The sequence below is a fragment of the Chitinophaga sp. HK235 genome (assembly GCF_018255755.1).
Taxonomy (GTDB): domain Bacteria; phylum Bacteroidota; class Bacteroidia; order Chitinophagales; family Chitinophagaceae; genus Chitinophaga.
Map to the genome: position 1 here is coordinate 57672 of NZ_CP073766.1, position 230686 is coordinate 288357.

Sequence of the window (230686 nt, forward strand, 5' to 3'; positions counted from 1 at the left end):
GCCTAACATGTCCGCTACCTCCGCCTGTTGCAGACAGGAATTGCCAGGACCACCAGACAGAACAATCACTGGTTCTCCTTTTCCGTAGACATGGTAATAAAGTTTGCCCCATGGGGTACGGATGGCATCAGTAGACTGGGCTGAACAAAATGAGCTGGCTAAAAACAGGGTTATCAGCAGACATAAAAAGTTTCTCATAAGAATAAATTCGGGTGAAATCTTCCCGAATTTATATTATTTTTCGGGAGAAAGTTTTTCCACGTCACTGATCTTTTTAATCTTCCCGTTATGGCCATCTTAGAAACCTTATATCAGGAATTGATTTCTTTTCTGGGCATTAATAATCTGCTGGAGCTTTTCCTTACCGGCAATTATTCTTCATTGCTAACACTCAATGGTATCCTGGGGGTGATATCACCGGTAATACCTTTGTTGTTGCTGATAGAAATTGTGCGGGCGCTGGTGTACAAACGTTTTAAAATTGAAGACTATAAAATTCCTTTTCTGATCTTTGTGCTTAATCGTTTTATTTCCCGTTTTATCTCTATCGCGGCCATCGCTTTTTGTATCGGTGTGTTTGAGAAAATAGCCCCTTTTCAGGTTTCGTTTACCTGGTATTGGTTTATTTACGGCTATGTGGTATGGGAGTTTGCCCATTTCGTGTATCATTATCTGGGGCATAAGGTGCGTATCTTCTGGTGTCTTCACTCCACGCATCATGCACCTACCCATATGAACCTCTCAGTTACCTATGCACATTTTTTCCTGGAGGCACCCTATGCTGATGTGATCCGTACTTCTATCTGTATACTGGCAGGTGTCAATCCACCCATGCTTTTTCTCATCATGTTTATTGATGGTACCTGGGGTTCATTTATCCATGTGGGGGAAAATATCATGAAAGATGGCCGGATGGGCTTCCTGAACCGCATTATTCTTACCCCTTCCTATCATCGGGTGCATCATGCCAAAAATCCGCTTTATATGGATACCAATTTTTGCAATCTGCTGAATATATGGGACAAGGTATTTGGTACATTTCAACCGGAGCAGAAAGAAATAAAAATAGCCTATGGCATCACCCGGGAAATGGATCCCGGCAACCTGTGGGACGTATATTTCGGGGAACTGTATTGCCTCTGGAAAGATATCCGCAAGGCTCCCGGCATAGGTAATAAACTGTTGTACATCGTGATGCCGCCGGGATGGAGCCATACCGGCGATCATAAGACAGCCAGTGTCGTGAAAAGGGCCAGCCTGGCTGAGGTAGCGGCACCGTGAAAATACCGCAGGATATCTGGCCGCAAATGTTTATATTTGAAACACACTAACGCTGAAAACTATGTCACTACTATCTAACCACAAGAAAGGAAGCAAAAAAGACAATAAACAACCGAAGAACCATCTGACGGGCGCTAATGCTGCGATGAAACCCGCTACGCATCCGACTTTTGGCAGAAAACCCATGAAAACAGGTGGTACCCGTGGTTCATGATGAATGTTTGTAAAAGAAAATACAGAGGCTGTATCAAAATACTTGATACAGCCTCTTTCATTTTACCAGAAAAACTGTTCTGAAATAATTTTACCATCTTTTACAACATACACACAGATCTCATCCATCGTAGAACGGTCCTTGTCTTTCATTTTAACATCCATCGACAGGGTAAAGGCGATAGAATTGCCGGCAATAATGGGTTTTGAAACTTTGCAACCATAAGAGGCTTCTACCATACTTCCGAATAGCTCTCCTTTTTTGAAGATAGCGGGAAGCCCTCTGGTTTCTTTTTCAAAAGGCCCCATGGCTTCCGGTTCGATGCTGATGGCGTTTTCTGCAAAAAGCTCCTTCTGGGCAGTATGGAAGTCTTCTTTTGCGCATAAGTCCGACAGGCGTTGCGCGATTTCCTGGATTGTCATAGTCGTATGGTTTTTAGGTGATCTATTTTAAAGATACTGAAAATTGAATTGCTCCATGCTGTATAGCAGCGGCGGCCATTAGTATTTTTCGGCTAAATAAAGTAACTTCACTATGTTATTACAGCATTACTAGCGAGCATGAGCCGGACTAAGCCGACAATATTAAATTGCTGCATACTATCCGTAACCCTGTCATCCGACCTGAAATCGGATGGTCATATAATGCATGCAAGGATGTACCTATCCAATTTTACTATCACCTAAACCGCACATTTTGAACAAGATCAGCACCACTATCAAGGGATCAGGCAGTTATATTCCTGCACAAGCAAAGCCCAACAAAGACTTTGTTAACAACCGCTTTTATGATGCGCAGAAGGAGCGCATCACTGCTCCCGGTCAGGATATCATCGATAAATTCGAACAGATCACCGGTATCAGTGAACGCCGTTATGTAACAGATGACCAGTGTACTTCTGGTATTGCCGCCATCGCTGCCGGGCTGGCACTACGTGATGCAGGTATCGATCCGGAAACCATAGACCAGCTTATCGTAGCACACAACTTCGGAGATGTGGTACGGGGCTCTGTACAGTCAGATGCCGTGCCTGCATTGGCAGCCCGTGTAAAACATCAGTTGGGGATCCGCAACCCGTCCTGTGTGGCCTATGATATCTTATTTGGCTGTCCTGGCTGGCTGCAGGGCGTGATTCAGGCACATGCCTTTATCCGTGCCGGCGTAGCAAAACGTTGCCTAGTAGTGGGCGTGGAAGTGTTAAGCCGTGTACTGGACCCCCACGACCGCGACAGCATGATTTTCAGTGACGGTGCCGGTGCTATGGTGCTGGAAGCTGCAGAAGGTAATGCTGGTGAGACAGGCATCCTGTCGGTGGCAGCACAGACGTTTGCCATCAATGAACTGAACTACATCAATGTAGGCCCTTCCAACGACCCCGAAGAGACCAGTGGTATCAATTATGTAAAGATGCAGGGCCGCAGAGTATACGAGTTTGCGCTGAAACATGTGCCGGAAGCCATGAAGTCCTGTTTCGACGCTACCGGAGAAGATATCAGCCAGCTGAAGAAAATATTCATCCACCAGGCCAATGAAAAACTGGATGAAGCGATTGTAAAAGCATTTTACAAACTTTATGGTATCACACCGAGCCTGGAAACCGTTATGCCTATGAATATCCACGAGCTGGGCAACAGCTCCGTGGCCACTATTCCCACCTTGTTTGATATGGTCTCCAAAGGTCAGCTGCCGGAACATCAGCTGCATCCGGGTGATCTGATCATGTTTGCTTCTGTGGGCGCGGGCATGAATATCAATGCGGTTTGTTACCGGATTTAACGGATCAATCTGATATGGTCAAAAAAGATAAAACTGTATCTGTTTTGGCCGGGGTATTTATCTCAATTTTGTGGGGAATCAATTCACCACGAAATGAATATTCGTTTCTTTCAGGTAGATGCCTTTACCAATAAAGCATTCTGCGGAAACCCTGCCGGTGTATGTCTGCTGGAAGGGCCGCTGACAGATGAAACCATGCGGGCCATCGCGGCAGAGAACAACCTTTCGGAAACAGCTTTTCTCCTGCGGCAGCAGGATGGTTACAGCCTGCGGTGGTTTACACCCACCGTTGAGATAGCGCTTTGTGGCCATGCTACCCTCGCCAGCGCCCATGTGCTCTGGACTAACGGCCTGGAAACACCTGGCTCCACCCTGCATTTTCATACCCGCCATAGCGGCCTGCTGACGGCTGCCAGTAAAGATAACCGCATAGAACTTAACTTCCCCGCACGCAGTTATGAACCGGTCGTGCTGCCAACCGCCTTACGGCAACTTTTTGCCAACAACTATGTTAATGCGGTGTATAGCCATGACCGTTATATCATAGAATTGCCTTCGGCAGATGCGGTAGTGGCGTTTGTTCCTGATTTTCACCTGCTGGAATCCTACCGGGTAGTGATCACTGCGCGTGGTGATGAAGGCAGTCCCTATGACTTCGTATCCCGGTACTTTGCTGTACCCCTGGGCGTGTTGGAAGATCCGGTTACGGGGTCGGCCCATTGTGGCCTGGCACCTTACTGGGCCGACAAATTGGGTAAGACTTCCTTCAGCGCCTACCAGGCTTCTGCCAGGGGAGGAGAGCTGACCGTTATTTTGCAAAACGACCGGGTATTGCTGCAAGGTGAAGCCGTGACGGTCATCTCCGGTACATTCCATGTAAACCATCAATAATCACTATATGTCTGTTTTCGAAAAATTCAAAAGCCTGCATCATCAGGACACACCCTTGCTGCTGGGCAACGCCTGGAACGTAGCGAGTGCCCGTACCATGCAGGAAAAAGGCCTCAAAGCCATTGCTACCTCCAGCTCCGCTATTGCTGATACATTAGGATATGCTGATGGTGAAAATATTTCCTTCCCTGAGCTGTTTCATGTGGTACGACGTATCGTACAATGTGTGGACGTGCCGGTATCTGCCGACATAGAAGCCGGTTACAGCAATAGCATCGAAGGCCTGCTGGCCAATATAGATCTGCTGGTAGAAGCAGGGGTAGTGGGTGTCAACCTGGAAGACTCTTCTGCATCAGCCAGTAGGACCCTGCTGCCGGCAGAAGACTTTGTCAGCAAACTGACAGCCATCAAAGAACACCTGGCCAAAAAGGGAAAACAGCTGTTCATCAACGCCCGCACGGATACTTTCCTGCTGGATGTACCTGGCAAACTCGAAGAGACATTCAAACGGGCACGGTTATACGAAGAAGCCGGCGCCGACAGCTTCTTTGTTCCTTTTATCAAAGAACCTGCAGACATCCGCGCAGTAGTGGGTGCCACTGCATTACCCCTGAACGTGATGTCCATGAAAGAACTGCCTGCCTTCAGTGAACTGGCTGCCCTGGGCGTAAAACGTATCAGCATGGGCGGTAGTGTTTACTGGGCGCAGAAAAGAGCACTGGGTTCCCGTCTGGAGCAGATCGTGGAAGACGATTCTTTCATTACCTTGTTTTAATATTACTGAACTGAATTCGGCTGTAAATCTTAATGGATAAGGTTTACAGCCGAATTGTTTTTAATCTCTTTTAGAGATATTCATCCATCTTCTTCCTCAAAAAGATATCTCCTGTTTTCCTCCGTGTAATGTCTTCTCTTTCCCTTCCCAAACAAAAGTCCCCGAAAGTCCCTGTGGCAGCGTAATAGTAGCGCTGATGCCATGTGTTCCTTTACGTATAAGCGATACCGTTATTTCTCCTAACGGATGAGGCATCGAACCCTTTACCTGTTGCAGCGCTCCGGGCGCCGGTGCTATTTTTACGCTGGTGAAGCCGGGTTGCGCAGGCATGATACCACAGATGGTGGCAAGGAAATCATAGTTGGGACTGGCACTCCAGGCATGACAGTCGGAGCGGGTAGGCTCAGGGTTTTCCGCGAAAGTGGTGAGTCCCATCGCCAGCATATCACGCCAGGGCTGCAACTGACCATAGTATTGATTGGCCATGCCTGCTTTTTTAAGTGCCTGGTTGAGATAAAAACGATAGTAGAAAGTAGCCTGGCTGAGCGTGGTGTCGAAGAGCAGCGTGCGTAATACGGATTGTTCTTTGCTGGCCGGGATGGCACCCGCCAGCACAGCCATGATGCCGGCATGCTGGCTGAAAGTGTTTTTGTCAGGTGTGTTGGCCATTTTGTTACCGGCTGCATCGAAGCACTGGCGGTAAACGCTTTGTGTCAGTTGTTGTGCCAGCTGCCGGTATTGCTGTGCTTCGGCCGTTTTTCCGAAGCCTGCAAAGAGTGCGGCGGCCTGTTGCAGGGTATAGGCGTATTGCAGTGTAATGACGGTTGAATGTCCGTTGGTGGCACCATCGGGCACACCGCCCGGCCAGGCGGTATTCCAGTCGGTGAAGCCCCACCAGGGCATAGGCCCGAGCATCATGCGGCTGCGGTCAATATGTTGTTCGTACCAGTGTAGTACCCCGCTGGCAGCCACCAGGTATTGCCGGAGGAAGGCATCATCTTTCCGGTGCATCCAGTAGTCGTATAGCATGGATACCCAATAGAGGGAGAAAGGTGGTATCACCTGAAGGCGGCTACTGGGATAACGGCCCTGGGTAAGCCCTTCCGGCACGCGTGAACAGTAAAAGTCGTGGATGGCTTTCCGCATCAGCCGATCGTCGCCGGCCACATAGAGGGAGATAAGCGACTGGATACGGGTATCTCCTTCATATTGCAGTTGTTCGTAGTAGGGACAGTCAAAGTAGGTTTCTCCTGCGCAAAGGCGCGCTGTGCGCCAACCGGTCTTCCAGATGGTGGTGAGGCTGGTGTCGTTGCTGCTGAAAGTGGCTTTTTCTTCAAATGGATAGCCGGTACGCATGCCATAGAGGTCGTCGATCTGCAGCGGTTCGTCGCTGGTGCTGATGTCCAGTTGAACATACCGATAGGTACGGAACCACAGTGGCCGGAAGGTCCGCTGTCGGCCGCCATCGGGCTCGAAGATATCGTAGTTGCCCTGGATCTCCATGCCTTCCACCTGATTGCGGTTGGCTTTCTGGTGGTTGCGGAAGAGTGCTTCCGCATAGGTGAGACGAATGCTGCTGCCTTTGCCGCCGGAGACGGTGAGCTGCGGATAGGCGCTGGTGTTATAGGTCTGATCTATCAGTATGGAGGTGGTGGTATGAGCGGGAATGGTGAGGGATGTTTGTTCCCGCGGCCAGGAGGGGGCAGGAGTGATACCGCTGCTGCGGCGTACCAGCCCCATTCTTTCCGGAATTTCCTCCATCAGCGGGATGCTGCGGGGCACCAGCGTCCAGAGGTTGTCGGTGCCCTGCCCGGCTGGTACAGGGTGGGTGACAGGCTGGGCGGTATGCCAGCCGGCATCGTTGTAACCCGGTTGTTCCCAGCCCCAGGGATAAGCACTGCCCTTCACATGATCGCCGGGGCCAATGACCATATAACTGCGCATTCTGGCGCCGTTATCGAGTGAACAGGGCGTATAGGCGGAATCGTTATATACCTTCCAGCTGTTGCCGGTGTTGACGATTTTTTCTGCTTCCGTATCACCCTGCAGCAGCCAGCCGGTTTGATTGGACACCTGTGCCACCGGGGCATGTTCCCCCATGTTCCATACCAGAGCAGCCAGAGTATTGTTTCCTGTCTGCAGGTAAGGGGCAATATCCACCGTTTCGTAGTACCAGTTGTAAAGATCACCTCTGGCCGGACCACTGCATACGGCCTTCCCGTTTACAAAAAAGCGGTAGCGGTTGTCGGCGCTCAGGTGCACGATAAAGCGGGAGGGTTTTGTGTCCAGGGAGATGGTTTTGCGGAAATGATAGATACCATAGGCCCGCTGCGCGATGCCCGGACTGGTGATCCAGGAGGCCGTCCAGCCGCCCTTTAGCAAGGCCGGATTGACAGGTAGTTGTCTGCCATAGAGCTGAAAGGGATAACTACTGCCTAGCAGTAGGATAAACAGATATACGTGGAATTTCATATATAGATTTTGATGGTATGTAGTAGAAGTAAGATAAAAATTACGGTTGATATCTGCAAGCTGCTGGTAAAGGTTAAATAACATCTCCAACTATAGCCCAGGGCTTCAGCCCTGGGAAAGATAAATTCTGTACATTTGCGCCGCTTTGACCAATTTAAACAAAAGGATGCGCATAACAATTGCAGACCGTAAATTATGGATGTTCCTGCTGTTGGGCATGGGCGGCCAGGTAGCCGCACAACAACGCCCGGACACCATGAGTTCCAAAAGCCTCGATGAGGTGATTGTGCAGGAAAACAGGCTGGCAGGCCCGCTGAAGGCTGCTAACCGCAATATTACCATCATCAGTCGCAAACAGATCGATGCCATGGCAGTGACTTCCATCAATGAAGTGCTGGCCTTTGTGCCCGGCCTGGACGTACGCCAGCGTGGCCCCGGTGGTATTCAGGCTGATATCGGTATTGATGGCGGTACCTTCGATCAGACACTGGTGCTGCTGAACGGTATCAAAATCACTGATCCGCAGACAGGACATAATATCATGAACCTGCCGATCTCCCTGGCAGATGTAGACCATATAGAGGTGCTGCGTGGTGCGGCTGCCAGAGTGTATGGCATCAATGCGCTCAATGGTGCCATCAACATTATCACCCGCCAGGCGAAGGAAACCGGTGCGGTGGTCAATGCCAATGTGGGCAGCAGCTTTAAAAAAGATGAAAACAATAAACTGTACAATGGCTATGGCATCGGTGCCACGGGTTCTCTGGTATCCGGTTCCAGCGCGCAGTCCCTGTCGCTGAGTGCCAACAGTGGCAATGGCTATCGTTACAATACGGCTTATGACAACTACCGGGCCTTTTATCAGGGCAGTTTTCAGCCATCAGCTGCTCATCAGGTACAGACGCTGGCCGGTTTTGTGAAAAACAGCTATGGTGCCAACGGTTTCTATGCCGCTCCCGGTGACAAGGAATCGGAAGAAAACGTGAAAACCTTCCTCGCGGCCGTTAGTGACAAGATCCAGGTCCGCAAAGGCTGGGAGATGACACCCAGGGTAAGTTACCGCTTTACGGAAGACGAGTACCTGTATGTGAAACAGAATAAAGCTGGTGCCAATCTGCATGATAATAATATTGTAGACGTAGAGCTGAACAACCGTTTCGAGACCGGCATCGGTTCTTTCGGTGCAGGCGCAGAAGCCCGCTATGAAGCGATCAACAGCAACAACCTGGGTATTCATGAACGTACCAACCTGGGCATCTATGGAGAGTTCAAAAGTAAAACAGACAAACGTTTCAACTTCACCCTGGGTGGTTATTTAAACTACAACTCTGCCTATGGATGGCAGTTCTTTCCGGGAGCTGACGTAGGGTATAACATCACTTCAGACCTGAAGCTGTATGCCAATGTGGGTACGGCTCAACGGCTGCCCACTTATACCGACCTGTTTTACAAAAGCAAGGCAATTATGGGCAACGCCCTGCTGGGCGCAGAAAAAGCAACCTATATGGAAGCAGGTCTGCGTAAATACAGTGGTAAATTCTCCTATTCCGGCAGTGTGTTTTACCGCCAGATATCAGACTTTATCGACTATGTAAAAGACAGCCTGCCACAGCCCTGGCAGCCGCAGAACTTCCAGCGTGCAGATACCAAAGGGTTTACCCTGCAGACAGGATATGCTACGACCTTTGCATCTGGCGTGTTCAACAGCTTTGCTGCCAATGCGGGTTACAACTACCTGTCACCTTCCTTTAAAGGAGATGATAACAATCAAAAGATATCCCGCTACGTGATAGAAAGTCTGCGCCATCAGGTGACAGCCAATGTGAGAGCAGCGTTGCTGCATCATTTTATGGTATCGGCATCGGCGCGTTATAATATGCGTATTAACTATAAAGACTATACGGTAGTGGATGCCCGTATTGCTTATCAGCAAAAACGCTATCAGTTATATGTGGATGCCAATAACCTGCTGGACGTGACCTACGTGGAGGCCGGCGCCGTGCCCATGCCCGGCAGATGGCTGACACTGGGCGGCAGTGTGAAGTTCTAAAATATTAAAAGGTGAACTTTTTCCTGGTCCCGGCTGTAGTGTAAGTCTAATCACTCAAAGCTACCAGACCATGAAAAAGTTCACTTTCATTTTAGGCGTGGGCGCCCTGGCGCTCGTTGTGTATGCTTCCTGTTCAAACCCCGTCAATAATAGCGGCGACTGGAAAGCCAAAGCAGATTCCCTCCAGGCCAAACTGAACCAGTTTGAGCAAAACCAGCAAGAAATCAACACCTACCTGACGCGCTTCGACTCGCTGGACTTCGATTTTTATAGTCACCAGCAATGGGACAGCCTCCAGCTCAGCCATGCCAGCAACATTGTAGTCACCTATCCCGACGGGCATCAGACTACCGGCATTCCCACTCATATCAGCGAACTGAAACCCATGTTTGTGTTTGCACCTGATACCCGCATTGTAAGCCATCCTATTAAATTTGGCAGTGGTAAATACACCTGCGTGGTGGGAGTTATGGAAGGCACTTTCTCTCAACCGATGCCTGGCAGCGGTGGCAAATCGATTCCACCTACCGGCAAAAAATTCAAACTGCAGATGTGTACCGTAGGGGAGTGGAAGGACGGTAAGATGATAGCAGAAACGCTCTTCTGGGACAATGCAGCCCTGATGAAACAGATCATGCCATAACCACCGTTATTGATGCGATATCAGGCTTGCGCCGGGAATATCTTTTTCATTCAGCGCCCCATGGAACAATACCGTATAGGCTTTCCCGGCTTCCAACTGAAGCCCCGACAAAGCAGGAATATCAATTGTTTGTCCGTTGGCGCTGATGGTTAATGAAATCGTACCGGCGTCTACGTTAGTAAACGGACCAATTTCATAAGCGGCACCGGCAGGATTACTCCCGCCGGCGCTCGCATAACCCACCTTTTGAAACAATACGACTTCGTTGTTATGCTGACGCAGTTTTACCTGTACATCGCCAATTCCCCAGGCGAAATGTACAAAGCGTAGCTTGGCTTTTCCGGCCGGCGCGCTGCGCAGATCATCATAAAAAAGTACCAGGGTATCCTTACTGCGGTCATATTTTTTGCTGGCCGCAAATACCGTATGATAATAATCCGGAATAGGTCCATTGGGCCCACCTGTTTCCGTATAGGCGGCACTGTTACCAAACTGCCGGGAGGCTTTGTAACTGGTGCCGCTGCCTTCGGTGAAGTTGATCTGTACGTTGCCGTAAGTGGTGGGCAGATAGGGAGAGGCCTGGTTGATGCCCACTGCTGTAGTTGTGATTTGCCTGGTAAATGTCCAGAACTGAATACCGGTGGGTACAGTACGGGCATTGACAAAACTGATATAAGCATTGAGCGGAGGCCTGTCTGTTCCGTTGATGTCGAGATAATCGCTTTTGGAGCAGGCACTCAGGGCCAGTATTAGCAGAATGGGTAGATGCGGTTTCATGTGTACTGTTTTAGGTAGATGATCAGAATTTGCCATAGAGCCTGATGAATGGCTGTATGCCTGCGCTGCCGTTTTGTATACCTACTATGGTAGGGTTACGAAGGCCGGAGATGGCAGGGTCGGTGTAGTCGCCCAGTGTATTGAACACATTGTTGACGCCTATTGTCAGTTGTATTTTGGGGCTGAAGAAATATCCGGCAGAGAGGTCGGTTACCAGTATGGGTTTCAGCTCCTGAAAGTAATAGTCCGGTTTGGGAAAATTAGCATTCTGCGCGGTAGCTGTGGTAACCGGGCCGAAGTAAACGGTACGCAGCAGCAACGACCATACAGGCGTGCTCCAGGCGCCCTGCAGTGTAATTTTCTGACCGGGAATATTGGTAGTAACCCTGGCTCTTTCTGCTTCACTGAAGATAACATACTTGTATTGTTCGAGTCCTTTGGGTGTATTGATACCGGTGACTTCATTTTTTACGAAGTTGCCGCCAGCCAGCAGTTGCAGGCTGCCATGGCCCAGTGGAAAACGATAGCTGCCGGTGAACTCTATCCCGGTGGTGCGGGTGCTGAAGGCGTTATAAAAAAACTTAGCCTGTGTGGTACCGGTTTGCAGCAGCAAAGCACGTACATCGGGCGGAAGGTTATTGTCGTTGGAGGAGAAGTTACCGGTGTTGCCTACACGATTATTGATTTTTACATAATAGGCATCGGCTGTCAGTTCCGCATTGGGCACGGGTTGCGAGGTGATGCCGGCTGTATATCCGGTAGAGCGTTCCGGCGTGAGGGATGGGATGCCCAGTGCACGGGTGGCTGCGCTTTTATTGGAGGCCGTTACCTGATCGATGGCGCGGCCCTGCTGGAAGCTGGTAGAAGTTTCGGTGTAATAGAACTGTGCCAGATCGGGTGCACGGAAGCCGGTGTTGGCCGAGGCCCTTATGTTGAACCAGGGAGCGAAACTATATCGGGTGGCTATTTTACCGGTTGTTACGTTGCCGAAGTCGGAGAAGTTTTCGGCTCGTAGCGCTGCTGATACCAGCCATTGTGCAGTGATTTTGGCTTCCAGGTCTATATACCCAGCCACGATGGCGCGGCTTACATTCACCTCGTTGGACGGCCGGAACCCGGCATGTATCTGTGATCCGGGAGAGAGGCCGTTGAGGGCCAGCAGTCCGGCATTGCTGAGATAAGGCACGCCTGCCACGCTGGTATCAATCCGGTAGATAGTCTGCAGGTCTCCTTTGATATAGGAGGCTTCTTCGCCCGCGATGATCTGGTAGGTTTCTGTGCGGTACTGTGCACCAAAGGCTACGTTGAGGCCATGCAATATACCAGCAATGTGCCGGCTGATATCGAGGCTGGCCGTGTTCTGCGAGCCATTGTAGCTGCCGGCGTTGAAGGTGGTGGGGCTTTTGGCGCCCAGGCTGGCATTCAGTGAATTGCTGATGATGTTGCTGAAATCATTTTTGCCATATACATTGGACAGATCGATGTTCCATTGATTCACTTTTCCTTTTATGCCGATGGCCAGCGACTTATCGGTGATACCATTGTCCATGGCGGGTAGGAAGCCGTCGGGATAGAGTGTGGTGTTGTTGCGTTCTGTCCATCCGGGCAGGCGGTATACGGCGGTGAACTGGGAATTACGGCGGCTGATGCCACCGAAAGCATATACTTCTACCTGTTCTTTTACCGGAATGGCAGTGTTAAAAAAGAGGAGGGCATCTTTGGCTTTGTTGGAGCCGGCACCGCGCTGGTCGAAGAAGTGGCGGTCTATGCCCCGGCTTTTCAGGATAGCGTCGTCGATATCTTTTGTATAGATGGCGTCGTAGCCTCTGGTGTTGGCGCCACCGCCATAAACAGGACCATTGTACAGGCCGGCATCGTCGCGGCCGGGTTGCAGGGCGATGGCCTGGGTGGCGAATTCGGCGCTTACGTTGAGGTAACCACCTTGCTGTCCTATTTTGGTGCCATAGTTGACGCCGGTGCGGGTACTAACGCCGTCGCCTCTACGTCGTGTGGTGGCGGTGGTGTTCACCAGGATATGGTCAGTCTGTTTTTTCAGTACGATGTTGATGACACCGGCGATGGCGTCTGAACCGTATTGGGCAGCAGCGCCATCGCGGAGTATTTCTATGCGGTCTATGGCGCTGACGGGGATGGCATTGAGATCATAGCCGGTAGCGCCGTTGCCCAGACCGCCCCAGTTGACGTTTGCACTCTTGTGGCGTCGTTTGCCATTGACCAGCACCAGCAGCTGGTCTACGCCGAGGCCTCTGAGCTGGGCCAGGTTCAGTGCAGAACCGGCATCACCGGCATTGCTGCCGTTGATGGAGTGAAAAGAAGGAGCAATGTATTGCAGCAGCTGCGTAATACTGGTTTGCGGGGCGGACTGTTGCAACGACTTTATATCGATGATATCTACCGGTACCGGTGAATTGAGTTTGGTACGGTCGGCGCTTCTGGAGCCAACTATTTGTATTTCTCCCAGTTGTCTGGTGGTGTCGGTGACATGCCTGATCTGCGCCGACAAGCCGGAGAACAGTAAGGGAGCGGTGATAGTGAGTATAAATTTTTTCATGCGCTGGTTGGTTGATGGTTAAGGTCGTTGAGCAAAACGATCATCTGTCAGGGCTACCAGGAAGGCTTCCAGGTCCTGTATCTCCTGTTCGCTCAGGTTGAGTGGTTTGTTCAGGGAGAGGTCCCTGCCAATACCATCGGGTACGATGACGTTGGGGTTGTTGTAATAGATAATCACTTCCCGGAGGGTTTTAAACATGCCGTTATGCATGTAGGGGGCAGTAACCGCTACATTACGCAGGCCGGGAACTTTAAAAAATCCTTTGTGGGTGCTGTCTTTGGTCGCTTCATAGCGGCCAGGGTCGGGGAGTGTGGTACCGTTATACAGACCGATGTTTTTAAACCGGTCGGCGGTAAAGTCTTCCCCGGAATGACAGTTGTTGCAATTGGCTTTTCCGATAAACAATAGTCTTCCTCGTTTAGCCGGTACCGTTAGCGCGTTCTCATCACCGGCAATGTAGCGGTCATAGGGACTGTTGGCCGTTTCCAGTGTTTTTTCGTAGGCAGCCAGCGCCTGGGTGATATTGGTGGCTGTGGCCGGCCCGTTAAACACCTGTTCGAATAAATGCCGGTAGCTGTCATTGGCATTGAGCCGCTGTACTGCTTCTTCGATGGGCAGCCCCATTTCGTCGGGGTTGATGATGGGCTGCAGTGCCTGAGCTTCCAGGGTAGGCGCACGGCCATCCCAGAAATAGCTGGGTCGCCCGGAGAGGTTGGTGATACCGGGTGTATTCCTTTTGGTAGGTGTATGATGAATACCCAGACTGAAGGCAGCAGTATCCGCAAAGCCATGTTGTGGCTGGTGACAGGAGGCACAACTGATACTCAGGTCTTTTGACAGCAAGGGTTCAAAGAACAGTTTTTCTCCCAGTTGTGCCCTGGTGGGAGGAGCGCTGTTGCCTGTCCGGAAACCGGCCAGGATGGCGTACAGGCATAGTACGCCCAATAAAATGAATATCATTTTTTTAGCGGGCATCGAACTTATTTTAAGAGAAAAGAAGGGCTGTAACGCAGCATGTTGCTACGCCTCCGATCATCAGACAGTTAAATAAAAAAAAGCAGAAAAAGGGTTGGTGGGAGAGATTTGGTTGTCATTCCCGGGAGAACAGGCAATGTTACCTGTTCTCCCCAGGAACTAATCGGGGTAGCAGAGAATGGATGGTTTAGTTTATTGAGCGTTGGCTACTAACTCCACTGCGAGATCGAAATCGTCGTAGATGGCTTTATCACCAATACCCTCAAAGAAGTTTTTAGAACCGTATTTAATGTTGTATTTGGTACGGTCTACCTTAAGATCCGCTTTGGCTGTCAGTTTGTTACCTGCAACAGCTACTGTAGCCGGGAAAGTGATCGGGTTGGTAATACCTTTAATGGTCAGGTTACCGGTGATATCGTATTTACCAGCGCCTTTAGGTGTTACTTTGGTGATCACAAAATTGGCAGATGGGAATTTCTCTACACCAAAAAAGTCTTCGCTTTTCAGGTGACCCAGCAGTTTGGCGTTACCATCGGCATCTTTGATGTCGGTAACAGCGATGCTGCGGGTGTCGAGGCTGAAGCTACCGCCTTTCAGTACATTGTTTTCAACATCCAGTTTACCGTCGGCTACGTTGATAGTGCCGCTATGCTGGCCGGTTACTTTTTTGCCTACCCAGTTCAGTTTGCTCTGGTTTTTGTCTACCTGGTAGGTAGTAGCTTTTTTAGTAGTGACAGCGCGGGCAGCTTTTTCTTTATTGCCGGCAGTTGCAGGAGAGGTCAAAGACATCAGTATGATGGCGCTTCCCATGAATACCAAGGATACTAATCGTTGCATATGAGTGTGTGTTTAAAATTTTGCTGCAAAGTAATTTGAATTTACGGAGAAGCGTTTGCGCAAAGCGGAAAAAAACTGTTAAATTTTATTTTTCTGCAATAAGTGCGTCCAGATCCCTGTTCCACCGCGCCACATAGTCCTGATAGTATTGGCCGGTGATTTCTCCGGTATAACCGGTATGTATCTGTCTTACTTCTCCTTTACGGTCTATAATGATGGTGGTTGGAAACGCCATCATGCGGTTGAGCGCCGGAAACTTCTCTGACGCCACTTTCTTATCAGCAATGCCACCAAAAAGAATATCATATTGAATGTTGTATTTGTCTTTTAATTTACCCAGTGTGTAACGGGCATATTCCAGGTCGTCTTTTTGTTCAAATCCTACTGCGATCGCTTCTACGCCTCTGTCTTTGTTTTTATTGAACCAGGGTGAGAGGAAGGAAGTCTGATCGGTACAGTTGGGACACCAGGTGCCGATGATTTCCACAATTACCACTTTGCCTTTGTATTTCTCATCGCTGAGCGATACATTTTTGCCGTTGAGATCGGGCAGTGTAAAGTCCAGTTTTTTATATCCTTCTTTGAGATAAGTCAGTTTATACGGGTCCGGTAGTTCTATGGCAGCATTTTTATTACCATCGAATTTGATATTGTTGTAGATGCCCAGACTTAGTTCTCCGGTGAGTGATTTATCATCATTGATTTTTCCCTTGATGTAGATGGGGCTTGGGCCGGTGAAGCCAGACAATTCAAATTCATCGCCATGGACGGTACCTTCCAGCTCACGGCTGTCGCCTACTACCGAGAGGACGACACCTGTTAGTTTGTTGCCCTGTTGTTTAAGCAGTCCTACACGATTGGGCGTGGGCTCTTTGCTGTAGATAGAGAGGTCCCATTTACCGCTGATATCATATTTGGGTGCTTCTTCCGTGCCAGGTGGTGCAAAGCGGTAGTCCTGGCCGTATTCTGCGTAAAAGGGTAGTGCATTGCCGCGGAAGTTGGGCACCAGGCTTCGATATTCACCGGTGATTTTTCCATCACTTTCTATATGGGCCACCAGCGCGGCATCGTAGGTGTTCATTTTAATAAACAAAGAATCACGGCCGACACGTTGTACATGAAAATCATCGCGGCGGGTGCCATTAATCAGTGTAAATACGGCATGTTCAGGGTCTTTCCCTTTCAGTTCGAAGTTAAATGGCACACTGGATTCGCTGAGGGTAAACACACCTCTCCAGACGCCTTCTTTTACAAAAGGTTTTTCAGGGTTGCCGGCAGCAGCGCTCCCCCACAGGGATACAGAGAGGAGACCGGTCATCAGTAATGACTTATGTGTTTTCATGGTGTTATGTTTTTTTTGGTTGAAGAAAAAGATGCGCGGGACATTTAGGGATTTCTGGATTTTTTGATTTAGGGATTTAAAATGCAGCAGAGATTAGACAACGTGATCTTCGTTGCATTTTAAATCCCTAAATCAAGAAATCAAAAAATCAAGAAATTAACGGAACCGGCTATACGCCATTTGTCCTGTTCCTGTATCATCAGGAGAGCATCAACATCGGAAGGATAAAACAAGCGGTTTCATGCTAATTAATTTATGGGCTTCCCGGAAATAGTGGGTGTGTAAATTAATGATTGGTGGCTTTGTTGTTGGTGGTGAAGCAAAGATAGGAGCGGCTTTTTACATTTCCAAATAAAAGTCTATAATTTTTGTAGACTAATTGCTTTCAGGGCGTACAACCGCAATCCTGCTATCTTTCATTAATATGACCTATTTTTGCGGTTTAAACAATCTGACTTGAATAATTCTGTTTTTTTAATAACGCCGCCATTTACACAGCTGAATACGCCTTATCCGGCAACTGCTTACCTGAAAGGGTTCCTGAATACCAAAGGGATCAAAGCCTTTCAGGCAGACCTGGGCATAGAAGTGACGCTGGCATTATTTTCCAGACAGGGATTACAGCAGTTGTTTGCCAGCATTGAGGCTGAGCCGCCGGCTACCACCTTGTCTGAAAATGCAGCAAGGATCATTGCTTTGCAGGAGGATTATGTGAATACCATCGATGCGGTGATCCTGTTTTTACAAGGGAAAAACCCTACGCTGGCGCATCAGATCAGCAAGCGGGATTTTTTACCCGAAGCATCGCGCTTTGCGCAGCTGGATGATCTGCACTGGGCTTTCGGCTCCATGGGCATGCAGGACAGGGCCAAACATCTGGCCACCATGTATCTGGAAGACCTGTCGGACCTGATCATGGAATGTGTGGACCCGCATTTTGGCTTCAGCCGTTATGCAGAACGCCTGAGCCGCTCTGCCAACTCTTTTGATGAATTGTATGATGCCCTGCATGAAGGGTATACTTATATTGATCATATCCTGACAGACCTGCTGGCTGAAAGGATGGAAAGCATACAACCTGCCATGGTGGCTATTTCGGTGCCTTTCCCGGGCAACCTGTATGCCGCTTTTCGCTGCGGGCAGTGGATCAAACAACATTATCCGCAGGTGAAAATAGCCATGGGTGGTGGTTTCCCGAATACGGAGCTGCGGTCACTCAGCGATCCCCGTGTGTTTGAGTTTATCGATTTTATTACCCTTGATGATGGAGAAGCTCCCATGGAAGCCCTGGTGGCTTTCATCAATGGCGAGAAAAACGTAGCGGATCTGAAACGCACGTTCCTGCTCGAGGATGGAAAAGTGATCTATATCAACAATCCGTCCTGCCATGATTACAAGCAGAGCCAGGTAGGCACGCCCGACTACAGCGATCTGCTGCTGGACCATTACGTGTCTGCTATAGAAGTAGTAAACCCCATGCACAGCCTCTGGAGCGATGGCCGCTGGAACAAGCTGACCATGGCGCATGGCTGCTATTGGGGTAAATGTACTTTCTGTGATATCTCACTGGATTATATCCGTGTATATGAGCCCATAGCCGCATCCCTGTTGTGCGACCGTATGGAGACCATCATAGCCCAAACCGGGGAGAACGGCTTTCACTTTGTGGACGAAGCTGCGCCCCCTGCATTGATGCGGGCCCTGGCGCTGGAAATCATCCGGCGCAAACTCACCGTCACCTGGTGGACCAATATCCGTTTCGAAAAAAGTTTTACCCGCGATCTCTGTCTGCTGCTCAAGGCTTCCGGCTGCATTGCGGTGTCTGGTGGGCTGGAAGTGGCATCTGACCGCCTGCTGGGCCTGATTCAGAAAGGTATCACTGTAGCCCAGGTAGCAAGGGTGAACCGTCACTTTACAGAAGCAGGTATCATGGTTCATGCTTACCTGATGTATGGCTTCCCGACACAGACGGCACAGGAGACCATCGATTCGCTGGAAATGGTGCGGCAGATGTTTGAAGCAGGTATCTTACAATCCGCGTTCTGGCACCAGTTTACCATGACGGCACACAGCCCGGTAGGGAAGGACCCGGCTAAATTTAAGGTGCAAAAGGAAACAGAAGAAACCGGCACCTTTGCCAACAATGATATCATGCATATCGATCCTACCGGTGCCGATCACGAGAGCTTCAGCTACGGACTGAAAAAGTCCCTGCTCAATTATATGCATGGCAACTGCCTGGACTATCCATTATCCAAATGGTTTGAGTTTAAGGTCCCCAAAACGGCTGTAGCACCGGATTTCATCAGTAAGGCGTTGCTGGAAGAAGAAGGTGGCACGGTGAAGCCTACCTCGAGGATTGTATACCTGGGCAAACAGCCTGTGGTAGAAACGATCACCAAATCCAAAAAGGGTAGTACCTGGGAAGTGTCTTCTTTTACTTTCCAGAACAAGAAGGAAAAAATGAATATCAGTGTGGCGCCTTCACAGGGCGAATGGCTGGCGAAGCTGCTGAACGAGGCGAAGGTGTCCAACTCCAAAATACTTACGCTGCAGGAGGTGAAGGATAGTTATGAGGCGGCGGGCCTGGAGGATTTTGAGTTGTTCTGGGACAATAAGCCGGTGAATACGCTGTACAAATCGGGGCTGCTGAAGTTGTAGCTATAGCATGTGGTGGCGGAGGCGCCACCCGGATATTTTTTATGTGGTGTCACCTGTTGTGATACCACTGCTGGTATTTTATATCGGTCAATCTGAATATAAAAATCAACCATCCCATCTCCCATAAAATAAATATTTACATTATATTATATCTATATCTGTTTTAATTTAGCTTTCTGTAGGAATTATCCCGGTAGACACCCCGGGGAAAACCCCGGTATAAGGCATAAGAAAAAAGTTGAATATTTGCCTTAAACTAAATACAATAACATGAGCGACAAAATGATGGTCACCGGTTACACCGCTGATAACCAGGGGTATCTTAAAGATACTACCATACCTATCAACTCCCACATGCCTTTTACCGGTAATCCGAATACTTCGGGAATGCCTGTCACAGTGAGTGCTTTTTACGGAATGTTATATCATTTTTTCAATTACCTTAAGAACAATGATGAGGTAAAAGATTTTTTCCAGGGAGTGTACGGTATTGAATTCAGCAAGGCCTCTCTCTTCAGGTTGCTCGGCCAGCAGGGTTGTGAGTATGTTCGCTTCAATTTTGCTATTCCGGATGCAGACGAAAAAATCAGTCTGTTGGCGCATGGGTTGGACATCAACCGCAAGCCAATCGGTTATGATGCGTTGATGGAAAAAGCCCAGGCTGGTAAATTCTGGGATGGTCCTGGAGATCCGGGAGCAGAAGAAAGAGGTAATGGTGGTGAAAAAAACCAGCCACTGGAAGCTTTGTTTGCTGCTCTCAAAGTCAGCGGGCATCCGTTTGGAGCCGCTACACCGGAAGATTTAAAGTAATTAATTAAAAAAGTTTTGCTGCGCCGATGAACGCCTGGATCTATGGATATTATGTGATGTTGCTGCTTTGTTTTGCAATCAGCCTGTTTCACCTGCAATATACGCAGGTGAAGCCCCTGGCGGTATTGCTGGCAGTGTCGATATTATCAGAAGTAGTGGTAGAGCTGATCGGAAAGCGCGGTGACCGTTTCTTTATTGTCTACCACTTTTTTGTGGTGCTGGAATATAGTCTCATAACAATCATTTTGCGATCAGGGATCAAAGACGAGCGATGGCGGTTACTGATGTGGATTTCAATATTCGTATTCGGAGCGGTGTCACTTGTATATAGTTTTGGTTTTAACGGATGGCGTTATTTCCCTGGTATTAATATCACCATTGAGAGTTTCCTCGTCATATGCTGGTGCCTTTTGTCCTTTTTTTCTATCACCCCAAACAGTGAGGCATCTATATTCCGGCACCCAGATTTCTGGCTTACCCTGGCCTTTTTCTTTTATTTCGCCGGTTCTATGTGTGTCAATGGCTTTTACAACCTTTTATTGGCCAGTGATGCACGGTCGGCAAAACAGCTTTTTGCAATTTTAAATTCATTATCCAATTACCTGTTGTATATTATGCTGATAAAAAGCATCATATGCTTCCGGTCAAACAGGATTTCTTCGTAGCTGTCGTACTCATTACCTTACTATTTACTATTATGGGACTGGTAGTGGTGGCGGCAGTCATCAACTATAAGAAAAAACAACAGGCTTACCTTCATCAGCTTAAATTAATGAAAGAAGAGTATGATAAACAATTGATGTGGTCCCAGATTGAAATGCAGGAAGAAACCTTTGCCCATCTGGGGCAGGAGCTGCATGATGATATAGGCCAGTTGTTAACCAGCACCAAATTATTGATTAATGTTACCCAGCGTAACCTGACCGAAGCACCGGAAACACTGAAGATCGCGGAAGAGACCCTCAGTACTGCCATTCATCACCTGCGCGCGCTTTCAAAATCGTTCAGCCGTCAGTGGCTGGACCAGTTCAGCCTGATTGACAACCTGAAGGGCGAAGTGGCCCGTATCAACGCCAGCCGCGCTATAGAGGTGAAGCTTACCCACGAACTGGCAGAACTGCCGCTACAGGCGGAACCGCAGATCATCCTGTTCCGCATTATACAGGAGGCCATACAAAACTGTATGAAACATGCCCGTCCGCAGGTGATCGATATCAGTATTCGTATAGCCAATAAGGTTTTATTACTGATCATTGCCGACGACGGTGCCGGTTTCGACAAAGCCGGTATGTCTGCCACCGGTATGGGCATCCGGAACATGCAACACCGTACCCAACTACTGGGAGGAACTATCAACTGGGAAGTTACGGATGCAGGAGGAACCGCTGTGTTGATAAAATTACCCGTTGAACAAAACTAGTTATGAACATCAAAATTGCCATCGCTGACGACCATCAGTTATTCCTCAAATCACTCAGCCTGCTGATAGCGGGCTTTCAAGGCTTTAGTATTGTAGCCGAAGCAGTCAATGGAAAAGAGCTGCTTGATAAAATCGCCAGATTGTCTGCTCCTCCTGATATCGTACTGCTCGACGTAAACATGCCCGTTATGGATGGCCCCAAAGCCACCGCCCTGCTGCAGAAAGAATATCCCGGCATACGCATCGCCGCATTGTCCATGAAAGAAAATGACAACACCATCATTACCATGCTCAAAGCCGGCTGCTGCGCCTATCTGCTCAAAGACATCCACCCGGTGGAACTGGAAAAAGCACTGTGTGAAATACATGATTCCGGCTACTACCACAACGATGCCTCCAATGTCAACTACCGCCGGCTGATTCTGCAGGCAGAACAAACAGAGGCCATCACTGAAAGGGAAAGAGAGTTTCTCAGCCTGGCCTGCAGCGACCTTACCTATAAAGCTATCGCACAAAAGATGAATGTTTCTGAGAGAACGGTAGACGGCTACCGGGAAATACTGTTCCACAAACTGAATGTACAAAGCCGTACTGGTATGGTGCTGGAAGCCCTGCGCCGCCAGCTGGTATCCCTCTGAACTAACGGTTATCCATAAACGGACATACGGGTGTATGGTGGATCATGGCAGCATGATTTTACCGGTAAAAGAATGTTCTTTACCGATACAGATATGCCCTTTGCCTTATTTCCAGTAAAGCCTTTTGTTGGTTTTAGTATCATTGTGATTATTACATTCATCCAAAATCAAATCAGCAATGAGTGATCAACAAAGGCCTATCCTGGAGGTAGACCAGCTGAGCGTTTCCTATGGCCCTTTTCAGGCAGTGAAAAGTATTTCTTTTACTGTGCAGCCCGGAGAAATTTTTGGGCTGTTGGGACCTAACGGCGCCGGCAAAACGAGTACATTAAGTGCCGTAGAAGGTTTATTAAAGCCACAGGGCGGACGTATCTCCGTAGCAGGCTACAGTGTCCTGGAACAACCCCGTCACGCTAAAGCCAACATGGGCGTGCAATTACAATCTACCAGTTTTCAGGCGGAATTAAATGTATCGGAAATCATCCGGTTGTTTGCCGGTATTTACGGGCTGGAGCTGACAGCAGCGCAGGTGCAGGAAAAGCTGAAGGAAATCAATCTGCAGGATTCGGCAAGCAAACGTTTCGGGCAGTTGTCCGGCGGGCAACAGCAGCGCGTATCACTGGTGATCTCCACTATTCATGATCCTAAACTGGTGCTGCTCGATGAGCCTACCACCGGACTGGACCCGCAGTCGAGGCGGCTGCTGTGGGACCGTATAGAAGCTATCAGGGCTAAAGGTCATGCTGTTCTCCTTACCACTCACTCCATGGAAGAAGCAGAAGCGGTATGCGATCGTATCGCCATCATCGACCATGGCCAGGTGATCGCCATCGATACACCGGAGGCGCTGATAGCCGCGCATCGTCATGATCCGGATGTGATCAGTGTTTCCCGTAAAGGTAAAATCACGCTCGAAGATGTATTCATCGGCCTTACCGGCCGGGCTGTCCGTTCATAATCTAAACTATACTTCATGCAAACTACCAATATACCTCAAACTGCTACTGTTATGACTGCCCTGCTGCGGGCGGATTTTACAACGATGTGGCGCAACCGCCGTTCTTTAAGACTGGTGTTGCTGGTGCCGCTGGCGATTCTTGTTTCCTGGAAAGGGCTGATAGGTAAGTTGGGTGGTTCTTTTGTAATAGCCGGGAGCATCACCATTGGGCTGATCAGCATCGGTCTGCTGGGATACGCCAGTTCGGTGGCGAGTGACCGTGATAAAGGGGTGTTTCAGCGTTTACGGGTTGGCCCTGTTGCGGCCTGGACGATCATGTGCAGCCGGATTACCGTGCACATAGCCACTATTATGGTGATGACGCTGCTGATTTTTGCCGTGGGAATTGCGGTAGACAAGATCACCCTTTCTGCTATGGGTTACGTGGCCGGTTTTTTTGCTGCTGTTTTGGGTGGACTGCTTTATCTGAGCCTCGGACAGATGATTGTGGGACTGATTAAAAACCTGGAGACTGTCAATTCCACTACACGGCTGGTCTATTTCCTGTTTATTATGGTGGGTATGCTGGGTAGCTTCGGTGCACTGGGAGACGTGGTGAAAGAATCAGTGCAGTGGTCACCCTATGGTGTGGTGAATCAGGTAGTCGCCACCAGTCTCAAGCCGGAAACCTGGACACAGCATACGACAATGGCTTTACTGGCCAGCTTAGGATATACAGTAGTATTTGGCCTGCTGGGCATCCGGTGGTTCAAATGGAATTAATATTGATCCGGCCGGCTGAATTATTTTCAGCCGGCCGGATGCTGTCAGAAGCTTATATCCATGATATGTTTGCCCTGATATTTAATATTAATTTTTTTAGAGAAGCACCCGATTCTTCCGGCCATGGTGCCTGAGAACGACAGCAGCACGGAATCGTTCAGGTTGATGCCGCTGTTGCCCAGCTTTGTAAAATCGGGTTCCACCACTACCGGCACGGTGAAGGTAGCATGTGCGGGGATGGTCATCACGGTGTCCAGTTTCACATGTCCGAGGTAGAAAGTATCCAGCTTCAGGTCAAGCTCTCCGCCGGTGAAGGTGAAGCCGTAATTATTGGGATTGTAGTATACACCTGTTACCCTCAGCGCCGGCCTTTCCGGTGTGATGCTGAAGACTTTGACAGTGAGCTTGCCGGGCAGCCGTGCTTCGGGAGGGCTGAAAACAGTACAGGCCTGCAAGGTCATGGCGGCTGCCAGCACGAGGCCTGGTATTCTCCATCTGCTTATCTTATTGAAGTAACTCATCCAGTTTTTTCTCCAGTTGATCTTTTTTGTAAGAATCGAGAGAGGCTGCGATCTTTCCATCTTTACCTACCACGATCACGTGAGGAATGTAGAAGATGTGTAAGGCATCCTTCACACCTTTACCATCCTGAAAACCGCCGTCGGCGAGTGTTTGTGTCCACTCCATCTTCAGCTCCTTCATGGCCTCCTGCCATTTCTCCTTGTGGTCATCCACAGATACGCTGACGAACTGCACGCCTTTATCCTTGTATTTGTTGTAGTGTTCGCGCAGGGTTGGAATATAAGCGCGGCAAGGTGCGCACCAGCTGGCCCAGAAGTCAAGCACGACTATTTTACCGGCATATTTTTTAACAGAAAGGGGAGTGTCCTTTATGTCGGTCATTTTCAGATCAGGAAATACCATACCGGTATCCACTTTTTTAAGTGCGGCGAAGGCAGCTTCGAATTGTTGTCCAGACCATGTTTTCAATGCCTCTGGAGTGAGCAGGGGATGAACGGCGGCAGTCTTTTCGAGCGTAGCGCTATGGTCCCTCAATGCCAGATAGGCTGATATCCCGCTGCCGGGATGTTTTTTGATAAATTCTATCGACGGTTTGCGGGAATTTATGAATGTTACCCAGTCGTCGTTCAGCTTGCCACCTTTCAACTGTGCGTCGGACAGTGAATCCAGGGCGCAGTCAATGGTATAGTTGGTATTTTCGAGGTACACAAAAATCATCCGGGTGCTGATTTTCAGTCTTACCAGAGCGGGGTGCGCCAGTTTGCCGGTAAAGTAGAACTCTCCGTTCATGATGCGCGCTTTATCGGGGAATACATCATCTTTCTCATCCTGCCGGAGATGGACAAACTCGCTGATGGCAACGGAACCGCTGATAACCCCGCTTATCCTTCCCCTGATCACAAATCCCTCTTCCGCCATGCTCAGCAAGGGCAGGAGGAGCAGGAACGCTATTTTGAAAATATGTTTTTTCATAACAGTTGTTATTATCCGACACGGCACATGCAACGGTATATTCCGTTGCATGGCTGGTCGTAAGGGTTTTAATAGAGGTTTTATTTTAGGATAGCTGAGATTTTTTTGTCGATATTATCATCATAAAGATCCCGGGCGATCACTTTTCCATCGGGTCCTATCAATACATTTGAAGGAACGTAGGTAACGCCATAAGCTGCGGCAGCCGCATCAGCCCAACCTTTCAGTTCAGACACATGGAGCCAGTCCAGCTTTTCCTTCTCGATGGCTTTCAGCCATGCTTCGCGTTTGGAATCAAGGGAGATGCCCAGTAATACAAAGTTTTTGTCTTTGAATTTTTCGTTCACAGCTTTCAGGAAAGGTATCTGGCCTTTGCAGGGACCGCACCAGCTGGCCCAGAAATCGATCAGTACATATTTTCCTTTGAAGTCGGAGAGGGACACCATTTTACCATTTACATCGGCGAGTGTGAATGCAGGTGCATTGGCACCGATCTTAGGACGGTTGGAAGGATCCGCTGTAGCTTCGTCGGAAAAAGCGAGAGAGGCCTGTGTAGGATCTATTTTACCGGGATATTTATAGCGCATCAGGATACGTGATGCTTTGGCGTGTTCTCCGAGGCCATTGAACAACTCGTCTTTGTCGGCCTGAGATGGGATGTAGCAAGTCAGCAGGTAGCCGCTCAAACCGGAGTTCGGGTGATCTTTGATCCATTTCTTATAACTTCCGATCATCTTGTTCTGGAGCACGCTGGCTTTTTTATTGATGGAGTCAGCAGCATCTTCATCTCCAATCGCTATCGCAGCACTATATTTTTTATGAAGTTCTTCAAACTCTTTACCGGTACCATCTTCTGTAGAGACCAGGTTCATCACTTCCTCTGATTCCTTAGCCCAGGTAGAACCGCTGTATTGAACACCATGGAAGCCGTCGCCTTTACCAGTGATGTTCATCTTCCCGTCTTCCAGGTACACGATGGCGCCACGATTGCTGTTATTACCGGCGGAACCGATCGCCATGATATACATGCTTCCACCTTTGGGCATCGGCATTTTGAATTTGAAGCCGTGGCTCTTTATGCGGGCGCTGTCTACCTCTCCTGAATAGGGTTCATACAGGTACACCATTGTATCGTTGGGCAGCTTGTCAATTTTTGCTGTGATCTCTGCAAACTTTGTATTATCTGTAATGGGGGTAACCGGTTTATCCTGTGCCAGTGTATTCAGGCTGCCGGCGCAAAAGAGGAACAGAAGAGATTTTTTGATCATGATGTGATGCTTTTAGTGTTAATGCTTTTGAGTTAAAAGTGTGAAGGGATATGCCGCTATTATTTGTTCGTCTGCATGTCTTCCAATACTGATATGGTTTGATCTATGTAGATGTCTTTGCTGAGTTTATTCAGCCAGTCTTTGTAGCGTGCGGTTTCTCCCGGCGTTGTTTTCATCGTGGCAGGGTTGATACTGCGCAGCAGTGCTGGTTGTACATTCAGCAGATGTCCGGTAGTCAGTTCTTTGTCGCGCTGAATACGCTGTTCGCAGCTGCGGGCGGCATTGAATTCTTTTCTGAAATCTTCCAGGTTGAGCAGTGCTGTTTTTTCGCGGAGTGTTTTCAGCTGTCTCATGTTATTGTCTATATCAGCAAATGCCGGGCTGGCGTTGATGCGTGCGTTGGCTTTCTGAATAACTGCCTGGTAGTCGCATACAGGTTTTACCTGGTCGAATGGCAGTAGTTGCATCGTATCACAAGGCAGTGCGGAGCTGTAATCCTTTTCCATGATAGATATCAGCGACATTCTCTTTTGCAGGATGATGTCGGGTGTTACGCCGTTCAGTTGTGTGGCGGTACCGGTGATGCGGTAAAATTTCTCCAGTGTGAGGCGCAGGGTGCCGTAGCTGGTGTCGGGGATGCCTTTCTCTATATTACCTGATTTACCGATGTTAAAGCCGCTTTGTGCGGTGCCTTTACCGAAGGTGCTGGAAGTACCGATGATGACAGCACGTTTGAGATCCTGCATGGCGGCGGAGAATATTTCCGATGCGGAGGCGCTGCTTTCATCCACCATGACAGTGAGGGGGCCATCATAGAGAGGTCCGAAGCCAGGAGAGGTATACCTGCGCAGGCTGTCTTTTGAGCGGAGCCATGAGATGGGGCTGGCGGGCACGAAGCCGGAGCACATCCTTACTACTTCATCGAGGGAGCCGCCGGGATTGCCGCGGAGGTCCATGACCATACCATCGATCTCATGTTCTTTCAATTTCTCTATTTCTCTCCATACATCACCGGCAGAGCCTTTAGTTTGTTCACCATTTGGATCGAGATAGAACGAAGGCAGGTAAATGTAACCGTATTTCTTTCCGTTTTTCTCTATCAATGCGCTCTTTGCACGGTTTTCGGTATCGATCACTTCACCTCTTTTCAGCGTAATAGTCCGGGGTTGTTCTCCGGGCTGCTGAAGTTTCAGTGTCACGTCAGTGCCTTTATCCCCGCGGATCATGGCGGTAACGCGGTTGGCTTCCATGCCGCTCACTGCTATCATTTCTCCTTTACTGTCTTTGATGGCGATGATGACATCGTTTTCTTTTATTTCACCGCTTTTGTAGGCGGGGCCGCCGGGCATCAATCTTTTCACAAAAAAATCAGACTCCTTGTTGCCCAGTTCAAAACCGAGGCCGAAGTAGCGTTTGGTGATTGCCTCCGTAAAAGATCTGTCTTCCGGTGCGACATAGGCAGAGTGTGGATCTACCGCTGCCACAGCAACAGACATGAACTGTGTGAATTTCTCTTTCATCGCGTCTTTGCCTGTTGACTGGCGGAAGTATTCCACATACCATTTGCGTACGTAGTCGCGCGCTTTGGCTTCCAGGGCGGAATTGAAGGGGCTTGTTTTCTGTGCAACAGCGACAGTATCTCCTTCCATATAATGCCGCAGGGTGGCATATTTCAGGAATTTGCGCCATTTATCTTCGCGGTCCTGTTCATTAGCGGGAAAGGTCCATTCTTTCTTCCACATCACCTCCAGCGATTCTTTCTGCTGCATGTTGAATGGCTGTTGCAGGATACGCATGCAGATGTTGTTGGCTTCTTTGATACGTTTGCTGTAGATATCATATGTCGCGTCAAAAAAAGCGCTGGAGCCTGTGTTGATCTCATCATCCACCTGGTTTTTATAAGCGGATAATCTGTTGATATCTTCCTGTAGGAATACGTTGTTGTTGGGGTCCAGTATGTGGATGAAGTTTTCCCATACCTCCTTGCTGTAGCTGTCATCAACGGGCCGGAGGCTGAAGTGATCTTTTCTTATTTTCCTGAATGCGGTAGCGATGGCGGCGCTGCGATAACCTGGCAGGCTTACATCCGTTACGGGTGGTATTGCCGGCGATGTTGCAGTAGCCTGGGCCATTGCGCGCACCTGTGCCGGCGACGACTGGGCCATCGAACCGAATCCTGTGAGTGCTGTAGCAGCGGCCAGCAACAGGCTCTTCTTTCCCTGGCAAATTTTCATACTCATGCTAATTAAGGCTGATAAATAATTAAGGCGTTTTCTGTATAAGAGGCAACCGCAGCGGGAAAAAGGGTGAAGCGACATTGAGAAAAAAAATAACCTGAAAAAAAGAAACCTCCCGGAAAGGAGGTTTCTTTTTTGGGGATATCAATACTGGTTTTAGCAGAAGGATATTTCAAGGGGTATTACCAATAGTCTGAAGATCTACGCCATACATATTCTGGAAGTAGCTGATCATGATACTATATCTCCTTTTCACCTGGCCGTTCACATCTACATTCGGGCTGAGCGGATGGCCGGGGGAGGTAAGCTCATCATAAGTGTGGCCGGTGGCCAGCTCGATGAATCCCAGCAGGTCTGTTACTACATTCAGTTTCTCATTGATAGGTTCCACTACACCAGCTGCATATTTATTGTATTCCTGCAAATTTTTATACCCTGGTATAGGTACCATAAAATCCGGTGGTATGTTGATGGCGCCTACACGGAGTGCTCTTTCCATATAGGCCCTGTTGAGCCATGCCCGCAGTTGTTTTGTTTGGGCAGGTGTTTTCTGTGCGAGCGTGCTGTTGGCGTAGCCGAATGCCAGCATGCTGTTACTGGCTGCCATAGCGGGTACTGAAGGTATGCCGTTCCTGCTGATACTGCTGGCGAGGAGTATCTTGAACGGCATTGTTTTCATCAGGAAAGCATCCGGATAGAAACTGAACAGGTGTTGCTTCATGAACTGCAATGCCAGCGGAATGCTGGTTGGATCAGCAACGAAGGCGGAATCTGTTCTTTTGTCTATGTAGTTGTAGGCATAATCATACTGCGTGAATTTGTAGAGTATGTAGCTGTCATATTTTTTATGGAATGCAACGATGCTATCGTCGTAGCTATGATTGCCCTGCGGCAGCGTGTACATGGGTTGTACAGGATCCGGCGTAAGAGCGGCTTCTTTATTGCAGGCGGTTACTATTGCAAGTATCGCCACCAGAAAATATATTCTCATAAATAATTTTTTTGATCAAACATTTTAATCAGGCATCCTGGTACCGTTGAACAAAGGATTTTGCACTAATGCGGGGTTGCGGTTGATCACCTTATCGGGGATAGGCAGCACATATGCCGGATCATGAGGTTTCAGCCGGTATATTTGTGTGGTGGCCTCGTCTGGCATATAGAGGTGTTTGATAGATGGCATGCCATAACGCCGGAGATCAAACCAACGGTGATTTTCTTCCATGAACAGCTCTCTTCTGCGTTCTGTACGGCACATTTGCAGGAGTGCATCTGCCGGCTGTATTCCCCATGGTTGAAAGGAGGTTTTATCTATCCTGTTGCTGCGCAGGGTATTCAGACTGTTGAGTGCTTTGCTGGCAGCGGCTGCATCGCCGGTGGCCTTGTATTGCTGGATACAGGCTTCTGCTCTGTTGAGATAGGCCTCCGCATTCCGCCAGGAAATCCCCAGTGCTTTGTCGCCGTATGCTGTATTGTCTATTTTCTGCCATCCATAGTCAGGTGTAAAATATGGCTTTAAAAAATCCGGAGTGGGAGAGAAAGCGATTACGCTACGAAGATCGTCAGCCTCAAAACAATCTGCCAGGTCATGTGAAACATTGTAGACATTGTAGAATCCAAGCGCCGAATAATCTTTAACGGTGCCGTAGGTAAAGACGGTTTCAATGTTATTGGCTCCGGACAGCGGACGATTGCTGGGATCCGGGGATCCTCCAAGGGTGTTGTAATCGAGCAGCTGGGGACGGTATGCCAGCACAACATCTGCGTGTTGGATAGCTTTATCCCATTTCTCCATGTAGAGATATATTCTGCTGGCCAGCAAATGTGCTGCCACAAAGGAAATGCGGTAAGGCGAGAGATTCGTCCTGTTCTGGTCCAACAGGTAAGTAGCGCTGTCAATATCCTGTGCGATCTGATCATATACTTCTTTCACTGAATTTCTTACCATCGGCTTGTCAGAAAGGTTAGCAGTTATTCTGATAGGAATGCCGGGGCTTTTATCAGGCGTAGTGGTGGAATCGTTGTATGGCTTTGCATATAGATTCACCAGCATAAAATGATAGAAGGCGCGCATTGCAAAGGCTTCACCTTTGAGCTGATCTTTGAGTTGCCGGGCACCTGTGGCATTATCCATGTTTTGCAGGGCTACGTTAGCTCCGAGCAACCAGTGGTAGTAGGACTCCCAGATGTTGAGATTGTCTGTAAAACCGGCATTGGTGGCCCTTATTACAAAATCGGGTTGCCATTGGTATATCGAGGATGCTGTAGTGACCTCGGCCGGAGCATTTGCATTGAGTCCTCCCACATAGGCTTGCACATCATCATCGAGGAATACCCTCCATGACTGGACCGCATCTACGCCGGAAGGGTAACCATCTGAATACAGTATTTCTCCATAATCTTCCGCAGATTTGGGTGTCAGGTCGCTCTGGGAATATTCTTCCAGGAACTTCTTACATGACATCAGACACAAGGCAACAGATATTACAAGCAATATTTTTTTCATGTCGGCAAATTGAAGATTTGTGTTAGAAAGAGGCAGACAGTCCTAATGTGTAACTTCTTGTCAGTGGCAAGGTGCCGTAGGCGGAATGAAAATCGCTGATCTCCGGATCCTGCCCATTCAACCTGCGGTTGGCAATCTTAAACAGGTTAGCTATAGTAAGGGATGCATTGAGGCCTTTGATACCTGTACCCCGCAGCATGGGAGGCGGCACGGTGTACATCAGGCTCAGTGAGGTGCATCGCATATAATCATTGCTGATAGTCCTGATATCAGACAGCGTATAAGCATCCATCGGCGCAATAGTGATATCGTCGCCATAATTAGTCAATATTGAACTCCGTTTGTAATAAGGGACATGCACCCATTGATCGTGGGGAGGATTATCAATTACTGAAGGAATGTTGGTTTTCAATTCATCGCCTGGTTTGCGCCAGCGGTCAAAATAGCTTCTGGGTGTATTGGAATAAGGAGCAGGTACACCGCTACCGAATTCACTCAGCACAAACGGACTGTTCAAGCGCTTGGTACTGCCGAGGCTCACAATAAACGTAGCCCTTGCGGCAAATGACCTGTAGCGGAAAGATGGTGTAAAACCAAATGTGAGTTTGGGCTGTATCTGCCCTGAGTATACCAGTATATCATCAGGGTTGGATGTTTTGGCTTTCTGGTCCAGTTTATCAAACAAAGGCAAGCCGTTATCGGGATTCAGTCCTTTGAATTTATAGGAGTAAAAGCCGCTGATAGGCCTGCCACGCAGATGTCCGTTACCATCAAACAGAGAATAGAAATTACCCTGGTTTACGTCGTCAGACAATTTGTTGAACTGCTTGCTGGTGTTAAAGGAGAGGTTCAATTCCGAATTTTTCGTTCTCACGGGTGTCAGGTTCAGGGTGAGCTCGAACCCTTTGTTGTATATACTGCCATTGTTTCTGTACATGGTGTTCATACCATATTCATACGGTATCTCTACATTGTCCAGCACATCTACCGAGTGTTTGGAATAGTAGTCGAAACCTATTCTCGCACGGTTGTTAAACAAGCCCATATCTGCTCCGATATCCCAATGATAGGTCTTTTCCCAGCGCAGGTCCGGATAGGGTAATGATTTGATGTGGAGATAAGGCAATTGGTTGCGGGGGTTGAATACACCGGTGTTTGCCATATATCCGGCTACCAGGTTGGGGCCTACCGCTGTGACCACATTCCCCTGCGTTCCGTAGGAAGACCTGATCATTAATCCGCTGATGACATTCGTTGGAAACCAGCTTTCGGAGGAAACATCCCAACGTGCGGAGATATCATAATTGGGCAAAAACTTTGAATTGGAGTATTGTCCGAATCGGTTGGACCCATCCATCCGGATAGTGCCATACACGGTATAACGGCCCATCAGGCTATAGCCTATTGTGCTGTAAATGCCAACAGAATTTTCGCGACCATCTGTAATGTTATAGCTATTCTTTTTCCGGCTCAGGTCTGAAGGAAAAAAGGTTTTCCCTCTTTCTGGAAAATATCCTGCCTGTGTGGACAGGGTGCCTTCCCTTTTTACACTGTTTATTTCATTACCGATCGTAAAATTGAACTGGTCGCGGTCATTAAAAAATCTGTTGCTATAGTCGATGCTGTTTTTTGTATTTAATACCAGGCTTCGCTGATAGAATGTATTAGCCACGCCGCCGGCAGGTAAGGGGGAGACCTTGATCATATCATCCGGAGGTGTCCAGTCCTGGTTCCAGCCACGTTCCCTGGCAGCCTGAAACGACAGCTGGTCATATGCCGCCATACCATCTGCGCCGGAAATAAAAGCGGAGGACTGGTTACGGAATGTGAAACCCTTGCCGATATTATAATCCAGCTGCAAGTTGGCGCTGGTAGTGTGTTCTGTTGTGGTATTGGACGTATGATTGATCTCATTCTGAAAATTAAAAACCAGCGGCGGATTGAGGTAGGGTCTTATCACCTCCATGTTATCCATGTATTGGTTTGGCAATGGCTGGCCGGCCGCAATGGGGTAATAGTCATCAGGACTTATTGCCCGGCTGGTTTGCATGGCATATGCGAGCGGAGAGATGCCGTTATAGTAACCGGTACGGGTAGTGTAATTGCTCATCACAGAGAGGTCGAGGTTCAGCCTTTTTCCTACCTGTGTACGGATATCCACATTAACGCCATATTGTTTGTTACCATCGAGCTTTGCAGCACTTTTGTTGTCGGCATAATTAAAAGAAGCGTAATAAACCGTTTTGCCGGCTCCTCCGCTCATGCTCAGCGATTGGTTTAAACTGAACTGGTTTCTGAACAGCAGCTTGAACCAATCGGTGTTCCTTGTTTGCATTTGTGCTACCTTGTCGCGGAACTGTGCTTCCGTGATATCCTTTTTATATAATGCCCGGTACAAACCTTCATAGGACACGGTTTCAGGGAACCCGCTCAGGTTATCCTGAAATACTACACCGTCCTGCAATAACTGATTCGACAACTCAATACGCTCTTTTGAGTTCATCAGGTTAAGGTTCTTGTAGGAAGGCCGTTGCTGAAAAGTATAGGAGGAGTTATAAGACACTTGCATAGGGCCTGCTTTTCCTCTTTTGGTAGTTACCACAATCACGCCATTGGCGGCACGTGTACCGTAGATCGCGGTGGCGGCGGCATCTTTCAGGAAAGTGAGGCTTTCAATGTCGTAGGGGTTAAGGCCGCTGATAGCATTACCGATCAACTCATAGTTGGATTGGGAGGTGCCACCTACGAGGTTATTGAGTAATGCGTTGGAGATATCCACCGGTTCGGGACGTATCATGCCATCCACTACCCACAGGGGTGATGCATTTCCCAGCAGGGTAGAGGTTCCCCTGATGCGCAAAGTAGGCTTGGCATTCACGCCTCCGGAGGTGTTTAATACCATCAGCCCTGGCACCTTCCCCTGCAACATCTTGTCGATGCTGGGCTGGCCGGCCTGCAGCACCTCTGCGGCGCTCAGTTTTGTTACTGAGCCTGTGAATAAGCGCGGATCGATCTTCTGGTATCCATTCACCACCACTTCCTGTATCACCTGCACAACGGAGTCCATTTTAAATGCCTGTGGTCCTTTGTTGGTCGTGCCTGCATTGTAGACGAATGATTTCATACCTATGCGGGAAAAACCGATTTGCTCATTCGTCGGCACCACGAGCATGAAGGCACCGTCGGATTCGGTGACCGTCATATCTTTAGTTGTAAGGCCCTTAATACTCACACCCGCCAGCGGATGGTCGGCCTGGTCGGTAACCCTGCCCCAGACGATCACTCCTATCTTGTCTTTCGTTTGTTTTCTATCAGTTTCATAGATTACTACTCCTTCCATGGCCACGTCAAAGAGGAGGTTTGTATTCGTCAGCACCTGCTTCAGCAGCGTTTCCAAGGATACGTTCTCTGCTTTCACGGTCACGGCAGGTTGACGGTTGATGACTTCTGTGTTGTAGGTGAAACGTACCTTCGTTTTCTCACGGATGTCTTTCAATACCTTGCTCAGCGGGGCATGGCTCGCTTCATAGGATATTTTCCTTGAGAGGATCGCGTCGCCTGCATTATCCTGCGCATACAAGCCGGAACCGGTTTGCAACAGTAAAAGCAATAGCAGGAGGGGACCATACAAGACAAAGCGCTTCACATCCTTCCTGAGGAAGGACAGTGTGGTTAGTTTTCTCATTTCGGTTGATATTACGGTTTGATCAGTGGCAACGGACAGCTGCCGGTATTAATTTTATGCTGGTATGCTGACATTGTGTTATCTGCTGTGTTTCATTGTTACGTGCACTGTTTTGTCCTCTATTTTAAACTGAATATCGTTGATACTCTGGCTGATCAGGTTGAGCACATCCTGCAGGTGCGAAGGTCTGCGTGTATCCAGTGTGAACCTTGCCTGTGCGGCGGCTGGATCGTCGAATACAAAGTTGTAGTCATAGCTGCGTGACAATACACCGGCGATATCTGACAGCGGTGTATCATCGAAGTAGATATCGCCATCCTTCCAGGCGGTATACAGCCTGATATCAGTAGCAGTATGTTTGCTCAGTGCACCATTGCTGGCGCTAACGGATTGTTCTCCAGGCAGCAGGACCAGACTGGCACTGTTGCTGGTGACCAGCAGCTTGCCGTTGGTGAGCGTGGTAACGACGCCTGCTTCGCTGGTATTTACGTTGAAGGCGGTGCCCAGTACCTTCATTGAAACCTTTCCTGCATGTACGATGAAGGGGTGTTGCATATCGGGTGCGATATCAAAGAACACTTCTCCTGTAACATATACTTCGCGGGTATGGCCGTTAAAGGTACCGGGATAAATAAGTGTAGAAGAAGCATTCAATGATATGCGTGTACCGTCTGACAGTTGCAGGCTGAATTGCCGTCCTTTCGGAACTTCCAGGGTATCGTTGTTTGCCGGCACATCCTGGATGGCGCCTTTGTTATAGGTAATGGATGATGAATCGGATTGTATCTGTGCATTTATATTCTGCTGTATTGTTTGGGTGCCATTGCCGAGGATATATACGCCGCCGGCGCGTTTCAGCCTCACTTTTCCGTTGGGGAGCTGGTTGGCCAGCTGGTGACTGTGTTGTTTGCGCCAGGGACTGAGCATCCATATGCCGGCGCCGATGGTGAGCACCAGTAATGCGGCTACGAGTTGCCTGACGATCATCATACGGCGTACGCGTCTGCGGTCTCTCTCCGCTACAAACCTATCCCATCCTGCATCTTCAGAGAATCTGCCTGCATGCTGCCTTGCATGCATTTCCCTGGCGGCGGCCAGCATGCCCATTTCCTCTTCATTGAGGGTGTCGGGAGCGGCGTTGCCATCCAGGACATCCAGCAGCTTGTCCCAATCTATATGGCTATCGTTATCGTGGTCGTTTGTGTGCATCATAACTTATAATAAGGGCAAACAATTTTGAAAAAGGGTGAAGGAAGTAAGTATTTTGAAAAATAAAACCAGCAAAGCCGCCTTTACCATCCATTTACATTCTTTCCTCAGGAACTGCAAGGCCAGCTTGATCTGTGTTTTTACCGTGTTGATGGAGATGCCGAGAGTATCAGCGATATCCTTGTATTTGAGCCCGTCGCGGTTGCTCAGCAGGAATATTTTCCTCCGCTGTTCCGGCAGGCGGGCAATGGCTTCCCACAAGGCTTTATCGCGCTTCTCCTCATCTGTCTGTTCTTCTCCCGGAAAATATTTTACCAGTTCCTCAATCGTTTGTACTTCCTGCAATGTTGTTTTACCGGACTTCTTGATGTAGTTGAGAGAAGCATTGCGGATGGCGCGCACAGCATAACTCCTGAAGTTGTGGGTGACATGCAGTACATCCCGTTTACTCCAGCAGTAGAGAAAAAAATCCTGCACGATATCCCTGGCGGCGTCCTCATCTTCCACCATGTAATACGCGATCGTACACAAAAATTTATAGTGAAGCCTGAACTGTTCTTCAAAAGAAATGGCTTCTACAGACCCTGGTTGATGCATAGTGTACTTCGTATCTTCATTGTTTCCAGTACAAAGTATTGATAAATCCGGAATTATTTCCATCTACGGTATCCAGCTATTTTTCAAATAGCTATTAATTTATGATGTCTGCTGGTTCTTACTTTCCAGCGTAAGGCAATGGAACTTTAAAAAAGGGTGAAGCCAGGGCGTAGTTTTTTTTGATAATGCCGGTGATAAGAACAGTTACGTTGTATGAGTGTGGCGATGATGGGGGGACGTGATCGGGGGGCGTGACTCCCGTTTTACGTGGATTTCATCAATTATGCCGGGTGGCTGAATGCCTGGGAATTTGAAGTAGCTGAGCAGTATTTTTTTATTTTCTCTCAAAAAAATTTGGTGAAATCCTTTGTGTGCTTATCTTTGCACCCCTGACACATCAAAATGCCCAGATGGCGAAATTGGTAGACGCACTGTGTTCAGGTCGCAGCGCCTGCAAGGGTGTGCTGGTTCGAATCCAGTTCTGGGCACTAAAAAGAAAAGGTCGGAAGAAATTCCGACCTTTTCTTTTTTAAGTACTTCCAAATCCTTTACTGACAAGGCAATCAGCTCCAGTATAGGGTTAGGCTCCATGGTTCGATAATCATTTTCATCAAAAATCAGTTTTGCGGGGAATATCGAACCAATGATTTTTTGTTTGACATCTAAATCAAGAACCGTTATTCCGTTCAATAAAGGCATTTTTTGGGAACCTAACACCCTTTATCCGGAGCCTAAATTGGCATAAGTTGCAGGAAAATTTTCCGAATTATTATGAGGAGTAAAGAAGGACAAAAAAGATAATAAGCAAGATAACTCGACCATTTTTTCTAAAATGAAAGAAGGTGCCTCAAAATTACTTTTGAGACACCTTCTTTTTATTCTTTTTGATAGTAATCAGGCAGGTTGTAAATATTGTGCATAAGAATACCCCTCAGCACCATCATCTGTACGAATGAGCCACCATTGCTCATTCATTTTACTGATTAGTGTAACAATTTCACCATGTGCAGCCTTTCCAACGATTGGCTGATCTGTTCCCGGCCCTTTACGAATATTAAGATTGGTTGATTCAGTGACTACTGTCAATTTAGCCCCGGTTACTGCGGTAGCTACCTGAATATCCATTACAACATCTCCGCTAAGAAAATTTGGATCTATCTGCCCATAAATATTCCAAAGCTTATCTTTAACATCCCCGCTGGGAGCAGTGCCATTAATATGCAATACTCCATCCTGTTCCGCAACTTGCAGATCTGAAACACCAGATGCTGTCGCTGTATCCAGCAAATCTTTGTATTTATCCTGTAATGCCATAAATGTTTTAGTTTAAAATGGACTGACTTATTTTACTTTCAAACCTTTTGCATCTACCTTTTTAGGATGTAATGCATCTAATGCCATCTTTAAGGTTTTCCAACGATCTGCTTTCTCTTCGCCGGTAACTGTTAATACGCCATCTTTTACGTCTACTTTTACGCCAGGGAAATCTTTCACCACATCAGCTACCGCAGTTTTGAGTGAATCATCTGCTGTTACCGCTACAGGTGCTGCAGGTGGAGGAGGAGGCGTAACCGTGATGTTATTAACCACGCTCTTAACATCTTTTACAGACTTAGCTGCTTTTTCAGCAGATGTTTTCTCTTCCTCAGTACTTACTGTACCAGACAATGTTACTACCCCTTCTTTTACATTGGCAGTTACTCCAGGAATAGATTGAACTGCTGTACTAACTGTGGTCATGATTTCCGAATCTTTCGGTTTGCTCTTACAAGCAACCATGAAAAATAGCCCAATGGCCATGATGGAAGTCGTCAGATGCCTGAGTTTCATAGTTTTTAATGTTTTAAAGGTGATAAATTCCGCCAAAAGATAAGTATCTTTTTTTATCCTGCAATAAAATCGCAGTCAATTACTTATGATTTAACATTAAAAACGCTATGAATAACGGCTAACTGTTAACTATACACGAGGGATATTAATGCGGGTTGGACTGGGATACCAAAAATCCCAGCGGTATTTGTAGTAAACATACTACATCATTATACTACCATTATCATGTTTGGGCCCCGGTTGGATGAACGTCGTGGTACATAGTGGGGTATCTAAATAGTTGTAGAATAATATTTGGAAATCATTGTTGTCTGGGTAAATTAATTGCTGGCATACGATCAATATACGCCATTGGGAGAATCACTAAGAAACAAATAAGGAGTGCTTTATTTAAGGAAATATGTAGCTGTGATTTGACAGTATTTTGTCAGTACTTATTGAAAAAATAAGTCAGAATAAAATAGTAAAAGGCGGCTACGGGGTGGATAAATATTTTTAGTACCAGCAGGTACTTGCTAACAATACAATTGCAGATTCATTGAAGTGGTTAAGTGCTTTAATATCAATACAATTTGGTTCGATATTTTTCCAGTTCTGGGCACTAAAGAGGAAAGGTCGGAGTTATCTCCGACCTTTCCTCTTTTAAGTGATTCCAAAATCCTTTACTGGCAAGGTAAAGGAGGTACTACTTTGACAATGGTAATAATAGTAGGTTCCACCATTGCCTTTACTGCCACTACCTGTAATGGGTCTACCGCATTGTTTACACACTAAGAAACCTCTAAGCGGCAGGTGTTCGTCTTTGGTGCTGCGTACTTTAGTTACCTTTTTGCGCCCGCTTAACACATCCTGGACTTCATCCGTGAGTCATCGGGCACCGTAGACTATAAATACTTCCGTCTATTACAGTGCAGTCCTGTTTACTTTCCCCTTCCAACTTAATACTGTAGGTGTGTGATAATGAATACTACCATCCAACTGATCAATGAACCACAGACGTTCCTGACTATATGATAATGCGGCGGTGTTTAACCGGCAGCTGTTGTGATTCAATATATGTTGCCAGTTTCGCAACAGTAGGAAAATTAAACAGTGTTTTAATGGTCAGCTCTACTTTCAGCTGCCGGCGCAAAACGGATATCAGCATGGTACCCAGCAAAGAATGCCCTCCCGACTCAAAAAAATTATCGTAAATACCTACGCCGGATATGCCCAATATCTGCTCCCAGGCACCAATCAGAAGACGTTCCAGCTCATTTCCCGGAGGAACATGCTTGTTTCTTACAGATGCCATCTCGCCGGGGTCCGGCAATGCCTTTTTATCAATCTTTCCATTATCGGTTAATGGTAATTTATCTATTTCGATAAGTAAAGTAGGGATCATGTATCCCGGCAGCCGCATCTTCAGATAGGAAAGGACAGCTGCCTTGTCAAATTTCTCCTGTGGTACTACATAGGCAATCAGATTGCTATTATTGTTGTTATTTGTCAGATGATCCTGCCGGGCTATCACTACTGCCTCGTTAACCATACCTGATGCCTGCAGCGCACTTTCTATCTCGCCGGGTTCTATGCGATAACCATGTATCTTTACCTGATCATCAAAACGACCAAGATATTCGATAACGCCTTCCGACAACCACCTTCCCCGATCACCGGTACGGTACATCCGCATAGTCGATTCCGGATAAAATGGGTCCTTGATAAACCTTTCCGCTGTGAGTGACGGACGATTCAGATAACCACGAGACACCCCAATACCTGTTACGCAAATTTCCCCGCCCACCCCTACAGGACATAATTGCAGCGATTCATCCAATATGTATATTTTCATATTTTGAATGGGCTGGCCTAAGGGTACATTCACCCGTTCAGGTAATTCATACATGGCATAATGGCAGATGTTATCTGAAGCTTCTGTTGGCCCATATGCATTCGCTACCGGAATCACTCTTTCAGTATGACATTTAAACCACAACTCCAGCAAATGATAACTGACTGCTTCACCGGTAACAATCAGGAAACAGAGGTCTTTCAGCAACGTCAACTTTTTTTCCCGCAGCAGAACAGCCAAATAAGAAGGAACCAGTTCCAGAATAGTAATCCGATCAAGAATCAGCGCGTCCAGAAATAACGCCGGTTGCAAAATCAGAGATTCATGATAGATGATCGTCTTACCTCCCTTTAACAAGGAAGCAAACATCTGCCATACTGAAATATCAAAAGTATATGCCGCTGTAAATGCTATTGTAGTATCTGATGTGACACTTAAGGTGGCTATCTTTGACTGTAAATGATTCAACATGCCACCATGTTCCACCATCACACCCTTAGGTTGACCTGTAGAACCGGAAGTATAAATCACATATGCCAGGTGGGAAGGTGTAACGAACACCTCAGGTGTAGTAGCTGGATGCTTGCTGAAGATATGTTTATCAGCATCCAGCAAAATAATATTGCTGGTCTCTTCTATGAATGCAAAAAGACTCTTTGTCGCAGTATCGGCTACTATTATATTCGCACCTGTATCTTCCAGGATATGTCTGATCCGATCTATCGGATGTTCGCTATCGATAGGCACATAAGCTGCACCAGCTTTTAAAATCCCCAGTATCCCGATGATCATATTCAGGGACTTTTCTATACAGATAGGCACCATTGTTTCCTCTCTGACCCCTTTAGCCCGTAAGTAGTGTGCTAATTGATCTGCGGATGCAGCAAGCTCACTATATGTGAGCTGCTGATCTTCAAACATCACTGCAACGGCATCCGGTGTGCGATATACCTGCGCCATAAATAAGTCCATCATCGTTCTGTTTGCCGGGAGCTCTCCTGAGACGTTATTGAAAGATATCAATAACTGCTCCTGCTCCTTCGGACTCAACATGGATAACCGGCCAATCTGTTCTTCAGGTGATTTTACAACAGCATACAATAACAGCTTAAAATGTTGGCATAATTGCACAATAGTATCTTCATCAAACAAATCTTTATCGTACTCCACACTTCCGTATAACCCTGCTTTAGTCTCATAAAGCGAGAACATCAAATCAAATTTGGCAGCGGTATAAGTCAGCATTTCTCTGGACAACCGTACCCCTCCCAACTCAAATACAGAGATATCCGGCTGTTCATGCAACTCAAACCTAACCTGAAATAAAGGATTCCGACCCAGGTCTCTTTTTGTTATTATCTGATCTACTACCTTTGCAAAAGGTACATCATGATGCTCAAATGCATCCAATGTTGTTTGTCTTACCTGCTTCAGCAACTGCGTAAACAAAATATCATTCTTCAGTTCATTCCGTATAGCCAGGGTGTTTACGAAATAACCGATAAGTTCTTCTACGCCCTCTTTCATTCTTGTTACAACTGAAGTACCAATACAAATATCTCCCTGACCACTATAGCGGTACAACAACACATTAAATACAGACAGAAGGGTCATGTATAAGGTTGCCCCATGCTGTTTGCCCAGATTTCGCAAACCGTCTGTCAGTTCGAGGTCAATATTGTAAGTAAAAGCTGCTCCCTGAATGCCCGGAACAGCTGGCCGTGGATGATCGGTAAGCAGGTTTAGCGGAATAACCCCTTCCAGCTTATTTTTCCAATAAACCATTTTATTATTCAATACTTCTTCTGATAGGGACTCCCGTTGCCATATCGCATAATCTGCATACTGCATATTTAGAGAAGGTAATTGAGGAGTGCGCGATTCCATGTACGCGGTATAAAACTCAACCAGCTCGCGGTAAAGAATATCAACAGACCAACCATCAGAAGCAATGTGATGTATCGTTAATACCAACATATGCTCCATCTCAGAAAGGTGAATCAGCTGTGCACGCAGCATATAATCTTTTGACAGATCAAAAGGGGTGCTTACTAATTTGATGAGATACGTTTCCAATGTTTGGGAATGCATCTCATAAAAAGTACGATCATTTATTTCCAATTCCCATTGGTCGGCTGCCAATACCTTCTGAAACAGCGTTTCATCCTCAAATGTGTATACTGTTCTCAACACCTCGTGCCGATTAACAATCTGCCGCAATGCATATCTTAAAGCCGGCACCTGAATCACCCCTTCCACCCTGTAAAGGAGGTATTCATGATAGGCAACTGATCCTTCTAACTGATCAATAAACCACAAACTTTCCTGCTCAAAGGATAATGGGATATGTAAGGGCCTTGACTGCTGCCAGGTGATAGGAGATAAGCTGCTTTCTGATGAAAAAATTTCGTCTTTGGGATTTCTCTCTTCCATTGGGTGATGGCCATTCTCCGGAATGTTTTTCATCTCGCCGGATGCAACTGTTTCAATTGCACCAGGTACGCTCCTTACGCTATCAAGTTGTAGGGCCAGCAGCTTGAATTGCTGCGTCATACTGACCAGAATCTGCTGCCGCATATTTTCCATTTGCTCCTGTATTACTGCTGACACTACAGTAACTACACTATTCAGATCTGAGGCCGCGGCCGGAGCTTGTATAACATCACTTGTTGCCGGTATCGGATCAGTTTTTTCAGGAGTCGTCTGAACTGTTTTATGCGCTTCAATATATGTTGCCAGTTTATCAAGCGTCGTCAGTGCTTCGAATAGTTGGGGGATGGTGAATTTCACCTTATACTTTTTCTCTATGCTTGTTACCATACGGATCAAAGTAAGAGAATTGGCGCCCAGCAATAGTATATCCCTATGTATGTCAATCTCTGCAGCAGGAATTTTCAAGAGTTCACCCAATGCCCCGCGGAGATACGCTAAGGTATCCATACGGCTGTCTGCAGTCTGATCCCTGGTATCCGTTATCTCCTTAATTTTTACCGGAGATGTTATTGCTACCTGTGTATTTTCTACCTGTTGTATCCAATATCGCTGGCGTTGAAATGGATATACAGGTAATGTTACCTTCTGGCATAGACATTCCGCATAAAACTCCTCCCAATTCACAGAGATACCTTTTACATGTAAGGCCATTAAGCTTTGTAACATAGTACTCCAGGATGATACACCATGTTCTAAACTGGTTAACAGGCTATCTTCCGGATACTCCAGCGTCATCTGTGCCAAAGGCAAGAGCGCAGGATGCGGCCCTAATTCCATCAGCATATCTCCGCCCTGCTCTGTTATAGTAGTGAGGCTTCTATAAAACTGTACAGGAGCCGTAATATGTTCACACCAATAATCCGGACTGGCTATAGTCGGGTTGGCCAGCATCCCGGTGACACTTGAGATCAGATCAATTACAGGTTGATGAAACTTAATCCCGGCGGCAACTTCCCTGAATTCATCCAACATGGGCTCCATAGGAGCGGAGTGGGTTGTTCCCCGTTCTTTAATCGATTGCGTTAATTGGGCCCTTGCAGCAATCAGTATCAATCCATCTTCCAGACTGAACACACCGGCAATGCATGCAGCCGCATATTCCCCAATGCCATGCCCTACTACTACAGATGGAGATACGCCCCAGGATTTCAATACAGCTGCCAGACCACAGGAAATAGCAAATACGGCCGGCTGCGCGAACATGGTTTGTTGTAAAATTTTATCTCTTTCAGCGCCATCCGTCTCATAAAATATTTTTACCAACTGAATGTTCCAACGGGTTTTCAGAAAAGCATCACATTGATCTATTACATTTTTAAACACCGGATTATGTTCATATAATTCTTTCCCCGTATTCCAGTTTTCGATCCCCTGCCCAGTAAACAGCCATACCAGTTTCCCTTTCGATGCCTGGGCAACCCCAGACCTTATTTCATTTGTTATACCGTTTACATAATCAAGCAGGTATTTTCCGGCTGCTTGTTTGGAAGTTGCTTGTAATGCCAGCCGGTGCTGGAATACATCACGGGTTATTGCTGCACTATAAGCTATATCCCGCCAATCAGCGGAGTTATTATTACAAAAGCGAATATATTGCTGTGCCAATGCTTCCAGTGCTGCGGGTGTTTTAGCAGATAAGAGCAAAGGATAAGAAGGATACACGACCTGTCGTTGCTGCGCCTCCACACCATTGCTTACATCGGGTGCCTGCTCCACGATAACGTGTACGTTGGTCCCGCTCAATCCAAATGCACTCACAGCAGCTCTCCTTTTTACAGCAACGGGCCAATCCACCAGTCTATCGACTACTTTAACAGCCATTTCATTCCAGGGTATAAATTTATTGGGAACCTCATAATGCAAACTGGCCGGTATTTCTCCATGTTGTAAGCAAAGCACCGTTTTGATAAACCCGGCTACACCTCCCGCTGCTTCCAGATGCCCGATATTTGATTTAACAGCCCCTATCAATAATGGCTTGTCTTTCGTACTGGCATCTCCATATACAGCCTGTAAAGCCTGTACTTCAACAGGATCACCCAGACGGGTACCTGTTCCATGCGTTTCCACATATTGCACAGTGTCTGCACCAACGGAAGCATCTCTCAATGCTTTTTCGATCAGTTGCTGCTGCATGGTACCATTCGGCGCTGTAAGTCCGTTACTTAGCCCATCGTGGTTAACTGCCGAACCTTTGATCACCGCAAGGATATTATCACCATCTGCCAATGCATCCCTCAATCGCTTCATTACAACTATACCACAACCTTCTCCTCTCACGTATCCATCTGCGCTGTCATCAAATGATTTACATAAGCCGGTGGGAGAAAGTGCTTTCATCTGACATAGCTTAACGGTAGTATCAGGTGTCAGCATCAGGTTTACCCCGCCTGCCAGGGCCAGAGAGCACTCTCTGCGTATAAGGCTTAACCTGGCTTGGTGGATGCAGAGCAGAGAGGAGGAACAAGCAGTATCCAATTGCATTACCGGGCCATGAAAATCGAATGTATAAGCGATCCTGCCAGCAGCGATACTTCTTTCAACGCCGAGGCTGTCCATGTCTTCACCAAAAGAATGCTCCCTGTTATCATGAATGATCGTTTCATAATCATCCGATCCCATGCCAATAAAAATCCCGCTATCACTACCTCTCAGCTTTAATGCTGAAAATCCTCCATGCTCCAGTGCTTCCCAGCATATTTCGAGTAACAGCCGTTGCTGCGGGTCCATATAAGCAGCTTCCTTCGGCGAGATACCAAAAAACATCGGATCAAACTTATCCACCTGCCTCAGAAAGCCACCGTGCTGAGTATACATCTTTCCGGAGGTTATCTCCTCCGTGGCAGAATAGGCTGCTACATCCCAACGATCTTCCGGGGTAACGGTAATGGCACTACGCTGTTCTTTTAAAAATGTCCAGAATGCTTCCGGGGTATTAATATCTCCGGGGAAACGACACCCAATACCCACTATTGCAATACTGTCGTTATCATCACCCTCGCTATGACGCAGCTCAGATTCTTTCTTTGCATCATTACCTATGCCCGAAAGATATGCTGATAAGGTAGCCGGGGTAGGGAAATTATAAATAATGGTTTTCTCAACCGTAGTGCCCAGCAACACTTCCAAATCAGCTGCCAGGACAACTACATGCATGGAAGTCATACCATACGCAGAAAATGGCTTGTCCACCACCAGATCTGTTGCTGTAAGATTAAAACGCTGTTGTAACCATTCACATAACCATTGCTCAATTGTATCTTTAGACGGGGTAGAAGGAGCAGACAGCGGAGAAACTTTATCAGTACCCCTATGCACCTCCTCAATTGTGTTGATAATAGTTGTATAAGCGCCTTTTACAAAGGATTCCGCCAATAAATACCGTTTCACTTTTCCGCTGGTGGTTTTTGGTATTTTTCTCACCGGTACGACCTGTTTTATTTCCAGGCCCAAACGTGCTGCAATAAATCCTTTTATAGCATCGGCAAGAGGTATGAATGCCTCTACTGAGGCTTTGTGCACCACAAAGATGACAATAGCCTCTACTCCAGTTTCTTTGTCCGGTATACCACAAGCCACCACTTTTCCCGTATCGATACCTTCTAATTGTTCTAATGTATTTTCTATATCATGCGGATATACATTTGCACCATTTACAAAGATGATATCCTTTACTCTTCCTGCGACATACAAACACCCTTCCCACATGAATCCTGTATCACCTGTGTTCAACCATCCATCCTTACTGATGGAAGCGTCTGTAGCCGCTGCATTGTTATAATATTTTCGGGTTACACTATCCCCTTTGACCCGGATAAGCCCCATATAACCCTCCGGCAATATATTGTCCTGCTCATCATAGATCCTGATATCCATACCGGTGATGGGTTCTCCCACATTTACCAGCTCAAGTGTACTTTCCGAAGGCATGGGCTGTACGCTGTCATGTGTTATTACACAGTTGCCCAGGGTCAACATTTTTCTATTCACAAGAATAGTTTTCAACAAAGGAAAAGAACGCTTGAAGGTCACCTTCAGTGTGGCTTCTGCTAATCCATATCCTGTCCGTATTGCATCAGGATGAAGACCACATCTCTTCATAGTATCTGTAAAACGGCGACATAAAGCTGCTGATATGGGTTCTGCACCATTATTAATGATACGCAGGCAAGACAGGTCCAGGTCGCTCGCTTTATGCTCGCTGAATTGATTCAGGTAGTATTTATAACCAAAGTTGGGAGAACCTGTTATCGTGACGCGATGAGTTGATATCTTTTGCAACCATACTAAAGGAGCCCTTATAAACAAATCCGTGGGCATAATATATTGTTGTATGCCTATATAGAGCGGATATAGATGAAAGCAGATCAGACCCATATCATGTGTTAACGGCATCCAGCTCAGCGTACTATCTTTCTCATTCCACCCGTTCGTCAATAAAGAGCCGCGTATATTGGCGATCACATTGGCATGGGTCAATGTTACTCCTTTAGGATCGCCTGTAGAACCAGAAGAGAACTGCAGGAATGCAATCATATCCGCAGTTACAGGATATATCTTTCCTTCTCTACCTGCATGCTTCATATCTTCCGTAAAAAGCACACGATCAAAATGTTCTTCGAAATTCCTGTCTGTATTCTTTTGTCCGCATAGTTTTTCATAATGTGGACGGTTAGTGACGAGGAATGGATGATTTAAAAATGCGCTTATCCTGGTTAATTTCGTTACGTTCTCTGTATGGTAGGCAACAGAAGCCGGGACTGGTACAATAGCACTTAATATACAGGCCCAGAAAATCTGTAGAAAGGTTTTATTATCTTCCACCTGTAACACTAGTTCATCACCAGAGTGCAGCCCCTGCTCCTGCAAATAATGCATCCAGGACAAGGCATCTGCATAAAGTTGGCCGTATGAAAGGAACTCTTCCTGGTTGCCTCTTCCGATAAAAGTTATCCCTTTATCTTTAACATCTTTGAGCCTTATCAACATTGCTGACAGTGTTGCAGGAGTATCTTGTTTCTTCATAAAATAAACGCGTTAACAAAGGGTTTTACAATAGTTTTTCTCGCGAGGGTAATAGCATACGATAACATCAGGCATGTGCTATGGTAACCGGCTTTAAAGGGAATCATATGTGAGCCAGACATGATTCTTCCTGAATGAATATTATCCAGGTAAGTAACTGAATAAGGTTACATTACGATAATTAACAAACACGGACTTTCCATGTATACATACGTATATCACGTTACAAAACTTCAAATATTAATTGATCAATAAACCCCGACAGTCATTGCATGGCTCTGCCGTCACTCAGCTACAGAGTAGATACTTTCATCGGGAAAAAAGGAAAAGCACAAATCACTAGATTCAGTGCAGAAGAAAAAGGGTTAATAAATCTATGTAGAAAAGTTAAAAAAAACTAACAATTCTTTTTACTAACTGCAAATACTAATCGATGTGTTCAGTAAATTCATTAAGGATTTTTAAACTTAAACATATTTCTTTTAAAAGATAAGGTTCCTTGTTAGTATTTTAAAAATAATATTATCCTATGCAGTATATCCACAGTGATAAGAAAATTTATGAAGAAGAGTGAAAGGACGATTGAGTAATAGGCTATCGGGGCAGCCTATATTCCACCTGATAAATGGAAAAATAAGACCTGTAGTAGTATTAAATAAATCTCACTACACCAATGTAGCAACGCTTTGTAAAAATGCAGTTACCAATTTATGTGGATGCTCTGTTGTAGAATTATCCTGTGGAACAAAAAGTGTTGCTATAAAAAAGCGGTGCTTATTGAGTTCCAGGATTCTCGCTTCTTTTGACGCATCGGTTCCTACCACCTTAAAGCCACGACTGTCAAGCAAATCCTGGTATTCAGGATTGAGTCCGAAGTTGCAGTAGTATTTTTCTTTTATCTGGTCTGTGCCAAATATCCGGGAAGTTTGAGACTGCTTGTCAGTGAGATTAATTTCAAGTGTTTGCCCTGCCAGGGAACAGCTTAGAATAAACCTGTATTTTTTAAAAAGAATATTTTCATGAGGACTAAGAAATTCCACAAAAGGCATGAAATTTCTTAGTGGATACCTATTTTACGGTAAAGGATGATGTTATCAACGTTGGGGATTTTAGCATGATCAAACCCGCTTTTATAGACATGGTAGCTACTGCAAATATTCATCTTTCTTGCCATCAGGTTTTGGAGAAAAACCTCCAATCTTTCATGACAGACACACGTACATACCTATATTATATAACTTACCCGGTATCAGTAGTAGCTGCTTCGATCACCTTCCACTAGCGGGCACGAAAAGGCTTGTAAGTTTATGCTTGCAAGCCTTTTTTCTTTCCAGCAGTGTCACCCAAAAGACACTCAGCCTACACAGTTGATTAACATTTTCAGGCTTAACACAGATGCAAGAAAAACAGGCGTACCCTGGAAATAGCCTCAGTAAACACCTATATCCTGACCATCACTACCAGCGACGGAAAAAATTCAACCAGTGTTTCATCCACCAATTTAACAGGTACAGGAGGTGTGTGGGCTGTCCAGTTGTTCCATGATACACGGGATCCATCAGGTGCAGTCACTTCAAATCCGGCAAATTGCCAGTCGCCGTAATAATGATTATTACGGAAGATATTATCTGGCTTGCTATATAAAAATAATTAGTCAGCTTTTTATAAGGCACTGCGAGAACAGCTGACGTTGTTCTTCCCAACTACAGACATTTAAAATGCTTATCGCATTTGCAAAGACATTAGATTGTTTGGTGGTGATTCAAATAAGACATTAAATAATAATTGACAATTGCGTTACTATTACCAGGAGTAAGGAACCAATAAAATGAAAGATTTTAAGTAGGGAGTTTTTTTAAGGAGATAATAACAGAAGCGTTTGCATAATTTTTCTGATACTATAGGAATAAGGCCTTTTTTGCTGTTTTATTATCAAAAACCATCAAAGACCAATTTCACTTTCTATCCGGAATAAAACAAATCGAATGAACAAAAAAACGCTGCTAAAAAGAACAGGATTTGTTTTTTTAATCCCCCTGGCATTTCTGCAATGCAAAAGGGAACTGTCGTCGCCATCTGCACAACAATCGAATAAGCAACAATGGATAAACGATTATTTTAAGGAATTATCCTCTTCCAACTATACCAACATCTATGCGGTAAGCTGGTGGCATGAAAACTTTGACGGTTCTTTTTTAACTATTAACTCCAGTGAAGCGGCCCTTCAGCAATACCAAACTGAAGTGGGCAATAGCCTTTTTGCAGAACAATGTTCTTTTGTAAACGGTAAATTAACCTTCCAGGCAGGTAAGATCTATCACGCGGCCTTTCCCAATTTTGGAGGTACTGAAGATCAGGTATTGGACAACAATATTACAAATTTTGAGGTACTGGCGAAAAGAAAAATAGCCTGGGCTTATTTTTCCAATAATTGGGTACATGGCATTGTATTTCCACAAAGAGAGGTTGATATCATTAAGAACGCTGGAAAAGTTCCCTTTATACGAATGATGCCCCGGAGCCGGTTCGAAGCCAATAAACCCGATCCTCAATGGCATTTAATTGATATCATTCACGGACAGTTTGATACTTCTTTGAAAGACTGGGCAAGGGCTGCAAAAAACTGCGGCACCAATCTCCTGGTGGAATTTGGCGCAGAAGTGAACTGCAGCTGCTTCCCGTGGAATGGCAGTTACAATGGGGGAGGGATGCTCAATGGATATGGTGACCCTAACTATCCAGATGGTCCGGAGATTTACCGGGATGCATTCCGCCATATCATTGATCTTTTTAAGCAAGAGCAGGTAACTAATATAACCTGGTTTTTTCATGTAGATGCTTCCGGCTCACCGAATGAATGGTGGAATGAAGCCCGGTATTATTACCCGGGAGATAATTATATCGATTGGATAGGTGTGAGTACCTATGGCCCTCAGAAAAAAACCGATAGTTATACCAGACCAAAGGACTTGCTGGATGGTGCCTATAGGATGTTGCAATCAGTATCAGCCAACAAACCTTACGCCGTTGTAGAACTGGGCGTCACGGAATGGTAAATATTTTACATAACTGCTTTAAGGTCAATGAAAATTGGTTCGATAGCCTTCCACTAGTGGGCACAAGATTGCGGGAATTAGATCGACTTTAAAGAAGGTTGGTCGAATTGCTTATGATAATGCTGATCTTTAATGTGCTGTGGATGCTTTTATTCAAATTGTAACTCCTAAATCCATAGTAAAGGATGCATTATCGAATATTCATTATCTCTATTGTTGATCTTATAATCCCAGCCGGTGTTGTTGCTTATAGCTGATATGGTGCCCGGGCCGGTTTACGAATTATCCGGACTTCCGCTGTAATTCCGGAGGTAATGGCCGGTTAAATTCATATGAAAGACCTGGGGAGCATTAGGTTCCGGTCATGGGGGCTATTTTAGTAGTTGTCTGATATCCCCCATAAATTAATCCTGTAATATCCAATTTATTGCCCTACCTTTAACAAGGTTACATTTGGTTTCTTCTGATTTAGTTTGGGCTTCTTTTTTCTTCCTTAGCCCCTGTTTTTCAGTAGTATATGTGTTGAATTAAAATTATATTTGTGAATATTTTTGTAGGTAATATAAGTGACAGAACAACTGAAGATGAGATATGGTCTTTATTTGACCCATTTGGAGTTGTATATAGTATTAATGTGGCTTATGATAAGTACAGTGGCCGTTCTAAAGGCTTTGCATTCGTTGAAATGCCAGACGATTCCAATGCAGTACAGGCAATTAAGGAACTGAATAATTCAGTAGTTGCTGGCCAGACAATAGTAGTGTATGAGGCTCGTCCAAAACCTGAAAGACCAGAAAATAATCGTTTCTCCAGATCCGGCCCAAGGCCTGGATTTAGACCCAGATACTAATAGTTTGATGTTTTAAAACGTCAATTACCTTTATCTGTTAAGAGAGCAGAAGAGCAAAGCCGCAAAATACGTTAAGTAGTTTGTAGCTTTGCTCTTGCTTTGCTATGTACCGGATATTCGCTTTTTTAAGTGATTCAATATTTTGGTAGCTTTATATGTTTTTCTGTATCCCTATATTAGGGAATAACTCTGTAGTGAACAATAATTGTCTATGAAATACTTTTTTAGCCCGTGGTTTATTCTGTATCCTGGTAGGTCTTAATGGAAATGCGCAATACATCAGCCAGCTTGAAAAGCTGATCCCACTTACCCCCAAAGCGGGGGAAATGGAGCAGTATGGAAAACTTACAGTGAATAGCTCCAAAGGAATACCCGATATAACTATAAAAAGATGATGAAAAAATTATTGATACTATTAACGATTGTTACTTTTATCAATTGCGAACATATTGAATCCCCAATATCCTTTTCAGCATTAGATATTACATACTCAAGTGGATGGAGTAAAAATTATTCTGTTAAAATAACCAATACAGGGGATGTTGTGATGCAGCGGGGAAGAGGCCGTAAGCTATTTTATAAAGGCCAGCTGAACCAGCAGGAGCTGAGAAAGCTGGATAGTTTATATAGCACCATTCCATTTGAAAAGTACGATAGCGCTTATATTGATGAGGATGGATTTGACCTTGCATCCTATAAAATAATAACATCAGGGAATAAATCTACCGGCGTGTATGTGTATGGGACCCGGAAAGTGCCACCTGCATTGAGAAATCTGATGGAATACATACAGGGTATTGAAAGAAACATCAAACTCGCTCCTGCTGATACGGTTGTATCTTTCAGAAGTGAAAAAGATTTCTATCCACCTTCCCCTCCATTGAAGAGTAATTGAAAATTTCCCAAACGATAGTTCCCGGACACATTACCATACAATCTTGGTGACTCGGGGTGTTAGTTTGGTAACTGAGTGTCGTCTGATTCTATTCTATTTCATTTTGCATAATTGATTTAAAATCAATAAAAATTGGTTCGATAACCTTCCACTACTGGGCACTAAAGTGGACAAATCGGGATTTATCTTGGTTTGTCCACTTTTATTTTAGAGGAGACCCACGTCCAGCGAGTATATTAGCTTAACGGCTTGGTTAGATGAGAAACAAATTTTTGACTTGAACAAAGCAAAATTAGAGTTGCCAGGGAATGCTTTTTTAGCAGAATCATTATTTAGTCAAGGTTTTGAAATAAGGCCAGTAGCCCGCGAAGGGCTGCACATCATCACGAAAATGTGACCGGACGCAAACCTGCGATACTTGTATAAAGGTCCCCGCCGTCAGGGGCATGGCCGGCCACGGCAATATGAAGATAAAATTGACTGTAATAATATTGATAACGTAAGGCCAGGAAATTTACAGCAGATGAAAATGTGGTTTACTATAGCAGTATCGTATATGCTATAGCGTTAAAACATTAGGTGCGGATATTATTGATCGCAAGATAGGCAGGTACGATATTCTTTTGTCAACAGAGCAGTCATTGGCCCCGACTACGATTGTAAAATATTATAGGTTACGATTCCAGGTGGAATTTTTAATCTGCGATGCAAAGCAACCTGCCGGATTGGATGATTACCAGGCCAGGGATCAGGTAAAACCAGCCTTTCACTATAATATGGCTTTAAGTGCTGTTAGTGTTACCAAAACTGTATTCTGGCTCAGGCATCGGGACAAAGATAGACCCGTGAGAAGAAAAAGCGTGAACGACGTTGTGGCGTATATAATATAATGAAAAGCATATAGCCGTTGAAGTGCCCCCCAAGAGTCAAATGCTTTTGGGGATATTTTTGTGGATAAAATAATGGAGTGCCCCTGTGCCGCAGTGGGAATCGTATACAAATCGCAGTGTCATCTTTTTTTGATATACCATTATTAATGGAATTGGCAGACGCTGTTATTTTTTTACTATTGAAAATGATATTTCGTTAGATGATTTTTTATCATCAATGTATAATGTTAGGATATCATCCATTGTCAATACATATTTTACGGTTTTTGTTTTCAGCTTTCCGGTGAAAATCCCGCTGGTGGACTGCAGCAGGCTGGCAGTGTGAAGTGGAAGCTGCGTTAAGAAAACGTTTTGTTTGCTGTTGAGTACGATAAAAACGTTTGGTGGTTCAATTAAAATTTCTATATTCGTATATATCTGTTAGAGTAGATATATGCCAATTGACATTCTTTGAACCCTTATAAGTAAGTGAATTGTTAGCTCAGTTGTTTTTGCTTGAGTGTGTGCCAGTGTTGATTTCTTACGGAAGATATGTCGCTTTGGTTTGTTCTATTGAGACCCTTATTTGGAACTTCTGCTCACTTTTTTTTGCGGCCTTTTTTTCTTATTGCTGATAAGGTGTTACTTACAGTAGCGATAGCTTTTTTTGGTCATATAAAATTGATAAGTAATGACGAAGTTTGTCCCCGCGTGGTATCTGCTGTACACAAAACCTAAACATGAGCGAAAGGTGGCAGAGCAATTGGATAGAAAAAACATTTCGCTTTACCTGCCGATGATGAAGGTGGCAAGAAAGTGGCATGATCGCACAAAAATTATCGATATGCCGATGTTTCCTTCCTACATTTTCGTGAAGCTGCACAACCTGGAAGATTATTTTTATGCCCTTCACTGCGATGGCACTGTCCGTTATGTAACAGACTGCAAAAGCAGCGCCCGTGTGAGAGAAGAGGTAATCGAAAATCTCAGACTGGTAGTTGACAGAGGGATCGATATCGAGGTTTATCCGGATAACTTTAACGCCGGCCAGCGCTGTATGATCAACGAAGGTATCTTCGGCGGTATAGAGTGTGAAGTGGTAGAATATAAGAATGAACAGAAAGTGATTGTACGGATTGACCTGTTGCACCGATCAGTATTGGCTACACTACCGTGTATGTCATTAGTCCATAGTTAAGTTATTAGCTGGTATAAACACACATCTAGATAATTGACCGTCCATGATAATTGGCATTTTCAGTTAACTGCCATTGTTGATATCAAACGATTTATCATCGTTATTGCTCTAACCCATACAGCTATTTGTGAATCCCTTTTAATTATATGATTATGGATGCTAAGAGCAGGCAGTTTTTTTTATCCTATATCCTGGAAAATAGAATCACAGACGTGGTGAAAATCAATAATGATTGTCTTCATCTTTTGGGAACGGAACTTCCCATAAAGGTGAATGAGACAGGCAGCATTGTGAGTATCAGGAATAGCCAGCTGGATCAACCCCTTTCAGCGCGGCTTACCTACGAGCTATGGAGCCTGAGTTACCTGAATGCCTGTCTGATGCATGCCAGAGAGGACGGAAGTGGCATTATACTGCAACTCCGGATTAATGCCATTGAATTATTGGTAGAAACACTGGCGCAACTCGAAGATGAAATAACCGGGAATGACATTATTGCTATCATAGAAGATGTTGCCAACGGTAGAATGTCTATTAAGAATGAGTTGAGCAAAGTCGCTCATTAGAAAATTTCTTTCATATGCCTTCAAACACTGTCAAATCGCTTACAGAACGGTGAGCGATCGAATGCTCTCTTCGGCAGTCCACCACTGCTATATATCCCTCGCTTGCTATCTTTTATAACCGTTAAAGTAAATTTCACTATACATATATGGGACTGGTTTTAGGAAAAATGATCCAAGACTATTGGCGTAAAAAGCTACTGGACGGGGATTTTGTTAAATCCGATGTAAGATCTGGTTTGTCCAAAAGCGTTCTGATAGAAGAGAAATATCTCACCTATTTTTATAAGCTGTCTGCCGGAAATGAAATGGCAGCCTTCACTTTATTACTCACCGTTTTTAATATCCTGATCCGGAAATATTTTCAGCGGGGCGGCCTTGTGTCCTCCCGTGGAAACGGGCTGCACAGCCGTCAGCTTTTGTTTTATACCATTCCCCAACCCGGTGAAGAAACCATAAAGACATTCCTGCTCAATATCAGAAAGGAAGTGGAAGCGGTGGTGAAACATACCGATGATCAGTTTCCGGCAATCCTGCATTTACCGGAAGGGAACGGTGTCACTTTTCACCTCGCCTACAATGACAATGCTGACGATATTCCTGCTGATTTTGTGTTGCAGGTGGCCAGACAGGTAAATGGCGGACTGGAATTTTCCGTGCATTATTCCCGGAATTTTGTAGATGAACAAGTGGCGGAACATTTCGTGGAAAGCATGGCCACCTGGATGAAGGACCTGGAAAAGAACCTCAATCAGCCTGTTGTGGCCATTTCACTGGTCACAGCGGCAGAGCAGGAAACATTGCTGCATGCATTCAACGCTACGGAACTGAAGTTTGAAAACTACGGGAAAACGTTGCTGCATGAATTAGTGGAAGCACAGGCTCGCCGGTCCCCGGACGCTATTGCAATTGTACACGGAGAGAAAGAACTGACATACCGGGAGGTCAACGAACGGGCAAACAGGCTGGCGAATTTCCTCAGGGCTCAATACCAGACAGACGCCGGAGATCTGGCAGGCGTGAAGGTAAGTCGGAATGAACAACTCATTATAGCCATCCTTGCCGTCCTAAAAACAGGAGCGGCCTATGTTCCCATAGATATTAATTATCCGGAAGAAAGGGTCACTTATATACAGCAGGACAGCAACTGCAAAGTGATCATTGATGACCAGATGCTGAATAATTTAGAAGCAGAACAACAACATTATTCCGGAGATAATCTGTCAACGGGAAAACAGCCACACGAATTAGCTTACATCATCTATACTTCCGGCACTACCGGAAAACCCAAAGGGGTGATGGTATCCCATCACAACGCGGTAGCCCTGATATATTGGGCACAGGCGGAGTTTTCAGCGGCAACTTTAGATACCGTTTATGCTGCCACATCCCATTGTTTTGACTTGTCTGTTTATGAGATCTTTTACAGCCTGTCTATTGGTAAAAAAATACGGATGCTGGATAGCGCACTGGAAATAGGAGAGTACCTGAAAAATGATACGAAGGTTTTAATCAATACCGTACCGTCCAGTATCCGGACATTGTTGGAAGGGCAATACGATCTGCGCAACGTGACAGTCTTTAACCTGGCAGGAGAACCGTTTCCGGTGGATCTGGCGCAGAAGCTACTGCCGACGGGAGCGGAGGTTAGGAATTTATACGGTCCTTCTGAGGATACTACCTATAGCACCTGCTATCGCCTGTCTCCTTCAGTAATCTATGACACTATTCCCATCGGGAAACCAATCGCCAATACACAGGCCTACATTTTGGATGATAACTTACAACTGTTGCCTGTTGGTGTGATGGGGAAATTATATCTTTCCGGCGACGGTATTACCCTCGGCTACTTGAACCGCGAAGCATTAACCGCAGAGCGGTTTATTGACAACCCCTTCAGGCCCGGCAATAAAATGTACGATACCGGCGACCTGGCCAAATGGCGACCGGATGGTAATATCCTGTTCCTCGGAAGAAAAGACCAGCAGGTAAAATTAAGAGGATACCGTATCGAACTGGGGGAGATTGAGCAGGTAATACAATCTTTCTCCGACAACATTTTACAGGCGGTGGTGGCTGTTAAGAAAAGCAAAGACGGGGAAGTGCTGGCAGGATACTACACCGTAAGTGACGTAATAGAAAAAGAATCGCTGCGCACTTTTCTGGCTTCACGGCTTCCAGCCTACATGGTGCCGGCTCATCTGGTGAAGATCAATACCATCCCGCTGACCGTCAATGGTAAAATAAACCGGGACGCCCTGCCGTCGCTGGAAGAACTGATTGCCGCAAAAGGAGCATATACTGCTCCTGTGGATACGCTGGAGAGAGCGTTGGTGAACATATGGGAGCAGGTGCTGGGCGTATCTCCCGTTGGCACAACCGATCATTTCTTTGAACTGGGCGGACATAGTTTAATGATCGCTCAGGTCATCAACAACATCTACAAAAAACTTCAGCAAAGTATTTCCTACAAGGTCTTCTATACGAATCCCACCATTAAAGACCTGAAACATGCATTAAAACATCAGCAGTATGTATCCATCCCGGTAGCTGTGCCGGCGGATTCCTATCCCGTGACGCCATCGCAATTCCGTTTTTGGCTGTTAAGTCAGTTGGATGGCGGCAGTGAAGCCTATCAGATATCCGGCGCAGTGGAACTAAAAGGCCGGGTGGATCAAAAGCTTTTGATCGCGGCATTTGATCAGGTACTGGATGACTATGAAATTTTAAGAACGGTCTTTAAAAAGGAGGAAGGAAAGGAGGTACGGCAATATATCCTGTCAAAGGAAGCATTACACTTCACCGTAGCAACGGCGGATTTCTCGGGCAGTCCATCACCAGTGGATGAAGTGAATGCCTATATTCAGCAACAGGACAGGCAAACATATGACCTCACCCGGGCGCCTTTACTGAGGGCAGCACTGCTGCAACTGAACAGCGATACCTATGTGTTTTATTTGTCTATGCACCACCTCATAGGAGATGGCTGGTCGCTGGAAGTACTGACACAGAAAGTATTAGGATACTATGCTGCGCTGCTGAACGGAGAAACCATTGTGCCGTCGCAGCATCCTATTCAGTTTAAAGATTATGCGGTCTGGCTGGAAAAAGAAAAAACAACAACAAGATATCAGGAAGCCAAAGCTTATTGGTTGAAACAATTTACCGGTGAAATTCCTGTCCTGCAGCTGCCCGCCTATAAACTCCGTCCTAAAGTGAAAACCTTCAGGGGAGAGCAGTTTCATCATACTTATGCTAAAACGCTGCTGGCAAGACTGAAAGATTTCTCCAGGTCCGGTAACGTGACCCTGTTTACAGTGCTGCTGGCGGGCGTCCGGCTACTTTTGTCCAAATACAGCAATCAGGAGGATGTGGTGATCGGTACACCTGTGGCAGGACGTGAACACCCCGATTTGGAAGACCAGCTGGGGCTGTTCATCAATACGCTGGCCATACGCAATACGGTAGACAAAGCAGCCGATTTTATGGCATTGCTGCAGCAGGAAGCAAAGCAGCTCATGGACGCTTTTGAATATCAGCACTATGCTTTTGATGCTTTGGTAGCAGAACTTAACATTGGCAGGGATACATCAAGATCACCGTTGTTTGATGTGATGGTTGTTTTTCATAACCAACGTGGCGTACTTAACAGGGGAGGAGATTCGTCAGTCATGCAGGTGGCTGCTTACGATACTTTACAGAAAAATACCAGTCAGTTTGATCTGACGCTTTCTTTTGCAGAGCAGGACGATCATCTGAGCGTGGAGATAAAATATAACAATGATATCTACGACCGGGAGAGTATGGAAAGGCTCTTCCTTCACTATGGGAATTTGCTGGAATCCCTGATGGACCATCCCGAAACCCCTGTCGGTAAGGTAAATTACCTGTCGGTAGCCGAAACGGAAGAACTGGTGCATGGCTTTAATGATACCCGGCTATACAGTGTTGCTGACAGAACGATAACAGACCTGTTTGCGGAACAAGCCCGGAGAACACCGGATGCCGTGGCGCTGGTTTATGAAGATCGTATACTGAGCTACCGGGAGCTGGATGAGCTTAGCAACCAGCTGGCGCGGTATCTGCAAAACGAAGGAGTTGACAGGGATGTGCTGGTGCCTGTTTGTGTGGATACGCCGTTGGACATGATCATTGGTATGCTGGGCGTGATAAAGGCTGGTGGCGCTTATGTGCCGGTAGACGCGGCGCTCCCCTGGCAGCGGATATCCTTCATACTGGAAGACAGTGGCTGTAAACAGCTGTTGACCCATACGGGTTTGTCTGATGTGTTTAAAGCGCTTAAGGATGATGTGAAGATGATTTATCTGGACCAGCTTTCCGAAACACTGAATGATTATTCAACATCGCCATTAAAGACGCAGATCTATCCGGATCAATTAATATATGTTATTTATACTTCCGGTACTACGGGTATGCCCAAAGGGGTGATGATCGAACACCGGAACTTACTGGATTATGTACATGGCCTGCTGGCTAAAGTGCAAATTGATGCTTCATATTCGTACGGCCTGATGTCCACCCCGGCTGCAGATTTGGGGTATACGGTGCTGTACGGCGCGCTGGCTACGGGCGGACAGTTGCATACCTTCTCTAAGGAAACGCTGACAAATGCCGCGGGTTTACTTTCCTATTTCCGGGAGCATGCTATTGACTTCATCAAGATCGTGCCCAGTCACTGGGCGTCTATCTGTCAAAATGAAGAAATACTGTTGCCGCAAAAAGGTATCATCTTTGGCGGAGAGCGACTGACCAATGAGATCATCGCCAGTATCAAACACAGTGGGTCATCGATACGTGTTTATAACCACTACGGCCCTACGGAGACAACAATCGGGAAACTCATGCACGCCGTGAACCTCGATAAAGTCTACCAGCAGATACCATTAGGGAAGGTTTTCTCTAATGCAGCGGTGTACATCCTGAATACGGAGCAGCAATTAGTTCCGCCGGGCGTTATCGGGGAGCTGTGCATTGCCGGCGCGGGTCTGGCCCGTGGTTATTTGAAGCGGCCGGAGCTGACGGCAGCGAAGTTTATCGCTCATCCGTTTAAGGCAGGCGAACGCCTGTACCGCACAGGCGACCTGGCGCGGTGGCTGCCGGATGGTAACGTGGAGTTTTTAGGCAGATTGGACGATCAGGTGAAAATCCATGGCCATCGTATAGAGCTGGGTGAAGTGGAGTCCGCATTGCTGCAGCAGGACGGCGTTTCACAAGTGGTGGTGAGTGCCGCTGAAGTGAAGGGCGACAAGGCGCTGGTGGCTTACATTGTGATGGAGCAGGGCCTTACGCCGGACAAACGCCGGTTGCGGGAAGACTTAAGCAAAGTGTTGCCGGCGTATATGCTTCCGGGTTATTACGTGGAGCTGGAAAATATCCCGCTGACGTCTAACGGCAAGATAGACAGAAAGGCATTACCTGCGGTAGGTGCAGGAGACCTGATCAAAGAAGCCTATGTAGCGCCCCGCACCACAGCGGAGCAGCTGCTGGCAAAGATATGGCAAGATGTCCTGGGCATGGAACAGGTAGGCGCGACAGATAATTTCTTTGAATTGGGCGGCCACAGCCTGAAGGCGGTGCGGCTCATCAATGAAGTGGAGCAGTCGGGTTATAAACTGAAATTAAAAGAAGTCTTTGAGTGCCCGGTGCTGGCTGATATGGCCGGCAGACTGGGAGCAGCCATACACGAAAATATCACGAAAGCGCCGGAGCAGGAATATTACCCGGTCACGTCTTCGCAACGTCGCCTGTGGACACTGAGCCAGTTTGAAGGTGGCAGCGTGGCCTACAACATGGCCAACGTGCTGGAAGTGAACGGCGTAATGGACATGGTCCTTTTACAGGGAGCGCTGGATTCACTGATTGCACGGCATGAGAGCCTGCGGACAGTATTCAAAATGGACAGATCCGGTATGTTGGGACAGTATATCCTTCCAGCGGATACAGTGCGGTGCTTACTGGGTGAATACAGTACTTCCCGGGAAGAAGAAATAACTTCCATTATCCGGCAGCATATCACTCATCAGTTTGATCTAAGCAGTTTTCCGCTGCTCAAAATAGGGGTCATCCATACCGGAGAAGACCGTCATCTGTTGCTGTTCAACCTGCATCACATTGTGGGAGACGGTTGGTCTATGGAGGTGCTGTCCCGTGAATTGATCACGCAGTACAATCACCTGAAAGATGGCGTTAGGACTAATCTGCTTGCGTTACCCATTCAATATAAAGATTATGCTTACTGGCTGGAAAGCGCTCCGCAAAAGGAGAGATTGTCGCAGTCAGGAGAATACTGGCGTAAACAGTTGTCCGGAAATCTGCCGGTACTGGAATTGCCGGCTACCTTTCCCCGCCCGAAATTAAAGACGTATAACGGCTTACAGATAACGCATGTATTCTCTCCTGAATTCCTGCGCCGTTTACAGGATTTTTCCGGACAGCACGGTGCCACCTTGTTTATGAGCCTGATGGCGGGGCTGAACGGCTTGTTTTACCGGTATAGCGGGCAAACAGATATTCTGTTGGGCAGCCCGGTGGCCGGCAGGGAACATGCCAGTCTGGAAAACCAGATAGGGCTGTACCTGAACACACTGGCGGTAAGGACCCGTTTTGAAGCGACAGACACTTACTCAGATCTGTTGCTAAGGCAAAAGAGCATCCTGTTGGAGGCTTATGAACATCAGGATTATCCTTTCGACGGACTGATAGAGGAATTGTCTGTAAGGCGGGATATCTCAAGGTCTGCGTTGTTTGATATCCTCGTGGTGATGCATAATCAGCGGAATATCTTCCTGAAAGAAGAAACGATTGCCGGTTTGAGCATAGCGCCTTATGCAAATGTTCCGCGTAACAGGAGCCACTTTGATATTGGCTTTTCGTTTTTGGAAGCAGCTGAGGGGCTTCATACAAGGATAGATTACAACCCCGATATTTATGATGAAACATTCATCCGGCAGTTGCTGGGCCATCTGGAATGTTTTATAGAGCAGGGTATCACTCACCCGGAGCAAAATATCTCCCGGATAGACTTTATTACGCCGGCGGAAAAAGATACCCTATTACATACCTTTAACGCCCCCCGGTTGACTTACCCGTCGCCGGATAAGACGATAACGGATCTGTTTGCGGAACAAGCCCGGAGAACGCCGGATGCTGTGGCGGTGGTTTATGAAGATCGTATACTGAGCTACCGGGAGCTGGATGAGCTGAGCAACCAGCTGGCGCGGTATCTGCAAAACGAAGGAGTTGACAGGGATGTGCTGGTACCTGTTTGTGTGGATACGCCGTTGGATATGATCATCGGTATGCTGGGCGTGATAAAGGCTGGTGGCGCTTATGTGCCGGTAGATGCGGCGCTCCCCTGGCAGCGGATATCCTTCATACTGGAAGACAGTGGCTGTAAACAGCTGTTGACCCATACGGGTTTGTCTGATGTGTTTAAAGCGCTTAAGGATGATGTGAAGATGATTTATCTGGACCAGCTTTCCGAAACACTGAATGATTACTCAACATCGCCATTAAAGACACAGATCTATCCGGATCAATTAATATATGTTATTTATACTTCCGGTACTACGGGCATGCCCAAAGGGGTGATGATTGAACACCGGAACTTACTGGATTATGTACATGGCCTGCTGGCTAAAGTGCAAATTGATGCCTCATATTCGTACGGCCTGATGTCCACCCCGGCTGCAGATTTGGGGTATACGGTGCTGTACGGCGCACTGGCTACGGGCGGACAGTTGCATACCTTCTCTAAGGAAACGCTGACAAATGCCGCGGGTTTACTTTCCTATTTCCGGGAGCATGCTATTGACTTCATCAAGATCGTACCCAGTCACTGGGCGTCTATCTGTCAAAATGAAGAAATCCTGTTGCCGCAAAAAGGTATCATCTTTGGAGGAGAGCGACTGACCAATGAGATCATCGCCAGTATCAAACACAGTGGGTCATCGATACGTGTTTATAACCACTACGGCCCTACGGAGACAACAATCGGGAAACTCATGCACACCGTGGACCTCGACAAAGTCTACCAGCAGATACCATTAGGGAAGGTTTTCTCTAATGCAGGGGTGTACATCCTGAATACGGAGCAGCAATTAGTTCCGCCGGGCGTTATCGGGGAGTTGTGCATTGCCGGCGCGGGTCTGGCCCGTGGTTATTTGAAGCGGCCGGAGCTGACGGCAGCGAAGTTTATCGCTCATCCGTTTAAGGCAGGCGAACGTCTGTACCGCACAGGCGACCTGGCGCGGTGGCTGCCGGATGGTAACGTGGAGTTTTTAGGCAGATTGGACGATCAGGTGAAAATCCATGGCCATCGTATAGAGCTGGGCGAAGTGGAGTCCGCATTGTTGCAGCAGGACGGCGTTTCACAGGTGGTGGTGAGTGCCGCTGAAGTGAAGGGCGACAAAGCGCTGGTGGCTTACATTGTGATGGAGCAGGGCCTTAGGCCGGACAAACGCCGGCTGCGGGAAGACTTAAGCAGCGTGTTGCCGGCGTATATGCTTCCGGGTTATTACGTGGAGCTGGAAAATATCCCGCTGACGTCTAACGGCAAGGTAGACAGAAAGGCATTGCCTGCGGTAGGTGCAGGAGACCTGATCAAAGAAGTCTATGTAGCGCCCCGCACCACAGCGGAACAGCTGCTGGCAGAGATATGGCAGGATGTACTGGGCATGGAGCAGGTAGGCGCGACAGACAATTTCTTTGAATTGGGCGGCCACAGCCTGAAGGCGGTACGGCTCATCAATGAAGTGGAGCAGTCGGGTTATAAACTGAAATTAAAAGAAGTCTTTGAGTGCCCGGTGCTGGCTGATATGGCCGGCAGACTGGGAGCAGCCATATACGAAAATATCACGAAAGCGCCGGAGCAGGAATATTACCCGGTCACTTCTTCGCAACGTCGCCTCTGGACACTGAGCCAGTTTGAAGGTGGCAGCGTGGCCTATAATATGACCAACGTGCTGGAAGTGGAAGGCGTATTGGATACGACCCTTTTACAGGGAGCGCTGGATTCACTGATTGCGCGGCATGAGAGCCTGCGGACAGTATTCAAAATGGACAGGTCCGGTATATTATGGCAGCATATACTCCCGGGAGTAAAATGCGCGCTGGAGATGTTTACCGCTTTCGGAAATGAGGAAGTATTATCCATTATCCGGCAACATATCACTCATCAGTTTGATCTAAGCAGTTTTCCTTTATTGAAGATTGGCGTTATTCATACCAGCGAAGATCGCCATCTGTTGCTGTTCAACCTGCATCACATCGTGGGAGATGGCTGGTCCATGGAAATATTGTCCCGCGAGTTGATCACTTTGTATAATCATCTGAAAGGTGGAACCACTGTGGGGCTACCTGCGTTATCTATTCAATATAAAGATTATGCTTACTGGCTGGAAAGCGCTCCGCAAAAGGAAAAGCTGTTGCAGTCGAAAGCATACTGGCATCAACAGTTATCCGGGAATCTGCCGGTACTGGAATTGCCTGCTACTTTCCCCCGTCCGAAATTAAAGACGTATAACGGTTCACAGGTAACGCATGTATTCTCTCCTGAATTCCTGCGCCGCTTGCAGGATTTTTCCGGACAGCACGGCGCCACCTTGTTTATGAGCCTGATGGCGGGACTGAACGGATTGTTTTACCGGTATAGCGGACAGACAGATATTCTGTTAGGCAGTCCCGTGGCCGGCAGGGCACATGCCAGTCTGGAAAACCAGATAGGACTGTACCTGAATACGCTGGCTATACGGACCAGCTTTGAGGCGACAGACACCTATGAAAACCTGTTGACCCGGCAAAAAGAAACGCTGCTGGATGCCTATGCGCATCAGGACTATCCCTTCGACGCGCTGGTGGAGGAATTGTCGGTGAGGCGGGATATTTCAAGATCTGCGCTGTTTGATATTCTCGTGGTGATGCACAATCAACGGAATATCTTCCTGAAAGAAGAAACCATTGCCGGGTTAAAAATAGCGCCATACATCAATCAGGTCCGCAACAGGAGCCATTTTGATATTAGTTTTTCGTTTTCAGAAACAGCCGACGGGCTTCACACGAGAGTAGATTACAACACAGATATCTACGACGCTGCATTTATCCGGCGTTTACTGGACCATCTGGAAGGTTTTATCGAACAGGGCATTGCCCATCCGAAGCAGAGTATCGCTCAGATAGACTTTGTTACGGCGGTAGAAAAAGAGAAGCTGTTACACGTCTTCAATGCGACTGAACTGGATTACCCGGCTAATAAGACGATTGTTGATTTGTTGACAGAGCAGGCGGGGAGAACACCGGATGCCGTTGCTGTAGTATACGAAGATAGAAAGCTCACCTACCGGGAACTGGACGAGCGGTCCAATGAACTGGCCAATTATCTGTTATCCGAATATCATATTCAGCCGGAAGATCCGATAGGCATCAAACTGGAACGGACAGAATGGATAGTGATCGCCATAGCGGGCGTGTTGAAGTCCGGTGCGACCTACGTGCCGATAGATCCGGCATACCCGGAAGAGCGAATCGCTTATATAGAGACAGACAGCGTGTGCCGGTTGACGATTAATGCATCATTCCTGAAGAAGTTCCTGGCTGCTGCGCAGCTAAGTGCAGAGCAGCCGCAGGTGTCCATCATGCCGGCGAATATGGCTTATATGATCTACACCTCAGGATCTACGGGTAAGCCTAAAGGTGTGATGATTGAACATGGTAATGCTGTTTCTTTCCTGTATTGGAGCATGAAAGAATTTGCGTCCACCGCTTTTGATATAGTTTATGCGGCTACTTCCCATTGTTTCGATCTGTCTGTGTTTGAGATGTTTTACCCGCTAAGCATCGGTAAAAAGCTCAGGGTGATCTCCAATGGTTTGGCGATCCCTGATTATATCAACGAAGACCAGCATATACTGATCAATACCGTACCCTCTGTGGTGGCTAATCTGCTGGAGCGGAATATGTCCTTCAGTAATGTGGCTGCAGTGAATACGGCCGGAGAACTGCTGCCGGTACATGTGGCAGATGCTTTAAGACCATATCCGACTGTATTCCGTAACCTGTATGGCCCTACAGAAACGACTACGTATAGCAGTTGTTATCCGATAACAAAACAGGAAAACGGTGCCCTCCCTGTTGGCAAACCGATTGCAAATACACAGTTTTATGTTCTGTCAGAAGGACTGGCATTACAACCAGAAGGCGTTACCGGTGAGGTGTATATCTCTGGCGCTGGTGTGACCCGCGGGTATTTAAACCGTCCGGAGCTGACGGCGGAAAAGTTTATCGCGCATCCGTTCCGGGCGGGAGAACGCCTGTACAGAACCGGCGACCTGGCGCGGTGGCTGCCGGACGGGAACATGGATTTTGTAGGCAGGATAGACCATCAGGTGAAGATCCATGGTCATCGTATAGAATTGGGTGAGATTGAATCAACACTGTTACAGCAGAACGGTATCACACACGCCGTAGTGGTGGCTGGTGAAGAAAAAGGCGATAAGGTATTAGTCGCTTATGTGGTAACGGACAATGGGTTCAATTTAGATAAAAAACAACTGCGGGAGGATTTAGGTAAGATGTTGCCTTCGTATATGCTTCCGGGTTACTATGTAGAACTGGAAAGTATTCCGCTGACATCCAACAGTAAGATCGACAGGAAGGCGCTGCCCAAAGTGGCGGCGGGGGATCTGGTGAAAGAAGCGTACATAGCGCCACAAACAGTAGCGGAACAGGTGCTGGCAGAAATATGGCAGGATGTATTGAGCGTGGAACAGGTGAGCGTGACGGACAATTTCTTTGAACTAGGCGGCCATAGCCTGAAAGCGGTACGGCTTATCAATGAGACAGAAAAAGCCGGTTATAGCCTGAAACTAAAAGAAGTCTTCGAGTATCCGGTGTTGGCTGATATGGCTGGCAGGCTGGGAGTAGCTATACAGGAGAATATCACGAAAGCGCCGCAGCTGGAATCTTACCCGGTCACTTCTTCACAGCGTCGTTTATGGGCCCTGAGCCAGTTTGAAGGTGGCAGCGTGGCTTATAATATCGCCAACGTGCTGGAAGCAGAAGGGCAATTGGATACGACCTTTTTGCAGGGAGCGCTGGACTTACTGGTCGCACGGCATGAAAGCCTGCGGACGGTGTTCCGGATGGACAACGCAAGCGTATTACGGCAGCACATTCTCCCGGATGCAAGATGCCTGCTGGAAGAATTTACAGCGCCGGGAAATGAGGAGATACAATCTATTATCCGGCAGCATACCCGCCATCAGTTTGATATGGGCAATTTCCCTTTACTGAAAGTGGGCGTCATTCACACCGGAGAAGACCGTCATTTGTTGCTGTTCAACCTGCATCACATCATTGGGGATGGCTGGTCTATGGAGGTGCTGTCCCGTGAGTTGATCACGCAGTACAATCGTCTGAAAGACGGTGTCAGAAATGATCTCCCTGCATTGCCCATTCAATATAAAGACTATGCTTATTGGCAGGAAAGCGCTCCGCAAAAGGAAAAGCTGTTGCAGTCGAAAGCATACTGGCATCAACAGTTATCCGGGAATCTGCCGGTACTGGAATTGCCTGCCACTTTCCCCCGTCCGAAATTAAAGACGTATAACGGTGCACAGCTAACGCATGTGTTCTCTCCTGAATTCCTGCATCGCTTACAGGATTTTTCCGGACAGCATGGCGCCACTTTGTTTATGAGCCTGATGGCGGGGCTGAACGGCTTGTTTTACCGGTACAGCGGGCAGACAGATATCCTTTTAGGTAGCCCCGTTGCCGGCAGGGAATATGCCCGCCTCGAAAACCAGATCGGGCTGTACCTGAATACGCTGGCTGTCAGGACTCGTTTTGAAGCGACTGACACCTATAGAAATCTGTTGACAAGGCAAAAAGAAACGCTGCTGGAAGCCTATGAACATCAGGACTATCCCTTCGACGGGCTGGTAGAAGAACTTTCCGTAAGACGGGATATTTCAAGATCAGCCTTGTTTGATATCCTCGTTGTATTGCATAACCAGCGCGATGTATTTCAGAAAGAAGACAGTATTTCAGGATTAAAAATCGCTCCTTATAAAAACGTAACCCGCAACAGAAGCCATTTTGATATTAGTTTCTCGTTCTCAGAAACAACTGATGGACTTCACACTGCCGTAGATTACAACACAGATATCTACGATGCTGTGTTTATCCGGCGTTTGCTGGGCCATCTGGAAGATTTCATTGAACAGAGCATTGCCCATCCGGAGCAAAGCATCGCTCAGATAGATTTTGTTACGCCGGTAGAAAAAGAGAAGCTGTTAAGCGTATTCAACGCGAACGAACTGAATTATCCGGCCAATAAGACGATCGTTGATTTATTGACAGAACAGGCCCGCAGAACACCAGAGGCTGTTGCTGTGATATACGAAGATCAAAAGCTCACCTACCGGGAACTGGATGAGCGATCCAATGAACTGGCCAATTATCTGTTATCCGAATATGACCTGAAGCCGGAAGATCCGGTGGCCATCAAACTGGAAAGGACAGCGTGGATGGTGATCGCTATAGTGGGCGTATTAAAATCCGGCGCGGCCTATGTACCGATAGATCCGGCATATCCGGAAGAACGGATTGCCTATATGGAGGCAGACAGCGCCTGCAGGCTGACAATAACGGAATCATTCCTGAAGCAGTTCCGGGCTGCTGCACAGTTAAGTGCAGAGCAGCCACAGGTGTCTATCATGCCGGCGAATATGGCCTATATGATCTACACTTCAGGATCTACAGGCAAGCCCAAAGGCGTGATGATTGAACATGGCAATGCGGTTTCTTTCCTGTACTGGAGCATGAAGGAATTTAAGTCCACGGATTTTGATATTCTCTATGCTGCCACATCGTACTGCTTCGATCTGTCCGTATTTGAGATGTTTTACCCGCTGAGCATCGGCAAAAAAATCCGGGTGATCTCGAGCGGCTTAGCTATTCCTGATTATATAAACGACGACCAGCAGATACTGATCAATACCGTACCATCAGTGGTGGGTAATCTCCTGGAAAGAGCGGTGTCCTTTAAAAATGTTATTGCGGTGAATATGGCGGGAGAGCCTATTCCGGTACATCTGATAAATGCTTTTAAAGATTCTCCGATTGTGCTGCGTAACCTGTACGGCCCTACGGAAAGCACTACCTACAGCAGCTGTTACCGTATAAGGCAGCAGGCCTATACATCTATACCTGTCGGTCAACCGATCTCCAATACACAGTTTTATATCCTTTCAGAGGGGTTGGCATTGCAACCTGAAGGTGTTACCGGCGAAGTATATATCTCTGGCGCGGGTCTGGCCCGTGGTTATTTAAACCGTCGGGAGCTGACGGCGGAGAAGTTCATCGCGCATCCGTTCAGGGCAGGGGAACGCCTGTACAAAACCGGCGACCTCGCCAGATGGCTGCCGGACGGGAATGTAGCATTCTCAGGGAGGATAGACCATCAGGTAAAAATCCATGGCTACCGTATAGAACTGGGTGAGATTGAATCAGCGTTGCTGCAACAGAACGGTATTACACATGCCGTAGTGGTGGCCAGTGAAGAAAAAGAAGATAAAGTACTGGTGGCTTATATCGTGTTGGAAAATGACATTGCTTTAGACAAGAAGCAGCTGCGGGAAGATTTGAGCCGGGTATTGCCTTCGTATATGCTTCCGGGTTACTATGTAGTGCTGGAAAGTATTCCGCTGACCTCCAACGGTAAGGTGGACAGGAAAGCGCTGCCCAAAGTGGCGGTGGGGGACCTGATGAAAGAAACGTATGTGGCGCCCCGGACAGCAGAAGAACAGTTGCTGGTAAAAATATGGCAGGATGTATTGGGCGTGGAGCAGGTCAGCGTGACGGACAATTTCTTTGAATTGGGCGGTCACAGCCTGAAAGCGGTGCGGCTTATCAATGAAACAGAGAAAGCCGGCTACAGCCTGAAATTAAAAGAAGTCTTTGAATTCCCTGAGCTGGCGGGTATGGCCAGCCGGCTGGGGACTTATTATTTGCAGGAAAACATTACAGAAGTATTGGGCCTGGAGTGTTACCCGGTCACTTCTTCACAGCGCCGTTTATGGGCCCTGAGCCAGTTCGAAGGCGGCAGCGTGACCTACAATATCGCCAACGTACTGGAGGTGGAAGGTGTATTGGAGACGGCCCTTTTACAGGGAGCGCTGGATTTACTGATCGCGCGGCATGAAAGCTTGCGGACGGTATTCAAAATGGACAGCGAGGGCGTATTATGGCAATATGTGCTTACCGAAGAATCTGTAAGATGTGTGTTGGAAGAATACAGCAATTCGCAGACAGAAGAAGTGTTGTCCATTATCAGGCAACACATCCATCATCAGTTTAATCTGGGCAGTTTCCCTTTGTTGAAAGTAGGTGTTATTCATACGGGTGAAGACCGTCATTTGTTGTTGTTCAACCTCCATCACATCGTAGGAGATGGCTGGTCTATGGAGGTACTGTCCCGCGAACTGATGACGCTGTATAATCATCTGAAAGACGGAACCGGCGCCGGATTGCCTGCCTTGCCCATTCAGTATAAAGATTATGCCAGCTGGCTGGAAAGCGCTCCGCAAAAGGAAAAACTGTCGCAGTCAAAAGCATACTGGCATCAACAGTTATCCGGGAATCTGCCGGTACTGGAATTGCCTGCTACTTTCCTCCGTCCGAAACTGAAGACGTATAACGGTGCACAGGTGACCCATGACTTTTCAGATGGATTCCTCAGCCGCTTACAGGATTTTTCCCGGCAGCATGGCGCCACTTTGTTTATGAGCCTGATGGCGGGACTGAACGGCTTGTTTTACCGCTATAGCGGACAGACAGATATGCTGTTGGGCAGCCCTGTGGCTGGCAGAGAACATGCCCGCCTCGAAAACCAGATCGGGCTGTACCTGAATACGTTGGCTGTCAGGACCCGTTTTGAAGCGACTGATACTTACAAAGGGCTATTGACAAGGCAAAAAGAAACGCTGCTGGAAGCCTATGAACATCAGGACTATCCCTTCGACAGGCTGGTAGAAGAACTTTCAGTAAGACGGGATATTTCAAGATCGGCACTGTTTGATATCCTCGTTGTATTGCACAACCAGCGCGATGTATTTCAGAAAGAAGACAGTATTTCAGGATTAAAAATCGCTCCTTATAAAAACGTAACCCGCAACAGAAGCCATTTTGATATTAGTTTCTCGTTCTCAGAAACAGCTGAGGGACTTCATGTCGGCGTGGATTACAACACAGATATCTACGACGCCGCATTTATCCGGAGTTTGCTGGACCATCTGGAACGTTTCATCGAACAGGGCATTGCCCATCCGGAGCAAAGCATCGCTCAGATAGATTTTGTTACGGCGGTAGAAAAAGAGAAGCTGTTACACGCCTTCAATGCGACTGAACTGGATTTTCCGGCTAATAAGACGATTGTTGATTTGTTGACAGAACAGGCCCGCAGAACACCAGAGGCTGTTGCTGTGATATACGAAGATAAAAAGCTCACCTACCGGGAACTGGACGAGCGGTCCAATGAACTGGCCAATTATCTGTTATCCGAATATGATGTGAAGCCGGAAGATCCGGTGGCCATCAAACTGGAACGGACAGCATGGATGGTGATCGCTATAGTGGGCGTATTAAAATCCGGCGCGGCCTATGTACCGATAGATCCGGCATATCCGGAAGAACGGATTGCCTATATGGAGGCAGACAGCGCCTGCAGGCTGACAATAACGGAATCATTCCTGAAGCAGTTCCGGGCTGCTGCACAGTTAAGTGCAGAGCAGCCACAGGTGTCTATCATGCCGGCGAATATGGCCTATATGATCTACACTTCAGGATCTACAGGCAAGCCCAAAGGCGTGATGATTGAACATGGCAATGCGGTTTCTTTCCTGTACTGGAGCATGAAGGAATTTAAGTCCACGGATTTTGATATTCTCTATGCTGCCACATCGTACTGCTTCGATCTGTCCGTATTTGAGATGTTTTACCCGCTGATCATCGGCAAAAAAATCCGGGTGATCTCCAGTGGTCTGGCTATTCCAGATTATATAAACGAAGATCAGCAGATACTGATCAATACCGTACCATCAGTGGTGGGCAATCTCCTGGAAAGAGCGGTGTCCTTTAAAAATGTTATTGCGGTGAACATGGCCGGGGAGCCTATTCCGGTACATCTGATAAATGCTTTTAAAGATACCCCGATTGTGCTTCGTAACCTGTACGGCCCTACGGAAAGTACCACCTACAGCAGCTGTTACCAGATAGAACAACAGTCCTATACATCCATACCTGTCGGTCAACCGATCTCCAATACACAGTTTTATATCCTTTCAGAAGGACTGGCATTACAACCTGAAGGTGTTACCGGCGAAGTATATATCTCCGGCGCAGGTCTGGCCCGTGGTTATTTAAACCGTCGGGAGCTGACAGCGGAGAAGTTCATCGCGCATCCGTTCAGGGCAGGGGAACGCCTGTACAAAACCGGCGACCTCGCCAGATGGCTGCCGGACGGGAATATAGCGTTCTCAGGCAGGATAGACCATCAGGTGAAAATCCATGGCTACCGTATAGAACTGGGTGAGATTGAATCGGCGTTGCTGCAACAGAACGGTATTACACATGCGGTAGTGGTGGCCAGTGAAGAAAAAGAAGATAAAGTGCTGGTGGCTTATATCGTGTTGGAAAATGACTTTGCTTTAGACAAGAAGCAGCTGCGGGAAGATTTGAACAGGGTATTGCCTTCGTATATGCTTCCGGGTTACTATGTAGTGCTGGAAAGTATTCCGCTGACCTCCAACGGTAAGGTGGACAGAAAAGCCCTGCCCAAAGTAGATGCAGGCGATCTGGCGAAAAAAACCTATGTAGCGCCGCAGACAGCGGAAGAATATGCGCTGGTGGAAGCATGGCAGCACATTTTTGGTGTTGAACGTGTCGGAGTGACAGACAATTTCCTGGATCTGGGCGGCCATAGTTTACAAGGCATTCGGCTGGTGGGTTTAATTCATAAACAGTTCAATGTTATTCTGGACTTAAAGCAGGTATTCCTGACGCCGGTACTGAGAGAACAGGCTGTATTGATAGCATCTGCCTCAAAACGCTCTTTCAGAGCCATATCCCGGGTGCCGGAAGCAGCATATTATGCCATCTCTCCTGCACAGCAAAGATTGTGGGTGCTAAGTCAGTTTGAGGAAGCATCTGTTTCGTATAACATACCAGGTTATACCGTATTGGATGGCGCATACGATATCGTTTTGTTTAAGCTGGCTTTAAAGGCTGTCATTGAGCGGCATGAAATACTGCGGACCGTGTTTGTGATGGATAGTTCCGGCGTGGTCTGTCAGCGGATAATGGACACAGAAGCGTTAGGCTTTGAGATCGGGTATGAAGATTTTCGTGGGGAAGAAGAGAAAGCCGGCGCTTATATTGAGGCGGATTCCTATCGGCTTTTTGACCTGGAACAGGGACCATTGTTACGGGCAGCTTTACTGCACGTGTCTGATGACCGGTATATCTTTTATTACAACCTGCATCATATTATCAGTGATGGCTGGTCAATGGGAGTACTGGAGCGGGATGTGATGAGCTACTACAAGGCGTTTACGTCCGGGACCGGGGCCAACCTGCCGGAACTTCCCATCCAATATAAAGACTATGCAGCGTGGCAGTTGAACCGGCTGGAAACGGGACAGTATGCTGAAGACCGCACCTATTGGTTGGAAAAGCTTTCCGGGGACCTGCCTGTATTGGATTTACCCAGTTATAAGTCCCGCCCGAAAATTAAGACCTATAACGGGTATCGCTTATCAACACAAATATCATCTTCCCTGACTGGCGCATTGAACAGCTACAGTCGGGAGCATGGCGGCAGTTTGTTCATGGGACTGCTGGCTGTCTGGAATGTACTGTGCCATCGGTACACATCACAAAAGGATATCATTACCGGAACGCCGGTGGCGGGGCGTGAACACTCGGATCTGGAAGACCAGATCGGATTCTATGTGAACACTTTGGCCCTGCGTAACGAAGTAGATCCTAACGACAGCTTTGATGCCTTCTTTGCGCGGATAAAGGATAATACGCTGGAATCATACGAACATCAGCAATATCCCTTTGATCATTTGGTGGAAGACCTGGGCGTAAAGTTTGATACCGGCCGTAACGCCATTTTCGACGTGATGCTGGTATTGCAGAATGCCGGGGAAAAAAGGAGGGATAGCACGACTGTCGGAGATGATTCAGACCGCATCGCGGATCTTGGTCATGGTGTCGCCAAATTCGATCTGAGCGTTGCCTTCCAGGAAACAGGAGATGCGCTGGCGTTTTCTGTCAATTACAATACCGATGTATATGACCGGCAGATGGTAGAGCGGTTGATTGTTCATTACAAAGGTTTGCTGGCTGCCTTACTACAAAACCCCGGAGAGCGTTTAGGGGCAGTGGATTATTTGTCTGCAGCGGAAAAAGAAGCGTTGATCACTGGCAGCCATGCCGCCAGAACGACTTACCCGGAGGACAAGACAGTCGTGGAGCTGTTTACCGAACAGGCACGTCTGCATCCGCACAGCACCGCCGTGATATTTGAGGACCAGCGAATGAGTTATGAAACGCTTCACGCGAAAAGCAATCAGCTGGCGCATCATATCAGAGATCAATACCACCGGAGAACAGGGCAGGTGCTGACGAAGGATACACTTATCGCCATCTGCCTCGAGAAATGCCCGGAAATGGCGATAGCCATATTCGCCATCCTGAAGGCGGGCGGCGCTTATGTTCCCATCGATCCATCCTATCCGCAACAAAGGATAGATTTTATACTGGAAGACTCCGGCGCTGTACTGGTACTCAGCCACCGTCAGCTCAACGAGGTACTGCAGCTGCCGGCAGAACGGGTGCTGTATATAGATCCGGAAGAAGAACTTTATCTGCAGGAAGAGACGGCAGACCTGCCTGTATACAGCGCTCCTGCGGATCTGGCTTATATCATCTATACTTCCGGCACCACCGGTAAGCCCAAAGGGGTGATGATTGAGCACAGGAATCTGACGAACCTGGTGTTTGTACAGAAAGACCGCCTCGGCATCGACGGGCAATCGAATATGCTGTTGTATGCTTCGCTGGTGTTTGACGCATCCGTATGGGAGGTATTCGGTGCTTTGGCGCTGGGCGCCCAACTAACGATTGTTCCCGGTCATATCAGACAGGATATTGAATTACTGAAGGCTTATTTAAATAAAACCAAACCTACCACCGCCTTATTACCGCCTGTGTTGGTTGCGGTCATGAGCCCTTCCGGGTTACAGGCATTGGATTCTGTGCTGCTGGGAGGGGACGTGACAGCTGCAAAAGTAATGCAGGAATGGAGCAAAGGGAGAGACCTGATTAACGGTTATGGTCCTACGGAAACTACCGTTATTGCCTGTATGCATACCTTCCACGATGGAGACCTGAACACGAACATCGGCAAGCCTATTGCCAATAACAGCATATTTTTGCTGGATGCCCATCTTCAGCCGGTACCGGCGGGCGTTACAGGAGAATTATATATCGGTGGCGCCGGCGTGGCCAGAGGGTATCTCAACAATGATGAACTCACTGCCACCCGCTTTATGGCCAGCCCGTTTGTGACCGAAACAGACAAAGCACGGGGCTTTACCCGTTTTTACCGGACCGGCGATCTTGGGAAACGCCTGCCGGACGGTAGTATTGAATACATGGGAAGGATAGACGATCAGGTGAAGATCCGCGGCCACCGCATAGAGCTGAAGGAAATAGAGGCAGTGTTGTTGTCACAGGAACACATCTCACAATGTGTGATAGAAGCAAAAGTGATCGGAGGCGAGAAAGTGATTGTGGCGTATGTTGTATCAGATACCGCACTGGACAAACAACTGCTGCACGAAGCACTGGGTAAAAAATTACCCGCGTATATGTTGCCGGCCTATTACGTGTCGCTGGACCGAATCCCCATTACCTCCAACGGAAAGGTAGACAGGGCCAAACTACCTGCTGTGGCGGAGAAAGATCTTCTCAGAGAACAATACGTTGCTCCACAGACGGCAGCGGAACAGACACTGGTGAAACTATGGCAGGAAGTGCTGCACTTCGATCAGATTGGCATCATGGATGATTTCTTCCGGTTGGGCGGCAACAGTCTGAAACTGTCAAGCCTGCTGAATGCGATCCGCAAGGAATTCCATATTGAAATGTCCATCAGAGACCTGTTTACAGCGCTGACAATTAAAGAACAGGGAGAACTGGTTAAAAACGCTAAAAAGTCCGGATACAGCGAGATTCATCGTGTGGAAGAACGTGAAAACTACCCCATCTCCGTCGCCCAGAGAAGGTTGCTGCTATTAAACCAGATGAATGGTACTTCCGGTGCTTACAATATTCCCTACAGCCTCGTGCTGCATAACATGCACGACATCGGGAATTTTGAAAAAGCGGTATACGCAGTCGTGGAGCGGCATGAGATTTTAAGAACTGTTTTCAGGGAAGATGAACACGGGCAGTATATGCAATGGGTATTGCCGGCAGCAGAGATAGGCTTCGCCATTGATACTTTCGATTTCAGAGACGAAGTCAACAAAAAAGAACAGGTAAACGGATATTTAATAAAAGATTTTTATCAACCTTTTGATTTAAGTAAAGGTCCGCTGATCAGGGCTGCTTTATTACGGATAGCCGAAGATCAATACATATTCTATTATAACATGCATCACATTATTTGTGATGGCTGGTCCACTGCCGTGCTTTCCAACGACGTGATGACTTTCTATTCCGCTTTCAGGGAAAACAGGGAACCAGACTTGCCGGCGCTGAAGTTCCATTACAAAGACTTTGCGATATGGCAACTGGAACAATTCCGGAGTGCCAAATTTGACAGTCACAAATCTTACTGGCAGCAGCAGCTCCATGGCGAAGTTCCCGTACTGAACCTGTCGTTCTCGAAAAAAAGGCCCCGGATAAAAACATATAACGGCAATTCCCTTCAGGGAGAAATGCCGCAGGATACGGCCAAAGCGCTTTTAGAACTGTCTATCCGCACGAACACCACGTTGTTTATGAACCTGCTGTGTGCGTATTCCCTGACGCTCAACAAATATTCCGGGCAGAAAGACCTCCTGATGGGCAGCCCCATTTCAGGAAGGGTAAACGCCGATTTGAAAGACCAGATAGGCTTCTATGTCAATACCCTGGTGTACAGGGTTATGATTCATCCGGGGGAAACTTATCAGCATATGCTGTCCCGTGTGAAAAACATGGTGCTGGAAAACTTTGAACATCAGGAATATCCCTTTGATCTGATCGTGGAGGATTTGGACAAGGGGAGGGACTTTTCCAGAAATCCGTTGTTTGACTACATGCTGCAGGTGAATCAGGCAGATAATGCCGCCACCGGCAATGAGGATGTATCAACCTACCATATCGACAGCACCGCCAAAACAGCCAAAAGCAAATTTGATATTACCAGTACGTTTAATGTTCATAAAGACAGGATACATTATAATGTTGTGTACAACACTGACCTGTTCGGCCAAAAGGATATAGAGGCCCTACTCTCCGACCTGTTTAACCTGCTGCGATTAATCGTTACAGACACTACATTAACAATGAATGACTATATCGATGCTATTAGAGAAAAAGAAGAATTACAGGAGTACAACAATTTTCTTGATGAAGTAACTAAAAGTATAGATGGTGAATTCTAATATGATTACAACAAGAAGCGCATATAGCTATCAAAGTATTACCCTGCAGAATTTCAGAAAGGTGGAACAGGTGAAAAACTATCTTTCTGAAGATCAGATGAGATCTATTGAGGTAATTGGTAATGTGCTGCCCTTTAAGGTCAGTAATTACGTGATTGAAGAACTGATTGATTGGAGCAATATACCCGATGACCCGATTTTTCAGTTGACATTTCCGCAACGGGGAATGTTGGCAGATGACTTCTATCATACCATGGACAAGGCGCTTTCCGCCAATCTCAGTAAGTCTGATCTGAATAAAATCGCCTGTGATATCAGGTATCAGTTAAATCCCAATCCTTCCGGACAAAAGAAGAATGTGGTTTCGCTGGATGATGTGACTTTAAACGGTATACAACATAAGTATAAGGAAACATTATTGTTCTTCCCCAGTAACGGTCAGACCTGCCATGCCTATTGCACTTTTTGTTTCCGCTGGTCCCAGTTCGTGGGCATGGAAGACCTGAAGTTTTCCATGCAGGAGGGGGAAATGTTGGTGAAATACCTGCATGAGCATCCGGAAGTATCTGATGTGCTTTTCACTGGTGGCGACCCCATGACCATGTCTGCCAAAAAGCTGGAAACGTACATTGCCCCCATACTGGACTCTCCCGGGCATGGACTGGAAACCATCCGTATAGGAACGAAAGTGCTGGGTTATTGGCCCTACAAGTTTCTGACGGACAAGGATGCTGATGATACATTACGTTTATTCGACCGGGTTATTAAAAGCGGATACCATCTGGCGTTAATGGCTCACTTCAGCCACCCGGTGGAGTTGTCGACGCCTGCCGTACAAAGCGCTATCAAACGTATTTTAAGTACCGGTGTACAAATCAGGACACAATCCCCCATTTTAAATCACATTAACAATAAGTCGGAGATCTGGAGACGCATGTGGAAAGAGCAGGTAAGACTGGGTTGCATACCCTATTACATGTTCGTTGCCAGAGACACCGGCGCGAGGGATTATTTTGCTGTACCGCTGGAAGAGGCGCTGTCTGTGTATAACAAAGCTTATCAGCATATAAGCGGACTGGGAAGAACGGTAAAAGGCCCCAGCATGTCCACTGATTATGGTAAAATAGAACTGCTGGGCATCAACGAACTGGAGGGAGAGAAAGTATTTACCCTGCGGTTTATTCAGGGAAGAAATGCTTCCTGGGTGAAAGAACCCTTCTTTGCCAAATACAACCCCAACGCCATATGGCTGGATGATCTGGAGCCGGCCTTTAATAAGGAAAGTTTCTATTTCCAGAAAGACCAGTCCAATGTGCAATCTGTACAATTAATATAACGCTAAACAATAATAAAATGAATTTACCTTTTACCATTCAACCGGATGTGCAGCATCCTCATGAATTCATTTCCTATTATAAAGAGCATGAAGCTTATATTGAAAGCGTGCTTACCAGCCATGGCGCGGTGAAGTTCCGCAATGTGGCTATCAAATCGGCGAATGACTTTCAGCATATTGTCAACGCTATTTCCACGCAATTCCTGAATTATGTAAATGGGAACTCCCCGAGGAAAAAGCTGTCTGAGCATGTTTATACTTCAACAGAATATGATCAGACACAGGAAATCACGATGCACAACGAAATGTCCTATTCTGCCAGCTGGCCGGAAAAGCTCTATATGAGCTGTATCAGGGTGGCGGAAACCGGCGGCGAAACCTTACTGGCAGACAGCCGGGAAATTCTCCGGATCATGAACCCCGGTGTGGTGGAAGCCGTGAAGAACAAAAAAATCCGCTACATCCGGAACCTGCACGGCGGCAATGGTTTCTTCGGCAAATCCTGGCAGGAAACCTATGAAACGGACGATAAAAAATTGGTGGAAGAATACCTCAAAGCTTCGCAGATCGACTATCGCTGGGAAAATGATAATTCTCTCAAAATCGTACAATTAAGAGAGGGCGTGAATCTCCACAGAAAAACCAAAGAAATGGTCTGGTTCAATCAGATAGAACATTTCCATCCCTGTCATCTGGGCGACGAAATATACGAAGTGATCAAATCCATGTATGCTTCTCCACTGGACTACCCGATGTATGTGCAGTATGGCGACGGTACCGACATTGACGTGGAGGTGATCAAAGAAATCAAGGCCATCATCGCCGGTGTGACTTTAGCCCCTAAATGGGATGAAAACGAATTTATGATCATCGATAACGAGATCGCCTGCCATGGCAGGAGCCCTTTTACAGGAGAACGGCTGGTACTCGTTTCCATGTCCTGATCCGCCTTGCCCCGCCCCGTTAGTTTTTATTGTAGTTACCTCATATAGCTATAAAGTCTGTCTAACCGCGTATAACGCGTCTATTATTAAGCTTAAAATACATCTAAATGGATAAGCGACTGATTCATACCTTGTTTGAAAGGAATGCTATTCTGAAAGGAGATAATATAGCTGTACAAACGGAAACCCATACACGTAACTATCAGGAATTAAATATTGATGCCAACAGGCTGGCCAGCCTGTTGAGCGCCCGCCATATTAAAAAGGGAGACATCGTAGCTGTGTTTCCGGAAGATCCGTTGCTGCAGTTGGTTTCGCTGCTGGCTCTGTTTAAATCCGGCGCCATCTACCTGCCGCTGGACAAAAAATATCAGCAGAACCACTGGCAGGAATTGTATGAAAACATGCAGCCAAAGGCCATTATCCTTTCTGAAGAGAACAGGGGATTGCTGGATAAGTACAATGCCCTGTTTGAATATGTGATACCGGAAGTGATTGTTGCCTCCACAGATGCAAACGGACAATTATCTTATACCTTGCTGGAATACCGTTCCGGAGAATATAAACCGGTGAGTGATGACGTTGTTTTATCCACAGAAAATCCTGTCGTTGAACTGGATGGTGATGATTCAAACTACATTTTCTTTACATCCGGTTCCACCGGAAAACCGAAAGCCGTTTTAGGGAAACATAAGAGCCTGAGCCATTTTATCCACTGGGTATTCGGAGAGTTTGACATCACTGAAAAAGACAGGATAGGGCTCACCGCTTCTTTCTCCTTCGACGCTTCCATGCACGATATCTTTGTGGCTTTTTCCACCGGTGCAACGTTGCTGGTCCCCAAAAGGGAGACAAAGGAAGATATTGTAAGATTACAGCAATGGGTAAGTACAAACGAAATAAGCGTGCTTCATATCGTGCCTACTTTATTCAGATTGCTGGCATTAAAAATCAATCCGGACTCATTTGCTGATACTCCTCATTTGCCGCATCTGAAATATATATTCCTGGCAGGTGAAAAGCTATTTCAGAAAGATGTGGTCAACTGGCGGAATAAATACGGGTTGAATACCACGCTGATCAATTTGTACGGCACGACCGAAACCACCAATTTGAGCACCTTTTATGTGATCGAAGATACGCTGCCAGAGACAGCGGCTGAGGTGTTCTGTGTAGGGAAGCCTATCTCCAACACCGCCATACTGGTGCTGAATGACGGCAATGAACTGTGCCGCATAAACGAAGAAGGAAGCGTGTACATTAAAACGCCTTTTACCACAAAAGGTTACTTTAACAATCCGGAGCAAACCGCACAGCGGTTTGTGCAGAACCCGCTGACAACAAAAGAAGATATCATTTATAAAACCGGTGATTACGGTAAATATGATGCCGACCGGAACATTGTGATTTTAGGGAGACAAGATGATGTGGTAAAACTGAATGGCGTCAGGATAGACATGAGCTACATCGAGCGCACTATGCTGTCGCTGGAAAATATCCGGGCAGTGAAATGTCTGCTCTACCAGCCGGATACGGACGTGGATTCAACATTGGTCTGTTTCTATACATCTCCCGAACCTATGGACGAACTGCTCAGGGTGCATTGCGGCAAATTTTTGTCCGGATATGAAATCCCTTCCTTTTTTGCGCACGTGGAGAAATTCCCTGTCAATGCCAATGGCAAGATAGATGCGGATTATCTGCGGAACAGCATCGCAGCAAGATTGACAGCAGAGAAAGGGGACGCTGGTTTTCAGAATGACATGGAAAAGAAACTGGCAGCACTATGGGCGGGTGTGCTGGGCAATAAAAACATTGGCGCTGAAGACAACTTTCTGGCGTTGGGTGGCACCAGTATTAAGCAAATTCTGCTGATTTCAAAGATCCGGCTGACGTTTGGCTTCAATGTAACATTTGAAGACCTGTTTGCGCATCCCACTATACGGGCGCAGGCCAACCTGCTGTCTTCATTGTTGGATCAGCGGGAGGCAAAAGACGAAGACAGGATCCTGCCTGTTTCACAGGAGGGTAATACCTACGGCGTTTCAAATGAACAATTAAGGATATGGGCCACCGCGCAGTCGGAGGCCGAATCGGTAGCGCATAATATGTCGCACGCCTACGATGTGTACGGCGAATTTAACGTGGATCTGTTCAGACAGGTATTACGCGATATCGTTCGCCGACATGAAGCGCTGCGCACCAGTTTTGCTACCAACAGTGAAGGCGAGGTGGTACAGGTAATAACCGATGAGGTGAACATAGATGCCGCATTTGAATACGTATTTGGCGGAAGATACCTGACAGAGTCGGAGATTAAGTTCTATTTGAAATCATTCAGCCAGTTTGCTTTCAATTTATCCAATGCACCGTTGTTCCGTGTTGCTTTAATACGGACATCTGAAGACAGTTTTATCCTCGCCACTGTTATGCACCACATTATCGGTGACCAGACCTCCAATCAGGTTATCATGAATGAAGTGATGCAACTGTATGAAGGCTATCGCAGCAAAATACCGGTGACGTTAAATGAAATTAAAGTCCAGTATAAGGACTATACACATTGGATCAGACGTAAAATAGCCGATAATAAATTCCAGGCGGAGCGGAGCTTCTGGAAGAAACATCTGGAAGATGTTTACCAACAGCCCAAATGGTACGATCATTCCGGTTCGGTGGATTATACCGGCGCCTATTATAGCCAACCCTTCAGCGACGAGCTGGTATCGGATATCCGGAAGTATTGTGCCAATACGAACCGGAATCTGATGACCGTGCTGGTGTCTGCACTGGGTATGTTGATTAATAAAATGAGCGGTCAGACGGATGTGGTTATCGGTACACCGGTTAGTTTGAGGAATCATCCCGACCTGATCGGGCAGGTGGGACTATACCTGAATCTGGTGCCTTTAAGAGTCCGGGTTAATCCGCAGGATCATGTGGAAGATGTAGTAAAAGATACTGCCGGCCATCAGGGCAAATGGATGGACTATTCATTTTATCCTTTCGATACTATTATCGATGAGTTTGAACAGGCACGGCGCTTTAACCTCATCGACCGGATCGATCTCTATCTGAATTTTATCAACCAGGAAGAAGAAGGGAAAAAGGTGGAAGGGCTGGATTTTGTTTACCGTGACCGGGAAATTAAAATGAGCAAATTCCCTGTTTGTTTTTACGTGTCCAACCGAAAATCCCAAATATCTATCCGGATAGAATATCAGGTAAACATCTTTAAACATAAGGAAATCGAAAAGCTGTACGACCGTTTTTGCAGGTGCATCCGGCACATTTTACAGGACGGCGACAGCAAAGTCAGCTCCATCAGCCTGATTGACAAAGAAACGATCCCTACGTTTCGATTCTGATCATTTTCAAATACCATTTTACCCGTAAATAAAGATTAGCATGAGGTGCTTAAGTTCATATCATCAGCAGCGCTTGTGGTTTATAGATCATTTTGAGAAAGATAACCTGTACAAAGGAGGTCCTGTTTATCACAATATGGCGCTTGGATTTAAGATGGACGGGAATTTCTCAGCGGCAGCCATCAGTGATGCTGTGAAGGCATTGGCAGACATCCATCCTGTGTTGAGAACAATACTGATTAACGAGGAAAATACCATCTGGCAGGATATAAAAGATACAGCTGAAATCAATATCGCGGATATAGTGAAACCGGAAGAAGACCTTGCTGCTAATCTGGAACGCCTGCGGCAGCGACCTTTTGAATTCGAAAAAGAATTATTGTTTAGATGCTATTATGAGCTTAAAGAAGAAGCTGTTATTTGTTGTTTCGTGATTCATCATATCATTATCGACAGGACCAGTTTGCCAGTGCTCAGGGATGTATTTGTACAACTGCTGTCCGGAAAGGCGCCGGAAGCGCTTCCGGTTACCTATGATAAGTTCTCGGATTGGCAGAATAGCCTCACCAAAGATGATCTGGAACCTTTGTTGTTTTACTGGAAGAATAAGCTACGGAATTTACAGGTCCTTTATTTTGTAACAGATCATCCCAGGGAGCAAATACATATTTATCGTTCCTGCACTGTCTCCCGGAACATAGAAAAGCCTGCCATAGTGGATTTTTGTGCCCGTCAGGGCATACCTGCGCGGCAGCTTTTTCTGGCGGTATATAAAATGGCGCTGTCCAGGCTAACCGGGTTGTCAGATATCGTTATCGGCAGTATGATGGATGTAAGACCTGTCGGAATAGAAGGGCTGACAGGGCCGCTGGATAACTGGGTGGTGTTGCGCACGCTGATCGATACGGATCATTCCCTGATGGAAAACTTAAAAAGCGTAGGCAGGGAGTGGAGCGAAACAGCAGCATTTAAGACCATGCCTTTCGATAAGCTGGTGCTGGACCTCAATCCCCAGAAGGATATGAGCAGAACGGCATTGTTTGATGTGGCTTATAATTTTGAGACTGACAGCCTGAAAAATGAACATGTAACGTCTATAGGCGCGAACAACGAGGGATTGGGCAAATACGACTTTAATTTGCTGATCAGGGAGAATGATCAGGATTATCAGCTGTTTTTAACTTACAACGAACTTTATTTTAACGATTATACGGTTGATGCGATCGTTGATCTGATGAACAGGTTAATGGTAACGCTGTTGACCAGCCCTGATACGTTGCTGAAGGATGTGCCGCTGGTATCTTCCAACATCAAAGTATCTGCTTTCCGGCAAACGGAGACGCTTGTGTTGAATGAAAATGATTCCATCATCAGCCGGTTTAATGAACAGGTAAAGAAAAGTGGGGATAGCCCGGCGGTAGCTTTTATGGATACTACGCTGACATACCGGGAACTGGACGTACGTTCCGGTCAACTGGCCAACTATCTCAGGGAACGGTACACGATTCATCCGGAAGATGGCATCGCCATTATTCTCCCTAAAACAGAACAACTGATTGTGGCCATACTGGCCGTATTAAAACTTGCTGCAGTATATGTACCGATAGACCCTTCGTACCCGGAGGAAAGGAAAACGTTTATACTGGAAGATGCCGCGTGTAAAGCAGTGATCGATGAAGTATTTCTGGCGGAGCACCGGGAGGCTATTGCAGTTGCTTCTCCGGAAGCACCCCCTGTTACGATTGGCAGGAACAACCTGGCGTATATCATCTATACCTCAGGTTCTACCGGAAAACCCAAAGGGGTGATGATCGTTCATGGTAATGTGATTTCCCTGCTGGATTCCAGTCTGCTGAAATTTGATTTTACGGAAAATGATACCTGGAGCCTGTTCCATTCCTATTGCTTTGATTTTTCCGTCTGGGAGATTTTCGGTGCGCTGTTAACAGGTGGGAAGCTACTGGTCTTAAACCATGAACAGGTCAAAAACCATCAGTTGTTCATTAAACTGATGCGGCAACATCAGGTGACTGTCTTCAGTCAAACGCCTTCTGCTTTTTATAATTTCATTGCATTGGGGGAAGATGTTGATTCCTTACGATATATCGTGTTTGGTGGGGAATCCCTGCACGCGGAGAAGCTGGAGGTCTGGTACAAGGCACACCCCGGCGTGAAGCTGGTCAATATGTACGGTATTACAGAAACCACCGTACACGTGACCTTTAAATTGCTGACAGAAACTGCTGTTCAGCAATCCCTGAATAACGTTGGCATACCGCTGTTGTTTGCCAATGTGTATGTGCTGGATAAGGATAAAAACCTGTTGCCGTTTGGTAGGCAGGGGGAGATGTATATTTCCGGAACAGGGGTGGCAAGAGGTTATATCAATCGCCCGGAGCTCTCCGCAGAGCGGTTTGTAGCCTGTCCCTTTGATGATAACGGTGTGATGTATCGGAGTGGCGACCTGGCCAGGTTCTTACCTTCCGGGGAACTGGAATATCTGGGCAGGGCCGATGATCAGGTGAAGATCAGGGGCTACCGGATTGAACTGGATGAAATAAAGAAACATATCGAAAGCCATCCTGATGTGGTCATCAGCGCGGTGGTGGTGGTAAACCTCCCGGACGGCGACAAAGCGATAGCTGCCTATGTTGTTACAAAAGAACACGGCAGTATAGACGTTGTCCGCGCCTATCTGGCCAGCCGGGTGCCGGAATATATGGTGCCGGCTTTCTGGGTGAGGCTGGAAGATATGCCAATCAATGCCAATGGTAAAGTAGACCAGCGCAGATTACCATCCCCGATAGGCCTGACGGACGGAGAGGAACAGGAAATACTTCCTCCGGAAACGAAAACAGAAATCGGGTTGGCAGGCATCTGGGAAGAACTGCTGAATACCTCCCGCATAAGTCTGACAGACAACTTCTTTAAGCTGGGCGGGCATAGCCTGAAAGCCATCCGCCTGATAGGGCTGATACACAAACAATTCAACGTGCTGTTGGAGCTGAAGCATATCTTCTCCAATCCCACGCTCAGAGAACAGGCGCTATTGATCACTTCCGGAACGGGCAGCGCTTTCAACGCTATAGACCGGGTGCCGGAGGCGGACCACTATGCTATTTCCCCTGCACAGAGCAGGTTGTGGATATTGAGCCAGTATGAGGAAGCATTGGTGTCGTATAATATGCCGGGTCATGTCGTATTAAACGGAATGTATGACACGACGTTGTTTCAGCGGGCCGTCGAAGCGGTGATCGATCGCCATGAGATATTACGGACGGTATTTGTGATGGATGCTTCCGGGGAGATCCGTCAGCAGGTGGCGGACCGCGAAATACCGGGTTTTGAAATCGGTTATGAAGATTTCCGGGGAGAAGAAGATAAGGCACGGGCTTATATCGCCGCAGATGCTTACCGGCCCTTTGATCTGGAGCAGGGTCCTTTGCTGCGGGCAGCTTTATTACAGGTGTCCGATGACCGCTATATCTTTTATTACAATCTGCATCATATCATCAGCGATGGCTGGTCTATGAAAATACTGGAACGCGATGTGATGGGATATTACGAAGCATTTAAATCCGGCGTTGCGCCCGGCCTGCCGGCACTTCCCATTCAGTACAGGGACTATGCGGCGTGGCAGTTACGCCAGTTGGAAACGGCGCGGTATGCAGATGACCGGGCTTTCTGGCAGAACATACTTTCCGGGGAACTGCCGGTATTGGATTTGCCGGCTTATACGTCCCGCCCGATCATAAAAACGTATAATGGTCGCCGTTTGTCGACGTATATTTCACCCTCCCTTACCGGCGCATTGAACAACTACTGCCGGGAACATGGCGGCAGCCTGTTCATGGGCTTGCTGGCAGTGTGGAATGTGCTGTGTCACCGGTATACCTCGCTGGAAGATATTATCACCGGAACGCCAGTAGCCGGACGTGAACATTCCGATCTGGAAGATCAGATTGGTTTTTATATCAACACGCTGGCCTTACGCAACAGCGTGGTTCCCCATGAAAGTTTTGATGCTTTCTTTGAACGGATAAAAGAAAATACACTGGAAGCCTATGAACATCAGCAGTATCCTTTTGACCGGCTGGTGGACGATCTGGGTTTAAAATATGATACCAGCCGCAGCGTATTGTTCGATGTAATGCTGGTGTTGCAAAATGCCGGCGAAAACAGGAACGATACAGCGGTGGCGGAAGATAACCTGCATCAGGTGAAAGACCATGGTCCTGCGGTGGCCAAATTTGACCTGCAGGTCGCCTTTCAGGAAACGGGCGATGCATTACTGTTCTCTGTCAACTATAACACGGATGTATATGACCGGGAGATGATAGAGCGGTTGATAGTCCACTACAAGCGCCTGGTAGCTGCCCTGATGGAAAACCCCGATGTGCTTTTAGGTGCCGTGGAATATTTGCAGGCATCGGAAAAAGATGAGCTGTTGTATCGCTTCAATCCCACCAAAATTGACTACCCGAGGGAGAAGACGGTGGCCGACCTGTTTGCAGAACAGGCAGCCATATGCCCGGATAGTACCGCCGTGGTCTTTGAAGGGCGGGAACTGACTTACCGGGAGCTGGAGGTACGGTCCAACCGGCTGGCGCATTATCTGATAACGCATTATCACGTTGAACGGGAAGACCTGATAAGCATCCGGCTGGAGCGGAGCGAATGGATGATCATCGCTATACTGGGAATACTAAAGGCCGGAGCGGCCTATGTACCAATAGATCCGGGGTATCCTGCCGGCCGTATCGCCTATATGGAGGAAGACAGCCACTGTAAAGTCTCCATCACCGAAGTGCTGCTCAGCGGGTTTGAACGGGCGGAAGGTTTGCCGGAGAGTCGGCCGGTCGTGACAATCACCCCGGACCAGCTGGCATACGTCATGTATACATCCGGTTCTACCGGCCGCCCCAAAGGCGTGATGATATCGCACATAAACATTGTCCGGCTGGTAAAAAACACCAACTATGTCCATGTAGGCGAAGGCGACAGGGTATTGGGGCTGTCCAATTTTTCGTTCGATGGTTCCACCTTCGATGTGTTTATGCCGCTGTTGAATGGCGGAGCAGTAGTCATCTGTACAAAAGACGGGCTGCTGAATGTACAAAGCCTGAGCGAGATCATCGCCAAAGAAAGGGTAGACAGTTTTTTTGTGACCACCGCTTTTTTTAATGTGTTGACAGATGCTGCACCGGAATCCCTGAAAAGGCTGAAATATGTGCTGGTGGGGGGCGAGCGGGTATCGCAGGAACATATGAGGCGGTTTAAGGAAAGATACCCGACAGTACGACTGATGAACGTATACGGACCTACGGAGAATACCACGTTCTCCACCTACTACGAAATAAAATTGCCGGTAAACAAAACCATTCCGATTGGTGTACCGATCGCCAATAGTACCTGTCTGGTACTGGATGCCAATAATAAGCTGGTGCCTGTCGGGGTACCGGGCCAGATCTGCCTGAGCGGCGACGGTTTGTCCCGTGGTTATCTCAACGCGCCGGCCTTAACAGCAGAGAAATTCGTCCCGCATCCATACGAAGCCAATGCCCGCTTGTACAAAACAGGCGACCTGGGAAGGTGGCTGCCCGATGGGAACATTGAATTCATCGGCAGAAAGGATAACCAAATCAAAGTCCGCGGCCACCGGATAGAAACAGGAGAAATAGAAGCAGCGCTCCTGTCGCAGGACTTTATTATTCAGGCAGTGGTGGATGTGAAAAAAATAGGGGAGGACCATACTATTGTTGCCTACATTGTTCCTGCGGCCAATGAACAGCTGGATAAGGCGCTGCTGAAAGAGCGGCTGAGAGTTGATCTGCCGGCGTATATGCTTCCCAGTTATTATGTGGAAGTAAAAGCGCTGCCGTTAACCTCCAACGGGAAAGTGGACAAAGAGGCATTGCCACCCGTAGGGGAAGCAGACCTGATCAGGGAAGAATACATCGCGCCACAAACAGCAGCAGAACATCTGCTGATAGCCATATGGAAGGACGTGCTGAAACAAAGCACCGTGGGCGTAATGGACAATTTTTATGATCTGGGCGGCGATTCCATTAAATCCATACAGGTAATATCCCGGCTGCGGGAACAAAACTATCAGGTCAAAGCCAGCCAGATACTGCAAAATCCGGTTTTGAGGAACCTGGCCAGACTGTTAAAAACCACGACCATAGAAATCGATCAGTCGCTGGTTACAGGCGAAGTAACGCTGACGCCTATACAACATTATTTCCTGCACGGAAGTCATTTTAAAAACAAACATCATTTCAACCAGTCAGTGGTGCTGCAAAGCAGCCAGTCACTGCGTTCAGACTGGGTTGCAGCTTGTGCGGCAAAACTGGCGGAACATCATGATGCCTTAAGGATGTCGTTTTCGCTGAACGGCAGCGACTGGGAACAGTTCAACAATGCGGACATACAGGATGTATACACCTTTTTTGATCTGGGACAGGAAGAAAACGACATCGCCGCGATGGGTGAAATCGGGCAGCAAATTCAATCCGGATTTGATATCAGGGATGGCAATTTGTTCAAAGTCGTTCATTTCAGGCTAAAAAGCGGCGACCGCCTGGCGTTGATAGCCCACCATCTGGTTGTGGACGGCGTTTCCTGGAGGATCATGCTGGAAGACCTGAACGTGCTGTATCAACAAATTCAGAACGGCCATCCGTTGGCCCTGCCGCGAAAAACCAGCTCCTATAAGACGTGGGCATCCTCTTTAAAAACAGTAGTGGAAAAAGAGCAGCGGTGGGAAAAGGAAAGGGCTTACTGGGAAAATATCATTCAACAAGGGGCTCATCACGGTTTGCCCGTCAGGGAGAACGCTGGAGAGCAACATAAACTGGACAGGACAGCCGGCTTTTCTCTGGAGAAAGAACAGACTAAAAAATTACTCACCCGACTTCATCATACTTATAATACCGATATAAACGACCTGTTGTTGACAGCACTGGTAAGGGCATTGGGCCAGACCCTGGCCGTCAGAAAGGTGTCTGTACAATTGGAAGGGCACGGCAGGGAAGACCTTAAAAATGAGGTGGATGTAAGCCGCACAGTCGGCTGGTTTACGTCGGTATACCCGGTCATACTGGAAACTGCCGGGGGATCTTTGGAGAAAGATCTCGTGCTGGTAAAAGAGAACCTGCGAACCATCCCCAATAAGGGCATCGGTTATGGTATGCTGAAGTACCTTTCCGGACAAGGACTGCCTGAAGCCCCGACACAAATTGTCTTTAACTACCTCGGTGATTTTGGCGCCAGGAACATAGGGGCGAAGGCGGACGCGGTGTTTGAATTTTCAGCGGACTATTTCGGGGCAAGCTCGGCTACAGTTAATGAAGACGACAGCCTGCTGCAGGTTTCAGGGATTACCGTAGACGGCGTGTTTACTGCTAACATAAAATATAATGCCGCGCTTTTCGATGTTCCCGTGATCGAAGCATTAGCCGCAAATTATAAGGAACAGCTGTCAGCTTTGATAACCACCCTCGAAAACAACCACCAACGGATTTTAACGCCATCGGACCTTACCTATAAAGGTCTTTCCATAGAAGAGCTGCATGGCCGAAATGAGGCGGGAACGCTGGAGGATGTTTACCAGCTTTCACCACTGCAAAAGGGAATGTACTATCACTGGCTGGCCGCACCTGATTCCGCTACTTATTTTGAGCAGTTTTTCTATAAAGCCCATGTTACCAACTTTAACCGGGACAATATTGAACGGGCGTTTAATAAACTCATTCAGAGACATGCGGTATTGAGGACCCGCTTCGATACATCCGATGCAGGAGAATTGATTCAGGAAGTGCATACTATCACGGAGGGGGATATTGCTTTCCTGCGGGCCGCGGATGAAGATCAGGTGATAGAGGACATCCGGCAGGCAGATATACGGAAAGGATTTGCACTGGATACGCCATATCCCATCAGGCTCCGGGTGATTGCGTTTGACGCGGATACTTACGGTTTCTTATGGAGTTTCCACCATATCATCATGGACGGATGGTGTATGAGCATCCTGTACAAAGATTTTTGTAAGTTCCTGACAGCAGAAGAACAGGGCGTAACGCTGTCTTTCCCGGATGTAGCGCCCTACAGCCGGTATGTGGAGTGGATCAACAACTTCAACCCCGATGATTCCCTTGCTTACTGGAACAACTATTTAACGGACTATAACAGCAGGGCGGAAATTCCATTTAAAAAACAACAAAAAGCTACCGACATATACGGTAAAGAAAGATTTATGATAGATGGGGAGCTCTTTGGTAAAATCAACGATCTCACCAAATCGCTGAACGTCACGCAAAATACTTTTATGCAGGCAGTGTGGGGCATGCTGCTGTCCAGATACAACAATACAAAAGCTGTTGTATTCGGGGCTGTGGTGTCGGGAAGGCCGCCTGAACTGGCAGGAACGGAACAGATGGTCGGGCTGTTTATCAATACCATCCCTGTCAGGATCCAATATAGCCGTAAAGACACGCCGAAGGATATACTGTTGCGCGTACAGGAGGAAGGTATCGCAGGAAGCCAGCATCATTACCTGAATATTGTGGATATACAGGAACAGAGCGCGCTGGGAAAGAACCTGCTACATCATGTGCTGGTATTTGAGAACTATCCGGTAAAAGAAATTGTAGAAAACGATATCCATCAAACCCTGTCGGCTTATCAGATCCAAAGTGACAGTGTCAGCGTTTTTGAGCGGACCAACTTCGATTTTGGTATTTCCATGGCGCCTGCTGATCATTTCATTTCGGTGGCATTGAACTATAATAAAGCGCTGTATGATGAAAATGATATCAAGCGTGTGGTTAGTCATTTTCACCGTTTGATAGCGGCCTTTGCTGAATGCACCGATCAGCCGGTGATAGAACTGGAGTATTTAACAGCCGGCGAGCGCAAAGAACTGCTGGAATCGCTTAATAACACGGATGTCGATTTCTCTGATGGCAAAACGCTTATTGAAAAGTTTGAGAAACAGGTAATCAGTACGCCGGACAATTTCGCGGTGATCTTTCAGGATCAGCGACTAACCTACAGGCAACTGAATGAGCTCAGTAACCGGTTCTCCTGGTTTCTGATCAACGAGTATGATATAGTCCCCGGCGACATTGTCGGGATTCAGCTGGAACGCTCGGCTATGTTTGTTGCCATACTGATAGGGGTGCTGAAAGCCCGTGCCTGCAGCGCTCCCATTGACGTAGCTGCACCGGAACAGCAAAAGAAATATATCGCAGCCAATGCTAAAATGATCATTACTGAGAAAGAGGTAATGGTCTTTGACCGGCACAGCAACCTGTATAAAACGGAAAATCTCTATCTCGACTACAGGTTGCAGGATTTGATCTATATTATTTATACCTCCGGCTCAACCGGCGTTCCCAAAGGCTGTATGCTGGAAAATGCAGGCGTGGTCAATCATGTCAATGATAAAGTGCAGTCGCTGGCACTGAATGAAACATCCGTGATCTGCCATGCATCGAAGATGAATTTTGTCGGCGGGATCTGGCAATTCTGGGCGCCTCTCAGCACTGGCGGTACGCTGGTACTGACGCCCATGGAAGAACTGCAGGACATCGCTGCCCTGCTGGATACCACAGTTAAACATGGGGTGTCTATGCTGGAAGTGATCCCTTCCCAGCTGAACATGGTATTCAGTCTGGGGCAGGAGCATAAACTGAGTCATATCGAAACATTGATCCTGACGGGAGAGCCGTTGACGCCTTCCTATGTGAATAAGTTTTTTGATATCAACCCGGATATCAGGATCATTAATACTTATGGACAGACTGAATGTTCAGACGTGACCACGTCTTACACCATGCAGGGGAGGCTGGAAGATGAAAAAATCCTCATTGGTACGCCCATTTGCAATACGCAAATGTACATACTGGACGAAGATATGAACCTGTGTGCCAGAGGTGTTGTCGGGGAACTCTGTACCTCCGGGGTGGGCGTTTCCAGAGGATATCTGCATCAGGAAGAACTAACCCGGGAGAAGTTTGTGGATCATCCGTTTAAAACGGGCGAGCGGTTGTATAAGACCGGCGATCTTGGCAGGTGGCTGCCCAACGGGAACCTTGAAGTGTTGGGCAGAAAAGATGACCAGATAAAAATACGCGGCTACAGGATCAGTCTGGGTGAAGTAGAAAACGCGCTGCTGTCGGTAAAAGATGTCAAAAACGCGGTAGTGTTGCCGAAACTGTATGGAGAAGAAAAAGTGATCGTGGCTTACTTCACTGCTAAAGCGGCAATGAATGGTTCCGATTTGAGGAAACAACTAAAAGCCTTGCTGCCTGATTACATGATCCCTTCCTATTATGTGCAGCTGGAAGCGCTGCCGTTGATGTCCAATGGAAAGGTGAACAAAAAACAACTGCCTGATCCGGCTGAAGGTAACCTGGAAACCGGGACTGAATACGTAGCACCGCTGGATGCTGCAGAACAACGTTTAGCCGCCATATGGGAAACGTTGTTAGGCAGAAAGCGGGTGGGCCGCCATGATGACTTCTTTGCGCTGGGGGGCCACAGTTTAAAGGTGATCAGCCTGATTGCGCAGATCCATAAAGAGTTTGGAGTTAAACCGGGCATACGGGATGTATTTAATAACCCTACCATAAAAGAACTTGCCGGCGTTATGCGGGAAGCGCAGCAGGAAACGCACACCGTTATTCATCCTGCGGTGGCCATGGCGGATTATCCGCTTTCTTACGAACAGAGAAAGCTGTGGATAGCCAGTCAGGTAAAAAACGCTTCCGTGGCATTAAATGTATCCTACCAGCTGGAAATAGCTGCCGATATTGATTACGACCGGTTTAAAAACGCAGTAGCGGCGGTCACCGCGCGCCATGAAATGTTGCGGACGGTATATAAAAGAAACGAAACGGGAGAAGTACGGCAGCGGATAATACCGATGGAGCAGTTTACATTGCCCGTCTCTTATAAAGAAACAACAAGTGAAGCGGCATTAAAGCAATATATGGATGAAGACAGAACGGCAGCTTTTGATCTCGAAAACGGGCCTTTGTTCAGCATCACCCTCTTCAGAAAAGCCGGGGGCAGCGCTGTGTTGTTCTTTAATATGCATCATATCATTGGTGACGGGCCTTCCATGGAAGTGCTTCACCGGGAAATAATGCACTACTACCGGGAGGGGAATGCTGCTGTAACGGAACCGTTGCCGGTGCATTACAAGGACTATGCGGTTTGGCAGGAGGCGGAACTGCAGGGTAAAAGGGCTGAAAGACCAGTGAAATACTGGCAGGAGCAATTCAGGAACGGCATCCCTCAGGTGCAGCTGCCATTTGAAAAAAGTCGTCCCAAAGCCTTTACCTATATGGGCAATGCTATGTACTTCCATTCCGGAAGTATGATAAAAGCCGGCCTTTTAAAGCGTACAGAAGAACTCAGGGGTAGTATGTACACCACTATTCTGTTTATCGTCAAGGCGCTTTTGTACAGGTACACCGCGGCCTCCCGGATAATGATAGGCTCTTCTTTCTCCACAAGAGTACACAGCGATTTAAATGACCAGATCGGTTTTTATGTCAATAACCTGCCGGTGATCACGCGGTTGAATACCCACGATGCTTTAAAGGATATATACAATCAGCTGAAAGAAAATGTCTTCACTATCAGCGAGTATTCCTGGTATCCTATGGAATTGCTGGCAGACAAGATCGGCTACCATTACGATCCTGCGTATCCCGGTGTATTCAACGTGCTGGTGGACTATCACAAACAGAGCGGCGAAGCCGCCGGGTCATCATCGCCGGAAACCCATACCAGATACCGCGAAAACGTTCCCTGTCAGTTTGATCTCACCATCGAAGTGATGGAAACAGCGAATGGCCTGAGTTGGGTGATCATCTACAACAATTCGCTTTTTGATGATATCCGGATGGAAATATTTAAACAGCGGCTGGAACATTTGACCGGAATGGTGGCCGACCAGCATGTCAACTTTGAATCTGTCAGCTTGCCAGAACTGATCCGGGATGAAACGGCATTAGGTAACAAAGCCCTCAAGGAGCAACTGTCTCAGGAAAATTTTTAGCACAACCTCTCATAACCAATAAACTTTTTAGTTGACTCAAAAAATCTATGCATTATGATTAAATCATTAATTCATTCGATGATAGTATGTCCGGACATGACCAAAGACTATCCCAAAATAGAGTATGGATCTGGAGTTTACCTGTACGATAAACAGGGAAAGAGATATCTGGATGGCGCTGCAGGTTCCTCTTCGGTGTCGAACCTGGGATATGGCAGGCAGGAAATCATAGCTGCCGCCACGGAACAGATGTCTAAAGTAGCGGTTCTGCCTACGCACGCATTCAGTGCGGAGGTGGTGGAACGTTACCTCGACAGGCTGGTGAATTTTGCTCCGGAAGGATTTAAGCGGGCATGGACGGTAATGAGTGGAACAGAAGCGGTGGAAAATGCGGTGAAGCTTGCCCTGCAATACCATCAGCTGATGGGAGAACCCAATCGTTATAAAATAATATCCCGCTGGAATACTTACCATGGCAATTCTGTGTTCATGCTGGACATTGGTGGCATGAAAGCGCGCAGAGAGGCTTACAGCAAATGGTTGAACAACTTCCCGCATATTTCCCCTGCTTATAGCTACAGAAAGCCGGAGGGTATGACGGAAGAAGAATACGTATTGTCACTGCTGAAGGAATTTGAAAACACCATCATCGAAGCAGACCCGGAAACAGTAGCTGCATTTGTGGCAGAGCCGGTAGTGGCCGCCGCTATGGGTGCTGTACCTCCGCCGGAAGGCTATTTCAAAGGTATCCGCCGTATCTGCGATAAATACGGGATACTGTTTGTTTCTGATGAAATCTTATCAGGATTTGGCAGGACAGGTAAAAATTTCGGCATCAGCAATTTTGGCGTTAAACCGGATATCATCGCTGCAGGCAAAGGTATCAGCGGCGGCTATTTCCCGCTGTCTGCCGTGATTGCGTCTGAAAAAGTAGTGACGCCGTTTGTGGACACCAAATCACCGTTCCTCGGCGGACACACTTTTGCCTGCAACCCCGTGGGCGCTGCGGTGGGCAATTGTGTCCTCGATATCATCGAAAGAGAACAACTGATACAAAGGTCCAAAGAAATGGGAGACATCTTCCTGGAAAAACTCCGTGGGCTATACGAATATGACATTGTGGGAGATGTGCGCGGCGTAGGGCTGCAATGCGGTATTGAGCTGGTGCAGGACAGGGAGACAAAAGAACCATTCCCGAAGGAACTGCTGCTCTCCAAAAAAATAGGAGAAAGGTCGATCCAGAAAGGAGTAGTGCTATACCCCGGCAGAGGCTCTGTTGATGGTGTACTGGGTGATCATATCATGATAACGCCTCCTTTTATTATTGATGAAGAACAACTGGAGACCATTGTCTCTACCGTAAAAGACTGTATAGAAGAGGTTTCTGTGGAATTAAAACAATTTACCAAATAGTTGAGCGATGAGTAGCGACAACAAATATTACCTGAAACTGAATGTGGCCATTGAAGCGCTGATAGACCGGTGGTATGCATGGTCGCATTTGGTTTCTCCCGCTACCGCGGCCATGAATATCAAAGACAGGCACGTCAAAATCATGAAGTCCTATGTGAAGAACCCGAAGATCCATGAGGCGGCGGTAAAAAGACCTGAAATGCGCGGCGGACCATTTATTGACTACGGCGGACAAAGGGTGGACGAGATTGAACAACTGCTGGAAACGACCATGGAAAAAAGGGCGAATATGCTGAAGTTCAATGAGGCAGTACATGAGCTCAACGGCATGTTGCAGAAAGAAGCCGCCGGATATTCCCTGAACCCGTTGTACGATAAAGTACCCGACATCTTAAAAGGATATGTTGAACTGTACTATGATCTGAATGATCAGGCGAACTTCCGCTTTTTTGAGGCGTTGCTTTACAAGAGCGAATACTATGATGAATCCACTCAGTCTGTTTCATTGCAGCTGATCGAAGCAGACGATGATCGTTCCTTTGTATTAAGTACGCCGCGCCTGGATGACGAACACCTGTTACATCTGGACGTGAAGTTTAAGGATAACGTTATTGATAAGTTGTTTAAAATGAAGCGTATCCCGGGCAGCTACGATGAAATCAAAGAGGAGCTGCAGATAAAGCCGGAACAGGAAGTACTTTTCAGGAGCTTTTTCACCGAAGAACCTCCGGCAAAATACCAGCCTTACACCGGAAGCGGGATCAGGACCCGGTATTTTGGCCACGCCTGCGTACTGGTGGAAACCAACGAGATGTCGATCCTTGTTGACCCGGTGATTAGCTATGATGGCTATGAAACAGAAGTGAACAGATACACGATCAACGATCTGCCCGAAAAAATCGATTATGTGTTGATCACCCATAACCATCAGGACCATGTGCTACTGGAAACGCTCCTGCAGCTGCGCCACAGCATCAAACATCTTGTTGTTCCCAGCTGTGGCAAAGGAAACCTTCAAGATCCCAGCCTTAAACTGATGTTCAATAATATCGGGTTCAATAATGTGATTGAGCTGGATGATATGGAGTCCATTACGATGGACAAATGTACTATCACCGGCTTACCCTTTCTGGGAGAGCATTCGGACCTGGATGTGAGAAGCAAGCTGTGTTATCATGTGAAGCTGCATAACAGCTTCCGGGTGATGTTTGCTGCCGACTCCTGTAACGTACAGTCGGATCTGTATAAGCGGGTACACGCCATCATGGGCAACATCGACGTGCTGTTCCTCGGAATGGAATGCGATGGCGCGCCGCTGACCTGGTTATACGGCCCGCTGCTGTCCCTGCCTATGGAGCGCGATAAAGATCATTCGCGGCGGCTGGCAGGTTGTGATTACAATCAGGGAAAAGATCTGGTAGACATTTTCCACCCCAGAAATGTTTTCGTGTATGCGATGGGGATGGAGCCATGGCTCGAATTTATCAGTTCCATAAAATACACAGACCAGTCCCGGCCTATTGTGGAATCAAACAAGCTGGTAGACAAATGCAATAGCATGGGTATTGACGCAGAGCGTCTGTTTGGAGAAAAAACCATTGAGTACTAATAAATAATTGTATCATGAATAAAGACGAATTGTTAAAAAGGGCCAGGAATGAGGATTTTTGGAGTATGCAGCTTAAAAAGGCGGGTCCCGGTGAAAACAGGCTGTTTCTAAATATTGAAGAAGTAAAAAACAATGCGGCAAGCTCTTCTGAAATCATCTATTTGAAAGAATCAGATACTGAAAAAGTGCGGCACCTTTGTAATGAATCTGATTTATTGATATACAATTTTTATGCTACTGCACTACATATTTTATTTCATTTTTATGGAGAAAGAAAGGTAATATTTCTTTCTCCATCCACCCGACTGGAAGAGACAGAAACAACGGAAAAGTTCTTCCTGATGATGGATGACATTGACATGAAGGAGAGCTTTAAGACGCTTTTCTCTTCCCGGAAAGAATCCTTACTGAACGCCATCAACCATACCGTTGACCGGGATGCCATCCTCGCGCTCTTTGATACCCGGGATTATGCCGGGCTTCAGCCTGTATACGCTTTGTGTGTGGATGGCCATGTATCGGACGCATGTAAGAAACTGACACAGGTGATTTTCCACTTTAATGTGTCTTCCTCAACACCATCGCTGGAGATTTTCTGCAAAAGAGAATTGTACGATGAAAAGATGCCGGAGCTGTTCGGAGACAACTTTAATGCGCTGCTGGGACAGATCATCAGCCGGATATATGAGCCGGTGAAAGACCTGAACTGGATGGGCAGCCGTGAGCAGGCTATCCATGACCGGATCAATCAGTCCCGGGCTTATTTTTCCGTCGATAAAAACGTGGTGGAATTGGTAGAGGCACACCGGACAGCCAACGCAACTGACGTAGCCATCAGGGATGGCGACGAAACGCGCACGTACGCTGATTTGTCAGCTAATTCCAACCGGCTGGCCCATTATCTTTCGGAGCAACATGCATTGGGAAAAGGTCATTTGGCGGGTGTGATGATGCCCCGGTCTATTCAGATGCCGGAAACCATCCTCGCTGTCTGGAAAACAGGCGCGGCCTACGTCCCCATGGGCACCGATCTTACCGACACCAGTCTGGCGCAGATCATCCGCAATTCGGGGCTGAAAGTGATAGTGGTCAATACCGGCGAAGCGCTGGCGCAATTGTCCAGGCTGGATATAGCCGCTGCCGTAGTATATCTGAACGAGGAACGGGAACGGATCAACGTTTGTCCGGACACGCCACTGAATACAGTCATACATCCCAACGACCTGGCATACGTGATCTACACCAGCGGCTCGACAGGCGAGCCGAAAGGCGTCATGATCGAACACTTCGGGATGGTCAATCATATCGGCGCCAAGATTACAGAGATCGGTATTAAAAAAGGGGGTATCGTGGCGCAAAATGCGCCGCATACATTTGATATTTCTGTCTGGCAGTTTTTTGCCCCGCTGGTGGCAGGCGCACAATGTCTCATCTACAACGAGGAGGAAATCCTCAACATAGGCCACTTTATCGCCAAAACAGTGGAAAACAAAGTGAATGTACTGGAGCTGGTACCTTCCTACCTGCTGGAGATGCTGCACTATATGGAAGCAGCAGTGGAGAAACCACATTTTGCGCTGCTGTCTTTAATACTGAATGCAGAAACGTTGACGCATTCCATGGTGAGCAGATGGCTGGCCCTTTACCCCGGTATTCCTATTATCAATACCTACGGGGCAACGGAGGTTTCAGATGATATCTGCCATTACTTCATGACCAGCGTTCCCGGCTCTTTTACCGTGCCGGTAATGTATGATCCTATCCAGCATGTGGAGGTTCATCTGGTCAATGATAATTTCGAAAGAGTACCTGTTGGCGTAAAAGGAGAGATTTTACTGGCCGGCCCCACTGTAGGGAAAGGGTACTTAAACAACGAAGAAAAAACAAAAGCTGCCTTTCTGGCTGGTCCGATTGCGGGCGTTACCCGTCAGGAGCGGGTATACAGAACCGGTGATATCGGCAGGCTGACGGCCGGCGGAACGCTGGAGTTTATAGAACGTGTAGACAGCCAGGTGAAGATCCGTGGCCACAGAATTGAATTAGGTGGTATAGAGAATATTATCAACACCATTCCGGAGGTTAAGAACTCCAAAGCTATCGCCAATACTGCAGATCAGTATATTGTGCTCTATTACATGTCGGAAGCGGCGATAGACAAAGATGTGCTGGATGATGCATTGTTATCGAAGCTACCGAGGTACATGTTGCCCGCCATCTATATCCATTTGACAGAATTCCCATTGACCCCTAACGGGAAGATAGATAAAAAGGCGCTGCCCGATCCGGAGCAGTTCGAACTGGCAGCGGGTGGCGCGACCTATGTAGCGCCGCGAAACGAAACGGAAGAAAAGCTGGTGGCTATTTGGCAGGAGGTGCTCGGGAAAGAAAAGGTGGGTGTCATGGATGATTTCTTCAGCCTCGGAGGGCACAGCCTGAAGATGATGAGGCTCACCGGCAGCTACCATAAAGTTTTTAATGTGAAAGTTGAGCTGGCGGACCTGTTTGCAAACACTACGCTGGAATCGCATGTGGACCTGATTGCCGGTGGCAGCGAGGAACGTTATACTCCCATTCCTTTGGTGGATAAGGCTTCCGCCTATCCGCTTTCACCGGCTCAAAAGCGTTTATGGCTGGTACAGCAACTGAATCCTTCCACCACCTCGTATAACATTTATGCAGAGCGGCAGTTACAGATGACTGCGGAGGAGTTTGCCGCTGCTCTGAAAGTGCTGGTGGAAAGGCATGAGATATTACGGACGAAGTTTGTGGAAGAAGATGGCGAACCGCGACAGGTGATTATACCAGTGGAACAAGCCATTTGGGACCTGCCGGTAGCAGATGATGTGTATCAGGCTGCGGAGGCGCTGAAACGGCATGTGTTTGACCTGTCGTCCTGGCCATTGTTCAGGTTGGCGGTACATCGGCAGGAAGGCGGTATCAGGTTGCTGTTCAATATGCACCATATCATCAGCGACGGATGGTCTACAGATATTTTTGTCAGAGAGATCAATACCATTCATAACAGGGAAGCCGCGGCATTAACGCCGCTAAAGATACAGTACAAGGACTATGCAGCGTGGCAGAATGCCGCCTTATCTGACGGGAAGCTGGATATGAGCCGGCAGTACTGGGTGTCAAAGCTGTCGGGGAATTTGCCGGTGCTTCGTCTGCCGGCGGATTATTCCTCCGAGGAGCTCCGCGAAAACAATACGGGAGCTTATACACTGTACCTTGACCAGTACGTAAAAGCATTGATCCATGATTTTGCTTTACAAAGGAAAATCAGTGTATTCAGTGTTTTAGCGGCTTGTTTTAAAGTGTTGTTATATCGTCTCACCGGAGAAAATGATATCATCATCGGGATGCCGGCAGCCAACAGGAACCACGAAGATGTAAAAGACCTGATCGGCTTTTTCCTGAATACACTGATGCTGCGGGATCAGGTGGACAGTGAGCAGCCTTTCAATACACTGGCCGACGAAGTGGGAAAAACAATACTGGAAGGTTTAAAACATCAGTCGTACCCGTTTGAACTGCTGCTGGACGAATTAAATGTGGTAAGGGACCAGCATCATTTCCCTATTAGTTCCGTTTTCCTGAACATGCTCGATTTTAACGCACAGGAAAAGGAATATATCAGAGACTTTGAACCGGTTCATATCACCGCCGCCAGTGCGCCGAAATTCGACATTGAATGTTACTTCAAAAGTTATGAAAACGGTATTTCATTGCAATGTGCTTACCGGCGTAACCTGTTTGAGCAACCAACGATCGCATACTGGCTGGAGGAGTATACGGCTATCGTAAAACAGGTGCTGGCATCTCCGGACATGCGCATCAAAAATGTTCATGTTTTTGATAAGGTGAAGTTTGAGCAGGAAAGACCGGTTCCCAAAAACTCCTTTGTACCATTTGAAAAAGCGGCCATTCAACAGACCATCGTTTCAAGGTTTGAACAGCAGGTGGCGCGGACCCCACAGCAGGCGGCATTGGTACAGGGTGATAACGTCATCAGCTATCAGGAGTTAAATGCGAAAGCTAACGGACTGGCACACACTATTCTCTCCAAAAAACAAATAAAGGGAGAGCATATCGGCCTGTTGCTGGACCATGGTGCTCCCGGGGTTACCGGCATGCTGGGGGTTTTAAAGTCCGGCAACATCTACGTTCCGCTGGACCCCAGCCATCCTAAGGAAAGATTACGGCATATACTGGAGCATTCCCGGTGTAATGTCATCATAGCGATGGAATCAACCCTTGAATTGGCGGCATCCCTGTCTACAGCGGCCGACGAGCTGACCGTCATCCATTTTTCCCCGGATATTATTTCGCGGGATGACCGGCCTGATGTGGAGATTACACCCGAAAGCCCGGCGTATGTGTTGTATACTTCCGGGTCTACCGGCATACCGAAAGGAGTAGTGCAATGCCATAAAAACGTACTGCATTTCATCAGGCTTTATACGAATAACCTGCATATTGATGCCGGCGACCGCGTAAGCCTGTTGCCTACCTATAGCTTCGACTCTTCCGTGATGGACATTTACGGAGCGCTGCTGAACGGCGCAACGCTGTATCCCTACAGCATAGAAAAAGAAAGTGTAGAGCATCTGAAGACATGGCTCGAAGCCAATGAAATCAGCATCCTTCATACGGTTCCCACCATATACCGGTATTTCCTCGATACCTTAAAGGAAAAGGACGTATTACAGCATACACGGCTGGTAGTGTTGGGCGGTGAGGCGGTGTTTAAGCACGATGTTGACCTGTTTAAAAAACATTTCCCGGAAGAGGCCATCTTTATTAACGGTTACGGCCCTACGGAATCAACGGTTACCATCCAGAAATTCATAGATAAAACAACCCGGATCACCCATCGTAACATCCCGGTGGGCGTGCCCTGTGAAGATACCACTGTCTATATCCTGAACGAGGACGATGAAAAAATGGGCATCTATCAGGAAGGAGAAATCGTTTACAAAAGCGATTATCTGGCGCTCGGATACCTGAACGACGAAACGCAGACCAATAAGGTGTTTACCCCTGATCCTATCACCAAAGAAGGCCGGGTATACAGGTCCGGAGATCTGGGGATGTGGATGCCCACCGGTGATATTGTGTTTACCGGCAGGAAAGACGGGCAGATAAAACTCAACGGTATCCGTATTGAACTGCCTGAAATAGAGCAGCACCTGCTGAAAATTACAGGTATAGAAGAAGCCATCGTACTCAAAAAAGTACTGAAAGGCGCCGAGAGACTGGTCGCTTACATAAGAGGCGAAAGGGAGTTAAACATCAGGGAAATAAAACTATCCCTTTCGCAGTCCCTGCCCGTGTATATGGTGCCTGCCCATTATGTCTTTCTGGACAAATTCCCGCTGACGGCCACCGGCAAGATCAGCAGGAGGGATTTCCCAGAACCGGCGCCGGAGGAAGAAACCATGAGTCTCCCCGAAAACCCGGTGGAAGAAAGGCTGGCACAGCTATGGAGCGAAATATTAAAAACAGACCCCTCAACGGTAAGAACAGATCAGGGCTTATTTACCATGGGAGGTAACTCGATACAGATCATCCGGCTCAAAAACAAAATTCAGAAAGATGAATTGCTGGGCGTTCAATTATCCCTTAAAGACTTTTTCCCGGACCCCACCATTAAAAGCCTCGCCCGTGTTATTCAGCTGGCCACCAGACTGAAAGGCATGGAGGGTATGGAAATTCAAAATGAATTTGAAAATGAAAGCATTATCTAAACGCAGCGATATGCATCAACTATTAGAAGAATTAATAGGAAAAGGTATATATATCGTTAGGGAAAATGACAACCTGAAAGTTAAATACAACGGAACGAAGCTGCCGGAAGATATCCTCTTTACCATCAGGGAAAACAAGGAAAGACTCCTGGAATACCTTAGAAAACTGGAGCGTGTAAAATCGCAGGATGTGATAGATAAAGTGACGCCGCAGGATACCTATCCCTTGTCCTCGGCGCAGAAGCGGCTATGGATGCTCTACCAGATAGACGGTGAAGGAACGGCGTATAACATGCCATCAAAAGTGTTCCTGAACGGTGAATATGATATTGATTGCTTTAAAAAGGCGGTGTATGCAGCTATCGACCGTCATGAGATACTGCGGACAGTATTTGTAACCGATGATGAGGACGGCGTCCGTCAGCGGGTGATGGACAGGGAGGTATTGGGCTTTGAGATTGGTTATGCGGACTTTCGCGGAACAGAAGAGAAAGCAGCTGCTTATATTGACGCGGATGCCTACCGGCCTTTTGATCTGGAACAGGGGCCTTTGCTGCGGGCGAGTTTACTGCAGGTGGCAGATGACCGGTATATTTTTTACTACAACCTGCACCATATTATCAGTGATGGATGGTCTATGGGAATACTGGAACGGGATGTTATCCGGTATTACGAGGCATTTATATCCGGAACGACGGTACGGTTACCGAAACTGCCGATCCAGTATAAAGATTATGCAGCCTGGCAGTTGAGCCGGCTGGAGACAGAACAATACCGCGGCCATCAGGTATACTGGCTGGACAAGTTTTCCGGCGAACTGCCGGTACTGGATTTGCCGGCCTATAAATCCCGCCCCCGGGTAAAAACGGATAACGGGCAAAAGTTGTCTACGCCCATGCCGGCGGACGTAACGGCCGCATTATACCAATATTGTCGGGAGCGCGGCGGCAGTGCATTCATGGGATTACTCGCGGCATGGAATGTATTGTGCTACCGCTACACCTCACAGACGGATATCATCACCGGCACGCCGGTGGCCGGCCGCGAGCATTCTGATCTGGAAGATCAGATCGGGTTTTACGTCAATACGCTGGCACTGCGTAACCAGGTAAATCCTCAGGAAAGTTTTGATGCGTTCTTTGAACGGGTGAAAGAAAACACCCTGTCATCTTATGAGCATCAGCAATATCCTTTTGATCGTTTGGTGGAGGAGCTGGGGGCTACGCATGATACCGGCCGCAGCGCGATCTTTGATGTGATGCTGGTGCTACAGAATACAGAGGATAACAGGTCGGATGTGGAGATGGCCACCGACTGGCAGGACCAGATTAAAGACCATGGTTATGATACTGCCAAATTTGATATTGACCTTACTTTTTACGAGATAGGGCACCGTATATACTTAGCCGTTACCTATAATACGGATGTGTATGACCGGGAGATGATAGAACAGCTGATGGTACATTACAGAAGCCTGTTGGCTGCTTTGCTGGAAAATCCGGGTCAAAGCCTTGGCGCCGTGGAGTATTTGGCTGCAGCCGAAAAAGACATGCTGTTGAACACGTTTAACGCCACGACAGCAGACTTCCCGGCAGACAAAACGGTGGTGGATCTGCTGGCGGAGCAGGTAAGCGCCAACCCCGACAGTACGGCTGTAATATTTGAAGGCAGGGAACTGACCTATCTTGAGCTGGACCTACGCTCCAACCAGCTGGCGCATTACCTGAAGGAGCGCGGTATCCGGGAAGGGGAACTGGTACCGGTGTATCTGGAACGCTCCATGGAACTGATCATTGCTGTCTGGGCACTGTTAAAAGCCGGAGCGGCCTACCTGCCTATCGATACCAACAACCCGAAAGACCGTGTGAAATTTATGCTGGATGACAGCGGAGCCCGGTTTGTACTGAGCATGCCTACCCTGTTGTCAGCGTTTGAATTAGAAAACATTACGCCGGTATATGTGGAGGAGGCAAACTATCACGACCGTCCCGGTTATCCTGTAGCCGTCAAACCGGACCCCGGCAAACTGGTCTATGTGATTTATACCTCTGGCTCCACAGGCCTTCCCAAAGGAGTGATGATCGGGCATCAGGCGTTGCTGGCCAGAATGTGTTTTTATAATCGGTTTTACGGTCTAAGGGGCGGGGACAGTGTATTGTTCTACTCATCCTTCAGCTTCGATGCGGCCATCGAAGAATATATACTGCCGTTTGTTTCCGGCGCCAGATGTGTGATTGCCGGCACAGATTTCAATAATGAGTTGTTCGCCAATATCGTGGAGTATGTGGAGCGGTTCAGCATTACCAGAATTTTTACGTCACCGGTTTTATTACAGCATATCGTAGATGAACTGACAGAAGACGAGGTAGGTAGACTGGCTTCGTTGCGCCATATCATTTGCGGAGGGGAGAAGATAAGCGTCGAAACGGTGAACGGTTTTTACCGGAAACTGGGTGTGTTGAACCATTGTACCTTATATAACGCCTATGGCCCAACGGAGAATACCAACGATTCAACGATTTTAAAGCTGGAACATAAAATATACCGGAGGATTTCCATCGGGAAACCGATAGAAAACACGACGGCATATATACTGGATGAGTGTAACAACCTGACGCCACCGGGCGTCGCGGGGGAACTACTGTTGGGTGGGGCAGGACTGGCCTTTGGGTATTTAAACCGTCCGGAGCTCACCGCGGAGCGGTTTATTCCTCATCCATTCTTGTCGGGAGAAAGGTTGTACAGGACCGGCGATGTAGGTCGCTGGCTGCCCGACGGAAACATCGAGTTTTTAGGCAGAAATGACAATCAGGTAAAGATAAGGGGATACCGGATAGAGTTGGGAGAAATCGAAAATACCCTGTTAGACCAGGAAACGATTAGTCAGGCTGTTGTGATAGCCAGACAATATGAAGGCAGTACCCGGTTGGTGGCGTACGTGATCCCTAAAGGGGCCTATAAAAAGAGCGATATCCGGGAACAGCTGAAACGCCGGTTGCCGGAATATATGGTGCCGGGCATATTTGTGGAGCTTACCGCCTTTCCATTAACCGTGAATGGTAAAGTGGATACGAAACGGCTACCGGAGCCAGGTGCGGAAGATGTATGTTCTGAGACTTATGAACCAGCCCAAACCCCTTACCAGCAGCAAATCATTGATATCTGGAAAGACCTGCTCCGTCAGGAGCGTATAGGCATTAACGATAACTTCTTCAGCCTTGGAGGAGACTCCATCATGGCGATACAAACGGTCAGCAGGGCCAAAAAAGCCGGCATCGCTTTAAAAGTAAAGGATTTATATACCTTCCAGACGATAAAGGAGCTGTCAAAGTCCATCAACGGTGCGGTGAAGGCGATCAGCGAACAGGGCATACTGGAAGGCGAGGCGCCTTTACTGCCAATCCAGCAACATTTCTTTGAACAGGGATACGACAACCCGGATCATTTCAACCAGTCGGTGTTGTTAACGGTGCCTAAACATATTACGATACCGGTTTTACAGGACGCCGTGGTGTTGTTGTTCCAACAGCATGACGCTTTACGCTTACGGTATTTTCTGAAAGATGAAAAATACCACGGGATATATGATGCCGCCATTCCTGCGCTGGAAATAGAGACAGCGGGAACGGCAGCCGAAATTACCAGTATCTGCGAGGCATATCAAAAGAAAATTTCCATCAAAACCGGCAACCTGGCAAAATTTGTATTCATTGAAACGCCATCCGGCGATGCAGCCAACAGGCTGTTCATTTGTATACATCACCTGGGTATCGATGGCGTGTCCTGGCGTATCCTGACAGATGACCTTTCTGCTTACATACATACCCTGAAAGCGGGCCAAATAGTCAGCCCCGGCGCCAAGACCACCTCGTGCCGCCAATGGCAGGCACGGTTGAAGGAATATGCAGACAACTATCTGCTGAAAAATGAAGCGGAATACTGGAGCGGCATATTGTCCCGGGCAGAAGAGGTGCCACAGGACTATGTATTTGAAGGAAAGTCAGCTCAAAGTTCCTTCCGTATTCAGCATGTTACGCTGTCTGAAGAAGAAACCGGCAGCCTTTTGCAGGAATGTAACGATGCATTCGGAACAGAAATCAATGATCTGGTGCTCGGCGCGCTGGCCATGTCACTGGCGGAAGTATTCCGGAAGAACCAGTTTGTCATCGGACTCGAAGGTCACGGAAGGGAACACCTGTATGATGATGTGGACATAAGCAATACCGTAGGATGGTTTACCACACTGTATCCGGTGCTGCTGGAAGCTTTTCCCGGCGATGTGGAAACGACGCTGGTGCAGACGAAAGAAAATTTAAGAAGCATTCCCCATAAAGGGATTGGATATGGCGTGTTGCGCTACCTGTCCGATCATGAACCGGTAAGGAAACGGCTGTCGAAAGATATTGAACAGGTGGTGTTTAACTATTTCGGTCAGATCGGCCTGGAGACAGCATCGTCAGAACAAATACTGGGCATCGCCAGAGAACATAAAGGGACTGAGATCGGTGAAGAAAATCAGCACAACGGAAAAATTTCCATTAACGGGCTGGTAGTAAACAACTGCCTGAAGATAAGTATCAGCTACGATACCAACCGGTATGCGGAGGAAACGATAACTGCGCTGGCAGAGCTTTACAGGCAAAGTTTGCAACAGATCATCTCTTTGTGTAAAGCGGCTGCAGTTGTTACCAAAACGCCTGCCGACTACGGTGTGAACGGTATCGTGTCTTACCGGGATTTAAAACAGTTCATAAAGGAGCAGCATGTTTCCGACCTGTACAGACTTAGCCCCTTGCAGGAGGGAATGCTTTTCCACAGCCTGTTTGACAATGATCCGCATGCCTATATTTCCCAGACAAGCCTCGATTGGCACGGGGAGTTCAACGAGTCCGCATTTATACAGGCATGGGAATATGTGGCGGCAAAACACAGCATCCTGCGGACGTCTTTCCATATTGCGCCATTTGATGCCCCGGTGCAATGCGTACATGAGAAAATAACGCTGCCGGTAACCATACTGGACTATACTGATATGGATGACCGGACAAAAGAGGAAAAGCTCAGTGAATTTCTTAAAATAGATGCCAGGACACCATTTGAACTGCATAAGGCACCACTGTTCAGGTTAACCGTCATCAAAACCGGGCCATCTGTTGTGAAAGTGGTGTACGCTATTCATCACATGATTGCCGATGGATGGTCCAGCCCTGTCATTTTCAGTGAATGTTTCCGGGCTTATGAGCAGGCCGTGCAAAATGGCCATCTGCCAGCGCCGGAAAAAATTGACCACTATAAAGCGTATCTCGACTTCATCGAACGAAGAGATATCTCGAAGACACGGCACTACTGGCAGGAGCAGTTGAAACAGCTGGATACCGCCAGCCTGTTGCCTTTCTGTAATGATAAGGAAAGGAACAAGACCTTCGGTAATACCGCCCGCAGCTTTACAAAACAGGAGACATATGTGGCAAAGCTGGAGGCTTTTGCCCGCAAAAACAATCTTACTGTCAATACCATCGTTCAGGGGGCCTGGTCGTATTTGTTGTCCCGGTATGTTAATCATCAGACAGTGGTGTTCGGAACGGTAATTTCAGGCCGGTCCACCGAAATAGAAGAAGTGGAAAACCGGGTGGGACTGTATATCAATACTATTCCCCTATGTACCACGTTGCACGAGGAAGAAGCGGTGACAACATGGCTGAACCGCCTGCAAATTGCGCAAACCACTTCCCGGGAAGAATACGGGCATGCGTCGCTGGCTGATATCCAGAAGCAGAGTCCTGTGAAGGGCATTTTGTTTGATAGCCTGCTGGTTTTTGAAAATTATCCGGTTGACGCGATTAAGGCGGTCAAATCCAAGCTGGATATAGACAATGTCCGGGTGAAGCAGCAAAACAACTATCTGCTGACCATCTCTGCGAATCATTATCCGGAAAAAGCACTCAGCATCACTTTTGAATACAATTCAACACTGCTATCAGAAAGCATCATCGACATGATGGAAGGGCACTTCAAAGTTATGCTGGATGCTATTTTGGAAGAAACGAAGATCGGAGCGCTGGATTTGCTCACTGCTGCCGAAAAGGAAGAGCTGGTGCTTACTCATAATCAATCTGCTCAGGCGGTTGATGATACAGCCAATGTAGTAGCACTGTTTAAGCGGCAGGCTGTTGCTACGCCTGAAAAACCGGCCTTACGGTATAAAAACCGGGTGGTTTCCTATGCGGAGCTCGACCGGCTGTCAGATCAGGTGGCAAAACACCTGACCAATAAATGCGCGGTGAAAAAAGGCGCCGTTGTCGGTTTTAAATTAGATCGCGATGAATGGGAAGTGATCACCGTGTTAGGCATCTTAAAAGCCGGCGCAGCCTATCTTCCCATAGCCCCTGACGTTACTGCTGCCAGAGAAGCATTCATTTTACAGGACGCCGGCATCGCGGTGTTGATTACAAATACGAATTATCTGTTCGATCTGACGGACTATCAGGGGATCATATTTTCCATTGATGTGGAACTCGAAGCATCGGAAGGTGCTGTAGAGACAAGGATTGATCAAAATGATTTAGCCTATATTCTCTACACTTCCGGCTCTACCGGTGTACCTAAAGGAGTGATGATCACTCATGGTTCACTGGTGAACTATCTGCTGTGGGCGAAAACCATGTATCTGGGCAACGAGTTGTCCAGTGGCGATTTCGGGCTGTTTACCACTTTGTCGTTTGACCTGACCGTGACCAGTTTAATGCTGCCGCTGATCAGTGGTAATACGTTGGAGATATTTGAGAAAGGGCAGGTGTCAGCTATTTTAAAGCAATATTTTGAAAGTAATATTTCCTGCATCAAGCTGACACCAGCGCATATCAGTTTGCTGCAGGAACTGGAACTTTCCCAAACCGGGGTAGAACTGGCCATTGTAGGTGGAGACGCGCTCCAGCAACATCATGTTGACATCCTGCGGAGCCTCAACCCGGACATGAAGATCTATAACGAGTACGGCCCTACGGAGGCAACCGTTGGTTGCATGATTTACGAAGTACCTTTTACTGCGGAAGCCATCTCCATCGGCCGGCCGGCCTTCAATACACAGATCTATCTGTTGAATGACCGGAACCAGTTGCAGCCTAAGTACACCATCGGGGAAATCTGCATCGGCGGGGCAGGACTGGCCAAAGGTTATGTAAACCAACCAACGCTGACGGCGGAAAAATTCATTCATGCTCCTTTTGGCACCGGCGACCGGATTTATAAAACGGGCGATCTGGCCATCCGCAATGCTGATGGCAGCCTGTTGTACCTGGGCAGAAAAGACAACCAGGTGAAGATCCGTGGTTACCGGATTGAATTGGGAGAGATAGAAGCGTGCCTCTGCACTCACAAAGAGGTGTCCGAAGCAGTGGTGATTCCGGTAGATGCCGGTCACGGAAAAGAATTGGTGGCCTGTTTGGTATCCGGCAGCTCCCTGACGATCAATGATCTCAGAAGTTATCTGTCGAAGCAGCTACCGGAATACATGGTTCCTTCGCGTTTTGTGAAACTGGATAAAATCCCGTTGACGGCCAACGGTAAAGTTGACAGGGAAGCACTGCTGACAGCTGGTCAGTCTGAAATCACCTCCGGTATTGAATATCTGGCAGCATCTACTGCCGCAGAAGAAAAGCTGGTGGCCATCTGGCAGGAACATCTGGAAGTGGACAGGGTCGGCATTAAAGACGACTATTTCCAGCTGGGCGGCGATTCTATCAAAATGATCCGCCTGATCAGCAAAATCAACAAGACATTCAAAATAGATCTTCCAATCGGTATCTTTTATGAAAAGCCCACGATAGCAGCGTTGTCGGATTTTATCTCTCAACATGAATCTGCTGGTAAACCGGACTATGAGCTGATTAACCGGATAGAAGCGGATTTAGCGCAACTGGAATCGACCGTGTTGCAAGCGTATCCCGATCCTGAGAATATTGCCGCCGTTTATCCGATGAGCGATATACAGGTTGGCATGGCCATTACCAGTCAGGTGGCAGTGCACCGTGGCGACTTTGGCGTTTATCATGACCAGTTCCTGTTCCCGCTGGGTGTAATAGATCTGCCGCGGCTGGAAAAAGCGATGGCGCGCATGGCAGACAAACATGAGACCTTCCGGACTACATATCATTTGTATGAATACGGTAGCCCTGTACAGATCATTCACCGGAAAGTCCCGGTGGGCATTGGTTATAGAGATCTGTCGTCGTTGTCCGGAGCGGAGCAGGAGGCGTATATACATGATTTTCTGGCCGATGAAAGGATCAATAACAGTTTTGATGTGACGAAAGCCCCGCTGTGGCGGATCACGATATTGCAGATCGGAGCAGCGGATACGCTTTTTGTTTTCCAGTTCCATCATGCCATCATGGATGGATGGGGACAGAATAATTTCAAAGTGGAGTTGTTCCGGATATACAAAGCCCTTGAAACAGCAGAGGACTATCGTCCGGAACCGCTGAAGTGCGGCATGCGCGATAGCATACTGTCCGATTTGATGGAGCTGGAAAGTGAGAGTAGTAAGACTTTCTGGCAGAATAACATGCAGGACTACAAGCGGCTGGACATTTTATCGGAGGAGCCGGCCGATAAACAGGCATCGCGGGCATATCCCAAAGACTTCAGTACAAGGTTACTGGAAAAATGCAAACAGGATAAGGTAACCCCCAAAGCACTGTTTTTAAGCGGCAGCCTGTATGTACTGGGGATGCTTTCTTATGAAACAGATATGACTGTGGGGGTAGTGACGCATAAACGACCCATTACAGAAGACGGAGATAAACTGCTGGGCTGCTTTTTAAACTCTGTTCCTTTCCGTTTTGATGTTGCTTTCTCCAAAGGGCTCTCCTGGAAAGGATTTGTTCATCAGGTGGAAAGATCGCTGAATGAACTGAAAGGCAAAGACCGGATGCCGTTGAACACCATAGCGGAACTTGCCGGGGAGGAAGCCAAGGAGAATCCCTTCTTTGATGTGATCTTTAACTATGTGAACTTCCACGTCATCAGTGAATTGTATGACGATGAAGATTTCCAGGAACAACAATCAAAGAGAGAAGTGAAAGCGCTCTCCTATGAAAGTTATGAAAGAACAAATACCTTCCTGGATATCGCGGTAAACCAGACGCTGGATAATATTTCACTGACTTTTGTTCAGCAGAGGGCGTTGAAATCCAACCGCACCTTAGAGGACCTGATTCAGTTTTATGATAACTTCCTGCATAACTATCTCGAATCGGACAGTGAGGTAATGAGTCATACAGCCATTATTCCGGAAGCAGAAAAAGAGCAATTGTTTGCATTCGGGCATCACTATTCTTCTCCTGATAATCAGGGAGCAACGTTGGTCAGCCTGTTCGAAAGACAGGTGCACGCCACACCTGACAACATTGCGTTGGTATACAATGATCATCAGTACACTTATTCCACACTCAATGAGCTGGCGAACAAATTTGCGTATTACCTGTATGAACGGTTCGATGTCGTTGAGGGGGATTTAGTGGCACTACAGCTGGAGAAAAGTGAATGGGCGATGATCGCTATCCTTGGCGTACAGAAAGCCGGCGCAGCCTATGTCCCCATCGATCCGGCTTATCCGGAAGAACGGATCACATATCTGAAGATGGACAGCGCATGTAAATTGTGTGTGGACGAAGGGATGATGAGCGGGTTTATTGAAACACGGAATAGTGTTGCCGGAAGCAGGAAGACGATCATTACGCCTGACAGCCTGGCCTATGTGATCTATACTTCCGGGTCGACAGGCAATCCCAAAGGGGTTGAGGTGACGCATGCCGGTGTGGTCAATACCATCCTTGCACCGATAGCCGGCTTTGAGATCAATGCGCAATCGAAGGTGCTGCAGTTTACTTCTCTGTCATTTGATGTGTCTGTCTATGAAATCTTTGCCACATGGATATCCGGCGGCAGTCTGCATGTGGCGGATGAGGCTACCCGCAGAACCCCCGATAAGTTACAGGATTATATCGTTCGGGAGCAGATCGATATTGTATCACTGGCGCCTGCCTACCTGAAAACACTGGATATCAGCAGGCTGCATACGCTGAAAATGTTGATGACCGCCGGCGAGCCGGCAGACGTTGAAAAAGTGACCGAATATCTGAATCAGAGTGCGGGCGCATACATTAACGCTTATGGGCCTACGGAAACCAGCATATTCGCTACCCTTTTGAAAATCGATAAGGCAGCGGAGCTGATGGACAGGGCTATGCCCATCGGCAAGCCCCTGGCCAATGTTAAGATCTATATTCTGGATGATAATCAAAATATCGCGCCGCTGGGCGTCATGGGGGAAATATACATTGGTGGGGCCGGCCTGGCCAACGGGTATCTGCACCGCCCGGAATTAACGGCTGAAAAGTTCATCAGTAGTCCGCTGCATGCCAGCGAACGCCTGTACAGGACCGGAGATTTCGGAAGATGGTTGCCCGACGGAAACATCGCCTTCTTTGGCAGAAAAGATGAACAGGTGAAAATAAGAGGCTACAGAATTGAACTGGGAGAAATTGAAAGCCGGTTGCTGTTAAAACCCGGCATCAGAGAAGCCGTGGTAGTAGTGGCGAATAACGAAGCGGATGAAAAAGAACTGAGGGCCTACTTCGTAGCTGATATGATGGCAGACGAAAGAAGCCTGCGGGATGAATTGTCAACGGGATTACCGGCCTACATGCTGCCTGATAAATATATTCAGCTGAAAGCAATACCACTGACGCCAAACGGGAAAACAGACAGGGGCCAGCTTCTAAAGATGGAAAGCATCGGCCCCGGTGCCGGCGGTAACTATGTTGCACCCAAAGACGAACTGGAAAGGAAACTGGTCCGGATGTGGGAAGACGTGATTAAAGGCAGGCGTATAGGCGTCAGCGACTCCTTCTTCGATATGGGCGGTAACAGCCTGAAAGCCATGCAGCTGGTGACGAGGATGAGGCAAGAACTGAACGTGGACATCGATATTCTGATGTTGTATCAGTATCCCACTGTCGAAAAAATAAAAATACCACTGGAGAACCTGATGTGGGCCAGCGACAGGTTTGATAAAGAAGATGATAACACGGAAATCTTTTCCTTTTAAACTGGCGGACATGATGAGCGTACACAAGTTCAAAACGATTTGAAAAATGAAGGCACTATTTAAAAACAACGACATTCATCAATTACTGGAATCATTAATCGAAAAAGGTATATATGTTGCCAGGGAAAATGATAATCTGAAGATCCGGTTCAATGGGGAAAAATTGCCGGATGATGTTGTCTCCATGATCAGGGAAAATAAGGAAGCACTTTTAACATACTTTAAAAAGCAGGATCGGGCAACATCAAAACATGTGATAGAAAAGGTGGAAGAGCGAGCTTCCTATCCTTTGTCCTCCGCCCAGAAGCGGCTATGGACGTTGTACCAGATAGATGGCGGTGGTACGGCCTATAACATGCCTTCCAGGATTTTCATGAGCGGGAAATATGATATTGATTGCTTCAAAAAAGCGATTTGCGCCACTATTGAACGGCATGAGATATTGCGGACGGTATTTGTGATGGATGATTCGGGTGAAGTACAGCAACGGGTGATGGACAGAGAAGCATTGGGTTTTGAAATCGGATATGTAGATTTTCGCGGAGATGATGATAACGCCAATGCCTATATTGAAAAGGATTCGTACAGGCCATTCGACCTTGAAAACGGTCCTTTGCTGCGGGCAACCCTACTGCAGGTATCTGAAGATCGCTATGTCTTCTACTATAATATGCATCATATCATCAGTGATGGATGGTCCATGGGGGTACTGGAACGGGATGTGATGAGGTATTACGAGGCATTTAAATCAGGCGGAGCGGTGAAGCTGCCGGAGCTGTCTATTCAATATAAAGATTATGCAGCGTGGCAGTTGAGCCGGCTGGAAACGGAGCTGTACACGGAAGACCGGACATATTGGCTGGAAAAACTAGCAGGGCAGCTGCCGTTGTTGGAATTGCCGGCCTATAAAATCCGTCCGAAAGTAAAGACGTACGAAGGTCGCGTGTTGTCTGCCGGGATACCGCAGTTGGCTGTAAAAGCGCTGCATCAGTATTGCCAGGACCGTGGCGGTTCACTGTTTATGGGGCTGCTGACCATATGGAACGTATTGTGTTACCGGTATACTTCACAGGGAGATATCGTCACAGGCACGGCAGTAGCTGGAAGGGAACATTCCGATCTGGAAGATCAGATTGGGTTTTATGTCAACACATTGGCTCTTCGTAATCAGATAGACCCCCATGTCTCCTTTGAAACAGTTTTTGACCGCATCAAAGAAAATACACAGGAAGCATTTGAGCATCAGCAGTACCCTTTTGACCGTTTGGCAGAAGATCTCCGGGTAAAACAGGATATCAGCCGGAGCCTGCTTTTCGATGCCATGCTGGTGTTGCAAAATGCAACGGAAAGACGCTTCAACACCGGGATCAGGGACGATGAATTTGACCATATAACCGACCATGGCTATATGGCGTCTAAGTTTGATATAGAGCTGATTTTCCAGGAGATGGAAAACGGCTTGCGGATGTGTGTCAATTACAACACCGATGTATATGACTATGAAATGATAGCCGGACTTATCGTTCACTATAAATGTTTACTGGCTGCTTTGCCGGAAAATCCCGGTGCGTGTGTGGGAACCGTTGACTTTTTGTCGGTGAATGAAAAGGAGATATTGTTAAACCAGGTGAATGCCAACGATACGAAGTATCCAAAGGATAAATCGATTGTGGCCCTGCTGGCAGAACAGGCGGGGAGGACCCCTGATAATACTGCTCTGGTGATGGAAGACCGGGAATGGAGCTATCGAGAGCTGGATGCTTGTTCCAACCGGCTGGCGCATTATCTGATAACACATCATCATGTAGCGCCGGAAGAACTGGTAGGGATAAAGCTCGAACGCAGCGAATGGATGGTTGTTGCCATTTTGGCCGTATTAAAAACCGGTGCGGCCTATGTGCCGATAGATCCCGGCTATCCGCAGGAACGGATTACCTATATCGAAGAGGACTGCGGCTGTAAAGTAGTGGTAACAGCAGAATTAATGGAAGCGTTCAGACAGGAAACACAGCTATCGGAAACGCTGCCGCCGGTGGAAATGGGTACGCATACGCTGGCGTATATCATCTACACTTCCGGATCAACCGGTCAACCGAAAGGTGTCATGATTGAACACGGCAATGTGATCAGTCTGCTGTATTCCTGCTTTGGAGAATACCGGTTCTCACCAGAAGACCGATGGACACTTTTCCATTCCTATAGTTTTGATGTTTCCGTATGGGAGATCTTCGGGTGCCTGCTGACCGGCGGCACATTGTTGGTACTGACCAGAGAGGAGACGAGGGACCTGAAGAAGCTGACGGAATTGATGGTACGGCATCGTATCACCGTCTTTAGTCAGACCCCATCGGCGTTCTACAATTTTGTGGCCATGGATGGCCATGTGCCCACCCTCCGGTATATCGTTTTTGCCGGGGAAGCGCTAAATCCTCTGAAGGTCGCGCTGTGGAGCGCGCGCAATCCGGAAGCGAAGCTGGTCAACATGTACGGGATCACAGAAACAACCGTGCACGTTACCTATAAACTATTGACAACCGGGGATATGACTGTGCCGGTAAGCAACATCGGGAAACCAATGGCTTTTGCCAATTGTTATATATTAAGCCCCGAGCGGGCTTTATTGCCTTATGGGGCTTCGGGAGAATTGTACGTCTCCGGCGATGGTCTGGCAAGGGGATACCTGAACCGCGAAGAGCTCACACGCGAGCGCTTCATCGCCCACCCTTTCCGGGAAGGAGAACGGCTGTATAAAAGCGGTGATCTGGCCCGGTGGCTGCCCGATGGGAACATGGAGTTTTTAGGCAGAAACGATAATCAGGTCAAGATCAGGGGGTACCGGATAGAGCTGGGAGAAATCGAAAATGCATTGCAGGACCTGGACTGTATCAAGCAGGCCGTCGTTATAGCCAGAAAGTATACTGATAATACCCGGTTGATCGCCTATATCATGCCGGATGGACCGTATCAAAAAAGTGATATTCAGGAGTACCTGAGACAAAGGCTCCCTGAATATATGGTGCCCGGCGTGTTTGTGGAACTCAGCGCGATACCGTTGACCGTTAATGGTAAGGTCGATAAAAAACAGTTGCCCGATCCGGTGGCGGAAGACCTGTTCCTCGAAACTTACGAGCCGGCTCAAACGCCTTACCAGCAGCAAATTCTGGATGTCTGGAAAGACCTGCTCCGGCAGCAACGTATAGGTATAAACGATAGTTTCTTCAATCTCGGCGGCGATTCCATCATGGCCATACAGATGGTCAGCCGCGCAAAAAAAGCCGGCATCATCCTCAAAGTAAACGACCTGTATAAATACCAGACGATAAAAGAGCTGTCTAAGCATACGCAGGATGCGGTAAGGACTATCAGTGAACAGGGGATACTGGAGGGCGAGGCACCATTACTGCCTATACAGCATTATTTCTTTGAACAGGCATATCACGAACCCGGTCATTTCAATCAGTCGGTGTTGCTGACGGTGCCTAAGCATATTACGGCGACGGTATTACAGGATGCGGTGGAGCTCCTGTATCAGCAACATGATGCTTTACGCTTACGATATGTGCTGAAAGATGAAAAATATCAAGGGGTATACGATACCACCATTCCGGCGCTGGATAGGGTAAACGCCGGAACAGCAGCGGAGATCACCGCTATCAGTGAGGCATATCAAAAGAAAATTTCCATCGAAACCGGCAGCCTGGCAAAATTTGTATTCATTGAAACGCCATCCGGCGATGTTGCCAACCGGTTGTTCATTTGTATACATCACTTAGGCGTCGACGGCGTGTCCTGGCGTATCCTGACAGATGACCTATCTGCTTACATCCAAACACTGAGCGCAGGTAAAACAGTCGTCCCCGGATCTAAAACCACTTCGTACCGTCAATGGCAGGCCCGGTTGAAGGAGTATTTGTTCAATGATGAAGCGGAATACTGGAACAGGGTGCTTTCCCGGTCAACTGCCCTTCCGCAGGACTATGAATTTGAGCGCCGTTCCGCCCGGCATTCCTACAGTGTACAGACTGTCGTGCTTTCGGGGGAAGAGACCCGGAGCCTGCTGCTGGAATGCAATGAAGCTTTCGGAACGGAAATCAATGACCTGCTGCTGAGCGCACTGGCCATTTCGCTGGCGGAAGCATTCAGGGAAAAGCAGTTTGTCATCGGCCTGGAAGGCCACGGAAGAGAACAGCTGTATGATGATGTGGACGTAAGCAATACCATTGGATGGTTTACGACGCTGTATCCCGTATTACTGGAAGCTTTCCCCGACGACATAGAGTCCACGCTCGTACAGGTGAAGGAAAACTTGAGAAGCGTTCCCCATAAAGGGATCGGATATGGTGTGCTGCGGTACCTGTCGGAAGATGAAGCAGTAAGAAAACAATTGTCGAAAGATATTGAACAAGTGGTATTTAACTATTTCGGTCAAATCGGCGGGGACATAGCATCTTCAGAACAAATACTGGGCATCGCCAAAGAACATAAAGGAACGGAGATCAGTGAAGAAAATCACCACGGAAGTAAAATTGCCATCAATGGGCTGATGATGAATAATTGCCTGAAGATTAATATCAGCTACGATACGAACCGGTATGCGGAGGAGACAATAGCTGCGCTGGCAGAACTTTACAGGCAAAGTTTGCAACAGATCATCTCTTTGTGTAAAGAGGCCACAGTTGTTACCAAAACTCCTGCTGACTATGGGTTGAACGGGATGGTGTCTTACCGTGATTTAAAACAGTTCGTCAAAGAGCAGGCAGTAGCTGATTTGTACAGACTTAGCCCCTTGCAGGAGGGCATCCTTTTCCATAGCCTGTTTGATAATGATCCGCATGCCTATGTATTCCAGACGAGCTTTGACCTGCGCGGCGACTTCAATGAAACGGCGTTTATACAGGCATGGGAATATGTGGTGGCCAAACACAGTATCCTGCGGACTTCTTTCCATATTTCGCCATTTGAAGCCCCTGTACAATGCGTACATGAGAAAATAACGCTGCCGGTGACCATACTGGATTACACCAATGTGGAAGATGCGCCGGCAAAGGTGAACGAGCTGCTGAAAATAGACGCCAGAACGCCTTTTGATTTGAGTAATGCCCCGCTTTTCAGGTTGACCGTCATTAAGACCGGCCCCGCTATTGTGAAAGTGGTATACGCCATTCATCACATCATTGCAGATGGATGGTCCGGCCCTGTCATTTTTAGCGAATGTTTCCGGGCTTATGAGCAGGCCGTGCAAAATGGCCATGTGCCGGCGCCGGAAAAAATCGATCACTATAAGGCGTACCTGGATTTCATCGGAAGAAGGGATGTGTCGAAGACACGACACTACTGGCAGGAGCAGTTAAAACAGCTGGATACCGCCAGCCTGTTGCCTTTCATTAATGATAAGGAAAGAAACAAGACCTTCGGTAATACCGCCCGCAGCTTTACAAAACAGGAGACATATGTGGCAAAGCTGGAGGCTTTTGCCCGCAAAAACAATCTTACTGTTAATACCATCGTTCAGGGAGCCTGGTCGTATTTGTTGTCCCGGTATGTTAATCACCAGACAGTGGTGTTCGGAACGGTGATTTCAGGCCGGTCCACCGAAATAGAAGAAGTGGAAAGCAAGGTCGGACTGTATATCAATACCATTCCGTTGTGCACTACGTTGCACGCCGGGGAAGCGATCGTACCGTGGCTGACGGAGTTGCAGCGTACGCAAACTATCTCCCGGGAAGAATATGGGTATGCATCGCTGGCTGATATCCAGAAGCAGAGTCCTGTGAAGGGCATTTTGTTTGACAGCCTGCTGGTTTTTGAAAACTATCCCGTCGATGCGATCAAGGCGGTCAAATCACAGCTGGATATAGACAATGTCCGGGTGAAACAGCAAAACAACTATCTGCTGACCATTTCGGTGAACCATTATCAGGAAACGAAGCTCAATATCACTTTTGAATACAATTCAACGCTGTTGTCAGAAAGCATCATCGACATGATAGAAGGACACTTCAAAGTTATGCTGGATGCTATTTTGGAAGAAACGAAGATCGGAGCGCTGGATTTGCTCACTGCTGCCGAAAAGGAAGAGCTGGTGCTTACTCATAATCAATCTCCTCAGGCGGTTGATGATACAGCCAATGTAGTAGCACTGTTTAAGCGGCAGGCTATTGCTACGCCTGAAAAACCGGCCTTGCGGTATAAAAACCGGGTGGTTTCCTATGCGGAGCTCAACCGGCTGTCAGATCAGGTGGCAAAACACCTGACCAATAAATGCGCGGTGAAAAAAGGCGCCGTTGTCGGTTTTAAATTAGATCGCGATGAATGGGAAGTGATCACCGTGTTAGGCATCTTAAAAGCCGGCGCTGCCTATCTTCCCATAGCCCCTGACGTTACTCCTGCCAGAGAAGCATTCATTTTACAGGACGCCGGCATCGCGGTGTTGATTACAAATACCAATTATCTGTTCGATCTGACGGACTATCAGGGGATCATATTTGCTATTGATGTGGAACTCGAAGCATCGGAAGGTGCTGTAGAGACAAGGATTGATCAAAATGATTTAGCCTATATCCTCTATACTTCCGGCTCTACCGGTGTACCTAAAGGAGTGATGATCACTCATGGTTCACTGGTGAACTATCTGCTGTGGGCGAAAACCATGTATCTGGGCAACGAGTTGTCCAGTGGCGATTTCGGGCTGTTTACCACTTTGTCGTTTGACCTGACCGTGACCAGTTTAATGCTGCCGCTGATCAGTGGTAATACGTTGGAGATATTTGAGAAAGGGCAGGTGTCAGCTATTTTAAAGCAATATTTTGAAAGTAATATTTCCTGCATCAAGCTGACACCAGCGCATATCAGTTTGCTGCAGGAACTGGAACTTTCCCAAACCGGGGTAGAACTGGCCATTGTAGGTGGAGACGCGCTGCTGCAACATCATGTGGACATCCTGCGGAGCCTCAACCCGGACATGAAGATCTATAACGAGTACGGCCCTACGGAGGCAACCGTTGGTTGTATGATTTACGAAGTACCTTTTACTGCGGAAACCATCTCCATTGGGCGGCCGGCCTTCAATACACAGATCTATCTGTTGAATGACCGGAACCAGTTGCAGCCTAAATACACCATCGGGGAAATCTGCATCGGCGGGGCAGGGCTGGCCAAAGGTTACGTGAATCAATCAGCACTGACGGCGGAAAAATTCATTCATGCTCCTTTTGGCACCGGCGACCGGATTTATAAAACGGGCGATCTGGCCATCCGCAATGCCGATGGCAGCCTGTTGTACCTGGGCAGAAAAGACAATCAGGTGAAGATCCGTGGTTACCGGATTGAATTGGGAGAGATAGAAGCGTGCCTCTGCACTCACAAAGAGGTGTCCGAAGCAGTGGTGATTCCGGTAGATGCCGGTCACGGAAAAGAATTGGTGGCCTGTCTGGTATCCGGCAGCTCCCTGACGATCAATGACCTCAGAAGTTATCTGTCGAAGCAGCTACCGGAATACATGGTCCCTTCCCGTTTTGTGAAACTGGATAAAATCCCGTTGACGGCCAACGGTAAAGTTGACAGGGAAGTACTGCTGACAGCCGGCCAGTCTGAAATCACCTCCGGTATTGAATATCTGGCGGCATCTACGGCAGTTGAGAAAGAACTGGCGACCATCTGGCAGGAACATCTGGAAGTGGACAGGGTTGGCATTAAAGACGATTATTTCCAGCTGGGCGGCGATTCTATCAAAATGATCCGCCTGATCAGCAAAATCAACAAGACATTCAAAATAGATCTTCCAATCGGTATCTTTTATGAAAAGCCCACGATAGCAGCGTTGTCGGAGTTTATCTCTCAACATGAATCTGCTGGTAAACCGGACTATGAGCTGATTAACCGGATAGAAGCGGATTTAGCGCAACTGGAATCGACCGTGTTGCAAGCGTATCCCGATCCTGAGAATATTGCCGCCGTTTATCCGATGAGCGATATACAGGTTGGCATGGCCATTACCAGTCAGGTGGCAGTGCACCGTGGCGACTTTGGCGTTTATCATGACCAGTTCCTGTTCCCGCTGGGTGTAATAGATCTGTCGCGGCTGGAAAAAGCTATGGAGCGCATGGCAGACAAACATGAGACCTTCCGGACTACATATCATTTGTATGAATACGGTAGCCCTGTACAGATCATTCACCGGAAAGTCCCGGTGGGCATTGGTTATAAAGATCTGTCGTCGTTGTCCGGAGCGGAGCAGGAGGCGTATATACGTGATTTTCTGGCCGATGAAAGGATCAATAACAGTTTTGATGTGACGAAAGCCCCGCTGTGGCGGATCACGATATTGCAGATCGGAGCAGCGGATACGCTTTTTGTTTTCCAGTTCCATCATGCCATCATGGATGGATGGGGACAGAATAATTTCAAAGTGGAGTTGTTCCGGATATACAAAGCCCTTGAAACAGCAGAAGACTATCGTCCGGAACCGCTGAAGTGCGGCATGCGCGATAGCATACTGTCCGATTTGATGGAGCTGGAAAGTGAGAGTAGTAAGACTTTCTGGCAGAATAACATGCAGGACTACAAGCGGCTGGACATTTTATCGGAGGAGCCGGCCGATAAACAGGCATCGCGGGCATATCCCAAAGACTTCAGTACAAGGTTACTGGAAAAATGCAAACAGGATAAGGTAACCCCCAAAGCACTGTTTTTAAGTGGTTACCTGTATGTACTGGGGATGCTTTCTTATGAAACAGATATGACTGTGGGGGTAGTGACGCATAAACGACCCATTACAGAAGACGGAGATAAATTGCTGGGCTGCTTTTTAAACTCTGTTCCTTTCCGTTTTGATGTTGCTTTCTCCAAAGGGCTCTCCTGGAAAGGATTTGTTCATCAGGTGGAAAGATCGCTGAATGAGCTGAAAGGCAAAGACCGGATGCCGTTGAATACCATAGCGGAACTTGCCGGGGAAGAAGCCACGGAGAATCCCTTCTTTGATGTGATCTTTAACTATGTGAATTTTCACGTCATCAGTGAATTGTATGATGATGAAGATTTCCGGGAACAACAGTCTCAAAGGGAAATCAAAGCGCTCTCCTATGAAAGTTATGAAAGGACCAATACGTATCTGGACCTGATCGTCAACCAGACGCTGGACAATGTTTCCGTGATCTGTAAGCAACAACGGGAACTGAAGTCGGGGCGCACCATGGAGGACCTTCTTTTATTCTACGACAACTTTTTAAACAACTATCTGGAAAGGGATAACGAAGTTATCACCAGCACTGCCGTTATTTCAGCAGAAGAACGGGAAAAGCTATTTGAGTTCGGGCATCATTATTCATCTTCCGATCATCAAGTGGAAACATTGGTCGGCCTGTTTGAAAAACAGGTATTTGCTACTCCTGATAACGTCGCGCTGGTATTTGATAACAGGCAATACACCTATCTGGAACTGGATGAGCTGGCGAATAAATTTGCCAACTACCTGCATGGCCAGGCGGGGGTTGTTGAAGGAGACTTCGTGGCGCTGCAGCTGGAAAAAAGTGAATGGATGATCGTGGCTGTTCTCGGTACATTGAAAACAGGGGCAGGTTACGTTCCTATAGATCCCGGCTATCCCGACGGCCGGATTGCCTACCTGAAAGAGGACAGTCAATGCAGGCTGTGTATCGATGACGAAGCGATCAATCGATTTATCCATATACAGGAATCCCTGCCGGCAACGTGGAAAACCACTGTCCGTTCTGAAAACGTGGCGTATGTGATTTACACTTCCGGGTCAACAGGAATGCCCAAAGGAGTAGCCGTAACGCACGCCGGTGTAGTAAACACCATCCTCGCTCAGATAACAGAATTTGAGATCAACGAACACCGGAAGGTCTTGCAGTTTGCTTCCCTGTCATTTGATGCCTCCGTATCTGAAATTTTTACGACACTGGCCTCCGGCGCATGTCTGTTCCTGATAACAGAGGCTGCGCGCAAAACCCCTGACTTGCTGCAGGATTACATGGTGCAGCAGGGGATAGACCTCGTCACCCTGCCTCCGGCCTATTTAAAAATAATGGACATCAGTAACCTGCACACCCTGAAGATGCTGATCACTGCGGGTGAACCAGCGGATGCTGAAAAGATATCTGAATACCTGGCGCTTAACGCCGGCGCATATATTAACGCCTACGGCCCTACGGAAACGAGCATATGCGCTACCCTTTTCAAAGCACATACCGCAGCAGCGATCAAAAGCAGGGTAGTGCCTGTCGGTAAGCCTTTAACCAATGTTAAGCTCTATATTCTGGATGATAATAAAAATATGGCGCCGTTGGGTGTCATGGGAGAAATATACATTGGTGGCGCGGGTCTTGCCAAAGAATATCTGCACCGTCCGGAATTAACAGCCGAAAAGTTTATCAGTAGCCCGCTGCATGCCCACGAACGCCTGTACCGGACCGGTGATTTTGGAAGATGGTTGCCCGACGGGAACATCGTATTCTTCGGCAGAAAAGATGAACAGGTGAAAATAAGAGGCTACAGAATTGAACCGGGAGAAATTGAAAGCCAGCTCCTGTTAATGCCTGAAATCAAAGAAGCAGTTGTGATGCCGGTCACACCTGAAGCAGGTGAGAAAGAGTTGAGGGCCTATTTTGTAGCTGATAAGGCAATGGATGAAAGAAGCCTGCGGGACCGGTTGTCTGCAGCACTGCCAGCCTACATGCTGCCGGATAGATATATTCAGCTGAAAGCAATACCACTGACGCCTAACGGGAAAATCGACCGGCAACACCTCCTGAATATGGAAAGCACAGCGCCCGCTGCCGGCAATAGCCACATACCACCTAAAGATGAGCTGGAAAAGAAACTGGCCGCGATGTGGGAGGAGGTGATTAAAAGAAAACCAGTGGGTATCAGCGACTCCTTCTTCGATATGGGCGGTAACAGCCTGAAAGCCATGCAGCTGGTGACGAGGATGAGACAAGAACTGAACGTGGATATCGATATTTTAATGTTATATCAAAACCCCACCATCGGGAAAATTAAAATACCGCTCGAAAACCTGATGTGGGCAAAAGCCCGGTTCGATAAGGATGAAAATGAGATGGAGCAATTTTCATTCTAACAAAAAAAATAAAAATCTGTAAAATCATGGTGGAGGAATTAATCCATAAGCTCAGAGGGCTCAATGTGAAGGTAAATCTGGTAGGAGAACAACTGGACGTCCGGGCGCCCAAAGGCGTCATGAACGAAGCTTTGATGCAGGAAATAAGGCTGCATAAAGAAGAGCTGATCAGCTTCGTTAAAAAGAGCCATGCAGAAGAACAGGCACATGTTGACATCCGTCCTGTGGAAAAACAGTCATCTTACCCACTGTCTTCCGCACAGCGCAGGTTGTGGATCCTGTGCCAGTTCGCCGACGAGTCTATTGCCTATAACATGCCCTCTCAGGTGATGTTACGGGGAATAAACGACATGGACAGTTTCCGGAAAGCCGTCATCAGTACGGTGGAGAGACATGAATCGCTGCGGACGGTCTTCATAGAGGATGAACAGGAAGAGATCCGGCAAAGTATCATTCCGGCGGAAGAGATGGCGTTTGAAATTGACTACAGGGACTACCGGGGATGGGACGATCAGGCCAGACTGGTGGAGTCTTATATAGCTCATGACAGTACCACGGCATTTGACCTGAGAAAAGGCCCGTTGTTCAGGACAGCGCTTTTGCAGTTGGCAGATGACCAGTGCGTTTTTTATTTCAATATCCACCATATCATCAGTGATGGCTGGTCGATGAATGTATTGCGCAGGGATATTATGTCGTACTATGAGGCCTATAAATCATCAGCCGTTCCAGGGCTCCAGCCGCTGAAAATACAGTACAAAGACTATGCGGTGTGGCAACAGGCCAATGTCGAAAAAACATCTTTTCAAAAGCATAAAAAATACTGGCTGGACGTATTTGCAGGGGAAATACCGCTGCTGAACCTGCCCGCGCAAAAAAGACGTCCGGTCATTAAAACGACCAACGGGAGAACACTTGCGACCTATATTAAAAAAGAAACAACGCAGGCATTGAAGCAATTCTGTGCAGACCGGGAAGGGAGCCTGTTTATGGGGCTGCTGGCGGCGCTGAATGTGGTTTTTCATAAATATACCCTGCAGCATGAATTTGTAGTGGGAAGCCCTGTTGCCGGCAGGGACCATGTTAGCCTGGAAGACCAGATCGGCTTCTATCTAAATACAATTGCCCTGAAGAATGCTGTATTGGGAACAGATACGCTGGAAACGCTCTTCTCCCGTGTGAAGAAAAATGTATTTGATGCCTATGAGCATCAGCAATATCCATTTGACCGGCTGGTGGAGGAACTGGAGCTGAAAAGAGATCCTGCCAGAAGCCCTGTTTTTGATGTGATGCTGATCCTTCAGAACATCTCCGATATTAAAAGCGCAGTAGAACAGAGTGCAGCGCAGATCATTGATCAGGGAGAAGAAAAGAGCAAATATGATTTGAGCTTTACGTTTTATGAAGTAGGTGATCAGCTTTCCATGCATGTCAACTTCAATACCGACGTATATGAAACTGAGATGATAACGGGTTTCATGCAGCATTTTAAAAATACGGTGGCCCATGCGCTGGTGCAACCGGAGCTGGTCATTGAGAAGTTGTCTGTCATTTCCGGTGAAGAGCATGATTTTCTCCGCTCTCTGGCAGAAGGGGAAGTAGTGCCGGTACCGGAGAACGATACGTTGATCACCCTGTTTGAAAAACAGGCGGCAGCCACGCCGGAGGCAACAGCCCTCGTCTTTGAAGGAACAGAGATGTCGTATAAGGAGCTGGACAGCCTCAGTATTCAGTTGGCTCATTATCTGTCACAGCATTTCGGTGTAACAGGACACGATATTCTGGGCGCCCGCCTGGAACGGACGCCTCACGCTGTTGTAGCGCTGCTGGCTGCGCTCAGGCTGGGCGCCTGCTGTGCTCCGCTAAGTGTGGACACGCCGGAAGAAAAACTGCACCGGATCGGTCAGCATTGCCGCGCTGTCATCGATGATACAGACATCAGCAGGTTTTTAGCAGACAAGGATCAGTATCCGTCGGAGAATCCGGAGTATGTCGGGAAACAGTCGGATGCGGTATATATCATTTATACTTCCGGGTCGACAGGCATTCCTAAAGGAGTGGTGCTGAACCATCATGGTATCATCAACCATCTGATGGATAAAATAACCCTGCTTTCCATCACAAAAGGGACGAAGATCTGCCATACTTCGAGAATGCACTTTGTAGGCGGGATATGGCAGTTGTGGGCGCCGTTGATTTCCGGAGGTACGGTGCTGCTCACCACAGATACCGTATTGCAGGATATTTCCGTACTGCTGGATACCGCTAATCATCATGGTGTAAGGGTATTGGAAGTGATCCCCTCACAGTTGAACATGTTGTTTGCCATCGGGGAAGAAGGAAAGCTGGCGCAAATGGACGATCTGATCCTGACAGGGGAAAAGCTTACTCCCAGCTACGTCAACAAGTTCTTTACCATCAATCCCCAAGTACGTATTTATAACACCTACGGGATGACTGAATACTCGGACGTGGCCACCACCTATAAAATTGATGCGGTTATTAAGGACAAAATATTGATCGGAAGACCCATTCAGAATACGCAGGTATATGTGATGGACAGCAACAGTAACCTGTGCCCGGTGGGTGTTATCGGTGAATTGTGTATTTCCGGCCACGGCGTTTCAGCAGGCTATCTGGGCGAAGAGCTCCTGACGTCGGAGAAGTTTGTGGCACATCCCCTCAAACAAGGACAGTTCTTATACCGTACCGGCGATCTGGGACGATGGACAGCCGCCGGCGAACTGGAAGTACTGGGCAGAAGAGACCATCAGGTAAGTATACGGGGGTACAGGGTGGAACTTATGGAAATCGAAAATGCGCTGCAGGCCCATCCTTTGATACAGGACGTTACGGTGATGGCTGGGAACATAGATGCGGAAAGCGCTGTTTTAATCGCCTATCTGACCAAAAAGGATAAAACGGCTGAACTTACGGTGTCGGCTATACGGAGCTACCTGAAAACGCTGCTGCATGAGTACATGATCCCTGCGTATTTCGTGGAGCTGGATGCGCTGCCGCTTTTGGCCAACGGGAAAGTGAATAAGAAAGAACTGCCTGATCCACGGACAGCTTCCATGAAAACAGGGGTGGAGTTCGTAGCACCGAAATCCGACATGGAGAAAGTGCTGGCAGCCGAGCTCTCCCGGCTATTGAACAGAAAAGAGATCAACGTTAAAGATAATTTCTATGAGGCTGGAGGAGATTCCATCAAATTGATCCGGTTATTGTCAGGCTTACGGAAGCAGGGCTATATGGTGAAGCCTGAGCTGATTTTGAAAGCGAGGGACATTGCGCATATCGCTGCCCTTATTGATGAACGTCAACAGGCTGATACCAGCGTACCGGATAACAGAAAAATTGCAGTCAATACCCGGCAATGGAAGCCGGGCGACGAAATAGCCATTTCTGAAAATCAGCGGCAGATGCTGAAGTTCGACAAGTCGCAGGGTATTATCGGAAGTTATTCCCTGCCCAGGGCGGCGCTGCCTGCGCTGGAAAGCTCCTTCAGGGCGTTTCTGCAGGGTTACCCCATGTTGTGTATGACTTTTTTTCTGACGGCAGAAGGTATTTATCAGCGATTACTGACCGCGGAAGAAGTGCCGCTGGAAATAGTCCTCAAAAAGCTGGATTTCTCCGATCCCCGCAATATCATGGTCGCAGAAAGGGATATCTTCAATGACAGGTTTGATCTTTTGGGAGGGGCACTGATGCGGCTATACGTTTTTGAGGACGAAACGCAGGAAAAAGCCCTGTTGAACCTGGCGATCAGCCATTCGCTGACAGATATGCGTACCAATGAAATCATCAGAGGGGCTTTGTCGGACTTTATCACTGGTAATAAACCAACCAGCGATACCGTCTATGTTCCTCACTTTGACTTTTCCATCTGGCAGGAGCAATACCTGCAGTCCGGTCCTGGCAGGGCCTCCCGGCAGTTCTGGACAGACCGGCTGAAAACCATTGGTTTATCTCCCGGAAGCTTTTATGATAAAACGGAGTATAAGTATATCAATCAAAGGGTACAGATAACCGGGGAAAAATTTATGGCCATCCGGAATTGGTCGCGCAAATTCAATGCGCCATTATCTGTGATTTTTATGAATATTCATCAGTATCTGCTGAAAAAGCTGAGTAAAGACGAAATCCCTGTACAGCTGATACTGGTAAACGGCAGGGACAACGTCAGTGATGACATTGATATCTCTCATGTGCTGGGCGTGTTGAACAATTTCCTGCCCATGAAGGTATTGGATCGGGGAGATGATGTTTTCGCCAGAATCAACGAATCCATTTATGCGGAATACCTGTGGCTGCGCGAGCATCAGTCTGTGCCGTATGAGAAAATCCGGAAAGACTTTATGGAGGCCACCGGAATGGATCTGGACAGGTGCAGGATGGCAAGTATCAACTATCAGGAAATTAATGATAACATCAGACTGAACACCACTGATGTGGAAATAGAAAGTGTGGAAGTGGAACGCGCTGTTTTTCTGGATATGGTCTGTAAAGTGGCCCATAATTGTGTGCAGCTGACAATAACGGTACCGGATATACCGGATAGTTCGGATGACTGCTGTATTTCCGCACTGAATGATATGATAGATGAGCTAACAAGAATGTAACGGTTAGGAAAGCTGAAAATTATTTTTTTCGATATTATTCCATTACTTTTAGTCAAAAAAAGATAGATAAGAATGAAGCGTACTATTCTGCTGTTAACCATTATTTTCCCCTGTTTTGTATATTCTCAGTCAACTATTAACGGTACTGTTAACAATAAGGAAGGAGTGGTTCCTTTTGCCAATGTTGTTTTAACTGACACCTTAAATAAGTTGATCACCGGTGTGACAACAGATGAGTCCGGAAAATTCTCTATGAATGCCCCGAAAGGCAGCTACAGATTGAATATCCGTTTCGTGGGGTATAAGGATTGGGTGAAAGATATGGACATCAAAGGCGATGTTTCTTTAGGGAACATTCAGCTGGAGAAGAACGTCAAAGACCTAACCGAAGTAGTGGTGAAATCGAAGAAGCCGCTGGTGGAGTATCAGGCTGACCGGTTCGTTTTTAACGTGGAAGACAATCTGGCCGTTAGCGGCGGCAATGCGTTGAGCACCATCAATGTTACCCCAGGCGTTGTGTTGCAGAACAATGCGATCAACATTTTAGGGAAAGGCACCGCCAGAGTGATGGTAGACGGACGTATGGTTGAACTGACCGGAAGCGCCCTGACCGGTTATCTGAATTCCATTTCAGCGAGCGATATAAAAAGCATTGAAGTGATCACCAATCCGCCCGCAAAATATGATGCGGCAGGGGAAGGGTTGATCAACATCGTGTTGAAAAAAGCAAAGATCAACGCCTGGCAAAATGCCACTACCGTGAGTTACGATAAGAACAAATATGGGTATCTCACTTTGAGGGATAATTTCTTCTACAGCAAAAATAAACTCAGGCTTACCGCAAGCGCCGGCGGCGTAACCGGCGCCAGGCAGCATACATCCAGCCTTGATATGTATTTCGCCAAAGGGTTGCAAAGACTGGACGGCGATGAAAAAGGTAGAATGGATGAGGTGTCCGGAAGAGCCACCGTTGATTATGATTTCTCGAATAAAATAAGCGCAGGGATACAGTATCAGGGAAGCGTTGGCAAACCCGACCGGTCATACCGGAACCTGGTTTCCGTCTTTAACGCTAAGGATCTGGACTCCTATATCCTGACCCATGGCGATATCGACGAAAGGAAAGTGTCCCATAGCGTAAATGGGCACTTTATTGCCAGCCTGGATACACTCGGAAGGAAATTATCTTTTGATATTGACTATTTCAGGTATGATAACGATGTAAACAATAATTTCCGGGGTGAAGACTATACGTCGGCCTTTATATACAAAGGCGTGAATCTGGACGCGAGGAACATCTCCAATCAGAAGCTGGACAATATCAGTGTAAAAGTGGATATGGAGCATCCTACCCACTTTGCTAACTTTTCATATGGTGTGAAATACAGCGTAATTAATACCAATAGCGGGGTGGAGTATTATGATGTGTCTTCCGGCACTCCGGTGCTGGACCCGAACCAATCCAATCTGTATGATTATAAAGAGCGGAACCAGGCGTATTATGTGAGCGGGGCTAAGAGTTTCAATAAAAAATGGAGCCTCAGGCTTGGATTAAGGTTGGAAAATACCAGTACGGAAGGGGTTTCCCATACTTTAAACCGGACTAATAAAAACGATTACACCAAACTGTTCCCAACATTTTATCTGGGTTATAAGGCGAATAAAAACAATAATTTCATCTTTAATTATGGCAGAAGGATTACCCGGCCGGACTTTTACAGCCTGAACCCATTCAGAATTTATATCAGCAATACCAGCTATTCAGAGGGGAACCCTTTCCTGCAGCCTTCTTTCACAGATAAACTGGACTTTACCTATAGTCTCAAAGACAAGTTCAGGACCAATGTTTTCCTGAACATCGTCACAGATGGTTTCGGTGTTGTGTTTAAAGGCGACGAAGCGAAACAATCTCAAATCATCACCCGGGAAAATTATTACAAAGAGTATTTCTATGGAATAGGAGAAATATATACAGAAGATATCACTTCCTGGTGGCAAAGCCGGAATACCTTATATGCCCTGGCCTCTAACAGCGAATTTGATGGCAGGATCAACGCCACACCCCAGAACGGATGGCAGATATATGTGGCTACCAATAACACTTTTTCCATAGGAGATAATACTAAACTGCAACTGGATTATTCCTATAGTTCACCTTTTAAGAAGGGACTGTATGAGATCGGCTACCGTTCCAAACTGGATTTCTCCGTTGGACAGACATTCATGGACAAAAAGCTGAAGCTGACACTTTTGATGAATGATATCTTTAATTCGGCATTTCTCAGGGATTACACCTCCATTGTAAATGGCGTAAAACAAGTGTATAATGAGAATGTAAGCAGCCGTTTCTTCAGGATTTCCCTGTCTTATAATTTTGGTAACGAAAAAATCAGAGTCAGCAAAAGAGATTTTGGTAACGAAGAAGAAAAAGACAGAACAAAATAGTGAATGGACATGGAGCAACCACAAATATTTTTACTGCATTATGCGGGAGGACATGCGCATTCCTATGATTTTCTTGGAAAAAGGATCAGGAATGTGGTCTCTCATGCACTCGAGTTACCCGGTAGGGGAAGGCGATTCCAGGAAAACTTCCTGTTGAGCAGGGCTGCAGCTGCGGAAGATTACGCAGCACAGATACGGCAAAAAAGAAACGGTCAGCCTTACATTATTTACGGACACAGCATGGGAGCCTCTTTAGGGCTGGAGGTGTGCAGGCGGCTGGAAGAAGCCGGAGATGCTCCCCGCCATCTGGTAGTATCCGGAAATTCAGGTCCGGGCGTGAAAGAACAAAGGCGGAAAAAGAAAGGCAAGGTTTTTTTTGTTGAACGATGGCGATTTTAAGGAGGAGCTGCGCGAATTGGGCGGCACACCGCCGGAGATACTGGAAAACGACGAACTGTATAGGTTTTTCAGTCCTATATTGCGAGCGGACTACAAAATACTGGAAATCGACGAAGACCCTACAGAAAAAGAAATAACCATCCGGACGCCCATCTATGCCATCATGGGAGGGGATGAAGAAACCAGCAGCCAGATTGAAAACTGGCGCAGGTTTACGACCGGTGATTTTCAATTTGAAATACTGTCCGGCGGACATTTCTTTATTTACGATCATCCGGCTACCCTGGCCGGCATCATTCAAGGTTGCTTCGACAGCAACTAACGCAGGATATAAATAGTAATCGTTATCCCAAACCAAACAGTATATGCTCAAACTGAAACTCAGGAATGTAGTGTATCTGATGATATATGCTGTGCCTAATGTTTGCTTAAATTTTGGCATCGTGTATGTTATCAACAACGCCATGGCAGGAAAGGAGATTTTCCTGAAGGAATACACGTGGGTTGTTTTCGTTGCCATGATCCTGTACTCCTATCTGCACAACATTATTTTTCAGAGGTACCTGAATAAGTTCTCTTTTAAACTATTGTATGATAGCGAGAAACGGGTGTTTGCGCAGGTGTTGAATGCGCCCTTAAGGAAACTGGAAAAACTGGGCTCCCAGCGGTTTTATACGGCCGTGGAGGATCTTCGTATCTTTTCGTTCCTGCCTTATACCGTAACGCATACGGTCAATTCGTTGCTGATGCTGCTATTATGCCTGCTGTATATGTTCACCCTCTCGCTGGCTTCGGCAATGATCGTAGTAGGTCTGATTATAGCTGTGGCAGGATGCTATTTTTACACGATCAGTACCATGTCAAAAAAAGTGGCCAGATTAAGAGAATATAATGAACACTACTACGGCCATGTGGATGATGTGATGAAAGGGTTTAAGGAACTGAAGCTGAGTTTTTTCAGGCGGGAAAGCCTGATGAACAGGTTTCTGATCCCCAACAGGAATGATGCCATGGAACTGGATTTCAGAAATAACTTCGTGTTCCTGTCCATCAACCTGATCAGCCAGTACGGACTGTATTTTGTTGTTTCTGTGATTTTATTCATTTTTCCCCGGTTTGAATTACTTTCCAGAACTGATGTTATTGCCTATGTGGTGATCATTTTGTTTATGTCCGGTCCCATCAATAATCTCATCAACCTGCAGCAGATGTATACCCGCTTTATTGTGTCTAACAAGCGGCTTAAGGCGTTTGTAAAGGATTTTGAGATCGTGGATCATGTGCATCATATCGAAACAAAGGAAAAATGCGAGTTCCAGTCGGTGGCGTTAAGAGACGTGTCATTCTCCTATCATTACACAGACGGAGGCGAGAGCCAGTTTGCCCTCGGGCCGGTGAGCCTGACCATCGAACAAGGCGAAACGATTTTTATAGTGGGCGGCAACGGGTCAGGGAAAAGTACCTTCATTAACGTACTGACAGGACTCTACAAGCCTACTGCCGGGCAATTGGAACTGAATGACGGCGATCGGGTAAACGTCACGGAGAAAATGCAAAGCCTGACAGCAGCTGTGTTTACAGACAACCACATCTTCTCCCATAACTATGACGAATACGTACTGGAGAACAATGAACAATACGTGGAGCTGCTGAAAACGATGCAGCTGGATGGGATCGTTCAGGATGATAAAGAAGCGTCAGCCAGACGGAAATTTTCCAAAGGCCAGAGTAAACGCATGTCCCTGATATTTGCACTGCTGGAGAAGAAACCGGTGCTGGTGCTGGATGAATGGGCTGCCGATCAGGACCCGCATTTCCGGAAGTACTTCTATGAGCAGCTGTTACCCAAACTCAAAGCAGAAGGCAAAACGATCATCGCTGTCACCCACGACGACGCCTACTTCCATGTGGCAGACAGGATCATAAAATTTGATTACGGCGTGATTGTAAAAGACTTAAGGGTTACCAGCAAAGAAGAAATTGCTGAGAATATATGGATGTAAAGTGTTGAAATATTCCCGTTAACCTTTCTCAAAATAATACTATGCGGCTTACTCTTCCCCAACAAGATGTCTATTTTGAGCAATTGATGTACCCTGATGACCCCATTTATAATATCGGGGCCAAAGTAGCTATTCGGGGCAACATCAATTATGAACTGTTCAATGAAGCCTATGTGGCCGTGATCAACCAGCACGATGTTTACCGGAGTATTTTGGACCAGTCGGAGGAGGAAGTAACGGTGTGCATCCAGAAGGACCAGGCGTTGAAACTGGAACTGGTGGACTTTTCAACACACAGTGATGCAGATGGAGTGGCCAACGCATTTATGCAGGAGCAGTTCATGATACCGTTTAAACTGGATGAAAAGAAGCTGTTGTACAGGTTCTTTCTGGTAAAAGTCAGTGAAAAATTTTATTATTTATTCTCCGTATATCATCACATTATTACTGACGGATGGGGAACATCGCTGATGTTTCAGCGAGTGGTGAAAAATTACAATGAGCTGGCCGAACATGGAAAAATACTGACGGAATATCCCTACAGTTACCGCGAATTTGTTGCGGATGATCAGGCGTATTTTCTTTCAGAAGATTATCATAAAGACAAAAGCTATTGGGTAGAAAGGTTCAGGCAGCTGCCCGATCAACTGTTTGATAAAATAAAGAATACCGGTAAACTCAATCAGAGCAAACGAAAGGAAATATGGATCAACCGGGCTGATTACAATCAATTGGACCGGATGGGCAGGAATTTAAAGTCGTCCACGTTTCACGTTATCCTGGGGATATTGTTGCTCTATTTCGGAAGAAAACACCGGAAGAATGACCTCGCCATTGGATTGCCGGTACTGAACCGGGGCAAATCTGTTTTTAAGAAGATGGTTGGGCTGTTCATGGGTGTGTCTCCCTTACGGATGCAGCTGGACCCTGAGGATACCTTTGAAGATCTGGTGAGAAATATCCGGCGGCAGTTGCAGCAGGATTACCGCTATCAGCGGTTTCCACTGGGCAAGCTTATTAAAGAGCTGCAATTGTTTCACGAAAAGGACCGTCTTTTCAATATGACATTGTCTTATGAGAAACAAAACTATGCAGATCATTTTGCGGGTACAGAAACAACGGTGATACCTTTGTCGCACCAATCGGAGCGGGTGGCGCTGGCTATCTATATCCGGGAGTTTGACGAATCGGCAGACGTGAAAATCGATTTCGACTATAACGTCAACTATTTTAATGAGACTTCCATCACGCAGGTCGTTACCCATTTTGAAAGGCTTGTGAAAGCCGTGGTAGCCGATCCGCAACAACGGCTTTTCGAATTTCAATATATCACGGCAGCAGAAAAAGAATACCTGTTAAAAACACTCAATGATACCCGGTTTGAGTATCCGCGGGAAAACACGATGCTAGATCTGTTCAGAGAGCAGGTGAGGAGATATCCGGACAAAGTCGCATTGGCAGACGATACCGGGACATATACCTATGAAGCGCTGGATGCTGCGTCAGACAAGATTGCCGCGTATTTGCGCCACCGTACCAACGGAAAAATACCTTCCGTGACGGGTGTAATGATGACGCGTTCTGCCAGGCTGGTGGTAACGTTGTTGGGTATATTAAAATCAGGCAATGCCTATATTCCCTTAGACCCGTCTTTCCCTGAAAGCCGTATCGAATATATCATTGCCCATAGCGGCATTAATGAAGTAATCGGGACGCACAACCTGAAAGGGACTACTGAAGGGTTTATTGACATAGAAACAATACTCCGCCACCAGCCTGAACCGCTTGAGGAATGGAAGGTGCCCGCGGAAGCTGTTGCTTATGTTATCTACACTTCCGGTTCAACAGGCAACCCTAAAGGGGTAGCCGTAGGGCATCGGTCTTTGCTGAACTTCCTCATCAGCATGCAGCAGCGGCCCGGCATAACACCGGATGACTATTTCTTTTCGGTAACGACACAGTCCTTCGATATCTCTATCCTGGAGTTTTTTGCGCCATTGGTTACTGGCGCCACGGTATATATTGCCAGCCCGGAACTGCTGGCGGACCCTTCGGCGCTGATCGGGAAACTGGAGGCGCTGAAGCCTACCATCATGCAGGCTACGCCGAGCTTTTATCAGATGCTTTACCATGCAGGCTGGAACGGTAATAGTGCCATCCGTATTTTGTGCGGCGGGGATTTGCTGAGCGAGGCATTGGCAGAAAAAATGCTGGCCACCACCGCGGGTTTATGGAATATGTATGGTCCTACGGAAACGACTATATGGTCTGCCTGCAAAGAGATATTACAACCCAAAGATGCCTCCAATATAGGTAGTCCTATCAACAATACCACGGTTTACATACTGGATGAATACCGGCAGCTTTTGCCGGCCGGCAGTGTGGGCAATATCTATATCGGCGGCGACGGCGTGGCACAGGGATATTTCAAAGCGCCTGATCTGACCGTGAAGAGATTTGTTCCAAGCCCGTTTGAGGCAGACGAGGTTATTTATGATACCGGGGATCTGGGAAGATGGAATGAAAACGGGGAAATAGAATTTTTCGGTCGTAATGACCAACAGGTAAAAATAAGGGGCTACCGCATTGAACTGGGAGAAATAGAAGCGCAGCTGAACCAGTTACCTGCTGTGAAAAATTCGGTGGTGGTCGCAAAGAAAGGTGCTGCGCAGGAAGCCTTTTTAGTGGCTTATGTGCTCCCCGAGGCGGCGGACCTGGATAGTAAAGACATCATTCGCGCTTTACAGGCTACGTTGCCGGCGTACATGGTTCCCAATGTCATTATTTCCCTGAGTGAGTTCCCGCTGACTCCCAATAAAAAGGTGGACCGGAAAGCGTTGTCGTTAAGGGAGATAACCCCGGAAAAAAGCGACGCCGCGCCTGAAAAGCCTGCCACTGATATGGAAACAGTGTTGTGTGGCTACTTCCGGGACGTGCTGTCCCTGAGGCAGGAAATAAGTGTTTCAGATAACTTCTTTGCATTGGGAGGGCATTCCCTCAATGCCATAAAACTAATCAGGCTGATAGGCGAGGGGCTGCATTATAAGATTATCCTGAGGGATATATTTGAGTATCCCACCATACAAATGCTGGCAAAACACCTCGAAGGCAGTGAACAATACCATCCAACGGACATCGTGCCTGCGGAAGAACGGCCTTATTATGCTATCACTGCCGGTCAGCGCGCTCTCTGGCTGGCTGCGCAACAGGAGAGCAGGTCGATTGCGTATAATATGCCGGCCGCTTTTAAAGTAGTGGGCACGTTGAACAAGATCGTTTTAGAACAGGTATTTCTGGAGATACTGAAAAAGTATGATGTGTTGAGGAGCAACTTCCCGGAGGTGGAAGGGGCGCCACAACAGAAAGTTAACGTCGGTGGAAAGGTGTGCCTGTCGCTGGAAGAGTACTACCATCCGGCAGAGGCGATCATGGACGCAATGGAGGCGTATATAAACCAGCCGTTTAATTTGGAAAGTGATACGTTGCTACGGGTCGCATTGTTTCACCGGAAAAACGGAGATGATTATCTGGTGTTCTGTACTCATCACATTATCATGGATGGTTGGTCGCTGGAAGTGCTGATCAGAGAGGTTGTCAGCAGATACAAGACGATAAGCGGGCAGCAGCGGCGTACGGATGAGGCGCTGCGTTTTCAGTTTAAAGACTATGTGGTATGGCATCAACAGCAACTGGAGAAAAGCCGGGAGAACAACCAACGGTTCTGGAACACTTATTTGCGACAATACTTGTGGAAACCCCTCATTCCCTATGACGTGGAATTTGCTGGGGAAAAGAACACCGGTGCTGTCTACCGTGTTGCATTTGAGTGGGTAAAGGTCGATGCGCTTAGCGCACTGTCCGGAGAGCAGCAGGTATCCATGCATACACTTTTGCTGACAGCCTTTAATGTACTGCTGTACAGGATGTTTGGGCATACGGACATCTGTGTGGGTATGGTAAATTCCGGGAGAACGGCGAGCGCATTGCAGGACCAGCTGGGCATGTTTGTAAAGACTTTGCCTCTGAGGACCCATGTCGATCCCCAACAGTCGTTTTCCGATATGCTGGCAGCCAGTCATAAAAATATACTGGAAACAGATGACCATCAGGACATCCCTGAGGCCATTGAAAACACCTTGCGGTTGGATGTACTGCTGGTACTGGAAAATCCCATGGCCGACTATGCCCAGATCACTATTGATAAAGATTTGCGGCTGGAGCTCCTTGAGCTGGCTAACAGGTACAGCAGGCTGCCTTTATTGATCAGCCTTGCTGTGAACGGAGATTGTTTAACAGGGAATATGTTTTATGATAAAGCCATTTATCAGGAAGAGACGATAGCCCTGATTGCGCTGAAGTATGAAAAGCTATTAACGGAGCTGCTGGTCAACCCTGACATGTCCCTTGATTCCGTTGATGTGGAGCTGGATATGGAGAAGGAGAAAAGCATAGATATCAGTTTTGATTTTTAGCGTCGTTTGTTCTTGCCGTCTGTAGCTGCATTACTATCGGAGCATAACAGTCAGTTGCTGTAGCCGTTCTTCCCGGTCGCCCCGGTCAAAATATACATACACGTGGTAACGTTCGTAATAGAAATCCTTTTCATCTGCCTCATAGTATTGGCTATTGGCAGGGCCATGCGGGTTTTCTGTTCCCAGCTTTCCGGCCACGGTGCGACCGTTGCTCTGCAGCTGAAGACCGAAAGGTAACTGTACAGGATCGGTAGCACTGGCCTCTGGCGTAAAGAAATCTATCCTTGTTAAATAAAGGGGGCCATTACCTACCGGATTTTTGATCCGGTAATCTGCGGGAGAAAAAATGGACTGCCCTTCCGGGTCTGATTTGCTGAGAGCCGCTGCTCTTGCGGGATCATCAAAGTCGAAAGAAAGAGCAAATCCCTGAATAAACCGTGAATGCAGATACTTCCGGACTTTCTTTTCCGGCAACAGTGGGTTAGGTAAGTGTTGCAGGTCGATATGATGGGCCGCCAAAAAGGCTTTAAAATCCGGGTGATCAACACTATAACCTAAAAACTGCAGGAGTTCCTTTCCTTTCATAGTTACACATTTTTCATTTGTTGTTCCATGCAACTTACTGTTTCTTTTGTTTGTCGTACCCACTTTTTTGTAAAAATAAAATAGGTCATCCATCTCAATAATATCCCTGATGGCCTGTCCGGTGTCGTTTTTAACGGTTTTTACCGCTTTCTACTATTCACGACACAAATGCACTCAGTGAAGAATTGATGGAGAATGTGTAGCCTCATTTACATGGTCTTTAGAAAAAACTCCAGCACATGGATATTTGGGGTAACGGCGATGTTCCATTTTATTGTATTGGACAACGATCGGCTTCCGGGCCGTGAAAACCGCGCTGACTAACCCGGTGAAGAGCTTGAGGATGGAATAACAAAAAAGGTTGCGAGCATCGCTCGCAACCTTTTTTGTTATTCCTCAGACCAAACCGCCAGTTCATAACCGTCAGGGTCTGCGAAATGAAAACGTTTGCCACCAGGGAAGCGGAAGATATCCTTTACAATGGTGCCGCCTGCCGCAATGACCTGTTCTTTGGTAGTATCAAGGTCGTTGGAATAAAGGACCACCAACATAGTACCTTTTACGGGCTTTCCCGGCATGAATCCGCCATCTACATAATCTCCTCCAAATGCAGTATAGCCAGGGCCGAAGTCGGTGAACTGCCAGCCAAAACTACTGGAGTAAAATTTCTTGGCGCGGTCAAGGTCTTCGGACAGGAACTCGATATACTGCACCTGCTGATGTTTGTATTTACTTTTAGACGGAATGTTTGCCATAGAATAGATCTGTTGTTTCTTTGTGAAGAAATTGAATGAGGTTTGATTATTGTTGGATAAAAATAACAATATATACGAAAATCTCAAATTATCCTCCAACAAACATCAGCACCTATTCCTCCCGGGTATCCCCAATTTCAACGCCCCTGATAGCGCTATTCTTCCGGGCTTACAGACCTGAAAGGCGGAAAAATAACCGATTGTCTAAATTATTGTCCCTTTTATTTTTATATAAAACCCTTTTTTAGGTATAATTTTGCGGACGCTTATACCCATCACCGTAATGCTGCTGACCTTACCAGGACAACATATTGCCGTGAGAAGGAAAATGGCAACTACCGGTTTTCCTGGAGCTTGAAAGGAAGAAGTAGATCTGTTATTCTTCAAAAGAAATAAAGATGAAAATCATTGGTGCATTGATAGGCATGGTATTTTTTCTCTCGGTAGGCTGTCGGCGCCCGGAGGTAAGACTCCCAATACTTGGTGAACCGGTTATTACACAGCGATTGTTTAACGGAAAGATAGTTTATGATTCCGTCTTCCCAACTATTCCGGATTTTTCTTTTTGGGATCAGGATAGTACAAAAGTTAACAACCAGTCATTTTCAGGTAAAGTCTATGTAGCAGACTTCATCTTTCTGTCCTGCCCCAGTATTTGTCCTAAAATGACTGTAGAAATGAAGCGAACGTATGATTTTTTCCTCAGGGATGACCGCATACGCTTTATCTCACATACTGTCGATCCGGAACACGATTCTATTCCCCGGCTGAAAGCATTTACCAGCAGTCTGCATATTGATAACAACAAGTGGAAGTTTGTAACTGGAAACCAGGATAGCATTTTACAGCTGGCAGAGAAAGGCTACTTTTCAAATGCCTACAAAGATAGTACTGCTCCTGGTGGTTATGTTCACAGTGGCGGATTACTTTTAATTGATAAGAACAGACATATCAGGGGGGTATATGATGGCACCAACCCCAAGGAAACGTATAGATTGATTAACGATATAAACATTTTACTGAAAGAGCCAGCCTGAACAGATTGAAGCGATTTGTATCCATATTGCTTTTATGTATAATGCTTGTACAGGGTACAGGTAATTGTTGGATTGTAGCTGCATTCTATCTAAACAGGGATCGCATTGCCGCAACTGTCTGTATAAATAGGTTTGACCTGATCCCCGTTTGTAAGGGCGTCTGTTTCCTGGAGCGTAAGTTAAATGAGAACGAAAACAGACAGGAAAAATCACCTGATATTAAATACAAGGAGATCACATTATTCTGCGTGCGTAATATAAGCATGACAGACCAACCCGTTTCCATTGAAAATCCATTTTCCTTTTGCGACTATAGATCGCCTCACTTCCCGCATTTGTATCTCTCACAGGTATTCAAGCCTCCGGTACAGCTGACATAGCCAATCATTTATTGCATTTTACATTATTAAGCTACTCATGAGTATGAAATTCAGCGAAATAGCTGTTTTGTCTACGAACATGTTGGGAGCAGGCAATGATGTTTTCTGGATTGGCAGTCTTGAAGGTATACTTGAAAAGTACCCGTTGCTGGAACGGCCCCACAGGCAATCGTTCTTTATTTTACTGTGCATTGAAAATGCACAGGGCAACGCGGTAATTGACGGTGTTGTAATCCGGATGGACCGACCCAAAATCATTTTTGTCAAACCTGGCAGTGTATTCAGTATAGACATCAACAGAACGGCCAGCGGTACAGTTATTTTTTTTACGGAAGAATTTTTTTCTTTAAGGTATAACAACAATGCACTTTTCCAATTTTCCTTCATGAATGAGGGGAATAGTAATTATGTACGCCTTGGAGAAAGCAGGGCTTCTGAGTGGAAGTCACTTTGTGGATGTATGCTGGAGGAATTTAATAGCCGGCAAAAAAATGCAGACAGTGTACTGCGATCGTTTTTAAATATTCTTCTCTGTAAACTGGACAGACAATTTAATCCGGTTATAACAAATGAAAAATGGAATAGTAAAGAAGAAAAAATAAGGCAGCTTCATTTACTGTTAGATGAACATTTTATTAAACACAAAATGCCTTCCTTCTATGCGGAGCAGTTAAATATTACAACGAATTATCTCAATAAAATATGTAAGAAGTATAAGGGCTTATCCGGCGGAGAATTAATCCGGAGAAGGATCACTATTGAAGCTCAACGTTTATTGCATTATTCCACTCGTTCGGTTGCGGAAATCGCAAAAGAACTGGAGTTCGAGAGCGTTTCTTATTTCATCACTTTTTTTAAAAAGAACACTGGTGTGACGCCCGAAAACTTCAGGAAAAATCATCAGTAATTACACGTATGTCCAGTTATTCAACAAACGAAAGAATAATCATCCGGGTACAGGTAAGATCAGGTAATAGCATTAGTGTTGTAAAGAAGCCGGCTATTGTTAAACTCAACCTCAATTAATTTTTATTTTAAAAAATGGTTTATGGAAACTAATGAAGTCATAAAAAGAAATGAAATAAAATTTCGTCGCAGCAGAATACTTGTAAAGGTAATATTAGTGATACTGGTATTGTTAATGCTCATATTGCAATATGACCATATCATCAGTATACTGAAGAATTTTATCGGTGCTAATTAGAAAGCCGTATCTACTCATTTTAAAAATGACCAGCAATGAAACTGATAAATGTATTTTCCAAATTTGAAAGTTTAACGAAACCGGGTCTGATTGAGACAATCATTGTAATTAACAGGATCGCCTTTGGGATTCTGCTTTTCTGTCTGTTACTTGTGCTGTCAAAGCTATTGTAGCCGGTTGTTTTTTCTAAATTAAAGAATGGAAAAGTTACATTAATAAGATCGTTTTTTGAAAAACGCTTTATATATATAAGAAGAAGCCGGCTTGTTTAATTAAACAATTGGCTTCTTCATTTCTTTTTGGTAGGATATGTCTGCATTAGCTTTGCAGAGAGTAAAAATACTACCAAATGGATTTTCCAATGTTTCATCTTGACTGGTTAAATGACCGGTTCCTTATTGCCATGATTGCCATCATACATGTTTTTATTAATCATGGTTTGGCAGTTGGATTCATACCTTATATTACCTGGTTGGAGCAGAAGGGAGTGAGAATGTCTGACACTTCACAAATTACCAATCCTGCATGGGATGATATGGTGTATAAGAAAATGAAGGTTGCCTTTATTATCACCACAACGCTGGGAGCGATGACTGGTGTTGGCATCTGGTTTTCGGCAGCACTCATTAGTCCATCTTCGATTGGAAGCCTCATCCGCGTATTTTATTTTGCCTGGTTTGTTGAGTGGTTGACGTTTGTGACAGAAGTAGTGTTAATAATGATCTACTTTCTCACCTGGAAGAATGCAAACAGGACACTTAAATCAAAACTACGCCACATAAGGTTTGGATGGTCCCTTTCCATATTTTCCTGGATAACCATGGCCATCATTGTTTCTATCCTGGGTTTTATGATGGACCCCGGTAACTGGGGCAGGCATCATAGTCTGCTGAATGGATTTACCAATCCCATTTATTTGCCTCAATTGTTTTTCCGCACACCGGCTGCGATGGTTCTAGGTGGTATTTTCGGTATGTTGTTAACGACCATCTTTGCAAAGAAGGATACTGCTGAAAGGAGTATAGCATTAAAAAGTGCATCGAAATGGATATTGTTATGGGCGCCGGTAGCATTGGTGGCGGCCTATATATATTATAATGCCATGCCAGCGGCGATGCGCTTTAATATGAGTACAGCGGTGGGCACTATCGAATTCTCTCAGTACTATGAATTACTTAGTTATATCATTCCGGGCGCTGTTTCATTGGTGGTGATCATCAGTGTATGGGCATTACTGCGGCCAAGGTCAATCCGCTTTGCCTTTGTGCTGGTGCCATGCCTGGCTGCATTTGGTTTCCTTGGCATTTTCGAGCGCGTGAGAGAGTTTATCAGAAAGCCATATGTGATCGGTGGATACATGTATTCGAATCTGCTACGGGAAGAAGATTACCCGCTTTACAAAAGGGATGGTATTTTAAAATATGCCACCTATGCCAGTACGGTAGAGATAACAGAAGAAAATAAGCTCGCGGCCGGACGCGATGTGTTTATGCTGTCATGCAGCCGCTGTCATACCACCAATGGTATCAACTCCATTGTAGAAGTGTTTGAGCGGGTGTATGGAGCAGGGAAACCGCTGGATGAAAAATCTATGGAAGCCTATATCCCCAATATGCATAACGGAAGAACCTATATGCCGCCATTTCCCGGAAATAAAAAAGAGTTAAAAGCATTGGCTGCATATATAAGAAACCTTCAGCTAAGCGGAGAAGCGTTGGGTGGCGCTCAAACAGAAGGCGTAACCGTTAATCCGCAAAATAATATCCAGGCTGCCGAAGAGTTGATGAAAACTAATGAGAAGGCGATGGCTGATAATGAAATGAATAAAAAATAGTAGCTGAAAATTAATATTAAATCAAACATGATCACTTTACTACAGGCCAACACACCCGTTCCCAGAGACATTCCACTTGATCTTCCTTTACCGGAATGGCTATTGGTAGTACTTTTGATATTATCTTTCCTGGCACATATCGTATTTGTAAACCTGATGTTAGGTGGTTCTATACTAACATTATGGGCACAGATCAAAGGTTTGAAGGACAAAGAATATGACACGCTGGCGCATGAAATTGCAAAGACTATAACAGTTAATAAGAGTCTTGCAGTGGTATTGGGAGTAGCGCCACTACTCAGTATCAATGCGCTTTACACGGTATACTTTTACTCTGCCAATGCATTGACCGGGCTAATGTGGATTTCAATTATTCCGCTGGTCACGATTGCTTTTCTCTTAACTTATCTGCATAAATACACCTGGCATAAACTCGAGGATAATAAACCACTGCATATCTCAATTATTGCAGCAGCTGTATTGGTGTTCCTGTTTATCCCTTTGATTTTTTTAACCAATATCAATCTGATGTTATTCCCTGAAAAATGGGGTACCATTAAAGGATTTGTGAGTGCGTTAACACTACCCAACGTATTTCCACGTTATCTCCACTTTATCTGTGCATCCATGGCAGTTACAGGTCTGTTCCTGTTTTGGTATGTCGGCAGAAAAAAATATGCTTTTGAAAGTTATTTCCGTACACTTACCCGCTATGATATCAAGAAAAAGGCATATTCCCTGACATTCGCCGTGTCATTGTTTCAATTTATGATTGGTCCTATTGTACTTTTAACCCTGCCATCAAAAGGAGTTAAATGGAACCTCATCCTGGTAATACTTTCCGGTGCAGTCATTGCGTTGCCGGCAATGTACTGGATGTGGAAAGCTATTACGGGGCCACCTGAGAATATTGACAGACACTATGGCAAAGTGATTATTGCAATGACAATAACGGTGCTGTTTATGGGAAGTGGCAGGCATGTTTACCGGGCGAATGCATTGGCTCCCCATAAAAAGCTGATGGCTGCCAAAACAGCTGAATTCGAAAAGATATCAGCTGAGGCCAGGCTGCATCCTCCCCTGGAGGATGAAAATCCGGTTGAAATTGATTCCACCCTTGGCAGGGTGGCAAAAGGAGCTGCCATATTCCAGTCTAACTGCAGTACGTGTCACAAACCGCATGAAAAGCTGGTAGGCCCGCCAATGACTGAAATGGCTAACATATATCATGATAACGAAAATGGATTAAAAAGCTGGATTAAGGCGCCAGGGAAAAAACGTGCAGGATATCCTCAGATGCCAGGATTCCCACAGCTGTCAGAAACCGATCTTAATGAATTGACTAAATATATTCTTTCAATTAAATAAACTTATAATGTGGACGACTATTTTTATCATTGCTATTGTACTGCTCATTTTTAGTGTTCTCAGACAGCTGACTATCATCAGCACTACCATTCAGTTTTTATCAAAAGACCCTTCCTTATTGCGGCACAAGGCAAAAGAAGAGGATGAGTATTTATTTATAAAGGGATTATACTAAATGCTGCTTTCTTAAACCAGGTCCTGAAAAATACAGTGCAAACAAAAGACATGAAATTGATTAGATAGCATTTGTTTGGTAGGCGATAGTTGCTATATATTTCGGATGAAAAGTAATGACGCATAAAAAATGCTTATGATAATTTTTGTACATATGTTAAAGTTGAACAGAAGGGTCCTTGGTCTTCAGCTGCTGCTGGCATTTTTTTTAAATGGCCACATCAGTGCAATGAGCATGAATAGAGATACCACTAAATATTTTCCGCATCCGGACAGGATCCGCTATGATGGTAGTTGTATGACCATTGATGGGAAAGATATATTTATTTACAGTGCGGCCTTTCACTATTTCCGCTGCCCGCAGGAGCTGTGGAGGGATCGCTTCAGAAAAATAAAACAGGCGGGATTTAATACGGTAGAAACTTATATCCCCTGGAATTGGCATGAGCGTGCTATGCCGGCTAACGTTAATGACACTTCTAAGTTTGATTTCCGGGACCTGAAAGCATGGTTAAAAATGGCGCAGGAAGAGTTTGGTCTTTATACCATTGTACGCCCCGGACCATTTCTATGTGCAGAATGGTCGGGCGGTGGATATCCCCGCTGGCTAAGCCTGATGGGGCCGGGCAAGGGTGATCTCTGGTTGCGTAGTGCCGATCCCGTACATATCAAATGGTCACTGCATTGGTTGGATGCCGTATCGAAGGTGACAGCAGCAGAGCAGGTTACCCGGAAAAAGAAGGGACAGAAAGGAGTTGTCTTGTTCCAGCTGGAGAACGAATATGATGCACATGACACGCCTGATAAAGAGTTATTCTTAAAGGCATTGTACCATACGGCCAGGAGCAACGGTATTGAGGTACCGCTGTTTACCTGTCTCACAAGGGAATGCAGGGCCAGCAAGGATCCGGAGCTATCACAGGTGTTTGATTGCGACAACTATTATGTAGATCTGACGGAGGCGCCCAGTTGTGCGCACCGGATGGTGAACCTGCGCAAGGCCCAACCGGATGCGCCGGGTATGGTGACTGAATTGCAGGGTGGTTGGTTTTCACTGGTCAGTGGGCGACTGAGTGAAGAAAATTATTCTGATGCCCGTCATTTAAATGCTATCAGCTTAATGTCGCTGCTGGGGGGCGCTACAGGGATCAACTATTATATGTTTTATGGAGGCACTCATTTCGCCGGATGGGGTGCGAGGGGAATGACTACCAGCTATGATTACAATGCGGCTATCCGGGAAAACGGAGCAGTGGGAGCCAAATATGAGGTGGCAAAAGGTATAGGCGATTTTCTCCGCATATATGGCAGCCAATTGGCTCGTGCAACGGGTGGTCCCTGCGAGTTGCAGGCATCCGGAAAGCTATTTGGAGGCGTTCGCGTAGCACCTGATGGCACCAGGTTTGTTTTCCTGCATAATACAGATCCGGAACATGCTATAAAGGAAAAGGTAACACTGGTACCCGGAAAAATAGACAAGGCATCTGCTCCGATGTATAACATTAATCAGCATGGAGAGAGGGTACTGATAAAAGATGCCGATACCGGTTCATCCGGTTCCATAACGATAGATGCTTTTACCATCGATGCGGATTTGCCGGCTCTCGGCGCCGGTATACTCGTGATACCTCCCGGGGCATCACCGGAGAAAGGACAATGGTGGCCTAAGGTGGCTGTTACAGCAGCGCGTCCGGTACTTGACCTGAAGCCAATACGTATTGCTTTTGCTAAACGAACGGAGGATCCGGCAATAACGGCCATATGGAGGCCATTGCCGGTTGCTGCCTCCTTACCGGCACTGGGTATCAGTGACTTCAGGTATAGTCTTTACAGGTCTGTATTTCAGCTCACATCGGCGGATGTGAGAAGTGAGAAATATTTATTGTTTAACATGTTCACGCGCGACGTTGTTTCTGTAACAGTGAATGGCGTGCCTGCAAAAAGACTTTTCCCTGATAAAGCAGATGCCCAGTCCTGGCCAACCAGGGATGCCGACCAACGGATAAGTGCCAACGAATTCGATAACCGTTTTGAAGTTGCCGGATTATTGAAAGAAGGAACGAATGAAATAGTAGTGGCGTATGAAAATTTGGGACATGCACATGGGTATGTACCTATGGAGGAACCCGCGGGCATAAGGGCCGGTGGATTATCGGTAACGGATACACTGTTGTCGCATCCTTTGAACTGGGATTATGCGGCGGATGTAGCCGGGGTTACGCAAAACTATTGTCAACCGGGTTTTGAAGCATCCGGCTGGGAGAAGATCGCCCTGGATACAACCGGTGAAATACCACGTAAAGGCAATCGGATACAGCCCAAAGGAATACAAACAGGTTTATTTACCTGGTATCGTATTGAGTTTTATCTCCCTGATATTTCTCCCCGCATATGGGTACCCTGGATGGCCAGGATCCATGCTTCCGGGAACGGCTATATGTGGTTGAACGGTCACAATATTGGCCGGCACTGGGAAACAGGACCGCAGCGGGAATTTTATCTCCCGGAATGCTGGTTAAATATGGGTAAGCAAAAAAAGAACGTACTTGTATTCGGACTGAGGCAGACGATCAACGGCGCGCAGCTCCATGCGGTAGAAATCAGGCCTTGTGTAGAAGACGCCGCGTTCAAACATTAAGTAATAGTGATAATGTAAAGAAAATTCTTGCCCCTTAACGAATGTTGAGGGGCTTTTGTATTTTATAAGCATAATACCGGTTAACTAAAAATAGCGGCCATTTTTTCCATGCTTTGTTCCAAACCAATTTGTGCGAAGTTGCTTATCGAACCAAATTCTGCATATTCTGTAACAGTCATTTCTGTTTTGTTATCTGCGACTTCCTTAAAGGTTACAACAGTTTTTATATCAAGGGGAAAATCTGACGGCATACCCAGTTTTGCAGGATCGGTTTTATTACCGTTTTTATCAGCCAGATTTTGAATAAACTCAATTGTTTTTAGAGGAACAATTTTTACATATTCCCAAATCGAAAAAAACTCCTGACCACCCATTTCCGGCGGAGCCTTCATGCTTACTAAGGATTGGCCCCCTATGCGAAAATCAATTCTCGCTACAGGTGATATATAATGTTTGGGTCCCCACCATCGCTTAACTAATTCAGGATCTGTCCAAATTTTCCAAACCATTTCAATAGGCGCATTAAATATTCTGGTAACCTCAATTTGCTTTGCCATATTTGTATAATGATATAAATAAATTAATGAACAGTTTTAATTCCTGCTCTCAGGCATTTTGTAAGGCCTCAATATCAAATTTTTTCATTTTTAGAAAAGCTTGCATAACACGTTGCCCTTTTTCAGGGTTTGACATCAGCTCGCTTAATATTGTTGGAACTACTTGCCAGGAGAACCCGAATTTGTCTTTACACCATCCGCAATTACCTTCCTTTCCTCCGTCTGCAATAAGTTTATACCAATAGTGATCAATTTCTTCCTGGTCTTTACATGGAATAACGAAAGAAACAGCTTCATTAAATTTAAAGTTATCACCTCCGTTTAAGCCCATGAAGAATTGCCCGTTAAGCTCAAAATTTACAACCATCCCTGAATCGTTGATTATTTTTGAATCAGGGAAAATGGTGCAGTAAAAATCTGCTGCTGCTCTGGCCTGGCCATCAAACCATAAGCATGGATACATTTGCTTGTTCATTTTTTATGATTTTAGATTGTGAGTAAACTACTTTTTTGATTTTCCTTTTTTGGTTTGCATTTCCGTAAGTAAATCATCCATTGCCGACAACCTGCCTTCCCATAGTTTCCGATACGGGTCCAACCAATCTGCTATTTCTTTCATTTTAGAGGGATTGAAGTGATAATAGATTTCCCGGCCTGATTGAGTCTGGCTCAGTAATTCACATTCGTTCAAAATCTGAATATGCTTTGAGATCGTTTGTCTTGATGAGTTAAAGTTTTCAGCAATTGCACCAGGGGTCATTGCTTGCAAAGCTACCAGACCCAAAATCGCCCTGCGGGTTGGGTCGGCTATTGCTTGAAATACATCTCTACGAATTTCCATTTTGCGCAGCCATTTGACTGCAAATATAAATGCAACTATTTAACTGCGCAAATTTATTTTTGAAAAGAGCTACTTTTTTACGGAATCAGACTCAGGCTCTCGGTTTGCCATAAATATACCAGCCTGCTCCGGTCAACACAGCTTCACACCTGATTATTAATCCGGATTAATCTTAAATCTTAATATAGATTATTGGCGACAGATATCTAAAGACCGAGTTTTGTTTAATAATTGAAAACTATGTAGAAGGGCGCTGTGAGCGCGTCACAAGCTGGCTTGATTGATTGCTATCCCTTCAACAAAATTGCATTCTGAATTATTAATAAAACTCAAGAAAAATGAACAAGATTACAGTAAAAGATGGTACCGAAATCTATTACAAAGACTGGGGGACAGGTCAACCATTAGTTTTCCATCATGGCTGGCCTTTGTCAAGCGATGACTGGGATGCCCAGATGATTTTTTTCCTGAACCAGGGTTTCAGAGTTATCGCTTTCGATCGCAGAGGTCACGGAAGGTCCAGCCAGACTGCAATCGGACATGATATGGATACCTATGCATCTGATGTAGCAGAGCTGGTTAAAGCACTTGACTTAAAAAATGCGGTGCATATCGGCCATTCAACAGGTGGGGGAGAAGTGATCCGCTATGTTGCAAAACATGGGCAGGGACGTGTAGCGAAAGCGGTACTTATCAGCGCAGTTACACCGATAATGGTTCAGAACGAAAATAATCCTGACGGTGTTCCTATGCCGGTATTCGATGAAATACGCGCTAATACGGCAACCAACAGGCAGCAGTATTTTCAGGACTTTACGATTCCGTTCTATGGCTATAATCGTGAAGGATCAAAAAAGTCTCAGGGCATTATGGACAACTGGTGGCGTCAGGGAATGATGGGAGCGATCAAAGCGCACTATGATTGTATCAAGGCATTTTCAGAAACAGATTTTACAGAAGATCTTAAAAGCGTTGATATCCCTGTACTGGTGATGCATGGCGATGATGATCAGATTGTTCCTATAGCCACTACCGGAGTAAAGGCCGCTAAACTATTAAAGAACGGAAGACTGATTTCCTATCCTGGTTTTCCGCATGGCATGCCAACTACAGAAGCTGCCACTATCAATGCTGACCTGTTGGCTTTTATCAAAGAATAAATATCAAACGAATAATCTGTAACGAATGGCCCGGAACTATTCCGGGCCATTCGTCTTTATCGGACTGCATCATTCTTTTTCTGTATCGTGCTTCTGACCTTGCTCAGGAATTCGGGTGATATGCCCAGGTGACGCGCTATCTGGTTCTGCGGTACACGTCGTACCACCTGGGGGTATGTTTCGATGAACGCCAGGTACCGCTGCTCTGCAGTTTGTGAAACGAGACTGTGAATACGTTTTTGCAGTACAAAAAGTGATCGTTGTATCAGCAGGCGGAACAATGTTTCAAACTTGGGTACTTTTTTATAGAGTATTGCTTTGCTTTTACAATCAATCATCAGCAGTTCGCAGTCTTCCAGCGATTCGATGAACATATTGGAAGGTGTTTGTTCTGTAAAGCTGTATGGGTCACTCACCCACCAGTCCTCTGTTGCAAAGGAAAGTACAGTCTCCGTGCCATCATCACTTAAATAATAAGTACGGATACAACCTTTGATGATATAGGCCTCAAAGTCGCAGATTTTTCCCTCCTGCAACAGATAGGTGCGTTTTCTGACCTGTTTGAATTTTAGCAGGTCATGAAATATTTGACGCTCTTCCGGCGTCAGCGATATAATTCGATCTACAAATTGATCAATCTGTTCAAACATTGTTTATTAAAGATAGGTTGTTAGGTTTTGCGCTGCTTCTGTTCTCTTTAAAGGCAGCCAGGGGCGCATCACCCAAACCACGTACCTGGATGTAGATTGTTGATTGTCAATAGTGTAGGTGCTTTATGGTAGAATGCGGTTTTACGGTATACCGTAATTTTATGTAGACTTTTGTATTATTGTGATGTAGATGCCCAACATACGCCAACTTAACTGACATCAGGTATTATGGATACAGATATTTCTGCTGAAAAAAATGAGTTTGAAACCCTGCTTTGTCTTTCCAAAGCAATAGCTGCTGCAAGGCATCGTTCCGACCTTTGGGAGATAATTAATGAACAGTTACTGGAGAATTTCGGTGCCCATTATTATACGCTTTGTCTGATCAATGAAGATGCCCGTACACATGCTCCATTTCTGTACAGCGCAGAAAATAAAATAAAATCCGTTACAGGGGAAAGCCCGGTGATCCACCAGCAGCATCCCATTCATGACGGGATATTTGACCGGGCCATTGATACAGAGGAGCCGGTGATTTTCGATATGCAAAGCCTGGTCCGGCGAAAGGACATTCCTACCTATATCATACACTGGTATAATGCCGGGGTGAAAGAGATGATGCTGGTCAGGATCTGTAATGGCAAGGAACCGAAAGGGGTGCTATACCTATATGCAAGGAGAACAGGTGTATTCTCAGAGAGCCGGTTCAGTTTTTTCAAAGGGATCGCAGATCAGTTGGGTACAGGAATATCCAATATTCTCGCCAATGAAAAAATAGAATTGCAACTGGAGGAAATCCGGAAATATAAAATACAGCTGGAGCAGGAGAACCGTTATCTGAAAGAAGAATGGGAGAAGGATAAACATCTTACCGGTAAGGCTGTTGGCAGTTCGGCGGCTATACGGAAGGTGTATAACCTGGTTTCAAAAGTGGCTTCATCCGATGCTACTGTACTGATTCTGGGAGAGACAGGAACAGGTAAGGAGCTGATTGCGCACCAGGTGCATGAGGTATCTCCGCGACGTGAGCGGCTGATGATCAAAGTGAATTGTGCCGCTATTCCGGCCAGCCTGGTAGAAAGTGAATTGTTTGGCCATGAAAAAGGGAGTTTTACCGGAGCATTGGAAAGAAGGGTAGGGAAATTTGAACTGGCCAATAACAGCACCCTGTTCCTGGACGAGATTGGTGAACTTCCGCTGGAAATGCAGGCTAAATTGCTGAGGGCACTGCAGGAAAAGGAGATCGAAAGAATCGGTGGAAAATCAGTGATTAAAGTCAATGTGCGTATCATCGCAGCTACCAATAAGAATCTGGAAGCAGAGGTCGTTGCCGGCCGTTTCCGCAGTGATCTTTACTACCGTTTGAATGTATTTCCTATCGTACTGCCGTCATTGAGAGAACGCGGGGAAGATATACCGGAACTGGTTTCCTTTTTTATTGAAAAATATGCTGTCAATACCGGTAGAAAGATAACCCGTATTGCGCCCAAAGCGCTGGAGAAATTAATGGCTTATTCCTGGCCGGGCAATATCCGGGAACTGGAACATCTGATCGAAAGAACGGTGTTGCTTACAGCCACCAATACGATCACAGAGATCAGCCTGCCGGCTAAAAGCAAAATATTGTCTGCTCAGCAGGGAACGGAAATGCAGGTGCGTTCCCTGGTGGATGTGGAACGGGAGCATATCCTGAAAATGGTGAAGTTGTCGAACGGCAGGATATCCGGCCCGAATGGCGCAGCAGCTAAATTGCAGCTGCCATCGACCACCCTGATTTCAAAGATGCAGAAGCTGGGTATCCGGAAGGAACATTTTATAGATTTACAGAAAGGAGCGGAATAAGTCATTTCCCGGCAGCCTTGCCGGGAGAGAGGTCCAGCCTGCCGGAGGTAAAAGCCCAGTAAGTCCAGAGCAGCGCACATAATACCAGCGAGCCGCCGGGCCAGCAAAAAGAGAGCAGGAATGCCGACAGATGTACCGGTAAGCCATACAGATAATTTCTTTTGAGTTTCCTGATGGCAGTATGGCTGATCTCAGGACGAAGCAGGTCTTTGTTCCGGCTCGCAATGCCCCATAGTAAATTAAAGGCGAGGTTGATTAGTACAAACAAACCTGTATAAGCGGCTACGGCCACTGATAAGGAAGGGGTGCCAAAGTACCTGGCCAGCAAGGCTGTGGGGTAGGAAATACAGGTGGCCAGAAAAAGAATGAGTCCATTGGCAAACATCAGCGCGCTGTTGCGCCGGTAGATCTGTTTGAATATCTTATGATGGTTCACCCACATAATGAAGATACTGAAAAAAGACAGGCTGAAAGCCAGAAAGGACGGCCATTGTGCCAACAGACTGTTCGCCAGCATTTGCGGGTTATTATTGCTCTCAGCAACGGGTATACGTAGTTCCAATACCAGCAGGGTGATGGCGATTGCAAACACACCATCACTGAATCCTTCTATTCTTGCCGTTTCTTTTTCCATGGTAAGATCATTTATAAATGGTTTTTATACCCAGTTTTTTCATCTTTGAATACAGGGTCTGAGCTGGTATTTTAAGAATGTCGGCAGCGCCCATGATGCCGGACACGCGGCCATTACAGGCTTTCAGTACTTTCAGGATATGGGCCCTTTCCATCTCTTCCATTGTTTCAAGTTTCCCGTCAGCAGGTATAAGTCCGGCTTGCAGGCCCGGAATATCTGTTGAATCGATCTCTTCACCGTTTGCCAGGATAAATTGCCGTTCAATCAGGTGTTCCAGTTCCCTGACATTGCCGGGCCAGTCGTATTGTTGTAGTGATTTCAGCGTTGCTTTACTGATACGGGATATTTTTTTATCGGAATTATCGGAGAGCTTTTTCAGAAAATGAAAGGCCAGCGCTTCAATATCTTCCTTATGCTCACGCAGGGGAGGCAGTTCGATGGGGAATACATTCAGCCGGTAATAGAGGTCGAGTCTGAATCTGCCGTCAGCTACTTCTTTTTCCAGGTTCCTGTTGGTGGCAACAATCACCCGTACATCTACTTTGATCAGTTGATCGCCGCCAAGTTTTTCTATTTCTCTTTCCTGTAATGTGCGGAGTAGTTTCACTTGTGCATCCAGCGGTAGTTCGCCAATTTCATCAAGGAAAATAGTGCCGCCGTTCGCCTGTTCAAATTTTCCGGTCCGTTTCTGCACAGCGCCGGTGAAGGCGCCGCGTTCATGGCCAAACAGCTCTGACTCGAGTAGCGAAACAGGAAGGGCTGCACAGTTGACAGTGATAAACGGTTTGTTTTTTCTCAATGAGTTTTTATGGATCGCGCGGGCAAAACGTTCTTTCCCGGTGCCACTTTCACCCAGCAGCAGCACGGAAGTGTTGGTGGGGGCAACGGCCCTTACCTGGTCGAGCGCTTTACTGAGGGCGCTGCTGTTTCCGATAATATCCGGATCGGGCGTCGTTTCCACGGGTCCGGTCGATGTTTTCTGTTTTATCATACCGGTCTCCATACCGTACCGGTAGCGGGCAATGTCCAGCATGACAAACAGGTCCCGTTCGCGGAAAGGCTTTACCAGAAAGCCATAGGGCTGGGTGGCCTTGGCTGCTTCCAGTGTTTGCTGGTTGGTATTGGCGGAGATGTACAGAAACGGTATTTCCTGCTGCAACAGTTCCTTTGCCAGCTCAATACCGCTGGTAGGTGTTTTGAGAATGATATCGAGCAGTACCCAGTCCGGCTTTTTTTGTTCAATCAGCGTCCTGGCCTGTTCCACGGAAGCTGCGATGCCACAGACATCGTAACCGCCCTTGACTAGCATCATTCTAAGGTCATTGCCTACGATGAACTCATCTTCTACGATCAATATCTTTTCCTTGTCGTTCATGGCATAGTGTTTAGTTGTCATTGTTGAAGGCTCTTGTCAGAAAGCGTATCTGTATGGAAACGCCTGCCTGGCTGCTTGTCAGATTAAAGGTGCCTTCCAGTTGTTCAGACAGTCCCTTCATCAGGCTCATACCAAGTGAGGCTGAAGCTTCCGGAGAATAATTATCGGGGAAGCCAACGCCGTCATCTGCAATGGAAAGGAGGCTGTATTGTGACTGATCTTTGCTGAACGTTACCTGTATCGTACCTTTTTTCCTGTCGGGGAAGGCATATTTGATGGCATTGCTGACAGCTTCATTCAGGATCAGTCCCAGGGGGATGGCCTGTACAACGTCCAGCAGGATGGTTTCGCTGTTGATGTTAAAGCTGATCTGGTTGCCGGTATCAAAGCTTTCCTTCATGAAGCCGATCAGCTCACGGATGTACCAGTTCATATCTATGGCCCCCAGGTTATCGGTATGATAGAGCCGCTGATGGATGAGCGACATGGCGTACATGCGGTGCTGACTGTTTTTGATGGCTGCAATGGCATCGGCATTGTCGAGGTATTGTGACTGTGTATTCAGCAGGCTGATGATGATCTGAAGATTGTTTTTTACACGATGGTGTATTTCTCTGAGCAGCCATTCTTTTTCATCTACCAGTTTTTTAAGAAGCTCGTTTTGTGCATTGATTTCTTCCTGTTGTTTTTCCAGCCGGAAGGTGGTCCGCTTTTTCAGCCGGTACCGGTTGTACAACAACGCCAGGATCAGGAGCAGCATACAGATGCCGCCCATTACTACATTGCGGAACACTCTTCCTTTCTGAAGGGAAATTTCCTGCAATTTGCTTTTTTGTGTGAGCAGCTCAATATCCTTGTCTTTCCTTTCTGTCTGGAACTGCAGGCGGAGAATGTCCAGTTGTTTGGCAGTGTTGGTGTTGGTAACGGAGTCAGAAAATAACTTATGGCGCTGATAGTGTGCCAGCGCTGCTTCGAAATGCCCCAGCGCTGAATCAGTCCGGAAGGCAAGGTATTCTCCTTCGGATCTCCATACCAGTCCGATTGGTGTTTCCTTTATTGCCGTTTCATAGTCCCGGACATATTGCTCACTGTTACTGAAAAGGCCTGCCGCCTGCAGATAGAAGATCACGCCCAGCCGTGCGCTCTGAATGAGCCTCTGGTAGGTACTTCCAGTCTCCACGAATTTTTTCAGTTTCTCATAGTGAGGCGTGGCTTTATGTAAAGCATGAAGCGCAATATAATTTTTGAGGTAGCTCAGTTCTACCTGCACCATTTCACTTTCATCAGAAACGGGGCCCAGCTTTTCGAAATCATTTAAGGCATCCAGACTGCGGCTGTATTCTCTGTTATATCTCAGTGCATCAGACACATTTAGCAGCATGGTCCTGATGGTGCCAGTATCCTGCAGCTGCCTTGCATGGGCAAGTGCTTTTGTGAAATAATCGAGTGCCTGTTCATAATATTGAACACTATAATAATTCAATGCTACCCGGTTATAGATAGTAGAGAGCAGAGGTCCCTGTTCGTTCAGTTTTTCGGCCGTTTCCACAGCCAGCAGATTGTAACGGAGGGATTGTACAAAGTTGTTGGAACCGTGGTAGACCTCTCCCAGAATAGAATACAGGCCCTGTAATCTTTTGTACCCCTTCTTTTTATAAATGGCCAGGGCTTCCTCCAGTACTTCCTGCGCGCGGGCATAGTCTTTATTCACCTGTAGCAGGTCACCAATAAACTCCTTTAGTTGGGCAGCGCTCATTTCATCTCCGTTTTGCAGATAACTGTCGGCGCCTTGCTGATAGAGTTCAATTTTGCGCGGGAGGTCCTGGATGTCGTTGGAATAGGTGCCTCCCAGTTCGATGATGGCCTGGGTCTTTTCGCGCGGAGTTCCATATGCGGTCAGCAGCCTGACTGCTTCTTCGCTGCTTGTTCTTCCCTGGGCTGCGCGTCCGGATTCCCGGAATGCCTTGGCCCGCAGCAGTTTGCTCAAACCAAGGCCTCTTGGATAGTTGAGCTGTCTGCTGCGGGCTTCCATCTGCTCTGCCATGCGAAAGGCCACATTCATGTCTTCTTCCCGTGATTCGGGTTTGTCGAGGAATGTTTCACCAACGCGCAGCATCCGGGAAATGGTGGCTGTATCAGCTTTTCCATGCTGAATAAGTTCATTTACTTCCTGAAGTTCAGGGTCTGACTGGGCCAGTATAGATACCGGTATCAACAGGCACGCTGTCAGCAGTGCCCTGACCGGGAAATTGATCACATAACCGAGCATAGGCTCATCCTTCTGATTTTTGTGCAGCGGTTTCTCCCTGCAGGTAACACGCCATGATGGCCACTCCTGGTATCATCATCGCGCTCAGGCCCACCCAACGGGAAAGAAGGGCGCCGATGATACAACCAGCCAGAAATCCACCGATGGTAACGAGCTGCTTATATAGACTAGACAGGGATATTTCATTTCCCGGAATACCTTTCCGGATGATATTTCCCAGGTCCAGTGCTGCCTGTGTAACATTGCCTGTCATCATGGTGGTGGGGCCATGCGTCTCTTTGGAAAAAAGTTTCCCGAAGGCATTCTGCAGGCCCATTCCCAGCACAGTGATCATTACAATGAGATATGTTACCAGCTTTTCTTCCCATGTTGTTAAGATGGGAAGAAGAAACGCTGCTAATCCGCAAAACGTCAAAATTATGCCTTCTATCAGCAAAATCCTGTATTTTTTGGGAGATTTTTCCACCAGCCAGCCTCCGGCCATCACGGCGATTACAAATACCGGAAAGGTGATCAGCTTAATCCAGGCTGTGGCACTGGTACTTCCTGAAGAAACCTGTGCAGCGAATACAATAAAGTTCCCGGTGACGTGGGCGGAGAAAATCGAATCGCCGGACACAAAAGTGGCGGTGTCACAATAACCCGCAACCCATGCCAGCAGAAAGGTCACCCAGTTGATGCTGTGTTTTTGTTCTGTCATGCCTGTTATCGGTTTGTTGGATGATTTATTCAAGATGTGCTCTGAGCATCCAGGCCATTTTCTCATGTGTTTCCATCAGTCCTGTTATATAATCACTGCTGCCGGCGTCATGAAATGCGGTGGCGTAACTGTTGATATTTTCCCGCAGATGAATAAGAATGCTTTCATGATCATGCAGCAGGTCTTTGATAAACCCGATGCCATCATTCTTCTCCCATGTCAGTTCTGTGAGATGGGTAAGGGCCAGGAATTCTTTCAGGGTGGCAGGCGGGAAATGTCCCAGTGTACGGATACGTTCTGCGACGTTGTCTATGATCTCTTCCAGTTGCTGGTACTGACTTTCAAAGAATACGTGTTTGTTGTGAAAATCAGGGCCGGTTACACACCAGTGGGCTTTGCGTGTTTTGGTATATAACACAAATTCATCTGCGAGGATCTTTCCCAGTGAATGGGACACGGCTGCGAGATACTCCTGTTTGATTCCGATATTAGCTTGCATGGATTAAAATTTAGAAAAATTGATATAAAAGTTGAACGTCGATGGAATAGCGGCCAGGCCCCAGTACCAGCAGCAGCAAAAGCGACAGGGTGTACATGTAAGGCACATCCTTTATTTCCAGGCTATCTTTTCTGTGTACCACAAAATACCCGATGGCTGTCACGCTGATCGTGGGCAGGATGGCGATCCTGGTCACCAGTCCCAGTGCGATGAGGAACGGCACCACAGTATCGGCGAAAGTGGCTACCAGTCCGTTTATTTTTTCAGGCAGGTGCAGGGGATTGGGAACATGTTCCTTTTGCCCGTTTTCTACACGGAATTTCTTCATCCCGTGTACCCGGAACAGTTCAAAGGCGAGTAATATGCGGAATGCCAGCAATGCGTAATTGTTGAGCGTACTTCCGCCATCTGAATACAGTAAACTGCTGATGATCTCATTCATAAAAAGAGATTTTAGAAAGCAAAACAGGAACATCCGAACACTCCCCAGAATGCGCTGTAGTTATTGACAGGGATATTGCTCAATCTGGCTGTGTTGTGATCATGGCCATGGACCTGGCAACTGCCTGCACAGCTGTGTACCTGGCTGGTAATGGCTGCACCCGGATGTACTGTTGCTGTTGTTTTTACAATGTTGTTTTTGGTGGAGGAAAAATAACCACCGAACTGGTTCACCGGCGACCAGTCAGGAAGAATGGGCAGGGGAGCAGGAGAGAAGCCGGCAAATTCATCGCTTCCATACACAATTTTTCCACCTACAATGGTGAGTACTGATTCAATCTGTTTGATAGTTTCCTCCGGTACTTCAAAGAAGTCGGTGTCCAGTACGGCGAGATCTGCGAACTGCCCTGCTTTGATACAGCCCTTTATGTCCTGCTCGCTGGAGAACCACGCGCTTCCTTTGGTGTACAGTTCAAGCGCTGTTTCCCTGCTGAGTTTATTGGCATCGTCATACAGCTGCTGACCGCCGACGGTTTTCCCGGCAGTCAGCCAGTACAGGGCCACCCAGGGGTTGTAGCTGCTGACACGGGTGGCGTCTGTGCCTGCGCCAACAGGTACACCGGCCTGCAACATACGTTTTACCGGAGGCGTGTGTGCTGCTGCTTCTTTTCCATAACGGTCGGTAAAATATTCTCCCTGAAATGCCATCCTGCTTTGGATAGCGATACCACCGCCGAGTGCTTTCACTCTGTCAATATTCCGTTCGTCAATCGTTTCTGCGTGGTCAAATATCCAGTGCAGGCCATTAAATGGGATGTCCCTGTTCACTTTTTCAAAGACATTCAGGAAGCGGGTGATGCTTTCATTGTAAGTAGCATGCAGCCGGAAGGGCCAGCGGTTTTCCACGAGATGGCGAACTACCTTTTCCAGTTCTTCTTCCATGGTTTCCGGAAGATCAGGTCTGGGTTGCAGGAAGTCTTCAAAATCGGCGGCAGAGAATACCAGCATTTCGCCGGCCCCGTTGTGCCGGTACATATCATCTCCCTGATGGAGTTGTACAGTGCTGGTCCAGTTCCGGAAATCTTCCAGTTCCTGTTTGGGCCTTTGGGTAAACAGGTTATAGGCAATGCGTACGGTAAGCTGCTGCTTTTCATTGAGTTCATTGATCACCTGGTAGTCATCCGGGAAATTCTGGAACCCGCCACCGGCATCGATCACGCTGGTGATACCGAACCGGTTCAGCTCCGTCATGAAATGGCGGGTAGAGTTGACCTGGTATTCGTAAGATAGTTTGGGCCCCTTTGCCAGTGTGGAATACAGGATCATGGCGTTAGGGCTGGCCAGGATCAGACCTGTAGGCTCTCCTTTGCTGTTCTTTTCAATCACGCCGCCGGGAGGAGCGGGTGTATCTTTAGTGAATCCCACCGCACGAAGGGCGGCACGGTTCAGGAACGCACGATCGTAAAGATGCATGATGAAAACGGGCGTGTCCGGTGCAATGTCATTCAGTTCTTCCAATGTGGGCAATCTCTTTTCCGCAAACTGGTGTTCTGTCCATCCGCCTATCACTCTTACCCATTGCGGTGTGGGGGTGATGGCTACCTGTTTTCTCAGCATGTTCAGGGCATCCGCAAGAGAAGGAACGCCGTCCCACCTTAATTCCAGATTGTAATTAAGGCCGCCGCGAATAAGGTGGATATGGGAATCGATCAACCCGGGAATGACGCGCTTCCCCTTCAGGTCTATTTGTGTAGTACCTTCTTCACCGTATTGCTGAAGGATGGTTTTATCATCGCCTACAGCAACGAACCTACCATTGCTAATGGCAACGGCTGTAGCCCGGGGATTGGATGGATCTACCGTGTATACTTTCCCGTTATATAGAACGATATCTGCTTTTTTGTTCATGAATACTGTATTTAATGGTTAAAGGAAGCGATGGCTTCTTTAATGCCTTCTCCGGAGGTTTCAAAAAAAGCGGGGCCAGAGAGCAATGTGGCTTTGATGATCGGCTGCGCCGGAGCAAGGTGTTGGTGTTGTAAGTATAGCTGTGTGCGATATGCGTTGATGATACCTTTAGTCACATTGCCTGTTACCTGTGCAGTGGGAGAGTTGATGCCGGCGTCTTTGATATCACTGGCAAAGGAAAACCTGGAGACACCGAGTCTTGCGGCTTCGCGCAGTGCTACAGTACCTACTGCGACCATTATATCCGCATTGAAATTGTTACGGTCACCCAGGCCTATCAATAGCAGCCGGGTGGCCTTTAAAGTGCCTTTAGGTGGTGTGATCAGTAAGGTTTCAAGATAATGGCCGGTGAACTTTCCACTCTTTCGCAGTGCGGTGATCTGTCCTTTGAGTGCTTGATCAAGATGCACCATACCATTCAGTTGAGCGGGTAATGCCGGTGGATTGAAAATATCCCCTTCGGTATACTCAAATACACAGGCGACCTGTAAAGGAGCGCTGGCGGAAGAAGGGCCCTGTACAAGTCCTTCGATCGCCATACCATCAACTTTACCCCAGATCTTTGAAGTGCCTACCGGTGTGGTTTTTACGATCGTGTCTTGTTGCTGTGCAAAGCCTGCTGTATGCAGCAGGAGAAGAGGAATACTCATGAAAGCCATTATCCCGTTGCGATAATTTTTCATGGCCGGACCGTGAAATACCTTATTCATAATTTATCATTTTTAGAATTTGAAACTGAGCCTGGTGTTGATGAAGAGTCCGTCCTTTGGAGTGGGGACCACCTCTTTGATAAAGGCACCCACCTTGAAATACTGTATGCCGCAGTTCAGGGAAGTGTAGTTGTTCATGCTGTACACGATGCTGGCGAGATAAGCTGTACCGATATATTTTTTCAGCGATGCCGAACCCGGGAGGTTGAATGTTCCGCTGGGCCTGTAAATGCCGTCCTGTGCGGAGTAGCGCCAGTTCATGACCACATCGGCCTGCGCCAGCATTTTCTTCCCGATATTGATAGTTGCATATGGATGAATGTCTATCAGGTTCACAGGTCCTATCTGCGGACTGAATCCGAAATAGCCTCCTTTCGGATAGATCGGGTTGAAAGACTGAAGATCTCCGTCTCCTTTTTTTCGATCACCGGAGATATAATCATTTCTTAGATTGAGAGAGGGTTTGCCGTTGATATGCTCAAAGAGATAACCGGCTTCCACAGATGCTGTCCATGCATTAATATTGCCACTGCCGAAAGATCCGAACTGCCAGGCTGCTTCCAGGTTGTAAATAAATCCGCTGCGATATCTCCATACCCTGGTGCCGACGGTGTGACGCAATTCTTTTTGGGCTCCTTCTTCAAATACAGACCTGTCGCGCCTGATGCCGATATAATAGAGATCTATATTCGGAAGTGTGGGGACAGTCATTTTGCCGTATACTCCCCAGAGGTTTATTTCCCTGCTTGATTTGTTATCTAATGCACCTGGGTTGATGGTGTCCGCCATCATCACAAATCCATCGATACTCCAGCGGGGAGAGGTGTAAATGAGTTTGGCCCCGTCGAAATACAATCTGACATTAGGACCTTCCCTCACGGAAATCAGCCTTCCGCTGCCGTAGTCAAGTTCCTGTCTGCCTGCACGGAGGATGAGCGCCTGATCTTTTTTTCTGATGATGGCTGCATCGATGAAGAGGTTCTGTACATTGAATCTGTCTTCATCGATGGGCCGCGCACCGTTCTTTCTTCCGGTTTCCCATGCACTCCTGATCTGCGTGAAAATGCGAAACCTGCTATTCAGATGCAGGTCCGCATGCAGGTCGTAACGTTGCAGCAAAAAGCCGTTATGTCCAATGCCCAGCCTGCCCCAGTCTTCATTGTTGAAGTCAACATATTCCAGTCTGGCGGAGCCGCCAAATGAAACATAGGCGCTGCCGCGCTTTGATAAGCGGGTGTATTTTATTTTCCGGTAAAGATCACTGGTGGAGTCCCTGAGATTTGAATAGTCTTCATCGAAGCGCATCAGCCTGAAGCTTTGTCCGTTCATCCGGGTGGATGTCAGCAAAGCGATCATAAGAACAGCATACCCAATGAGACCAGGGAGGCGTTTAGTTGGCAATTGGAATAGATTTAAACTGAGGGCTTAGTGTTTCAGCATATTGTGGGCATAGTGAATACCGATACCATAAGCGCCACCGTATTTTTTCATGAGATCAGTAACAGGCTTATAGGTTTCCTGACGGGCCCAGTCACGCTGGAGTTCCAGCAGATACTGAATAGATGTCACTGGTTTTACACCGGCATGTACCATTCTTTGAACAGAGCGTTCGTGTGCTTCTGCACTCACATCGCCGCAGGCGTCGGTGATTACATAAACATCATAGCCTTCTTCGAGGGCAGAGAGGGCAGGGCCTACAATGCAAACGCCTGTCCACAGACCGGCCATGACCAGTTTCTTTTTTCCTTTGCCCACAATAGCTTTGTAGGCAGCTTCATCTTCCCAGGTATTCATAGTGGTGCGATCAATGTAACCAGATGTAGCCTGTGGGTAAAATTCTTCGATCTCTGGAAATACAGGGCCGGAAAAAGATTCTTCTGCTACAGTAGTCACAATGGTTGGAACATTAAATATCCTGGAAGCACCAGCAATGATGGCAGCGTTGGTTCTTAGTTCGCTTAAAGCAATGCTTTTGGTAGCAAAGCCCATTTGGCCTTCAAAATCGATCAGGATCAGTGCATGATTGTTGGGAGACAGTAAGTTGGTAGATGGTTTCATTTTAAATATTTTTCTCCCGTAGAGTCAATTCAGATGCCTGTTTGTAATGTATTGATAATCAATTGTTAAGTGAAGTTTTAAATGGTATGAATTTTACGATATTTCGTAGAATTATGAAAAGAAGAAGTTTAAGTGACTATTTTAGTCACGGGCAGGGCTGTATCATAGCGGTATTTCACATCGGTCCATTAATACCACATGTGGTCAGCTTTGAGGTTAAAACCCGCTATGCTGACCATCAGTTTTTCATAAGTGTATAACCTCCATCGAGGCATTCAAAAATAAGATGATCGTCGGAACTCATGTTTGGCAGGTCGATTGCCGGCAATACGCTGTTGACTTTTTCTGTTACCACCCAAAGCCCTACTATATTTTTGCCAAACGGACTCTTGAATGTATAGTAACACAACAAATTCTTCCCTTTAAATATGTCTGTGCCTACCTTAATTTCATTTGCTTTGACGGAGAGGGGATAGTACTTTCTTAATCGGCTGATAAGGCTATTATTGTTTTCGTTGCCTACGACAACCAGATTATAGGTCAATAAGTCCTCCTCTGACACCTGTTTGTCAGCTTTCATCCGCCAATCACTGTAATACTTTTTTTTCCAGTGTTTTGCGAGAGAATCAGCAAATGTTTTTGAAGAGTCGCCGTATACAACCAGAAATGGCCGGCCAAATACCTCATCAATTTTGGGCCTATATGATACCATTGAATCGCTAATGTTGAAAGTATACTTTCCCTCTGTCAGGGTGGGGGAATTGACTTTTCTTCCATTAATAATAATATGGGATAGACATTGGATGGTGGGGATAGCAGAGGCATTAAGGCTCAAACACTTCACATTTCTTGTTTTCAAAAACAGTGAGCCATTGTTAAAACAAACATCAACATCTGCCCTAACATCAGCACTAATCATGCGAAAATCCCCCCAGGATTTTTGTGCATAGGTATCAGAATATGAAGAGAACAGGATTTTTCCTTTATTTCTTAGCATTTTTCTGGTGGAGAAAAAGGAGAAAACATCATAGTAGTAATCTTTTGGAGCGACAAAGTGTGTGCCTTCATTTGCCACTTTTAGCTGTGATGACCCAAACTTTCCATAGTGATTACTGTAAAACTTTCTAACCATATCTATGGGGACCATTTCGTCATTGATAGCCCCTTTAATGAATACATGAGATTTATATAAATTCTGAAGAAGGTTGACAGGGTTGAGTTGCTCACTTATGTAATTACTTCCAATGTAAGGATTTACCAATGCACATCCGGCCACAATATCCGGTAAACGGGTGGCATTAAGCAATGCGGTCGTCGCACTGGCGCTATTGCCAAGTAAAAAGATTCTGTCGGTATCGATGGGGTAATGTCTCTTTACTGCGGAAATTGACTCCATTAAGTCATAAGTTCCTATCGCATTCGTTCCTGGCTGTCCTCTCAAATCGACCCACATAACTGCGAAACCAAACTTATCTGCAAGATGCCAGGTCGCAGTCATCTCATCCAAATTTGAAATAGCCCAACTGGACTCAAGCGGAATATCACCGGCGGATGGGAATGGCATGATTATCAAAAGCGGTAATTTACGGGTACCCATTCTCCAGCTATGATAAATATGCACGCCATAGAATTGCAAACTACTATCCAACTTGGACACAAAACCATTTAAAAACCAATCGTACATCAAATTCCTGCCATTTGACGACCGAAATTGTTTGAGAAAATCATTCAATTCTTTAGCAAAGAAAACTCTGTTTCTATCCCAGAATCTCACATCGTGCAATTCCCCATTCATATGAAAGCCAGTAACATAAGTCAGTCGGTTCATTGAAGCATTCATATTGATACGTGTCTGCGCATCACCTATCAGCTGTGAAACCCGTTGGGTTTCCCTCTTCATTCCCTGATAGTATTCTGCAAAATTGCCATAGAAGAAATCTTCCTCCAATGAGCCGCGACTGGTTGTTATTTTGAGGGTATAGAAAGTATTTTTCTGTTTACCCTCCAATGAAAAAGCAGCGGATCCGGTATTGGCAACTGTTTTCCAGTTATTGATAAATCCACTACTAACTATTTTGTCATCTCCATCCTTAAGCTGATACTGTACCATACTGTCTAAGGCAAAAGGCCCCAGATAAATGTGCAGCATGTCACCGGAGTCAAGAATTGGCTTGTGGATAAAGTCCGATGCATAATCTTTGATATAGTAATCCCGGGCGTAGCCAATGCTTGAAACATATGCACCGAAATGCCAGTGAGTAAGATAAGAACTGAGGTCATGAACACCAACTTTCACCTGCAGATGGTTCAATCCGCTTTTTAAGTTAACCGGAATGTATTCCTCATAGAATTTCTGCTGATTCCGTTTACTGGAACCACGATAAACCAAAGAACCATTTAACCATATCTTCAGTGTTTGGGACGAGTTGACTAAAAGCATCACCAGGGTGTCACTTGAAGAAACCAGCGTGGAAAAAAGGTATTTAACAGCACGTTTCTTTTCTTCCTGCTTCTTTAGGAATTTAATAAGTGGAAAAGGCACCGAGTCAGCTTTAATGGTAATTTTAGACCGGGAGAAAAATCCGGGCAACTTATCATACATATATTCGGATATACTATCTTCGTTTAAACCTATTGCTGACAAAAAGTTAGTATCCTGATATCGCTGGTCGGCGACCAGGCTTGAATCAAATTCAAACTGATCTGATATGAGCCACTTGTTTATAAACGTCGCACTGTCAAGGCTGTCCGGTAGCCTGTTTTCGGGAACCTTTATCTTGTTGCAGCTTGCAGCAGCAAGCAGTACAACTATCAGGAGAGATGCTATTTTTATTGGCATTTAACTTTTTTTTTCAATCCTTTCTTTAAATGGAACAGCTCCAATGCTGCCTGATGTTTAATCTGGTAGGCGTTTTCACTATGTACTTTAATCTCTAACTGACCTATCCGGATGGCCCATTTTTCCATTTCGCTTTCGTTTCCAAGAGATTTATTTAACATCATTAAAAGATACATGGGGGTAAGGCGGCCAGGAACCGTTTCATTTGCGGTGAGATAACTGGATGCTGCTTTATGGAAAACATTCAGCTTCTCATAAGAAAGTCCTTTAAAGCAAAGTGTCTCGCAATTACAATAGCGATTTTCGAGTTGTAAAAGCAGATTAACGCATCGCTGGTAATCCTCCCTCTTATAAGAGCGTAACGCATAATCATAAACAAACTGCGGATTTACAGCCAGCGTTGTGTAAAGCATCGCATACTCATCCACTTCGGAAAGCGTTCTAATGCCTGTCATTAGCTGGGAATCCACCTTTTTCCATCTAATACTGCTCTTGTATACAAGTAAAGAAAATAACAAAAAGGGAATAAAAGAAATCACCAGTGGTCTGATTCCTGCCTTTAGTTGAATACTCCATCTGTGGCCACTATTATAGTGTAAAAATGCAACTGATGTGAAGAAGATCAGCACTGTGGGCAGATAATGTAAGGGATATGAAAATATCGAGGCAACCAAAAATACCTTGAAAACCAGAAACATGCTAAATGATGCAAAATCTCTTCGCTTCAGACTTTGAAGATTACAGGCTATAAACCATATTATAAAAAGCATGACTAAGCCGAGTGAGCACCAACCGATTTCACAGGCAATCTGAAGGTACTCATTAAAGGCATATGCTGGAGTATCGGTAGCCTGAATGTGAATGCGATTTTGAGGATCTCTAAGGACTTTCGCCTGATATTGGTAATACTGGGATTGATATCTGTTAAACCCAACTCCCCAAGGCCAGTTATCAGCAGCCATTTCTATGGATGTAAGATATATGAATGCCCGCCCCTTGCTGGATTCCTTTTTAAAATCCTGTAGTTTATTAACAATAAAGGCCGTAATAACAACTACTACACTCAGAATGACAACCCGTGTTATCTGACGTTTAAAAAAGTAATACGTATATGACAAAAGCAGCATTAATAAACAGACCCAGGTTGTCCTGGCCTGCAACAAAACAAGCACCACTACTGTTAAAAAAACTGCCAGTGAAGAAAATAGCACCCAACTTGTATTCGTAATATATAGCTGGATACTGTAGATACAAAATGGAATTAACAACGTTAAGAACAGTGCAAAAAGGCCAGTATTATCAAACGCTGACAGATTTCCCGGGGATAGATGTCCAAACTGCAGATATTGTTTCAACCCTTTGTACAGACAGAATATACTGAGTATACTCAGGATTAGCGTGCAACATATCGAGAAATCCCCGAGTATTGAAACACCATGTTTTTCAAACTGAACCCGTAAACTGGCGTAAAAGAGCAAAACGGCCAGCAAATCAGTTCCCTCGAACAGAAAAAACCTCCATCCATCCAACAATAAAAGCTGAACCAGGCAAATTAACAAAACAACCAGTAGTAGTATTTCACCGACTGTGAACTTTAAATCGGGGCGTCTTCCCAAAAAAGTAATTACACCAAAGAGAAATATTAGCACCTCTATCGATACCTTATAGGTATCGAAAAAATAATTATCTCGTATAAAAAGCTTAACAAATATGGCCATTACAATCGCTGCAAGGATAAACCGAATAGCCAATTTTTGTATAAACAAGATGTGTCTAAGCCTCTGAATCCCCATAACATTATCAGTCTGCAAGGAGGTCACTAACCAACTTCTCGGCACTCTCCAGGTCACCACGTAAAACAATGTGGCCATCGTGGATAACTATAACAGTGGGATAGTGCCCTACATTGAAAATCCTGGCCATTGAATCGTTTTCTGCGCTCAACTGCTCAAAGCTATACCGGAGTTTATTTTTATCCGGATTTGTATGCCCGTTCTTTAGAGGAATATTTACAGAAAAAATGGCAACACGCTGGTTTTCTTTCATTTTTTGATAGAATTGTTCCAGTCTGGGGAACTTTTGATAGCATGCAGCGCAGGCAGTGTTCCAAAAGTCAAATACAACTATTTTATTTTTGATTGTGCCGGTATCAATGAGGTATCCGTTTTGTGCACGGAGCTGGAAAGCAGGAACCTCTTCCCGGACCTGAGGTGAGAAGGAACCATAGTTTTCCTTAAGTAGCCATTTGGCGTATATTGGGCCCGCTGCAAATACACTGAAAGCAGAATAAGTTAACAAAACCAGAATGCTGCTACGGAGTGTTATCCTCGCGATGTAATAACCAACAATACAACCCAAAACAAGATTGAGCGTACTTGGTATAGCTAACTCCCCGAAGTTCTTTTTGACCAGTATAACAACACTCAAAACTGCCACAGGAGAAAAAAGAAAAATAAATACTGTGAGATTTGTCACCCTATTTCGTTTCATGGCTATGCTCATGATCCATACACTAATGGCATATACAATACCTCCAATTGCGAAACGCATCGAATGACTAAAACTACCTATCCATGCTGTTACAAAAAACAAAAGCAATGACATGAGTAACAGTAAAAAATAGTTCAATAACTTCATATGCATATATTTAATTCTTACTAAGAATACTGTCAATATCGTTTCGGGTGGGGTTGCGACTAACTATTTGCCCTTTGCTGTTGAGCAAAAAAGATATAGGGGTTGAGGTAACATTAAACCGGGATATTATGGCCTTTGTATGTGCAGAGGTGTCTAAGACCTGAACCCAGGGATACAGCTTACCTGCCTTGATTACCCGCACCCAATCGCTGTGGCTGCCAGGTTCATCTATCGTTACCTCGTAGATAGAGAGCGCTTTGTGATCTGAATAATTCCTGTGAATATATTGTCGTTCCTCATTGCAATACTCGCAGGTATTGCGTACGAATAATAACATGGTCAAGGGTTTCTGACGACAGGTATGCTGAAGTGAAATGTATCGTCCGTTGATATCAGGCAAATTTAACTCCCCTACAGATCTTCCAGGACTAAGCAAACTATCTTTTTTCATTTCTTCTGCCAGAAACTCCCGATATGCGCGAACGTAAATTATGAAATTATCCTGTTCCTGTGATACGCTACTTAGCCGCTGGTAGGTTTCAGCGACAGATATATAACGTGAAAGGTCTTCTTTCAAGCTAAAAATCCGTCTATCCCCGATTTTACAAGAGATGATATATGCTGGGATTATAGTATTTGCGATAGAGCTATCCTGCATTTTAGTCCACAACTGCTCCTTTAAACTGTCGATATATCTCTGGCTTGTGGCGTCTAAAAAGGCTTTTCGGTCAGCATAAGCTTTGAAGCTGATTTTTTTTGCTGTCAGTCTTTCATTCAGATCTGTAAACCCGGCCGTGGTTATAGAGATGCTTTCCTGAATCAGTTTTGTTAATTCAATAAGTTCACGAAGCTTTTTATTGGGTGTGTTATTTATATTCCGGATGCTATCAACTGCCAGCGTTATGGAACCGGCTATCTTTCTTTTTTCACAGAAGAAAGGAACCGTATCATTTTCCAGCTCTATACTATAGAGCTCCCCAGCTAAAAAAAGATGTTGGCTGTACCTTCCTGCAGTGTAATTAGTATCAGTAATAAGTTCGGTTCCATCAAATACTTTAATTACACGTACAGTTGTTTTTTTATTGAACGACCAACAAGACAAACAAAAGAGAATCAGAGAGCTGAGAATCAACCTTGGGAGAACTGAAGAAGTCATATACAGACTGACGATAAAAGGTTAAACGAACATAAACATAAGTTCGGGTTCAGCTATCAAAGCAAAAACCCGAACTTTGCTGCTCCTATTTATTAGAAGCACATACCATTGCAAGAGCTTAGCCACAAGGTGCCACAACCGCTACCGGAAGTATTGCAGTTAGATGAACTACAGCGTAGAGGACCATTCGGACCTGCGATCGGGCCATTACAATAATCGTCAGTCTTATTGCATTTGCACCCGCCACCGGATTCTGAATCTGCGATAACAGCATTATTGGAGGTTGCAAGCCTGGATGTATTGATTGGTTCAAAATCACCATTCTTACTTATCGGAGTCCGGAGATCAGATGCGATCGATGCTACCGTACGCATATCCCATTTAAGTGTTGTGAGAGCAGTCTCTTTCCATTGTTTAAGAAGCGGAGCCATTTCTTTCACTTTAGCTGCACTTTCGAATAAAGCTGGTGACAGATAGCTTTTCAATAGGTTTATATGGTGAAGCTCCTGTTCACTCCATGGCAGCCGTTGTACTTCATTTAGTTTTACCAGCCATAAATCATATTTTTTTGAAGCCGATGCAGCTGCATAAATTCCTTTTTGATACTCGTGGTCCTTTTCCAGAATCTGGCTCCTTGTAAAGTTGGCAATGGCTGTTTTGTTTTCCTTGACCCAGCTATTGATTTTCTCGTCACAGCTATAATTTTCCTGTTTGGAGCAACTGGTGAACAATAGGACGGTGATCAGCATGTAGAGAAGCTGAAGGGGTAAGATCTTCATTTTTTAAGAGATTAAAGGTTAAACAAAAAATTATTTACAATATAACCTGTTAATTCTGAAAAAATATTTTTAATAAAAGCAGGATAAGATAAAAAAATATTAATTATGGATTTATCCAGTACGGTAGCACTTTACATGAATTTTCACTACGATACCTCCCTTCCCTTCCTTGACGCTGAACGCTAAAAATTTTTGCAGATCACGAGATGAAAGTGGTGGGTCCTCCGTTGCAATTTTAAGGGCATATGAACAAATTACAGCTTGCCGCCGCTATAGGCGAAGAAAGCGGCGACGATGTAGCTGTTGGGGTTATTTTAAAATCCGGAATTTTAAATAGCTGTCATTGTACCATTTTATTTTCAAAGGATCTTTAGCGTCGCTCATATCTTCCTCGCTCACATTTTTTCCGGTGCCGTAGTTGATTTGCCAGTAGGGATTTTTGTTGACCCCAATTACGGCAACAATCCGGCTGCCTTTGCTAAGTTGTTTGCACGTAATAAATGTGTTGTCTATTTTCAGATTTTCTGTTTTATTGGGTAGCAGCAATTGCCTTTGGCTCCTGTTTTTTGTGTAGCTGGCTCTTTGTACCATTACACTAAGTGCCACATATTTCCCATTGGGCAATTGCTCATATAGTTCTATTCCAATATCTATATCTTTTTTATTGATGCTGAATTTTAGATTGGCTTCATAACTTCCGCTGATGGCAAAAGGTGTTTCAACAGGATCGCTTGTAAATTTTAGTTGTTCGGGAAGCAGGGAAAGGCTATCAAAAACCAATGTGGGTAAATTCATGATAGCATCACCGGTTTGTTTAATAAATTTTCTGTCTTTGAAATCGACCGTTTGTTGTACAAATTGTGTGGCTGCCGGTTTTGCTTTTTGCAAATTTCCATTGCTTAGAAATAATTCCAGAGAATCATTGTACATTTCATTTAACGATGCGACATGCTTCCATTCATTCTTCCCTAAAATTTCAAAGTTCACTTTATTACTGAGTAAGGCTGGCTTGCTACTGTCTTTCAAAATATAGTCAAACCATTCATAAATAAGACTTCTGCCCAAAATCGCAGCGCTGTCAATAGGTAAACCGGCCAATGTATCTTTATCGCCACCCAGAGCACTCCCATGGTCATAAGGGCCTATTACTAAATAATGGTTGGCATTTTTATTATGCAGCAAATGTTGTTTATAGTAGTACATGGCGCCTAGTTGTTCGTCATCCCAGTAACCGGTAAGGCTCAGGACGGGAATATTGATATTTGCAAATTCCTTTCCTTGCGGTGTCATTTTTTTCCAATACTCATCATAGTCCGGGTGCTGCAACCAACGTTGAAACAGGTTATGCTTTGCGCCTTCTACACTGTCGAGTGAAGAGAATCTTGTGCCACTTTTGTACCATTTTATAAAGACATTATTCCATTTGGCAGTATCTGCAAAACCTACATAATTAGTAAGTTTATTATCGCTGACCAAATGCAGCCAACGCAACGTATAACCCGGAAGAACGCCATTTTGCATGGGAAAATCAATACCTGCGGCGGCAGCAACTTCCGGTATAATGGTTTTTAGTGCAGGGTGCAAATGTTTGGTAGTGGCCCATTGTGTAAAGCCCAGATAACTTCCGGAAAGCATACCCACTTTCCCGTTGCACCAGGGTTGTTTGCTAATCCAGTCAATAATATAATACCCGTCTTCGGCTTCATGCTCAAAGGGTGCCAGGGCATCGGTGCTGCAGTGTTTACCACGTGTGGTAACTTCAACAGCTACATAGCCTCTGCGGACAGGGATTTTGGCTGATTCGTATTTCCAGACGCCGGTATCGGCATAAATATTATATAACAGCAGACATGGCTGCTGTATGTTGGTATCTTTTCTTACCACCATCGCACAAACATTGCCGCCGCTGGGCAGGGTTAATGAAATGCTGTCCTGAACGATATATTTTTCATGGTAATCTTTAGTTTGTGCAAAGGTTGCCTGATAACTCAGGATGGCTATCAGCAAGACTGGAATTAAGTGTCTCATTTTGGGGGATTTTATGTCGTAGAATACTTTGATTTTTCAAACTCCTCTGAAATCATTGAAAACGTTCAATATACGGTCAGGGCTATTTGAACTTTCCTGTATCAATACATTCGGAGTGGTGCCGGCAAAATGCTTAAAATCTTTAACGAGATGTTGGTAATCGCTATATCCATTACGAACGGCAATACTGAGCCAATCGAGCGCCGGATTAAACTCTTTCATTACATAGGCCTGATAAAAGCGGCAAATACGGGCATAGTACTTGGGTGTTACTCCAACAAGTTGCTCAAATCGTTTTTCAAACTGACGGTGGCTTAAACAGGCCTGGCGTGCCGTTTTATCCAAATTGAAATTTTGCGGACTTTCCAGAATATGCCGCCCGATTTTATCGATGGGCATACCCGATTGTTTTATTTGTCCGACCTTTTTCCGGAAATACGTTTCAATCACGGCAATCATTTCCCCGTAACCTGAACTATATAGGAGTTGCTCCTGTATTTCGTCTATCTCTTTCCCCATGATAAGCCGTGCTTCATAATTTTTATGCAACAGCTCTGTCATAGGAACTTTTAAAAGTTTAAACAACCCTCCAGGCTGAAACCGCACGTGAAAGATGCTGAAATGGTTGGTGATAATCAGGTTTTGCCGTCTATTCGGTTGCCCGAAAATAGTAACAGCGGCTCTTTCTTCAATAGTATCCGATTCGATATCCTGCGAAAAAAGTTGTCCTTTGAGAATGAACCGAATTCCCTCTTCAGGATTTACAGGATAGGCTTTGGGGGGAGGGACGAATGTTCTTTCATCGAAGGCCAGATCAATGATCATGTACTCTTTGATGTAATCCAGCAGTTTTGTGTCAGGTTTAAAGCGTTTGCAAAGCATAACAACAAGGTGGGGATTAAGTCATCCTTTAATACCCTTTAAAAGAAAATTAAGACTGACGAACACTATTGCATTGAAACAATGGTTGCCTGCCTCGCAATCATACGCCAGCCTTCTTTTGTTTTAAGCCAGATGTTCGTATACTGTCTTGTTACCTTTTTTCCTGCATATGCCGTTTCGTTCTGAGGCGTTATAATTTCTTTTCCCATTGAAACAGCGACGTCTTCAATGAACGAAACTTTATCGACGATTCGTTCTACAGTGGCATAATCAATTTTTCCTTCCCGGATGAGTTGAAAAATTTGTGGGACTGTTACAATTTGCCCGTATGGATTATTGACCACAAAATCTTTCGACCAGATTTTCAGTAAGCCGATGGTATCACCTTTATGTATGGTGGCTAATTCGAGTTGCTCTAAATTACGAATTTCTTTTTCAACTTTACTTTGCGCGAAAGAAGTTATATGGGCAGAAAGTGCTATGCATAAAAGAAGTGCTTTCACAAGTATTGGTTTTTAGAAAAGTGAATAAAATTTCCAAAACAAATCTAGCATCTGACTGCGTCATGTTAGTGGTAAAAAATCGTCATTTCCTTCTTCCTCCCCCCAATTACTATTCATCGGAGAAAAACCTCTCCATTATCAGGTACGAAACATTGCCCATCCACACCTGCATGACGGAGGGCGGCTCTCACCTCATTTCTGTCTTCCCTGCTATGATTGACGGCTTCCAGGTGTACAACGTATATCCTTGCATCCGGCGCATACCTGCATACTTCCAGAATGTTCTTTATATCCATGACAATAGGATCTCCTGTCTCAAATCGTGCAGCTCCTCCGTTGACCACAATCGTTTGTGGCTGGTAGCGGTCCAGTGCCAGTCTCACCTCATCACACCATATTGTATCACCGGCTATATAAAGACGATGTCCTGCATGCTCCAGTACATAACCGGATACAATACCCATTCGGATACCGATATCACCTGTGCCATGTTGTCCGCCGGTACGGTATATTGAAATGCCTTCCCAATTCAGGGACTCTTCTATCACGATTATATTTGTAAAGCCGGTTTCCTTTAATTTGTCAGCGTCAGCAGGCTGACACAAGATAAGTGTGTTTTTGGGAAGCCGTTCTTGTGCCACCAGGTCCCAGTGATCCCGGTGGAGGTGGGTCAGCAACACCGCATCGACCTGCGACAATAACGTATCCAGCGCTTCTTTGTCTATCGGAAGATCTACTGTAGGATTTCGTATTTCATTACCGGTTCCCACAACGGCAGGATACGCCCCCTGGGGCGAAAGCATAGGGTCAATGAGGATATGTTTATTATTAATTGTCAGCCATTGTGTGGCATTACGAAGCAATTGTAAGGTCATTGGTCTTAATTTTCATGCAAAGTTGACCACCTGTTACGACATTTCCAAGAAAGCCGGCATTGTTCTTCCTAACGGAACCGGGTATACGGAATTCAACCGTAAAAGTGAAGACTGCATGGGCCTCTTTCTTTTCTTGTTCCAAAAATTATATCCCCCCTTATTAGATTAGTACTACATTTAATATTTAAATGTAATAACTAATACGCACAAACTAAGTGTTCTATGTTCAAGAAGGTAATCCCCGTTGTTGGCCTCATTGCCCTCGGTATTGTAGCTTGTTCCAAATCTGGTAACTCCGATCCGGCACCCACTGTTCCTGGAGATACCACCCGCACTGGCACTGGTCCTGGAAACGGAAATGGAAATGGTAATACCCCCTTTGGTAGTATCGCCGGAGATACTATCGCGCTCAATATCAAAGGAGACGGCAGTTATTTCCCGTATATAGCAGGTATGAAATTATCCTATCAGGTAATGGAGATCTGGTACCCTAATAAAACGACGGATTTTACGGTGCAACGTGTTCGTGATATCATAACCGATACTGCCAGATATGTTATCCTCCAGGATAATTCCAGCGGCAAGGACTCTCTGCTTTACTATCAGTTTAAACTGGGTACTTACCTTCAGTTTGAAAATGCTACCAGCGTGCCCAAAACCGCTTCACGGATATGGAAATGGATAGATGATAAAGTGGACAACTGGACCGAAGAGAAAGTGGAAAATGGTGTTACGACTACAATCTCCAGAAAAATTACCGGCAGAAAGGAAACGGTCAGAGTAGGTAACAAAGTATTTCAGAACGTGCTCCGGGTAGAAGTAGAGAGCAGATCAAGAAGTAATACTTATCAAGGTATATCCACCTTGGTTTCCTACTACGCGCCGGGCATTGGGCTGATACAGGAAGCCACTATAAATGATACCACCAAATTAACGGCAATCACTTTACCTAAATAATGTAGGCAGATAAAAATGATTGGTAGTAAAGGTTACTGGCCAAACGGTTTTAACACTGTTTGGCCAGTTTTATTTTTAGGCTGAAACCCTTTCCCAACAAGGATATTACATTCGCGCGCGTCTCTCCCCAAAAAATTCTTCAAAAAAAATTTTATTCCGGTGGGTAAAAACAGCTAACAGCTGTATATACTTATTAATGACGACCCAGAAGATTACCCTACTGCAGCCGTATTGGCATGCAGGAGGAGTTGTTTGCCCGATAGACCGCTAGTAAAAATTAAAAACGAATCCAATTAAAACTCAGGTATTTAAACCAAAAAAGTACGCTATGCAATCAAAATCCATCCAATGCCTGTCAGCTATTTCTCTGATATTAGGCATCATGTTCATCACTTCGTGCTCCAAAAAGGATAATGCCAACGGTCCTGGCGGAGGCGGAGATACCACTAAACCCGGCATTGAAACCGGCGCCCCTGAAACATATACCAAGAAAGTTTTAGTGGAAGAATTTACAGGCACCTGGTGTGGCTGGTGTCCGCGTATGCCCATACTGCTGGAGAAGCTGCATAAAAAATATCCCAATCTGATTGTAACCGCCTTTCATGGTTCTGACACCTTTGATATAGGAAAGGATATAAGATCAACGATTGAAGAAAAGCTGGGCGTACAAGGTTATCCTACCAGCAAACTGGAAAGGGTCACTGATCTTGACTGGTATGATAACAGCAACAATATCAATTTCGGTCAGGCAGATTCTCTGGTTAACACCTTCATGAAGAAGAAAGCAGTACTGGGCGTAGCTATCAACAGCGCTGTCAAGGGAAATACACTTGATATAACCGTGAAAGTAGGTATGGGTCAGGCCCTGAACATTACGAAGGCAAAGATCATGGTGTACATCCTGGAAAGTGAACTGACAGGCCCGCGCCAGACCAATTATTATTCCGATCCTCAGGTGATCAATGATTATAAAAATGATCCGGACCTTGGCCCGCTGACAAAACTGTCGCATTACATCACCGGATACACGTATAACCATGTGATAAGGAAAGTCCTGACAGACGCCAAAGGCGATGAAATACCCGCTGCTTATAAGGCTAAAGGCGCTATCTATTCAAAGGATTACAGCGTTGATATCAGCAAATACAAAGCCGCCAATTGCCAGCTCATCGCAGTGGTATATGGACAGGATGATGAAGGCAAGCTGGTTGAAACCTACAATACGCAGGTAGTAGTTGCCGGACAGTCCCAGAAATTTGATTAACAACATACTAGTATCTGTATTCTCACCTCATATCCGGATATGCTCCGGTAACCATCATCAGAGAAGATATCATGGTTGCCGGAGTATTTGGATTAAAACAAATAACATGGGAAAAAAAACGGCATCGATTTATATCATGAAGGTAGTGCTGTCACTCTTTTGGTTGTCAGCCGCTGTGGCACAGGATAGTAAAAGTCAGCAGAAACTGCCCAATGTGTATGTAAAAGATCTGGAAGGAAAGCTGGTACAGGTCAGTTCCTTCTCTAATGACGGCAAACCAATGATCATCAGCTTCTGGGCCACCTGGTGCAAACCCTGTATATCCGAACTGGAAACAATCGCGGACGATTATGATAACTGGAAAAAAACGTCCGGTGTAAAACTGATCGCTATTTCCATTGATGATGCCAGGACCAGCGCCGGCATAAAATCACTGGTCTCCTCACGGGGATGGCAGTACGAAGTATATAATGATTATAACAAAGATCTGTACCGGTCGCTGGGTGTCGCCAATGTGCCCTATACTGTTATACTCAATGGTGACGGGACTGTGGTGGAAAGACATGCCGGCTATAATCCGGGAGATGAGTATCATTTATTGGAGGCCGTGAAAAAAATAGCAGGATTATGAAGAAACTGATATTAATTGTCATCACGATAACAGGAATCAGTAAAGTTTTATCAGCACAGGAAATACCCGGGAAACTCAGCGGGGGACTGGAATCAAACAATCAGTATTATGTGGATGATAAAGCAACCCAGGCACAGGCTCCCCGTGATAAAATTGCAACCAACAGTTATTTTACCCTTAACTACACACTTAAAAATTTTTATGCCGGTATCCAGCTGGAATCTTATCTGCCGGCGTTAATGGGATATCCGGAGGGACTGAAAGGGTCCAAACTTACACATCGGTTTGCCGGATACAGAACAGATAAAATAGATATTACCGCCGGTAATTTTTATGAGCAATATGGTAATGGACTGATCTTCCGTTCTTATGAAGAGCGGCAGCTGGGCATTGATAATATTATGGATGGCGTCAATGTACGTTTCACGCCACTGAAAAGTATCCGCCTCAAAGTATCCTATGGCTCACAGCGGGTACTGATGGAAAACGGGGAAGGCATCTTCAGGGGGGCAGATCTGGAGCTGGACCCACTGGACCTGTTGAAAGTAAAACATAGCTGGGGCCTGACAATAGGTGGTAGTGTGGTGAACCGTTATCAGAAATATACCGGCCCCGATGAAACTTTTCCTCCGGAAGTAAATGCGTATTCGGCCAGGCTTGGACTTTCACATCCACATTACGATCTGAATGTAGAGTATGTAAGTAAAAGCGCTGATCCGACAGATCTTAATAAGAATATCTTTAGAAAAGGGTCTGTATTGTATATTAACCAGACCATCACGACCAATAAGGATCTGAGTATGGATATTGCTTTTCGCAGGGTGGAAAGTATGGATTTCAGGACAGACAGGACACAGAAGGATAACATTGCTTTGGTGAATTATCTGCCTGCATTAACAAAACTATATACCTATGCTCTACCCAATCTGTATCCCTATGGAGCGCAGTCAATGGGAGAGATAGGTGGAAAGGCGGATATATATTATCACCTGAAAAGAGGAAGTGCATTGGGAGGTCATTATGGTACCAAACTTTCGCTGACGGCTTCTCTGTATCGTAATCTGGATACCGTCCGGTTAAAATCCAAAGAAGGGTTTGAATCTGCGTTCTGGCGGTTCGGGCCTACAGAATTATACCGTGATCTGAATTTCAGTATGGAAAGAAGATGGTCACCGCTGATGAAAACAATTTTTTCCTACATCAACCTGAATTACAACCAGGGTTACATACAGGGGCCCGGATACGGAATGGTAAATGCCAATATTGCCATTACGGATGTGTTGCTGAACTTAGACAGGAAAAATGCGTTGCGCGTGGAGTTACAACATCTGTGGACAACGGATGATGAAAAAAACTGGGCTGCTGCGTTGCTGGAATACAGCTATGTTCCGGGCTGGTCATTCTTTGTAAGTGATATGTCGAACTACCAATCAAAGAAGATCCATTATTTCAGTGTAGGTGGTGCCTATAATTATAAAGCAGCGCGTGTGTCGCTGAGTTATGGCAGACAACGTGCAGGGTTATTGTGTGTGGGCGGTATTTGCAGGATGGTGCCGGCATACAGCGGTGCAAGTCTGTCTTTTTCCTACAATTTCTAAATAAATTATTTTGATTATATATTAGAAAATAGTTATTTTAAATGAATGGAGAACAATGAGCTCAGCGAAGATCAGGAGCGTTGGCTTGCTTTACAGACGGGCGATAAGGATGCATTGGCATATTTCTTCAATACATTCATGGGTAGCCTCTATAACTATGGTTTAAAGTTTACACAGGATGAAGATGTTATTGAAGATACTATACAGGATCTCTTTATCCGCTTGTGGGCTACCAGAAAAAGACTATCACTGCCAGCTTCTGTCAGGAATTATTTATTCAAGGCATTCCGTAACCTGCTTTTCAGAAAGCTTTCCAGGGCAGAAAAAACGTCAAGATATGAATCACAATATATCTTCCTGGATATAGAATATTCTGCAGAAACAAATCATATCAATGCAGAGCAGCAACTAGCCAGGGATAAACGTTTGGAAACTGCCCTGCAAAAGCTTCCTGTCCGTCAGAAAGAGGCCATTTATCTGCGGTTCTATGAAAATGCATCTTATGAAGAGATCGCACAGATTATGGGTACCACCGTCAAGGCTTGTTATAAAAATGTTTTCAGGGCGTTAAGTTGTCTCCGCGAAACACTTATCACCGTGATCACTTATCTTTTCTTTCGCTTGTTTTTCCTGAATTAAACGTGTATGAAGCAACATCAAACGGTGGAGGGTTATTTAGCGTATGAGGCAGACGATTTCCTTGCTGATGAATACTTCCAGGAATGGGTGAAGTATAATCATCCGGAAACAGCCATGTTCTGGCAACGGCTGCTGGAACTGCATCCCGAAAAAAAGGAAGCCATACAGGACGCATTTGAGCTGCTTGACCGCATGCGGTTTAAAACCCATATCCCTGATGAAAGCCGTACAAGGCGCATCTGGGAAAATATAGATACACATACCCGGAAAGATAACATCCGTGGTATCAACCAGTACTACAAAAAAATGCTGGCTGCAGCCAGTATATTATTATTGATAGCCCTGGGTTTCTGGCAATGGCGAAAAACCCCGTTCATATATAAGAATACCGGCAGTGGCGAAATAACCCGCGTATTACTGCCCGATCATTCGGAAGTAATGCTCAATGCCAATTCACAGCTAAAGTATGCCGGCAACTTCGGTACCCAAAGTAAAAGAGAGCTGTGGATAGAAGGAGAAGCTTTTTTCTCGGTAGCACATGTTACAGATGAGAAAGGTACATCACGTCCCTTCATAGTACATTGCGCTGGCCTGGATGTTTGGGTGACCGGCACTGCTTTCAATGTGTATGCCCGCCACCAGCTAACCCGCGTGGTACTGAACCATGGCAGCGTCACCGTTCAGTTTAAGGATAACCGCGAAGCCACCAGGAAACTGCAGCCGGGTCAGATGCTGGAGTATGGAGAAACGCAAAAGAAACTACTGCTGCAGTCCGTGGACACCCTGCCGTATACTTCCTGGAGACAGCAACGTTTTATTTTTGCCAATACAACTTTGAAAGAAGCAGCGCAAACCATAGAAGACTATTTCGGATGTAAAGTCGTTTTTAAAGATCAGGAACTGGCTTCCTATCGTATCACTGCTGAGATAAATGCTCCCAATATCGCTATGATGGATACTTTATTGTCAAAGGCCCTGAATATCCGGGTCACAAAAGAGGGGAATACACTCATACTGCAAAAAAGACCATAAGGTAATTACCCGCCAGCATAAATATTAGATTTCCTGCGTTTACTCGTATAACATTTACAGGTAACAACCAGCCTTTAATGTTAAATAAAGGGAGGAAAATTTTGGCCGTTGACCCTCTATATAAGGACAAATTTGGTACCGCAGTAATCTATGCCACTGGTAGAAAAAAACTGCATGTCCAATTACCGGGCAGGTTATTGCTGCGGATAGGGTTTGTTTTGTACCTGTGTTTGTGCCAGGTTCATGCTGCATGCTCGCAGGATGCCCCGATAAGGGACATGCCTTTAGTGACCGTAGACGTAGAAAATACCTCCTTTGATGAGCTGATACAAATGCTTAGAAAGCAGGTGGCCTTTCAGTTTTTTTATAGCAGTGGTCAGGATAAGTTGCCTGGCCCTGTCAGTCTCCATTTGAAGCAGGTACCGTTAACAACGGTACTGGATAAGGTATTGCCGAAATACAACTGGGAATACCTGGTAGATAAGAATATTATTATCATCAGACCGGTGGTTGACAATAAACGTAGTACAGGCGTTGGGGTTATACCTGTACGGGTATCCGGTACTGTAACTGACGAACAGGGGCAGCCGGTGAGCTGTGTCAGTGTAGTCGATGCCAGCACCGGCAAAGGCAGCCTGACGGATGAATCCGGAAGATATAAGCTTGAAACACTGTCTGGTATAACATTGTTGTTTTCCTGCCTGGGCTTTGAGTACAGGAAAGTACAGATAAAAGGAGACACTGTGCTGTCGGTACAACTGAAGCCATATGCACAGGCGATGAATGAAGTCATTGTCACCGGTTACCAGCGGGTAAAAGGATGGGAGATGACAGGCGCTGTTTTTAAAACAAAAAACGAAGACCTGCGTATACCCGGCATTAGCAGGATAGATCAGCTTCTGCAGGGAAGTATTCCCGGAGCAAGTGTAACAATGCCGTCGGGTGGGGTAGGGGCAGCCCCTAAAATACGTATCCGCGGTACTTCTACCGTGTTGGGTAACCAGGAACCTTTATGGGTAATAGATGGTATTGTAAGCGAATCGCCCTATCCCTATAAAACGGAGAATCAGACGGAGCTCATGAAAGTCACAGACAGGGCTGCAATAGAGGCCGGCCTCAGCATATTGGGTAATTGTATCACGGGGCTCAATCCGGATGATATAGCGGAGATCGTTGTGCTGAAAGATGCATCGGCCACGGCTATTTATGGTTCCAGGGCCGCCAACGGTGTGATGGTGGTTACTACCAAAAAAGGGAAAACAGGTCCTCCGCAATTGAATCTCCGGACCGATATAACGGTAACGGATAAACCCGGTTATAAAAACATGAACCGGATGGATGCCACGGAAAGAATAGCCCTCTCCAGAGAAATTTTTGACAAAGGCATCATCTACCCGGATGATGTGTTGCCGCCTGTAGGTTATGAAGGGGTCCTTTTCCGCTTGCTAAAAAATGAAATTAGTCCGGAGACCTTCCAGACGGAAGTAGCGCAACTGGAACGGAATAATACAAATTGGTTCAACGTATTATTCAGAAATGCGCTTTCCTTTAATTCCTATGCAAACATAAGTGGTGGGAATAAGCGTATCAGCTATTTTGGCTCACTGGGCCGCACAAACGAAAATGGCAATGCCATCGGGAATGAAATGGACAGGACCAGTACACGCTTCAAAGCAGATATTAAACTGCTGAAGTTCGCTGACGCAGGTATTTATTTCAGCAGTTCCTCCTACCGCACAAAAGGTTTTTTTGATGGCCTCAACCCATTTGAATATGCCTTGAATACAAACCGGGTAATTAAGGCAGATGAACATTATTACGCCAGTATGGGGGATGCCTATGCTCCGGCGGATTTCGTATATAGTAAGCCGTTACTGCGCTTTAATTTCCTGGATGAGCTGGCCCATTCCGGGAATACAAATGCCTGCAATTCTATCAATATAGCTGTTAACCTGAATGTCAGGTTTGCGCAGAAGTTCCGCTGGGAGTCGGTGTATGCTTTTGGGCATGATGCCACCAGCAACCGGCGTTGGGCGGATGAGCGCTCATTTGCGGCCGCTCTTTTACGTAAAGCAAACTATGAGGATAGGTTTGGGGCGGATATTAATATTCTCCATACAGATGTCATTGCTAAAAAAAGTTTAACCTGGCGTAACACGCTGCATTTTTACCAGGCACGGCAGCAACATACTATCAGCGCTATGGCTGGTATGGAGGTACGCAGGAATGTATACGAAGGACAATCCCAAAGTACAGCCCAGCCAGGCTGCGATATCGACAGCGGGCCTGTTGCCGTCAATTCTGTATTTAATTTTTTGTCTTTTTACGGCAGCATTTCCTATGCTTATCTGCAAAAGTATATTGTCAGTGTAAACACACGCACGGATGCTTCCAATCGTTTTGCCGCCGGCTCTCCTCATCGGTTTAACCCTATATGGTCTGCAGGCCTCCGCTGGAATATGAAACAGGAAAAATGGCTGGAAAAAACACAGTGGCTCGATAACCTGGCACTACGGGCTTCTTTCGGGTATCAGGGTAATACGGTAGAATCGATATCTCCTTATTTGCTGGCCACCAATGTGAGCCCGTCTTTTGATCCATATACCGGTCAGCATTATCTGGGCATCCGGAATTTACCCTACACCGATCTCCGCTGGGAAAAAACACGAAGTATAAATACCGGTATAGATGTGGCGCTCTTCAGCAACCGCCTCCGGATAACAGGCGACTATTATTACAAGGTAACCTCTGATGTAATCATGAAGCAGCGCGTACCGGAAGAGTACGGGGTTTCCGATTCGTTTATAAATGGCGGAGAAATATTGAATAAGGGCTGGGAGCTGGCCTTGCAATGGACCGCTGTTAACAGGAAGAAACTAAGTTGGGAAGTGCAGGTGATAGTGGGGAAGAACAACAATCTGGTGATGGATACACGTGCTAATGCGAAGCTGGCATCACTGGTAAAAGGCAAGGCCGTCGTTAATGGAAAGCCTTTGGGCAGCCTGTGGTCTTTTCCTTATGTGGGCCTTTCCCCCAGGGATGGACAGCCATTATTCAGATACCTTGATATGGAAAAAGATACTGATCGTTTACTGCATGGTAATCCTACTGATTATCTGGTGTACAGTGGCAGCAGCGAACCGGTTTTTTCAGGCGGATTTCATTCAACAGTACGATTGAGCCGCTTTTCCCTGTCCACCGGTTTTAGTGTACAGCTGGGGTATACTGTGCGCCTGAATCCGCTGATGCAGGCCGGTTCAGGTGGTTATTACCGCCCACCTGCCCCCGATAAAAATGTAAGTAAAGAATTGATTGAGCGATGGCAGCAACGCGGGGATGAAAAGTTTACCAATATTCCTTCTATCTACTCCTTCCGGTATGATCCTGTTGAATATTCCATCGGTAAGTATTTTGGAGACCTCTCCCTGAGTAAAGAAGGTAATACCTTATACCGCTATGATCTGTACAATTATAGTGACCTGATATCCGTGAAGGGAGACCATCTGCGTTGTAACTACATTACAATAGGGTATCAGCTGGATAACAAAAATATAAGATGGCTGAAAGGCGTCACCGATGTCAATGTTTCGGTGAGCATTAATAATGCCTTCGTGATAAGCGATAAAAGACTGAAAGGACAGGATCCGGAGATACAAAGTATGTCCGCTACAGAGAATACGGCTGCACTGCCCCGTTACCGGAGTTATGTGCTGAGTATTAACCTGCGGCTATAAGACAGATGAATACCGCTATATTTCTGTAACATGGAAAAAATGATAAAGCAACCTATCAGAACAAGTGGCAGGTATGCCAGCTGCATCCTGTTTGTAGTGGTGCTTTTTTTCGGCAGCTGCACTAAATTTCTGGACCAGCCATCACCGGATGAGTTCAAACCTTCTACAGTTGCGGATCTCCGGAAGATACTGCGGTATGAAGGATATCCGGATGCCAACCGGTCGTTTCATCCATATATGAGCCTGCTGGATGATGACATCAAATGTATGGGACCTGATGAAGGTTCCTCCTGCTGGCGCCAGGGAAGACCTGCATTTACCTGGAGTAAAAAAATGTACCGCGAGATGCGGCTGAACGGGGATAATGATCCGGATACCTATGGCAAATACTATCAAAGGATCAAAGGGTGCAATGTAGTACTTGATAATATACAACTGGTGAAAGGGAGGCAGGTGGAGAAAGACCAGCTGGAAGGGGAAGCGCTGGCCCTAAGGGCTTATTATTATTTTATGCTGGTGAACCTTTATGGATGGCCGTTTAATGACTTGCTCCATCCGCCTGATAAAGCATTGGGTGTACCGCTGATATTATCAGGTAAGGTAACAGACGCCTGCCTGCGCCGCAATACGGTGCAGGAGGTATACAATCAGGTTGTAAATGATATTACAGAAGGGTGTTTGCTGTTGGAAAAAACGGATGAGCATCAGAATGTTTTCAGCATGAATAAATATGCAGCCTGGCTGCTTGCCAGCCGTATATTTCTGTATATGGAAAACTGGGATAATGTGATGGTGTATAATGATAAACTGCTGGCCGAAAGGTTCCAACTGGAAAATATGCGATTCTGGGCTTCCATGTCTTTCAGGGATACAGCAGACAAATCCCAGGAATGTTATATCAATCCATTCAATAAGGAAATACTTTTTCTATATGGTTGTGTAAATGAATACAGTTTTCTTGGGTTGAGTAAATTTAATACTACTCCCCGCTACTGTGCATCTGATGCGCTGAATGCATCTTACGAGCCAGGGGACTTCCGTGCGGATGTTTATTTAAATGCCTGGAAAACCTCCGGCGAATTTTCAAAAGTAAATTACAAGGCACGTTTGGGTAAATCTTTCCGCCTGCCGGAGGCTTATCTCAACAGGGCAGAAGCATGTGTCAGAAAATATATGCAACGGGGAGATGCTGCACTGCTGCAAAAAGCGGTTACGGATCTTAATCATCTTCGCCAGTACCGGTTTTCAAGTAAATCTTTTATCCCCATAACGGTTGCCGGGTATTACAATAATCCCCAACAGCTGTTACAGTTATGCCTGGAAGAACGCAGACGTGAGCTGTGTTTTGAGGAGCAACGCTGGTTTGATCTGCGTCGTCTGGGTATGCCGGCCATTACCCATTTCTATTATACAGATGAAAAAAAGAAGCCGGTTGCTTACCAGCTGCCGGGGAAAAGCAATAACTACGTACTTCAGATACCGGATGTGGCGGTGGTGAATAATCCATTACTGGAGCAAAATCCATGAGCCGGAAACTTAATTTTTCCTGTTGGATGTTTTAGCTATTTTCGCGCCGGAGACTAACGTTTAGCTCCTGTAAGTAAATAAAAATATAACAATAGTAGGAAACATGAAAATAGCTGTTTTTTTTGCCACCATCTTTTTAATGTTGTTTGCTTTTCACCCATTATCTGCCCAGCAAAATGATCCTGTTTTAACAGTGAAAAAACTGTTTACTTTATTGGATAACCCTAAGAGTCCGATAAATAAAGAAGATCAATGCTTCAAAGAAGTAGATGGCATGGATGTCCTGAAACTGAACAAACCTTATATCAGGGAGTATTTAAATAATCTCAAAAATACAGGACTGTTTTCACCTGCTTATTTATCAGAAAAAGAAAAGTATTACCAGGAGATGGAAACGAATATTAAAAAGGATGGATATGCCAGCAACAGGGACTGTGACGAATACACACTTAGCCAGGACCCACCGGAAAATAAAGATATAATGGATGCCCTGCAAAAATCGAAGCCGGTGATATCCGGTAATACCGCCACTGTTACGCTGAATTTTAAAAATATTCATAAGTATAAGTTGATTTACAAGCTGGTAAAAGTCAATAACAATTGGCTCATTAACGGCATTGATGCTTCATTCCCAAAGTAAGCCAGCTTTATATAGAAAAAGGACCTATCGGTATTTATACCGGTAGGTCCTTTTTTATTTTGCTGCGGTAGTTACTTTACATCAGAGAGTTTACTTTCAAGTGCTTTCAGTTGCCTGCCTTGCTCCTGTAATAATTCCTGCTGATTCAATATCAGTTGTTGCTGTGCTTCCATTTTCTTATGCTGATCAATCATGTACAGGGTTAACTCTTCTATCTTCCGTAAGAGGTTGGCCTGGTTTTGACCCAGATCAAGTCCTTGTTCACTTACTTCTTTTGCAGAAGGTATTTCAGGAAGATGCTGATGCTCTTTGATGAAGTTTTCCAGTTGTCCTAATGAAGGAAGGGTATAGGCGGGATCAAACACATAATCCGGCCAGCCTTCCTGTGTCACTTTGATTTTCTTTGCGAAAAGATCACCATTCACTGCAAGCGTGGCCTGAGGTCTTGTAGTGCCTATTCCCACCTTTCCACCGGTGGGATTAAGCAAAAGATTGGTATTGGGGCCTTCACCTTCTCCTATTTGCATCTTGGTTTCCCAGGTTGCAGCGGTGGCGCCGATCTGAAAAGATATGTTGCCGGTGCCTGCATTTCTGAAGATCCTGAACCCATAGGTTCCGTTAGCCCTGCTGATCGTCAGTGCATGGTCCTTATCTGATGCGAGGTGCAACTGACTGGCGGGGGTGATGGTACCGATCCCGGTTTGTCCATTGTTATCAATAGTAAACCTGTCTAGTGTAGCTGTTCTGATACGAAAATCATTGTTGGGAGTGTACCATCCGATCGCATAATTATTGGAACCGGAGGCCCAGTAGCCACCGGCATTCACGGTATGATAATTACCATTGGAAGATACGGGGCCTTTAATTTGTAAAGTAGAAACGCCATCGTCTGCCGCATTATTGATCAGTGTACGTCCCTGCAGGTAAATTCCTCCCAGGTTGGCATTATCAATATAGAAATTTCTATTGGCGGGGGAGCCATATCCAATATAGGCCTGCGCTGCGCCGTTGGAATTATACCATCTCAGGTAGTTTTCTCCATTTAGCGTAACGTTTTTAAAGATGATGTTTTCACCGTCCCTTTGTGATACATTTCCCTTCGTTGTTACTTCCTGTAATGTTGGTGTTTGAGCTACAGTCTGCAGAAAGGTAAGGGTAAAAGCGGGGAGCATTAAAAAAGCAAGTTTCTTTGGCATAGGTATTTTTTTTATACAAACAGGTACAATATAAAAATAAAACCTGTTTACCGCGACCTGAAGGCTTAACTTTTACGGGTTGATGCAATCCCGGATGAAGTAGTCACTTACCTGGCCACCCGAAAACTTTTTGAAGGCATTTCTGTTTTATAGGATAGTTTGTTTGCCACACATCGGCCCTGTTTGCGCCTGGATGCGGATTCAGCCGAAGAAGTGGACTGATTAATTCATCAAACCCCCCAACACAATGAAAAATTTACTCAAAAAAGCGAAAAGAAATTGTCTTGTGTTTATGCTGATACTGTGTGTAAGCTTCCTGGGAGCTGTTAGTATGCAGGCGCAGCAAATCAAAAACGTAGTACTGGTGCATGGAGCATTTGCGGATGGTTCTGGATGGAGAGCACTTTATGAAAATCTTACTAAGAAAGGGTTTCATGTTTCAGTGGTACAAAACCCGCTGACCTCACTGGAAGATGATGTGGCTGCTACCAGGGTGGTGTTGGATAATCAGGACGGACCGGCTATACTGGTAGGACACTCCTGGGGTGGAGCTGTCATTACAGAAGCAGGCAATCATCCCAATGTGGCCTCACTTGTTTATGTAGCGGCTTTCCAGCCCGACAATGGGGAGTCTGCTTTACAATGGCTGCAAAAAGCACCACCTGCGCCCGAAAACGGTGTGCTGCCTCCGGATTCAAGAGGAATCGTTTACTACGACAAAGCCAAATACCATGCAGGTTTCTGTGCGGATATTCCAAAGGACCTGGCCGACTTCATGTATGCTTCACAGGGAGCTTTTTATGCGAAGGGATTCACTACACCAATCACCCATGCTGCCTGGAGAGATAAGCCGGCATTTGCCTGCATCGCAACAGAAGACAAGAGTATTGCTCCGGAAATCCAGCGCGCCATGTACAAACGCTCCAATACAAAAGCTACTGACGTCAAAGGGAGCCATGTGATCTATATGTCTCAGCCACAGGCTGTGGCAACAGTGATTGAAGAAGCAGCAAAAGTGAAAGTGAAATAGCATTTCATCATTTGTCCGATATTAAAGAAAGGCTTGTCAGTTCATCTGACAAGCCTTTTGTCTTTTATGGTATTGTAATATGCCTCCGGGAATCTTTCTCAGGTTTCCGTGAGGTAGTCTGGTAGCACTATTGTTTGGAATATTCAGCGATAAAAGTTGGAAGTCCCCAACTGGCGCTCAGTGCTCCGTAAATGGCCGGTGCTTCAGGTCGTGCATTATCTCCAAGTATTTCCATGAGTACTGCTGTAAAGTTGACTGGGATGATACCTTTATGAACCATTCGGGTGAGCGCCCAGTCCTGGATATCCTTACTCCAGGTGCCGGAAATATCCATTACTGCATAAACCTGATATCCTGCCTCCTGGATGGATAGTGCCGGAAAGGCCAGACATACTTCTACGCTAACGCCTGCCAGTATAATATTCTTTTTTCCGGATGCTTCAATCTGTTTCCTGATAACAGGTTCTTCCCAGGAATTGATGATAGTTCGGTTTACTGGTTTACTTTCCGGAAATATCCTGACAAGGTCCGGCAAAATAGGACCAAAGCCGCCTAATCCCTGAAAAGTAAGGATGGTTGGTATATTCAACATTTTGATCGCATTGGCGAAAGCCAGGAGATTATTCTTCAAAGCCAGGGGCTCCATGCTTTTTACATTCATTAACAGCCCTGGTTGGTGGTCGATCAGCATTACCAGCGAATTGTCAGCTGTAAGTTTATTATTAATGATGTTTGCCATTTTTTTTATTTTATAGTTATTTTTAAAAATGCTTTTCTGAAACATTTATGAACCTCAGATTTCTTTAGTAAAATTAGATCACAGCAATGGCTTGGAAAATAAGAATTCTTAAGAATGATAAGCATTGCGAATGCTCCCATTAGGTATATTTTAAGCTTTGAATTAAAATGGAATTCGATCAAATCCTTAACAACATTAATAGACATGTACTTCTTACTAAAGAAGAAACTGATGAATTCTGTTCGTTGTTAACAGTCAGGCGGCTGAAACAGAAAGAATATCTGCTTCGTGAAGGAGAGGTCTGTATCTACGAGAACTATGTTAACAAAGGCTGTTTAAGGACCTTTAGTTTGGACAAAGCAGGGACGGAAACAAATTTTTATTTTGCCATAGAAGATTGGTGGATATCAGATATACACAGCAGAACTTATAGCGTTCCTTCCTTGTGTAATATTGTTGCGATTGAAGATGCTGAAGTTGTACAGATAGCTCAAACCAGCCTGGAGGAATTTCTGGACAAAGTTCCCAGGCTTGAGCACTTTTTCCGCATACTATATCAACATTCAATAGCCGGACATCAATTAAGATTATTACAGTTGCTGCGGCTGACAGCCGAAGAGCGCTACCTTGATTTCAGAGAGAAATATCCGGAGTTTGACAAGCGGATCCCTCAGAAACAAATTGCGTCGTACCTGGGCCTCACTCCGGAATTTTTCAGTACGGTTAGAACGAAGGTTTTAAGAAGAAGTAGATAGGTTGAGGCTGCCTCCTAGCTTTTACAAACATAGGAGACAGCCTCTCTTATTTATTTTGATACTTTCTGGTGATCTGTTCAAATAGCCGCCTGTGCTGATGTTAGTTGGGCAGCTGTTACCGGCAGCTGTACACCGAGGAAGCCGGCGTAGTAATCAAGCCCATGTTGAGGTGCTACCTGACCAAGCCAATCTAAGATGCTGTTATCTGTAAGATCAGGATTCAGGTCCGTCTTAAAGGTGATATAATTATTCTTTATTGGTTGCACGTAACCATTCTTTGCGAATATGCCCGCAATCGCCACATAAGCATCATGCAGCGTAAGACTCGGGCCATTGAGGGTAATCGTTTTGGGGTTAAAGGTAACCGTAATCTTATGAGCATCCGGAGTTTTGGGGAAAAACGTATTACTGGTATAAAGAAGCCCGGAAAAAACAGGAAATTTCGGGACCATATCATTTTCATTCTCGTAATGCCATGCTGAAGGCAGCTTGTTATCCAGGTCCACTGCAAAATCAATATTTCCGGGAGCTGGCGCTGCAAAGGTGAAAAGAGAAACATTGGAGGTGGAAAGATTATTCTCCTTAAGCTTTTGTACATAATACGAGGTATATACATTTGCTATATTGCCGCCAAGGCTATGTCCTGTAATGATCAGCTGCTTGCCGGAACCGGTCGCATTGGCTAACAGATAATCGCCAATAGACTTACCAGAGCCCAGTGAATCTTCCATGTAAAGCAGATTCGTGAAAGCAATATAAGCTCCAACGGCAATAAGGGGCTTTTTAGTATTGGCATAAGGCCAGCTTACCATTGTAATCGCATTCAGGTCTTCCAGGATCCAGTTTGCAAAGGTATCCCAGTCTTGAAAACCGTTGAAAACTGAGCCACGGATGACCAGCGCATATTTTTTATCGGCAGCATTAAACGCAATAAATGCGTAATTGTCGTCAATAGTCGGCTTACCGTTCCAGACTATCTTCCAGCCAGGCATGAGCGTACTAATGTCATGAACAGGATCCGGATCGAGTGTCAATGAGCAAAGCTGTACTGCAACTTTTGCATCTGCGGGTTGTCCACCGTTAGTGGATTGGGTCGTTGTTTCGGAAGTTTTGGGTTCCATAGTAATGGTATTTGATGGTGAAAAAATAAATGGTTACCTGGTTTGTATGGTTACATTGAGTGATTAAATTAATGAAATTATTCGGATTCCTAACACAATAAATAAACTTATCAAGTGGATGAAGGAGAGGGTGTCTCAAAAATAAACTTGAGGCACCTTTTTCATTTTGGGAAAAAATGAGATATTAAATAAGGTTTTGTGTTAGTGAAAAAGTAGGTACTTCCGACTCATTTATCTTCACATATTAAACACATGAAATCTAAACCTTCTAATGTTACCGCAGATGCAGGTTGCGGTAGTGAACAAAAATACCTAAAACATAAAAGGACGTCTCATTTATTTTTGAGACGTCCTCAGTTTGTTTATAAGTGATATCCCTGATTACTGTACCACCACACCACCGGGGTTGTAATAGTGATTCAGTATCCAGCGGAAGTCTTTATCGCTTGCCCAGAAGCTGGAGCCCCATTGGCACATACCTCTTCCATGACCGTTGGTAGCGCGGCCTGCGCAGCGTGTATCCGAAATACAAGGCCATGAACTGCCTGTGCCGCTGAATCCGTCGCCACAACCTGCATTATTATTTTCTGCAGAATATTCTGATCTGAAGATCGCGCCATTTTGATACAAAGAAATGCCTGCTGTCGCTCTGGCTGCATTAATTGTGGAACTGGCTGTTTCGCTGCCCCAGGCTTGTGAGCATGGTGTGCTGGAGATATCGTAGTTGCTTCTTATAGGGTGCAGTGCATGCCATGCGCCATAAGAACGGTAGGCCACAGCGCCAGCCTGCAGTGATGCGGCTTTCCAGCTGGAAATCCATTCGTTGTCGAGGCCGGATTCTGTATAGGATTCAAGGCTCATTACCTGTACGGAGCTGCAGGTAAGGCAGGAGCAGCTAAGTCCTACACGGATACTTGTGGGCAAAGCCAAAGCAGCGGCAGCTTTGCCTAATGCATTGGTATTGTTTTCGGCGGCAACGGCGGCTGCTTCTCTTTGTTGGGCTTCACTGGCTGTTCTGTCAAAGAGTCCCTGTCGCAGGTATTCCACCTCTTCATTCCCTGCTCTCATGTTTGAGTTTTGTGAGGGAGAACTGGTGCTGCGGAGCTGTATTTTAAAAGTATAGGAGCCCGGTACCAGATAAAAATTCTTCAGCACATGGGTTGTGTAGCCAGCTTTGGCAGCACTGAGGGTAATGTTTTCCGGTTTAACTTCAGGGTTGCTTTTACCCGGATCAACTGGGAAGCTGGTGGAGAAATAGCCTTTACCATCTGTCCTGGCCTTATATGCGCCGAGGTCCAGTTCCACATTTGCCAGCGGTGCATGTTCATCAGCATCGCTTAAATATCCGCTGATGGTGATCATGTTGCTCGTACTCGCATCTCTGCCTGTTGTTGCTGCGGCTTGATTGGTGGGGTCCAGGTTAACATGGGCATAGATAACGGAGTCCTCTCCTGTAGAGAAGTATGTCTCCAGTTGGTTATAACCTTGCCCGTTTACGGTAAAGGAAAATTTTCCATTGACGGCCAGAAATGAAGCTGCTCCGTTCTTTCCGGCTGTCAGCTGACTTTCTTTTCCATCAGGAGCTTTGACGTCGATAGTGGCATTCGGGATCGCGAAGCCGGTAGTGCCGTCTGTAACAGCGAATTCAATACGGGTAGCCTGGCTGTTCTCCGGTTTAACGGGGTTGCCGGTATTGTCCCGTTTGGCGCAAGAGCTTACAATAGCCCATCCGGCCAGGGTAATCATAAGGAATTGTTTTTTCATGTATTTGGATTTTGGGTTAAAGGTTTTTCAGGGTGACAGATCGTGGCGACCGTGGAATTATTCAAGATACGAATGTTGTTATGATGACTGAAAGCTACTGCTTTGGACTGCAGCCACAATTGCAATAAGCATAGAAAACAACAAAACCCGCTGAATAGCGGGTCTGTTGTTTTGTGTCATCAATTAAGCATACGTCTTTTATCTTGCATTATGGATCACGGTATTGGTCCACGCATTGGTGGTATAGTCATTCTTGCCGTAATGGTAAATGGAACCGGATAATTTCAGGGTCCGGTGGATACAGATTTTTATAGGTTAATAAACATCACAGTTCCCGCAGATGCCCGCGCAAATTACATACTGCCATTGTATTCATACAGCAGTATAAAATTTAACCGGCAAAATCTCATCGCTTGCTCCAGTCACTGATACAATGCAGTATAGCATCTATATCTTCATCTGTATTATAATAATGTGCACTGATACGGACCAGTCCATTTCGTAAAGTGGTGATGATATTGTTTTGTGAGAGCCATGCATGTAATCCGCCGGTTTCCTCCACTGAGATAATGGAACATCTGTTTTCCAGCGTCTGTCCGCCGATAACACGGACAGGCAACGATGCCAGTCCGGATAACAGTTTTTGCGCTAACCCGAAGTTATGTTGCGCTATCTGTCGTATGCCGGTTTTGTTTTTTTCTGCCAGCGATGCCTGCATGATCATAAAACCAAACATATCCAAACTGCCCGGCTCGTAGTTATTAATAGATACCTCATTGACATAGCCATCGTCGGTGAACCGGAATGTCTGGCTATTGTTGCCGCTGATTTTCGGGGGATAGGTTTGTAAAAAGGTTTCGTTCATATATAGCAGCCCGTTTCCGTATCCTGCGTTCATCCATTTGTAGTTGCTGGCGATGAGTACATCCACAGGCAGGGCGGACATATCTGTTTCAATGGCGCCGAGGCTCTGTGTGGCATCTACGATAAGCAGTGCATTATTATCGCGGCAAATATTTCCCAGTTGCGCCAGATCGGCCCTGAATCCACTCTGGTACTGTACATGGCTGATCGCAACGATATTGATTTTTTTCTCTTTGATAACAGCGCTGATCTTCTCCGGATCAATAAAAAATCCATCTTCATCATCTATCCACGTGATGTCGAAATTATTGATAACAAAAGGAATGTATAACGAAGGGTAGTCTTTTCGGTATAAAAGCACTTTCTCATCGCCCTTCAGCGACTGGACCACTGCATTCAGTGTAAATGAAAAATTGGGAATGAGCGCAACGTTTTTTGGAGCGGTGTTCAATAACGCAGCAGCATCAGCCTTGATGGATGTTTGCAGCTCATTGCGCCACCGTTCGCTGGATGTTGATCCATTGATGGTGAAACTACTGTACCAGCTGAGCCCTGCCTGCATGATGGGCTCAGGGATCAGGCCGCAGGCGGCTGTATTCAGGTAAACTAAAGACTTCTTCTCTGACATGGCAATCTGATTTTACAAACATTGTCGATTGCTGCTAAAATAAAACAAAATTCGGGTAATTCATTTCTCCTGTCGTCAGATAAAGGATCAATGCGGCATGTAATTACTATGTTTGTGAGGTTTTTATGGATGTTAGTATTCCGAATTTTGTATGTTATTTCACTGCTGAAAATAATTTGCAGTTAAAACGATTAGTTTTGACTGCTGTAAACGCTATGTTCGGAAGCGGCCTGGTGTATGTTTTGTTAACAATAAAATTTTCCTATGCGGCCATTATGCATTGATCGGTTTTTCTGGAGATGTATGTCGATTGTGTCTTCCCTGTTTTTAATCAAATGTGATTCATTTAATCCGGGTGTGTCTGTTGAATGTTGTCCGTAAGGACATCTGATATGTATTACGCTAGTCGCCGGACTGCAGGAATCGAGGAAACCCTTTTTGTAGCTGCCATACAGTAAAAGCAGCCATTGTTTGCTGTTTTATGGCAGATGAATACCATATATAAAAACCTTTGCGAATATGTTTTGAGTCACCCATTTACGTGAAACCCGAACTGTTAAATCAAGAAAACCCTTTTCACCTGAATAAATACATTCAGTTAATCCGACCTGACAGGTGGAAGCCCTGGTCTATTACTGCCTGATATAAATACCGGTCTTCCGGAATAAGGATAACCTGTGTGTTTAACCTAAAACTGTTACCTGATGGAAAAGAAGTATTTGCCAATATCTCAATATCAGAGATCTTTTTTTGTAGAGTGGGCATTGGCGCCGGAAAGCAGTATATATAATGTTTCGAAAATCTATGCGGTTGACGGGATGTTTAATAAAGATGTATTCATCGCTGCCTGCAGTAAATTGATAAAAGATGATGACATACTTCATGCTACATTCAGTGAAGATGGAACTACCTGTTATTATAATAACTTCCCCATTGAAGATTTTATTATAGATGAAGCGACGGATGATATAATAGATATCCGGGAGCAGCTGCTGGATATTATCAACCGGCCCTTCGATCTGGTCAAAGGCCCTTTGCTGCGGATACATCTGCTCGACAATACCAGCCGTGATGGAAAAAGTTATATCGCTTTTTGCATGAACCATATCATAGCAGACGGTATAGGCTTTGAAAGCATTATCAGTAAGGTAAGCCGTGCCTGGACTGCACAGGTGTTGCACTTGCCGGATGAACCGGTCGTATCACCCTCCCGTATCGCCTGCATTGAAAAGGAAAAGAGATTACTGACGCCGGAAAGCAGTGCGGCAGCCAGACAATTCTGGCATGACTATATTGGTGAACTGCCGCTGGTAGCGGATTTGCCGATAATGAAACACGCTGCACAGGAAGATACGGCCGGAGAAACCCTGTTCTTCGAACTGACCGGAGAAACCCTGACAGCCCTACACCAATATACCAAACGGCATAAAGTGTCCATATTTACTATACTGGCAGCAGTATATGGTGTTGTAGTGTCGCGTTACTGCAGCCAGCCGGGAATTATTCTGAGTTATGCTGTGAATATGCGGCCTCCCGGCTTCCCGGATATTACAGGATCTTTCGTTAATAACCTGCCCCTGAAGATCGAAACGGATAAGTATGATACCTTGATTGCGCTGATCAAAGCACTTGTTTCGGAAAGAAAGGAGGTAAAACCGCACCAGCACTATGTGCTCTCTGAAATTATCCATGACCAGCGGAAGATAAAGGAAGAAGACAGTACGGATTATTTCAATGTAGGATTTACGGAAACGTATATGAGCAGTGTGCCCATCTCACTGGAAGGGCTACACGTGGAGGAGATTGATTTTCCGCTGAGCAATGAATCCATTTACTGGATGTCGCTGATGTATGACCGGAGAAATAAGGATGCCTTCAAATTCAGGCTGATATACCGGAAGAACATCATCAGCTCGTTTGTGGCGGAAGGCGTTATCCGTTCGTTCCTGGAGCTGCTGCGTAAAACGGTTACAGTGGAAGATCTTCCGCTGAAAGATTACTGCCTGCTCAACAGCAGTGATTATTCCAATGTTTTATATAACTGGAACGCAACAACGAAACCATATGCATCCGGAAAAACCATTCATCAGCTGTTTGAGGAACAGGTGGCGCTAACCCCTGATGCAACGGCATTGGTATATGGCAACAGCCAGCTGACCTACCACGAACTCAATGAACGTGCCAACCGCCTGGCAGCTTATCTGCAGGCTACCTACGCCATCAGACCAGATGAGCTGGTGGCCCTTTGCCTCAGCAGATCAGAACACCTGGTAATTGCTGTCCTGGCAGTACTGAAATCGGGGGCGGCCTATGTGCCTATAGATCCAGGCTTCCCTTCCGGACGTATAACCTGGATCCTCTCTGATACTGCAGCCAGAGTGGTGTTAACCAACGAATCCTATGCAGCTGCACTCGATAATGACCTGAGTCTGGCTGTTGAAAGTATTGACAGTATTGAATTTCAATCGATGTTAGGAGAGACATACAGTGGCGTTACTCCTGAAACGATCAGCCAGGCAGGTGACCTGGCTTATGTTATTTATACCAGCGGCACTACCGGTCAGCCCAAAGGTGTAATGGTAGAGCACAATAGCGTGATCAACCTGATCACGGAGATGATTGAAATACATCAGTTAGATAAATACCGGAATATAGGCTGTTATTCAAATTATGTGTTTGATGCCTTTGTGTATGAAACCTTTCCGGTATTGTGCAATGGTAATTGTCTATATCTGTATAGTGATGAAATCAGAAATGCACCGGATGAATTGGTGGCATATGCGCATCAGCATCATATAGCCGTTTCGTTTATCCCACCGGTATTGTTGCCTGCATTTGCAGCCATGGATGCGGGTTTTCAGTTAATATTTACAGGGGGAGAAAAACTGCCTGACCTGAAAAAGCCCTTGCAGGCAGTGCTTATCAATGAATACGGACCTACGGAAGCAACCGTATGTGCTACTTTTCATCGTTGTACGGATGATAACAACAGAATAATTGGACGCCCTGTGGCCAATACTACCTTGTATGTGCTGGACTCTCATCTGATACCGGTGCCGGTAGGAGCCACCGGTGAGTTATACATCGGTGGGGCCGGGGTAACACGGGGATACCTGAATCAGCCTGAGCTAACACAGGAGCGCTTTCTTGCCAATCCCTTCCAGACTGCTTCAGAGAAAGAAAAAAATATTAATAGCCGTATCTATAAAACCGGTGACCTCGTCAGATACCTGCCAGACGGTAATCTGGAATACATCGGTCGCAACGATTTTCAGGTGAAAATCCGCGGACACAGAATTGAGCCCGGAGAAATAGAAAACCGTTTAAGTGCTTTCCCTGAAATCAGACAGGCTGCCATGGTGGTAAAGAACAGAGCTTCCGGGAGTGGCAATTATCTCGCGGCCTATTATGTGTCGGACCATGAAATAGAGCCGCAGTTACTACTGGACTATCTGGCTGAACACCTGCCTGATTACATGGTGCCGGCTGCATTGATACACCTGACATCTTTACCGCTGACGGTGAATGGAAAATTGAACTACCGTGCGCTCCCCGAGCCACAGTTGCCGGACAGCGCAGCGACCCAGACAGCGGAGAATGACACGGAGAGAGTATTATGTGAAATTTATGCCGAAGTGCTGGGACTGAATACCACACAAGTAGGTGTTCATGATGATTTTTTCCGATTGGGAGGAGACAGTATCGTAAGCATACTGTTGGTAAGTAGGCTAAGACAGCGTGCAGGCATTAACGTGAATGTGAAAGATATCTTCCGGAACAGAACCATCCGGCAGTTGTATACCCACAAAATATCAAAGTCTGTTGCCACCATTCCGGCTGTTGTCACTGAACAGGGAATACTCACCGGTAAGGCCGGTCTGTTGCCGGTACAGGCCTGGTTCTTCGATCAGGTGGCCTGCGGTACTTTCCCTGCCTTCCATCACTGGAACCAGTCTTTCCTGATTCATGTACCTCCGCTGAACAAAGAACTGCTGGGGATGAGTATCCTGAAACTGATCAATTACCATGACGGGCTGCGCTTTTATTATCCGGTGGATAAGGAGGTTGCTGGCGGTTATGTGCAGCATTACGGAGATGAGGTAAATGCCGTCATGATCAAATATCTGGATATCGCCACTATGGATAATGAGGAACTTACAGCGTGGCAGGCCGGTTTTAATATCTCTGAAGGGCCGCTGCTGCAGGTGGGTTACCTGGAAGGCTTTGCTGACGGTAGCGCCAGAATTTATTTTGCGGCGCATCACCTGCTGTTGGATACGGTTAGCTGGCGCATCATCTGTGAGGATACAGAAAAAATATATAATTATTTATTAGAAGCGCAGCAAAACCAGGCTGAAAGGGATTTCCTGGCTACGGTGCCGGCTACTGTAATACTGGGCTCCAAAGGAAGTAGCTATCGTCAATGGGTAAACGCTGTTGCTGCTTACGCTCCGACAGACGGAAAAACTGCAGAAGATGAACTGGCTTGGTGGTCGGCTATTAATGCCGGTATTCCTGCTGGCAACGCCTTGCTATCTGCTATGAGGGTGGAAATGCCCGCCCGGACCACATTCTCGCTGGACCATCAACTTACGGAATGTTTGCTGCGTGAAGTAGGGCATGTTTATCAAACCCAGGTGAATGATATCTTATTGAGTGCATTGGGAATAGCGCTGTCATCGCTGACGGGGTTTGATCATCATCATGTTTTGCTGGAAGGCCACGGACGGGAATTTATTTCACCGTCGGTGGATGTGACCCATACTACCGGATGGTTTACGACCATGTACCCGGTTGAAATTGTGACCCCGGCTGCCAATATCGCTACACAACTGGTAACCGTCAAGGAAATGCTGCGTAGCATTCCTTCCGGAGGGCTGGGCTATGGCGCATTACAAGGTTATACCACTTCGGCATTGCCACTGATCAGTTTCAACTACCTTGGTCAGTTCGACAGGCAGCGGCCTGATGGTGCTCAAGGTTGGTATATCTCCGGAGAAAGCAGCGGGCAGTTTGTGTCTGCGGCCAATCATCCGCATACCCTGATTGATTTCCTGGGCAGGGTCGTTGATGGATGTCTTCAGTTTGATATCTCCGGAAATATCCCTGTTGCAGCTTTGTCTGCGCTGGCGGAGAATTACAGGGCGGCATTGGAAACCATTGTACATTATCTGAAATCATCTCCGCGGAGTTATCTGACGGTGAGTGATATCGATCATATTATATCAGCACAATATCTTGATAAGCTACAGGCAGACCGTGAAATAACAAACGTATACCTGGCGGGCAGCCTGCAGGAGGGCTTTATATCACATGCATTGAACCAGGGTGCAGCCAATGACGCCTATGGGGTACAGCTGGTATGGGAATACCGCTGCCCTTTGCAGGAAACACTGTTGCAACAGGCCTGGCAATATGCGCCGGAGAAATTCAATGCTTTGCGGCTTCGTTTCCATTGGGAGGAAGAACTGATACAGGTGATTGATAAGAAGGGAATTTTTCCATGGAGATATGAAGATATCAGCCATCTGCCGGAAAATGAACAGGATGCTTACCTGCAGCATCTGCTGGCTGAAGATAAGGCTGTACCGTTTGAACTTTCTGCCGGTAATCTCTACAGAATATACCTGATAAAAAAACAAACAGACCGGTATGCCTTCATTTTCAGTAACCACCATGCTATACTGGATGGCTGGAGTATGTCGCTGCTGCTGAGTTTTGTACACGATGTTTACCGGCATTTGCAAAAAGGACAGCCTTACCATGTTGAGCCTGACCATGCTTATACCGCTGCACAACATTATCTGCAGCAGCACCGGCAACAACATGACGCCTACTGGAATGCCCGGATGGCACAGCTTTCAACCAGAGAAGATCTGAGTAGTCTGCTCCGGCCGGAGCAACGGCACATCGTATTGTCTGATTACAGGCATGTCAGATTACATCAGGAACTGACTACAACGGTAACGGGTGAACGTTATCAGGCACTGAAAAGGTTTTGCTCCGCCTATGGATTTACCCTCAATGCTGTATTACAGTATTGCTGGCACCGGCTACTGAGTATTTATGGAAACAGCAATACTACAGTTGTAGGCATGACCATGGCCGGGCGTAATCTGCCAGTGGATGATATAGAACTGTCTGTAGGCCTGTTCATTAATACCCTGCCGGTTATCATGGAACACGATGCCGGTACAGTAGTCGCCGCCATCAGTAAATTACAGGCACATATTAATGACGCCAACAGCCACACTGTTATCCAGCTCTCCCGGTTACAACAGGAAGGAAGACGACTGTTCAATACACTGTTTGTATTCGAAAATTACCCGGTACCACTGGACCGCTCAGGAGATGAATTGCCCCTGTATTTTAAAGAAAGTACAGACCAGCTGGATTATCCGCTGGGAGTGATCCTGGTCGAACGCCCGGGAGAAGTACTGCTGCGACTGAAATATGCCGGCGAGTTATTTAGCAGTGAAACCATACATCAGCTGCTGGAAGGCGTATTTATCCTGCTGGACCAGTTGCTGGCAGATCCGCATATTGAAACCTCCCAACTGACTTTCATCACCCCTGAACAGCAGCAGCTGCTAATTACAGACTGGAACAAAACAGCAGAAGATTACCCGTTAGACAAAACTATTCAGCAGCTATTTGAAGAACAGGTGCGTAAAACACCGGACCATACGGCACTGGTGTATGAAAACCACCGTCTGAGTTACCGTGAACTGAATGAAAAGGCCAACCAGGTGGCGGCTTATCTGCATGCACAATATGCTGTAAAGCCTGATGATCTGATAGGACTATACCTGGAGAGAACGGAATATATGATCATTGCTATCCTGGGTGTATTAAAATCCGGAGCAGCTTATGTACCGGTAGACCTGACATATCCTGATGACAGGGTAGCGTATATCCTCTCCGATGCAGGAGCCAGAGTGGTGCTGACAGACAGCATGAATGAGGAAAACCTGCAACGTATCATGGATAGCTTGCCGGTTATAGTGGAGATAGTAGAAGATATTTGCCATGCTAGCCCAAAATCGATATCCAGCCCAGGGCTTCAGACCTCGGGCACATCAGCCAATATGTGTTTTGTGCTCTATACGAGCGGTACTACAGGCAACCCGAAAGGTGTGATGATAGAACATCGTAATGAACTGAATATCATCTACGGCATCCGGGATGCTTATGAATTCAGTCATCAGGCCAGGATTGTATTGTTTGCCACTTATGTGTTTGATATGTCGGTGTCCGAAATTTTAAGCGCCCTGCTGTTCGGAAATACCCTATATGTCCTGGGAACAAAGGTGAGAACAGATGTAACGGCTGTCAGCCAATATCTTCTGGACCATGAAATAAACTACGTATATCTGCCACCGGTAATGTTGGCGGCATTACCGCGTATAGCCTATCCTCACCTGAGAGGCATTACCTATGCCGGTGAGCCCTGTGATCAGGAAACCGGTAAATACTGGGCATCTCGTCTGAGGCTGTATAACTATTACGGCCCTACGGAAACCAATATTGCCACCGGCAAACTGATCGTCGGTGGAGATACGCACCTGATCGGCCGCCCGATTGGTAATACCAGCTGTTATGTGGTGGACAGTGCCCTGCGACCTTTGCCCTTGGGAGCCATTGGTGAATTGTATATCGGCGGTGCTGCTGTGGCCCGCGGATACTTTAATCTGCCTGAATTGACCCAGCAGCGGTTTATAGCCAATCCTTTTCAGTCGGATGAAGAGAAGGAAAAAAATATCAACGGCCGTTTATACAAAACCGGTGACCTGGTAAGATATCATCCGGATGGTAATCTCGAGTATATAGGCCGCAATGATTTTCAGGTAAAAATCCGCGGATACAGGATAGAGCCCGGAGAGGTGGAAAGCCGTTTGAATGCTTATCCGGCGATCAGACAGGCTGTAGTGCTGGTGAAAGAACATCCCGGCGGAGGCAAATACCTGGCCGGTTATTACGTGGCCGATGAAATGCCTGACCAGGATGCAGTAAGAAGTTATCTGGAAGCATACCTGCCCGACTATATGGTGCCTGCTGCGCTGATATACATGCCGGAATTTCCGGTGACCGTCAACGGAAAGCTGGACCGCCGTGCCCTTCCGGAACCGGCATTTACGGGCATCAGCAGCTACCAGGCACCTGAAAATGAAACTGAGCTGAAACTGACCGGCGTATTTGCCGCTGTACTTGGCCTGGAGGCCACAAAGATCAGTGTGCAGGATGATTTTTTCCGGTTAGGAGGAAACAGTATTCTGGCGATACGCCTTATCAACAAGCTGAATGCTGAAATGAAATCCGGCCTGCATGTAGCAGAAGTGTTTAACTGCCGCACGATACGCCGCCTCGCAGAAGCCTTGCTGGAAGGAACAGGTGGCAGTGTAAGAATCACAGCTCCGGTAATAGTCAGTCCGGATGAACAACTATTATCTTTTTCACAGGAACGATTATGGTTTATTGACCGCTATGAACGAGGTACCCATGCATTTAACCTGCCGCTGGTACTCCGGCTGGAACCTGATCTGGATAAAGATCTTATGTTACAGGCGCTGCACGCTGTTGTACACCGACATGAAGTGTTGAGAAGTATTGTCACCATTAACAAAGAAGGCAAAGCCTGTCAGCAGGTGATGGATGATGCTGTCCGGCCGCTGACCATTGAAACGGTGGAATCGTATAGCCGTGCTGATCTGGATGACCAGCTCTCACAACAGGCTGGACGGGTATTCAGGCTGGACGAAGAATATCCGCTGCATGCGTGCTTGTACACACTGCATCGCGGAGGTAGCCGTGGCAACGAGTATTACCTTGGTCTGGTATTACATCATATTGCCTCTGATGGCTGGTCTGAAGATATCCTGCTTCATGAGCTGCAGCAATATTATCATCATTATACAAACAATCCGGAACAACAGCACAGCGATCCTGTATTACCTCCCTTACCTGTGCAGTACCGGGATTATGCGCTGTGGCAGCGCAACTATCTGCAGGGGCCTGTGCTGGAACGGCAGTTGCATTACTGGAAACAGCAGCTGGCTGGCTATGAAACGCTGTACCTGCCTGCCGATAAGCCCAGGCCGGCAAAAGTGAGTTATGAAGGCGCTACCATCTCTTTCACACTCGATAAAACCCTGAGCAACGACCTGAGGGCTGTTTCACGCAATCTGGAAGTGAGCATGTACAGCCTGTTGCTGGGTGGATATTACCTGTTGTTGTCGGGTTACAGCAACCAGCAGGATATTATTGTGGGAAGCCCCGTATCCAACAGGCATCACGGAGATATTGCGCACCTGATCGGTTCTTTTGTAAATATGCTGCCCCTGAGGATGCAGATAGATCCTGAACAGCCACTGACTGATTTTATCCGGCAGGTGAGCACAGCTGTAATCGATGCACAGCTGCATCAGGACCTGCCGTTTGAAAAACTCGTAGAAGAACTGCATACAGCGCCGGACCTATCGCGTCATCCTATCTTTCAAGTGATGTTCAGCGTGCAGCATTTTGGCGGAGATACTACTTCCGGCAACCCATTATTTACACGTTATACAACACCTGACGCTGACTATTTTAAGATTGCCAAACATGATCTGAGCATATATCTGGATGATAGTGAAGAAACGATCACAGGTATGTGTAATTACTCGGTACACCTGTTTGAGCTGCCGGCCATAGAGCGTTATGTTGCCGTGTATAAAGAAATACTGCAGCAGCTGGCACAACTGAACGATACCACGCAAACGTCGCGCCGGATCAGGTCTTTACGATACCTGGACAGCCAGCAGTATCAGCAGTTTGTTTATGAGCTGAACAATACGCTGCAGCCTTATCCATCAGGAAAGGCCATTCAGCAGCTGTTTGAAGCACAGGTGGAAAAAACACCGGCCCATATTGCGGTGAAATATGCAGACCGTAGTCTGACCTATGCAACACTAAATGAACAAGCCAACAGGCTGGCTGCGTACTTGCGTGAACGTTATCATCCGCAGCCGGATGACCGTATCGCTTTATATATGGACCGCTCCGAACATATGATAGTGGCCATTCTGGCGATATTGAAGTCGGGAGCCGCCTATGTTCCCATTGATATTGCATATCCGGCAGACAGAGTGGGCTACATCCTGTCCGATGCATCAGCCAGGGCTGTGCTGGTGAGTGACCGCTACCGGGAGAAACTGCTGGAAATTACCATCGACCGGGATATCGATACGATTGTAACTGATAATGCTGCATTTCAGTATATGCTTGCCGGTTACCCCGTGGATAATCCGCTATGTGTCAGCCATGGCGGGCATCTTGCCTACGTTATGTATACCAGCGGTACCACCGGTATTCCCAAAGGGGTGATGGTGGAACATAAAAGCGTGAACAGGCTGGTTAAAAATGTGGACTATGTTAAGATAGCGGAAGAAGACAGTATTTTAGGCATATCCAATTACGCATTCGACGGCTCTGTGTTCGATATCTTCGGGGCATTGCTGAACGGGGCTACGCTGGTAGTGGTTGATAAAGATGTGCTGCAAGACATGAGAAGATTTGATCATCTGCTGGACACACACCGGATCACTGTCTTCTTTATCACTACCGCATTGTTTAATGTATTGGCGGAAGAAGGACTTCCGGGATTAAAACATCTGAAATATATTCTGTTTGGTGGAGAGCTGGTATCGCTCAAACATGTGCTGGCATTTCATGAAAAGTATAGTCATGTTAATCTGGTGCATGTTTATGGCCCTACAGAGTCTACAACATTCGCCACCTCTTTCCTGTGCAATAATCAAATAGTTATCGCTACCGGCACGGTGCCTATTGGCCGGCCATTATCCAATACTACCGCATATGTGCTGGATACCCACCTTAATCCGCTGCCTCCCGGCGCCACCGGTGAGTTGTATGTCGGTGGGGAAGGAGTGGCAAGAGGTTATCTCAATATGCCTGAACTAACGGCTGCACGCTTTATTCCCAATCCTTTCAGAACAGCCGCTGAAAAAGAAAAGCATATCAACAGCCATCTTTATAAAACCGGCGACCTGGTAAAATATCTGCCGGATGGAAATATTGAATATATCAGCCGTACAGATTTTCAGGTGAAGATCCGTGGATACCGTATTGAGCTGGGTGAAATCGTGCACCGCATGGAAACGTATCCGGGTATCAGACAGGCATTTGTGGTAGTGAAAGAAAAATCGCACGGTGACAAATACCTTGCTGGTTATTATGTGGCTGATACCGCATTAGATCAGGATGTATTGCTGGGTTATATCGGTGCTTATCTGCCGGCCTATATGGTGCCGCTGGCCATGATACATCTGCCGGAGCTGCCACTTACTATCAACGGGAAAGTGGATCACCGCCTGCTTCCGGAGCCGGTGCTCACGAACACCGGTCATTATCAGCAACCAGAGAATGAGACGGAAGAAAGGTTATGTGTGCTGTTTGGAGAAATACTGGGACTGGATGCTGGTAATATTGATGTAGAAGAAGATTTCTTCCGCCTGGGCGGAAATAGTATACTGGCTATCCGTCTGGTAAACCGGTTGAATGCCGAATGGGAAACAGGTATCAACCTGGCGGATGTGTTTACAGGAGGCGCTGTCCGTAAGCTCGCGCAACAACTGCAGGACAGCGTTGTCGGTCATGTAAAAATTTTGCCGCAGGAAATTACGGATCCGGAGCAACAGCTGCTATCTTTTGCACAGGAGCGTCTGTGGTTTATCGAAAACTATGAAGGCGGTAGTAATGCCTATAACATACCGCTGGTACTGAAACTTCAGCCGGGTGTGAATCCGGAAAGCATGCTGCTGGCGCTGCGTGCGGTGGTGCATCGTCATGAAGTGCTGAGGAGTGTTATCCGTACCGGTAAACATGGTGACAGTTATCAGGAAGTGCTGGATGATATCGTATATCCGTTGCCGGTGATCAGGAAGGAAGTCGCTACCATAGCAGCACTGGATGAAATGCTGTCTGCGCTGACACACCATGTGTTTAAACTGGAAGAAGAATATCCGGTGGCAGCAGGGCTTTATGCATTAAACAAAGAATACTATCTGGGTATTGTCCTGCACCATATTGCCTTCGATGGTTGGTCTGCCACTATCTTTCTGCGGGAAATACAACAGTATTATCATCACTATCAGGAACTGGCTACGGAAGAAAGACACTTACCTGCTCCGCTGACGCTGCAGTATAAGGATTTTGCCTTATGGCAGCGCAGCTATCTTGCGGGTGAGGTGCTGACTGAGCAACTGGCCTACTGGAAGGAACAACTGACGGACTATGAAACGCTGCAGCTGCCTGCAGATAAGCCCCGGCCGGCATTCGTGAATTATGAAGGGGCTACTATTCTTTTTACCATAGACAAAATTACCAGCGATCAGCTGAAAGCATTATCCCGGGAACTGGAAGTGAGTACGTTCAGTTTGTTGCTGAGCGCATACTATCTGTTGTTGAGCGGCTACAGTGGCCAGCGGGATATCGTAGTAGGCAGCCCTGTTTCCAACCGCCATTACAGCGAGATAGCAGACCTGATTGGATTCTTCGTTAACACCCTGGCGCTGAGACAGGAGATAAACCCTGAACAGCGGATAACAGACTTTATCCGTCAGGTTGGGGCTTCCGTTATTACCGCACAACTGCATCAGGACCTGCCTTTTGAAAAGCTGGTGGACGAACTGAAAATAGAACCCGATGCTTCCCGTCACCCTGTTTACCAGGTAATCTTTAGTGTACAACATTTCGGAGAAGAAGAAGCCAACGAATTATTTATTCCGTTTTATCAAAACCAGCACCATAACATTGCTAAATATGACCTCGGTGTTGCACTGGACGACAGCGGCGAAGAGATACGTGGTGTGTTTAACTATGCTACCGGATTGTTTAATGCCGCCACCATCGAAGGATATATTACTGTTTATAAGGAAATATTAGGTCAGCTGGTGCAGCTTCACAACAAAGACCAGCAACATCTTCCTTTGAAATCTGTTCATTACCTGAACAGAGAACAGCAGGCTGCAATGCTATATGATCAAAACAATACAGCCAGTGCTTTCCCTACTGATAAAACCCTGCACAAACTATTTGAAGAACAGGCCGCTGCCACCCCGGAGCAGGTGGCGCTGATCTCCGGCGATCTTCGACTGACTTATCGCGAGCTGAATGAGAAAGCTAACCAGCTGGCCGCATACCTGAGACAACAGTACGATATTCAACCCGGTGATCTTATCGGGCTTTATCTCGACCGCTCGGAATACATGCTGATAGCGATATTGGGCGTACTTAAGTCGGGAGCGGCCTATGTGCCGGTGGATATTGCTTATCCTGAAGAAAGGATCAATTATATACTGACGGATATTTCTCCACGTGTAATCGTTACCGGTAGTATATACCAGGATAAACTGGAGAAGATCCAGACATCGGCCATTATTGCTATTGACAGTGAAGCCTTTGAAAATGCATTATCTGTTTGTCCGGTGGTGAATCCGGCGCCACTCAGCGGCGCAGAAGATCTTGCCTATGTGATGTATACAAGCGGAACTACCGGTTTGCCCAAGGGGGTGATGGTTACACACAGGAATGTATGCCGCCTGGTGAAGAATACGGACTATGTGAGTTTTGAGGCAACAGACAGGATATTGGGCATTTCCAATTATGCATTCGACGGTTCCGTATTTGATATCTTTGGCCCGCTGCTACATGGCGCTGCGCTGGTGATCGCGGCAAGAGAAGTTTTCCTGGATACAGCCCTGTTACAGGATACGATCACCCGTTATGATATCTCTGTCATATTTATTACAACGCCGTTGTTTCATACATTGGTGGATGTGGCGCTGCCCTGCCTGAAGAACCTCCGACTGATTCTTGCCGGTGGAGAACAGATGTCGAACACCCACGTGAAAAAATTCCTGGAGGCAGAAGGGAATGCAGTGCTGAAGAATGTATACGGACCTACGGAAACAACCACTTTTGCAACCGCATATGAATGTAAAGCAGGGCATCCGTTACCAGCCATTATTCCGATAGGCCGGCCTATTGCCAATACTACCACTTATATACTGGATGCGTCTCTGCGGCCTGTGCCGGCGGGTGCTACCGGTGAACTGTATATCGGTGGAGAAGGCGTGGCGCGGGGGTATTTAAACAAAACTACGCTCACGGAAGAACGTTTTATTGCCAATCCTTTCCGTACGGAAAAGGAGAAACAGGATGGGCTTAATGCGCGCCTGTATAAAACCGGTGATCTGGTAAAAGGTCTGCCTGATGGCAACATTGTATTCCTGGGCCGTAACGATACCCAGGTGAAGGTACGCGGTTACCGTATGGAATTAAGTGAAATTGAAGGGTGCCTGTTTTCTTTTCCTGGTATTAAGCAGGCGGTGGTAGTGGTGAGAGAGCAGGAGGGAGGTACCAGATATCTGGCCGGCTATTATGTGGCAGATGATGCACCCGATCAGGATGTGCTGCAGCGCTATCTGGGAGAATTTCTACCTGAGTATATGGTACCACAGGCATTGATGCGCCTGGAGAAGTTACCGCTGAATATTAACGGCAAACTGGAACGCCGTGCCCTTCCTGATCCGCAGTTGACAAATCAGCGTACCTACGAAGCACCGGCCAATGCAACAGAAGAGAAATTATGCGTGGTATTTGGTGAAGTGCTGAATATTGACCCATCTGAGATCAGTGTGCATGACGACTTTTTCCGGTTGGGTGGTAACAGTATTCTGATCATTCGTCTGGTAAACCGGCTGAATGCCTTGCTGGACAGTCATGTCAGCGTAGCAGCCGTTTTTACTGAAAGAACGGTCCGTAATATCGCTGTCCGTTTACAACGTACTGCAGATCATAGTGTGAAGATAACTGCCCCGGTTGTCACTTCTCCGGAAGAACAATTGTTGTCCTTTGCACAGGAACGGTTATGGTTTATCGAAAACTATGAAGGTGGTAGTAATGCTTATAATGTTCCGCTGGTGATGCAGCTGCATCCGGCAGTAGACAAGGATTTGCTGTTACTGGCTTTGCAGGCTGTTATTCGCCGCCATGAGGTATTGAGAAGTGTGATCAGGATTAACCACGCCGGCACGGGTTATCAGCAGGTGCTGGATGCTGCTGCTGATATCATACAGGAAGTGGTATCAGATGATGAAGCGTTGGATATTGCCCTGGCAGCACAAGCTAGTGATGTGTTTAAGCTGGATAAGGAGCCGCCGCTGAAGATAGCGCTCTATACCCTTTACGCAGGGGACGCTACGGAACATTATCTGAGTCTGGTGCTACATCATATTGCTTTTGACGGATGGTCTACCGATATTTTACTCCGGGACTTATTTGATTATTATAAATATTACGAAGCACTTGCTGTTGGAGAGATTGTACAGGCACCTGCGCCATTGTCATTGCAGTATAAGGATTTTGCCTTGTGGCAGCGCCATTACCTGAAAGGCGCTGTGCTGCATCAACAGCTGTCTTACTGGAGCAATAAATTATCCGGCTATGAAACCCTGCATCTGCCAACAGACAAGCCGCGCCCGGCACATTTTAACTATACCGGCGCTGATATTCCTTTTGTGATAGATAAGGCTACCAGTGAGGGTTTGCGGGCTATCTCGCGGGAACTGGAAGTGAGCCTTTACAGTGTGCTGCTGAGTGGTTATTACCTGTTACTGAGTGCTTACAGCCATCAGCGGGATATTGTAGTGGGGAGCCCTGTTGCGAACAGACATTACGGGGAGATAGCAGACCTGATTGGCTTTTTTGTCAATACGCTGGTATTGCGGGAAGAAATAGATCCGAACCAACGGATAACGGACTTCATCCGCCAGGTGGGAGCTTCGGTGATGGATGCACAGTTACATCAGGACCTGCCTTTTGAGAAACTGCTGGATGAGTTGCAGGTAGAACCGGATGTGTCGCGCCATCCGGTGGTCCAGACTGTTTTTGGTATGCATCATTTTGGGGGAACAGATGCCACCGGCGACCTGTTTATTCCCTACAATAACAGTGAGCATTACCATATCGCCAAATACGATCTGAGTACCTACCTGGACGACAGCAGCGAAGAGATTACAGGTCTCTTTAACTATGCCGTCAGCCTTTTTGAGGCTACTACGATCCAAGGATATATTACTACCTATAAAGAAATTTTACAGCAACTGGCGGTTGCCGGGAAGGAGCTACAGATAAAATCACTGCGTTATCAGTCGGCAACAGAACGTACAACATCGCTGGCCCAATGGAATAATCCGTTACAGGCGTTTCCGACGGACAGGCCTGTTCACCGGCTGTTTGAGGAGCAGGCTGCTGCTCATCCTGAGCGCACTGCTGTTGTTTTTGAAGATATACAACTGTCTTATGCTGAGCTGAATACCCGTGCTGATGAGCTGGCGACATATATACGTTACCGTTATCAGCTGAGGCCGGATGACCTGGTAGGCATCTGCCTGGACCGCTCTGAGCATATGCTGATAGCCATCCTGGCGGTGCTCAAGGCCGGAGCGGCTTATGTGCCCATGGACCCTGCTTATCCTGAAGAAAGAATCGCTTATATTCTTTCGGATACAGGAACAAAAGTGGTGTTAACCAATGAAAAACAGGTGGCACGGCTCTCAGCCCTGTCGGCGGAAATTACCGCTGAGGCTATCGACAACCGGCACTTCGTGTCCGAACAATCTACGTTACCTCCTGTGGTAACCACACCAGAACAGCTGGCTTACGTGATTTATACCAGCGGTACTACCGGTCAGCCCAAAGGTGCGATGATCGAGCATCGTAATGTGTCTCGTTTGTTCCATGCTACAGCTGCCTGGTATCATTTTGATGCCAGCGATGTCTGGACCTTGTTCCACTCCGTCGTGTTCGACTTCAGCGTATGGGAGATATGGGGCGCTTTGTGTTACGGCGGTAAGCTGGTGATTCCCTCAACGGAACAAACCAAAGATCCTTCTCTGTTCTACGACTTGTGTGAGCGTGAAGGCGTGACGGTGCTGAACCAGACACCGGGCGCTTTCTATCAGTTCATCGCCGCGTCACAACAGAAGCCCGTTCGTTTGACACAGCTGCGATATGTGATCTTCGGTGGTGATGCACTGAACCTGGCACAGCTGAAACTCTGGTACGATCTGTATACCGATGATGCCCCCAGGCTGATCAATATGTATGGTATCACGGAAACAACCGTCCATGTGACCTGGAAGGCGCTGCGTGCATCGGAACTGGACAAAGGCTCCCTGATTGGCCGTGTGATCCCTGATCTGCAGGCATACGTGCTGAATGAATACCTGGAGCCACTTCCACAGGGAGCGGTAGGAGAGCTGTATGTAGGAGGTGCCGGCGTATGCCGTGGTTATTTAAACCTGCCATCGTTGACGGCTACACGTTTTATTACTGATCCGTTTACCGGTGGTGATGCGCGGTTATACAAAACTGGTGACCTGGTAAGACAGTTGCCCAATGGCGACCTGGAATACATTGGCCGTGCCGATTTCCAGGTGAAGATCAGGGGATATCGTATAGAGCTGGGTGAGATAGAACACCGCATAGCCAGCTATCCGGGCATAAAACAAGCCGTGGTACTGGTGAAGGAACAGGCCGGAGGTAACAAGTACCTGGCTGCTTATTATGTGGCCGATGAGCCTTTGAATCATGAATCCATCCTGGAATACCTGGGATCCTATCTGCCGGAATACATGCTGCCAGCGGTATTGGTACATCTGCCACAATTACCGTTGACCATCAACGGCAAGCTGGACCGCCGCGCTTTGCCGGAGCCTGTATTTACCGACAGTGATCATTACCGTGCTCCTGAAAACAATACAGAAGCAACCATGTGTGCCATCTACGGCCAGGTGCTGGGCATATCCGCTGATAAGATAGGCGTGGATGATGATTTCTTCCGGCTGGGTGGAGACTCTATCGTGAGTATCCAGCTGGTAAGCCGCCTGCGTCAACAGGCCGGCATTCATATCACCGTAAAAGATATCTTCCGTTACCGTACCATTGCCTTACTATATACAAACGTGATTGCTGCAGGTACTACATCTGCAGTGCAACTGGAAACTGAACAGGGTATCCTGTCCGGAGAAGTGCCGTTGTTGCCGATACAACGCTGGTTCTTTACCAATGTCTCCAACGGCCTGCTGCCGAAGTACCATCACTGGAACCAGTCTTTCCTGATCAGTGTGCCCGTGCTGGATATAACGCTGCTGGAATACACGCTGACAGTATTGCTTAACTACCATGACGGACTGCGTTTACGCTACCGTCCTGATAGTACACAATATTACAGCGAAGAGGTAACAGGCGTGGATATACGTCGCCTGGATATCCATACGCTGGAGACACCAGAAGCCTTACATACTTTACTGAGCTCCTGGCAGGCGGACTTTGACATCTATGGAGACCGGTTATTACAGGCCGGTTACCTGGAAGGCTATGCAGACGGGCGTGCGCGCCTCTTCCTGGCGGTGCACCACCTGCTGATAGACACCGTGAGCTGGCGTATGCTGGTGGCGGATATGGAACGTATATACAATCATTTATCAACTGTAACCACAACGGATACACGTTCACTAATAGGATGGTTAGGTCCTAAAGGCAGCAGCTATCGTCAGTGGACAACGCTCGTCTCCGGTTATGAATTATCTGTAGCAGAGCAGGATTACTGGTCTGAGCTATTGCCGGGAATAAAAGCGGGTAATGCTGTTTTGTCCGGCCTGGCGGTTAAGCATACCAGTCATGCGCAGCTGACGTTGGATGCAGCGTATACCGGCCGTTTATTACGGGAAAGCCATCATGTTTATAACACACAGATCAACGATATTTTATTAAGCGCCCTGGGTGTTGCACTGTCGCGCATCACAGGGGAGAAGAACCATTATATATTGCTGGAAAGTCATGGCCGTGAGATGCTTTCAGCATCGATTGATATCACGCATACCAGTGGCTGGTTTACCACTATGTACCCTGTGCAGATCATCAGTGAAGGAGATGATTATGGCGCGCAGCTGGTATCAGCCAAAGAAACCTTACGCGCAGTACCGGCTAACGGTATCGGCTATGGGATACTCACAGGTTATCATCCTGAAGGTCTGCCTCGTATCAGCTTCAACTACCTGGGACAGTTCGATGGGCAGGAAAGTGCCGACAGCAGTGGATGGCAGCTGACAGGAGAAGACAGCGGGCGGCCCATAGATGCCTCCAATGGAGATCATCACCTGATCAACATCAATGGGTTTGTGATGGGTGGCCGCCTTCAGTTCAATATCACCGGCAATATAGCTGCTGATCTGCTGACTACCCTTGCGGCAGAGTACCAGCGGGAATTGGAAAAAATGATTGAATGGCTGGGCTATGCTCCGCGCACCTGGCTGACAGCCAGCGATACAGACAATATCATCTCTAACGGCTGGTTATCAGTGTTGCAATCCCAGCGGGAAGTGTCCGGTGTTTATTCGGCGGGCAGCCTGCAGGAAGGCTTTATCTACCATGCCTTGCACCAGGGCGATGTAGACGATGCCTACCGCGTACAGTTGTCATGGGACTACCACAACGTTATCAATCCGGGCCTGCTGGAACAAGCCTGGCAGTACGCACAACAGCGCTACAGCGCCCTGCGCCTGCGCTTTGCCTGGGAACATGAGCTGGTACAGATTATAGACCGTCATGGTCATACTGACTGGCACTACCAGGATATCAGTCATCAGGACAAAGCTTCACAGGAGGTGTACCTGAATGAACTGATGGTGCAGGACCGTACCCTGCCCTTCGATCTGTCAGCCGGTAATCTGTTCCGGATATATCTGGTGAAACGCGGAGAGCATGAATGGAGCTGTCTTTTCAGCAACCACCACGCCATACTGGATGGTTGGAGCATGCCGTTGCTGCTCAACTATGTACATGAAGTATATCTGCAGCTGTTGCAGGGCGTACCTGTAGTGGTGCGGGAAGACCAGAGTTATGCGGAGGCACAGCGTTACCTGCAGCAACACCGTCAGGATAATGAAGCTTACTGGACTGCTGCAGTGGCTCAGCTGGAAGGGCAGGAAGACCTGAGCTACCTGCTACGTGCAGACCAGCGCCATATTCGCTTATCGGCTTACCGGCATATTCTGCAGCCGGCAGAAAAGGCGCTGTGGATCAGCGGCACCCGCTATGAAGCGCTGAAACGCCTGTGCGCCACCAATGGCGTAACCCTCAATGCCGTGCTGCAATACTGCTGGCATCGTCAGCTGAGCCTTTACGGTAACTCGCGTACAACCGTAGTGGGCATGACTGTCTCCGGCCGTAACCTGCCCATCAACGATATAGAACAATCCGTAGGGTTATATATCAATACACTTCCGGTGATCATGGAACATGGCGCTGGTAGTGTAATATCAGCCATCAGACATTTACAAAACCATATCAGTGAAGTAAACAGCCGCAGTGATATTCATCTGGGAAAATTGCGGCAGGGCGGACGTTTATTTAACAGCCTGTTTGTATTTGAAAACTACCCGGTTCCAACCGGCGCCGGCGACGAAAATGGCCCCTTGTCCATTAAGTTCAGAAGCAGTGCTGAAAAGCTCGATTATCCTTTGGGAGTCATCGCAGCGGAACAGGGAGCAGCGATCAGATTTAATATCAAATATGCAGCAGAATTGTTTGATGAAACCGTCATTGCGCAGCTGCTTTCCGGTGTGGAACTGATCCTGGAACAACTAACAACACAGCAGGATATCACTACAGCATCGCTGGTACATCTACGCGAAACGCAATACCAGCAAATGATCTTCGGCTGGAACAATACTGCCAATGATTATCCTGCTGATAAAACCATCCATCAGCTGTTTGAAGAGCAGGCAGCAGCCACACCTGATGCTATTGCACTGGTATATGAAGATGTTCGTCTGTCCTATGCGGAGCTGAATGCAAAAGCCAATCAGCTGGCTGCGTATATGCGTCTGCATTATAAGTTGAAACCGGACGACCTGGTTGCGCTGTACCTTGACCGTTCGGCACACATGGTGATGGCAATACTGGCAGTACTGAAAGCCGGCGCAGCATACGTGCCGATAGATATTGCCTACCCGGATGATAGAATAGGCTATATTTTGTCGGATACAGCAACCAGGCTGGTGCTCACTAATGAAGTATATCAGCATAGGCTAATACCGCTCACCACGGCAACTGTTGCGGCAATGGACAGTAACACATTTGTGACAACGCTTGCCACGTTTGCTGTTGACAACCTGTATCATATTAATGCTGCAACCAACCTGGCCTATGTAATGTATACCAGTGGTACCACAGGTATACCTAAGGGTGTCATGGTGGAACACCGTAGTGTGAACCGATTAGTGAAGAATATTGATTATGTTGATTTTACCGTGCAGGATCATGTGCTCGCCATTGCCAATTATGCTTTTGACGGCTCAGTGTTTGATATTTTCGGAGCCTTGCTCAACGGGGGGCAACTGGTGATCGCGCCTGAGTGGGCAGCATTGGATCGGCAACAACTGGAAAACCTGATAGTACAGCATCAGATCAGTATCTGCTTTATCACTACTTCACTGTTTCATCGCCTGGTAGATGAAAATCTATCCTGTCTGAATCTGTTGAAATATATTGTTGCCGGTGGGGAGCAGTTGTCTTACACCCATGCGGTGAAATTCCTTGAACAGACCAGTACCGTAAAGCTGGTTAACGGTTACGGCCCTACGGAAAGTACAACGTTTGCGACTACTTATTTATGTAATAACTATCAGGAGTTATCTTCCGGCATCTTACCTATAGGCCGCCCTATTAACAACACAACGGCATATATACTGGATACTGAACGGAGGCCTGTGCCTGTTGGCGCAGTAGGAGAACTGTATCTGGGTGGGGCCGGTATTGCCCGCGGTTATCTGAAACGGCCGGAGCTGACCGAAGAGCGGTTTGTCGCCAATCCTTTCGGGCATCCGGCCGGAAATGGCAAACTGTATAAAACCGGCGACCTGGCAAGATATCAGCCGGACGGCAATATTGAATACATGGGCCGTACAGACTTCCAGGTGAAGCTGCGTGGTTTCAGAATAGAACCAGGCGAAATAGAAAGCTGTCTGAAGACATATCCCGGTATCAGACAGGCTATCGTGCTGGTGAGGGAAAATCCCGACGGAAACAAGTACCTGGCCGGTTATTATACCACAGCCACTGTATTGGAGAAAGACGGCGTCATCGCACATCTGAAAGAGCGGCTGCCGGAATATATGGTGCCTGCCGCGCTGATAGCGCTCGATGCATTGCCACTGACCATCAATGGTAAAACAGATATCAAAGCATTGCCAGACCCGGGCAACGCCGCAATCAGAGAGTATACACCGCCCGAAAATGAACTGCAGCAACAGCTGGCCGATATCTGGCAGCAGCTGCTGGGCGTACAACGGATAGGTATATACGATGATTTCTTTGAGCTGGGCGGGCATTCCCTGTTAACCATGCAGATGAGCACCCATATCAGGAAATTGACCGGGCTGAATGTATCGCTGAAACGATTATTTCAGTGCAGGGATATTTCTCAGCTTTCCGCATGGCTCGGAATATTGCTCCGGGAGAAACAATACACAGAGAGCGATACAGCATTCGACATATTTGAATTATAACCCGAATAACCCTTTCTATTAATCTATAGGTATTTGAGATACTTAACCCAAACAAGAAATTTATGAGCGCAGATTTTAGTAATATCATCAGGATGCTGGAGAAGGCCAGCAAGCGAGGCATGGAGTTCTTTTTCGATAATGAGAAACTTCAGGTAAAAGTAGCCAAAGGGGTAGAGATAGATCCGGAGTTATTGGCAGAAATCAGAGCCTATAAAGATGAGATCGTTGATTTTCTGAAGAGTGATATTAATAATAAAAAAGATACAGAGGCTCCCATTGTCAGGCGGGACAGAACACCAGGAGAGAAGATACCGTTGTCTTATGGACAGGAAGGGTTATGGGTGGTGGATCAGCTGACCGGAAGTCTGCAATACCATATCAAAGGGGTATTTCGTTTGAAAGGCAGGTTGGATAAAGCAGCCCTGAACTACGCACTGCGGGAAATAGTCGGCCGTCACGAAGCGTTGCGTACGGTTATCAGCCTCTCACCGGAAGATGGGCTGCCATATCAGCACCTGCTGGATAAAGAAAACTGGCAACTGCAATATACGGATGAGTGTACAGAAGCATCTCTGGCAGAACACCTGGCCACATTCAGCAACACGCCGTTTGATTTGTCTGCCGATTATATGCTGCGGGTTCAACTGATACGCATGCACGAAGATGAAAATGTACTGGCTATCGAAATACATCATATTGCAGCAGACGGATGGTCTTTGTCCGTGTTGATAAAAGAATTGTCTGCCTTGTATGTGGCCTATGTTACACAGCAGCCGGCTGTCTTGCCGGAGCTGCCTGTACAATATTCAGACTATGCTGTATGGCAGCGGCAACAGGTGCATTCCGGAGAACTGAGTAAAGAACTGGCCTGGTGGCAATTGCGTTTGTCCGGCATTACAGCACTGGAACTGCCTGCAGACTACGGACGTCCGCCGGTAAAAAGTACCCGGGGGCAACTGTATGTCTTACCCATCCCTCAGGATATTTCCACTGCATTGAAAAAGTATGCACAACAGGAGGATGTCACCCTTTATATGCTGATGTTAACCGTATTCAAGGTGTGGTTATATCGTTACTCCGGACAGGAAGATATTTGTGTTGGCAGTGTGATTGCAGGAAGAACAAGGTGGGAGCTGGAAAGCCTGATAGGCTTTTTCGTGAATACCCTGGCGCTGAGAAGTGATCTGAGTGGTAACCCGTCTTTTGCGGCATTGTTGGCGCAGGTGAAGGAAACTACCCTGGGCGCTTATCAGCATCAGGAGGTACCTTTCGGAAAGGTGGTGGAAGCAATGGAATATGAACGTGATCTAAGCCGCCATCCTTTGTTTGATGTGATCTTCTCTCTCCAGAATACACCGGAGGTACAGCTGCCCCGCCTGGGTGATGTAACACTGACCGCAGAAAAAGGGGCTTATGTTACCAGTCAGTTTGATCTCAACGTGATTGTCGGAGAGACGGCACAGGGACTGAACGTTATGGTAGAATACAGTACTGCACTGTATAAGGAAGATACCATCCGCAGTATGTTTGATCATTACAGCGCGCTGCTGTCAGCTGTGCTGGCAGATCCTTCCCGGCGGATTGATGAACTGGATATGATAGGAGAAGCAGAACGGGAAAAGGTTTTGTACACCTTCAATGATCGTGCGGTTACCTATCCTGCGGGCCAAAGCCTGGTGAATTTGTTTGCAGCACAGGTTGCGCGTTCAGCCAATGCAACTGCTGTGGTATGCGGATTGGAGAGCATTACCTATAGCATGCTGGATGAACGCTCTACCCGGCTCGCGCGTTATCTGAAACGGCAAGGTGTGACAGCAGAAAGCCTGGTGCCGCTTTGTATGGAACGATCGGTGGATATGATTGTCGGGATACTTGCCATCCTCAAGGCAGGTGGGGCTTATGTTCCCCTGGACCCTCGTTATCCCCGCGACCGTATCACCGCTATGCTATCTGATACAAACTATTGGGTAGCACTTACCACCACGGAATATGCCGGCCTGCTGAATGGTCGTGAAGACGCTGTCATCTTACGCATAGATAAGCTGGAACATATACTGGACGTACTTTCGCCGGAACCCTTGCCTGTGGATACCAATGCCGCCAGCCTGGCTTATGTGATGTATACCTCTGGTTCCACCGGACTTCCCAAAGGAGTACTGGTAACCCACGGAAATATCACCAGCCTTGCACAGGGAAGTGATTTTGTGGAATTATCTTCTGCCGATGTGCTGCTGTCCACCGGCTCGGTGGCTTTTGATGCCAGCACCATAGAATACTGGGGTATGCTGCTCAATGGTGGCCGGTTGGTATTATGCCCGGAAGACCGTTTGCTGGACAGTGTTCTGCTAAAAGAAGAAATTATACAACAAGGCGTCACAAAAATGTGGTTTACCTCCAGCTGGTTGAATCAGCTGGTAGATACCGATATCAGTGTGTTTGCAGGTTTGCATACGGTTATTGCCGGTGGTGAAAAATTATCGCCACTGCATATCAGCAAGCTGCGGACTGCATATCCGGAACTGGAGCTGATTAACGGTTATGGCCCTACGGAGAATACTACTTTTTCACTGACTTACCGTATACGGGAAACTGCATTTGACAACAGCATCCCTATTGGCCGCCCATTAGGCAACCGTACTGCCTATGTCCTGGATGCCCGGCTGAACCCTGTACCCATAGGTATACCGGGAGAACTATATGTAGGAGGTGCCGGCCTGTCACGCGGCTATCTGAACCGTCCTGAACTGACAGCGGAAAGATTTATCCCGCATCCGTTCAGTAATATCCCGGGTGACCGGCTGTATAAAACCGGAGATATTGTCAAGATGTTGCCGGATGGAAATATACTGTATACCGGGCGTGCTGATGACCAGGTGAAGGTTCGCGGATATCGTATAGAGCCAGGGGAAATAGCCACCGTACTGCAACAGAGCGGATGGGTGAAACAGGCGGTAGTCATATTGAAAAATGGAAAACTGCTGGCCTACATCGTTCCGGAAGATGGATGTGATGATAGTCTGCTGACCACTTATCTCGAAAGCCGTTTGCCGGAATATATGATTCCGGCTGCATTTATTCAGCTGGACAATCTGCCACTGACAAACAACGGGAAAATAGACAGACGTGCCCTGCCAGATCCCGGTCAAACATCCGCCATTGCTGAAAAATATACCGCACCCAAGACGGATGCCGAAATAAAACTCGCTGCCATCTGGTCTGAATTACTGAAAGTGGAACAGGTAAGCGCACAGGATGACTTTTTCAAACTGGGAGGTGATTCCATTATAGCCATCAGTGTGCTCAGCCGGATACGCAAAACATTTGACAAACCTGTAAGGCTATACGATTTATACCAGTACAACGTTTTGTCAGCATTGGCAGAAATGCTGGAGACATCAGCAGCAGCCGTACAGGATGAGGGGCCGGAAATAAAGATCAGGGCCGACCTGGAATCATTGAAGCAGCAACTGCTGTCCTCTTTGCCCGATGCAGATGCTATAGAAGATATATTCCCGCTGAGTGATATTCAAAACGGAATGGTATACGCTTCCCTGGTGGACCCGTCTGGCGGTGTTTATCACGATCAGTTCATCTTCCCATTGCATGATGAACTGAACAGCGCGCTGTTTGAAAAGGCACTGTCCCTGATAGTAGAGAAACATGGAACCTTAAGAACTGCATATAATTTCAACATACATACCGCAGGGGTACAGCTGGTTTATAAAAACATTCAGTTGCCCATCAGTTATCAGGACCATTCCACCATCCGGAACAGTGAAATAAAAACACTCCTCGAAGACTACCTTGCAGCGGAAAGGCAGCGGCCTTTTACGCTGGAAAAGGCGCCACTGTGGCGTGGTACGGTGATCCGGCTGCGGGATTATCAGGTCTTCGTTATCCAGTTCCATCATGCCATCCTGGATGGCTGGAGCCTGGCCTCTCTGATGGCAGAACTGAATACCGTATATAAACAGCTGCTCTATTCCACTGAACAGTTTGTGCCAACACCATTAAAAATCACCTATAAGGATTTTATTGTTGAACAGCTGGCAGAAAAGGAAAATGAGGAAACCCGGAAGTTCTGGCAAACGGAGCTGGCAGACTATAAAAGACTGGAGCTTTTCGGTACGGCGGAAGAGCCGCAGCGGCTGGCGATATCCTATGACAGTGTTTACTTTGAGGAATTGAAGAAACGTACTGCAGAAGATAATATTTCACTCAAAGGGTTGCTGTTGGGCGCTTACCTGTATCTGTTAGGTATGCTCACACATGAAGATGAAGTGACATTGGGGCTTGTATCCAATAACCGTCCTTTGCTGGAAGACAGCGATAAATTACTGGGATGTTTTCTCAATACCCTGCCTTTCCGTATGGAGACGCCACATCAGGGTGTGACCTGGAAAGACTGGTTTGAGCAGGTGGAAAACAAACTGGTGGCATTCAAGGAAAGAGATCGTACTTCCCTGCAGGCGCTGACTGACTGGGTTCCGGATGACGTGCAGCATGAGAATCCTTTCTTTGATGTGTTATTCAACTTTATCAATTTTCATATTCTCAGTCATGATAAGCAGGAACTACTGAGTGATCAGGAGTCCATACACGAAGCGGTGCGGCAGGTAAGGCCCAATGAAACCACCAATACTTTCCTGGATTTTTCAGTGAGCATTACCGGCGACAATCTGCTGCTGGTTTATGCCAAACGCAAACAGCTGAGCAGCGGTTATTCGCTGGAAAAGCTACACGGGTTTCTGAATAAGGTGCTGGATTGTTATCTATATCATTATGAAGAAAATATTGACAGGAATCATATCCTGGGGGAAGAAGTGCCACAGTTGCATGCCTTTAATAATACGGCTGTGTCCTATCCCACAGCCGCTACCATTACGGATATTTTCAGCTCTCAGGTAAAAGTCACCCCGGAAGTGGTTGCATTATCTTTCGGTGAAGAAAGATGGACCTATGCGGCGCTGGACCAGCAATCCAACCGGATGGCGCATTACCTGCTTAGTAACGGGATAACCGGAGAAGAGGCTTATGTGCCTGTTTGTCTGGAACGTTCGGCAGGGCTGATCATCGCACTGCTCGGTATTCTGAAGGCCGGCGCTGCTTATGTGCCTATAGATCCCGATCATCCGCAGGAAAGGATACTACATATGCTGCGTGAGGTGAAGGCTGGTCTGCTTGTAACAAACAACAGCAGTGCGGCCAGACTGCAACTCCCGGAAGATATACAGCTGATCGTGATGGAAGAGGATATACTCCGTAAATATCCTGTAACGCCGCCGGATATACGTTTTGATCCGGAGCGCCTCGCTTATGTGATGTATACATCCGGCACCACCGGCGTTCCGAAAGGAGTGATGGTCACCCACAAAAATGTGGTGAGCCTGGCCAGGGGAGGTGAGTTTACCGGTTTTACCAACAGGGATGTATTGCTGGCTACGGGCTCTCCGTCTTTTGATGCCACCACCATAGAATACTGGGGGATGCTGCTGAATGGTGGGGAACTGGTGATGCTGGAAGAAAACGATCTGCTGGACAGCGAAATACTGAAAGCCACTATCCACCAAAGTGGGGTAACTAAAATGTGGTTTACCGCAGGCTTGCTGAATCAGTTGATTGATACGGATATCTCGATATTTAAAGGTTTGCGGACGGTAATGGCCGGTGGGGAGAAATTATCTGCCGTGCATATTGACAGGTTACGGAAGGCTTTCCCTTCTCTGGAAATTATCAACGGTTATGGCCCTACGGAAAATACCACTTTTTCATTGACGCATCGTATAGGTGATACCGTAGTGGAGCCGATTCCTATAGGTCGCCCCCTGGGCAGCCGCAGTGCCTATATACTGGATAGCCGCCGACAGCTGCTACCTGTCGGCGTGAGCGGAGAACTCTATGTAGGAGGCGACGGGCTGTCGCGCGGTTATCTGAATCAGCCGGAACAGACGGCCGCTCGTTTTATTGAGCATCCTTTTGTGGCAGGGGAGCGTCTGTATCGTACCGGTGATATGGCATATCAGCAGGCGGATGGTGCTATCGTCTACCAGGGCCGTGCCGATGACCAGGTGAAGATACGCGGGCATCGTATAGAACCTGCGGAAATAGAAGCACGCATCACGGCTTATCCCGGCATAAATCAGGCTGCTGTATTAATCCGGGAGCAGGCCGGTGGTGATAAATACCTCGCAGGGTATTATGTGTCGTCAGATACACCGGACCAGGATGTGTTACGAAACTATCTGTCGGAATATCTTCCTGTTTATATGGTCCCTTCGGTGCTGATACAGCTCGATAAACTACCGCTGACACGCAACGGCAAGCTGGACCGCCGCGCCCTTCCTGATACGCAGTTGATAAACCAGCGTCCTTACGAAGGGCCTGTTAACCCGATAGAAGAAACGTTATGCACCGTATTTGGGGAGGTACTGAATCTGGATCCATCGGGGATCAGTGTACAGGACGACTTTTTCCGGATGGGCGGCAACAGTATCATGATCATCCGCCTGGTAAACCGGCTGAATGCCTTGCTAGAATATCATGTCAACGTGGCGGCTGTGTTTACCGGAAGAACGGTCCGCAATATCGCTACACGTTTACAGCGTATAGGCGACAGGGTGAAGATAACCGTCCCTGCCATCACTGCTCCGGAAGAACAGGTGTTGTCTTTTGCTCAGGAAAGATTATGGTTTATTGAAAACTATGAAGGTGGCAGCAATGCCTATAATATTCCGCTGGTATTGCAGCTGCAGCCCTCAGCAGATAAGGAATGGCTGCTGCAGGCTTTGCAGGCTGTTGTGTACCGTCATGAAGTGCTGAGAAGTGTGATTCGGATTAATCAGGAGGGCACCGAATATCAGCAGGTGCTGGAGGATGCAGTTCAGATTACAGAAGAAATATTACCAGATAACAAAGCATTGGATATAGCGCTGGCTAAGCAGGCCAACCATGTGTTTTCGCTGGAGCAGGAGTATCCGGTGAAAATCGCCATCTATACATTGGCCACCGGGGAACGTTATCTGAGCATGGTATTGCATCATATCGCATTCGACGGCTGGTCCACAGAAATACTGCTGCGGGAGGTATTGAAGTATTATCATTATTACGGGCAGCTGGCTGCCGGAAAGATGGAGACGGCAGCAGCGTCTCTACCTGCTCCATTGCCCTTGCAGTATAAGGATTTTGCCTTGTGGCAACGGCACTATCTGAAAGGCGCCGTGCTGAATCAGCAACTGTCTTACTGGAGAGATAAGTTATCAGGTTATGAAACGCTGCACCTGTCAACAGACAAGTCACGCCCGGCACATTTTAATTATGCCGGCGCTGATATGTCTTTTGTGATAGATAAGGCTACCAGTGAGCGTTTACGGGCTATCTCCCGTGAACTGGAAGTGAGTATGTACAGTCTGCTGCTGAGTGGTTATTATCTGTTACTGAGTGCTTACAGCAACCAGCGCGATATTGTATTGGGAAGCCCTGTGGCCAACCGCCATTACAGTGAAATTGCGGATGTTATCGGGTTCTTTGTGAATACACTGGCCCTGAGAGAAGAAATAAACCCGGAACAACGGTTGACAGATTTTATTCGTCAGGTGGGCGCTTCCGTAGTTACGGCGCAGTTACATCAGGATCTGCCGTTTGAAAAGCTGGTGGATGAGTTGCAGGTAGAACCGGACTTATCGCGTCATCCGGTGTTCCAGACCGTTTTTGGTATGCATCATTTCGGAGGAGCGGATGCAGCCGGAGACCTGTTTATTCCTTATAATAACAGTGAGCATTACCGCATTGCCAAATACGATCTGAGCACCTACCTGGATGATAGCAGCGAAGAGATTGCTGGTGTCTTTAACTATGCCGTCAGCCTTTTTGAGGCTACTACGATCGAAGGATATATTGCTACCTATAAAGAAATTTTACAGCAACTGGCGGTTGCCGGAAAGGAGCTGCAGATAAAATCACTGCACTATCAGCCGGCAACGGAACGTACGGTGATATTGTCCAATACCTTGCAAACGTTCCCGGTTGATAAGCCCGTTCACCGGCTGTTTGAAGAGCAGGCAGCTGCTCATCCTGAGCGTACTGCTGTTGTTTTTGAAGATGTAGAACTTTCTTATGGAGCGTTAAATGCGCGTGCTGATGAGCTGGCGACATATATACGTCACCGTTATGAGCTGAAGCCGGATGACCTGGTAGGTATCTGCCTGGACCGCTCTGAGCACATGCTGATAGCCATTCTCGCGGTACTCAAGGCCGGAGCTGCCTATGTGCCCATGGACCCCGGTTATCCTGAAGAAAGAATTGCTTACATCCTGTCGGATACAGGAACGAAAGTGGTGTTAACCAATGAAAAACAGGTGGCACGGCTCTCTGCGCTGTCGACGGCCATAACCGCTGAAGCTATTGACCACCGGCACTTCGTGTCCGAACAGCCTACGTTACCTCCTGTGGTAACCGCACCAGAGCAGCTGGCTTACGTGATTTATACCAGTGGTACTACTGGTCAGCCCAAAGGTGCGATGATAGAACATCGCAATGTATCCCGCCTGTTCCATGCCACGGCGGACTGGTATCATTTTGATGCCAGCGATGTCTGGACTTTGTTCCATTCCGTAGTATTCGACTTCAGCGTATGGGAGATCTGGGGCGCTTTATGCTATGGTGGCAAGCTGTTGATCCCGTCAACAGAGCAAACCAAAGATCCTTCCCTGTTCTACGACCTGTGTGAGCGGGAAGGAGTAACCGTGCTAAACCAAACACCCGGAGCTTTCTATCAGTTTATTGCAACGGCACAACAGAAAGCTAGTCGTTTGACACAGCTGCGATATGTAATCTTCGGCGGCGATGCGCTGAACCTGGCGCAACTGAAGCCCTGGTATGATCTATATGCCGATGATGCCCCAAGGCTGATCAACATGTATGGTATCACAGAAACAACCGTCCATGTGACCTGGAAAGCACTGAGTGCAGCTGAACTGGACAAAGGCTCCCTGATCGGCCGTGTGATTCCTGATCTGCAGGCCTATGTGCTGAATGAATACCTGGAGCCCTTGCCTCCGGGAGCAGTAGGAGAGCTATATGTAGGCGGTGCCGGTGTATGCCGTGGTTATCTAAACCTGCCATCGCTGACGGCTACACGTTTTATCAACGATCCATTCGCCGGCGGTGATGCGCGGCTGTACAAAACCGGAGACCTGGTAAGGCAGTTGCCGGATGGTGAACTGGAATACATTGGCCGTGCCGATTTCCAGGTGAAGATCAGAGGATATCGTATAGAGCTGGGCGAGATAGAACATCGCCTGGCTACCTGTCCGGGCATCAAACAGGCCGTGGTACTGGTGAAAGAACAGGCTGGCAACAAATATCTCGCTGGTTATTATGTGGCTGATGAGCCTTTGAATCATGAATCCATCCTGGAATACCTGGGATCTTATCTGCCTGAATACATGCTACCAGCGGCATTGGTACATCTGCAGCAGTTACCATTGACCATCAACGGAAAGCTGGACCGCCGCGCTTTGCCGGAGCCTGTATTTACCGACAGCGATCATTATCATGCTCCGGAGAATGAGACAGAAGCAGCCATATGCGCCATCTATGGCCAGTTGCTGGGTATAGCTGAAGATAAAATAAGTATAGACGATGACTTTTTCCGACTCGGAGGAAACAGTATTCTTGCCATTCGCCTGATTAACCGCCTGAACACGGTGT

At 46.7% G+C, this 230686-nt stretch carries 107 protein-coding genes and 1 tRNA gene (2 of these 108 only partly in view); 56 read left to right on the forward strand and 52 right to left on the reverse strand.

Annotated elements, in window-relative coordinates:
* Nucleotides 1-198 carry the beginning of an alpha/beta fold hydrolase gene (locus KD145_RS00270; protein ID WP_212003935.1) on the reverse strand. Its footprint begins 717 nt before the window's first position, so the window shows 198 of its 915 coding nt (coding positions 1-198); the start codon lies at nucleotides 196-198; its stop codon lies beyond the left edge, outside the window.
* 90 nt (nucleotides 199-288) lie between these two features.
* Between KD145_RS00270 and KD145_RS00275 the strand changes: the two genes are divergently transcribed.
* Both KD145_RS00275 and KD145_RS00280 read left to right on the forward strand, forming a co-directional pair.
* A complete protein-coding gene (locus tag KD145_RS00275; RefSeq protein WP_212003936.1) occupies nucleotides 289-1281 on the forward strand; it encodes a sterol desaturase family protein in 993 nt (330 codons plus the stop codon).
* A gap of 61 nt (nucleotides 1282-1342) precedes the next feature.
* Nucleotides 1343-1495, forward strand: coding sequence for a hypothetical protein (locus KD145_RS00280; RefSeq protein ID WP_212003937.1), 153 nt, complete (start codon nucleotides 1343-1345; stop codon nucleotides 1493-1495).
* A gap of 62 nt (nucleotides 1496-1557) precedes the next feature.
* On the opposite strand, the gene KD145_RS00285 is transcribed toward KD145_RS00280, so the two are convergent.
* Nucleotides 1558-1917: a SnoaL-like domain-containing protein gene (locus tag KD145_RS00285; RefSeq protein WP_212003938.1), complete on the reverse strand. Its 360-nt coding sequence runs from the start codon at nucleotides 1915-1917 to the stop codon at nucleotides 1558-1560.
* Between the two features lie 274 nt (nucleotides 1918-2191).
* Here KD145_RS00285 and KD145_RS00290 point away from each other — a divergent pair, with 274 nt between their 5' ends.
* The 3 genes from KD145_RS00290 (at nucleotide 2192) to KD145_RS00300 (ending at nucleotide 4937) form a co-directional block, all read left to right on the forward strand.
* On the forward strand, nucleotides 2192-3271 hold the full coding sequence (locus KD145_RS00290) for a 3-oxoacyl-ACP synthase III family protein (RefSeq protein WP_249219690.1): 1080 nt from the start codon (nucleotides 2192-2194) through the stop codon (nucleotides 3269-3271).
* A 93-nt stretch (nucleotides 3272-3364) separates the two neighbouring features.
* A complete protein-coding gene (locus KD145_RS00295) occupies nucleotides 3365-4162 on the forward strand; it encodes a PhzF family phenazine biosynthesis protein (RefSeq protein WP_212003940.1) in 798 nt (265 codons plus the stop codon).
* A 7-nt stretch (nucleotides 4163-4169) separates the two neighbouring features.
* A complete protein-coding gene (locus tag KD145_RS00300) occupies nucleotides 4170-4937 on the forward strand; it encodes an isocitrate lyase/phosphoenolpyruvate mutase family protein (RefSeq protein WP_212003941.1) in 768 nt (255 codons plus the stop codon).
* A gap of 96 nt (nucleotides 4938-5033) precedes the next feature.
* Here the strand turns inward: KD145_RS00300 and KD145_RS00305 are convergent, their stop codons facing one another.
* Nucleotides 5034-7409, reverse strand: a complete 2376-nt coding sequence (locus tag KD145_RS00305; RefSeq protein WP_212003942.1) for a family 78 glycoside hydrolase catalytic domain — start codon at nucleotides 7407-7409, stop codon at nucleotides 5034-5036.
* A gap of 166 nt (nucleotides 7410-7575) precedes the next feature.
* Here KD145_RS00305 and KD145_RS00310 point away from each other — a divergent pair, with 166 nt between their 5' ends.
* Both KD145_RS00310 and KD145_RS00315 read left to right on the forward strand, forming a co-directional pair.
* Entirely contained in the window at nucleotides 7576-9459 is a 1884-nt protein-coding gene (locus KD145_RS00310) for a TonB-dependent siderophore receptor (protein WP_212003943.1), read from the forward strand.
* 70 nt (nucleotides 9460-9529) lie between these two features.
* Nucleotides 9530-10102, forward strand: a complete 573-nt coding sequence (locus tag KD145_RS00315; protein WP_212003944.1) for an ester cyclase — start codon at nucleotides 9530-9532, stop codon at nucleotides 10100-10102.
* Nucleotides 10103-10108: 6 nt separating this feature from the next.
* Here KD145_RS00315 and KD145_RS00320 read toward each other — a convergent pair whose 3' ends face one another.
* The 5 genes from KD145_RS00320 to KD145_RS00340 all read right to left on the reverse strand — a co-directional run bounded on the left by KD145_RS00320 (nucleotide 10109) and on the right by KD145_RS00340 (nucleotide 16605).
* A complete protein-coding gene (locus tag KD145_RS00320) occupies nucleotides 10109-10879 on the reverse strand; it encodes a DUF4397 domain-containing protein (protein ID WP_212003945.1) in 771 nt (256 codons plus the stop codon).
* A gap of 22 nt (nucleotides 10880-10901) precedes the next feature.
* Nucleotides 10902-13451 carry a TonB-dependent siderophore receptor gene (locus tag KD145_RS00325; protein WP_212003946.1) on the reverse strand — a complete coding sequence of 850 codons (2550 nt, stop codon included), beginning with the start codon at nucleotides 13449-13451 and terminating at the stop codon, nucleotides 10902-10904.
* Between the two features lie 18 nt (nucleotides 13452-13469).
* Nucleotides 13470-14426, reverse strand: coding sequence for a cytochrome-c peroxidase (locus tag KD145_RS00330; RefSeq protein WP_249219691.1), 957 nt, complete (start codon nucleotides 14424-14426; stop codon nucleotides 13470-13472).
* A gap of 192 nt (nucleotides 14427-14618) precedes the next feature.
* Entirely contained in the window at nucleotides 14619-15263 is a 645-nt protein-coding gene (locus KD145_RS00335; RefSeq protein ID WP_212003947.1) for a YceI family protein, read from the reverse strand.
* An 85-nt stretch (nucleotides 15264-15348) separates the two neighbouring features.
* Entirely contained in the window at nucleotides 15349-16605 is a 1257-nt protein-coding gene (locus KD145_RS00340) for a peroxiredoxin (RefSeq protein ID WP_212003948.1), read from the reverse strand.
* 456 nt (nucleotides 16606-17061) lie between these two features.
* On the opposite strand from KD145_RS00340, the gene KD145_RS00345 reads away from it, so the two are divergent.
* The 7 genes from KD145_RS00345 (at nucleotide 17062) to KD145_RS00375 (ending at nucleotide 23854) form a co-directional block, all read left to right on the forward strand.
* Nucleotides 17062-19266, forward strand: a complete 2205-nt coding sequence (locus KD145_RS00345; RefSeq protein WP_212003949.1) for a radical SAM protein — start codon at nucleotides 17062-17064, stop codon at nucleotides 19264-19266.
* Between the two features lie 270 nt (nucleotides 19267-19536).
* Complete coding sequence (locus tag KD145_RS00350; protein WP_212003950.1) at nucleotides 19537-20076, forward strand: hypothetical protein; 540 nt, start codon at nucleotides 19537-19539, stop codon at nucleotides 20074-20076.
* 26 nt (nucleotides 20077-20102) lie between these two features.
* On the forward strand, nucleotides 20103-20741 hold the full coding sequence (locus KD145_RS00355) for a hypothetical protein (RefSeq protein WP_212003951.1): 639 nt from the start codon (nucleotides 20103-20105) through the stop codon (nucleotides 20739-20741).
* A complete protein-coding gene (locus KD145_RS00360) occupies nucleotides 20711-21496 on the forward strand; it encodes a sensor histidine kinase (RefSeq protein WP_212003952.1) in 786 nt (261 codons plus the stop codon). The genes KD145_RS00355 and KD145_RS00360 overlap by 31 nt, the downstream gene beginning before the upstream one ends.
* A gap of 2 nt (nucleotides 21497-21498) precedes the next feature.
* A complete protein-coding gene (locus tag KD145_RS00365) occupies nucleotides 21499-22134 on the forward strand; it encodes a response regulator transcription factor (RefSeq protein WP_212003953.1) in 636 nt (211 codons plus the stop codon).
* A 178-nt stretch (nucleotides 22135-22312) separates the two neighbouring features.
* On the forward strand, nucleotides 22313-23092 hold the full coding sequence (locus KD145_RS00370; protein WP_212003954.1) for an ABC transporter ATP-binding protein: 780 nt from the start codon (nucleotides 22313-22315) through the stop codon (nucleotides 23090-23092).
* A gap of 15 nt (nucleotides 23093-23107) precedes the next feature.
* Nucleotides 23108-23854 carry an ABC transporter permease gene (locus KD145_RS00375; protein ID WP_212003955.1) on the forward strand — a complete coding sequence of 249 codons (747 nt, stop codon included), beginning with the start codon at nucleotides 23108-23110 and terminating at the stop codon, nucleotides 23852-23854.
* A 44-nt stretch (nucleotides 23855-23898) separates the two neighbouring features.
* Here the strand turns inward: KD145_RS00375 and KD145_RS00380 are convergent, their stop codons facing one another.
* The 9 genes from KD145_RS00380 to KD145_RS00420 all read right to left on the reverse strand — a co-directional run bounded on the left by KD145_RS00380 (nucleotide 23899) and on the right by KD145_RS00420 (nucleotide 36850).
* Nucleotides 23899-24375, reverse strand: a complete 477-nt coding sequence (locus KD145_RS00380) for a hypothetical protein (RefSeq protein WP_212003956.1) — start codon at nucleotides 24373-24375, stop codon at nucleotides 23899-23901.
* A complete protein-coding gene (locus KD145_RS00385) occupies nucleotides 24359-25348 on the reverse strand; it encodes a TlpA disulfide reductase family protein (protein ID WP_212003957.1) in 990 nt (329 codons plus the stop codon). Before KD145_RS00385 ends, KD145_RS00380 begins: the two co-directional genes overlap by 17 nt.
* A gap of 80 nt (nucleotides 25349-25428) precedes the next feature.
* Entirely contained in the window at nucleotides 25429-26616 is a 1188-nt protein-coding gene (locus KD145_RS00390) for a TlpA disulfide reductase family protein (protein ID WP_212003958.1), read from the reverse strand.
* A gap of 59 nt (nucleotides 26617-26675) precedes the next feature.
* Nucleotides 26676-28850 (reverse strand): carboxy terminal-processing peptidase, encoded by a 2175-nt coding sequence (locus KD145_RS00395; RefSeq protein WP_212003959.1) that lies wholly within the window; start codon nucleotides 28848-28850, stop codon nucleotides 26676-26678.
* Between the two features lie 175 nt (nucleotides 28851-29025).
* Nucleotides 29026-29844 (reverse strand): hypothetical protein, encoded by an 819-nt coding sequence (locus KD145_RS00400; protein ID WP_212003960.1) that lies wholly within the window; start codon nucleotides 29842-29844, stop codon nucleotides 29026-29028.
* 24 nt (nucleotides 29845-29868) lie between these two features.
* The gene (locus tag KD145_RS00405) at nucleotides 29869-31359 is read right to left on the reverse strand and encodes a RagB/SusD family nutrient uptake outer membrane protein (RefSeq protein ID WP_212003961.1); all 1491 of its coding nucleotides are present in this window, start codon (nucleotides 31357-31359) and stop codon (nucleotides 29869-29871) included.
* 22 nt (nucleotides 31360-31381) lie between these two features.
* A complete protein-coding gene (locus KD145_RS00410; RefSeq protein ID WP_212003962.1) occupies nucleotides 31382-35044 on the reverse strand; it encodes an archease in 3663 nt (1220 codons plus the stop codon).
* Between the two features lie 78 nt (nucleotides 35045-35122).
* Entirely contained in the window at nucleotides 35123-36256 is a 1134-nt protein-coding gene (locus KD145_RS00415) for a FecR family protein (protein ID WP_212003963.1), read from the reverse strand.
* Nucleotides 36257-36259: 3 nt separating this feature from the next.
* Nucleotides 36260-36850 (reverse strand): RNA polymerase sigma-70 factor, encoded by a 591-nt coding sequence (locus tag KD145_RS00420; RefSeq protein WP_212003964.1) that lies wholly within the window; start codon nucleotides 36848-36850, stop codon nucleotides 36260-36262.
* 404 nt (nucleotides 36851-37254) lie between these two features.
* Between KD145_RS00420 and KD145_RS00425 the strand changes: the two genes are divergently transcribed.
* A tRNA-Leu gene (locus KD145_RS00425) sits at nucleotides 37255-37338 on the forward strand.
* 406 nt (nucleotides 37339-37744) lie between these two features.
* Here KD145_RS00425 and KD145_RS00430 read toward each other — a convergent pair.
* From KD145_RS00430 to KD145_RS00450, 5 genes are all read right to left on the reverse strand, one after another.
* Nucleotides 37745-38164: an SH3 domain-containing protein gene (locus tag KD145_RS00430; protein ID WP_113613791.1), complete on the reverse strand. Its 420-nt coding sequence runs from the start codon at nucleotides 38162-38164 to the stop codon at nucleotides 37745-37747.
* 27 nt (nucleotides 38165-38191) lie between these two features.
* Nucleotides 38192-38716 (reverse strand): BON domain-containing protein, encoded by a 525-nt coding sequence (locus tag KD145_RS00435; RefSeq protein ID WP_212003965.1) that lies wholly within the window; start codon nucleotides 38714-38716, stop codon nucleotides 38192-38194.
* Between the two features lie 606 nt (nucleotides 38717-39322).
* A complete protein-coding gene (locus tag KD145_RS32400; protein WP_212003966.1) occupies nucleotides 39323-39526 on the reverse strand; it encodes a zinc ribbon domain-containing protein in 204 nt (67 codons plus the stop codon).
* 160 nt (nucleotides 39527-39686) lie between these two features.
* Entirely contained in the window at nucleotides 39687-48032 is an 8346-nt protein-coding gene (locus tag KD145_RS00445) for a non-ribosomal peptide synthetase/type I polyketide synthase (protein WP_212003967.1), read from the reverse strand.
* A gap of 665 nt (nucleotides 48033-48697) precedes the next feature.
* Nucleotides 48698-49081 carry a hypothetical protein gene (locus KD145_RS00450; protein ID WP_212003968.1) on the reverse strand — a complete coding sequence of 128 codons (384 nt, stop codon included), beginning with the start codon at nucleotides 49079-49081 and terminating at the stop codon, nucleotides 48698-48700.
* A 936-nt stretch (nucleotides 49082-50017) separates the two neighbouring features.
* Here KD145_RS00450 and KD145_RS00455 point away from each other — a divergent pair.
* The 21 genes from KD145_RS00455 to KD145_RS00555 all read left to right on the forward strand — a co-directional run bounded on the left by KD145_RS00455 (nucleotide 50018) and on the right by KD145_RS00555 (nucleotide 140847).
* Nucleotides 50018-51088 (forward strand): glycosyl hydrolase, encoded by a 1071-nt coding sequence (locus KD145_RS00455; protein WP_212003969.1) that lies wholly within the window; start codon nucleotides 50018-50020, stop codon nucleotides 51086-51088.
* A gap of 541 nt (nucleotides 51089-51629) precedes the next feature.
* The gene (locus tag KD145_RS00460) at nucleotides 51630-51938 is read left to right on the forward strand and encodes an RNA-binding protein (protein ID WP_149695632.1); all 309 of its coding nucleotides are present in this window, start codon (nucleotides 51630-51632) and stop codon (nucleotides 51936-51938) included.
* Between the two features lie 391 nt (nucleotides 51939-52329).
* Nucleotides 52330-52833 carry a hypothetical protein gene (locus KD145_RS00465; protein WP_212003970.1) on the forward strand — a complete coding sequence of 168 codons (504 nt, stop codon included), beginning with the start codon at nucleotides 52330-52332 and terminating at the stop codon, nucleotides 52831-52833.
* 1560 nt (nucleotides 52834-54393) lie between these two features.
* Nucleotides 54394-54900 carry a UpxY family transcription antiterminator gene (locus tag KD145_RS00470; protein ID WP_212003971.1) on the forward strand — a complete coding sequence of 169 codons (507 nt, stop codon included), beginning with the start codon at nucleotides 54394-54396 and terminating at the stop codon, nucleotides 54898-54900.
* A gap of 152 nt (nucleotides 54901-55052) precedes the next feature.
* Nucleotides 55053-55466 carry a hypothetical protein gene (locus tag KD145_RS00475; protein ID WP_212003972.1) on the forward strand — a complete coding sequence of 138 codons (414 nt, stop codon included), beginning with the start codon at nucleotides 55053-55055 and terminating at the stop codon, nucleotides 55464-55466.
* Nucleotides 55467-55612: 146 nt separating this feature from the next.
* Nucleotides 55613-78202 (forward strand): non-ribosomal peptide synthase/polyketide synthase, encoded by a 22590-nt coding sequence (locus tag KD145_RS00480; RefSeq protein ID WP_212003973.1) that lies wholly within the window; start codon nucleotides 55613-55615, stop codon nucleotides 78200-78202.
* 1 nt (nucleotide 78203) lies between these two features.
* Nucleotides 78204-79538: a KamA family radical SAM protein gene (locus KD145_RS00485; protein ID WP_212003974.1), complete on the forward strand. Its 1335-nt coding sequence runs from the start codon at nucleotides 78204-78206 to the stop codon at nucleotides 79536-79538.
* Nucleotides 79539-79555: 17 nt separating this feature from the next.
* Nucleotides 79556-80482, forward strand: a complete 927-nt coding sequence (locus KD145_RS00490; protein ID WP_212003975.1) for a TauD/TfdA family dioxygenase — start codon at nucleotides 79556-79558, stop codon at nucleotides 80480-80482.
* A gap of 107 nt (nucleotides 80483-80589) precedes the next feature.
* On the forward strand, nucleotides 80590-83850 hold the full coding sequence (locus KD145_RS00495; RefSeq protein ID WP_212003976.1) for a non-ribosomal peptide synthetase: 3261 nt from the start codon (nucleotides 80590-80592) through the stop codon (nucleotides 83848-83850).
* A 40-nt stretch (nucleotides 83851-83890) separates the two neighbouring features.
* On the forward strand, nucleotides 83891-95923 hold the full coding sequence (locus tag KD145_RS00500; RefSeq protein ID WP_212003977.1) for a non-ribosomal peptide synthetase: 12033 nt from the start codon (nucleotides 83891-83893) through the stop codon (nucleotides 95921-95923).
* Between the two features lie 54 nt (nucleotides 95924-95977).
* Nucleotides 95978-97336, forward strand: a complete 1359-nt coding sequence (locus KD145_RS00505) for an aspartate aminotransferase family protein (RefSeq protein WP_212003978.1) — start codon at nucleotides 95978-95980, stop codon at nucleotides 97334-97336.
* 7 nt (nucleotides 97337-97343) lie between these two features.
* Complete coding sequence (locus tag KD145_RS00510; RefSeq protein ID WP_212003979.1) at nucleotides 97344-98945, forward strand: MBL fold metallo-hydrolase; 1602 nt, start codon at nucleotides 97344-97346, stop codon at nucleotides 98943-98945.
* Nucleotides 98946-98959: 14 nt separating this feature from the next.
* Nucleotides 98960-104695 carry a non-ribosomal peptide synthetase gene (locus KD145_RS00515; protein WP_212003980.1) on the forward strand — a complete coding sequence of 1912 codons (5736 nt, stop codon included), beginning with the start codon at nucleotides 98960-98962 and terminating at the stop codon, nucleotides 104693-104695.
* A gap of 10 nt (nucleotides 104696-104705) precedes the next feature.
* Complete coding sequence (locus tag KD145_RS00520) at nucleotides 104706-115805, forward strand: non-ribosomal peptide synthetase (protein WP_212003981.1); 11100 nt, start codon at nucleotides 104706-104708, stop codon at nucleotides 115803-115805.
* A 46-nt stretch (nucleotides 115806-115851) separates the two neighbouring features.
* Nucleotides 115852-126903 carry a non-ribosomal peptide synthetase gene (locus tag KD145_RS00525; RefSeq protein WP_212003982.1) on the forward strand — a complete coding sequence of 3684 codons (11052 nt, stop codon included), beginning with the start codon at nucleotides 115852-115854 and terminating at the stop codon, nucleotides 126901-126903.
* A gap of 26 nt (nucleotides 126904-126929) precedes the next feature.
* Complete coding sequence (locus tag KD145_RS00530; protein WP_212003983.1) at nucleotides 126930-131528, forward strand: non-ribosomal peptide synthetase; 4599 nt, start codon at nucleotides 126930-126932, stop codon at nucleotides 131526-131528.
* A 72-nt stretch (nucleotides 131529-131600) separates the two neighbouring features.
* Nucleotides 131601-133973 (forward strand): outer membrane beta-barrel family protein, encoded by a 2373-nt coding sequence (locus KD145_RS00535; RefSeq protein WP_212003984.1) that lies wholly within the window; start codon nucleotides 131601-131603, stop codon nucleotides 133971-133973.
* Between the two features lie 9 nt (nucleotides 133974-133982).
* Complete coding sequence (locus KD145_RS32405; RefSeq protein WP_212003985.1) at nucleotides 133983-134372, forward strand: thioesterase II family protein; 390 nt, start codon at nucleotides 133983-133985, stop codon at nucleotides 134370-134372.
* Nucleotides 134350-134694: a thioesterase II family protein gene (locus tag KD145_RS32410; RefSeq protein WP_212003986.1), complete on the forward strand. Its 345-nt coding sequence runs from the start codon at nucleotides 134350-134352 to the stop codon at nucleotides 134692-134694. Before KD145_RS32405 ends, KD145_RS32410 begins: the two co-directional genes overlap by 23 nt.
* Nucleotides 134695-134737: 43 nt before the next feature.
* Nucleotides 134738-136375, forward strand: coding sequence for a cyclic peptide export ABC transporter (locus KD145_RS00550; RefSeq protein ID WP_212003987.1), 1638 nt, complete (start codon nucleotides 134738-134740; stop codon nucleotides 136373-136375).
* Nucleotides 136376-136416: 41 nt separating this feature from the next.
* Complete coding sequence (locus tag KD145_RS00555; RefSeq protein ID WP_212003988.1) at nucleotides 136417-140847, forward strand: non-ribosomal peptide synthetase; 4431 nt, start codon at nucleotides 136417-136419, stop codon at nucleotides 140845-140847.
* A gap of 33 nt (nucleotides 140848-140880) precedes the next feature.
* Here KD145_RS00555 and KD145_RS00560 read toward each other — a convergent pair whose 3' ends face one another.
* Together KD145_RS00560 and KD145_RS00565 are read right to left on the reverse strand one after the other, a co-directional pair.
* On the reverse strand, nucleotides 140881-141432 hold the full coding sequence (locus KD145_RS00560; protein ID WP_212003989.1) for a hypothetical protein: 552 nt from the start codon (nucleotides 141430-141432) through the stop codon (nucleotides 140881-140883).
* A gap of 389 nt (nucleotides 141433-141821) precedes the next feature.
* On the reverse strand, nucleotides 141822-142187 hold the full coding sequence (locus KD145_RS00565) for a VOC family protein (RefSeq protein ID WP_212003990.1): 366 nt from the start codon (nucleotides 142185-142187) through the stop codon (nucleotides 141822-141824).
* A gap of 425 nt (nucleotides 142188-142612) precedes the next feature.
* On the opposite strand from KD145_RS00565, the gene KD145_RS00570 reads away from it, so the two are divergent.
* The 5 genes from KD145_RS00570 (at nucleotide 142613) to KD145_RS00590 (ending at nucleotide 150822) form a co-directional block, all read left to right on the forward strand.
* Nucleotides 142613-143224 (forward strand): SCO family protein, encoded by a 612-nt coding sequence (locus tag KD145_RS00570; protein WP_249219864.1) that lies wholly within the window; start codon nucleotides 142613-142615, stop codon nucleotides 143222-143224.
* A 423-nt stretch (nucleotides 143225-143647) separates the two neighbouring features.
* Complete coding sequence (locus KD145_RS00575; protein WP_212003992.1) at nucleotides 143648-144511, forward strand: helix-turn-helix domain-containing protein; 864 nt, start codon at nucleotides 143648-143650, stop codon at nucleotides 144509-144511.
* Between the two features lie 646 nt (nucleotides 144512-145157).
* The gene (locus KD145_RS00580) at nucleotides 145158-146642 is read left to right on the forward strand and encodes a cytochrome c (RefSeq protein ID WP_212003993.1); all 1485 of its coding nucleotides are present in this window, start codon (nucleotides 145158-145160) and stop codon (nucleotides 146640-146642) included.
* Between the two features lie 201 nt (nucleotides 146643-146843).
* The gene (locus tag KD145_RS00585) at nucleotides 146844-148010 is read left to right on the forward strand and encodes a cytochrome c (protein ID WP_249219693.1); all 1167 of its coding nucleotides are present in this window, start codon (nucleotides 146844-146846) and stop codon (nucleotides 148008-148010) included.
* A gap of 328 nt (nucleotides 148011-148338) precedes the next feature.
* Entirely contained in the window at nucleotides 148339-150822 is a 2484-nt protein-coding gene (locus KD145_RS00590; protein ID WP_212003995.1) for a beta-galactosidase, read from the forward strand.
* An 80-nt stretch (nucleotides 150823-150902) separates the two neighbouring features.
* Here KD145_RS00590 and KD145_RS00595 read toward each other — a convergent pair whose 3' ends face one another.
* The 3 genes from KD145_RS00595 to KD145_RS00605 are packed head-to-tail and all read right to left on the reverse strand — an operon-like array spanning nucleotide 150903 to nucleotide 152220.
* A complete protein-coding gene (locus KD145_RS00595; protein ID WP_212003996.1) occupies nucleotides 150903-151379 on the reverse strand; it encodes an SRPBCC domain-containing protein in 477 nt (158 codons plus the stop codon).
* A 49-nt stretch (nucleotides 151380-151428) separates the two neighbouring features.
* Complete coding sequence (locus KD145_RS00600) at nucleotides 151429-151854, reverse strand: VOC family protein (RefSeq protein WP_113619966.1); 426 nt, start codon at nucleotides 151852-151854, stop codon at nucleotides 151429-151431.
* A 27-nt stretch (nucleotides 151855-151881) separates the two neighbouring features.
* The gene (locus tag KD145_RS00605) at nucleotides 151882-152220 is read right to left on the reverse strand and encodes a helix-turn-helix transcriptional regulator (RefSeq protein ID WP_212003997.1); all 339 of its coding nucleotides are present in this window, start codon (nucleotides 152218-152220) and stop codon (nucleotides 151882-151884) included.
* Between the two features lie 338 nt (nucleotides 152221-152558).
* Here KD145_RS00605 and KD145_RS00610 point away from each other — a divergent pair, with 338 nt between their 5' ends.
* A complete protein-coding gene (locus KD145_RS00610) occupies nucleotides 152559-153380 on the forward strand; it encodes an alpha/beta fold hydrolase (protein ID WP_212003998.1) in 822 nt (273 codons plus the stop codon).
* Nucleotides 153381-153436: 56 nt separating this feature from the next.
* On the opposite strand, the gene KD145_RS00615 is transcribed toward KD145_RS00610, so the two are convergent.
* Nucleotides 153437-154030 carry a Crp/Fnr family transcriptional regulator gene (locus KD145_RS00615; protein ID WP_212003999.1) on the reverse strand — a complete coding sequence of 198 codons (594 nt, stop codon included), beginning with the start codon at nucleotides 154028-154030 and terminating at the stop codon, nucleotides 153437-153439.
* Between the two features lie 228 nt (nucleotides 154031-154258).
* Between KD145_RS00615 and KD145_RS00620 the strand changes: the two genes are divergently transcribed.
* Nucleotides 154259-155872, forward strand: coding sequence for a sigma 54-interacting transcriptional regulator (locus KD145_RS00620; protein ID WP_212004000.1), 1614 nt, complete (start codon nucleotides 154259-154261; stop codon nucleotides 155870-155872).
* Between the two features lies 1 nt (nucleotide 155873).
* On the opposite strand, the gene KD145_RS00625 is transcribed toward KD145_RS00620, so the two are convergent.
* The 19 genes from KD145_RS00625 to KD145_RS00715 all read right to left on the reverse strand — a co-directional run bounded on the left by KD145_RS00625 (nucleotide 155874) and on the right by KD145_RS00715 (nucleotide 178225).
* Nucleotides 155874-156506: a TMEM175 family protein gene (locus KD145_RS00625; protein ID WP_212004001.1), complete on the reverse strand. Its 633-nt coding sequence runs from the start codon at nucleotides 156504-156506 to the stop codon at nucleotides 155874-155876.
* Between the two features lie 7 nt (nucleotides 156507-156513).
* Nucleotides 156514-157881 (reverse strand): sigma-54 dependent transcriptional regulator, encoded by a 1368-nt coding sequence (locus tag KD145_RS00630; RefSeq protein WP_212004002.1) that lies wholly within the window; start codon nucleotides 157879-157881, stop codon nucleotides 156514-156516.
* 10 nt (nucleotides 157882-157891) lie between these two features.
* Nucleotides 157892-160150, reverse strand: a complete 2259-nt coding sequence (locus tag KD145_RS00635; RefSeq protein ID WP_212004003.1) for a histidine kinase dimerization/phosphoacceptor domain -containing protein — start codon at nucleotides 160148-160150, stop codon at nucleotides 157892-157894.
* A 4-nt stretch (nucleotides 160151-160154) separates the two neighbouring features.
* Nucleotides 160155-160850: a YoaK family protein gene (locus tag KD145_RS00640; RefSeq protein ID WP_212004004.1), complete on the reverse strand. Its 696-nt coding sequence runs from the start codon at nucleotides 160848-160850 to the stop codon at nucleotides 160155-160157.
* A gap of 25 nt (nucleotides 160851-160875) precedes the next feature.
* Nucleotides 160876-161349, reverse strand: coding sequence for a Dps family protein (locus KD145_RS00645; RefSeq protein WP_212004005.1), 474 nt, complete (start codon nucleotides 161347-161349; stop codon nucleotides 160876-160878).
* A 10-nt stretch (nucleotides 161350-161359) separates the two neighbouring features.
* Complete coding sequence (locus tag KD145_RS00650; protein ID WP_212004006.1) at nucleotides 161360-161791, reverse strand: DoxX family protein; 432 nt, start codon at nucleotides 161789-161791, stop codon at nucleotides 161360-161362.
* Nucleotides 161792-161802: 11 nt separating this feature from the next.
* Nucleotides 161803-163698 (reverse strand): amidohydrolase, encoded by a 1896-nt coding sequence (locus KD145_RS00655; RefSeq protein WP_212004007.1) that lies wholly within the window; start codon nucleotides 163696-163698, stop codon nucleotides 161803-161805.
* A gap of 11 nt (nucleotides 163699-163709) precedes the next feature.
* Nucleotides 163710-164468, reverse strand: coding sequence for a M17 family peptidase N-terminal domain-containing protein (locus KD145_RS00660; RefSeq protein WP_249219694.1), 759 nt, complete (start codon nucleotides 164466-164468; stop codon nucleotides 163710-163712).
* A 12-nt stretch (nucleotides 164469-164480) separates the two neighbouring features.
* Complete coding sequence (locus tag KD145_RS00665; protein WP_249219695.1) at nucleotides 164481-165869, reverse strand: alginate export family protein; 1389 nt, start codon at nucleotides 165867-165869, stop codon at nucleotides 164481-164483.
* Nucleotides 165870-165893: 24 nt separating this feature from the next.
* The gene (locus tag KD145_RS00670; RefSeq protein WP_212004008.1) at nucleotides 165894-166526 is read right to left on the reverse strand and encodes a hydrolase; all 633 of its coding nucleotides are present in this window, start codon (nucleotides 166524-166526) and stop codon (nucleotides 165894-165896) included.
* Nucleotides 166527-166764: 238 nt separating this feature from the next.
* Nucleotides 166765-169365 carry a S9 family peptidase gene (locus KD145_RS00675; protein ID WP_212004009.1) on the reverse strand — a complete coding sequence of 867 codons (2601 nt, stop codon included), beginning with the start codon at nucleotides 169363-169365 and terminating at the stop codon, nucleotides 166765-166767.
* Nucleotides 169356-171236: an O-antigen ligase gene (locus tag KD145_RS00680; RefSeq protein ID WP_212004010.1), complete on the reverse strand. Its 1881-nt coding sequence runs from the start codon at nucleotides 171234-171236 to the stop codon at nucleotides 169356-169358. Before KD145_RS00680 ends, KD145_RS00675 begins: the two co-directional genes overlap by 10 nt.
* A complete protein-coding gene (locus tag KD145_RS00685; protein ID WP_212004011.1) occupies nucleotides 171166-172002 on the reverse strand; it encodes a TlpA disulfide reductase family protein in 837 nt (278 codons plus the stop codon). Before KD145_RS00685 ends, KD145_RS00680 begins: the two co-directional genes overlap by 71 nt.
* Nucleotides 172003-172012: 10 nt before the next feature.
* Complete coding sequence (locus tag KD145_RS00690) at nucleotides 172013-173158, reverse strand: peroxiredoxin (RefSeq protein ID WP_212004012.1); 1146 nt, start codon at nucleotides 173156-173158, stop codon at nucleotides 172013-172015.
* A 92-nt stretch (nucleotides 173159-173250) separates the two neighbouring features.
* A complete protein-coding gene (locus tag KD145_RS00695) occupies nucleotides 173251-173937 on the reverse strand; it encodes a bacteriocin fulvocin C-related protein (RefSeq protein WP_212004013.1) in 687 nt (228 codons plus the stop codon).
* A 309-nt stretch (nucleotides 173938-174246) separates the two neighbouring features.
* Nucleotides 174247-175965 carry a CocE/NonD family hydrolase gene (locus KD145_RS00700; protein WP_212004014.1) on the reverse strand — a complete coding sequence of 573 codons (1719 nt, stop codon included), beginning with the start codon at nucleotides 175963-175965 and terminating at the stop codon, nucleotides 174247-174249.
* Nucleotides 175966-176001: 36 nt separating this feature from the next.
* Entirely contained in the window at nucleotides 176002-176847 is an 846-nt protein-coding gene (locus KD145_RS00705; protein ID WP_212004015.1) for an AraC family transcriptional regulator, read from the reverse strand.
* Nucleotides 176848-176912: 65 nt separating this feature from the next.
* On the reverse strand, nucleotides 176913-177350 hold the full coding sequence (locus KD145_RS00710; protein WP_212004016.1) for a nuclear transport factor 2 family protein: 438 nt from the start codon (nucleotides 177348-177350) through the stop codon (nucleotides 176913-176915).
* A 113-nt stretch (nucleotides 177351-177463) separates the two neighbouring features.
* A complete protein-coding gene (locus KD145_RS00715) occupies nucleotides 177464-178225 on the reverse strand; it encodes an MBL fold metallo-hydrolase (protein WP_212004017.1) in 762 nt (253 codons plus the stop codon).
* Nucleotides 178226-178447: 222 nt separating this feature from the next.
* On the opposite strand from KD145_RS00715, the gene KD145_RS00720 reads away from it, so the two are divergent.
* The 9 genes from KD145_RS00720 (at nucleotide 178448) to KD145_RS00760 (ending at nucleotide 190247) form a co-directional block, all read left to right on the forward strand.
* The gene (locus KD145_RS00720; RefSeq protein WP_212004018.1) at nucleotides 178448-179182 is read left to right on the forward strand and encodes a hypothetical protein; all 735 of its coding nucleotides are present in this window, start codon (nucleotides 178448-178450) and stop codon (nucleotides 179180-179182) included.
* 328 nt (nucleotides 179183-179510) lie between these two features.
* Entirely contained in the window at nucleotides 179511-180446 is a 936-nt protein-coding gene (locus tag KD145_RS00725) for an Omp28-related outer membrane protein (RefSeq protein WP_212004019.1), read from the forward strand.
* Between the two features lie 106 nt (nucleotides 180447-180552).
* Entirely contained in the window at nucleotides 180553-181077 is a 525-nt protein-coding gene (locus tag KD145_RS00730; RefSeq protein WP_212004020.1) for a TlpA disulfide reductase family protein, read from the forward strand.
* Complete coding sequence (locus KD145_RS00735; RefSeq protein ID WP_212004021.1) at nucleotides 181074-182675, forward strand: DUF6029 family protein; 1602 nt, start codon at nucleotides 181074-181076, stop codon at nucleotides 182673-182675. The genes KD145_RS00730 and KD145_RS00735 overlap by 4 nt, the downstream gene beginning before the upstream one ends.
* Before the next feature lie 45 nt (nucleotides 182676-182720).
* Nucleotides 182721-183314 (forward strand): RNA polymerase sigma factor, encoded by a 594-nt coding sequence (locus tag KD145_RS00740; protein ID WP_212004022.1) that lies wholly within the window; start codon nucleotides 182721-182723, stop codon nucleotides 183312-183314.
* 6 nt (nucleotides 183315-183320) lie between these two features.
* Nucleotides 183321-184346: a FecR family protein gene (locus tag KD145_RS00745; protein WP_212004023.1), complete on the forward strand. Its 1026-nt coding sequence runs from the start codon at nucleotides 183321-183323 to the stop codon at nucleotides 184344-184346.
* Nucleotides 184347-184624: 278 nt separating this feature from the next.
* On the forward strand, nucleotides 184625-188080 hold the full coding sequence (locus KD145_RS00750; protein ID WP_212004024.1) for a SusC/RagA family TonB-linked outer membrane protein: 3456 nt from the start codon (nucleotides 184625-184627) through the stop codon (nucleotides 188078-188080).
* A gap of 39 nt (nucleotides 188081-188119) precedes the next feature.
* Nucleotides 188120-189607, forward strand: a complete 1488-nt coding sequence (locus KD145_RS00755) for a RagB/SusD family nutrient uptake outer membrane protein (protein WP_212004025.1) — start codon at nucleotides 188120-188122, stop codon at nucleotides 189605-189607.
* Between the two features lie 103 nt (nucleotides 189608-189710).
* Nucleotides 189711-190247 (forward strand): hypothetical protein, encoded by a 537-nt coding sequence (locus KD145_RS00760; RefSeq protein WP_212004026.1) that lies wholly within the window; start codon nucleotides 189711-189713, stop codon nucleotides 190245-190247.
* A 71-nt stretch (nucleotides 190248-190318) separates the two neighbouring features.
* Here the strand turns inward: KD145_RS00760 and KD145_RS00765 are convergent, their stop codons facing one another.
* Nucleotides 190319-191443 (reverse strand): hypothetical protein, encoded by a 1125-nt coding sequence (locus KD145_RS00765; protein ID WP_212004027.1) that lies wholly within the window; start codon nucleotides 191441-191443, stop codon nucleotides 190319-190321.
* A 247-nt stretch (nucleotides 191444-191690) separates the two neighbouring features.
* Here KD145_RS00765 and KD145_RS00770 point away from each other — a divergent pair, with 247 nt between their 5' ends.
* On the forward strand, nucleotides 191691-192473 hold the full coding sequence (locus KD145_RS00770; protein WP_212004028.1) for an alpha/beta fold hydrolase: 783 nt from the start codon (nucleotides 191691-191693) through the stop codon (nucleotides 192471-192473).
* A 127-nt stretch (nucleotides 192474-192600) separates the two neighbouring features.
* On the opposite strand, the gene KD145_RS00775 is transcribed toward KD145_RS00770, so the two are convergent.
* Nucleotides 192601-193212 carry an isochorismatase family protein gene (locus tag KD145_RS00775; RefSeq protein WP_212004029.1) on the reverse strand — a complete coding sequence of 204 codons (612 nt, stop codon included), beginning with the start codon at nucleotides 193210-193212 and terminating at the stop codon, nucleotides 192601-192603.
* Between the two features lie 167 nt (nucleotides 193213-193379).
* Here KD145_RS00775 and KD145_RS00780 point away from each other — a divergent pair, with 167 nt between their 5' ends.
* Nucleotides 193380-193967, forward strand: coding sequence for a Crp/Fnr family transcriptional regulator (locus KD145_RS00780; protein WP_212004030.1), 588 nt, complete (start codon nucleotides 193380-193382; stop codon nucleotides 193965-193967).
* A 77-nt stretch (nucleotides 193968-194044) separates the two neighbouring features.
* Here the strand turns inward: KD145_RS00780 and KD145_RS00785 are convergent, their stop codons facing one another.
* From KD145_RS00785 to KD145_RS00795, 3 genes are all read right to left on the reverse strand, one after another.
* On the reverse strand, nucleotides 194045-195088 hold the full coding sequence (locus KD145_RS00785; protein ID WP_212004031.1) for a hypothetical protein: 1044 nt from the start codon (nucleotides 195086-195088) through the stop codon (nucleotides 194045-194047).
* A 381-nt stretch (nucleotides 195089-195469) separates the two neighbouring features.
* Nucleotides 195470-196852 (reverse strand): SpoIID/LytB domain-containing protein, encoded by a 1383-nt coding sequence (locus KD145_RS00790; RefSeq protein ID WP_212004032.1) that lies wholly within the window; start codon nucleotides 196850-196852, stop codon nucleotides 195470-195472.
* Between the two features lie 406 nt (nucleotides 196853-197258).
* Nucleotides 197259-198344 (reverse strand): aminotransferase class V-fold PLP-dependent enzyme, encoded by a 1086-nt coding sequence (locus tag KD145_RS00795; RefSeq protein WP_212004033.1) that lies wholly within the window; start codon nucleotides 198342-198344, stop codon nucleotides 197259-197261.
* A 704-nt stretch (nucleotides 198345-199048) separates the two neighbouring features.
* Here KD145_RS00795 and KD145_RS00800 point away from each other — a divergent pair.
* Both KD145_RS00800 and KD145_RS00805 read left to right on the forward strand, forming a co-directional pair.
* Nucleotides 199049-220978, forward strand: a complete 21930-nt coding sequence (locus KD145_RS00800; RefSeq protein ID WP_212004034.1) for a non-ribosomal peptide synthase/polyketide synthase — start codon at nucleotides 199049-199051, stop codon at nucleotides 220976-220978.
* A gap of 62 nt (nucleotides 220979-221040) precedes the next feature.
* Nucleotides 221041-230686: the 5' portion of a non-ribosomal peptide synthase/polyketide synthase gene (locus KD145_RS00805; RefSeq protein WP_212004035.1), read on the forward strand. The gene runs 34850 nt beyond the window's last position; the window shows 9646 of its 44496 coding nt (coding positions 1-9646); its start codon is at nucleotides 221041-221043; its stop codon lies off the right edge, out of view.

Coding starts and splice junctions, on each gene's coding strand:
- KD145_RS00275 (WP_212003936.1), top strand. CDS start 289: ATGGCCATCTTAGAAACCTTATATCAGGAATTGATTTCTTTTCTGGGC.
- KD145_RS00280 (WP_212003937.1), top strand. CDS start 1,343: ATGTCACTACTATCTAACCACAAGAAAGGAAGCAAAAAAGACAATAAA.
- KD145_RS00285 (WP_212003938.1), bottom strand. CDS start 1,917: ATGACAATCCAGGAAATCGCGCAACGCCTGTCGGACTTATGCGCAAAA.
- KD145_RS00295 (WP_212003940.1), top strand. CDS start 3,365: ATGAATATTCGTTTCTTTCAGGTAGATGCCTTTACCAATAAAGCATTC.
- KD145_RS00300 (WP_212003941.1), top strand. CDS start 4,170: ATGTCTGTTTTCGAAAAATTCAAAAGCCTGCATCATCAGGACACACCC.
- KD145_RS00305 (WP_212003942.1), bottom strand. CDS start 7,409: ATGAAATTCCACGTATATCTGTTTATCCTACTGCTAGGCAGTAGTTAT.
- KD145_RS00310 (WP_212003943.1), top strand. CDS start 7,576: ATGCGCATAACAATTGCAGACCGTAAATTATGGATGTTCCTGCTGTTG.
- KD145_RS00315 (WP_212003944.1), top strand. CDS start 9,530: ATGAAAAAGTTCACTTTCATTTTAGGCGTGGGCGCCCTGGCGCTCGTT.
- KD145_RS00320 (WP_212003945.1), bottom strand. CDS start 10,879: ATGAAACCGCATCTACCCATTCTGCTAATACTGGCCCTGAGTGCCTGC.
- KD145_RS00325 (WP_212003946.1), bottom strand. CDS start 13,451: ATGAAAAAATTTATACTCACTATCACCGCTCCCTTACTGTTCTCCGGC.
- KD145_RS00330 (WP_249219691.1), bottom strand. CDS start 14,426: ATGCCCGCTAAAAAAATGATATTCATTTTATTGGGCGTACTATGCCTG.
- KD145_RS00335 (WP_212003947.1), bottom strand. CDS start 15,263: ATGCAACGATTAGTATCCTTGGTATTCATGGGAAGCGCCATCATACTG.
- KD145_RS00340 (WP_212003948.1), bottom strand. CDS start 16,605: ATGAAAACACATAAGTCATTACTGATGACCGGTCTCCTCTCTGTATCC.
- KD145_RS00350 (WP_212003950.1), top strand. CDS start 19,537: ATGAGCGACAAAATGATGGTCACCGGTTACACCGCTGATAACCAGGGG.
- KD145_RS00355 (WP_212003951.1), top strand. CDS start 20,103: ATGAACGCCTGGATCTATGGATATTATGTGATGTTGCTGCTTTGTTTT.
- KD145_RS00360 (WP_212003952.1), top strand. CDS start 20,711: ATGCTTCCGGTCAAACAGGATTTCTTCGTAGCTGTCGTACTCATTACC.
- KD145_RS00365 (WP_212003953.1), top strand. CDS start 21,499: ATGAACATCAAAATTGCCATCGCTGACGACCATCAGTTATTCCTCAAA.
- KD145_RS00370 (WP_212003954.1), top strand. CDS start 22,313: ATGAGTGATCAACAAAGGCCTATCCTGGAGGTAGACCAGCTGAGCGTT.
- KD145_RS00375 (WP_212003955.1), top strand. CDS start 23,108: ATGCAAACTACCAATATACCTCAAACTGCTACTGTTATGACTGCCCTG.
- KD145_RS00380 (WP_212003956.1), bottom strand. CDS start 24,375: ATGAGTTACTTCAATAAGATAAGCAGATGGAGAATACCAGGCCTCGTG.
- KD145_RS00385 (WP_212003957.1), bottom strand. CDS start 25,348: ATGAAAAAACATATTTTCAAAATAGCGTTCCTGCTCCTCCTGCCCTTG.
- KD145_RS00390 (WP_212003958.1), bottom strand. CDS start 26,616: ATGATCAAAAAATCTCTTCTGTTCCTCTTTTGCGCCGGCAGCCTGAAT.
- KD145_RS00395 (WP_212003959.1), bottom strand. CDS start 28,850: ATGAAAATTTGCCAGGGAAAGAAGAGCCTGTTGCTGGCCGCTGCTACA.
- KD145_RS00400 (WP_212003960.1), bottom strand. CDS start 29,844: ATGAGAATATATTTTCTGGTGGCGATACTTGCAATAGTAACCGCCTGC.
- KD145_RS00405 (WP_212003961.1), bottom strand. CDS start 31,359: ATGAAAAAAATATTGCTTGTAATATCTGTTGCCTTGTGTCTGATGTCA.
- KD145_RS00410 (WP_212003962.1), bottom strand. CDS start 35,044: ATGAGAAAACTAACCACACTGTCCTTCCTCAGGAAGGATGTGAAGCGC.
- KD145_RS00415 (WP_212003963.1), bottom strand. CDS start 36,256: ATGATGCACACAAACGACCACGATAACGATAGCCATATAGATTGGGAC.
- KD145_RS00420 (WP_212003964.1), bottom strand. CDS start 36,850: ATGCATCAACCAGGGTCTGTAGAAGCCATTTCTTTTGAAGAACAGTTC.
- KD145_RS00430 (WP_113613791.1), bottom strand. CDS start 38,164: ATGGCATTACAGGATAAATACAAAGATTTGCTGGATACAGCGACAGCA.
- KD145_RS00445 (WP_212003967.1), bottom strand. CDS start 48,032: ATGAAGAAACAAGATACTCCTGCAACACTGTCAGCAATGTTGATAAGG.
- KD145_RS00450 (WP_212003968.1), bottom strand. CDS start 49,081: ATGCCTTTTGTGGAATTTCTTAGTCCTCATGAAAATATTCTTTTTAAA.
- KD145_RS00455 (WP_212003969.1), top strand. CDS start 50,018: ATGAACAAAAAAACGCTGCTAAAAAGAACAGGATTTGTTTTTTTAATC.
- KD145_RS00465 (WP_212003970.1), top strand. CDS start 52,330: ATGATGAAAAAATTATTGATACTATTAACGATTGTTACTTTTATCAAT.
- KD145_RS00470 (WP_212003971.1), top strand. CDS start 54,394: ATGACGAAGTTTGTCCCCGCGTGGTATCTGCTGTACACAAAACCTAAA.
- KD145_RS00475 (WP_212003972.1), top strand. CDS start 55,053: ATGGATGCTAAGAGCAGGCAGTTTTTTTTATCCTATATCCTGGAAAAT.
- KD145_RS00480 (WP_212003973.1), top strand. CDS start 55,613: ATGGGACTGGTTTTAGGAAAAATGATCCAAGACTATTGGCGTAAAAAG.
- KD145_RS00485 (WP_212003974.1), top strand. CDS start 78,204: ATGATTACAACAAGAAGCGCATATAGCTATCAAAGTATTACCCTGCAG.
- KD145_RS00490 (WP_212003975.1), top strand. CDS start 79,556: ATGAATTTACCTTTTACCATTCAACCGGATGTGCAGCATCCTCATGAA.
- KD145_RS00495 (WP_212003976.1), top strand. CDS start 80,590: ATGGATAAGCGACTGATTCATACCTTGTTTGAAAGGAATGCTATTCTG.
- KD145_RS00500 (WP_212003977.1), top strand. CDS start 83,891: ATGAGGTGCTTAAGTTCATATCATCAGCAGCGCTTGTGGTTTATAGAT.
- KD145_RS00505 (WP_212003978.1), top strand. CDS start 95,978: ATGATTAAATCATTAATTCATTCGATGATAGTATGTCCGGACATGACC.
- KD145_RS00510 (WP_212003979.1), top strand. CDS start 97,344: ATGAGTAGCGACAACAAATATTACCTGAAACTGAATGTGGCCATTGAA.
- KD145_RS00515 (WP_212003980.1), top strand. CDS start 98,960: ATGAATAAAGACGAATTGTTAAAAAGGGCCAGGAATGAGGATTTTTGG.
- KD145_RS00520 (WP_212003981.1), top strand. CDS start 104,706: ATGCATCAACTATTAGAAGAATTAATAGGAAAAGGTATATATATCGTT.
- KD145_RS00525 (WP_212003982.1), top strand. CDS start 115,852: ATGAAGGCACTATTTAAAAACAACGACATTCATCAATTACTGGAATCA.
- KD145_RS00530 (WP_212003983.1), top strand. CDS start 126,930: ATGGTGGAGGAATTAATCCATAAGCTCAGAGGGCTCAATGTGAAGGTA.
- KD145_RS00535 (WP_212003984.1), top strand. CDS start 131,601: ATGAAGCGTACTATTCTGCTGTTAACCATTATTTTCCCCTGTTTTGTA.
- KD145_RS32405 (WP_212003985.1), top strand. CDS start 133,983: ATGGAGCAACCACAAATATTTTTACTGCATTATGCGGGAGGACATGCG.
- KD145_RS00550 (WP_212003987.1), top strand. CDS start 134,738: ATGCTCAAACTGAAACTCAGGAATGTAGTGTATCTGATGATATATGCT.
- KD145_RS00555 (WP_212003988.1), top strand. CDS start 136,417: ATGCGGCTTACTCTTCCCCAACAAGATGTCTATTTTGAGCAATTGATG.
- KD145_RS00560 (WP_212003989.1), bottom strand. CDS start 141,432: ATGAAAGGAAAGGAACTCCTGCAGTTTTTAGGTTATAGTGTTGATCAC.
- KD145_RS00565 (WP_212003990.1), bottom strand. CDS start 142,187: ATGGCAAACATTCCGTCTAAAAGTAAATACAAACATCAGCAGGTGCAG.
- KD145_RS00570 (WP_249219864.1), top strand. CDS start 142,613: ATGGTATTTTTTCTCTCGGTAGGCTGTCGGCGCCCGGAGGTAAGACTC.
- KD145_RS00575 (WP_212003992.1), top strand. CDS start 143,648: ATGAAATTCAGCGAAATAGCTGTTTTGTCTACGAACATGTTGGGAGCA.
- KD145_RS00580 (WP_212003993.1), top strand. CDS start 145,158: ATGGATTTTCCAATGTTTCATCTTGACTGGTTAAATGACCGGTTCCTT.
- KD145_RS00590 (WP_212003995.1), top strand. CDS start 148,339: ATGTTAAAGTTGAACAGAAGGGTCCTTGGTCTTCAGCTGCTGCTGGCA.
- KD145_RS00595 (WP_212003996.1), bottom strand. CDS start 151,379: ATGGCAAAGCAAATTGAGGTTACCAGAATATTTAATGCGCCTATTGAA.
- KD145_RS00600 (WP_113619966.1), bottom strand. CDS start 151,854: ATGAACAAGCAAATGTATCCATGCTTATGGTTTGATGGCCAGGCCAGA.
- KD145_RS00605 (WP_212003997.1), bottom strand. CDS start 152,220: ATGGAAATTCGTAGAGATGTATTTCAAGCAATAGCCGACCCAACCCGC.
- KD145_RS00610 (WP_212003998.1), top strand. CDS start 152,559: ATGAACAAGATTACAGTAAAAGATGGTACCGAAATCTATTACAAAGAC.
- KD145_RS00615 (WP_212003999.1), bottom strand. CDS start 154,030: ATGTTTGAACAGATTGATCAATTTGTAGATCGAATTATATCGCTGACG.
- KD145_RS00620 (WP_212004000.1), top strand. CDS start 154,259: ATGGATACAGATATTTCTGCTGAAAAAAATGAGTTTGAAACCCTGCTT.
- KD145_RS00625 (WP_212004001.1), bottom strand. CDS start 156,506: ATGGAAAAAGAAACGGCAAGAATAGAAGGATTCAGTGATGGTGTGTTT.
- KD145_RS00630 (WP_212004002.1), bottom strand. CDS start 157,881: ATGAACGACAAGGAAAAGATATTGATCGTAGAAGATGAGTTCATCGTA.
- KD145_RS00635 (WP_212004003.1), bottom strand. CDS start 160,150: ATGCTCGGTTATGTGATCAATTTCCCGGTCAGGGCACTGCTGACAGCG.
- KD145_RS00640 (WP_212004004.1), bottom strand. CDS start 160,850: ATGACAGAACAAAAACACAGCATCAACTGGGTGACCTTTCTGCTGGCA.
- KD145_RS00645 (WP_212004005.1), bottom strand. CDS start 161,349: ATGCAAGCTAATATCGGAATCAAACAGGAGTATCTCGCAGCCGTGTCC.
- KD145_RS00650 (WP_212004006.1), bottom strand. CDS start 161,791: ATGAATGAGATCATCAGCAGTTTACTGTATTCAGATGGCGGAAGTACG.
- KD145_RS00655 (WP_212004007.1), bottom strand. CDS start 163,698: ATGAACAAAAAAGCAGATATCGTTCTATATAACGGGAAAGTATACACG.
- KD145_RS00660 (WP_249219694.1), bottom strand. CDS start 164,468: ATGAATAAGGTATTTCACGGTCCGGCCATGAAAAATTATCGCAACGGG.
- KD145_RS00670 (WP_212004008.1), bottom strand. CDS start 166,526: ATGAAACCATCTACCAACTTACTGTCTCCCAACAATCATGCACTGATC.
- KD145_RS00675 (WP_212004009.1), bottom strand. CDS start 169,365: ATGCCAATAAAAATAGCATCTCTCCTGATAGTTGTACTGCTTGCTGCT.
- KD145_RS00680 (WP_212004010.1), bottom strand. CDS start 171,236: ATGGCCACATTGTTTTACGTGGTGACCTGGAGAGTGCCGAGAAGTTGG.
- KD145_RS00685 (WP_212004011.1), bottom strand. CDS start 172,002: ATGAAGTTATTGAACTATTTTTTACTGTTACTCATGTCATTGCTTTTG.
- KD145_RS00690 (WP_212004012.1), bottom strand. CDS start 173,158: ATGACTTCTTCAGTTCTCCCAAGGTTGATTCTCAGCTCTCTGATTCTC.
- KD145_RS00695 (WP_212004013.1), bottom strand. CDS start 173,937: ATGAAGATCTTACCCCTTCAGCTTCTCTACATGCTGATCACCGTCCTA.
- KD145_RS00700 (WP_212004014.1), bottom strand. CDS start 175,965: ATGAGACACTTAATTCCAGTCTTGCTGATAGCCATCCTGAGTTATCAG.
- KD145_RS00705 (WP_212004015.1), bottom strand. CDS start 176,847: ATGCTTTGCAAACGCTTTAAACCTGACACAAAACTGCTGGATTACATC.
- KD145_RS00715 (WP_212004017.1), bottom strand. CDS start 178,225: ATGACCTTACAATTGCTTCGTAATGCCACACAATGGCTGACAATTAAT.
- KD145_RS00720 (WP_212004018.1), top strand. CDS start 178,448: ATGTTCAAGAAGGTAATCCCCGTTGTTGGCCTCATTGCCCTCGGTATT.
- KD145_RS00725 (WP_212004019.1), top strand. CDS start 179,511: ATGCAATCAAAATCCATCCAATGCCTGTCAGCTATTTCTCTGATATTA.
- KD145_RS00730 (WP_212004020.1), top strand. CDS start 180,553: ATGGGAAAAAAAACGGCATCGATTTATATCATGAAGGTAGTGCTGTCA.
- KD145_RS00735 (WP_212004021.1), top strand. CDS start 181,074: ATGAAGAAACTGATATTAATTGTCATCACGATAACAGGAATCAGTAAA.
- KD145_RS00740 (WP_212004022.1), top strand. CDS start 182,721: ATGGAGAACAATGAGCTCAGCGAAGATCAGGAGCGTTGGCTTGCTTTA.
- KD145_RS00745 (WP_212004023.1), top strand. CDS start 183,321: ATGAAGCAACATCAAACGGTGGAGGGTTATTTAGCGTATGAGGCAGAC.
- KD145_RS00750 (WP_212004024.1), top strand. CDS start 184,625: ATGCCTTTAGTGACCGTAGACGTAGAAAATACCTCCTTTGATGAGCTG.
- KD145_RS00755 (WP_212004025.1), top strand. CDS start 188,120: ATGATAAAGCAACCTATCAGAACAAGTGGCAGGTATGCCAGCTGCATC.
- KD145_RS00760 (WP_212004026.1), top strand. CDS start 189,711: ATGAAAATAGCTGTTTTTTTTGCCACCATCTTTTTAATGTTGTTTGCT.
- KD145_RS00765 (WP_212004027.1), bottom strand. CDS start 191,443: ATGCCAAAGAAACTTGCTTTTTTAATGCTCCCCGCTTTTACCCTTACC.
- KD145_RS00770 (WP_212004028.1), top strand. CDS start 191,691: ATGAAAAATTTACTCAAAAAAGCGAAAAGAAATTGTCTTGTGTTTATG.
- KD145_RS00775 (WP_212004029.1), bottom strand. CDS start 193,212: ATGGCAAACATCATTAATAATAAACTTACAGCTGACAATTCGCTGGTA.
- KD145_RS00780 (WP_212004030.1), top strand. CDS start 193,380: ATGGAATTCGATCAAATCCTTAACAACATTAATAGACATGTACTTCTT.
- KD145_RS00785 (WP_212004031.1), bottom strand. CDS start 195,088: ATGGAACCCAAAACTTCCGAAACAACGACCCAATCCACTAACGGTGGA.
- KD145_RS00790 (WP_212004032.1), bottom strand. CDS start 196,852: ATGAAAAAACAATTCCTTATGATTACCCTGGCCGGATGGGCTATTGTA.
- KD145_RS00795 (WP_212004033.1), bottom strand. CDS start 198,344: ATGTCAGAGAAGAAGTCTTTAGTTTACCTGAATACAGCCGCCTGCGGC.
- KD145_RS00800 (WP_212004034.1), top strand. CDS start 199,049: ATGGAAAAGAAGTATTTGCCAATATCTCAATATCAGAGATCTTTTTTT.